This window comes from Mycolicibacterium sp. P4_G11 (genome assembly GCF_056555145.1).
This window is the reverse complement of sequence record NZ_JBFUJW010000002.1, coordinates 57,672-284,416: the sequence shown is the minus strand read 5'-3', so window position 1 is coordinate 284,416 and position 226,745 is coordinate 57,672. Positions and strand designations below refer to the sequence as shown.

Genomic DNA, 226,745 nt, shown 5'->3' with positions numbered 1-226,745 from the left:
CCGATGAGCAGCAGCCGGCGCCGGCCGAACCGGTCGCCGAGGCTGCCCATGGTCACCAAGAGTGTTGCCAGCACCAGGGAATAGATGTCGACGAGCCACAGCTGCGTGGCGGCTGACGGGCGGAACTCTGCGGCGATGCTGGGCAGCGCGAAGGCCAGCACCGTGTTGTCGATGGAGATGAGCAGCACGGGCAGCATCAGCACTGCCAGCGCCCACCAATGGCGTTGCGGTGTCCGGTTCGTCACCTCGTTGGTGACGAGACTGGTGGACATGGGAGTTACCTAACTTGTTGAGGGGAAAGCAAATTCGGGCGGATCAGGATGGATCCGGGGTGATGGTGCCGGCCGTCAGGCTGGCCATGATGGCGTCGACGATCTCGACCCGCGGCGCGATGTTCCGGCGCAGTGCCTCGTATCCGGCGTCGAGCAGGGCCCAGAAAACCAGGCGCGGCCACTCCGGTGGGCTGGTCTGCGGTCGTGCCGAAACCCGCGCCAGCACTTCGGCTATCGCCTCGTCGCCGGTGTCGAGGATCGCGGACAGCTCCGGATCGGCGACGATGGTCGGCTCGTTGTAGACGAAAGGCACGATGGGTCCGAGGTCCAGTTGGGATTCGACCACGCGGCGCAGCGCCGCGAGCGGCGGGCCGCAGGTCGGCTCGGCTTTGTCGATGGCGGCGTTACATATCTCGTGCACGTACAGGGCGACGGCACGGATCAGCTCGGAGCGTTCGGCGAAGTAGCGGTGCAGCGTGCTGCGGCCGACGTTCGCGGCGGTGGCGATATCGCTCAACGACGCCGCGGGGTTGGTCGCCAGGACGGCGGTGGCGGCATCGAGGATCGCCTTGCGGGTACGCGAACGCACACCGGTGTCGAGCGATTTCAGTTCAGCCATGAATCAAAAATAGCACGATTGACCGAAAATAGGACATAGATGTCCCAATATGGAGATGGAGCTCACCAAGGCTGTGGCGGTGCCAGTTGGTAGCAGGCGATCAACTCGGCCTGCTCGATCATCTGACTGCCAATTTCAGATGATCGAGTCGGCGGACCAGGATGCTGGGCAGCCATTGACCAACGTCGGCGGCCTCGATCCAAGTTGTCTGTTCCAGCAGCATCCGCAAGACGATCCGGGCCTCCAGGCGCGCCAGGGCGGCCCCGACGCAGAAATGTGTGCCCCTGCCGAAGGTGACGTGGCCCTTCGCGCCGCTGCGGTCGAGCCGGAACTCATTGGGTGTGTCGAACTGTCGGGGATCGCGGTTGGCAGCTCCCCACATCAACAGCAGGCGCGAATCGGCAGGCACGTCGACCCCGGCCAGCGTGGTGTCTCTGACGACGTGGCGGTAATGGCCGCGAAACGGCGACTCGTAGCGCAGCGTTTCTTCGATGAACGCACCCAGTAGTTCGGGATCGGCGCGGACCCGTTCTTGGATGTCGCTGTGGCTCACCAGAATCCACGCGGCGCTGCCCACTAGGGACGCAGTGGATTCGCCTGCGGCGCTGAACAATGTGAGCATGATCGCGAGCGCCGGCAGCTGCTCCACCTCACCAGCGGCGTAGCGGGCGGCGAGGTCACCGATGAGTCCCGGCACCTGGCTTTCCGCGGCTTTCGCGAAGTGCTCCATGACGTACCCGGATAACTCCATGGCAGCCATGCCGGCGGCTTCGACTTGGGCTGGGCTGACGACGCCGTCGAGCAGGGTGGTGGTGGCATAGCCCAGTCTGATCAGCCTGTCGACGTCTTCTTCGGGTAGCCCGAGCAGGCGGGCGACCACCATCATCGGCAGCCGGTTGGCCACGGCGCTCATCCACTCGATCTCTCCGTCGATCAAGCCCCCTGACCACAATTGGATAGCAGTAGTCTCGGCGAACTCTTCGATGACACGTATCCGCTTTGCAGTCAGGTGGGGCAGCAGCAGCTTTCGGTGCGCGTTGTGTACCGGGTCATCGGCGGTCGCCAGCGCGTGCTGGGGACCACCCAGCGGCCCCATGTCGAACGGGGTGACAGTCCCGTCCCGGTACACCATCGTGGCGGTCAGGTTCGACGAGAAGTCTTCGACGCGGTTGACGACCTCCATCACGGCGTCCCAGCCGCACACCGCGTAGAAGGTGGAGTCACCGATCCGGTGCACCGATGCTCGGCGGCGCATCCGGTCATAGAGCGGATACGGGTTCTGTAGAGCATCGGTTCCGAAGAAGTCTTGCGCGGCCGCCAACAGGGTCATGCGCTCAGGGTTGAACGCCGCGTACACCTGCGTCAACGGTGTCCGGCGAACGTGAAAAGCCATGTCAGCAGGTGTTGCGATGCGCTCTCTCAGGCCGCGCAGCCGACCAGCGGCTTCGTTGAGAAATCAGCCGCGATTCTTCTCATGGTGATAAAACGAGTTCATGGGTTCGCGGCGAGGGAGCGGCTGACCGATGGCGACGAACGACTGGCTGGTTGGGCGGGATCGCCATAGCGAGGCCGCCGAACGGATCTACGCCGCGGCCGCCGACCTGATGTCGCATCAGGGCTACGACGCATTCAGCATCGACACTCTGGCGGCCACCGTGCACTGTTCACCGGCGACCATCTACCGCCACGCAGGAGGTAAGTCCGCAATCCGCGACGCCGTGCTGGGCCGACAGGCCGAGCGCATCCTCGACTCGGTTCGCGCAGCCATCGCTGGGCTGACGGGCCCAGATCGCATCGTCATCGCCACGACGGTAGCCCTACAGCGACTGCGGGCCGATCCGCTCGCACAGATCATGCGCTCGATGGCCACACTCCCCGGCGATGAATGGCTCAGCGACTCACCCATGATCACCCGCTTCGCCAACGAAATGGTCGGGCTGAGTACGCCCGATCCGCTTGCCGCACACTGGTTGATCCGAGTCTTCCTGGCACTGTGGTACTGGCCCCTCAAAGACGCCGAGGCCGAGCAGCAGATGGTGCGGCGATTCCTCGGGCCGCCCTACGCAGTCGACACCAACGAGTCGGCCGGATAGTCGGGACTGCGACAGCAAAAAGCCCCGACCAGATTTCCCTGGTCAGGGCCTTGCTCACTTGTCGGGGTGGCGGGATTCGAACCCACGACCTCTTCGTCCCGAACGAAGCGCGCTACCAAGCTGCGCCACACCCCGTGTGAAGCCACGACAGCGTATCGCACCGGTGCCCTCAGAAGCCAAACGGCCCTTGCCAGGTGACGTAGGCGCAGGTAGATGGGGCTAGCGGCGAAGATCACGTCCGTTATCGGGATGCATTTACCCGCATCGTGCGTTTAATTCGGTAACTGTGGTGAAACAACCGCCGAACGCGACGAAGCGAGGGACGAACATGACCGGATTGGGAGCTCTGCTCTACTGCGGATTCTTCGGTCTGGCAGCGCTGTGGCTGTTCGCGACTTCTGACTACCGGACGGCCTGGATCGGCCGTCAGGGTCACGCCCAGCGGCCGGAGCGCTCGAACTCCGTCAGTGCCGCCACGGCATCGGTGGAGTCCAGCCCGCGGCTGCTGACCCACGCGTCGTCGAAGTAGGTGTCGGCGTAGCGGTCGCCGCTGTCGGCGAGCAGCGTCACCACCGAACCGCTACGGCCCTGCGCCACCATCTCGGCCAGCAGCCCGAACGCACCCCAGATATTCGTCCCCGTGGACGGACCCACCCGGCGGCCCAGAACCTTGCTCACGTGCCGCGCTGCGGCCACTGAGCCCGCATCGGGGACGCACACCATGGCGTCCACCACGCCGGGCAGGAACGACGGCTCCACCCGTGGCCGGCCGATGCCCTCGATGCGCGAGGACGCCCCCGTGAACACCTCCCGGTCGCCCGTGGCCCACGACGGATAGAACGCCGAATTCTCCGGGTCCACCACGCACAGCCGGGTGGCATGGCGCCGGTAGCGCAGGAACCGCCCGATCGTGGCGCTGGTGCCGCCGGTGCCGGCGCCGACCACGATCCATTCCGGAATCGGATGGGTCTCGTCGCGCAGCTGCGAGAAGATCGACTCGGCGATGTTGTTGTTGCCGCGCCAGTCGGTGGCCCGTTCGGCATTGGTGAACTGATCCAGGTAGTGGCCGCCGGTCTCGCGCGCCAGGCGTTCGGCCTCGGCGTACACCTGAGACGATTGCTCGACGAAATGGCAACGGCCACCCTGGTTTTCGATGAGCTCGATCTTGGTCGCGCTCGTCGACGACGGCATCACCGCGATGAACTCGAGCCCCAGCAGCGCCGCGAAATACGCCTCGGACACCGCGGTCGAACCGGACGACGCCTCGATGACGGTCGTCTGCGGTCCGATCCAGCCGTTGCACAACCCGTACAGGAACAGCGACCGGGCCAGCCGATGCTTGAGGCTGCCGGTGATGTGCGTGCTCTCGTCCTTGAGATACAGCTGGACGTCGACGCTCGCGCTCCACGCGGCAGGCAACGGATATCGCAGGAGATGGGTGTCGGCGCTGCGCCGGGCGTCGGCCTCGATCAGGCGGACAGCGTTGTCCACCCAGTCCCGGTCGACGCTGCGCGCCGCCACCGGTGCGGTCACCGCGCCGAGACGGCAGGCTGCGTCATGTCGGCGCCGATGCCGGCGTGCCCGCCGCCGGTCGGTGCGGCCACCAGGGTCAGCAGCGTCACCTCCGGCCGGCAGCAGAAGCGCACCGGCGTGTACGGCGAGGTGCCCAGACCGGCGGACACGTGCAGCTGCGTGTGCGCGCCCCAGCGGGACGGACCCTTCACCCGGGAGGTGTCGATGTCGCAGTTGGTCACCAGCGCGCCGTAGAACGGCACGCACAGCTGCCCGCCGTGCGTGTGCCCGGCCAGCACCAGCTGGTAGCCGTCATCGGCGAACCGGTCCAGGACGCGCGTGTACGGCGCATGGGTGACGCCCAGCGACAGATTGGCCGCGGGGTTGGGCCGCCCGGCGACGGTGTCGTAGCGGTCGCGACCCAGATGCGGGTCGTCGACCCCGGCCACGGCGATGAGCTGACCGTTGACCTCGATCTCACGCCGCGTGTGGGTCATGTCCAGCCAGCCGCGCTCGGTGAACGCCGCGCGCAGGTCCTGCCACGGCAGCGGCCGGCCGGTGATCCGCTTGTGCTTGCTGAAGAGGTAGTTGGCCGGGTTCTTCGGCTTCGGCGCGAAGTAGTCGTTGCTGCCGAACACGAACACGCCGGGCACCGCCAGCAGATCGCCCATCGCCTGCACCACGGCCGGCACCGACTTCGGGTGCGAGAGGTTGTCTCCGGTGTTGACCACCAGATCCGGCTCCCAGCGGGCCAGCTCGCGCAGCCACGCCTGCTTACGGCGCTGCGCCGGCATCATGTGCAGATCGCTCAGATGCAGCACCCGCAGCGGCGACGAACCGGGCGTCAGCACCGGCATGGTGACCTCGCGGACCACGAACGCGTTGCGCTCGATGAGCGACGCGTAGGCGAGGCCTGCAGCAAGTGATCCGGCGACTGTGACGGCAGCGTTGCGGGCGATGGCAGACATGCAGGCAGCCTACTTGCTCACTGCGGCAATTCGCCCGTTGTCGCTGGTCATCGTTAGAAAGCCCACAGGGTTGGCTTAGGTCGTTCTGAGGTTTCGGCCGGGCCTATGGGGGCGGGGGACCGAGCACCGGCACGGTGATCGGCGGCAGGCCCGGAATCTCCACGACCGTCGACCCGATCTGCACCGGCGGCAAGCCGTCGAGACCCGGAATCCCCACTGGCGGTGGTGGCGGCGGAGGCGGCGCGATGCCGTTGCTCACCAGGATCGTGACGATCGAACCGGGGATGGTCTGTCCCGACGGCGAGGTTCCGATCACCGAACCGGACGGCGACGCGCTGTTGACCCACGACGGCTGCGGGGCCAGCTGGAAGCCGGCCTCCTTCACGCGGGTCTGCGCCAGGTCGATGTCCATGCCCGCGACGCTCGGCACCTTCGAGCCCGGTCCGCCGTCCACGTAGCGCGGGTCGGTCGGCGGCATCACCACGTTGGGCGGGGTGAACTGCTTCATCGCGGCGAACCAGGTCCGGGCCGGCTCGTGGCCGCCGTACAGATCACCGCGGCCGCACTGGCGCAGCGGAAACGAGCACAGGTCCGACGGCGTGGGCGAGTCGTCGTAGATGTAGTTGGCGGCGGCGTACGCGCTGGTGAAGCCCAGGAACGCCGACGATCGGTGGGCCTCGGTGGTACCGGTCTTGCCCGATACCGGGAAGGTCCAGCCCACTGACTGCGCGGCCGCGGCGCCGGTGCCGCTGATGGCGTCCTTGTTCATCGCGTTGGCCAAGGTGTTGGCCAGGCCCTCGGGGACCGCCTGCTCGCAGGTCTGGGTGGTCACCGAGACCTCGTTGCCGTGCCGGTCGTACACCTTGTCCACCGGGTTGGGCGGGCACCAGGTGCCGCCCGAGGCCAGCGTGGCCGCGACGTTCGACAGCTCGAGGGCGTTGACCTCGAACGGTCCCAGGGTGAACGAGCCGATGTTCTGCCGCTTGATGAAGTCGGCCAGGCTCTCGTTGCTGTTCGGGTCGTATGGCCGGGCGGTGCCCGGCGCGGCGTAGGACCGCAGACCCAGCTTGACCGCCATGTCGACGGTGCGCTGGACACCGATCTGCGAGATCAGCTTGGCGAAACCGGTGTTCGGCGACGATGCCAGCGCCTCGGTGACGTTCATGCTGCCCCGGTAGCGGCCGTCGTTCTCGACGCACCACTTGTCCTTCGGGCAGCCCTTGGCGCCGCCGCTGCCCAGGCCCTTGGCCTCGAACCGGCCGGGCACGTCCAGCTGCGCGTTGATGCCCATGCCCATGTCCATGGCGGCGGCCGTGGTGAACAGCTTGAAGATGGACCCGGCGCCGTCGCCCACCAGTGAAAATGGTTGCGGCTGCATGGTTTCCCCGGCCGCGGTGTTCAGGCCGTAGGTCCGGTTGCTGGCCATCGCCACCACCTGGTGGTTGTCCTTGCCCGGGCGGATGACGCTCATGACGCTGGCGATGCCGTCGATGCCGGGGGAGGCGATGCCGTCGATCGACGACTTGACCGAGTTCTGGATGTCCGGGTCGATGGTGGTGCGGATCAGGTAGCCGCCCTTGGCCACCTGGTCCTTGCTGATCCCCGCCTTCGACAGGTAGTCGAGCACGTAATCGCAGAAGAAAGCACGGTCACCGGCGGCGATGCAGCCACGAGGCAGCTGGTTGGGCTGCGGCAGGATGCCGAGCGGCTCGGCCCTGGCGGCCCGCAGCGCTTCGGCTTCCTGGGGGACGTTCTGGATCATGGTGTCCAGCACCAGGTTTCGACGTGCCAGGGCGCCGTCGGGATTGACGTACGGGTCCAGTCCGCTGGTGGACTGCACCATGCCGGCGAGCAGCGCGGCCTGCTGCCAGTTGAGCTGGGAGGCGTTGACGCCGAAGTACGTCTGCGCGGCGTCCTGGATGCCGAACGCCCCGTTGCCGAACGACACCAGGTTCAGGTAGCGCGTCAGGATTTCGGACTTGGTGAACGTCTTGTCCAGGGTCAGCGCCATGCGGATCTCACGCAGCTTGCGGGCCGGTGTGGTCTCGATGGCGGCCCGCCGTTCGGCGTCGGTCTGCGACACCACGAGCAGCTGATAGTTCTTCACGTACTGCTGCTCGATGGTCGATCCGCCGCGCGTATCGGCGGACCCGGACATGTAGCCGGACAGGCCCGTCAGGGTGCCCTTCCAGTCCACCCCGTTGTGCTCGGCAAACCGTTTGTCCTCGATCGAGACGATGGCCAGCTTCATGGTGTTGGCGATCTGATCGCTCGGAACCTCGAAGCGACGCTGCGAATACAGCCAGGCGATGGGGTTGCCCTTGGCGTCCACCATGGTCGATACGGCGGGCGCGTCACCTTCGACCAGCTGTGCCGAACCGTTGGCCACGACGTCGGATGCCCGGTTGGACATCAGGCCGACACCCCCGATGAGCGGGAACATCATCGCGGCGAGGACCACGCTGGCGAGCAGGCAGCACCACGTCATCTTGATGACGGTGACCGCGGTCGGCGGACGATTCTGCGGTCGCTCGGACATGGGGTACAGCCTAGCGACCGTGGTAGCCAGCGGCCGAGTGCTGGTCGATTACCACGTCCTTAGGGCATCTAGGGGGCTGCGACACGGGCAAAAATTAACGTTTGGACACACGTCCCAAAAAAGCGGCCCCAGACCCATTGCGCAATAGGCCCCTGACCACCTAACTTGAACACACAATGCGATCTAGGTAACACTACTAGCCGCAATGTGGCGTAGATCGCATCAGTGATCTACTCGGGAGGACTCAGCCGTCGGGAGGCGGTGTGACGAAGGGATCGCTGGTGGCAGGTACACAGCCAGTAGTTCGCGCGACTATCGCTCCCCAGGCCGGAAACGGCGCGATGCAGGGTGTGGTCCAACCTGAAGCTGAAGCCAGAATCGCCTGGGTTTCCCAGGCCCGATGCCGTCAGGCCGACCCGGATGAGCTGTTCGTCCGCGGCGCCGCGCAGCGCAAGGCCGCGGTCATCTGCCGGCACTGCCCGGTGATCGTCGAATGCGGTGCCGATGCCCTCGACAACCGCGTCGAGTTCGGCGTCTGGGGCGGCATGACCGAGCGTCAGCGCCGTGCCCTCCTCAAGCAGCACCCCGAGGTGGTGTCCTGGGCGGAGTTCTTCGCCACCCAGCGCAAGCACCGCAACGCGGTCTGATTTTCTTCTAGCGCAACGCATTACCGCAGTTCCCTGCGGTTTTCTGCTGCCCCCGTGAGCCCGACGCTGCAGGTGTCGTCGTCGGTGATCGCGATCAACGACGGGCGGTGGCTGTTCGCGTCCGTCGACGTCGACCCGAACCCGTGCATCACGACGGACATGGTGCGTGCGCGGTATCCGGCGGCGGAACAGACGCACGCACCGACCGGCCACTCCGCGTACGAAGAGTTCGTGTGGAGCGTCAGCTACAGCTGGGGCAAGCTCAACTTCGGGATCCGGGAGAAAGAGCAGTGCCTCACCGGAATCTCCGTCGAGCGCGCCGGAACCTGAACGGCGCCAGCGCTCAGGCTTTGACGATGTCGCCGGTGATCTGATCGGCGATGGCTCGCAACGCCTCCAGGTCCGATACCTCGAACGGCAGTGACGGCACGCCCACCAACGCCACGTGCGGGTTGGCCCCGGTGAACCGCGACAGCAGCCGCACCTCACGCTTGGAGATGACGGTGCGGTTCGCGTGGATCCGCAGCGTCGCCGCGGCCACGCCGTCGCCGTCGGTACCGGACTTCTCCAGCTTGGCCGCAGCCTCGTCGGCCGCGTCCGCGGTCAGTTCTTCACACAGCATCGGGTGGGTGCGGTTGAGGATCAGGCCGGCCAGCGGCATCTGCTCCTGAGACAGCCGGTCGACGAAGAACGACGCCTCGCGCAGCGCGTCGGGCTCGGCGGCCGAGACCACGACGAACCGCGTGCCGGGGCGCTTGAGGAGTTCGTAGGTGCGGTCGGCCTTCTCGCGGAACCCGCCGAACGTGGCGTCCAGGGACTGGACGAAACTGGCCGCGTCGGAGAGCATCTGCGAACCCAGCACGGTGGACAGCGCCTTCATCGCCAGGCCCATGGCCCCGGTGACGAGGCGGCCGATGCCGCGGCCCGGTCCCAGCAGCAGTTTCCACAGGCGGCTGTCCATGAAGTTGCCCAGCCGCTTCGGCGCGTCCAGGAAGTCCAGCGCATTGCGCGACGGCGGCGTGTCGACGACGACCAGATCCCATTTGTCCTCGGCCAGCAGCTGGCCGAGCTTCTCCATCGCCATGTACTCCTGCGTGCCCGAGAGCGACGTGGCGACGGTTTGGTAGAACTGGTTCTCCAAAATCGAGTCGGCTCGATCCTCGCCGGAGTACTGCACCACCATCTCGTCGAAGGTGCGGCGCATGTCCAGCATCATCGCGTAGAGCTCACCCGGTACCTCGGGAGCCAGCGGCACCCGCTGTGGGGTGTTGCCCAGGTCCTTGATGCCGAGGGCCTGCGCCAGGCGCTTGGCCGGATCGATGGTCAGCACCACGACGGTGCGGCCGTACTCGGCGGCCCGCAGCGCCATCGCGGCGGCCGTGGTGGTCTTGCCGACGCCGCCGGCGCCGCAGCACACCACGACGCGGTTCGCGGTGTCCGACAGGATCGCGTGCATGTCCAGCTTCAAGGGCTTGCCGCTCATTTGGTGCCAACCCCTTGCTGCTCGAGCGCTTCGGCGAGTTCGTACAGGCTGCCCAGGTCGACCCCGTCGGGGAGGGCGGGCAGTTCGAGGCGGGGCACTTCGAGGGCGTCGAGTTGGTCGGCGCTCTCGGCGCGCGCCATCATGCGCGTCGCGTGCTGGATGGTCTCGGTGAGCAGTCCGGCAAAGTCGCTGTCGGACAACGTGATTCCGGCGTCGGACAGACCGGCGCGCACCGCGTCGGCGTCGACGACGCCCTCGGCTGCCTTCGCCAGATCGTCCGGTGACAGGTACGCCGGGATGTTGCGGTTGACGATGACGCTGCCGATCGGCAACTCGAGTTCGCGGAGCTCCTCTATGGCTTCCAGGGTCTCCTGCACGGGCAGCGCCTCCAGCAGCGTGACGAGGTGGATGGCGGTGAGCTCCGAGTGCAGCAGCTTCACCACGCCGTCGGCCTGCGAATGGACCGGGCCGCCCTTGGCCAGGTCCGAGACGGCCTTGGTGACGTCGAGGAAGCGGGAGATGCGGCCTGTCGGCGGGGCGTCGACCACGACGGCGTCGTAGGGTCGCTGTCCCTTGAGTTCCTTGGCGGTCTTGCCGTTGCGGACCACGACCTCCTTGATCTTGCCGGTGAGCAGGACGTCACGCAGGCCGGGAGCGATCGTGGTGGCGAACTCGACGGCGCCGATGCGCTTCATGGCGCGGCCGGCGATGCCGAGGTTGTAGAACATGTCCAGGTATTCCAGGAACGCGGCCTCGGTGTCGATGGCCAGCGCGTTGACCAGCCCGCCGCCCTCGGCGGTGGCGATCTTCTGTTCCCCGTACGGCAGCGGTGGCACGTCGAAGAGCTGGGCGATGCCCTGACGTCCCTCGACCTCGACCAGCAAAACGCTGCGGCCGCGGGCGGCCAGCGCCAGTGCCAGCGCCGCGGCGACCGTCGTCTTGCCGGTACCGCCCTTGCCGGTGACGAAATGGAGGCGCGCTTGGTCCAGGCGCGCGGGCCAACCGGTATGGGTTTGGCCCGTGGATTCGGAGGTCACCCCAGCATGTTAACCATGCGGTACCCCTCGGCCGATAAGCTCGGCGACATGAGCGAACCGACCCGGTGGGAGTACGCCACCGTCCCGTTGCTGATCCACGCCACCAAGCAGATCCTCGACCAGTGGGGCCAGGACGGGTGGGAGCTGGTTTCGGTACTGGCCAACCCGAGCGGTGAGCAGCACGTCGCGTACCTGAAGCGGCCCAAGTGAGCGTCTCGGACCGGTTGGCCGAACTCGGCATCGAGCTGCCGGAAGTTGTTGCGCCACTTGCCGCTTACGTTCCCGCGGTCCGGACCGGGAACCTCGTCTACACCTCCGGCCAGCTGCCCATGCAGGGCGGCAAGCTGCCCGCCGAGGGCAAGGTCGGCGCTGAGGTCACCGCGGACGACGGCAAGGCGCTGGCCCGGATCTGCGGCCTCAACGCGCTGGCCGCCGTGCACGCGCTGGTCGGCATCGACTCGGTGGTGCGGATCGTCAAGGTTGTCGGATTCGTCGCCTCGGCGCCTGGCTTCAACGGCCAGCCCGCGGTGATCAACGGGGCATCCGAATTGCTGGGCGAGGTGTTCGGCCCGGCCGGCGCGCACGCCCGGTCGGCGGTCGGCGTCTCCGAATTGCCGTTGAATGCTCCCGTTGAGGTGGAGCTCATCGTGGAGATCGCGTAAGCGATCGACCATCGGGAGGGCGGTTGTGTCGATATGAATCATCCCGCGTATGGCGTGCTGCGGCCGGTAACGGAGTCGGCCTCGGTGCTGCTGTGCGACAACCCGGGGATCATGACGCTCGACGGCACCAACACCTGGGTGCTGCGCGGGCCGGGTAGCGACGAGATGGTCGTCGTCGACCCGGGGCCCGACGACGATGCGCACCTGGAGCGGATCGCGGCGCTGGGCAAGATTCCGCTGGTGCTGATCAGTCACAAACACGAGGACCACACCGGCGGCATCGACAAGCTGGTCGGCCTGACCGGAGCAGTGGTGCGGTCGGTGGGCAGCGGGTTTCTGCGGGGCCTGGGCGGACCGCTCACCGACGGCGAGGTGATCGATGCGGCGGGTCTGCGGATCAAGGTCATGGCGACACCCGGGCACACCGCGGATTCGCTGTCGTTCCTCGTCGACGATGCCGTGCTGACCGCTGACACCGTCCTGGGCCGCGGCACCACCGTCATCGACAACGAGGACGGCAGCCTGCGCGACTACCTGGAATCGCTGCGGCGGCTGCAGGGGCTCGGCGGGCGGACAGTCCTGCCCGGCCACGGTCCGGACCTCGCCGACCTCGCCGAGGTGACGGCCATGTACCTCGCGCACCGCGAGGAACGACTGGATCAGGTGCGCGGCGCCTTGCGGGTGCTCGGGGACGAGGCGTCGGCGCGGCAGGTCGTCGAACACGTCTACACCGACGTCGACCAGAAGCTGTGGGACGCCGCCGAGAAATCGGTGCAGGCCCAGCTGGATTACCTGCGGACTGCTTAGGACGACCAAACAGAGATGCCCCCGACACGCGGTGCGTGCGGGGGCATCTGCGTCAGAACTAGCGAGCCCGGCGCGCCAGACGCTCCGAGTCGGAGATCAGCACGCTCTTGCCCTCGAGCCGGATCCAGCCGCGGTGCGCGAAGTCGGCGAGCGCCTTGTTCACGGTTTCGCGGGAGGCGCCGACGAGCTGGGCGATCTCTTCCTGGGTCAGGTCGTGGGTGACGCGCAGCGCGCCGCCCTCCTGCGTGCCGAACCGCTGGGCCAGCTGCAGCAGCTGCTTGGCCACACGACCGGGCACGTCGGTGAAGATCAGGTCGGCGAGGTTGTTGTTGGTGCGGCGCAGCCGGCGGGCGAGCACGCGCAGCAGCTGCTCGGCGATCTCCGGGCGGTCCGCGATCCACGCCCGCAGCGCCTCGCGGTCCATCGAGACCGCGCGCACCTCGGTGATGGTGATGGCGCTCGACGTCCGGGGACCCGGATCGAAGATCGACAGCTCACCGAACATGTCCGACGGACCCATGATGGTCAGCAGGTTCTCGCGGCCGTCCGGTGACCGGCGGCCGATCTTCACCTTGCCGGAGATGATGATGTAGAGGCGGTCGCCCGGCTCGCCCTCGGCGAACACGGTGTGTCCGCGGGGGAAGTCGACCGGTTGCAGCTGTTTGGTCAGTGCGGATACCGCGGTGGGCTCGACACCCTGGAAGATTCCGGCCCTCGCCAGGATCTCGTCCACGTTGCTCCCTAAGGCTGGTGAGTGATAAAAAACGCGCGCAAGCTAGCCAGTGAACTGGTTAACAAAGTCAGTCTAGTGGTAAGCCGTTTCGCAACCAGCCACGCTACACACGATTCGCCTGGCGAGTCTCGCGAAATTGCGGATTGCTCGCATAGTGGGCGTAGGTGCGGCTGGGTAGTTCGGGTTCACCGAAGGCTCCGAGCGGGTTGTCCCGCGTCGGCGACGGGGCCGCCAGCGCGCGAGGTTCCTCGAATCGGGGTGCCGATCGGTGCGGCAATGTGTCCGCGGCTGCGGCCTGCTGTGACCACGCGGTTTTCACCTTGTCGACGAACGCTTTGACGTCGGCTGCGGTGTACGTCTCCTTGGACGTATCGAGCATGGCTTCGAGGCGGCTCAACCCGAAGGTTGCCAACATCAGCAACCCGGGAATGCACACAACCAGCAACCAGGACACACGCAGAAGTAAACACGCCGAATGTCTCAGGGTGATCACGAAACGACGCCGGTCAAAGTATCCTTACCGACTTCTCTCAGTACGCTTACCGGCGTGCCTGCGCGACGATCCACCGCAAAATACGACCGCGAAACCCACCTGGGTCTGGTGCGTCGCGCTCGGAGAATGAATCGTGAACTCGCGCAAGCGTTCCCGCACGTCTACTGCGAGCTGGATTTCACCAATCCGCTGGAGCTCGCGGTGGCCACCATCCTGTCGGCGCAGTGCACGGATAAGAGGGTGAACCTCACGACGCCGGCGCTGTTCGCCAAATACCCGACCGCGCTGGACTATGCGCAGGCCCACCGGACCGAGCTCGAGGAGCTGATCCGGCCCACCGGTTTCTACCGCAACAAGGCCAACTCGATCATCGGGCTGGGTCAGGAACTGGTGGCCCGCTTCGACGGCGAGGTGCCGGACACCCTCGACGAACTCGTCACGCTGCCCGGGGTGGGCCGCAAGACCGCCAACGTCATCCTGGGCAACGCCTTCGACATCCCGGGCATCACGGTCGACACCCACTTCGGCCGGCTGGTGCGGCGCTGGCGCTGGACCGCCGAAGAGGACCCGGTCAAGGTGGAATTCGCGGTCGGTGAATTGATCCCGCGCAAGGAGTGGACCCTGCTGTCGCACCGCGTGATCTTCCACGGACGCCGGGTCTGCCACGCCCGCACGCCGGCGTGCGGCGTGTGCGTGCTGGCCCGCGACTGCCCGTCCTACGGCATCGGGCCGACGGACCTCGCGGCCGCCGCGGCCCTGGTGAAGGGACCCGAGACCGAGCATCTGCTGGCGCTGGCCGGGATCACCGAGTGAGTCGGTCCGCCCGCTGGACCGTCGTCGTGCTGGCGGTGTTCGTCGTTCTCGGTGTGGCGCTGTGGCGTCAACTCGGCGACGACCGGACCGCATCCGGGCCGTCGGGCCAGCAGAGCAATCAGCTGAACGGGACCCGGGCCCATCGCGACGCCGACACCCCGGCGGCACTGGCCGGACCGCGCGCCAAGGCGGCGCTGCCGCCGTGTCCCGCGCCGCAGACCGGGCCCGGACCACAGGCCCTGCAGGGCATCACCGTCGACTGCGCGGGTGACGGTGCGCCGGTCGACGTCGCGAAGGCCGTCGCCGGGCGCGCGGTGGTGCTGAACCTGTGGGCCTACTGGTGCGGTCCCTGCGCCGACGAACTGCCCGCGCTGGCCGAGTATCAGCGCCGCATGGGCACCAAGGTGACGGTGCTGACGGTTCATCAGGACGAGAACGAGACCGCCGGCCTGCTGCGGCTGGCCGACCTCGGCGTCAAGCTGCCGATGCTGCAGGACGGCCGCCGCCTCATCGCGGCCGCACTGCGCGTGCCCAACGTGATGCCTGCGACCGTGCTGCTGCGCCCGGACGGTAGCGTTGCGCAGGTCCTGCCCCGGCCGTTCACCAGTGCCGACGAGATCGCCGCGGCGGTGAACCCACAGTTAGGAGTGTCGGGGTGAACGTGCTGAACCCACAGGCCGCCCCGGCCTGGCTGCGGCCACTCGTCGACAACGCACCGGACCTGCCGCAGGCCTACCGCCGCCGGGTGCCGGCGACGGTGCTGGCGGCCATCACCGCAGCTGGTGCCACCGCGACACTGACCGGCAACAAGCGCGACGCCGCCGTCCTGGTGCTGTTCTCCGGGGCGCCGGACGCCCCGGCCGGTGCGCTGCCGCCCGACGCCGACCTGCTGGTCACCGTGCGCGCCTCGACGCTGCGGCACCATGCCGGGCAGGCCGCGTTCCCGGGCGGTGCGTCCGATCCGGGGGACGACGGTCCCGTCGGGACCGCATTGCGCGAGGCCACCGAGGAAACCGGTATCGACACGTCTCGGCTGCACGTGCTGGCGACGCTGGACCGAATGTTCATCCCGCCCTCGGGTTTTCACGTTGTCCCGGTGCTCGCGTACTCGCCTGATCCCGGTCCGGTCCTCGCCGTCGACCCGGCGGAGACCGCGATCGTGGCGCGGGTTCCGGTGCGCGCCTTCGTCAATCCGGAGAACCGGTTGATGGTGTACCGCAAGGAGAACACCCGGCGGTTCGCCGGTCCGGCATTTCTGCTCAACCAGATGCTGGTGTGGGGCTTCACCGCTCAGGTGATCTCGGCGATCCTGGACGTGGCGGGCTGGGCACAGCCGTGGAACGCCGACCGGGACTACGAACTCGAGGCGGCAATGGCGCTGCTGGGGGACTCCAACGGCTACCGTGTGGATCAACCATGACACCTTCACAATGGCTGGATCTGGCCGTTCTGTCCGTCGCCTTCGTCGCCGCCGTCTCGGGCTGGCGGTCCGGGGCGCTGGGCTCGCTGCTGTCTTTTCTCGGTGTGGTGCTCGGCGCGGTGGCCGGCGTGCTGCTTGCGCCCCACGTGGTGGCGCACGTGGACGGCGCCCGCAGCAAGCTCTTCATCGCGCTGTTCCTGATCCTGGGTCTGGTCGTGGTCGGCGAGATCGCCGGTGTGGTGCTGGGCCGCGCCGTCCGTGGCGCCATGCGCAACGAGGTGGTGCGCGGTCTCGACTCGGTCGTGGGCATGGCCCTGCAACTGGTCGCGGTGCTGGTCGCCGCCTGGCTGCTGGCCACGCCGCTGACGTCGTCCGACCAGCCGAATCTGGCTGCGGCGGTGAACGGCTCGCGGGTGCTCTCGGAGGTCAACGACCTCGCGCCGGCGTGGCTGAAGCGCGTGCCCACCCGGCTCTCGGCGCTGCTGAACACCTCCGGCCTGCCGTCGGTGCTGCAACCGTTCGGCCGCACCCCCATCGTCAGCGTCTCGGCTCCCGATCCCGCGCTCGTGGGCGATCCGGCGGTGGCCGCGGCCAAGGGCAGCGTCGTGAAGATCCGCGGCGTCGCGCAGAGCTGCCAGAAAGTGCTCGAGGGCACCGGCTTCGTCGTCGCGCCCGGCCGGGTGATGTCCAACGCCCACGTGGTGGCCGGCTCCAACAGCGTCACCGTCCAGGTCGACGACAAGAGCTACGACGCCAAGGTCGTCTCCTACGACCCCGAGGCCGATATCTCGATTCTCGACGCACCCGACCTGCCCGCGCCGCCGCTGAAGTTCGACATGCAGGAGGCCGCGACCGGGACCGGCGCGGTGGTGATGGGCTACCCGGGCGGCGGCGAGTTTGCCGCGACCCCGGCCCGCATCCGCGAGGTCATCAAACTCAACGGGCCGGACATCTACCACTCCACGACCGTCACGCGTGAGGTCTACACCATCAGAGGCAATGTCCGCCAAGGCAATTCGGGTGGCCCGCTGATCGACGGCAGTGGCAAGGTGCTCGGTGTCGTGTTCGGCGCCGCGGTCGACGACGCGGATACCGGCTTCGTCCTCACCGCCGACGAGGTGGCCAAGCAGATGGCCAAGGTCGACAACTCCGAAGCGGTGCCGACCGGAAAGTGCATCTCAGCCGGGTAGCTGGTGCAGGAACGTCGACAGCTCCGAGGTGACGGTCGACGGCTGCTCTTCGTGCGCGAAATGGCCTGCGCCGGTGACGGATACGAAGCGGGTCTGCGGGGCGTAGCGCTGGGTCCGGCGGACCGGATCATCGAGCACGTAGGGATCCGCGGTGCCGTGCAGGTGCAGGATCGGTACCGGGGTGCGCTGTTTCATCGCCCGCATGAAGCGCCGGCCCTCGCCGCGGACCTGACTGCGCGCCGCCCAGCGCTGGTACTCCAGCGCGGAGTGCGCCGCCGAGGGGATCTGAATCGCGGTGCGCAGGTGCGCGGCGGTCTGGGCGAAATCCTCCGACGCCGGCCAGGCAGCGCCGGCGCGGCTGCGGACCAGCTGCTCGACGGCGGCGCCGCCCCGGCGGGTGAGGACATGTTCGGGCCACCACGGCACCTGGTTGCGCAGCATCGCGGGCAACAGGGCCGCGCGCTGGTCTCGATCGGTCAGCGTCGACGAGCGCAGCGCCACCGGATGCGGTGAACTGATCAGCGCGATACCCCGCACTGATCGCGGATGCAGCATCGCGGTGGCCCAGCAGACCAGGCCGCCGTCGGCGTGCCCCACCAACACGGCGGAACTGTGCCCCAGAGCGCGCACCAGGCCGGCGGTGTCCCCGGCCAGCGTCCAGCCGTCGTAGCCGGTCGGCGGTTTGTCGCTGCCGCCGTAGCCGCGCAGGTCCACCGCGACCACCCGGGCGCCGCGCAGGTCGCGCAGCTGATGCCGCCACGAGTACCAGAACGAGGCGAATCCGTGCAGCAGGATCACCAGCGGGCGCTCGCCGGCCGAACCGGTCTGGCTTGAGCCCGGGTCTGCCTCCACGACGTGGAAGCGAATCCCGTTCGCGTGCACCTGAAGGTGTCGCCACGGACCGTCGATCCGGACGACCGACGGATCAGGTGGCGGCACTACCAGCCTGAGGTGTCGCTAGAAGCCGAGCGGGCGGTGATCTGACTCGAGGGCTTGTCGTGGCCAGGCGTCAGCGCCACCTTGGCCTCCTTGACCGTCGCGATGGTGTCCCGCGGGCCGCGGATCTTGCGGACCTTCAGGAACCCGACGAACGCCAGCGCACCCGTCGTCAGCACCATGAGCGCGAAGACGATCAGGTACGACGCCCAGCTCGGCAGCCACAGCTCCAGCAGCGAACCGAGGAAGAAGAAGAAAAAGAACGTCGAGTAGAACAGCACCACGAGTGCGGCGATGAACAGGACGCTGCCGGTCAGGCCCTTCTTCACATCGGCGGTGATCTCGGCGCGCGCCAGTTCGACCTCGGCCCGCACCAGCGTCGACATCTGCGCGGTGGCTTCCTTGACCAGATCGCCGATCGACGGATCAGCCTTGGGTGCATGCGGATCCACCAGCGGGATCGAGGTCACCGTGGCTGGAACTGCGCCATTCTTGCGATCGCCATTGCTCACGAACACGTCCTCCCGGCGTCGGTGTAGTCCTGGCATATGTTGCCACGTAGGGCGCCGGTTAACGATCCGGGCCAGCGATACACTGCCCCGATGCGTTCGGCACCCGTGCTTGCTTCGATGTTTGGGATGGCCATTGCCCTGTTCGGTACGTCGGTCGGGGTGCCTGCCCACGCGGACGCACCGGTCCCGTTGGGCGGTGGGTCCGGCATCGTCGTGGACGGCGACACCTTCTGCACCCTGACCACGATCGGGCATGACAACCGCGGCAAGCTGGTCGGCTTCACGTCGGCGCACTGCGGCGGTCCCGGCCACCTGGTGTCGGCCGAGGGCGCGGAGAACCGCGGCACGCTCGGCGTCATGGTGGCCGGCAGCCAGCCCCTGGACTACGCCGTCATCGAATTCGACCCGGCCAAGGTGCAGCCCCTCAACAACGTCAACGGATTCCAGATCGACGGCATCGGCCCGGACCCGGCCTTCGGTGAGGTGGCGTGCAAGCTCGGCCGCACCACCGGCTACACCTGCGGCGTCACCTGGGGCCCGGGCCAGGACCCGGGCACCATCGTGGACCAGGTGTGCGGCCAGCCGGGCGACTCGGGTGCGCCGGTCACCGTGAACAACAAGCTGGTCGGCATGATCCACGGGGCCTTCAGCGACGACCTGCCGACGTGCGTCGTCAAGTACGTGCCGCTGCACACCCCGGCCGTGACGGTGTCCATCAACGCGGTGATCGCCGATCTCGACGCCAAGAGCCGGCCGGGAGCGGGTTACCAGCCCGTCTAGCCCATCAATGTGAAACGGCCCCTTCTCGTCGGAGAAGGAGCCGTTTCACGTGGACCTACTTGCTGGCGCGGATGGCCTCGAAGACGCTGGGGTCGACCAGGGTGGAGGTGTCACCGAGGTCGCGGCCTTCGGCGACGTCGCGCAGCAGGCGGCGCATGATCTTGCCGCTGCGGGTCTTCGGCAGCTCGGGGACGATGTGGATTTCCCGCGGCTTGGCGATGGGGGAGATCTCGGTGGAGACCTGGGCCCGCAGTTCCTCGACGATGTTCGCCGAGCCGCCGTGTGCTGATTCCTTGAGGATGACGAACGCGCAGATGGCCTGACCGGTGGTGGCGTCGGTGGCGCCGACGACGGCGGCCTCGGCCACGCCGGAGTGTCCGACGAGGGCGGATTCGACCTCGGCGGTGGAGATGCGGTGGCCGGAGATGTTCATGACGTCGTCGATGCGGCCCAGGACCCAGATGTTGCCGTCGGCGTCGTAGCGGGCGCCGTCACCGGCGAAGTACCAGCCCTGCTCGGCGAAGCGGGACCAGTAGGTGTCCTTGAAGCGTTCGTCGTCGCCCCAGATGCCGCGCAGCATCGATGGCCACGGCTTGTCGAGCACCAGGTAGCCGGTGACGTGTTCTTCCTCGTCGGCGCCGGGGACGAGTTCGTTGCCGTCGTCGTCGACGATCTTGGCGCTGATGCCGGGCAGCGGGGTCATGGCCGAGCCGGGCTTGGCGGCGGTGACGCCGGGCAGCGGGGAGATCATGATGGCGCCGGTCTCGGTCTGCCACCAGGTGTCGACGATGGGGGTCTTACCGGCACCGATGTGTTCGCGGTACCAGCGCCAGGCTTCGGGGTTGATGGGTTCGCCGACCGAGCCGAGCACCCGCAGGCTCGACAGGTTGTGCGCCTCGGGGATCTGGTGGCCCAGCTTCATGAAGGTGCGGATCAGCGTCGGCGCCGTGTAATAGATGGTGACGCCGTACTTTTCGATGATCTCGAAGTGCCGGTGCTCGTTCGGTGAGGTGGGGGTGCCCTCGTAGACCACCTGCGTCACGCCGTTGGAGAGCGGGCCGTAGACGATGTAGGTGTGCCCGGTGACCCAGCCGATGTCGGCGGTGCACCAGTACACGTCGTCGGTTTTGATGTCGAAGACGTTGTGGTGGCTGTAGGACGCCTGGGTCAGGAAGCCGCCGCTGGTGTGCACGATGCCCTTGGGCTTGCCGGTGGTGCCGGAGGTGTACAGCAGGAACAGCGGCTGTTCGGCGTCGAACGCTTCGGGCGTGTGCTCGGTTGACTGCGCGTCGACGGTCTCGTGCCACCAGACGTCGCGGCCTTCGGTCCAGTCGACGTCGATGCCGGTGCGCTTGACCACCAGGACGTGCTGCACCGACGGCTGGTTCGCGACGGCCTCGTCGACGGCGGACTTGAGCGAGGCGGCCTGGCCGCGCCGGTACTGGCCGTCGGTGGTGATGACGAGTTTGGCTTGGGCGTCTTCGACGCGCGCGGCGAGCGCGGTGGCGGAGAACCCGGCGAACACCACCGAGTGCATGACACCGAGCCGGGCGCAGGCCAGCATCGCGACGATGGCTTCGGGCACCATCGGCATGTAGATGGCGACGCGGTCGCCGGCGCTCAGGCCCAGGGCGGTCAGGGCGTTGGCGGCCTTGCTGACCTCGTCCTTGAGTTGGGCGTAGGTGATGTCGCGGGCGTCCCCGACGGGTTCGCCTTCCCAGTGGATCGCGACGCGGTCGCCGTTGCCGGCCTCGACGTGGCGGTCGACGCAGTTGTAGGCGACGTTGAGCTTGCCGTCGCCGAACCACGTGGCGAACGGCGCGTTGGACCAGTCCAGGACCTCGGTGAACGGGGTCGCCCAGGACAACCGCTCACCCTGGCGGCGCCAGAAATCCAGGCGGTCGGCGTCGGCCTCTTGGTACAGCGCGGCAGTGGCATTGGCCTGCGCGGCGAACTCGGCAGGCGGCGGGTAAGCCTGTGGCACAGCGGTGTCTTGTGTCATGGCTGTGAGCGTAGTCACTGGCAGGTTGCAACGACGTTGGTGGTGGCCACCTGGTGGCACTACCCTGTGCGGTCGTGGCTGCACCTGACCCGCTGGCTCCTTTGGCAGAACTGCCCGGCGTGGCCGAGGCCGGAGACGAGGCGCGTGAAGCGCTCGGCAGGGCCCATCGACACAAGGTGAACCTGCGTGGTTGGCCGGCCACCGCGGCCGAGGCCTCGATGCGGGCGGCGCGGGCGTCGTCGGTGCTCGACGGTGGCTCGCTGAGTTTCAGTAAAGACGGCGAGGCCCCGGCGAAAGGCGAGCGTGCCGACGCGGTGCTGGCCGGTGCGCTGCGAGTGGCCGAGGCCCTCGAAGGTGGCGCGACAGCGCTGGTCGGGGTGTGGCAGCGGGCGCCGTTGCAGGCGATGGCTCGGCTGCACTCGCTGGCGGCCGCGGATCTGACCGACGCGGACCAGCTCGGCCGGCCCCGCACCGATGACCCCGACGTGGGCCGGCGGCTGGAGCTGCTCGGCGAGCTCGTGGGTGGCGGGAGCCGGGTGCCGGCGACGGTGCTCGCGGCCGTCGCTCATGGCGAACTCCTGAGCCTGGCTCCGTTCGGGGTGGCCGACGGTGTGGTGGCGCGCGCGGTGTCCCGGCTGATCACCATGTCCAGTGGACTGGATCCGCACGGCCTCGGTGTGCCCGAGATGTACTGGATGCGCGAGGTCGGCCAATACCGTGCCGTGGCACGGGGCTTCGCGTCGGGGACGGCTGACGGGCTGACCGCGTGGTTGATCTTCAGCAGTCGCGGTCTGCATTCCGGGGCTCGTGAAGCGCTGTCGATCGCACAAGCTTCCGCCAAGTAGCGGCCCGGCGCGACCGCCCTCCAGCAAACACGCAGACATAAAAGCGGGCGGCGCTCCGTCGTCAGAGTGCATCTGACTCGGCTCGCCGCCCGCTAGCACGGAACCCCGGTTACCAAGCGTGCTTGTTGGGTTGTGTGGGTGGCCTCGGCGTCCCTGCAATGCGCTGCGGCTACAACTCCACCCAAGGAATTCTCTTAGCCGTTCGCTCTTCGCAATTACGCAGGCCCACAACGCTTTTACCATCATCGCGGTATGTGCTCCGCGTGGGTGCCGGTATTCCGTGCTGGGATGCCCGCTTCGGGAGGTCGAACCTTCTCTTCCGGTTCGGTCTTGGCCTTGGGGGCTTCCGTGCTTCCTTTGTACTACGTGACCGCAGTCACATCAAGGGCCAATCGCCGGCGATTTGTGATTGTTACTCCAGGGGACCCAGCAACTCGCCAGTAGCTTTCAGAAGTTCAGGCGGCGGAGCAGCGAGTACGTCACCGCGCCGGCGGCGAGGGCGCTGGCGCCGACGGCCAGCGTGGTGGCGACCGCGGCGCCGGACGGAGCCGGCAGCCGGTCCCGCAGAGAGACCGGACGCGTGAAGGTCAGCACCGGCCAGCCGCGAGCGACGGCCTCCTTGCGCAGGGCGCGATCGGGATTGACCACCGCCGGGTGACCGACCGCCGTGAGCATCGGCAGATCGGTGATGGAGTCCGAATACGCGTAGCAGTGCTCGAGCACATAGCCCTCGCGGGCGGCTAGGTCCTCGATTGCCTGGACCTTGCCTTCGGCGAAGCAGTAGAAGTCGACGCCGCCGGTGTACTTGCCGTCCTCGACCACCATGCGCGTGGCCATCGAGTGGTCGGCCCCGAGTTCGCGGGCGATGGGTGCGACGATCTCCTCGCCGGACGCCGAGACCACGACGACGTCGCGGCCGCACAGCTTGTGGTCGGCGATCAGGTTGGCCGCCTCGGCGAAGACCAGCGGGTCGACGATGTCGTGCAGCGTCTCGGAGACGATCGACTTGACCTGTTCCACGTCCCAGCCGGTGCACATGTTGGTCAGGTAGGACCGCATGCGGTCCATCTGATCGTGGTCGGCACCTGACATCAGGAACAGAAACTGGGCGTAGGTGGACTTGAGCACGGCTTGCCGATTCAGCAGACCTTGGTTGAAAAAAGGTTTGCTAAAAGCGAGAGTGCTGGACTTGGCAATCACCGTTTTGTCGAGATCGAAGAAGGCTGCGGTGCGCACCGGACCGCTCGACTCAGCTTCCTGGCGCGGCGCGGCCGCGGCCTGGGCGGCCGGATCGGATGCGGTCACGGCTCCCAGCATATGCCCCGGAACGTCAGTACCGGGTTGGCGACGGTGTCGCCGTGTCGGTCGCCGGTGGCGTGACCGTCGCGGCGATTGACGTGCTGACACGCCCCTTTCACAGACAATCAACAGTTGCGCAGAGCCCTGTTGACGTGTGTATAGTGGGGTTTACCCGGCTAGCGCCGGGTGTGCATCAGCCCGACCCCCCGGGGCTGATCCACGACGACCTCCGCCTCCTCCCCCCCTGGCGGGGGTCGTCCCTTTTTCAGGGGTGGTGAATTTTCTTGAGGCGGGGCCTCTTCGGCGCCTTTCTATCGGCGCCAGACTCTTCTTTTCCGCGTGTGGCGCGGCCACCGCATTCCCGGTTCGTCGAACGTCGCGGGTAGTCCGCGAAAAGTTGCGGAACGACATTCTCACGAGTCCGTCAATAAAGTTGTCCACAGTTTGCGATCCATCCACATTTTGGATGCGCACTCTGGTGCCGTGGCCTGCTGCGCAGCACGGTGGACCCATGGCAACCACCGGGGCCTTGGCGCTGATCTCCGACGCCGGACTGTGCGCCGAGATCGAGCGGATCGCCGCGGCGGCGGGGATTCGGGTGGTGTACGCGGCAGAGCCTTCCGGCCGGAAAGCATGGGTCGGCGCCGCGGCAGTGCTGCTCGATGTCGAGGCAGCGCAGCGCTGTCACGAGCTCGGGATGCCACGGCGGCCCGCGGTGCTCTTGATCGCCGCCGACACGCCGGGTAGCCGCGAGTTCGAGGCCGCGATGGTGATCGGTGCGCAGGCGGTCATCACCTTGCCCGGCCAGGAGTCCGGACTGGTCGGTGTCCTGTCCGACGCCGCGGCCGGCGAATCCGATGGGCGCCGCGGCGCCGTCGTCGCGGTGATCGGTGGCCGCGGGGGCGGCGGGGCATCGGTGTTTGCGATCGCGTTGGCGCAGGCCGCGGCCGAACCGGACCGCGAGTGTCTGCTCATTGATGTCGACGTCTGGGGCGGCGGCATCGACCTGGCCCTCGGCGCCGAGTGTGATGCCGGCCTGCGCTGGCCGGACCTGGCGGCGGCGGGCGGACGGCTCAGCTTTCCGGCCTTGCGTGATGCGCTGCCGCGGCGGCGCGGGGTGGTGGTCCTGTCGGCCGGACGCACCGGCGTCGAGTTGAGGCCGACGGCGCTCGCCGCTGTCGTCGAGGCCGGGAGCCGCGCCGGCGCCACCGTGATCTGCGATGTGCCGCGGCAGTCGTCGGCCGCGGCCGAGACGGTACTGGCGGCGGCCGATCTCGTGGTCGTGGTGGCACCGGCGGAGCTGAGGTCCTGCGCGGCGACCCGGGTGGTGGCCGACTGGGTGACGGCGGTCAACCCGAATGTCGGCCTGGTGGTCCGGGGCCCCGCGCCCGGCGGCCTCCGCGCCGCCGAGATGGCGACGATCCTGGGGCTGCCGCTGCTGGCGGCCATGCGTGCGGAGAGCAACCTCGACGGTGCGCTGGAGCGGGGCTGTCTCGGTCGCAGTCTGCGGCGCCGGTCACCGCTGGCCGTGGCCGCCCGCCGCGTACTCGCGGTGCTGCACCAGCAGCCGGGGGAGGCGGCATGACGTCGTCATTGGTGGACCGCGTCCGGGAACGACTGGCCGTGCAGACCAGCGGTGCGCTGCATCCGAACGCGGTGGCTGCCGCCATCCGTGCCGAGTCCGGCGGTGTGCTCGCCGACAGCGACGTGCTCGCCGGCATGCGGCTGCTGCAGACCGAACTGACCGGTGCCGGGATTCTGGAACCGCTACTGCGGGCACCGGGTACCACCGACGTGCTGGTCAGCGCTCCTGACGAGGTGTGGGTAGACGATGGAAACGGGTTGCGCCGCAGCGCGATCCGATTTCCCGACGAGACCGCCGTGCAGCGCCTGGCGCAACGGCTGGCGCTGGCTGCCGGCCGCCGGCTGGACGACTCGCAACCCTGGGTCGACGGCCACCTCGGTGGGATCGGCGGCGGCCTGAATGTGCGGTTGCACGCCGTGCTGCCCCCGATCGCCGCGGCAGGCACCTGCCTGTCGCTGCGGGTGCTGCGACCCGCGACCCAAGACCTGACCGGCCTCGTCGGGTCCGGGGCCATCGCGCCGCCCGCCGCCTCGTTGATCGCCGACATCGTCGCGGCGCGGCTGGCCTTCCTGGTCTCCGGCGGAACCGGAGCCGGAAAGACCACCATGCTGTCGGCGCTCCTGGGGGCCGTCGATCCCGCCGAGCGGATCGTCTGCGTCGAGGACGCCGCGGAGCTGGCTCCGCGCCATCCGCACCTGGTCCGGCTGGTCGCGCGCGGCGCCAACGTCGAAGGCGTCGGCGCGGTGACGGTGCGCGACCTGGTTCGGCAGGCACTGCGGATGCGCCCCGATCGCATCGTCGTCGGTGAGGTCCGCGGTGCGGAGGTCGTCGACCTGCTGGCCGCGCTCAACACGGGCCACGAGGGCGGGGCTGGGACGGTCCACGCGAACAGCCCCGCCGAGGTGCCCGCCCGCATGGAAGCGTTGGCGGCGGTCGGCGGGTTGGACCGGGCGGCGCTGCATTCGCAACTGTCGGCCGCGTGCCAGGTGGTGCTGCACACCGCGCGTGCCCGTGACGGGCGACGGCACCTGAGCGAGATCGCGGTGCTGCGCCGCGCCCCGGATGGGACCGTGACGGCCGTGACCGCATGGCACGTCGACCGGGGCCTCGGCCCTGGGCGGCCCGCACTGGGTGAGCTGCTGGCAGCTCGGGGCCGGCCGTGAGTCCGGCGCTGATGCTGGCACTGGCCGTGCTGGTCGCGCCCCGGCCGGGCGGCGCCAGGCGCCTCGGGCAACGAAAACGGTTGGTGGGATTCGGGTCTCGCGGTGGAGCGCGGATGCCATGGTTGGTGGCGGCAGCGGTCGCTGTGACGTCGCTGGTCGTCCTGCCGCTGGCGGTGACGCTGGCGGGTGCGGCCGTGGTCGGGACCGCTGGGCTCCGCTGGCGGCGGTCGCGGCGGGCGGCGGAACGTGTCAGAGAAGCGCAGACCCTGCAGGGCGCCCTCGGCATCCTGGTCGGCGAACTGCGGGCCGGGGCGCATCCGGTGGCGGCGTTCGACGCCGCGGCCCTCGAAGTGGACGGACCCGTCGCCGCGGCGTTGGGGGAGGTCGCGGCGCGGGCCCGGCTGGGCGCCGATGTCTCGGCCGGTCTGCGCGCGGTCGCGGGATCGTCGGCGCTGCCCGCCCACTGGCAGCGCCTCGCCGTGTACTGGCAACTGGCGCTCGACCACGGCCTGGCGATCGCCCCGCTGATGCGTGCCGCCGAGCGTGATGTCGTTGCCCGCGAACGTTTCTCATCGCGGATCAGGGCCGGTATGGCCGGAGCCCGGACAACGGCCGCGGTGCTGTCCGGACTGCCCGCGCTCGGAATTGTCCTGGGGCAGTTGATCGGTGCGCATCCGGTGCGCTTCCTGCTGGGCGATGGCTCGGCCGTGCTGGCGGTCGGGGTGGTGCTGTGCTGCCTCGGACTGCTGTGGTCGGACCGGATCATCGCAGGGGCGCAGCGATGAGCGGCATCTTCCTGATGGCGTTCGCGCTCTTGCTGCTGCCCGGCCCAGCAGTGCACCGAATCTGGCCCCGCCTGCCGGACCGGTCGTCGCCGCMGGCGGCGCCGCGCGACGACCCGCTGGCGGTGCCATCGAGCTTGGACGTGCTGGCGGCCTGTCTGTCGGCGGGCATGGCGACCAGTGCCGCGGCCGCGGCGGCGGTGTCGTCTGCGCCTTCCGGTTTGGCCACCGTGCTGCGGCGTGCGGCCGAACTCCTGGCCCTGGGCGCCAGTCCGGCGACGGCCTGGTCGGAGCCGGGTGGCGGTACTGATCCGCACGTGGTCGCGCTGCTCCGGCTGGCGCGACGGTCGGCGTCGTCGGGCGCCGCGATGGCTCAGGGCGTCGCCGAACTGGCCGAGCAGGCCCGGGCCGACGCCGGTGACGCGGCGGACGCGGCCGCCGAGCGGGCCAACGTGTTGATCGCCGGTCCACTGGGGCTCTGCTACCTGCCGGCATTCGTCTGTCTCGGCATCGTGCCGGTGGTCGCCGGCCTGGCCGGTGACGTGTTCCGGTCGGGGGTGTTCTGATCACAACAAGGGGAGGAAAAACCATGAAAATCAACAGCTTTCGCAACTGGGAAGCCCGGGCGACCCTGCTGCTCACCGATGAGAGCGGCATGTCCACCGTCGAGTACGCCATCGGCACCGTCGCTGCCGCGGCTTTCGGCGCCATCCTGTACACGGTGGTCACCGGGGACTCGATCGTCAGCGCCCTGACGGGCATCATCTCCCGTGCTCTCACCACCAAGGGATGACCGCGGTGGCGTCACGGTCGAGGCGGCGTTCGCGGTTGCCGCCCTCATCGCGGTCGCGGTCCTCGGTATCGGTGGGCTGGCGGCGGTCTCGATGCAGGTGCGCTGTATCGACGCGGCCAGGGAAGCGGCCCGGCTCGCGGCCCGCGGCGACGATCGTGCCGCCGTCGATACGGCCCGGCGTACCGGACCCGACGGCGCCTCGGTCGAGGTGCGGCGCGACGGCGGGCGGGTCGTGGCCCGGGTCCGGGTCCCCGCCCCGCTGCTCCCCGGCGTCACGGTGGGGGCAGAGGCGGTGGCGGCACCCGAACCTGGCGCCTGACGACCGGGGCGCGGCGACGGTGTTCGCAGTCGCGCTGATCGTGGTGCTCGTCGGGATCATGACCGGCGCGGCCGCCGTCGGCACCGCGGTGATCGGCCGGCACCGCGCGCAGTCAGCGGCCGACCTGGCCGCGCTGGCCGCCGCAGGCGCATTGGCCGCCGGACCCGGCCAATCCTGTCGCCAGGCCGCCGCCGTCGCTGAAGCGATGGACAGCCGGGTCGGTCACTGTTCGGTGCAGCGGCTGGATGTGGTGGTCGACGTGGAGGTGCCGGTGCGGTTCGGCCGGTGGCACCTGGGCGAGGCGCACGGCCGGGCCCGCGCCGGGCCAGGCTGAGGGCAGTCCGGTGGTCACAACGATCAGAAGGCCGCAGAAGAACACATCATCCCACCCGGGTTTGACCGCGGCCCGACCTGCTGTGTCACTTCGCATGTCACCACCGTAGAATCTCAACTATGGTTGAGATCAAGCGTATGGGTCCGACCGATCTGCTCACCATCGGGGAGATCGTGAAGCGGACGGGAGTCGCCGCGTCCGCGCTGCACTTCTACGAGCGAAAGGGGCTGATCCATCCCGAGCGCACATCCGGCGGGACCCGGCTCTATCCACGGCACATGGAGCGTCGGATCGCCGTCATCCAAGTGGCCAAGCGTCTTGGCATTCCCCTCAATGAGGTCGCCGAGCACTTCCGGACGCTGCCGGATGACAGGATGCCGTCACTGCGGGACTGGACCAGGCTCAACAAGAGGTGGCGTGCGCAACTGCGCGAGCGGCAGCTCGAGCTGGAGCGGCTGCAGTCGGAGATGGATCAGTGCATCGGGTGCGGGTGTATCTCGCTGAACCACTGCCTGGTCATCAACCCCGGGGACGAGCTCGCCGCCGAAGGGCCCGGAGCACGGCGCTTGATGCCTATCGAAGAGTCGAATTAGGCAGGTGCCGAACAGGTTTCGACACTGTCAGGACTCGGGCACCTCGTCGTCGGCCAGCCGCTCTTCGGCGGCCATCAGTTCGCCGTAGGTGGGCAATCGTAGCGACAGCAGCCCGGCGAAGGTGTCGTCGGCGACTTCGAGTCGGTGCGCGGTGACGTGAATCGGCACCCATCCGCCGTCGTGCGCGCGCAGTCGCAGTACCCGTGACGTCGGCCCGCTGGCGAACTCGACTGTCATGGCGGCCATTTCGGGCAGCTCGTTCGGGTGCACCACCAATTCGGGCTTGTTGTCGGCGCTCCAGTCGAACAGCGGACAGGTTTCGTCGATCCACTTGATCAACTTCCAGCTGTTCAGATCGACCATGGCGCGGTAGACCCCGGGCACCGCCGGGCCGTTCATGATCTGGCGTGCCCGGTCGAGCGGCGTGGCAGACGAATTGTCTCGGACTGCCCGCCAGTTCATGGCCCGGCAGATGAGCTGGTCCTCTCCGTCTTCGTCGGGCTCGTTCAGCACCCGCGCGGCGAACCCGACCGAGATCGGCCGCCCCCGGAAGTCGGTCATCTCCCAAGTGCTGGTGAAGGTTTGGCCGGGCTCGGGCTTGATCACGGCCGAGATGACCCGCGCCTCGTTCGGCTTGAGCTTGCGGGTCTGCAGGTCGTCGGCGAAAGCGCGGCCGTGGGTGGCCTCGGCCGCGGGGTTGAGGCCGCTGTTGGCCAGCGACTCCATGGTGTCGGTCGCGATGCCGTTGGTCAGGTCCCACTTCAGCGGGCCCGGGATCATCCGGTCGGGTGGGTCGGCGTCAGGTGTGCCGACCCACACGTGGACGCCGTGGATGCGGCCATCGGTCATCTGCACCACTTCGGTCCTGATCACGCGGTCGCTCTTGGGTGTGATGCTCGTCAGCGGCAGACCGGCGCGCACGGTTTCCCCGATCGCCGACTGGATCGCCATCAGACTGGAGTTGCGCCGCAGAAATGAGCTGATGGGCACCATGTCTACGGTTTGCTGCCCCTGCGCGACGACGGCAGGTTCGGCGCCGAGGGTCTCGACGAGGAGCCAGTCGTCCGTCATGGCCGTAGTTTATCCGTTTCGGCGCGCTTTGCTTTGTCCGATGTCGGGCGGCGGCCTACTTTCCGTGGGCCGCCAAAGTGCGGACAACCAGGCGAAGTACCTGGACAGCACCGGCTTTGTCCAGCGGATCGTTCGCATTGCCGCACTTGGGCGATTGCACACAGGACGGGCAACCGTGACGGCACTCACATGCTTCGATCGCCGCGGCCGTGGCGGACCACCAGGTGGACAGCTGCCGGAACCCGCGGTCGGCGAACCCGGCGCCGCCCGGATAGCCGTCGTACACGAAAATCGTTGGCAGACCGGATAAATCGCCGGGTGCGGGTCCGGATGCGGTGGACACACCGCCGATGTCACCCCGGTCGCAACTGGCCACCAGCGGCAGCAGGCCGATCGCGGCGTGCTCGGCGGCGTGCAGCGAACCGGGCACGCGTAGTGGGTCAATCCCGTTGTCGAGCAACACTTCCGGGGTCATCGTGCACATGACAGCCATGGTGTCCAGGGTGCGGGTCGGCATATCGAGGTCGACGAAATCGAGCACAGTGCCGTCCATGGCGCGGCGCAGGAAACCCACCACGGTGTTGGACACCGACACCGGGACCAGGCCGATGGCCACCGGCCCGAACCGGTGAATCTCACCGGTCCCTCTCACGCTGATGTCCGTGACCTCCCGGGCCGATGTGGTGTAGCCGGGATCCTCGGCGTGCACGAAGGCGACACCGGCCTCGAAGTCGAGGGCGTCCACCAGGAAGGTCTCGCCCTGGTGCAGGTGGACGGCGCCCGGGTGCACCGAGGCCGGCGCCTGCCCGGCGCCGGTGCTGCCCAGCATGCGTCCGGTACCGGACTCCAGGATGGCGATCTGCCCGCCGGATGAACCCCGGATGTCCACGGCGGGGTGCGGATCCACCCCGGGCGCCGGGAAGTAGCCGGCGGGGCGTTTGCGCAGCAGGCCGTCGTCGACCAGTGCTTCGGCGACCGCCTCGGCGTCCCACATCCGCACCTCGGCCGGCGTCAGCGGGAGTTCGGTTGCCGCACAAAGCAATTGCGGCGACAACACGAACGGGTTCCCGGGATCGATGACGATCCGCTCGATGGGCTTGTCCAGCAGCGCGGCGGGATGGTGCACGAGGTAGGTGTCGAGCGGGTCGTCGCGGGCGATCAGCACGATCAGCGCGCTCTGGCCGCGCCGCCCCGCGCGGCCGGCCTGCTGCCAGAACGAGGCCACCGTGCCGGGGAATCCGGCCAGCACCACCGCGTCCAGTCCGGCGATGTCGACGCCGAGCTCCAGTGCGTTCGTGGTGGCCAGGCCGCGCAATTCCCCTTCCGTCAGGGCATGTTCCAGGGCCCGACGGTCCTCGGCCAGGTACCCGGCACGGTAGGACGCCACCAGCGGGGCCAGGTCGGGAGCGATGTTCTCGAGCCGGGCCCGCGCGCCGAGCGCCGTCAGCTCGGCGCCGATGCGCGATCGGACGAAGGTCAGGGTGCGGGCGCCTTCGGCGATCAGGTCGGCCATCACCCGCGAGGCCTCGGTACCGGCGGACCGCCGGACCGGGGCGCCGTTCTCACCGACCAGATCGGTGAGCAGCGCGGGCTCCCACAGCGCCACCGTGCGGCCGCCGTGCGGCGACCCGTCCTCGGTGATCGCGGTGACCGTCTGGCCGAGCAACTCGGACGCCGTCTGCGCCGGGGCGGCGGTGGTGGCGCTGGCGAACACCACCGTGGGTGCCGACCCGTAGCGATCGCACAGGCGCAGCAGCCGGCGCAGCACCATCGCCACGTTCGAGCCGAAAATGCCCCGGTAGTAATGGCATTCGTCGATCACCACGAACTTCAGTTGGCGCAGGAACACGGCCCAGCGGGAATGGTTGCGCAGCAGGGACAGGTGCACCATGTCGGGATTGGAGAAGATCCAGCGGGACCGTTCCCGCGCGAATTGCCTTGCCTCTGTTGAGCTGTCACCGTCGTAGGCGGACGGGGCGACGTTGACGAGGCCGGGAATCGAGGCGCACAGCGACTGGGCGGCACGGAGCTGGTCGTGGCCCAGTGCCTTGGTCGGGGACAGGTACAGGGCGCGGGCGTGCACATCGGTTTGCATCGCGTGCAGGATCGGCAGTTGGTAGGCCAGGGATTTGCCGGATGCGGTGCCCGTCGCGATCACCACGTGCCGGCCGGCGTGCGCCAACTCGGCCGCGGATACCTGATGCGACCATGGCTGCGCCACACCGCGATCGGTGAAAGCGCGCACCACGTCGTCGCCGACCCAAGTGGGCCAGGGCATTCGGCGAGCCTGTCGTGGGGCCAGGTCGGCGACGTGCCGCAGCGGCTGCTCGTCGGCCGGGGTGCCGTCGAGTGCGGAGGACAACAGTTCACGCCCGAAGTTCGGCTGCGCTGCAGCGTCATCGGACTCCGCGTGTGTCACTGTGATCCCTTCTCGGCCATGGCTGCCGCCCGCTGAAGCGGGCCAAGATGAATTGTTAACCACACATCGTCGTGTGACTGTTGCGACAGCGCCCGACATGGTTGACTGAACTCGGTCGCAGCTGCTGTATTCGTGTGTCAACACCCGCGAACGTCGTTGCGCTCCCGGTACATCGGAAGACTCGGTGGATCGCACCCGCAGTAACAGAAGGAAATGAACGACAAATGCCACAGGGGACTGTGAAGTGGTTCAACCCGGAGAAGGGTTACGGCTTCATTGAGCAGGAAGGCGGCGGCGGCGACGTCTTCGTCCACTACAAGCAGATTCAGTCCAACGGGTTCCGCACCCTGGAAGAGAATCAGAAGGTCGACTTCGAGGTCGAGCAGGGCGCCAAGGGCCCGCAGGCTCTCAACGTCCGCCCCATCTGAGGCCAAGAGACTGACAAACGCCCCCGCATCGTCTGTGACGAAGTGGGGGCGTTTCGCATAGCGTGGCCTGATCGCCGCGCTCCTCGACGCGGCTCGTGCCGCGCCGCCTGATCGTCGCGCGGCTTTGCCTCCACACCTTTCTTTGTGGGCTGGCCTACTGTCGGCAGGGTGAGCCAGCTGTCCTTCTTCTCGGCCGAGTCGGTGCCGCCCGAGGTGGCCGACCTGACCGGGTTGCTCGCTGCGCCGGGACAGCTGGTCCAAGCCGGCGATGCGGCGGACGGCCGAAAGATCCGCTTGTCCGTCGTCGTCGACGCGTTGTGGCGGGCCGAGGCGCTGGCCGAGATGATCGCCGAAACGGGCTTGAAGCCGGAGATCACCCACACCGACGAGAAGACCCCGTTGGTGCGCACCGAAGCCGACGCCAGGCTGGCGCCCATGGCGGAGGACTGGACTCGCGGAGCCGTCAAAACCGTCCCCGAAGGGTGGTTGCCGGGCCCCCGGGAGCTGCGCGCCTGGGTGCTGGCCGCGGGCATGGCGGAACCGAACGGCTACTTGTTGGGTTTGGATCCCCACGCACCGGATACTCATTCGGCGTTGGCGTCGGCACTTATGCGAGTCGGTATCGCGCCAACCTTGATCGGGACCCGAGGCCATCATCCGGCCCTGCGGATCAGCGGCCGGCGGAGGCTGTTACGCCTGGTAGAGAACGTGGGGGAGCCACCCGGGTTCACGGAGGCGTTTCTCCAATGGCCCCGGACTTAGTGGGTGCACACCGTATATTTTGGCCGCAACCGGTTTGCGTAGGCTCGCGCGGAGTGTCAAATTGTGACTTGCCTTGGGACCGGATGACCGTTAGGCATTCATTCGGTGTCGTAACGCAGACCAAGAAGTGGAGCGGATAGATACGGTGGCTGACCTCGATGGTGCCGGTAGCGGCAGCCGGGTCCGGCGACTCGTCATAGTCGAGTCGCCTACCAAGGCGCGCAAAATTGCCGGTTACCTCGGCGCCAACTATGTCGTTGAATCGTCGCGCGGACATATACGTGACCTCCCGCGGAACGCCGCGGACGTGCCGGCCAAATATAAAGGTGAGGCGTGGGCCCGCCTCGGCGTGAACGTCGACGACAACTTCGAGCCGCTGTACATCGTGAGCCCGGACAAGAAGGCCACGGTCACCGAGCTCAAGGACCTGCTCAAGGGTGTCGACGAGCTCTACCTCGCGACGGACGGTGACCGCGAGGGTGAAGCCATCGCGTGGCACCTGCTGGAGACACTGAAACCCAAGGTGCCGGTCCGGCGCATGGTGTTCCATGAGATCACCGAGCCCGCGATCCTGGCGGCCGCCGAGAACCCGCGCGACCTGGACATCGCCCTGGTGGACGCGCAGGAGACCCGCCGCATCCTCGACCGCCTCTACGGCTACGAGGTCAGCCCGGTGCTGTGGAAGAAGGTCGCGCCGAAGCTGTCGGCCGGCCGCGTGCAGTCCGTCGCGACCCGGATCATCGTGCAGCGCGAGCGCGAACGCATGGCGTTCCGCAGCGCCGGCTACTGGGACGTCACCGCCGAGCTGGACGCCAGCGTGTCCGACGCGACCGCATCACCGCCCAAGTTCACCGCCAAGCTCAACTCCGTCGACGGCCGACGGGTCGCCAGCGGTCGCGATTTCGACTCCCTCGGCGCGGTCAAGAAGCCCGACGAGGTGCTGGTGCTCGACGAGGCCGGCGCGGGCGCCCTGGCCGCCGGTCTGCGCGGCGAGTCGCTGACCGTCAGCTCGGTGGAGCAGAAGCCGTACACGCGCAAGCCGTACGCGCCGTTCATGACCTCGACGCTGCAGCAGGAAGCCGGCCGCAAGCTGCGGTTCTCCTCCGAGCGCACCATGAGCATCGCGCAGCGGCTGTACGAGAACGGCTACATCACCTACATGCGTACCGACTCCACGACGCTGTCGGAGTCGGCGATCAATGCCGCGCGTACCCAGGCCGGGCAGCTCTACGGCCAGGAATACGTCCACCCGACGCCGCGGCAGTACACGCGCAAGGTCAAGAACGCGCAAGAGGCACACGAGGCCATCCGCCCCGCCGGTGACGTCTTCCAGACCCCGGGGCAGCTGCACGGCGCCCTGGACACCGACGAGTTCCGGCTCTACGAGCTGATCTGGCAGCGCACCGTCGCCTCCCAGATGGCCGATGCCCGCGGCACGACGCTGTCGCTGCGCATCTCCGGCACTGCCCGTACGGGCGAGCAGGTCGTGTTCAGCGCCTCCGGCCGCACCATCACCTTCGCCGGCTTCCTGAAGGCCTACGTCGAGAGCCTCGACGAGCAGGCCGGCGGCGAGGCCGACGACGCCGAGAGCCGCCTGCCGAACCTGACGCAGGGCCAGCGGGTGGATGCCGCCGAGCTCACCGCGGACGGGCACACCACCAACCCGCCGGCCCGGTACACCGAGGCCTCGCTGATCAAGGCGCTGGAAGACCTGGGCATCGGTCGTCCGTCGACGTACTCGTCGATCATCAAGACCATCCAGGACCGCGGCTACATCTACAAGAAGGGCAGCGCCCTGGTGCCGGCCTGGGTGGCGTTCGCCGTCATCGGGCTGCTGGAACAGCACTTCGGGCGTCTGGTCGACTACGACTTCACCGCCGCCATGGAGGACGAGCTCGACGGCATCGCCGCCGGGACCGAACAGCGCACCAACTGGCTGTCGAACTTCTACTTCGGTGGCGAGCACGGCGTCGAAGGGTCCGTGGCCCGCGAGGGCGGCCTGAAGAAGCTGGTCGGCAACAACCTCGAAGGTATCGACGCGCGAGAAGTCAACTCCATCAAGCTGTTTGACGATGCCGAAGGCCGCGCCATCAACGTCCGGGTCGGCCGCAACGGGCCGTACCTGGAGCGGATGGTCGCCGATGAGGAGAACCCCGGTGAGCTGAAACCGCAGCGCGCCAACCTCAACGACGACCTGACGCCCGACGAGCTCACCCTCGAGCTGGCCGAAAAGCTTTTCGCCACACCGCAAGAGGGTCGGGTGCTGGGTGTCGACCCGGAGAGCGGGCACGAGATCGTCGCCAAGGACGGCCGTTACGGGCCGTACGTCACCGAGGTGCTGCCCGCGCCGCCGGAGGAGCCGGACGCCGGCGCCGGTGCGAAGAAGACCAAGAAGCCCGTCGGCCCCAAGCCGCGCACCGGATCTCTTTTGCGCTCAATGGATTTGGAGACGGTGACGCTCGACGACGCGCTGAAGCTGCTGTCATTGCCGCGCGTCGTCGGCGTCGACCCGGAGAACAAAGAGGAGATCACCGCGCAGAACGGCCGCTACGGCCCGTACCTCAAGCGCGGCACCGACTCTCGTTCGCTGGCCACCGAAGAGCAGATGTTCACCGTCACGCTCGAAGAGGCGCTGAAAATCTACGCCGAGCCGAAACGTCGTGGGCGCCAAGGTGCGGCGACGCCGCCGCTGCGCGAGCTGGGTACCGACCCGGTGTCGAACAAGCCGATGGTGATCAAGGACGGTCGTTTCGGTCCGTACGTCACCGACGGTGAGACCAACGCCAGCCTGCGCAAGGGCGACGACGTCATGTCGATCACCGACGAGCGGGCCTCGGAGCTGCTGTCCGACCGGCGTGCTCGTGGCCCGGTGAAGAAGGCCGCCAAGAAGACCCCGGCGAAGAAGACGGCGGCCAAGAAGACCGCCGCCAAGAAGGCGCCGGCGAAGAAAGCCGCCGCGAAGAAGGCCTAACTGGCGGCTTCGGTTTCCGGAGTCGGCCTCGGCGAGGCCAGCGACAGCGGCCGCGCCAGCTGGGTGGGCGCGGACCGGCCACGCAGCTCGACGGTCTCACCGACGTCCCAGCACAGTGCCTCGGCGTCCAGCGCGCCGCTGACGGCGATCGCAGAGGCCAGCACGTGGCCCTCTTCGAGCTTCGCGAGCTCGGTCAGGCGGGCAGCCTCGTTCACGGGGTCGCCGATCACGGTGTACTCGAAGCGGGCCAGTGCGCCGATGTGGCCGGCGATGGCCCGGCCCGCGGAGACGCCGATGCCGAATTCCGTGGTGCCCAGCACCGTCACCAGTTCGTCGTGCAGCTCGCGGGAAGCGGCCAGCGCCGCGCCCGAGGCATCCGGGTGCTCGATGGGGGCGCCGAAGATGGCCAGCGCCGCGTCACCCTGGAACTTGTTCACGAACCCGCCGTGCCGGTTCACGGTGTCCACGATGATCCGGAAGAACTCGTTGAGGATCGACACGACCTCGGCCGCGGGCCGGGTGGACGCCAGCTGCGTCGACCCGATCAGGTCGATGAACAGCACCGCGACATCACGTTCCTGGCCGCCCAGCTCGGTGCCGCGCTCCAGCGCGCGGCGGGCGACGTCCTCGCCGACGTAGCGGCCGAACAGGTCGCGCAGCCGTTGCCGCTCGGACAGGTCGCGCACCATGTCGTTGAACCCGGCCTGCAGCAGGCCCAGCTCGCTGGCGTCGTAAATCTGCATGTGCGCGTTGTAGTTACCGCGCTGCACCTCGCCCAGGGCCCACCGCAGCTGGCGCAGCGGGTCGGCGATCGACATCGCGACCAGCACGTTGCCGGCCAGGCCGACGGCCAGGGCGGTGATCGCCAGCAGCAGGATCGGAGTGTTGAGCTGCTCGTTCTGGGCGATGAAGGGCGTGTACTGGCCGGCGAGCCGGGCCACGATGATGGCCAGCAGCGGCACGCCGGTGGACAGCACCCAGGTCAGCACCTGGCGCTGGATGACGCCGGGCGCCTTGAAGTTCTCGGGCACACCGTCGCGCAGCGCGGCGACCGCGACGGGCCGCAGCACCCGCTCGGACTGCAGGTAACCGATGATCGCGGTGGCGGTGGCGCCGAGCGCGCTGGCGACCGCGACGAACGGTGCCGAGCGGCTGGCCACCGGCCAGCTCGCGATGATGAACACCACCGAACCCAGGAACCAGTTCCCGACGCTGATCAGGGTCCGGTAGTACGGCATCTTGAGGGCTCGGGTCCGGGCCAGTTCGGTGAAGGCCGCGTCGGTGGCGTCGCCGTGCAGGGTGTCCCGCCTTTGCCAGCGGATCACCGGGATCAACAGCCGCAGACTCAGCCACGCGGCCACCACGAACGAGACGAACAGGACGGTGAGGAACACCGCCAGGTTCACCGCCGGCAGGTCCTGTAGCTGGATGCGGTCTTCGGCCGGCAGGCCGAACCGCAGGAAGCCCAGAACGAACAGCGCGCCGATGATGTCGGCCTGCAGCAGGCTCAGCGTGAACACCGGCCACGGCGTGCGCGCCACCCACCGGACGAACCCCCTGATTCGCCCGATGTCCTTCACATCGGTGGCCACCCGCTAACCGTATCCGGCCGGGGCGACGGATATTGCCGCTGCGCGCAGGTTCGTGTCGCCGGCGACGGTTACTGTGGGGCCCGATGAGCGGAGTTTTCTCGCGTTTGGTCGGCCAGGATGCCGTGGAAGCCGAGTTGGTGGCCGCAGCGCGAGCGGCCCGGGGTGATTCGGCTCACAGCGGCGTCACAACCGGCAGCATGACGCATGCCTGGTTGATCACCGGGCCGCCCGGTTCGGGCCGGTCCATCGCCGCTGTGTGCTTTGCTGCGGCGCTGCAGTGCACCGCGGAGGCCGCCGAGGGCGGTCCGGGCTGCGGGGCCTGCCGGGCCTGTACGACGACCATGGCGGGCACCCACGCCGATGTGCGCCGCGTGATTCCCGAGGGGTTGTCCATCGGTGTCGACGAGATGCGCGCCATCGTGCAGACCGCTTCGCGGCGGCCGGGCACCGGACGCTGGCAGATCGTCGTGGTCGAAGATGCCGACCGGCTCACCGAAGGCGCGGCCAACGCGCTGCTGAAGGTCGTCGAGGAACCGCCGCCATCGACGGTGTTCCTGCTGTGCGCACCGTCGGTGGACCCCGAGGACATCGCGGTGACGCTGCGGTCGCGGTGCCGGCACGTCGCGTTGACGACGCCGCGGGTCGATGCCATCGCCCAGGTGCTGATGGACAACGACGGACTGCCCGAGTCCGAGGCGCGCTGGGCGGCGTCGGTCAGTGGCGGCCACGTCGGCCGGGCCCGCCGGCTCGCCACCGATGAGCAGGCCCGGTCGCGCCGGGAACGCGCTCTGGGCCTGGCCCGGGACGCGGCGACGCCGGCGCGGGCATACGCGGCGGTCGAGGAGCTCGTCGCCTCCGCTGAGGCCGAGGCGGTGGCGCTGACGGCAGGCCGCAACGAGACCGAGACCGAGGAGCTCAGGACGGCGCTGGGTGCCGGTGGCACCGGCAAGGGTGCGGCGGGCGCGCTGCGGGGCGCCGCGGGTGCGCTGAAGGACCTGGAGAAGCGGCAGAAGTCGCGGCAGACCCGGGCATCGCGCGATGCCCTGGACCGGGCGCTGATCGACCTGGCCACGTACTTCCGCGACGCGTTGGTGATCTCGTCCGGGGCCTCGGGCGTGGCGGCGGCCAACCACCCGGACATGAGCGACAAGGCGGCGGCGATGGCCGCCCACGTGCCTGCCGACCAGCTGTTGCGCTGCGTCGAGGCGGTGCTGGCCTGCCGCGAGGCGCTGGCCACCAACGTCAAGCCGAAGTTCGCCGTCGACGCCATGGTGGCGACCATGGGACAGGCCCTGCGGGCTGGACAACGGAACTGACTTTGGCGGCGTGCGGGCCGTCCCGTAGACTCGTCCCGCCCCGCCTCGGTGGGGCGCGCCACCCTAGCTCAGTCGGTAGAGCAATTCACTCGTAATGAATAGGTCAGGGGTTCGATTCCCCTGGGTGGCTCCACAACTTTTGCGTTGACCTTGGGTCTCGGCACATCGCTACCCGCACTTTGTCTGGCCAGGGGATGCATCAGGCTCGCTAACTTCGGGTTCGCGCAAGAGCGGTGTCCCGATGACAGGAACTCGAGGCGATCGCTGATGGCGGGGAACGGGGCGAGTCGGGTATTGCGTTACTGCGTGGGCGCGGTGATATGCCTGCTGGCTGGGGTCGTCATCCTGACGAGGGCCGACTGGTATTTGGGCCTCGGTATTGCTGCGGCTGGCGGGAGCATCGTTCTTGGAGGCCGCCGAATCTTTCAACCGGCGGTCACTCGTTCGGGTGACGAGGTCGTGTGCCGATACATTCCCTCGTACGAGGGAAACGCGTACATCGTGAACGTGCTTACGCCGTTGATAGCGGTTGCCATGGTCGGGGTGGGATCTGCACATGACAGTCCGTCGTGGCTGCGATTCGGCGGGATCTTCCTTCTAGCTCTGGCTCCGATCCTTTGGTACTTCCTCGTGCGGACGTGGCGGCGGTGTTTTCTGTGCATTACTCCGTCAATGCTGACGGTGGGTTCGGCTGTGCTCGGGAGCAAGCCGATCGCCATACCGCGCGAGCGAATCCAGTCGCTTGAGCCCAAGCACGTCCCGAATCCGGTGCGCGGCCAGTCATTGCAAGTCGAGATCAAGTATCGGGCCGGGGACCTCAGCGGTGACGTCACGAACACTGTGTTGCTTGGTGCATATCTCACTGTTGAGCCAACTGATCTAGTCAACGGTCTCGTGGTGTGGAGGGACGGCGCACGCGACAGTCAGACCGAGCTGATGGATCAGGTCGACCAGATTCTTCGAGGCCGTTCAGTGACCGGGGTATGACGATCGTCGCCATCTTCGAACCGCGATGAGGGGTCTGGTGTCGCACACGTCGTCCGTACGCACCGAGGCTCCGAGAGTCTTGGTGCACGTATCAATTTCGGTTGTTCCCAAGGATTTCGACAGACGAACTTCCTTTTGTGCGCCGATTTGCCTCGACGCACCGCCACGTCACACTTTGTCTGCATAGGCGCAAACTCAGCGCTGCGCCCGAGGCCGGTCGGGCAGTGCATTCGGAGTTTCGGCAACGGGCGCAACAGCAACAGCGCCTGGGTCCAGGTTGAACCTCGGCTTACGCAACGGGACCGCGATGCAGCCCTGAGCCTTTCCGTCGACGTACGAGCATTTGGTCTTGTCACCGTTCTTGTCGGTCGTGGTGCAAGCCTCGTACAGGTGTCCGTTGCCGACCTTGGTTTCGTACGTCTGGTTCGAACCCATGCAATCGCTGCCGACGGTGGCGTTGGCGCTGGGTGCGGTCAGGATCACCGGTACGGCATAGAGCGCGGCAGCGCTCAGCAGGCCGGCGAATGCCGCTGACTTGATCTTCGAGTTCGGTCGGATGGTGGCGTTCATTGATCGACTTTCGTTTCGGGTGGCTGTGGATGGCGGGCAGGGCGGGAGACGTCAGGAGCGATCGACCTGAACCGGGGCGAGGTCACCGGTCGGGATGTGGGTGCCCTTCACTGCCGTCCTCGGCACGGTGATGCAGCCCTGAGGTTTGTGATCTACCTCGGTGCACTGTGTTTTGACGCCCTCTTTGTCGACCGTCGTGCAGCTCTCGATGATCGACCCGTTCGACCGGGTGCCAATGGCGAAGGTGCCACCGCCTTTTCCGCAGCGGGTCGCCAGGGACTCTGCGCCGGCGATGGGCGTGCTCAGGGCCAACGGGGCGATGTACAGCGCGGCGGTGCCGAAGAGGGCAGCCAGCGCGATACGCTTGCCGTTCGCGGTCCCGGTGTTGGCGTTCATGGGCGTTCTCCTTTTCGGGTGGTCGCAATCCCGGCCGGGCTTGCTGACACCGGTAAGAGCACGCACCACCGCGAAAGGGGACAGTTTTTTGCGCCTACTTGGGCGCCAGGAACCCCACCGGCCCGGACGCGACGCACACCGACAGCGCCGACGTGTTGGCCTTCACCTGAATCGACGCCCCGGCTCCGGGCAGCCGGACGAACACCCGGTTCAGTCCGGGGTGCACCGGCACCCGTGCCTCGCGCCCCTCGGGCAGGGACATGGTCAGCGACCCGTCGCTGTTGGCCAGGTAGTTGAGCTCGGCGGTCCAGTCGGCCGGCAGTAGCGGACCGTCGAGCGGCATGGTCACGGGCGCGTCGGTCTGCACCAGGTAGCCGCAGTTCGGTGCCGGGCCGGGGGCGATGGTGCGGGTCCAGGTCACCTTGGCCGGTACCAGTTGGCCGGCCGCGGTGAGCATCTGCAAAGACGTTGTGCTGGAGGCGAATTCAGGCCGGTCGCGCAGCAGGGCGAACATGTGACTGGCCAGGTTCTCCGGAAACGCCACGCGTTGCAGCACCAGCGGGTCGACTTCCTGGTCGAGCAGCGGCACGCCGCGGGGTGCGGCGGCCAAGGATGCCTCGGCGTTGACGAGATAGGCGCGGGTCGGGTTGTCGCGCCAGCTGGGCAGGAAGGTCGCCCACGAGTACAGGCTGCTGGCCACGAATAGCGTTGCCGCACAAGCAATCACGACACGACGGCGGGCGGAGTCGTCGAACCGGGTACTGCGGTTCGGCGCACAGAACGCGACCGCGGCCAGCAGCGCCAGCACCACCACCAGATCGGAGAGGTAGCGCAACGTCTGCGCCAGTTCGAGGGCGGTGAACTTCGACGACCGCATCAGATAGATCGGCACCTGGCACGCCACGACGTATCCCACCGCGGACAGCCAGACGGGTCCCAGTCGCCGCTTTCGCAGCAGCGACACCGCAACCACGCCGGCCAGCACCAGCCAACCCAACGCCATCACGACCGGGCCGGGCGTCGCCCACGGTGACGCGGGAGCCCAGCGCTGCCAGTCCCACGGCCCGCCGGCCAGCGTCGGCACCAGGCCGTGCGTGACGGACCGCGCCAGCAGCTCCCACGTCATCGGCAGGTCCAAGGTCCAGCGCTTCTGGTTGACCACCAGCAGATAGACCCCGACCCACCCGATCGTGATGGTGAGGAGCCCCAGCCACAGTCGCAGACCCGTGCGCCACGCGGACTTCAGCGAGCCGGTTCCGGTCACGTACAGCAGCAGCCAGCACACGGCGAACGCGGTGAACGGGATCACCGCGGACTTCTCGAAGAACAGCAGCCCGCCGAGATAGGCGACGCAGCCGGTCCAGACGTACCGCGGATTGCCGGTGCGCACCAACAGGATGGCGTCGGCGCAGACCCAGGCCATGGCCGCCGCCATCGGCAGCGCGTTGAGCCCGGCCGACCACCAGGCGAAGGCCGGCACACCCAGGGGCGTGAACAGTGCGAACGTCAGCGGCACCAGCAGCACCGGACGCCAGCCGAGGATCACCCGCAGGGCGCGCACGAGCGCCACCGAGGCGACCAGTTGCAGCAGCACCAGGCTCAGCGCCGGCCAGAACCAATTCAGCGGTGCCAGGCGCGTCAGCGCTCCGGCCAACAGGAACCCGGCAGGCATGACGTGCCCGTCGTGGTCGTTGAACAGGAAGTCGGGCGACAGCAGGGAATGGGTGCCGGCCTGGCCGATCAGGATCAGGTCGTCCCAGTAGAAATAGCCGCCGAAAGCGAGAACCGCCCGCAGTATCAGCTGCAGCACCACCAGTGCGGCGGCAGTTCGGGCGACCCAGTTCACTCTTGTCGACTGTACGGGGCAGTCGGCAGCGACCGTCGGTATGGTTGCCCCGTGCGAACACTTGTCACTGGTGCTGCCGGGTTCATCGGGTCGACGCTCGTCGACCGGCTTCTGTCCGAAGGGCACGAGGTCGTCGGGCTCGACGATCTCAGCAGCGGCAAGGTCGACAACCTCGCCGATGCCGAGGGCAACGCGCAGTTCCAGTTCGTCAAGGCGGACATCGTCGATGCTGATCTGCACGGCATCGTCGCCGAGGTCAAGCCTGAGGTGATCTTCCATCTGGCCGCGCAGATCTCCGTCGCGCGGTCGGTGAACGAGGCGCCGTTCGATGCCGGGGTCAACGTCGTCGGCACCGTGCGGCTGGCCGAGGCGGCCCGCAGCAACGGCGTGCGCAAGGTGGTCCACACCTCGTCGGGCGGGTCCATCTACGGCGTCCCGCCGGGCTACCCGACCAACGAGGACATGCCGGTGGACCCGTCGTCCCCGTACGCCGCCAGCAAGGTGTGCGGCGAGGTCTACCTCAATATGTTCCGCAATCTGTACGGGCTGGACTGCTCGCACATCGCGCCGGCCAACGTCTACGGCCCGCGCCAGGACCCGCACGGTGAAGCCGGTGTGGTGGCGATCTTCAGTCAGGCCCTGCTGGCCGGGCGGCCCACCAAGATTTTCGGTGACGGCAGCGACACCCGTGACTATGTCTTCGTTGATGACGTGGTCGACGCCTTCGTCCGCGCCGGTGGGGAGGCCGGGGGCGGGCAGCGGTTCAACGTCGGGACCGGGGTGGAGACGTCGGTGGCGCAGCTGCACACCGCGATCGCCGCGGCCGTCGGCGTGCCCGATGCGCCCGAGTTCCACCCGCCGCGCCTCGGCGACCTGCGCAAATCCTGCCTGGACATCAGCCGGGCGGGCGCCGTGTTGGGGTGGAGCCCCAAGGTGACGCTGGCTGAGGGCGTGGCCCGGACGGTGGACTTTTTCCGCCCCTGACCTGCAAATATGCAGAAAAAGATTGTGAGTACTCACTTTCTGTCCTAATCTCAGGTCATGACCTACGACGTGATCGTCAAAGACGGCCTGTGGTTCGACGGCACCGGCCGCACGCCGCAACTGCGCAATCTGGGTATCCGCGACGGCGTCGTCGCGACGGTGTCGGCGCAGCCGCTCGATGAGACGGGCTGCCCCGACGTCATCGATGCCAAGGGCAAGTGGGTGACGCCGGGCTTCATCGACGTCCACACGCACTACGACGCCGAGGTTTTGCTCGACCCGGGCCTGCGTGAGTCGGTCCGGCACGGCGTGACGACCGTGCTGCTGGGCATGTGTTCGCTCTCGACCGTCTACGCCGAGAACGACGACGCCGCCGACCTGTTCAGCCGCGTCGAGGCGGTGCCGCGCAAGTTCGTCGTCGGTGCGCTCGAGCAGAGCCGGTCATGGTCCGGACCCGCCGAGTACGTGCAGGCGCTCGAAGCCCTGCCGCTCGGCCCCAACGTCAGCTCGCTGCTGGGCCACTCGGACCTGCGCACCTCGGTGCTGGGCCTGGACCGTGCGACGACCCCGAACGTCACCCCGACCAACGCCGAGCTGGAGACCATGGCGGCGCGGCTCGAGGCGGCCCTGGACGCCGGCATGCTCGGCATGTCCGGCATGGACGCCGCGATCGACAAGCTCGACGGTGACCGCTTCCGGTCCCGCGCGCTGCCGTCGACGTTCGCCACCTGGCGTGAGCGCCGCCGGCTGATCAAGGTGCTGCGCAAGCGCGGCCGCATCCTGCAGAGCGCACCCAACGTCGCGAAACTGCAAGAGGCACTGAACTTCTTCCTGGAGAGCAGCGGCTGGTTCGGCCGTCGTGCCGGCGTGCGGATGAGCCTGCTGGTGGCCGCCGACGCCAAGTCCGCGCCCGGCGCCGTGTACCTGCTGGGTCCGGTGACCCGCCTGGCCAACAAGGTCCTGAACTCGAAGGTGCGCTTCCAGCATCTGCCGGTGCCGTTCGAGTTGTATTCGGACGGAATCGATCTCCCGGTTTTCGAGGAGTTCGGTGCGGGTACCGCGGCGCTGCACCTGAAGGATCAGTTGGAGCGCAACAAGCTGATGGCCGACCCGGAGTACCGGCGCCGGTTCCGCAAGTCGTTCGACAAGAAGGTGCTGGGCCCGACCCTGTGGCACCGTGACTTCCACGACTCGACCATCGTCGAGTGCCCCGATAAGTCGTTGATCGGCAAGAGCTTTGGGCAGATCGCCGACGAGCGCGGCAGCCACCCGCTCGACGCCTTCCTCGACGTCCTGGTGGAGCACGGCGAGCGCAACACCCGCTGGACCACCATCGTGGCCAACCACCGCCCCAAGCAGCTCGACAAGCTGGCCACGGAGCCGGCGGTCCACATGGGCTTCTCGGATGCCGGTGCGCACCTTCGCAATATGGCGTTCTACAACTACGCGCTGCGGATGCTGCGCCGGGTACAGGACGCCGACAAGAGTGGCCGTCCGTTCATGACCACCGAGCATGCCGTGCACCGGCTGACCGGCGAGGTCGCCGACTGGTTCGGTCTGGAGGCCGGCACCCTGCGGCAGGGCGAGCGCGCCGACTTCGTGGTGATCGACCCGGCTGGGCTGAACGCCGAACTCGAGGCGTACCACGAGGATTCGGTCGAGTTCTACGGCGGCCTGAGCCGCATGGTCAACCGCAGCGACGCCGCCGTCGTGGCGACCGGTGTGGGTGGCCAGGTGGTGTTCCGCGACGGTGAGTTCCGCGACGGCTACGGCCAGACGGTGAAGTCCGGCCACTACCTGCCGGCGCGCGGGGCGAAACTGCCGGTGGCACAGCCGGTCTGACATGGCCAGAACGCAACAGCAACGCAGGGAAGAGACGCGGGCTCGGCTCCTCGACGCCGCGATCGAGACCATCGTCGAGGTCGGCTACGCCCGCGCCTCGGCGGCGGTGATCGCGCGTCGGGCCGAGGTCTCCGACGGTGCGCTGTTCAAACACTTCGCCACCATGGGCGACTTCATGGCCGCGACGGCGCTCGAGGTCATGCGCAGGCAGCTCGAGCAGTTCAGCAAGCAGGTCGCCGAAATCCCTTCGGACCGGCCGGCTCTGGAAGGCGCGTTGATCGCGCTGCGGGACATCAGCGGCAACGCCACCAACGCGGTGATGTACGAGCTGATGGTCGCGGCGCGCACCGACGAGAAGCTGCGGGCGACGCTGCAGGGCGCCCTCGTCGAGTACGGCCGCAACATCTACGAGACCGCGCAGGAGATGCCCGGAGCGGATCAGTTGCCGCCGGAACTGCTGATGCTCATCGTCGCCGTGATGGTCAACACCTTCGACGGTGCGGCGCTGATCCGTGCAGTGCTACCGCAGCCCGAACTCGAAGACGGCCGCATCCAGCTGCTGGCCACGATGTTGGGGACTCTGGGCGTTCAGACCTGACGGGTCGGCGGATCGGGCTCGGGGACGCGCGCACCTTCCAGCGCCACCGCCCGGGCCAGTTGGGCGTAGCGCAGTTCGAGGTCCTTGAACCGCATGTATGCGCTGATCGTCGTGAACAGGAACGCGATGACCAGCGCGTACAACAGGAGATCGGCGCCGCGACCGATGCCGAGCCAATGCGCCACCACGGTGGTGTCGTTGGGGCGCAGGATCGCGTAGATGGCGCCGACCACGAACAGCACGTAGCCGACCTTCACCCACGCCCGCGACTGTGCGTTGCGCCGCGAACTGAACAGGTAGGCCAGCAGCAGGACCACCGCGCCGATCAGCAGTGCCTTGGTCCAGATCATCGGCGCAACCTTCCGCGCAGCAGCCCGTCGACGACGATGTTGACGCCGTTGACCAGCGGCTGACCCTTCGACATCGAATAGTCGGTGTACAGGATTTGCACCGACTGTTCGGCGACCCGCCAGCGGTTCTCCACGATGAGGGAGACGAATTCGCTGGCGTGGCTCATGCCGTTCATGGTCAGGTTCAGCCCGTCGGCCACCGTCTTGTTGAACACCCGCAAGCCGTTGTGGGCGTCGGTCAGGTGCAGCTTGCGACTGGACCGGCTGAGCTTGGCGACGATCGGCAGCAGCAGCCGCTTGAGGATCGGCATGCGTTCGGGCGGTTGGTCGGCGAACCGGGTGCCGATCACGATGTCCAGCTCCTCGGTCCGCAGCCGCTCGATCATCCGCACGACATCCTTGACCCGGTGCTGGCCGTCGGCGTCGAACGTGGCGAAAACCTCTGCCCCAGGCCGGGACCGGGCGTACTCGACGCCGGTCTGGATGGCCGCTCCCTGACCGAGGTTCACCGGGTGCCGCACCACGTGGGCGCCGGCGGCGAAGGCCCGGTCGCCGGTGTCGTCACGGCCACCGTCGTCGACGCAGACGACATTGGGGAAGACGGCCCGCACTTCAGCGACGACGTCGGCAATGACGCTCGCCTCGTTGTAGGCGGGGATGACGATCCAGACGTCGCGATACAAGGACATGTTGATGCCGAAAATACACGCTCAGCGGCGCCTGATCGCGCCAAGCGCGGCCAGGTGGACGACTATTCCGACCAGCGGCCCGCACATCAACGCGACAATGGTGCGGGTCTGCAGGTCCAAAGGCAGCAGCAACAACAGTGCCGCGGCCACCGTGGCACTCACCCAACCCACCGCGTAGGCCCGGTGCAGTGCGGCGGCGACCGTCGCGGCCCCGGTCAGCGTCAGGAAGGCGATGGCGACGGCCCCGGCCGTCAACCAGGCCAGCAGCGCACCGCTTGCGGCGTACTCGGGACCGAACAGCGTGCGCAGCAGCCACGGCCCGACCAGCCCGGCGGCCAGCACCGCCAACGCGCCGAGCCCGGCGAGCACCAGGGCCGGGGTGAGCAGGGCTCGCAGTCGCCGGTTGTCGACGAAATGCGCGATCAGGTTGCCCTGCATCGCGGTCAGCGGCACCAACAGCGGGGCGCGGGTCAGCGTCACCGCCAGGATGATGACGCCGCCGGTGGCGCCCAGGTCCCGGGACGTGGCCTGCAGCAGCACCGGGAAGCCCATCACGAGGACGGCACTGGCGCCGGCGGCGGCGATCGAATGCGCCGACCCGGTCAGGAAGGTCCGGGGTGTGCCGGGGGTGTGGATGGCGGCCGCGGACCGGGCCACCCCGGAGGCCAGCAGCAGGATCAGCCAGGACATCGAGCCGGCGACGGTGGCCCACAGGTAACCGTCCAGCCCCCAGCCCAGGACGAACGCGGCGACGGCGACGGCGACCCGGATGCCCGCGTCGGTCACCATCAGCGTGCCGTACTGCGTCCAGCCGTCCGCCCCGGCAAGGACACCCAGCAGGGTGGCGTGCAGGCAGAAGCCCGCCAGGCCGACGCTCAGCAGCGCCACGCTCAGCGGGGTGGATTCGACGAACACGTGGCCGGCCCACAGTGGGGCGGTGCCGGCGATCAGCAGGCCCGCGGCGACGGCCACCAGCGCGGCCACCCGGATGGGCTGCAGGTGCGGCCCCGGCTGGGGCTCGGCGGTGCGGGCGATGCGGACCTCGCGGGTGGCTTCCTGCAGCAGGCCGTTGGCCGCTCCGGTGAACAACCCGAACGCACCCCAGAAGACGCTGAAGACCGAGAATCCCGCGGGGGCCAGGTCGCGCGCGGCGAGGTACAGGATCGCGTAGCCGCACAGCGCGCTGAGCACCGTCGCGACTGCGACCCGCGCCACACTGCTGGGATTCACAGCGCCGGCAGTTCCACCGTGTAGAGCCACGCGGTCCACAGTCCGCGCAGGGACTGGTCGGTGTAGTTCGCGGCCAGGCCGGTGAAGTCGTCGGTCACCGCGGTCGAGTGCCGGTAGCGGGTCGTCCAATCCCGCAGCAGTGCAAAGAAATTCGCATCGCCGATGGTGCGCCGCAGGGCGTGCAGGGTGAGGGCGCCGCGCTTGTAGACGCGGTCGTCGAACATGTCCTCGGGTCCGGGGTCGGCCAGCAGCAGATTCTGCGGCAAGCCCCGCAGCTTCTGCAGGTTGTGCGCGGCCAGTTGGTCGGCGGTCCGCCAGCCCGACTCCTCGGCCCACAGCCACTCGGCGTAACAGGCGAATCCCTCATGGAGCCAGATGTCCCGCCAACGCCGCACCGTCACCGAGTTGCCGAACCACTGGTGGGCCATCTCGTGCGCGATCAGCCGCTCGGCGCTGCGGCGGCCATCGCAGTGGTTGGCGCCGAAAATCGAAACACCTTGCGCTTCAAGCGGAATTTCCAGCTCGTCGTCGGTGACCACGACGCTGTACCCGCTCGACAACGGGTACGGCCCGAACAACCGGGTGAACAGCTGCATCATCTGCGGCTGCCGGCCGAAGTCGTATTCGAAATTGCGGATCAACCGCTGCGGCAGGGCCGCGGACATCGGCACCGGCGACTTGGACAGCCGCAGCGACTCGTATCGGCCGATCTGCAGGGTGATCAGGTAGGTCGACGTCGGCTCGGCCAGCTCGTACACCCACATGGTCTGTGCCGCACGGGTTTTACGGCTGACCAGCTCGCCGTTGGCGATGACCCGGTACGGGCTGTCGGTGCTGACCGCGATGCGGTAGCTGGCCTTGCTGCTCGGATGGTCGTCACACGGGAACCACGACGCGGCACCGTTCGGCTGCCCGGCGACCAGGGCGCCCTCCGTCAGCTCCTCGAAACCGACCGTGCCCCAGATGGATTTGATCGGGCGCGGGTTGCCGCCGTAGCGCACCGTCACGGTCATCGCGGCCCCGGCGGGCAACGCGCTGGGCAGGGTGATGTGCAGCTTGCCGTTGACGGTGCGGTACTTGGCGGGGCGACGGCCGTTCACCTCGACCTTGGCCACCGACAATGCGTCGGACAGATCCAGGGTGAACCAGTGCAGCGACGCCAGGGTGACCGCGGTGATGGTGGCGATGCCGGTCAGCCGGTTGCTCTCCACCCGGTATTCGAGGCTGAGTTCGTAGCGGGACACCCGGAAGCCGAAGTTGCCGTTGTTCGGCAGATACGGATCGATCACCGGGGCAACGGCCTTGCGGTCTTTCTTGTTCGTCCGGGTCATGCGGCCTGCGCCTTATTTCGGCCGCCGGACTTGCGCTTCTTGCCCACCCACGGGGCGATCGGATTGCCCTGCCAGCGAGTCGACGCCGGCACCGCGTCGCCGCGCATCACCAGTGAGGCCGGGCCGACGGTCGCGCCGGCCCCGATACTGGCCGCGGGCAGTGCCACGCAGTGGGTACCGAGCGTCGCGCCCGGCTCCAGCACCACGGTGTCCAGCTGCATGATGCGGTCGTGGAACAGGTGGGTCTGCACGACGCAGCCCCGGTTCACCGTGGCGCCCCGGCCCAGCGTCACCAGGTCGGCCTCTGGCAGCCAATAGGTTTCGCACCACACACCCCGGCCGATGGCCGCTCCGAGGGCCCGCAGCCACAGGTTCATCACGGGGGTGCCGCTGGCGGCGCGGGCGAACCACGGGCCGGCGACGGTTTCGACGAAGGTGTCGGACACCTCGTTGCGCCACACGAACGGGGACCACAGTGGATGCTCGACGGCCCGAATGCGCCCGACCATCAACCATTTCGCGACCACGGCGATGGCACCGGCGACGGCACCCGCGTTCAGCAGCACCAGTCCGGCGCCCAATGACGCCCACAGCCAACCGAATTCGCCGGCCAGGGCCTGCAGGACGCCGAGGACCGCGACGCCGATGCCGAACGTCACCATCACCGGGACGATCCGCAGGGTCTCGACCGTCGACCGCATGATCTTCAGCCGCAGCGACGGGTGGAAGGTGCGCAGCTTGTCCGATTCAGTTGGCTGGCGGCGCAACCGGATCGGCGGGCTGCCCAGCCACGACGACCCGGCCTTGGCCTTGTGCGGGGTGGCCGACAGCACGGCGACCAGTCCGTCGTCGGGGACGCGGCGTCCCGGTTGCGTGATGCCTGAGTTGCCCAGGAACGCGCGGCGGCCGACGGTCGCCTTGGCCACGTGAATCCAGCCGCCGCCGAGTTCGTACGACGCCACCATGGTGTCGTCGGCCAGGAAGGCGCCGTCGAGCACCTCGGTGAACTTGGGCGTCAACAGCGCTGTCGAAATCTCGGTGTCCTTACCGACTTTCGCGCCGAGGATCCGCAGCCACCACGGCGTCAGCAGGCTCGCGTAGATCGGGAACAGGTAGTTGCGGGCGGCATCCATCAGCCGCTCGGTGGCCCACAGCTGCCAGCCGACCCGGCTGCGCACCGGGTGGTAACCCTCGGTCAGGCCGAGGGCCAGCAGGCGCACCCCGATCACGGTCAGCGCGGCGTACACCGCCATGGCGGCCACCGCGGCGACGGGCGTCCACAACGTGACCGGCAGGATCGCCTCCGGCAGCGAATGGGTATGGCGCACCGGCAGAATCAGCACCGCCAGCCCCGCGGCGAGGGCCAGGATCGGCAACCCGCCCAACAGGACCGACGTCAGCCCGTACATCGCGATCCACTGCGGGGCGCGGCCCGGCCGTTCGTCGGGCCACGGGTGGTGCGCCTTGCCGGACTTCACCGCCGGTGAGCCCTTCCAGTACTGCCCGGCCTTGACCTTGCCGATCACGCCGGAACCTGGTGCGACGTCGGCGTTCTTGCCGACCACCGCACCCGGCAGCAGCGTCGTACGGGCGCCGATGGTGGCGTCGTTGCCGATGCTGATCGGGCCGACGTGGAACAGGTCGCCGTCGATCCAGTGCCCGCTGAGGTCGACTTCCGGTTCGACCGAGCAGCGGTCCCCGAGGGAGAGCATGCCGGTGACCGGCGGGGCGGAGTGCAGGTCGACGCCGTTGCCGACCTGGTTGCCCAAGGCGCGGGCGTAGTACACCAACCACGGCGCGCCGGCCTGGTTTTCGGCACCGCTGGCCTCACCGAGGCGTTCGGCGAGCCAGACCCGCAGGTGTTCGGAGCCGCCGCGCTTGTAGGTGCCCGGTTCCAGACCGGACAGCAGGGCGCGGGCGCAGAACACGGCGATACCCATCCGGCCGATCGGCGTGACGAACACCAGGAACCCGACCAGGACCACCCACCAGTTGACGGTGTGGGCCCAGGGCAGCAGGTGCAGAGCGGCGGCGATGTTGTTCAGCAGCGCCAGCCACACGACCCACTGCATGCCGGCCAGGGTGGCGAGCGGGATCGCGACGAGGGACTGGATCAGCTGGGTCGTCACCGGAACCGGTGTGACGCTTCGGGTTTCGACCGCCGGTGGCGGGTCGAGTTCGTCCAGGTAGCCCGCCAGCGAGCCCAGCCGCGGGTGGTCGTAGAGGTCGGCGACGGTGACCTGCGGGTACTTCTCGCGCAGCAGCGAGACCAATTGTGCCGCGGACAACGAGCCGCCGCCGAGGGCGAAGAAGTCGGCGCCCGGGCCGTCGATGGGGGAGGCCAGCACGTCACGCCACAGCCCGGCGAGCCAGCCCATGGTGCCGTCGAGGTCGGGGCTGTCGTCGCCCGCCGAGTCGACGGGCCATGGCAGCGCGTTGCGGTCGACCTTTCCCGATGTGCGCGTGGGCAATTCGTCGACCAGGACGAGCCTCGGCACCAGCGCGGCCGGCAACGACTGAGCAAGTGCCTTGCGGGCCTTGGCGATATCGAATTCGGGGTCGGCGCTGGCGATGTAACCGACCAGCAAGGGAGTGCCGGTGGCCGTCTTGCGGACCGCGGCCGCGCCGCCGCTGACGCCGGGCAGGTTGACCAGTGCGGCGTCGACCTCGCCGAGTTCGATGCGCCGGCCACCGACCTTGACCTGATCGTCGGCGCGGCCCTGGAAGTAGAGGCCGTCCGGCTCGAGCCGGACCAGGTCACCGCTGCGGTAGGCGCGGCCCCAGCCGAGTGTCTCCATCGGGGCGTACTTCTCGGCGTCTTTCTCGGGGTCGAGATAGCGGGCCAGGCCGACGCCGCCGATCACCAGTTCGCCGACGTCGCCGTAGCCGACCTGCAGGCCGTCCTTGTCGACGACGGCCAGGTCCCAGCCGGGCAGGGGCAGGCCGATGCTGACCGGTCCGCTGCCGAGTGGCGCGAGGCACGCGACGACGGTGGCTTCGGTGGGTCCGTAGGTGTTCCACACCTCGCGGCCCTCGACAGCGAGGCGTTCGGCGAGCTCCGGCGGGCAGGCCTCACCGCCGAAGATCAGCAGGCGTACAGCTTCGAGGGCCTCGGCGGGCCACAGTGAGGCCAGCGTCGGGACCGTCGAGACGACGGTGATGTCACGGGACACCAGCCAGGGACCCAGGTCCATGCCGCTGCGCACCAGCGAGCGCGGCGCCGGGACGAGGCAGGCGCCGTAGCGCCAGGCCAGCCACATCTCCTCGCAGGATGCGTCGAATGCCACGGACAGTCCGGCCAGCACCCGGTCGCCCGGGCCCAGCGGATTGTCCTTCAGGAAGATCTCGGCCTCGGCGTCGACGAACGCCGCGGCGTTACGGTGGGTCACCGCAACGCCTTTCGGGGTGCCGGTGGAGCCGGAGGTGAAGATGATCCAGGCGTCATCGCGGGTCAGCGGCTGGCCGGCCAGCCAGCCCCGCGTCGAACCGGGCCCGCGGACCAGGCCGGCTTCGGTGATGATGCCGACGACGCCGGCCTCGCCGAAGACCAGCGCGGCACGCTCCTCGGGATCGTCGGCGTCGACCGGGACGTACGCGGCGCCGGTGGCCAGCGTCGCCAGGATCGACACGTACAGCGCGTAGCTGCCCGACGGCATGCGGATGCCGATGCGGTCACCGCGGCCGATGCCCCGTGCGGCCAGCCAGGCCACGCTTTCCTCGACGTCGGCGATCAGCTCGGCGTAGGTGAGCTGGACGGTGCCGTCGTCGATGGCCGGCGCATCGGGATATTGAGCGGCCGTGGCGTAGAGGATGTCGATGAGTGTCCGGGCCTGCGGTGCATTCGCTGAACGCACGTACTGCGGGGGGATCTCCTGATGCACGGGTACAAACTACTAAGGCTTGGCGAACGGTTCCTGGCGGCGGGCTTGCCGTGGCAGCTTCGTTACCAGTTGTTGTAGCCGCCCTCGGGTCCCAGCATGCGCTCCAGCCGGGTCCGATTGATCCGGGCCAGCTCGTTACGGACCACTTTGCGCTCGGTCTCGTGGTCGTTGTGCATCCGGTCGGCCATGTGGGTCAGTACTTCGTCGGCGCTCATGGCGCCGACGAACATCACGAAATCGAACCCGAAGTGGTCCCGGTAGATCGATGCGTTGGTCTGCAGCGTCGCCATCAGCCCGGGGTCACGGTCGCACACGGCGCACTGCTCGAACTGCGAGCGCGCGCTGCCCGGCCGGCGCCCCACCTGCGGATAGGCCTGCAGGATCGCGTCCACGGAGGAGTCTGCGAGCGCGAACAGCAGGTCGTCGGCCCGCCGGTACAGATGGTCGTGGTCGTCGTAGCTTCGCCCGTCGGCCAGGCTGCCGGCCAGCGGCACGCTGTAGCAGCACTCGTACAGTGCGTGCACCGCCCGCTGCTTTGGCATGGCGTTGAACGCGTCGAGACCAATGCCCTGATGCATCAACACATGGACATCATCGAATGTGCAGGGTACGTGCAGATTTCCTTGTGTTACAGCGGGGCAAATTCGTGTATCGGTGGTCTGGCGTGTATCACAAGTATGGCGTATCATCGAACAGATGTTCGAATATTTGGCGTTGGATGACCCCGACGCCGACGAGGCGGCGCTGTTGGGTCGCATCGCCGAATTCGAACGGGTGAAGGCGGCTGCCGCGGCCGGGCAGGCTCGGGCGGCGGCTGAGCTGGAGGCGCGGCGGGAGGCTGCGGCGCGGGCGGGTGGGCCGCGGGTGTCGCGAGCCGCGTTGGGGTCGGAGGTCGGGCTGGCGCGGCAGGAGTCCCCGCATCGCGGTGAACGTCTCATGGCGATGGCCCGGATCTTGGTGCCGGATATGCCGTGCACCCTGGCGGCGCTGGAAGCTGGGCGGCTCTCGGAGCATCGGGCGGAGCTGATCACCAAGGAGGCGGCGTGCCTGTCGGGGCTCGATCGTCGGCTGCTCGATATCGAGTTGTGCGGGGACCCGGCCACTGTCGAGGGCATGGGCAATGCAGAGATCGTGGCGGAGGCCAAACGCATCGCCTACCGGCTCGATCAAGAGGCGGTACTGGACCGGATGCGGCAGGCCCCGGCCGGGCGGCACGTGCGGTGCCGGCCTGCCCGTGATGGCATGGCGACGGTGAGTGTGCTGCTGCCGGCTCACGAGGGTCGGGCGGTGTGCGCGGCCCTGTCGCAGGGCGCGGCCACCACGCTGGCGTCGACGCTGCCGGGGACGTCGGTGCCGGCCGGGCTGGGCCGCACCCACGACCAGATCATGGCGGACCTGGTGGTTGAGCGGGTCACCGGCCGTAACCCGGTGGATGCGCCGGTGTCGGTGACGGTGAACCTGGTGCTCTCCGATGAGAGCCTGCTTGCCGGCGGGGACGAGCCCGCTCATCTGGAGGGTTATGGTCCGGTGCCGGCGGAGGTGGCGCGGCACCTGGTGCTGGTGGCTGAGGCCGACCCACAGGCTGTTGCGGCGGTGCGGCGGCTGTATGCCCAGCCGGGCACGAACAAGTTGGTGGCGATGGAATCGGCGGCCCGGGCGTTCCCGAAAGCTCTGGCCCGGTTCATCGCACTACGGGATCAGATCTGCCGAACTCCGTACTGCAACGCCCGTATCCGGCACACCGACCACGTCAGGCCGCACGCCCACCTGGGGCCGACCAGCGTGCACAACGGCCAGGGTCTGTGCGAGCACTGCAACTACGTCAAAGAAGAACCCGGCTGGCACTCCAGCGCCAGTTATGACCGGTACGGCCGCCACACGACGGAGCTCACCACGCCGACCGGCGCGGTCTACACCTCGACCGCGCCGCCGATGCCGAGCGGATTGCAGATCCTGACCCGCCGGGTCCACCTCGCGATCATCGACAAGGGATCGCGTCCGCGGGTTCTGCGTGACTAGCCAAATGTGTGGCGACTCACGGCAACCGATCGTGCGCGAAGGCGCATGATGAAGTCATGGACGGTGTGCTGTTCTTCGACGGCAAGTGCGGGATGTGTACCCGCGCGCGTAACGCGCTGCTGCGGATGAATCGCACCGGCGGGGTCCGCACCGAGCCGTTGCAGAAGCCCGGCACCGCCGAGCGACTCGGTGTGGCACCGGAGCATCTCACGGAATCGGTGTGGTGGCTGGATTCGTCCGGCGAAGTGTTCGGCGGTGCAAAGGCTGCCAACGCGGCGCTGTCCGCGGCCCTGGGCACTCGGTTGCCGTTGTGGGTCTACGCCATTCCGGGAATCGGTGCGCTCCAGGAGCGTGTCTACCGTTGGATCGCCACGCATCGTTACCACTTCCGTGGCGTCACGCCGTGGTGCGAAACCGCACCGTCGGAGTGTGTTTCAGCCTAGCTGCGCCATCGCGAGGTACCCCTCGGTGGCGCTGGGGTACTGGGGCCGCCAGCCCGAAACATCGCGAAAGCGCTTGTTGCTCACGCGAAGTGATCGCGTTATGGACGTCAGCCGGTCACCGAGCAGAAGTCCGACCCGTCCCGGCCCAGTGATCCAGATGCGGCGCCCGACGGCCGCGGCGCAGGCGTCCGCATATTCGCGTTTGGTCAGCGGAGTGTCGTCGACGATGTTGTACTTGCCACCGGGAGCCGCGAGCGCCGCGACGACGGCATTCGCCGCATCCGCGACGTGGATCGACGAGATGTAGGTACTGCTGCGGCCCGGGACAAACCCGATGTGCCACTTGGCCATCTCGAGGATCTGTTCACTGTGCGCGGCGTGCGGACCGTAGAACACCCCGAACCGAAGGATCGTCGATTGCTCGCCGAACCGTCGCGCGCTGGCTTCGGCGGCGTGGTTGCCACGCGTGATGGGGTAGTGGTCGACGGGCTGGTCTTCGTCGACCCAGTCGCTTCCGCCGTCGCGGTAGATCATCACGACAGACTCTTGAATCATCCTCTGAACACCCGCATCTCGGGCCGCATCGACGACGGTGGCGGACCCCTCTGAACGCACCCGCTCGCATTCTGCCCACGCCGATTTGCGGATGAACGCCGTCGTCGAGGGGAGCGCTGACGCCAGGTTGACCACCGCGTCGTGGCCGGCGAATGCGCCGGCCAATCCGCGGCGGTCGAACAGCGACACCGAAACCGGCTCGGCGCCTTGGCTCCGCAACACCGCCGCCTTGGCATCGCCGCGGGCCAGAGCGGTGACGGAGTGGCCGGCAGAGACCAGTGCGGGGACGGTATGGGTGCCGATGGCACCCGTGCCTCCGGTCACGAACACCCGCATCAGCGGAACACCACCGGCAACGTCTGTGGCCCGCGGATGGCCGGCGTATCCCGCCAGGTGACGGCCCCACTCACATCAGGTTGGCGGGCAACGACTTCCCGCAGCGCCACGGTCAACTCCAGCTGGGCCAGGGCGGAACCCAGACAGTAGTGCGCTCCGTATCCGAAGGCCACGGGCGCTGGGCCGGTGCGGTCCACGCGGAAGCGGCCGGGCTCCTCGAACACCGCCGGGTCACGATTGGCGGCTGCCACCACCACGACGACGCTGTCTCCGGCCGCGATATCGACGCCGCCCAGTCGGTGGTCCTCGGTGGCGGTGCGCACCGTCGACTGCACGGGACCGTCGAGCCGCAGCAGTTCGGTGATCACCGCCCCGTCCACGGTGTCGACCCGTTCAGCCACCAGCCGAATCAGCCCCGCGCCAAGGAGATTCGCTGTGGTCTCGTGCCCGGCGACCGCGATCAGGATGGCCGTCACCACGACGTCCTCGAGGGACAGCTCGGGGTCGGTGGCGATGAAGCTGAACAGGTCGTCGCCGGGATGTGCCCGGCGGTCGGCGGCGAGTGGCAGGAACTCCGCCATCAACGCGGCGGCCGCACCGAACCCCTCTGCCACCTCCACCGGATCGGCCAGGGTGCCGAGCATCCGGATGATCGACGGCGACAGTTCGCGCAGTGACGCCGCGTGCGCCGGATCGAGCGCGAGCCATTCACCGACCACCGCGATCGGCAGGGGCAACGCGATCTGCGACATGAAATCGAACGGCTCTCCGGTGGGCGCCTGCGCGATGACCTCGGCGGCGATCGTCTCCACACCCTCGGTCAATCCGGCCACCGTACTGCGCGTGAACGCGTCCCGGACCGCGCCGCGCAGCCGGTCGTGGTCGGCGCCGTCGGTGAAAAGCATTGAAGCCTTGGTGAATTCCGGTGCCATCATCGTCATCGATGCACGCGCCACCGGGTTGGCCAGTGGATCGCTGGTCCAGCCGGACCCGCCGAGCACCTGCCGGGCCGCGTCGTAGCCGAGCACCAGCCAACCTTGGGCGACGCTGTCCCACACGACATCACCGTCGCGCCGCCGGGCCTCGTAGAAGGGGTAGGGATCAGTGGCGTCCCAGGGCAGCCGGGCCGCCGCGACGTCGTTAGGCGACATGATCGTCCGTCCCGTGCGGCAGTCCGCGGCGCTTGACCCACGCCTCGTGTTCGAGGCCAAGATCGGTGACAGGCGCTGAGACGCCGTCCATTTCGTCCAGCATCCCGCGGGCGTGGAAGGTGGCGTTCAGTGCGGTGAAGATCGCATTCATCGACAGGTTCAGGCGCGAGAAGAACACGAAGTCGGCGGGCACTCTGATATGCCTCATCGGGTGGTCGGCCTCGCGGACGTCCAGCATCGAGGCGATGGCGCGCCGCGATGCCTCGTCGGTGTAGGTCACCGGCTGCGGCGCCAGGATCTCGTAGATGATGCCCTCCCACCAGCGGTAGGCATCATCGGCGGTCAGCACCGAATCGGTTGCGAAGAAACCACTTTCGACCATGCTCGACCGCAGATCGTCGCGGCGCCCTTCGACCGCACAGCGCATCAGGTTCACGATGCGCCGGCGCTGGCCTTCGGGAAGGATCTTCGCGCAACCGAAGTCGACGAATCCGACGGTGCCATCGAGGCCGAATCGGTAGTTGCCCGGATGTGGGTCGGCGTGGAACAGATGGCCGTGCCGGTAGGAGCCGGTGACGAACCGCGCGATCACCTCGGACCACGTGTCCTTGGTGTTCTGATCGGCGTCTTGCGCTGCACCCCAACTCAATCCGTCGAGGTACGTCATGGTGAGGACGCGGTCGCCGGATGCCTCGGCGATCAGTTCGGGCACGCGAACATACGGGTGATCCCGCCAGAGTTCGCTGAACGCGGTGATGTGGGCGGCTTCCCGGCGGTAGTCGATCTCCTCGGAGATGCGTTCGGATATCTCTGCGGCAATGGGGGCGACGTCGGGCAGGATCGCACCGAGCGTGCTGGCCGCCCCGGCCGCGAAACGGAACATCGTCGCCAGCAACTCGGTGTTCGAAAGATCGTCCCGAATCGCTTGCGCCACACCGGGGTACTGAATCTTCACCGCGACGTCACGGCCGTCGTGCAGGACGGCCCGGTGGACCTGTCCGATGGACGCGGCCGCCATCGGTTCGGCGGAGAACGACGCGAACACTGCGGAGATCGGGCGTCCCAGGTCGTCCTCGACGATGCGCCGGGCCAGGGCCGAATCCATCGGCGGCGCGTCGGCCTGCAGTCGGGTCAGGGCCCGCTGGTACGGCGAGAGTTCGCCGGCGCCAATGGCATTGGCGTCGACCATGGACATCAGCTGGCCGGCCTTCATCAACACGCCTTTGGAGTGGCCGAGGAGTTCGGCGTATTGCTCTGCGGTGCGCTCGTGGAACCGTTCGACCGCGCCGGTGTTGCCGGCCCTCTCCTGCAAGGCCGCGACCATCCGCCCACCCGCGGCGCGGGCGGTGAAGCCGGCGACCGGCATGGTGCGGCGGATACGTCCGCGCGGCACATTTCCGGCCATTGCGCCTCCAAGCGTTATATGGTGACCTAGTACGAAATATATGACCCTTCTTATATGCAGTCAATGGTGGGAGTCAATGGTGGAAACCTCGACCAAGGAACGGACCAGGGAACGTCTGGTCACCGAGGCCATGCGGCTGTTCAGTGAGCAGGGCTACCAGGCCACCAGCATCACTGCGATCGAGAAGGCCGCCGGCCTGGTGCCCGGCTGCGGCGCGCTGTACAACCACTTCAAGACCAAAGAGGCCCTGCTGGCGGCAGGCATCGACAGGCAGCTGGACCGGCGGCGGGCGATGCACGACATCAGCGCGCTGTTCGCCGGTGAGGGGGAGCTGCGGACAGAACTCACGCTGCTCGGCCGGTATGTGCTCAGCGTGCTGAACCAGGAAAGCCAGTTCCTGCAGGTCGCGGCTCGCACGCCGGCGGATCAGTCGGACCGGCTGAATGCCGCCTATGCCGCCCTGGTCGACGGCCTGTACGGCGAACTGGCCGACTGGATCGGGGGTTGCGCGCCTGGCCTCGATCAGGCCGAGGCCAGGCGGATCGCAGTGGTCGGGATCAACGCGCTGCTCGGCAAGCAGGCGACGCGCGTCGTCTTCCTTGCCCCGCAGGCGGACACCCCGGATGAGGAGTACATCGCGGACTGGACCGCGATGCTGGCGGGCCGGATCGAAGCGGCCCGCTGAAACTCAGTGCTCTTCAGCGGCGAGCCGCTCAGTGCTCTTCGGTCTCGAACCGGGCGATCGAGCGGGCCAGCTCTTCTTCGGCCTCTTTACGACCGACCCAGTCGGCGGCCTTGACGAACTTGCCGGGCTCCAGGTCCTTGTAGTGCACGAAGAAGTGCTTGATGGCGTCCAGCTCGAACTGCGAGATGTCGCCCAGGTCCTGGATGTGGTCCCAGCGCGGGTCACCGGCGGGCACGCACAGCAGCTTGTCGTCGCCGCCGGCCTCGTCGGTCATCTTGAACATGGCGACCGGGCGGGCGTCGACGATGCAGCCCGGGAAGACCGACTCGGTGAGCAGCACCAGCGCGTCCAGCGGGTCGCCGTCCTCGCCGAGGGTGTTCTCGAAGAACCCGTAGTCGGTGGGGTAGCCCATGGGGGTGAACAGGTAGCGGTCGAGCTTCACTCGGCCGGTCTCGTGGTCCACTTCGTACTTGTTGCGCGAACCCTTGGGGATCTCGATGACGACTTCGTGCTCCACCGGGAGGCTCCTTAGCTCTGTGCTGATAACCGGGTACACCTTAGACGAGCGATACCCTGCTCAGTGACATCCGACTACACGGAGCAGTTCAGGAGCAGCATGCGGCCCACCCGGTGGCGCCGATCGACCCACTTGGTGATCGGTGTGGCAGTTCTGGTGCTGGTTGCCGCGCTGGTGGCGGCGGCCGCGGTGATGACGAGGCATGAGGCCGTCCCGGCGGCCGGATCGAACGTCAAGCCGCAACCTGCGCTCGTCACGGCCCAACCTGGGGTGCAGCCGGTCTCCGACGCCGCGGCGCAACCGGTGCCCGCGCAGCTGGCCGCCATACTGGCGCCGCTGGCGGCCAACCCGAATCTCGGCATGCTGGGCGGCCGGATCACCGATGCCCTGACCGGGACGCAGCTGTGGGCGCAAGGCGCGAACATTCCCCTGCAGCCCGCGTCCACCAACAAGACGCTGACGGCAGCCGCGGCGCTGCTCACCCTCGATCGCAACGCGCGGTTGACCACCACTGTCGTGTCGGGTGACACGCCGGGCGTGGTGGTCCTCAAGGGCGGCGGCGACCCGACGCTGTCCGCGGCGCCGCCCGGCACCGACACCTGGTACGGCGACGCGGCCCGGATTTCTGACCTGGCCGACCAGGTCCGCAAGGCGGGCGTCACCCCCACGGCCGTTCAGGTCGACGTCAGCCTCTACTCCGGCCCGACGATGGCGCCGGGCTGGGACGTCGCCGATATCGAGGGCGGCGACTGGGCCCCGATCCAGTCGGTGATGGTCGATGCCGGCCGCGTCCAGCCCACGACCGTGGAGTCCAAGCGGTCGACCACCCCGGCCCTCGACGCCGGCCGCGCCCTGGCCGCGGCGCTGCGGGTCGACCCCGCCAACGTGACGGTCCGCACCACACCGGCTGCCGGCCAGCAGCTCGGCGCGGTGCAGTCCCCGCCGCTGATCGAGCGCCTGCGCGAGATGATGTGGGCGTCGGACAACGTGATGGCCGAGTCGATCGGCCGTGAGGTCGCCGCCGCGGTGAACCAGCCGGAGAGTTTCGACGGCGGAGTACGTGCCGTCCTCGGCCAGTTGTCGAAAGCGGGACTGACCACCTCGGGTGCGACGCTGTTCGACGCCAGCGGCCTGTCGGTCAACGACCGGCTCACCGCAGCCGTCCTGGACGACGTCGTCAACGCCGCGGCGGGCAACAGCGAGCCCCGGCTCCGGCCGCTGCTCGACGTCCTGCCGATCGCGGGCGGCAGCGGCACGCTGTGGAACCGCTACGTCGACACTCCGTCTGCCGGATACCTGCGGGCCAAGACCGGCTCGCTGACCGGGACCAACGCGCTGGCGGGCATCGTCACCGACCAGAGCGGACGGGTCCTGACCTTCGCGCTGATCTCGAACAACGCCGGTCCGGAGGGACGCACGGCGCTCGATGCCCTGGCCGCGGCGTTGCGGCCCTGCGGGTGCGGCTCGTGAGCCGGACGCCGACCGTCGGCCGCGCAGTCGACTGGGGCTTCGCCGCCACGGTCGGCGCCAAGCTGACCCGCCCGGAACCGGCGACCACCGACTACACCCGCAACCAGGTGCGTGAGCAGCTCGCCGATTCCGCGCGCCGGGCCGAGCTCCCGGTGCGGGAGGTGACGCTGCTCAACGAGGGTGCCGAGGTACCCGAAGCCCGCGTCGTCGACCGCCAGGACTGGGTGCGCGCCGCCACCGAATCCATGCGGGTCATGACGGGCGGCGAAACATCAAGTGCCACAGGCCTTGCCGCGATGCTGGCGGGCCGGGTCACCGGCGCGCAGACGGGCGCGGTGCTGGCGTTCGTATCGTCGGGCATCCTCGGGCAGTACGACCCCTTTGCCGCCAATGGCGGGGAGCTGTTGCTGGTCGCCCCGAATGTGCTTGCCGCAGAACGGCAATTGAAGGTCGATCCCGCTGACTTCCGGCTCTGGGTGTGTCTGCACGAGGTGACGCACCGCGTGCAGTTCCGCGCCAACCCGTGGCTCACCGAGCACATGTCGCAGGCGCTGGCGGTGCTGACCGACGACTCCGGTCTGGATGCCGGTGATATCGCCGGCCGGTTGGCCGAGTATGTGCGGACCCAGCGGGGCGGCGAGTCCGACCCGAATTCGCAAGGCATCCTTGGTGTCATGCGCATCATGCAGTCCGATGAGCAGCAGCGCGCGCTCGATCAACTGCTGGTGCTGGGGACGCTGCTGGAAGGTCACGCCGACCATGTGATGGACGCCGTCGGTCCGGCGGTGGTGCCGTCGGTGGCCGCCATCCGGAGCCGGTTCGACGAGCGCCGCCATCGCAAACAATCTCCGCTGCAACGGATCGTCCGTGCCCTGCTGGGGGTCGACGCCAAGATCGCCCAGTACACCCGCGGCAAGAAGTTCGTCGACGAGGTGGTGTCGACCGTTGGCATGAAGCGGTTCAACGCGATCTGGACCGATGCCGAAACCCTGCCGCTGCCAACCGAAATCGACGAGCCGCGGCGATGGATCGATCGAGTGCTCTGAGTCGACTGCGCCCTGCGGTCATGGCGTTCGCGCGCCGGCATCCGGCCGACCGGTGGTGCGTCGGGCTTTCCGGTGGTGCCGACTCGCTGGCGCTGACCGCGGTCGCCGCCGCCCTCAGGCCGACCACCGCCTTGATCGTCGACCACGGTCTGCAACCTGGATCGGCCGATGTGGCCGCCACTGCGGCCGCTCAAGCCAGGCAGTTGGGTTGTGTTGATGCCCAGGTGATTTCCGTGCACGTGGGCACCGACGGCGGCCCGGAGGCCGCGGCGCGCACCGCGCGGTACGACGCACTGGATGCTGCCCGGGACGGCGCGCCGGTGCTGCTCGCGCACACTCTCGATGATCAGGCCGAGACCGTACTGCTCGGGCTGGGTCGGGGTTCGGGTCCGAGATCGATTGCCGGCATGCAGGTTTGGGACCCGCCGTGGGGACGGCCCCTGTTGGAGGTGCGGCGAGCCGACACCGTGGCGGCCTGCGCCGAGCTCGGGCTCACACCATGGCAGGACCCGCACAACACCGACCCGCGCTACACCCGGGTCCGCCTGCGCACCGAAGTGCTGCCGCTGCTGGAGGACGTGCTGGCGGGCGGCGTCGCGCCGGCCCTGGCCCGCACCGCCGCCGCGCTGCGAGAGGACAACGACGCCCTCGACGCCCTGGCGGCCGGGCACCTGGCGGCCCTGCGCACCGGCGACGGCCTGACGGTCGCCGGGCTCGAAGACCTCCCCGCCGCGCTGCGCCGCCGGGTGATCCGCGGGTGGCTGCTGGGCGTCGGGGCGACGGCGCTCACCGACGTGCAACTGCGTGCCGTCGACGCGCTGGTCTGGGACTGGCACGGGCAGGGCGGGGCGGCGGTGACCTCGCCTTTGCGATATCAGCGCCTCGTGGTCAGCCGACGCGCCGGACTACTCACAGTGGCTGCCCGACCCGTGTGAGCGACCGTCGAGCGGGACGGTCTTGGTGCTGGGCCAGGCGGCATGGCACGCTGTTGCCGTGGAGCTGTATCCGGGTGACATCAAGTCAGTTCTCCTGTCTCAGGAGCAGGTTCAGGCGCGCATCCGCGAGATGGCTGCGCTGATCGCCGAGGACTACCGAGCCGACTCCGGCGACCAGGATCTGCTGCTGATCACCGTGCTCAAGGGTGCGGTCATGTTCGTCACCGACCTGGCCCGCGCGATCCCGCTGCCGACCCAGCTCGAGTTCATGGCCGTCAGCTCGTACGGATCGTCGACCTCGTCGTCGGGTGTGGTGCGCATCCTCAAGGACCTCGACCGTGACATCAACGGCCGCGACGTGCTGATCGTCGAGGACATCATCGACTCCGGCCTCACCCTGTCGTGGCTGCTGCGCAACCTGGCGACCCGCGGCCCGCGCTCGCTGCGGGTGTGCACGCTGCTGCGTAAGCCCGACGCCATGCGCGCCGACATCGACGTCGCGCACATCGGGTTCGACATCCCCGACGAGTTCGTCGTCGGTTACGGCCTGGACTACGACGAGCGCTACCGCGACCTGCCCTACATCGGCACGCTCGATCCGAAGGTGTACGAACAGCACTAAGCCGGAGGCTTACAAAAGGCTGGGGTGCCGGAGCAGAATCGCGTGCATGGATACTGCGCTCCGGATCTGCCCCTTCTGCGAAGCCACCTGCGGCCTGACCCTCACCATCGACGACGGCCGCGTCACCGGCGCGCGGGGTGATCACGACGACGTCTTCAGCGCAGGATTCATCTGCCCCAAGGGGGCCAGCTTCGGTGAGCTCGACAACGACCCCGACCGGCTGACGCGCCCGCTGGTGCGCCGGGACGGCGTGCTGACGGAGGCCACCTGGGACGAGGCCTACGCTGTCGTCGCCGAACGACTCGGTGCGGTGATCGCCGCGCACGGCGGTGCGGCGGTCGGGGTGTACCTCGGCAATCCGAACGCGCACACCGTCGCGGGCGCCCTGTACGCGCCGCTGATCCTCAAAGGTTTGGGCACCCGTCAGGTGTTCAGCGCCAGCACCCTCGACCAGATGCCGAAACATGTTGCGCTGGGCCTGATGTACGGCAGCCCCATCGCGTTCACCGTGCCGGACCTCGACCGCACCGACTATCTGGTGATCATCGGCGCCAATCCGCTGGTGTCCAACGGCAGCGTGACCACCGCCGCCGACTTCCCCGGCAAGCTGCGGGCGCTGAAGAAGCGCGGCGGCAAGCTCGTCGTCATCGACCCGGCCCGCACCCAGACCGCCAAGCTCGCCGACCGCCACCTCGCCCCGCGCCCGGGAACCGACGCGGCGCTGCTGCTCGCCGTCGTCCACGTGCTGTTCGACGAGGACCTGGTCGACCTCGGTGGCATCGCCGAGCACGTCGTCGGCATCGAGCAGGTCCGGGCGCTGGCCGCCGACTTCGCGCCGGAAGCCGTCGAGCAGGCCTGCGGGGTCGGTGCCGAGGAAATTCGCGAGCTGGCCCGTGAGCTCGCGGCAGCGCCGACGGCGGCCGTGTACGGCCGGATCGGTACGTCCACAGTCGAGTTCGGCACGATCGGCAGCTGGCTGGTCGACGTGATCAACGTGCTCACCGGCAATCTGGACCGGCCGGGCGGGGTGATGTTCCCGCTCGGTGCGGCGGCCGCGGCGCCGCGGCCACCCAAGCCCGGTCGCGGGTTCCGGACGGGACGGTGGGCCAGCCGGGTCTCCGGCTACCCCGAGGTGCTGTCCGAGTTGCCGGCTGCCGCGCTCGCCGAGGAGATCGACACCGCAGGCGACGGGCAGATCAAGGCGATGATCACCATCGCCGGGAACCCGGTGCTGTCGGCGCCCGACGGTGACCGGCTCGACAAGGCCTTGGACAGTGTCGAATTCATGCTGTCGGTCGACCCCTACCTCAATGAGACGACGCGGCACGCCGACGTCATCCTGCCGCCGCCTCCGCCCGCGCAGAGCCCGCATTTCGACTTCGCGCTCAACAACCTGGCGGTCCGCAACAACGTGCGCTATTCACCGCCCGTGCTGCCCCTCGCGGACCGGCCGGGCGAGGCGGAGATCCTGTCGCGCGTCGCGCTGGTGCTGTACGGCATTGGGGTACAAGCGGATCCCGTCCTGGTCGACGCCCAGGTGATCGCGATGACGCTGACCAAGGAGGTGTCCGACCCGGATTCTCCGGTCGCCGGACGGGACGTCGACGAACTGATCGCGATGCTCGGTACCGGTCCCGGCTATGAACGCCGGCTCGACATGATGTTGCGGCTCGGGCCCTACGGCGACGGGTTCGGCACCAGGCCCGACGGGCTCACGCTGGAAAAGCTCAAGGCCAACCCGCACGGCATCGATCTGGGGCCGCTGCGGCCGCGGATTCCGGAAGTGCTGCGAACCCCAAGCGGGAGAATAGAACTCGCGCCCGAGCCTGTCGTCGCCGACGTGGCACGGCTCCGGGATGCGCTAAGCCGCTCGGCCGGCGGCTTCCTGCTGATCGGCCGGCGTCACCTGCGCTCCAACAACAGCTGGATGCACAACCTGCCGGCGCTGTCCGGCGGGTCCAACCGGTGCACCCTGCAGATTCACCCTGACGATGCCGCCGACCTGGGCCTCACCGACATCGCGATCATCAAGGGTCCGGGCGGTGAACTGCTCGCCCCGATCGAGGTGACCGACGTGATGCGGCGCGGCGTGGTGTCGCTGCCGCACGGCTGGGGCCACAACCGTGGCGGCACCGGTCAGCAGCTCGCGAACAGCCACCCCGGGGTCAACGTGAACCAGCTCAACGACGGCACGCACCTGGACCGGTTGTCGGGTACCGCGGTGCTCAACGGGATTCCGGTGGAGATTTCTGCGGCTGGCTGAGTACCGACGCGGGTAAATTGCTTGCATGGGGGGAATTTTGCGTGTCGACCCGGACTCGCTGCGTGACGCGGCGCGGGCACAGACAGACGTCGGCGCGGCTGTCTCGGGCATGGGTGTCGGGACGTCGATGTCCGCCGCGGGGACCGGGGTGCCCGGTTTGGCATGTGCAGGAGCCTGCGAGTTCGTGGGGACGGTCGTCGACACTGCGCTGGGTACCGTCGGCGACGAGTTGACCGTCCATTCGGAGAAACTGCAGCGCGCCGCCGATCTCTATCAGCAGGGCGACGAGCGAGGCGGTCAGCGCATCAGCGGGCTCATCCGGTGACGGGTCCGGTGTCATGCCGGTGACCATTCCCCAGGTGAAAGCCTCTCGTCCCGAGGCCCTGACCGAAGCGGCCGGCGAACTCGGTCAGAAGGCTTCGGGTTTGGCCACGCAGATCGACACCCAACGCGCCACGATCGACGGGCTGCGGACGCGGTGGCGCGGCACCGCGTCGGACGCTGCGGCCGCGAAAGCCGAACCGACACTGGCACGCATGCAGCAGGTGCACGATGCGTTGCGCCGGGCCCAGCCTGTGCTGAGTGACGGTGGCGGCCGACTCGGCCAGACCCGGACCGGCCTGCTCGGCGCAGTGTCGCAGCTGCAGAGCCAGGGGTGGCAGGTTTCGCCGGACGGCTCCGTGTCGGTGCGGCCCGGAGGCCCGCTCGACCAGTTCGCCAGAATGAGTCCGGTCGCCGCGATGCAGGTATTGCAGTTGGCCGCGGCCAACTCCGTGGACCTCAAGATGCGGTTGGCGGAGTTCGACACCACCGACCGGGAACTCGACCGGAACTTGCGCCGCGCGGTCGCGGGTCTGGGGGGCATGCCCCGGTCGTCGGGGATCGGTGATCTCCCGCAGGACGTGCCTTACGACACAGGTGCCGAGATCCCCGAGGGTAAGAGCGCTGAGGAGGTCGACAAGTGGTGGCAGTCGTTGCCGCAGGACAAGAAGGACTATTACCTGCAACATTGGCCGGACAAGTTGGGCAACCTCAACGGGATTCCGGTCGCTGATCGGAGCACCGCGAACAAGACCATCCTGCAGCAGGATCTCGATCGCCCCGCCCAGGTGGCGGCCGCGCGTGGGGTGACCAAAGAGGAAGTGCTGGCCCACCCCGAGAAGTACGGCATGGCTGGGCAGATGATGACCAGGTACAACAATGCACTCAAGGTTCAAGAGGCCCTGGACAAGGATGCCAAGGACGCGCGCGACGCCAAGAATCGCCGCCCCGAGATTCTGCTGATGAAGTACGACCCGGAGGCATTCGACGGCGAGGGCGCCGCCGCCATCGCGATCGGCAATCCGGACAAGGCCGCGAACACCACGGTGATGGTTTCGGGGTTGACGACATCGGTCGCGGGCGGGACGTTGTCCGATGGCAGCGGGGTCAATGTGTACAACGAGGCGAATCTCGCCGATCCGAACAATTCGACCGCGGTGGTGCAGTGGATGGGTTACAACGCGCCGGACATCGACCTCGACCTGGACACCAATGCCATCGGTGTCAGTGAGCCGTTCATGGCGCGTGCGGGTGCACAGTTGCTGGCCCCCGATGTGAATGCTCTCGCTGTCACCCACGAGGGAAATCCCGCGCATACCACGGTGATCGGGCATTCTTACGGCTCGACGACGGTCGCCGACGCCGCCGCCGGCTACGGGATGCGGGCCGACGACATCGTTCTGGTGGGTTGTCCGGGAACGGATTTGGCGCGCTCGGCTGCCGACTTCCACCTGCCGCCCGACGGCCATCTGTATGTGGGCTCGGCATCCACGGATTTCGTCACGGGTCTCGGTCGCGAGCACATGAACATTCCAGGGGTCGGGCTCGGCAACGATCCCTCGATGGACGGGTACGGCTCGACGCGGTTCCATGCCGAGGTGGCCAAGGTCGGTTTCAACCCGCTCGATGAGCACACCTCGTACTTCGTGGAGGGGTCGGAGTCGTTGTACAGCATCGCCGACATCGTGTCCGGCCACGGCGACCAGCTGCAGCAGCACGGGATGACGGCCGATCATCGGGTGAAGACGCCGAGTCTGCCGTTCCCCTTTCCGGGGCCGCCTTCGGTGGTGGTCGATCCGGAATTGGTGCACCCCTCGAACAATGAACACCACCACTAGCGATGAGGTCGAGATGACGGGGGCTGGGACTATTGAGAATTCGATTCGCTGTGCTGTGGACAGTGCTACTGACGTTGGTGGGGTGTTCTGAGCCAATGAGGAATTCGGTTTCTCCTGAGGAGACGCGCCGTCAGGCCATCGATGTGTCCCGGCAGATCGTGTCTGATCTCGGTGGCCAGGTGGCTGATGCGCAGTTCGGTTACGACTCCTGCGGTGTCAATGGCACGCCGCCGTTCCAGGGCCATGCCCACCTGGGGGTGTGGATGCCGGGGGCGGATCGGTCGCGCGAGGTGACGGCTGAGTCGGTGGTGACGCGGTTGCGCGAACACGGTTGGGATGTCGACCCGAACTATCACACGCATGCGATGGCATTCAAGCGTGACGGGTTGAAGGTGAAGGTGTGGGTGATACCGCCACCCGATCCTGGCGAGCCGCCGAACTCCCACGTGATGATCGACGTCTACACCGAGTGCCAGGACACCTTCGACCACCGAACTGATCGGTCGGCATTCACGGCCACCGACATCACTGGTGAACTGACGCGCTAAGCGAGCTCCCAGATCACCGTCACCGAGAAGTTGACGGTCTGCTGGCCGGGGGACAGCGGCACGGCTTCGGCCATGGCCATCCGCGGGGCCGGCATGGGCGTCGGGGTGGTGCCGCCGGTTGCCTCGGAGATCGAGACCACCTTGCCCAGGTTCAGCCCGGACAGCTGGGCGTACTGCTGGGCGCGGTCCTTGGCGTCGTTGAAGGCGCGGGTGCGGGCATCCTTGACCAGCTGCGAGTCGTCGTCGATCGAGTAGGCGACGCTGTTGATCCGGGTGGAATTGCCACCGGCAGTGACGATCTTCGCCAACACCTGTGATGCGGTGTCGAGCTTGCGGACCTTGATGTCGATGGTGTTGCTGGCCCGGTACCCCGTGATGACGGAGTCGCGGTAGTCGGGCTGCAGCTCGACCTGCTTGGTGGCGATGTCCTTCTTGTCGATGCCGGCGCCTGCCAGTGCGTCGATCACGGCCTGCTGGCGGCTGCTGGTCTGGTTCATCGCGGCGGTGACGTCCGGCGCCGTCGCCTCGATGGAGGCGGTGACGTTCAGCGTGTCCGGCGTGCCCTGCACCTTGCCGCTGCCGACGACGGTGACTTCGCGGGTGGCCGGTTTGGCATCGGAGTCGGAGCCACAGCCGGCCGCGCCGACGGCGCCGGCGATAGCAAGTCCGGCGAGGGCGAGGGCGGCGGTACGTCGGGTCGCAAGTGGCATGACGTCCACCGTACCCATCGTTCAGGAGTCGCTGGTGTGCTCGGCGATCGCGTTGACGACGGCTTCGCCGACCCGGCCGAACAGCTGGTCGCGCATGCCCTTGGCCCATTCGTGTGAGGCGTGCGGCGCGGTGAGCTGGCCCTTGAAGTGGGGGATCACCTCGCGGGCGAACAACTCGTACGAGTGCATGGTGGCCGCGGGTGGCGCCCAGTCGTGGCCCAGCATCAGGAACGTGCCGAAGCCGCCGGAGCGGTCCAGCATGTCCTGGATGTAGCCGATGCAGTCGGCGGGTGTGCCGATGCAGCAATTGCCTTTGGCCGCATAGTCTTCGACGAACTGCCGGGACGTCGGCGCCGGGCCGGTCTGGCTGCCCAGCGGCACGAACCCGGCCGCGCCGAAGTAGTTCGAGAAGTCCTCCAGGCCATAGGTGCAGTCCTCGATGGCCTGCTCGCGGGTGTCGGCCAGGTGCACCACACCAAGCACCCGCCAGCCCTTTCTGTCCGGCTCGGGCCGGCCGGCCTTCGCGGCCTGGTCGCACACGAGGTCCCAGGTGGTCTCCAGCGCGGCGTAACCGCCGGGCACCGACATCGACAGCGACAGCAGCGACGTGCCCAACTGCCCGGCCAGCCGCGGCCCTGACGGGGAAACCATTGCCGCCGTGGATATCTCGGGATACGGCCAGGTGTACGGCCGGATGTGCAACGCGGCGTCGCGCAGCGTGAACCAGTCGGTCTCCCGCGAGATTCGCTCGTCGGGCGCGGCCCGGAACAGGGCCAGGATGGCTTCGAGGGACTGCTGCATCATCGGCCGCTGGTTCACCGGGTCGATGCCCATCATGTAGGCGTCCGACGGCAACGCACCCGGACCGGTGCCGAACATGACGCGGCCGCGGGTCAGGTGATCGAGCAGCACCCAGCGGTCGGCGACCATCAGCGGGTGGTGGTAGGGCAGTGACACCACGCCGGTGCCGAACCGGATGTTCCTGGTGCGTTCGGCCGCGGTGGCGATGAACACCTCGGGACAGGCGATCAATTCGTAACCGCCGGAATGGTGTTCGCCGAACCACACCTCGTCATAGCCCAGCTGGTCCAGCCTGACGGTGCGTTCCAGGTCGTATTCCAGTGCGGTGGTGGGAGATTGGCCGACCGGGTGGAACGGTGTGATGAATGCGCCGAAATCCAGTGGGCGACCCGTCATTTCAGTCCTTCGATGAATTCGATGAGTGCGGCGTTGACCTCGTCGGGGCGCTCCTGCTGCAACCAGTGCCCGGCACCAGGGATCATCATCTCGCGGTAGTCGCCTGCGACCACGTCGCGCACCCGGTCGCGCGGGGTGAAGCTCAGCACCGGGTCGGCGGCGCCGGCCAGGAACAGCGTCGGAACGGTGATGGCCGGGGCGGGCGTCGTCGCCGTCAGCTCCCAGTTCCGGTCGAAGTTGCGGTACCAGTTCAGCGGACCGGTGAAGCCGCTCTCGGTGAAAGCTGTTACGTACGGCTCGAATTCGTCTTCGGTGATCCAGTCCGGCAGCGGCGGTAGCGGATCGTCGGCAAGTGTGTCCGGCGGTGCGGACAAACCCTCCTCCGCGATCATGCGGCGCATCGTGCTCCGCGGATCGCGACCCAACGCCGCGTCGGCGACGCCGGGTTCCTGGAAATACAGCATGTAGAAGTAATTGTCGCCGACGCGCCTGCGCCAGATCTCGGTCGGCGGGGCAGTCGCGCGCGGCACCGGCGGCACGCTCAGCGCGGCGACGGCAATCACCCGGTCGGGATGCAGCAGCGCGAAGTTGCACACCACCGGCGAGCCCCAGTCATGACCGACGACCACCGCGCGCTCGGCCCCGACGTCGTCGAGCAGCCCGGCCAGGTCCGCGGTGAGGTGGACGATGTCGTAGTCCTCGATCGCGGGCGGGCGTGACGAGCCGCCGTAGCCCCGCTGGTCGGGGGCCAGGACGTGGTAGCCGGCCGCGGCCAGGGCCGGGATCTGGTGCCGCCACGAATGCGCGAGTTCGGGGAAGCCGTGCGCCAGCACGACCACCGGGGCGCCGCGCTCGCCGGCTTCGGTGACCTGCAACTGCACGCCGTTGGTGTCGACTAACCGTTTGGTGGACGTGATCACGGTCTCACCAAAGCACAGCGGCGGTCCGGCCGGAAGGAGGTATCGCTGCCGGGAACTGCCGATCGTTTGCATAGCGGTAACCTGTGAACTATCCCGCATCTGTGTATCGGAAGGACCTGGCCGACGAGTATTCGCCGGCCGAAATATGTCGATGAAGCGAAAAAACGTCATCCGCACCCTGACCGTCGTCGCGGTCGTGTTGCTGCTGGGTTGGTCTTTCTTTTATTTCAGTGATGACACCCGTGGTTATCACCAGGTCGACACCTCGGTGGCGGTCGCCCAGATCAACGCCGGGAACGTCACCGGCGCCCAGATCGACGACCGGGAACAGCAGGTCCGGCTTGATCTGAAGAGCGTCACCCCGGACACCGACAACAGCAACAAGATCATCACGTCGTTCCCCACGGGCTACGCGGTGCCGCTGTTCGACGCGCTCAACGGCAAGAACGTCAAGACCAAGACGGTGGTCAACCAGGGCAGCATCCTCAGCTCGCTGCTGATCTACCTGCTGCCGCTGTTGCTGCTGGTCGGCCTGTTCTTCATGTTCTCCCGCATGCAGGGCGGCGGTCGCATGGGCTTCGGCTTCGGCAAGTCGAAGGCGAAGTTGCTCGGCAAGGACATGCCGAAGACGACGTTCGCCGACGTCGCCGGTGTCGACGAGGCCGTCGAAGAGCTGTACGAGATCAAGGACTTCCTGCAGAACCCGAGTCGCTACCAGGCCCTGGGCGCCAAGATCCCCAAGGGCGTGCTGCTCTACGGCCCGCCCGGAACGGGTAAGACGCTGCTGGCGCGTGCCGTCGCGGGTGAGGCCGGCGTGCCGTTCTTCACCATCTCCGGCTCGGACTTCGTCGAGATGTTCGTCGGTGTCGGTGCCTCCCGCGTGCGCGACCTGTTCGAGCAGGCCAAGCAGAACAGCCCGTGCATCATCTTCGTCGACGAGATCGACGCCGTCGGTCGTCAGCGTGGTGCCGGCCTGGGTGGCGGGCACGACGAGCGCGAGCAGACGCTGAACCAGCTGCTGGTCGAGATGGACGGCTTCGGCGAACGCCAGGGCGTCATCCTGATCGCCGCGACCAACCGGCCCGACATCCTGGACCCGGCGCTGTTGCGTCCGGGCCGCTTCGACCGGCAGATCCCGGTGTCCGCACCCGACCTGGCGGGCCGCAAGGCCGTGCTGCGGGTGCACTCGGCCGGCAAGCCCATCGCCCCCGACGCGGACTTGGACAGTTTGGCCAAGCGCACCGTCGGCATGTCGGGCGCCGACCTGGCCAACGTCATCAACGAGGCCGCGCTCCTGACCGCTCGCGAGAACGCCACGGTGATCACCGGGCCGGCGCTGGAAGAAGCCGTCGACCGCGTCATCGGTGGTCCGCGCCGCAAGGGCCGCATCATCAGCGAGCACGAGAAGAAGATCACCGCGTACCACGAGGCCGGGCACACCCTGGCCGGCTGGGCCATGCCGCACCTGGACCCGGTCTACAAGGTGACGATCCTGGCGCGCGGCCGCACCGGCGGGCACGCCGTCGCCGTCCCCGAGGACGACAAGGGCATGCAGACCCGCTCCGAACTGATCGCCCGACTGGTGATGGCGATCGGCGGACGGGCCGCCGAGGAGCTGATCTTCCGCGAGCCCACCACCGGCGCGGTGTCCGACATCGAGAACGCCACCAAGATCGCCCGCGCCATGGTCACCGAGTTCGGCATGAGCGCCCGGCTGGGCGCGGTCCGGTACGGCACCGAACACGGCGACCCGTTCCTGGGCCGCACCATGGGCACCCAGGCCGATTACAGCCACGAGGTGGCACAGCTCATCGACGACGAGGTGCGCAAGCTCATCGAGGCCGCCCACACCGAGGCCTGGGATGTGCTGACCCACTACCGCGACGTCCTGGACAACCTGGCCGGCGAGCTGCTCGAGAAGGAGACGCTGCACCGCGCCGATCTCGAGGTCATTCTGGCCGGCGTCGAGAAGCGTCCTCGCCTGACCCTGTTCGACGACTTCGGTGGCCGCGTGCCGTCTGACAAGCCGCCGATCAAGACGCCCGGCGAGCTGGCCATCGAGCGTGGTGAGCCGTGGCCGCCGCCCGTCGAGGAGCCGGCGTTCAAGGCGGCGATCGCTGCGGCCAGCCAGGCCGCGGGCACCGTGAACGGCACCAACGGCGTGCACGCCGCGCCGAACGGTCAGCCGCAGCACGGCCAGACCCAGCCGAACTACGGCGCACCCGCGGGTTGGCAGGCCCCGGGCTGGCCGCCGCAGGGACCGCCTCAGCATGGTCACCACCCCCAGCAGGGCCAGTGGTACCCGCAGCAGGGCTGGGGCCAGCCCACGCCGCCGCCGGGCTACCAGCCCTACCCGCAGCAACCGGCGCCGCCGGCGCAACCGAACGACGAGCAGGCGCCGCCTGCGCACGGCTGACCCGAACGGAGCCACATAGATGACGCGGTCGCAGATCCATTCGGCCAGGCTCACCGCCCCGAAGTTCGATCACGATCGAGCCGAGGCCGCGGTGCGCGAGCTGCTGCTCGCGGTGGGCGAGGATCCCGACCGTGACGGGCTGCGGGACACGCCGGCCCGGGTGGCCCGCGCCTTCGAGGAGATCTTCGGCGGGCTCTACATCGACCCCGACTCGGTGCTGAACACCACCTTCGACGAGGGTCACGACGAGCTGGTGCTGGTAAAAGACATCCCGATGTACTCGACCTGCGAGCACCATCTGGTGTCGTTCCACGGCGTCGCGCACGTCGGATACATCCCGGGTGAGGACGGCCGGGTGACCGGGCTGTCCAAGATCGCCCGCCTCGTCGACCTGTACGCCAAGCGGCCGCAGGTGCAGGAGCGGCTGACCGGTCAGATCGCCGACGCGTTGATGCGCAAGCTGAACCCGCAGGGCGCCATCGTGGTGATCGAGGCCGAGCACCTGTGCATGGCGATGCGCGGAGTGCGCAAGCCCGGCGCGGTGACCACCACCTCGGCGGTGCGCGGCCAGTTCAAGACCTGCGCTTCGTCACGAGCCGAGGCGCTGGACCTGATCCTGCGGAAGTGAACGCACTGCCAACTGGGGTCCTTCCCGTCGCTCCGCTCGCCCCGGTGGTGATGGGCGTCCTCAACGTCACCGCCGATTCGTTCTCCGACGGGGGACGGTTCCTCGATCACGATCGTGCGATCGAGCACGGTCTGGCGTTGGCCGCCCAGGGCGCACAGATCATCGACGTCGGCGGGGAGTCGACGCGGCCCGGTGCGGCCCGGCTGGACCCGGAGGTCGAACGCGGCCGCGTGCTACCGGTGATCAAAGAGCTTGTCGCCCAGGGCATCACAGTCAGCGTCGACACCATGCACGCCGACGTGGCCGAGGCCGCCCTGGAATGTGGCGTCCACATCGTCAACGACGTGTCCGGCGGACGGGCCGACCTGAACATGGCGCCGCTGCTGGCCGGCGCGCGGGTGCCATGGGTCCTGATGCACTGGCGCGAGGTCGACGCCGAGCAGCCGCACCGAATTCCGGAGTACTCCGACGTGGTGGCCGACGTGCGGGCCGAACTGCTCGCCGCGGTCGACGACGCCGTCGCGGCCGGGGTGGAACCGGAGCACCTGATCATCGATCCGGGTCTGGGTTTCGCCAAGTCGGCACAACACAATTGGGCTCTGCTGCGGGCGCTGCCCGACCTGGTCGCCACCGGCATCCCGGTGTTGGTCGGGGCGTCGCGCAAGCGATTCCTCGGCACCCTGCTGGCGGATGCCGATGGCACGCCGCGCGAGCCCGACGGCCGGGAGACCGCCACGGCGGTGATCTCGGCGCTGGCCGCGCAGCACGGTGCGTGGGGGGTGCGGGTACATGATGTGCAAGCCTCGGTGGACGCGGTGAAAGTGGTGGGGGCCTGGCATGGCTGATCGAATCGAACTGCGGGGCTTGACCGTTCGCGGGAATCATGGGGTCTTCGACCATGAGCGCCAGGACGGGCAGGACTTCGTCGTCGACATCACGGTGTGGATCGACCTGGCTGCCGCCGCGCTGAGCGACGAGTTGTCGGACACCCTGGACTATGGCGCGCTGGCGCAGCAGGCGGCGGACATCATCGCGGGGCCGCCGCGGAATCTGATCGAGACGGTGTCCGCCGAGATCGCCGATTCGGTGATGACCGACCAGCGCGTCCATGCCGTCGAGGTGGTGCTGCACAAGCCCAGTGCGCCGATCCCGTTGACGTTCAACGATGTTGCGGTCGTCGCGCGCCGGTCCAGGCGGGCTGGTCGTGGCTAGTGTGAGCGAGAAGCCGGAGGCGGATCGCGCATGAGCTCAGTTGTGCTTTCCATCGGCTCCAACCTGGGCGACCGGCTCGCCCATCTGCAGTCGGTGGTCTCCGGGCTGCGCGGCGCGGTCCGGGCCGTCTCCCCGGTCTATGAGACCGACGCCTGGGGCGGCGTCGAGCAGGGGCCGTTCCTCAATGCCGTGGTACTGGCCGACGCTCCCGACCTCGACGGTCCGGGCTGGCTGCGCCGGGCCCACGAGTTCGAGAACGCCGCGGACCGGGTGCGCGAACAGCGTTGGGGTCCACGCACTCTCGATGTCGACATCGTGAGCTGTCACGACGGCGATGCCGAAGTGCGCTCTGACGATCCGGTCCTGACGCTGCCGCACCCGCTGGCGCATCAACGCGCCTTCGTGCTGGTGCCGTGGCTGGCCGCCGCCCCCGACGCGGCGCTGACGGTGGCCGGGCAGCCGGTGCCGGTTGCCGATCTGCTGGCTGGGCTGGCTGCCGACGAACGCGACGGCGTGCGCCGCACGGACCTGGAGCTGGTGCCCTGATGGGGCCGACGCGGAAGCGCGATCTGGCGATCGGCACAGCGCTGGCCACGGTCGCCGCGTATGGGCTGGTGATCCTGGTGTACGGCTGGCTGCCGCCGATCACGGTGTGGACGGGGTTGTCGCTGTTGGTTTTTGCCGGCGCTGAAGCGGGGTGGGCGTTCTACGTGCGCGCCAAGATCCGTGCCGGTCACATCGGGGTGGGCGGTGGCCGGATCGATCCGCTGGCGGTTGCGCGATCGGTGGTGGTGGCCAAGGCGTCGGCGTGGGTCGGCGCGATGGTGCTGGGTTGGTGGCTCGGCGTGCTGGGCTACCTGCTTCCGCGACGGTCGCAATTTGCGTATCCCGCGGCCGCGACGCCCGGTGCTGTGGTTGCGGCGATCAGCGCGCTGGCGCTCGTGGTCGCGGCGTTGTGGCTGCAGCATTGCTGCCGCGCTCCGCTGGACCCGCAGGAGAAGTCTGACGGCGCAACCGAATAGGTAACGATCCGACCGGACCGGGTGTCGGTCAACCTGCGAGGGGAACGCAGAACGGTACAGTCAGCGCATGATTGATCCGACCCGGACGGCGCGCGGCAGGCGCGCGAACCGCAGGCCGGGTTGGTTGCTGCTGACGGCGTTGCTGGTGCTGGCCATCGTCGCCAGCTCGGCGCTGGTGTTCACCGATCAGGTCGAGTTGCTGAAACTGGCTGTGGTCATTGCCTTGTGGGCCGCGGTGGCGGCGGCGTTCGCGTCGTTCGTGTACCGGCGACAGGCCGATCTGGACCAGGCCCGGGCCCGCGACCTCAAGCTCGTCTACGACCTACAGCTGGACCGCGAGATTTCGGCGCGCCGCGAATACGAGCTGTCGCTGGAATCGCATCTGCGCCGTGAGCTCGCCTCCGAACTGCGTGCCCAATCGGCCGACGAGGTCGCGGCGCTGCGCGCGGAGCTGGCCGCGCTGCGCGCGAACCTCGAGTTCTACTTCGACGCCGATCTGGCGCACCGCCCGGCGCTCGAGACCGACCGCAGCGGCCAGGCCGTGCCGGTCGGCCGCGTCGTCGCCAGCCGGATCGACACGGAAGACCGGCCGGACCTGGTGTCGGAGCCGAACACCGAAGAGAGCCCCATCATCGACGTGGCGGCCGAGCCGCATGTGCCGCCGGATCCGTGGGCACCGCCGCCTCCGCCGCCGCAGCCACCGTTCGGCGGGGCGCACCGCCTCACCCCGCGGCCGGCACCGTCCGACTGGCAACCCTCCCCGGCTGAAGGCCAGTGGATCCCGGCCGGCCAGCCGGGCAGCAACTGGGCACCCGCGGCGCCGGAACCCGCGCAGCCGCCGGTGCAGCCGCCCGTGCCGCCGGTCCAGGACCGCGGACCCGAACCGACGATGACCCTGCCGGTGGTCCCGCCGGTGCCGACGTACACCCCGGAACCGCCCCCCGCGCCCATGCCCGAACCCGCACCGCAGCCCCCGCGCCGGGGCCGCCACGGCGCCGCCGAAGAGCCCGCCCAGCCAGAGACCCCTGTCACATCCGGTCGTCGGCGCCGCGCCGAACCCGACGACGAACCCGCAGGTCAGCACGTTGGTGGGCAGCCGGCGGCCGAATTGCTGGCGCGGCTGCAGGCCAACACGAGCGGCGGCGGCCGTCGACGTCGCCGCGAGGACTGAGCTACGCTCTGCGGTGACCGTCCGGTACCTGCCAGGCAGGACTGGAACGACTGATACCACCACTTTGTGAGGTCGCTGCAATGAAGCAGCTCGACGGACTGCGTCCGGCCCGGCTCGCTGTCGGAATCATTTCCGCAGGGCGGGTCGGCAGTGCGCTGGGTGTTGCGCTCGAGCACGCCGACCACGTCGTCGTCGCGTGTAGCGCGATCTCCCATGCGTCGCGCGGACGTGCCGAGCGCAGGCTGCCGGACACCCAGGTGCTGCCCGCTCACGACGTCGCCGCGAAAGCCGAACTGCTGCTGCTGGCCGTGCCGGACGCGGAGCTGACGTCCGTCGTCGCCGGACTGGCTGCCACCGGATCAGTGCGTCCCGGCACCATCGTCGTGCACACCTCGGGCGCCAACGGCATCGGCGTGCTGGCCCCGCTGACCGCGCAGGGCTGTATTCCGCTGGCCATCCACCCGGCCATGACGTTCACCGGCGCCGACGAGGACATCGCCCGGCTGTCGGAGACCTGTTTCGGGATCACCGCGGCCGACGACATCGGCTACGCCGTCGCCCAGTCCCTGGTTCTCGAGATCGGCGGCGAACCATTCCGGGTTCGCGAAGACGCCCGCACGCTCTATCACGCGGCATTGGCGCACGCCGGCAATCACGTCACCACCGTCGTCCTCGACGCCGTCGAAGCCCTGCGCGCCGCGCTGGCCGGTCAGGAACTGCTCGGCCAGGAACTGGTCAGCGGCGACCCCGCCGGCATCGCCGAACGCATTCTGGCGCCGCTGGCCCGGGCCTCCCTGGAGAACGCGCTGCAGCGTGGACAGAGCGCGCTGACCGGTCCGGTGGCCCGCGGTGACGCCGCCGCGGTCGCGGCCCACCTGCACGCGATGAAAGAAACGAATCCCGAACTGGCGCAGGCATATCGAGCCATGTCGCTACGCACCGCACAACGTGCCCATGCACCTACCGAAGTTTTCGCCGTGTTGACCGACTCTGGGAGTGCGCAGTGACCGATCGCAGGCCGCCGAAGTTCACCGCCGGCGAGCTGAACCTCTACACCAATCCGACCGACGTGTCGGACGTGTCGCGGGTGCTGCGCGCCACCGGGCGACGGGTGATGCTCGTGCCGACCATGGGTGCGCTGCACGACGGCCACCTCGAGTTGGTGCGCGCCGCCAAGAAGGTGCCCGGCGCTGTCGTGGTGGTGTCGATCTTCGTCAACCCCTTGCAGTTCGGTGCGGGGGAGGACCTGAACGCCTACCCACGCACCCTGGACTCCGACGTCGAGCAGCTACGCGGCGAGGACGTCGACATCGTCTTCGCGCCCACCGCCGCCGACATGTACCCGAACGGCCAGCGCACCACGGTCATGCCGGGTCCGCTCGGCGCCGAGCTGGAGGGCGGCTCGCGGCCGACGCACTTCGCCGGGATGCTGACCGTGGTGCTCAAGCTGCTGCAGATCGTGCGCCCCGATCGCGCGTTCTTCGGCGAAAAGGATTACCAGCAGCTGGTTCTGGTGCGCCAGATGGTCGACGACTTCGACCTCGACGTACGCATCCAGGCGGTGCCGATCGTGCGGGAGAACGACGGTCTGGCCATGTCGTCGCGCAACCGCTTCCTGGATACCGAACAGCGCGAGCAGGCCGGGGCGCTGTCCGCGGCACTGCTCGCCGGCAAGTACTCCGCGCCGCACGGCGCGGCCGCCGCACTCGATGCGGCCCGGGCGGTCCTCGACGAGGTGCCCGCCATCGACGTCGACTATCTGGAGGTCCGGGACCCCTGGCTGGGTCCGGCACCGGTGTCCGGTCCGGCCCGGATGCTGGTCGTGGGCCGGCTCGGCAAGACCAGATTGTTGGACAACATCGCCATCGACATCGGCGCATCCGCAGGGATCGACGGTCACCCCAATGTGGGGTCTGCCGCCGGCCATGACGGAGCCGAGACCGGTAACAACGAATTACCCTGGAGGAACTGATGTTTCGCACCATGCTGAAGTCCAAGATTCACCGGGCCACGGTGACCCAGGCGGACCTGCACTACGTCGGCTCGGTGACCATCGACGCCGACCTGCTCGACGCCGCCGACATCCTCGAGGGTGAGCAGGTCACCATCGTCGACATCGACAACGGCAACCGGTTGGTCACCTACGCCATCACCGGTGAGCGCGGCACCGGCATCATCGGGATCAACGGTGCCGCAGCACATCTCATCCACCCGGGTGACCTGGTGATCCTGATCGCCTACGCCACGATGGACGACGCCGAGGCCCGTACCTACCAGCCGAACGTGATCTTCGTCGACGCGCAGAACCGGCAGATCGACTTCTCGCACGACGCCGCACACGTCCCGGACGGTGTCGACGGCCTGCTGTCGCCGCGGTAACGCCGGTGCTGCTGGCGATCGATGTTCGCAACACCCACACCATCGTCGGGTTGATCTCCGGTTCCGGAGATCACGCAAAAGTGGTGCAGAACTGGCGGATTCGCACCGAGTCGGAGGTGACGGCCGACGAGCTCGCGCTGACCATCGACGGCTTGATCGGTGACGACGCCGAAAACCTGCTCGGCGCAACGGGTTTGTCGACGGTGCCGTCGGTGCTGCACGAAATCCGGGTGATGCTGGAGCAGTACTGGCCGTCGGTGCCGCACGTCCTGATCGAACCGGGTGTGCGCACCGGCATCCCGCTGCTGGTCGACAACCCGAAAGAGGTCGGCGCCGACCGGATCGTCAATTGCCTTGCGGCATACCACAAATACGGCACCGCGGCCATCGTCGTCGACTTCGGCTCGTCCATCTGCGTCGACGTCGTCTCGGCCAAGGGCGAGTTCCTCGGCGGCGCCATCGCGCCCGGCGTCCAGGTGTCCTCGGACGCCGCGGCGGCCCGCTCGGCGGCGCTGCGCCGCGTCGAGCTGACCCGGCCGCGGTCGGTGATCGGCAAGAACACCGTGGAGTGCATGCAGGCCGGTGCGGTATTCGGGTTCGCCGCACTGGTGGACGGTTTGGTGAACCGGGTGCGCGACGATGTCGACGGCTTCGACGGCCACAATGTCACCGTGGTCGCCACCGGGCACACCGCGCAACTGGTGCTGCCCGATCTGCGCACCGTGCAGCACTACGAGAGGAACCTCACCCTCGACGGCCTGCGCCTGGTCTTCGAGCGCAACCAGCGCACTTCCCGCCGCGCCTAGAAGCGCCTAGAAGAAGGTGCGGACCAGCTCGACCACCCGATGGTCGGCGTCGAGCACCGGGATCAGCTGCCACTTGTCGAACACCGTGCAGGGGTGCGAGACCCCGAACTCCAGCCAGTCACCGACCTGGATGCTCTGATCGGCCGGTGCCAGCCGCAGGTAGGCGTGCTGGTCGTTGAGCTTCTCGACACGGCTGTCAGGCCGGCCGTACGGCATGGGCAGGTCCTGGTCGAACGACACGTCCCGGCGGCCCATGCCCACGATGGCGAGGTCGGGCTCGGGCCGTGACAGCACCTGCGCCCACACACTCAGCGCCGGCTGGAAGTGGCCGCCGGAGTGAATATCGGAGGTGCGGCCCAGCGGAGTCGTGCGGGCGTAGAGGCCGTCGTCGTGCGTCAGGTAGCAGCCGCTGCGCACCACGGTGCGCACCGACATGCCGTCGGGCCAGCCGGTCAGGATGTCGGCGACCAGGTCGAAGTAGGTGCTGCCGCCGGCCGTCGCCATGATCTCGTCGGTCTCGAACATCGGACGCAACCGGATGACGGCGTCGCGCAGAGTCTGGAGATACCCGGCCACGGCGGTCACCGCGGCGTCGCTCACCTCGTGGCCGGTGGCCGCCTCGTACCCGGCGACGCCGACCAGTCGCAGCCGGTCCGAGTCCACCACCGCACGCGCCACCGCGTCCACGGTGTCGGCGTCGCGGCAGCCCGTGCGGCCGCTTGGCTGGCCGACCTCGACGCAGACGTCCAGCGGGCGGCGCCGGCCCGTCAGGGCAGCCGTCATCAGCTGCACCCCGCGGACCGAGTCGACCCAGCAGGTCAGTTCGAAATCGGGGTTGGCGTCCAGCTCGGCGGCCAGCCAGCGCAGACCGGTGACGTCGACCAGTTCGTTGGCCAGGATGATCCGGCGGACCCCGAACGCCCGGAACACCCGGACCTGGCTGATGGTGGCGGCGGTGACGGCCACCGCCCCGGCGCCGAGCTGGCGGGCCAGCAGCTGCGGGGCCATGTGGGTCTTGCCGTGCGGCGCGAGCTGTACGCCCCGGCGCCGGCACCAGCGCGCCATGGTGACCATGTTGTGCACCAGCGGCTGGGTGCGCAGCGTGGCGACCGGCGAAACCGCGCCATCGTCGAACAGGTTGGGCCGCCGACGGCACACCTGGGCGGGCGTCTGGCCCCACCACGAGGACGGCAGGCCCTTGTATTTCCAGTCGATCGGTTCGTGGTCCAAGGCGTCGACGGTGGACTGCTCCAAACTGGCTGCCATGGCCTTCATTTAAGCTGGCATTTCGTGAGCGACGCCGAAAGCCCCGACATTCCCGAGCAGTTCCGGATCCGCCAGGCCAAGCGTGAGCGGCTGCTCGCCGAGGGCCGCGACCCTTATCCGGTCGAGGTGGCTCGTACCCACACCCTCGCTGAGCTGCGCGCGGCGTATCCGGAGCTCGTCGCGGACACCGCGACCGGCGATATCGTCGGCGTGGCCGGCCGGGTCGTGTTCGCCCGGAACTCGGGCAAGCTGTGCTTCGCCACGCTGCAGGAAGGCGACGGCACCCAGCTGCAGGCCATGCTGAGCCTGGACAAGGTGGGCCAGGATTCGCTCGATGCCTGGAAGGCTGACGTCGACCTGGGCGACATCGTGTTCATCGAGGGCGAGGTCATCAGTTCCCGGCGCGGAGAATTATCTGTGCTTGCCCAGAACTGGCAAATTGTGTCGAAGGCCCTGCGACCGCTTCCTGTCGCGCACAAGGAATTGAATGAAGAGACCCGGGTCCGGCAGCGGTACGTCGACCTGATCGTGCGTCCCGAGGCCCGCAATGTCGCCCGGCAGCGTATTGCCGTGGTGCGGGCATTGCGGTCGGCGCTGGAGCGCCGCGGTTTTCTCGAAGTCGAGACCCCGATGCTCCAGACGCTGCCCGGCGGCGCCGCGGCACGCCCATTCATCACACACTCCAACGCGCTCGATGCGGATCTGTACCTGCGCATCGCGCCGGAGTTGTTCCTGAAGCGCTGCCTGGTCGGTGGTTTCGAGAAGGTTTTTGAGCTTAATCGGAACTTTCGCAACGAGGGCGCGGATTCCACGCATTCACCGGAATTTGCGATGTTGGAGACATATCAGGCCTACGGCACATATGACGATTCCGCGATAGTGACGCGTGAGCTTATTCAGGAGGTTGCCGACGAGGCCATTGGTACCCGAATGGTGCCACTGCCGGACGGCTCCACCTATGACCTCGATGGTGAATGGGCGACCGTCGAAATGTATCCGTCGTTGTCCGAAGCGCTGGGCGAGGAGATCACGCCGGAGACTTCCGCAGAGTACCTGTGGAAGGTGGCCGAGCGACTCGGCGCCGAGATTCCCCGGGACCGTGGATACGGGCACGGGAAATTGATCGAGGAACTGTGGGAGCACACCGTCGGTGATCACCTTTGGGCGCCGACCTTCGTCCGGGATTTCCCGGTGGAGACGACCCCGCTGACTCGGGCCCACCGCAGTATTCCGGGGGTTACCGAGAAATGGGATCTATATGTCCGCAAGTTCGAGCTCGCCACCGGATATTCGGAGTTGATCGATCCGGTGATTCAGCGGGAGCGTTTCGAGGCGCAGGCACGTGCCGCAGCTGCCGGTGATGACGAGGCAATGCGACTTGATGAGGATTTTCTTATCGCATTGGAGTATGCGATGCCGCCGACCACCGGAACAGGAATGGGACTCGATCGCTTGCTGATGGCGTTGACGGGGTTGACGATTAGGGACACGGTTTTGTTCCCGATTGTGCGCCGTCAGGGCGACTGAACACTGCCTAACCCTGGACTTGTTGAAGGAATTGCAGTCCTATGCCAGCATTGTTGTGGCAGAGTCGTTTCTGCGTTCTTATCGAGGCAGAAGGGTTAGTGTGGGCCGATGGCAAAGAAAGTGACTGTCACTCTTGTCGATGATTTCGACGGTGAAGGTGCGGCAGATGAGACGGTCGAATTTGCTCTCGACGGGGTGAACTACGAGATCGACCTCACCACCAAGAACGCCACCAAGCTTCGGAATGATTTGAAGAAATGGGTGGAGGCCGGCCGTCGTGTCGGTGGCCGCCGTCGGGGCCGCGCCAGCACCGGTTCGACAGGCCGCGGCCGCGCGTCCATCGACCGCGAGCAGAGTGCCGCCATCCGGGAATGGGCTCGCCGCAACGGCCACAACGTGTCCAGTCGCGGTCGGATCCCGGCGGAGATCATCGACGCGTTCCACGCCGCGACCTGAGTCTGCGGGCAACGTCATTCAGGGTTGCCCGAGGTTTTTCTGTTCGCTTTCGGCGTAGCCCGGTCGGGCCGATCCGGGAAACGTTTCGAAGCCGCAGCGCGTTGGTCTTTTCGCAGCGCTGAGTGGCCTTGCGAGCTAGGGGATACCGCAGGGCACGCATGGTCGCCGCCCATTAGAGTGGACGGTAGGCGCACAGCGTCGCGACACGCGAAGTGACGTGGCAGGAGCTGCGCTACGAGGGAGAGCAGGTAACCACCGATGTTTGAGAGATTCACCGACCGGGCCCGTCGGGTCGTCGTCCTGGCTCAAGAAGAAGCCCGGATGCTCAACCACAACTACATCGGCACCGAGCACATCCTGCTTGGACTCATTCATGAGGGCGAGGGCGTCGCCGCCAAGTCTCTGGAATCGCTGGGCATCTCGCTGGAAGGCGTGCGCAGCCAGGTCGAGGAGATCATCGGTCAGGGCCAGCAGGCTCCGTCCGGGCACATCCCCTTCACTCCGCGCGCCAAAAAGGTCCTCGAGCTGTCGCTGCGCGAGGCGCTGCAGCTCGGCCACAACTACATCGGCACCGAGCACATCCTGCTCGGCCTGATCCGCGAGGGTGAGGGCGTCGCCGCTCAGGTGCTCGTGAAGCTGGGCGCCGAGCTGACCCGCGTGCGTCAGCAGGTCATCCAGCTGCTCTCGGGCTACCAGGGCAAGGAGACCGCCGAAGCCGGCACCGGTGGCCGCGGTGGCGAGACGGGCAACCCGTCGACGTCGCTGGTGCTCGACCAGTTCGGCCGCAACCTGACCGCCGCCGCCGCCGAGGGCAAACTCGACCCGGTCATCGGCCGCGAGAAGGAAATCGAGCGGGTCATGCAGGTGCTGAGCCGCCGCACCAAGAACAACCCGGTGCTGATCGGTGAGCCCGGTGTCGGTAAGACCGCGGTCGTCGAGGGCCTGGCGCAGGCCATCGTGCACGGCGAGGTCCCCGAGACGCTCAAGGACAAGCAGCTCTACACGCTGGACCTCGGTTCGCTGGTCGCCGGCAGCCGCTACCGCGGTGACTTCGAAGAGCGCCTGAAGAAGGTGCTCAAGGAGATCAACACCCGCGGCGACATCATCCTGTTCATCGATGAGCTGCACACGCTCGTCGGTGCGGGTGCCGCCGAGGGCGCCATCGATGCCGCCAGCATCCTGAAGCCGAAGCTGGCCCGTGGCGAGCTGCAGACCATCGGTGCGACCACCCTCGACGAGTACCGCAAGTACATCGAGAAGGACGCCGCCCTCGAGCGCCGGTTCCAGCCGGTGCAGGTGGGTGAGCCGACCGTCGAGCACACCATCGAGATCCTTAAGGGTCTGCGCGACCGCTACGAGGCGCACCACCGCGTCTCGATCACCGACGGTGCGCTGGTCGCCGCCGCGACGCTGGCCGACCGGTACATCAACGACCGGTTCCTGCCGGACAAGGCCATCGACCTGATCGACGAGGCCGGCGCCCGCATGCGCATCCGCCGGATGACCGCTCCGCCAGACCTGCGCGAGTTCGACGAGAAGATCGCCGACGCGCGCCGGGAGAAGGAATCGGCCATCGACGCGCAGGACTTCGAGAAGGCAGCCAGGCTGCGCGACTCGGAGAAGACGCTGGTCGCCCAGCGCGCCGAGCGTGAGAAGCAGTGGCGTTCGGGTGACCTCGACGTGGTCGCCGAGGTCGACGATGAGCAGATCGCCGAGGTCCTGGGCAACTGGACCGGCATCCCGGTGTTCAAGCTGACCGAGGCCGAGACCACGCGCCTGCTGCGCATGGAAGACGAGCTGCACAAGCGGATCATCGGCCAGGTCGACGCCGTCAAGGCGGTCTCGAAGGCCATCCGGCGTACCCGCGCCGGCCTGAAGGACCCGAAGCGTCCGTCGGGCTCGTTCATCTTCGCCGGCCCGTCCGGTGTCGGTAAGACCGAGCTGTCTAAGGCGCTGGCCGAGTTCCTGTTCGGCGACGACGACGCGCTCATCCAGATCGACATGGGCGAGTTCCACGACCGCTTCACCGCGTCGCGGCTGTTCGGTGCCCCTCCGGGCTACGTCGGCTACGAAGAGGGCGGCCAGCTCACCGAGAAGGTGCGCCGCAAGCCGTTCAGCGTGGTGCTGTTCGACGAGATCGAGAAGGCCCACCAGGAGATCTACAACAGCCTCCTGCAGGTCCTCGAAGACGGCCGCCTGACCGACGGTCAGGGTCGCACCGTCGACTTCAAGAACACCGTGCTGATCTTCACCTCGAACCTCGGTACGAGCGACATCAGCAAGGCGGTTGGCCTCGGCTTCACCTCCGGTGGCGGCGAGAACAACTACGAGCGCATGAAGCTCAAGGTGCACGACGAGCTGAAGAAGCACTTCCGCCCGGAGTTCCTGAACCGTATCGACGACATCATCGTGTTCCACCAGCTGACGCAGGACGAGATCGTCCAGATGGTCGAGCTGATGATCGCCCGGGTCGGCAAGCAGCTCAAGGCCAAGGACATGGAGATGGAGCTGACGCCGAAGGCGAAGGCGCTCCTGGCCCGTCGCGGTTTCGATCCGGTGCTCGGTGCGCGGCCGCTGCGTCGCACCATCCAGCGCGAGATCGAGGACCAGCTCTCGGAGAAGATTCTCTTCGAAGAGGTCGGCCCCGGTCAGCTGGTCACCGTGGATGTCGAGAACTGGGACGGCGAGAGCGCCAACACCGAGGACGCGAAGTTCACGTTCGCCGGACGTCGCAAGGAATCGGCCGACTTGGCCGAGGCCGCAGTTACCGCCGCCGAATAACGGATCACGAAAAATACCCTCCCCGAACTTCGGTGAGGGTATTTTTCGGTGGGGGTGTATCTTGATCCCGGTATGACGGGGCATGGAAGCCGGTGAGAATCCGGCACGGTTGCGCCACTGTGAAACCCCCGGGGTGAGTCAGATCTTTCGCCGTCGTACAAAACCGAACACGTAGGGGCGCGTGACCCCATAGGAGGTTTGACCATGACGAGCAGTGCAGTTTCGAAGACTGGGCTGGTTTCCGCCGAGGCCCACCGGGCACTCTCGGCCACTCGGGTAGCGGTGCTGCTGGGTGTGACGATCTTTCTGGCGGTGCTGGCGTACTACCTGGTCGGTGTCGACGAGGGCATGATGTCGATGTTCGGCAAGACCGTCGTGGTCCACGAGTGGGTGCACGACTCGCGGCACTTCCTCGGCTTCCCCTGCCACTGATCCAGGGGACCTTGTGGAAATCCGCGTTATCGGGCGCGGAGCCCTCGCCGGTCTGATCGCCGGCATTCTGGGGTTCCTGTTTGCCCGCATTTTTGCCGAACCCGCCATCGACAAGGCCATCGACTACGAGTCCGGCCGCATGGATGTGCTCTCGACCATTCACACCGCCATGGGCCATCCGGTCGAGCCGGACGGACCGGAGCTGTTCAGCCGATCCATCCAGTCGGGCATCGGTGCGGCCACCGGCATCATCGCCTTCTCGGTGGCGATGGGTGCGCTGGTCGCCGTCGCCTATCTGGTGCTGCACGGCCGCTTCAAGGTGCGGCCGCTGGTGCTGGGCTGGGCTATCGCCGGCTTCGGTTTCCTCGGCGTGTACCTGCTGCCGTTCGTGAAGTACCCGGCGAACCCGCCGGCCATCGGCCACGAGTTCACCATGGAGACCCGCGGCTTCCTGTACCTGGGCATGGTGTGGGGATCGCTGACGCTGCTGGGGCTCGCGGTGTTCGCCGCGCGCAAGCTGTCCGCGAAGGTCGGCTGGGCACGCGCGGTCGGGATCGCGGTGCTCGGGTTCTTCGTGGTGTACGGCGGCCTGCTGGCGGCGCTGCCGTCGCTCGGCGATCTGGCCGCCAACGTCGAGCACTCCGGCGAACTCGGCTTTGCGCGCGCCGCAACCGAGACACCGCAGCCGATCACCAACACCTTCACCACGCCGGTGACCATCGACGGCAAGGTCTACGCCCCCGGGCAGCTGATATACCCGGGCTTCGACGCCGACCTGCTGTGGAAGTTCCGGTGGTACTCGCTGCTCGATCAGGCACTGATCTGGGCGGTCATCGGGCTGGTGTTCGGCGGGCTCGTCGAGCGTTACCTCGGTGGCGCGAAGCAGGCCGTGCCGGCAAAGGATGTGGCAGCAGCCGTCTGACGATTCCGGTTGCTGCGCACTACAGTTCGAGGCGTACCGACCAACGAAAGGCTGCAGCATGCTGGTTGTCACGACGAATGACCTGCCCGGGTGGGAGATTCAGCGAGTCTGCGGTGAGGTGTTCGGCCTTACCGTCCGGTCCCGGAACGCCTTCGCGCAGATGGGTGCCGGCTTCAAGGCGATGTTCGGCGGCGAGCTGCAGGGCATGACCAAGAACCTGGCCGAGAGCCGCAACGAGGCCATGGGCCGGCTCCTCCAGGAATGTCAGGCCCGCGGCGGCAATGCCATTGTCGCGATGCGGTTCGACACCACCGAGATCGGTGATGTGTGGACCGAGATCTGCGCGTATGGCACTGCGGTGCAGGCGGTTCCGGTCACCGATGCCGCTCGCTACACGGCGCAGCAGCTGGGTTACGGCGGTGGCCCGGCTGGTCCGGGCGGTCCGGCCGGACCGGTTGGACCGGTTGGCCCGGGCCCGACAGGGTAATCTCCTCGGCGCAGCTGGTTTACCCATGACGCTTCGGTGTCATGGATATCGAGTGGCGGTGATTCGCCATGAGAGGGAACCCGGTGAGAATCCGGGACTGTCCCGCAGCGGTAAGCAGGAACGACCGCCGTCATCCGCACTGGTTCATCTCGAACCGGGAAGCGACGGCCACTAGGAGCACCCGAGGGTGCGTGCCTGCGAGTCCGAAGACCTGCCAGCTGTGCCGGATGCGCCGCGTCCGGCGGTGCATCGCCTCGTGGAATGGGCTGATCGCCGAGGGCGGTTTCGGCTGTCCTCGATGGATGTCCTTGGGCGGTGCGCACTTCCGTCGCATTTGAAGGACGTCTGTTGTCAACACCATTCACCGCCACCATTCTCGGTGCGCCCCGCATCGGCCCGGACCGGGAACTCAAGCGGGCCGTCGAACGCTACTGGGCAGGCCGGATCGACCGGGCCGCGCTCGAAGAAATCGCCGCGGGCTTGCGCCGCGATACTGTCGCCGCGTTGTCGGCCGCCGGCCTGGATTCCGTTCCGGTCAACACCTTTTCGTACTACGACCAGGTTCTCGACACCGCAGTGCTGCTCGGCGCCCTGCCGGCCCGAGTGAGCGGTGTGGCCGACGGCCTCGACCGCTATTTCGCCGCGGCACGCGGTACGGCGGACATCGCACCGCTGGAGATGACGAAGTGGTTCGACACCAACTACCACTACCTGGTCCCGGAGATCGGCCCGGACACCGTGTTCACCCTGCATTCGGAGAAGGTGCTGGCAGAGCTCAAAGAAGTTCAAGTACAAGGGATTTCGGCTCGTCCGGTGATCGTCGGGCCGATCACCTTCCTGGCGCTGAGCAAGGCCGTCGACGGAGCACAGGCGCCCATCGAGCGCCTCGGCGAGCTCTTGCCGCTGTATGCCGACCTGCTGGGCCGACTCGCCGATGCCGGTGCCGAGTGGGTGCAGATCGACGAGCCGGTGCTGGTGACCGACATCGTGGACAACGGTCCGGAGCTGGCCGAGCACGTCTACTCGACGCTCGCGGACGCGGCCAAGCGCCCGGCGATCCTGGTGGCGACCTACTTCGGCGCACTGGGCGCCGCGCTGCCGGCGTTGGCCCGCACCCAGATCGACGGTGTCGCAGTCGATTTCGTCGCCGGTGGTGACCAGCCGGTAGCCGATGTACCAGGCCTGGCGGACAAGCTGGTGGTGGCCGGCGTCGTCGATGGCCGCAACATCTGGCGCACGGACCTGGCGGCGGCGCTGGCCCGGCTGGGTGCGCTGCAGGGATCGGCAAAGGCCGTTGCCGTGTCGACGTCGTGCTCGACGCTGCATGTGCCGTACTCGCTCGATCCCGAAGACGGTCTCGATGACGCGCTCCGCAGCTGGTTGGCATTCGGTGCGGAGAAGGTCACCGAAGTGGTGACGCTGGCCACGGCGCTTCGCGACGGCCGGGGCGCGGTGGCCGCCGAGATCGAGGCATCCGATCAGGCAATCGCGTCACGGGCACAGGACCCCCGCCTGCACAACGGTGGCGTCCGGGAGCGACTGGACGCCGTGCTGGCCGAAGGCATCGGCCGCGGGCCGGCCGCAGAGCGTCGCAAGGCACAGGACGCGCGGCTGAACCTGCCGTCGTTGCCGACCACCACCATCGGCTCGTTCCCGCAGACCGTCGACATCCGAAAGGCCCGCGCCGCGCTGGTGGCCGGCGAGATCGGCGAGGCCGAGTACACCAACCGGATGAAGGCCGAGGTCGAGACGGTCATCCGATTGCAGGAGGACCTGGGCCTGGATGTGCTGGTGCACGGCGAGCCCGAGCGCAACGACATGGTGCAGTACTTCGCCGAACAGCTGCACGGCTTCTTCGCCAGCAAGAACGGCTGGGTCCAGTCGTACGGCAGCCGCTGCGTGCGCCCGCCGGTGTTGTTCGGTGACGTCGCCCGCAGGCAGCCGATGACGGTGGAATGGGCCAGGTACGCCCAGACTCTCACCGACAAGCCGGTCAAGGGCATGCTCACCGGTCCGGTGACGATCCTCGCCTGGTCGTTCGTCCGCGACGATCAGCCGCTGGCCGACTCGGCCAACCAGGTGGCGCTGGCCATCCGGGACGAGACGGTCGATCTGCAGTCCGCGGGGATCGTCATCGTGCAGGTCGACGAGCCAGCGCTGCGTGAGCTGCTGCCACTGCGTGACGCCGACAAGGCGGCGTATCTCGACTGGGCGGTTGGTGCGTTCCGGCTGTCCACCTCGGGCGTCAGCGATGCCACCCAGATTCACACGCACCTGTGCTACTCGGAGTTCGGTGAGGTGATCGGTGCCATCGCCGATCTCGATGCCGATGTGACGTCAATCGAGGCCGCCCGTTCCCACATGGAGGTGCTCGACGACCTCAACGGAATCGGGTTCTCGAACAGCGTCGGCCCTGGGGTATACGACATCCACTCGCCGCGCGTGCCCACCGCCGACGAGATGGTGACGTCACTGCGTCATGCGCTGGATGCCGTTCCGGCTGAGCGGCTTTGGGTGAACCCGGACTGCGGCCTCAAGACCCGCAGAACCGACGAGGTGACCGAGTCGCTGCGCAACATGGTGCAGGCGGCGCAGTTGGTTCGCGCCGCGCGGTAAGTCAAAGGCGATGCCCCGGAATCTGATTCAGATTCCGGGGCATCGTCATGTTTCATGAAATAAATCTGGCGATCGACAGCTTGTCTTCAGGAGACCGGCGAGACTGCTGTCGGAACCCGATTGGAGACGGATAGATGTCGAGAATTGCGCAATTCGCCGAATACGGCACACCTGAGGTGCTACGCGTGGTCGACGCCGAGCCACCGGCTCCCGGACCGACCCAGGTGCGGATCGCGGTACGCGCCGCGGGCGTCAACCCGATCGACTGGAAGATCGTCGGTGGGCAGATGCGCGAACTGATACCGCTTGAGCTGCCCGCCGGTGCGGGGTCCGACGTGGCGGGTGTCATTGATGCCGTCGGCTCTGAGGTCACCGAGTGGGCCGTCGGCGACGAGGTTCTGGGCCGATCGACGACACCGTCGTTCGCCGATGTTGCGCTGGCCGAGTCTTCGGAAATCGTCCGCAAGCCCGAGGGTATTGCCTGGGACGTTGCTGGTTCGCTGGCAGGTGCCGGTGGCACCGCGTATGCCGTGCTGAAGAAGCTCGGGGTCAAGGCAGGCGAGACACTGCTGATCCACGCGGCGGCGGGCGGCGTGGGCACCTTCGCGGTCCAACTCGCAAAGGCTCAGGGCGTCAATGTCATTGGCACGGCAGGCGAATCCAACCACGACTACCTGCGGTCGCTCGGCGCGACGCCCGTCACCTATGGTGATGGATTGCTCGACAGGGTCCGTGCCGTCGCACCCGAGGGAGTTGACGCGGTGCTCGACGCCTCGGGCCGCGGGGAGATTCCGTTGTCCATCGAACTCACCGGCGATCCGGCGCGTGTTCTCACGTTGGTCGCCTTCGACGCTGCCGGCACCGGTATCCAAGTACACGTCGGCGGTGCCGGAAGTGAACACGGTGCCGCGCTCAGGGAACTCGCGGCGCTTGTCGCGCAAGATCGCCTTGCCGTCTCGATCAGCCAGACATACCCGCTGACCGAAGCCGGTGCCGCGCTCTCCGCGAGCACGACGGGCCATGTTCACGGCAAGATCGTCATCGTGCCGTGAACATGACCTCGGTCAGCTGACCACCACGAGCAGGTCGTTGCCTTCGACACTCGCGGTGGGAGCCACCGCAATCCGCTTGACGGTGCCGGTCTTTGGTGTCGTGATGGCGGCCTCCATCTTCATCGCTTCGATGGTGGCGACCGTCTGGCCGGCCTGCACCTGCTCACCCACCGCCACCCCGATCGTCACTACGCCGGCGAACGGCGCCGCGACGTGTTCGGGGTTGGTGCGGTCGGCCTTCTCCGCTACGGGAACCGCGCTGTCGATCGACCTGTCCCGCACCAGGATCGGGCGCAGTTGACCGTTCAGCAGACACAGGACGGTACGCATGCCGCGGTCATCGGGTTCGGAGATGGCTTCGAGCCCGATGAGCAGCTCGACGCCCTTCTCCAATTTCACCCGGTGCTCATCGCCACGGCGCAGCCCGTAGAAGAACTGGTTGGCGCTCAGGCTCGAGGTATCCCCGAATTGCCCTCGATGTGAAAGGAATTCGCGGGTCGGTCCCGGGAACAGCAATCGATTGAGGGCAGCTCTGCGGGTCGGCCCCGGCTCCGCCAGTTCGGTGTAGTCCTCGACGGTGAGTTCGGTGGCCGGTTTTGGTTCTGCCCGCCCTTGCAGGGCCTTGGTACGCAACGGCTCCGGCCAGCCGCCGGCCGGCTCACCCAGTTCGCCGCGCAGGAAGCCGATCACGGATTCCGGGATGTCGTAGCGGGTCGGGTCGGCGGAGAACTCCTCGGCGCTGACCCCAGCGCCGACCAGAGCCAGCGCCAGATCCCCGACCACCTTGCTCGACGGGGTCACCTTCACCAGCCTGCCCAGTGCGTGATCCGCTCCGGCGTAGGCATTCTCGATGTCCTCGAACCGTCCGCCCAAGCCGAGGGCGACGGCCTGGGTCCGCAGGTTGCTGAGTTGCCCGCCGGGAATCTCGTGGGTGTACACCCGGCCGGTCGGGGACGGTAGTCCCGCCTCGAACGGGGCATAGACCCGGCGCAGCGCCTCCCAATACGGCTCCAGCTCACAGACATCCGCCAACGACAGCCCGGTGTCGTGGACGGTGTGCGCGGCAGCGGCCACGATCGAACTCAAGGAGGGCTGACTGGTGGTACCGGCCAGCGGCGCTGCCGCTCCGTCGACCGCCGATGCGCCGGCCTGCCAGGCCGCGACGTACGTTGCCAGCTGGCCACCCGGGGTGTCGTGGGTATGGACGTGGACCGGCAGATCGAACCGGGAACGCAACGCCGACACCAGTGTTGCCGCGGCAGGCGGCCGCAACAGCCCGGCCATGTCCTTGATCGCCAGCACATGTGCGCCGGCTTCGACGATCTGGTCGGCCAGCTTGAGCCAGTAATCGAGCGTGTACAGCGTCTCGTTGGGGTCCGACAGGTCGCCGGTGTACGACATCGCCACTTCGGTGACCGCGGAACCGGTTTCGCGCACCGCGTCGATCGCCGGACGCATCGAGTCCACGTTGTTCAACGCGTCGAAGATCCGGAAGATGTCGATGCCGGTGGCCGTGGCCTCCTGCACGAACGCAGCGGTTACCGACACGGGATATGGCGTGTAACCGACGGTGTTGCGTCCGCGCAGCAACATCTGCAGGCAGATGTTCGGCATTGCCTCCCGCAGTGCGGCGAGCCGCTCCCACGGGTCTTCCTTCAGGAACCGAAGCGCCACATCGTATGTCGCGCCGCCCCAGCACTCGACCGACAGCAGCTGCGGTGTCATCCGGGCGACGTACGGTGCCACCTTGACCAGGCCGGAGGTACGCACCCGGGTGGCGAGCAGCGATTGATGCGCATCGCGGAACGTGGTGTCGGTGACCCACAATCGCGGCGATTCCAGCAGAGACCGGGCGAAGCCTTCTGGGCCCAGCTCGGTCAGCAGCTGCTTGCTGCCTGCCGGTGGCGGCCCGCCGAGATCGATGTCCGGCAGCTTGTCGCGTGGGTACACCGCAGACTGGCGCACGCCGTGCGGCTTGTTCACCGTCACGTCGGCGAGGTAGTTGAGGATGCGCGTGCCGCGGTCCCCTGGGGTGTGTGCGGTCAGCAGCTGGGGCCGCTCGTCGATGAACGACGTCGACACGTTGCCCGCGGCGAAGTCCGGGTCATCCAGAACTGCCTGCAGGAAGGGGATATTCGTCGATACCCCACGGATTCGGAACTCGGCGAGAGCTCGCCGGGCCCGTTTGACCGCCGTCGCGAAGTCGTGACCCCGGCAGGTGAGTTTGACCAGCATGGAATCGAAATGCGCGGAGATCTCCGCGCCGACATTGGTGCCACCGTCCAACCGCACCCCGGCGCCGCCGGGGCTGCGGTAGGCGGTGATCCGGCCGGTGTCCGGCCGGAACCCGTTGACGGGATCCTCGGTGGTGATACGGGCTTGCATGGCGGCGCCGCGGATCCGGACGCTGTCCTGGCTCAGACCGAGATCGGCCAACGACTGACCGGCTGCGATCCGCAGCTGCGAGGCCACGAGGTCCACATCGGTGATTTCCTCGGTCACCGTGTGCTCGACCTGAATCCGGGGATTGCACTCGATGAACACGTGGTGCCCGCGTTCGTCGAGCAGGAACTCGACAGTGCCGGCGCAGAAGTAGCCGATCTGGCGGGCGAATCTCACGGCGTCAGAGCAGATTCGGGCCCGCAGCTCGTCGCTGAGGTTCGGGGCCGGTGCCAGCTCGATGACCTTCTGATGCCGGCGCTGCACACTGCAGTCCCGCTCGAACAGGTGGATCACCTCACCGGTGCCGTCGGCCAGGATCTGCACCTCGATGTGGCGCGGATTGAGCACCGCCTGTTCGAGGTAGACCATCGGATCGCCGAACGCGGACTCCGCCTCCCGGGACGCGGCTTCGATGGCCTCGGCCAAGGCGGCGGGCTCGGTCACCCGGCGCATGCCGCGGCCACCGCCACCGGAGACCGCCTTGACGAACAGCGGGAACTCCATATCTGCTGCGGCAGTGAGCAGTTCGTCGACCGAAGCGGACGGCTCCGACGACGTCAGCACCGGCAGGCCGGCAGCCCGGGCCGCCGCGATGGCGCTGGCCTTGTTGCCGGTCAGTTCGAGCACTCCGGCGTCGGGACCGACGAACGTGATCCCCGCGACGGCGCATGCCGATGCCAGTTCCGGGTTCTCCGAGAGGAACCCATAACCCGGGTACACGGCGTCGGCGCCGGAGAGTTGCGCCACCCGGATGATCTCGGACACTGCGAGGTAGGCCCGAACGGGGTGGCCCGGTTCGCCGATCTGGTAGGACTCGTCGGCCTTCAACCGATGTGGAGAATTCCGGTCCTCGTACGCGTAGACCGCGACGGTCGCGATGCCCAGCTCGTAGGCCGCCCGGAACGCCCGGATCGCGATTTCACCGCGGTTGGCAACGAGGACTTTTCGGATTGCGTGCTCAGGCAATGGAACGCTGAGGTCGGCCCGAGTACTCGCTCAGGGGGCGGATCAGGGCGTTCGACGCTGCCTGTTCCATGATGTGCGCGGTCCAGCCGGTGATCCTCGACATCACGAAAAGCGGTGTGAAAACGGGGATATCGAACCCCATCAGGTAGTAGGCCGGTCCGGTGGGGAAGTCGAGGTTCGGTTTGATCTTGGTTGCGACGAACATCTCGCGTTCCAGCACGTGGTAGATGTCCAACCACTGCTGACCGCCGCGCGCGGCCACCACGCGGTCCAACGCGGCCTTCATGGTCGGCACCCGGGAGTCGCCGTTCTTGTAGACGCGGTGCCCGAAGCCCATCACCTTGTCCTTGCGAGACAGCTTGCCGTGCAGCCATTTCGCGGCGTTGTCGGCGGAGCCGATCTCCAGCATGTCGTGCATGACCGCTTCGTTGGCGCCGCCGTGCAGCGACCCCTTGAGCGCTCCGATGGCAGCGGTCACGGCGCTGTAGATGTCCGACTGGGTAGAGGTCACGACCCGGGCAGCGAAGGTCGACGCGTTGAAGCTGTGCTCGGCGTAGAGCACCATCGATTGGCTGAATGCCTCGACGATCGCCGGCTCCGGCACCTCGCCGAAGCACATGTTGAGGAAGTTCTCGGCATAGCCCAGGTGACTGTGCGGCGCGATGGGCGGCAGCCCCTGCCTGCGGCGGATGTCGGCCGCGACGATGGTCGGCAGCACGGCGAACATCCGTAATGACTTGGCGTAGTTGGCTGCCGGGGTGCTGACGTCCTCTTCGGGATCTTCGGCGCCCAGGTAGCTGATCGCGGTACGCACCACGTCCATCGGGTGGCAGCTGTCCGGCAGCTTGGCCAACAGCGAGTACATCGAGCGGTCGACCCGGCGGGACGCGCGCTCGCGCTGGCAGAACAATGCCAGCTCCTGGTCGGTCGGCAGCTCGCCGTGCCAGAGCAGGTACGCAACCTGTTCAAAGCTGCAGTGCGCCGCCAGATCCTGTACCGGGTAGCCGCGGTAGGTCAGGCTGTTGGTCTCGGGCACGACCTTGGAGATGGCGGTGGTGTCGACAACGACGCCGGCGAGGCCCTTGCGGATGTGAGACGTTTCGGTGGTCATGCTTTCACGTCCTGGAGGGTGAAATTGAAGATGTCTGAATCGAATTCGTTGTATTCGGCATAGCGCAGCAGCTCGTAGAGCCGGCTGCGATGCTGCATCTGGTCCAGCAGACCGGCTTGCGTTCCAGCAGTGTGGATTTCGCGCAGGCCCACCTCGACCGCGTACATCGCCAGGCGCAACGTGGTGACCGGGTAGATCACCATGTTGTAACCGATGTCGGACAGCTGCTGGGCCGTGACGAGTTCCGACTTGCCGAACTCGGTCATGTTGGCCAGCAATGGCGTATCGACCGCTGCCCGGAAGCGCTCGAATTCGCTTGGGCTGGACAGCGCCTCGGTGAAGATCAGGTCGGCGCCGGCGTCGGCGTAGGCCTTTGCCCGGTCGATGGCGGAGTCGATGCCCTCGATGCCTGCTGCGTCGGTCCTGGCGCAGATGACGAAGTTGGGGTCCCGGCGGGCCGCGACCGCCGCACGCAGCCGTTTGATCATCTCGGCGGCGGGCACCACGGCCTTGCCGTCCAGGTGGCCGCAACGCTTCGGGTTCACCTGGTCTTCGAGGTGACAGCCGGCCAGCCCGGCATCCTCGAGGATCGTGATGGTGCGCGCGGCGCTCATCGGCTCACCGAAGCCGGTGTCGGCGTCCACCAGCGTGGGCAGGTCGGTGGCCGCGGCGATCTGGGCGCTGCGGCCGGCCACCTCGCTCAAGGTGGTCAGCCCGATGTCGGGCAGGCCGAGATCGGCCGACAGCACCGCGCCGGAGACGTAGACCCCCTCGAATCCAATCTCCGAAACGAGCTTTGCCACCAGTGGCGAGAACGCGCCCGGATAGCGTTGCAGCTGGCCGGAATTCAGTGCGATACGGAACTTCGCGCGCTTGTCGGCGGCAGACACCGTCGACCCCAACAGTCCGGCGCTCATCGGAAGATCCCCGAGGGGATCGTCGGAGCCTTGTCCAGGACGATCTGCTCGACCCGCAGGTTGAGCGCGTCGAGGCTGCCCGGCTTCAAGGCGGCGAGGCTGTCGACGACGGTCAGGAACCGCTGCTGTTCGTCCTCGGCAATGACGCCGTCGGCCAGTACGGTGAACTTGTTGCGGTACTGCTCACGCTCGAACGGGCGGGCGCCCAGCGGGTGCGCGTCGGCGACGGCGAGTTCGTCGACGATCACCTCTCCGCTCTTGAGCGTCACCACGGCCCTGGCGCCGAATGCCTTCTCGGCCGGGTCATCCGAGTGGTAGCGCCGCGTCCACTCCGCGTCCTCGACGGTGGAGATCTTGCGCCACAGCTCGATGGTGTCCGGCCGGTGCGCACGCTCGGGGGCATATGACCGCTCGTGGTGCCATTCACCGTCCTGCAGCGCGACCGCGAAGATGTACATCACCGAGTGGTCCAGGGTTTCGCGTGAAGCATCGGGGTCGAACTTCTGCGGATCGCCCGAGCCGGTGCCGATGACTACGTGGGTGTGGTGGCTGGTGTGCAGCACGATGGTGGCGATCTGGTCCAGATCGCCGATCCGCGAACGCATCCGGCGAGCCAGGTCGATCGGCGCCTGACTCTGGTACTCGGCGCTGTGTTCCTTGGTGTAGCTGTCGAGGATGGCCGCCTTGGGCTCACCGGGACCCGGCAGCGGCACCTGGTAGGTGTGCTCGGGTCCGGACAACAGCCAGGCGATGACGCCGTCTTCGCCTTCCCAGATGGGAGCGGGGGAGCCCTCGCCGCGCATGGCGCGGTCGACGGCCTCGATGGCGACCTTGCCGGCCAGCGCGGGGGCGTAGGCCTTCCAGCTCGAGATCAGTCCCTTGCGGGACTGTCGGGTCGCGGTGGTCAGGTGCAGCGCCTGGCCGACTGCGGCATAGATGGTCTCGGGGTCCAGTCGCAGCATGGTGCCGAGGCCGGCCGCGACCGACGGGCCGAGGTGTGCGACGTGGTCGATCTTGTGCTCGTGCAGGCAGATTCCGCGGACCAGGTCCATCTGCACCTCGTAGGCGGTGGCGATGCCGCGGATCAGGTCGCTGCCGCGGACGTCGAGCTGCTGGGCCACCGCGACCAGTGCCGGGATGTTGTCACCGGGGTGTGAGTACTCGGCGGCCAAGAAGGTGTCGTGGAAATCGAGTTCGCGGACGGCGACCCCGTTGGCCCACGCGGCCCACTCCGGCGAGTAGGTGCCGTCGATGCCGAACACGGTCGCGCCGCGCTGCGTGCGGTGGGCCTGGGCCTGGGTGCGGGCAACGGTGACCGGGCGGCGGATCACCGACGCGGCAGACACGGAGGCGTTGTCGATGATGCGGTTGACGACCATCGCCTCGACTGCAGGCGTGACCTCGACGGGGTCGGCGGCGATCTCGGCGATCTTCCAGGCCAGGTGTTCCGAGCGGGGGAACTCTTCGGCGCTGCGTCGGGTGCGTACCTCGTGTGTCTGCATGATTCGCACGGTACGCAGCTGGTCGGGTGCGCAAAAGCCCCTGTAAATGCGTAATTTTGTGTCCTCGTACGGAGGAGTTTGCAAACTTTGTGTAAGTGGATCGAGTTACGCTGGCGGCGGTGCCGAAGACATTCGTGGGCGCCCGTCTACGACGGCTGCGCGAAGAGCAGGGCCTAACCCAGGTCGCGCTGGCGCGCGCCTTGGATCTGTCGACCAGCTACGTCAATCAGCTCGAGAACGATCAGCGACCGGTGACGGTGCCGGTACTGCTGGCGCTGGCTGAACGGTTCGAGCTGCCGACCAACTACTTCGCGCCCGACTCGGATGCGCGCCTGGTGTCGGACCTGCGCGAGATCCTCGTCGACACCGCGGCGACCGCCGGCCAGATCGAGGAGCTGGTGGCGAGAATGCCGGCCGTCGGTCAGATGCTGGTCAGCATGAACCGCCGATTGTTCGACGCGACAACCGAACTCGACGCCATGCATACCCGGGCGAATGTGGACACCTCGGTGGCCGCGCAACAACCGATGCCGTTCGAGGAAGTACGAGACTTCTTCTACGACCGCAAGAACTACATCGGTGAACTCGACGAAGCGGCCGAATCGTTGTTCGTCGCGAGCCGTCTGCGGCTCGGGGGTCTGGACGCTCAACTCGCCGACCTGTTGGCAGAGGAGTTCGGGGTCATCGTGGTGATCGACGACGGTGATGTGTTGGGCCCCAACACACAACGGTCCTATCGGCCCGACACCGGCGTGTTGTACATCGCGCGCTGGCTGCATCCCGGGCAGCGCGCCTTCCAGCTGGCCACCCAGGTGGCGCTGCTGAGGCATTCGGAATTGATCTCCGCGATCGTCGCCACGGCAGACCAACTCAGTTCCGAGGCAACGGAAGTCGCGCGCATCGGCCTGGCCAACTACTTCGCCGGCGCGTTGCTGTTGCCGTACCGGATGTTCCTGGATGCGGCCGAGGAATTGCGTTACGACATCGATCAGCTGGCGCGGCGGTTCGACGTCGGGTTCGAGACCATCTGTCACCGTCTCTCGACGTTGCAGCGGCCGGATGCGCGTGGCGTGCCTTTCATCTTCGTTCGCACCGATAGCGCCGGGAACATCTCGAAGCGTCAGTCCGCCACGGCATTTCATTTCTCCCGGGTGGGTGGTAACTGTCCGCTGTGGGTGGTGCACCATGCCGCCGAGCGGCCCGGTGAGTTCATCACTCAGGTCGCGCAGATGCCCGACGGTCGGTCGTACTTCTGGATCGCGCGCACCACGTCGTCTGCTCCGAGTCGATATCGCGGCCCCCGCAAGCGTTTTGCCATCGGACTGGGCTGCGACCTGGTCCATGCCGAGAAACTGATCTACGCGGCGGGAATCGATTTGGCAGATCCCGACGCGGCGGTGCCGATCGGGGCGGGCTGCAAAATCTGCGACCGCCCGGCGTGCCCGCAGCGGGCCTTCCCATATGTCGGCCGGCCCGTGCACGTCGACCCGTGCAACAGCAGTGACCTGCCATACTCGTCCGCCGCGCAGGCGTGACCTTCCCGATTGTCTTCAGAGCTGGAGTTCCCGAATGTCCATGAAAACCATTGCGCTCGAACTGGTTCCACCCAACCTTGAATTGGGTTTACAGGTCGCGGTCGACGAGGCGCACAAGGTGCTGCTCAATGCGGCCGCGGTGGGTATCGAGGGCCGTATCCGGCACGTGATGATCCCGGGGATGATCGAGGAAGACGGCGATCGGCCCATCGAGATGAAGCCGAAGATGGACGTCCTGGATTTTTGGCAGTTGATGAAGCCTGAGCTGCCGGGGATGCGTGGGTTGTGCACGCAGGTGACGTCGTTTTTGGATGAGGATGCGCTCGGCAAGCGGCTGAGTGTGCTGCAGGATGCGGAYTTCGATGGCATCGCGTTCGTGGGTGTGCCGCGCACSATGAGCGACGGCGACGGTACGGGTGTGGCCCCGACCGAYGCGTTGACGATCTACCGCGATCAGGTGCCCAACCGGGGTGTCATCTTGATCCCGACGCGTGATGGCGAGCAGGGGCGCTTCAATTTCAAGATCGAGCAGGGCGCCACCTACGGGATGACGCAGCTGCTCTATTCGGACACCRTCGTGGGGTTTTTGAAGGAGTTCGCTGCGACCACCGAGCACCGGCCGGAACTTCTGCTGTCGTTCGGGTTYGTSCCGAAGATGGAGTCCAAGGTCGGTTTGATCAACTGGCTGATCCAGGATCCGGGTAATCCGTTGGTGGCCGCGGAGCAGGAGTTCGTGACGCGGCTGGCCGGTGAGGAACCGGCGGTCAAGCGGACGCTGATGTTGGACTTGTACAAGCGGGTCATCGATGGGGTCGGTGAGTTGGGTTTCCCGATCAGCATCCATCTGGAAGCCGCGTACGGGGTGTCCAAGCCGGCGTTCGAGACGTTCGCCGCGATGTTGGACTACTGGGCACCCGACCAGCCCTAGCCGACGCGGGTCATGAGGTTGGTTGGGCCAGCCGGGGGATGCGCGCCAATGATTGCTGTCGTGTGAGATGTTCACTCAGTGGGAGCAATGAATGCGGCATCCGCTGCGTGGGCGGGCGAGCTGGCGGTAGCCGATGGTGCTTTGTGTTACGTCGGCTCGTTGTCTGATACCGACGGTCACCACCATGTAGCGACGCAGATAGTGTGTGCGTGGTCGGGGTCTTTCGAACTTACTGACGGCTCCGGCCGCCGGACCGCCGCATCGGCGGCAGTTATCCCGTCGAGCTGCCAACACTCCATCCGTGTTCTGGACCCAGGAATCGAAGGGTTCCTTGTCTTCCTCGACCCTGGATCTGCACTGGGCTCGGGCTGGGTCGACCTCGTCGGCCGTAGTGAGGACGTGACGGAGTGGGTCTCGGCAGGACACGCATTCGTGAAGTCGATAGCGTCCTCGGCGTCTGATCCAGCGTCAATCCTTGAGGCGATGGCCGAACGTCACGATGAGAATCGTCATGGTGGTCCTCGACCGTGGCACCGTAGTGTGCAGCAGGCTGTCGACCGGGTTGGCGAAGTACTTCCCGAGCCCGTCACGCTGGTCGCGGTCGCCGACGCGGTCGGTCTGTCGCCGAGTCGTCTGAGCCGCCTGTTCAATGAGCATGTGGGCCAGCCCTTTCCTGCCTATGTCCGGTGGCGAAGGTTGCGGTTGGCCGTTGAAGCGTTGCAACGGGGGGCTTCGCTGACTGACGCTGCCCACGCTGCCGGCTTCACCGATAGCGCTCACGCCAATCGTGTCTGTCACGAAATGTTTGGCTTGTCACCCAGCCGCGCGAGCAGACACTTGGTGTGGGGCTGAACCCACCAAGTGTCCATAAAAGACGACAGGTCTGTACAAGCGCCGAGGTGATGGCATGCGCGACCGTGGTCGGCGTGGTTATTTCTACAATTCGATACGGCTACGTGCCGTTCATGCTCTTTGGCGTCAACGGCGTGGCCGCCTTCCTGGCCGCCCGCGGCGTGACGGAATTCTGGCTGGTCGCCGTCATCGTCGTGGCGATCGGCTGCTCGTTCGCCGCGGAGCGGATCGCGCCGTACCGTCGCGAGTGGAACGACGGTCTCGATGACGCCGGGCGCGACAGCGCTCACGCTTTCGTCAACGAATCGTTCATCCTGGCAAGTGTCGCGGTCATTCCGCTGCTGGCGGCGGTTACACCATTCCATCACTGGTGGCCGGCGTCGCTACCGTTCGTCGCCCAATTGCTCATCGCGGTGCTGGTAGCCGACTTCGGTATCACCACGGTTCACCTCGCCAGCCACAAAATCGGCTGGCTATGGCGGCTGCATGCAGTTCACCACAGCGTTCGGCGGTTCTACGGCCTCAACGGTCTGATGAAACACCCGCTGCACCAGGCCGTGGAAATGGTGGGCGGTGTCCTCCCCCTGATCATCATGGGGATACCGGTGCAGGTCGCTTCAGCGCTGGCGGTGTGCGTAGCCGTGCAGTTGCTGCTCCAGCACGCCAACGTCGACTACCGGGTCGGGCCGCTGCACTCGATTCTGGCTCTCAACGAGGGCCACCGGTTCCATCACCTCAAGTGGGCAGGAGTCGGCGACGTCAACTTCGGCTTGTTCACCCTGCTGTGGGACCACTGGTACCGCACCTACTCCTATGACCCGCAACGCCGATTCACGACGGACGATCTCGGCATGGCAGCCAAACCCGACTACCCGACGGGTTACTTGCGGCAACTCGTCGAACCCTTCACACAAAGCGGGGCATGCCACTTCGACGAGACCGAGGCTGGTCGAACCCCCACGCGCAAGCAGGTTCGGTCATGACCGGTTTTGAAGCCGCCGACAATGCACAGCCGGACGTCACCGCGATGTCGCCTACGTTCGTCGTCGCAGCTCAGCACCTGTGCAAACCTGCTACACGTAGCCGTTTCGGCGCACCTTCGGAGTTCAGAGGGAGCGGTTCCGGACCATGGTGAGTTTTCGACGGTTGATGCGCCACCCTTCGCCGGTGCGGACCAGTTCGTCGTCGTAGAAGCCGGTCGCATTGACGTCAGATGTCTTGTGCGGCTTGGCATCTCGGGCAATCAGCAACACGTCGACGTAGGTACGGGCGGTGGCGGTATCGCCATTGATTTCGATGGCGTGATTGCTCAGCCGGTGCAGCGTGTGCTCGAACGGCACGTGCACCTGGATCATGTAGTCCGTGACGCCATCGACTCCGTGCCACGAGCCGATCTGGCCGTAGTCCAACACGCAGTCAGTGGTGAACACGGAGCGAAACAATGGCCAGTCCTGCCGGTCGATGCCGGTGGCGTACCTGGTCAGCAGGTCGATGATGTCTTCGCGGTCGGCCATGGGGTTCTCCATTCGGGTGCGCAACGGCGGCGACTTTGAGACTACGTAGCTGCGCCCATGCCTCCGGACGAACGGACAGCATCGGCGGGCGTCATACCGCTTGGCATTGAGGGAGTCCTTGGTTCCGCACGATGTGCGGTGTCGCGCGCCCCGCTGGCGGAATCCGGGCCGGGCGCCGGGCTTTCGGCACGGTTCGTCGATGACTGTGGGGTACTGCCGGCGGTCTGCTGCGCGCTGATCGACGTCGCCGGTTGCGACCGGGGTATGGCGCCAGGCGCCATCCGCTGAGCGGGGCTCACCGGAGCGGTAGAGATGCGGCCGTCATTGTTCTGTGCGCTGAGTGAGCTGGTTGGCTGCGGGCGGTCGATCACGGGGCCGGGATGGGGTCCCTTCGCCGCGGACGGCGCAGCCATCGCGATAGAGAGAGCCGACAGTCCGACGGCGCCTGCGGCTATGACGCGAACGACGGAGTGGTGGAGCTTGTGCTGACCCCGGGTGCGCGAACTGGCGCTGGTGTGGTCGGTGCCTGTGGTGTTCATGTCATCGCCTTTCGTCCGATACTTGCTCGAACAAGTACTTTGGAAAAGCTATTCCAACAGGGATTATTATCTGGACCAGTTCAGTTATCATGGTTGAACAACTAACTGATAAGGGGTGCGTTGATGGCAACGGAGAGCTCGGACGGTGGGGAGACCTGTGAGGCGCTGACATCGCCGACGGCAGCCCGCAGTGGCCCGGTCAGTCATGCGGTCTTCCAGCTCACGCGGCTGACCCGAACGATCGTTGCGACGCTGCTGCGCCCACTCGGTCTGTATCCGGGCCAGGAGCTGGTGATGATGTACCTGTGGGACCGCGGTCCGCTGCGGCAGACGGATCTGGTGCGTCTCACCAGCTCCGACGCCCCCACGATGACGCGGATGATCCAGCGCCTGGAGCACGCCGGGTTCGTGCGTCGTTTCCCGAGTCCCGAGGACAAGCGTGCCCACCTGGTGGAAGCAACGCCCGCCAGTCGCGGATTGCAGCAACAGATCGAAGACGTGTGGAGGCAGCTCGAGGAGATGACCGTCGGCGATCTGAACGATCAGGAACGGGACACTGTCCTGCGCGTCGTCGAAGGTCTGGGGCATCGGCTCGCCGGTGCCGCGATGGGCTCCGGCCGCGATCTCCTCGCCCCGTGATGTCGGATTGTATTGCTGGTTGCTGAAACTCGTTCAGCCCCAGCCTAGTTGGCCGTCTGGTCGGTCGTCGTAGCGGTGTTGCGGACCATCATGTAGGACGACGTGAGCGCGGCAAGTTCGTCGAGGAATTCGTCGTGGTCGATCGCCGGACGGTCGAGCACATATCGGATGGTCAGATGCTCGACAGCGCGGACGGCGATCCAGACTCGGGTATCGGCGTGGCGAGTGGGCTCTGGGCGCATCCGCAGGTGGGCGATCGCGAGCTCACCGACGCGCTGTTCGAAATCGGCGATCTTGCTACCCAGGCCGAGCCGGGGAGTGTGTTCGATGAGCGCCCGGAGCATCTCGGGTTGATCCATCATTGCGTCGAGCAGAATCGCGATGAGTTCGCGCAGGGAGCTGACGTCTTCGGGTTGGCCGACCTGCGCCACGAGACGCGTGGTCACCGTGCGCAGGACGTGGTCGGTGTAGTCATCGATGATCGCCGCGATGATGGTGTCTTTGTTGGGAAAGTACTGGTAGAGGGACCCCGGACTGATACCGGCGACCTCCGCGATCCGGTTCGTCGTGGCTCCGTCGTATCCGCGGTCGATCAGCACCTGCCGACCGGCGGCGAGGATGCGTTCAACCATCAAACGCGAGCGTTCCTGTCGCGGTGTGCGTCGCGGAACCCCCGAGGTGCTGCTCATTGGGCCATCACGACGCGAATTGTATGCGAGTAAATGCTCGTGTCAGCATTTTGATCATGGCCCCATCGACTCAAGAACAACGGCGTTCTGTTCCTGCTCGGCATCCTGAGCAGCCCCGCGATGTCCCGGCTTTGGTGCGGACGCTCGTGCTGCTGCTGGGTATTGGCAACCCCAACGCCGAGCAGTGGGAGCGGCTCGGTCAGCGGCTCACGGTCGGCGACGAGCCGGCGGATCGCCTCGTCGAGTGGATGGTGACCACCGGGACACAGCAGGCCCGGACCCTGTTTGATCTGGCCCTGGCCGAGGGCATCACCAACGTGCCCGATGCGCCGGAACCGTTGCGGGAGTTCTTCACTCAGATCGAGGACACGCCGGACTGGGTCGACCGCGACAAGTTGCGTATCGGTGCGCGGACCTTGCGCCGAGGCGGCGCTGATGGGATGTACATCGCGCGCGATGTGTCACTGCTGGGCGGCTATCAGTTCTCCGGCTTCAACAAGACGCTGCTGCGCACCGGTGCTTTGGAGAAGGGGTCCAACAAGCGTTTTGCCGAGACCATGCAGTGGGCCCTGGATGTCATCGCCGAAGATGGCCTGGAACCGCTCGGGGTGGGTTACCGGTCCACGGTCCGAGTGCGGCTGATCCACGGGTTCGTGCGCCGCCATGTCGCGGCGATGCCGGACTGGCGAGCCGACGAATGGGGTATGCCGGTCAACCAGACCGACATGGCCGCCACCCTGGTCGGCGCACTCATTGCGCCGCCTGCCGCATCCATCGGCATGGGATTTGTGTTCTCGCCGGCTGAACTCGACGGTCTTGCGCACCTGACCCGGTATGTCGGGTGGTTGATCGGCGTGCAGGATGAGTGGCTGCCTCGCAGCTTCCGTGACGGCGTTCGGATTCTGTATCACACGCTCACCGCATTGGCCGAGCCCGACGAATCAACGAAGCAGTTGGCGATGCCGATGGCTGAGGATCCGCTGGCCTGGCACTACCGCGTCCTACCGGGCTTGCGTCGCCGCATCGCAAAGGTCCAGCACCTGTCTGTCACCAGTGCCTTCCTGGGACCGCGCGCGATGCGGAACCTGGGCCTGACCTACGTACTGCCGTGGTACCCGGTAGTGCGCATCCCGATAAACCTGGCTCTCAGTGCGGCCGCCCTGACCCTGCCCGGTGCAATGGCCCGCGCTGACGTGCGTGGGCAACGCGAGCAAGAAGCGTTGCTACGCACCATGATCGGCGACAGCGCGACAACGATCGGAGAATCGGCCGCGCACGTCAGCCGTGTTGCATGACAGCGGGTGCCGCTGCGAATTCGAAGAGTGCCAGGGTCCTCGATCTCTGAAGCCAACCGACCGTGCTGCAGGTCACCACCTATCCTGGGACTGGTGTCCGACCTTCAGCTGCGCGATCTGCGTGATCGTCTCGATGGGCTGACCATCCGTGACGCCGCGCGGCTCGATCGTCAGCTGAAGAATCTGCGGGGCGACACCCCCGAGAAGATCGCCGAACAGATCGCCGCGGCGGAGGGCGTCATCGCCAGCCGTCTCGCGGCGGTGCCTGCCATCACGTACCCGGACCTGCCGGTCACCGACCGGCGCGCTGAAATAGCCAAGGCCATCACCGAGAACCAAGTGGTGATCGTCGCCGGCGAGACCGGATCGGGCAAGACGACACAGCTGCCCAAGATCTGCCTGGAACTCGGCCGCGGCATCCGCGGCACCATCGGGCACACCCAGCCGCGCCGGCTGGCGGCCCGCACCGTGGCGCAGCGCATTGCCGACGAAACCGGCACCGCGCTCGGTGGTGCCATCGGCTACACGGTGCGGTTCACCGACCAGGCCAGCGACTCCACCCTGGTCAAGCTGATGACCGACGGCATTCTGCTCGCCGAGATTCAGAGGGACCGGCGGCTGCTCCGGTACGACACCCTGATCCTCGACGAGGCCCACGAACGCAGCCTCAACATCGACTTCCTGCTCGGGTATCTGCGCGAGTTGCTGCTGCGCCGCCCCGATCTCAAGGTCATCGTGACGTCCGCGACCATCGAGCCGGAGCGCTTCGCCAAGCACTTCTTCGATGCGCCCATTGTCGAGGTCTCGGGCCGCACCTACCCGGTCGAAATCCGTTATCGGCCACTGGAAGTTCCCGTCGCTGCTGACGACAGTGACGATCCCGACGATCCGGACCACGAGATCGTCCGTACCGAGACACGCGACCAGACCGAGGCGATCGTCGACGCGGTGCGCGAACTGGAATCCGAACCGGCCGGCGACGTACTGGTGTTCCTATCCGGCGAACGCGAAATCCGGGATACCGCAGAGGCATTGCGCGACGCGCTATCCGGCGACGTCTTCCCGACGGAGATCCTGCCGCTGTACGCCCGGCTGCCCACGGCGGACCAGCAGAAGGTCTTCAACGCCAAGCCGGGTGGCCCGCGCCGGATTGTGTTGGCCACCAACGTCGCCGAGACGTCACTGACTGTCCCGGGCATCCGGTACGTGGTCGACCCGGGCACCGCCCGCATCTCGCGCTACAGCCGGCGCACCAAGGTGCAGCGGCTGCCGATCGAACCGATCTCACAGGCCTCGGCCGCCCAGCGGTCCGGCCGGTCCGGCCGTACGGCACCCGGTGTGTGTATCCGCCTGTATTCGGAGGACGACTTCGAGTCGCGGCCCCGGTACACCGATCCGGAAATCCTGCGCACCAACCTGGGTGCGGTCATCCTGCAGATGGCGGCCCTTGGACTGGGCGATATCGAGGCCTTCCCGTTCCTCGATCCACCGGACGCGCGCAGCATCCGCGACGGCATCCAATTGCTGCAGGAATTGGGCGCTTTCGACGCGAAGGGTGCCATCACCGACGTGGGACGCCGGCTGGCCCGGCTGCCGTTGGACCCGCGGGTCGGCCGGATGATCCTGCAGGCCGACACCGAAGGCTGCGTGCGCGAGGTGCTGATCCTGGCTGCCGCGCTGTCGATTCCGGACCCGCGGGAACGGCCGTCGGACCGGGAAGAAGCGGCCCGGCAGAAGCACGCCCGCTTCGCCGATGAGCATTCGGACTTCGTGTCCTACCTGAACCTGTGGAACTACCTGCGCGAGCAGCGGAACCAGTTGTCCGGCAGTGCGTTCCGCCGGATGTGCCGCGACGAGTTCCTGCACTATCTGCGGATTCGCGAATGGCAGGACCTGGTCGGCCAATTGCGCAGCATCGCCGGCGATCTCGGCATTCGGGAGTCTGGTGACGATGCGGACCCGGCGCAAGTACACACCGCGCTGACCGCCGGCCTGCTGTCGCATGTCGGACTGCGGGAAGGCGAGACGCGGGATTACCAGGGGGCCCGCAATTCCCGGTTCGTGTTGGCACCGGGCTCGGTGCTGACCAAGAAGCCGCCGCGCTGGATCGTCGTCGCGGACCTGGTGGAAACCAGCCGACTGTTCGGCCGTATCGCGGCTCGTATCGAACCCGAGACTGTCGAGCGGGTCGCCGGAGATCTGGTGCAGCGCACCTTCAGTGAGCCGCACTGGGATGCCCGCCGCGGTGCCGTCATGGCGTTCGAACGGGTGACGCTCTACGGGCTGCCGTTGGTGCCGCGCAGGCGGGTTGGATATGCGCAGGTGGACCCGGTGGTCGCGCGCGAGCTGTTCATCCGGCACGCGCTGGTCGAGGGGGACTGGCAGACGCGGCACCATTTCTTCCGGGACAACACGCAGTTGCGTGCCGAACTGGAGGAGCTGGAGGAACGCGCCCGCCGCCGTGATCTGCTGGCGGGCGACGACGAGGTCTACGCCTTCTATGACCAACGCGTGCCCGAAAATGCCGTGTCGGCGCGGCATTTCGATGCCTGGTGGAAGAAGCAGCGGCATGTGACGCCGGACCTGCTGACCATGACACGCAGCGACCTGCTCCGCTCGGACACCGATGCCGATCAGCCCGATACCTGGCAGACGGGCGACTTGGCGCTGCCGCTGAGCTATCGGTTCGAGCCGGGGGCTGCTGATGACGGTGTGACGGTGCATGTCCCGGTCGAGGTGCTGGCCAGGCTCGGGGGCGATGGTTTTGCCTGGCAGGTGCCCGCGCTGCGTGAGGAGTTGGTGTCGGCGCTGATCAAGTCGCTGCCCAAGGATCTGCGGCGCAACTTCGTGCCGGCGCCCGACACCGCACGGGCGGTACTGCCGGACCTGAACCCCGGCGACGGCTCGCTACTCGAGGAATTGCAGCGTGAACTGCGCAGGCGCAGTGGCATTCTGGTGCCGATCGACGCTTTCGATCTGAGCAAGATTCCCGATCATCTGCGGGTCACGTTCGCTGTCGAGAAAGACGGCACCGAGGTGGCGCGCGGCAAGGACCTGGGCGCGCTCCACGACAAGCTGGCCGGCTCGGTGCGGCAGGCGGTTGCCGGTGCCGTCGCGGGCGATCTGCAGCGGACCGGTTTGAAATCCTGGCCTGAAGACCTCGCCGAATTGCCTCGGACAGTGGAGAGCTCGGCCGCTGGCCACACGGTGCGCGGATTCCCGGCATTCGTGGATACCGGTGCGGCCGTGGACATCCGGGTGTTCCCGACGGTGGCCGAACAGGCCGCGGCCATGGGGCCGGGGCTGCGACGGCTGCTGCGGCTCGCCGCACCGTCACCGGTCAAAGCCGCTGAGCGTGGACTGAATCCTCGTACCCGACTGTCGCTCGCCAGCAATCCAGACGGTAGCCTGGCCGCGCTACTGGAGGATTGTGCTGACGCCGCGATGCGGGTGTTGGCGCCCAAACCGGTCTGGACTGCCGCTGAATTCGCGTCGCTACGCGACGCGGTCGCAGCCAAGTTGGTCCCGACGACGCTCGACGTCGTCGGCCGCGTCGAGCGGGTGCTGACCGCCGCGCATGCGGCACAGGTTGCCTTGCCCGACAAGCCATCTGCCCTCCAGGCCGACGCGGTCGCGGACATTCGGGCGCAGCTGGCTCGGCTGTTGCCTGTGGGATTCGTTGCGGCTACGGGTGTCACGCACCTCGCCGATCTGACCCGGTACCTGACCGCGGTCGGCCGGCGGCTCGAGCGATTGCCCCAGGCTCCGGCCGCGGACCGCGAACGGATGGATCGGGTGTATGCCGTCGAAGACGCGTACGACGAACTGCGGCGGGCACTTTCACCCCTGCGCTGCCAGGGCGACGACGTCCGCGACATCGCCCGGCAGATCGAGGAACTGCGCGTCAGCCTCTGGGCCCAGCAGTTGGGCACCCCGCGGCCGGTCAGCGAGCAGCGGATTTACCGGGCGATCGACGCCGTCGTCCCGTGATTTGTGCACGATTTTCCGCGGTCGGCGCGGTGTTCTGTTTCGGGACATCGCTGACACATGGATGTCTCGGGACATCGCTGACACCTGAGTGAGTTTGTGGACCCATCGTGGTTCATGGCCCAGAAGGTGACGGCGATGGATATTCGTGCCGCGACGGCGTTGGCCGGGCAGATCGAAAATGTGGCGGCGTTCTGCCGGGATCAGCAGATCAGTCGGCAGACGTTCTGCAAGTGGCGCAAGCGGTTCGGCCAGCTGGGGCTGGCCGGACTCGAACAGCGGTCACGACGACCGGTGTCCTGTCCTGGACAGACCACAGCGGTGGTCGAGGAGCTGGTGCTGCGACGCCGCAAAGAGCTGCTGGAGGCCGGCCGGGATCACGGCGCGCACTCGATCCACTGGACGCTACGGCGTGAGGGCCATGCTGATGTGCCTGCACCGGCCACGATCTGGCGGATCTTGGCTCGCCATGGTGCGATCACCCCGCAGCCGCGTAAACGGCCCAAGTCGGCGACCAAGCGGTTTGTCTTCGATCGCCCGAACGGGTGCTGGCAATCGGACTGGACCGAATGGGCCTTGGCCGACGGCACGGCGGTGGCCATCGCCGGGTCTGTCGATGATCATTCTCGCTACCTGGTCGGGTTGGCCGCCGCGGCCGGGCCCGGCACCGGTGAGTTGGTGTGGTCGGTGATGCTGGCCGGTATCGGCGAGTGCGGGATTCCCGCAATGTCGTTGTCGGACAACGGATTGATGTACACCGGGCGGTGGCTCGGGTTTGAAACGGCGTTCGAGGCGAACCTGCGGGCCCTGGGGGTGAAAACGATCAACTCCACCCCCTATCACCCGCAGACGTGCGGCAAGATCGAGCGGTTCTGGCAGACCCTCAAAAAGTGGCTCCGCGCGCACCCCACCCCGGACACGGTCGCTGATTTAGGCGATCTGCTTGAGGAGTTCCGGAACTTCTACAACCGTCAGCGACCACACCGAGCGCTCGGCGGAGCCACTCCCGCAGAGGTTTTCGCCGCCACCGAACGCGCCCGCCCCGCCGACCGGCCCTTGCCGGCCCCCGTGTTTGTCACCACCGGCACCGTCAACGACACAACCGGAAGGGTGTTCGTGCCGCCCTACGTCATCAACGTCGGCCGGTATTGGGCTGGGCACCAATGCGACTGCATCCGCGACGGCGACCACATCGCCATCTTCAGCGGCACCACCTTGATCCGCGAACTCACCGCCGACCCAACCCGCCGCTACCAGCCCGGCGACAAAACCACGCGAACCTACCGCACCCGCGCACCCAAACCCGCACACTGACTGTCAGCGATGTCCCGAGACATAAGTGTCAGCGATGTCCCGAGACACCACACCGCGGTCGGCGCGGAAAATCGTGCACAAATCACTCAGGACGGCGAGGTCGGGGCGTCCGCGATCTTGACCAGCTGCACTTCGGGCCGGTCCGGCACCTGATCGGTCAGGAACCACCGGAATGCCAGAATGCCCTGCGGATAGCCCAGTGTGGTCAATGAATTCGGGTGCGCGGTGGTACCGCCCGACAGGACTACCGTCACCGTGCCATCTGAATTCGGCACCGCGCTGTACCCGTTGACCGAGCTGCGGGCGTCGCGGACACCCGGGTTGGCCATGAACTGGTTCCACACCACCAGGTTCCAGAACCGGCACGCCGGCGGGCGGTGGGTGATGACGAGAGCTTCGTCCTCGGCGAGCACGAAGCTGCCGTACGAATAGCAGGCATCGCGCGCAGACCAGCCGAAGTTGGCATCCGGCACCTGGTAGGGCGCGGCGAATTCATTGGCCAAGTGGGCGACAGAGTGGCCCAGGGAAGTCTCGTCTGGCCGGGTGCCCACCGGCATGGGCATGATCGCGAACAGTGTTCGGAGCCAGTTGACGCTGGCCCGTAGCGCGGCCGCGGTGGCAACATCGTTGTGCCGCAACGGCTCAGGCGCGTCGAGTGCCTCAATGCTCCAAGTGGCCGCTCGGCCGGTGTCAGGGTCCGCCTGATAGTCGCGGGTGAAGAAGACTGCGGCGTCGGGCAGCGGGCCGATCTCGAAAGAGAAGTTGCCCTCGTCGTCGAAATCCATGTCGTCGTCCCGGATTATCGCCACCACGCGGTTGGACCAGGCGCCAGGGGAGGGTTCGTTGTACGCGGTCAGTGACAGATAGACGCTGTCACCCTTGTTGCCGCTGATCCGGTAGCGGCCCTGCGGGTCGATTGGGCACATGTAGTAGTGCGCGTCGGTGTTGTCGCCGCCCCAGCGACGGTCATGCCGGAACGGTGAATTGACGACGATGAACTGTGGCCGGCCGGGCTCGGGATACAGGTAGCAGTCGAGCGCCACGCCGAGTCCGGTCGCGAGCATCCGGTAGCCGTCGGCCACCTGTCGGTCGTCGGTGACGGCACGCGGACCCTCGAGGAAGGAGGTGTCGAGCTCGCGAAGAGTGTCGAGGAGTTCCCGCCAAGCGGCAGCGGATTCGGTCATGCGCCAATACCTTTCAGAATTAGTGTGGTGTTGCGGTCGATCCAGTCGTCATCGGGGGCAGCGCTGCGCGTGAGTGCGGCGAGCAGTGCGATGCCGGTGATGACTTCGGTCAGGTCGGCGGAGGTGACGTCCGCGCGGAGTTCGCCGCGCGCTGCGGCGGCGTCGAGGCGAGCATGCAGTTCGGGGCCCAATGCTTCAGCGAACCGTTCCAGTAGAGCGCTGTGCAGGGTGGCATCGGCAGTCATTTCGCCGAGCAGTCCAGGCAGCGCGGCGCGGGCCGCGGGCGTGCTCAGCACTGCCACGGTGCCACGGACCATCGCGCGAACGTCGCCCGCGAGGGAGCCGGTGTCCGGCAGCTCTGTGGCGATGCCGGCTGGGAACACGGCCTCGTGGACGAGATGCGCCTTGCTGGGCCAGCGCCGGTAGATCGCCGGCTTGCTGGTGCCGGCCTGCTTGGCGATGGCGTCCACCGACAGCGGGGCATAGCCGACTTCGCCGAGCAGCTCTGCCGTGGCGGTGAGCACCGCATTGTCGATGCGTGAATCACGGGGCCGTCCAAGTTCTTTCATCATTACGAAACTCATAGTAACATAACTCGTGTGACTGACACCACAGATGTAGTCCGGCTCGATGACCTGGCCGAACCCACTTTCACGGCCGAGGCTCAACAGTTCCGGGACATGATGACGATGATGGCGGCGGACTGTCCGCTCGACGCGGCCGCGCTGCACGCCAAGGCAAGTGCCGACACCGGCCTCGATGATTTCGGGCCTGCCGACTATCGGGAGCGCCTCGATGTGCTGCTTGGCGCGCTGCGGGACATCGACGGCTTCAACGGCCCTGGGACCGTGAACTTCTACGGTCAACTACTGCAGCTGCTGAAGAACCGGCTGCTGCTGACCGATCTGTTGAAGCGCCACCCCGAGATTCACGACATCGACCTGCTGCCCCCGGTCGTGATCGTCGGGTTGCCGCGTACCGGTACCACGCACCTACACAACCTGCTGGCTGCCTCCGGGACCTTCCGGACTCTGCCATATTGGGAGTCGATGGAGCCGTTCCCGCTGGCCTCCGAGGCGCACATCGAGCCGGACCCGCGTCGCACCCGGATGGACGTCGCGATCAATGTGATGAACATCGTGATGCCGCATTTCCCTCTTATGCACGAGATGACCACCGATCACGTGCACGAGGAAATCCAGTTGCTGGCCAACGATTTTTCGACGATGTACTTCGAGACCTTGGCGGACGTCCCCGCGTGGCGTGACTACTACGAATCCCACGACCAGACGCCGCACTACCGGCACATGGTGACCCAGCTGAAGGCCTTGCAGTTCCTGCGCGGCGGCCGGCGCTGGTTGCTCAAGTCGCCGCAGCATCTCGAACAACTACCTGTCCTCAATGCCGAATTGCCCGGTGTGGTCGGCATTTTCACGCATCGCGATCCGGTTCCGGTGGTGCTGTCGATGCTCGCGATGATCACCTACTCGGCGCGCATGCACCGCAGCCCGGTTCCGGTCGAACACATCGCGGCCTACTGGGTGCAGCGGCTGGAGCACATGCTCGCCGGGCTGGTCCGTAACCGGGAGATCATCGGCCGGGACCGGTCCATCGACATCCGCTTCGACGATTTCATGGCCGACGATCTCGGCGCCGCAGAAAGCGTCTTCGCCCTTGCGGAGGAACAACTTTCGGAGGTCGAACGCAGCAAGATGGCGGACTACCTGGCCGTTCATCAGCGCGGCCGGCTGGGCCGGGTCGAGACCTCCTGCGAGATGTTCGGGCTCGACCCGGATGACCTGTTGGCCCGCTTCGCGCCCTACACTCAGCGCTTCCTCAGCTAGGGCTGCTCCATGGTTGCCGGATCGGCCAGGGGCACCACCAGGTGCGAGGCGTGGACGCCGCCTTGCGAGATCCGGTAGACCCCGCCGGCCAGCGCTGCCCGCTGCGGACGCGTCGGCACGAGATGTGGGAAGTCGTAGGTGGTGATGGTCAGCCGTAGTCGGTGGCCCGGGGCGATGATTGCCGCGGTGGGGAAGACCTCGATGTCGTAGCGGGTCAGCTCACCGGGCACGACGGGCTCGGCCGCCGCCTTGGTGCTGATGTGCTGTGGCCGGAGCACGGTGCCGTCGGGCAGCAGCCAGCTGGCCTCGGGGTCGAGGGCGCGGTGCGAACCGAGGAGCGCCCCTTGCGTCAGCGGCCGGCTGACGCCTTCCGGAGAGAGGTCGTCGAGGTGTGCGACCCACAGGGTTTCGGTTCGATCTGCAGTGGCGAAGATCGTCAACCCGACCGGCCCGGCCAGCAGTTGTTCGGTGTCGAACGCCTCGCTGGTGTAGGTCAGGGCCTGGCGCTGCAGCCGGGTGTTGTCCTGGTCGTAGCGGACGCTCCGGCCCGTCTGCGAGACCATGAAACTGCCCATGCCGAGGCTCCACTGCTCCAGGCTGCGCCCGGAAACCGGTCCGCGAGAGAGGTATTGGAGCGTGGCGGTCGACTCGTCGGTCGACGGGGTGGCATGCAGGCCGCCGCCCAGACCGAGGTAAAGCCGGGTCGGTTTTGCTTCCGGGAACGGATAGGCGTTGGTGCGGAACCACTTTGAGCTCCCGATGGCCCGGAACCGCACCGGATCGCCCGCGACGGCCGCGGTGTCGTCGTCTTTGAGCCAATGTTCGAACCAGCGCAGCTGCAAGGCCTGCAGATGCTGGCCGTCGAGATCTGAGACGTGATACCACGGGCCGGCCATCAGCTGGAACTTGTCGGAGACAGGTTGGTCGGCAGTCATGGCAGCGTCGGCGGGACGGCCGGCGAAGGTGTTCTGCAGTGCGGCGTAGTTCAGCGGCGCACCGCGTTGGAACGCGTCGTGCCACCCGGCCACCAGAAAGACCGCGACACCGTTCTCGGCGATCTTCGGCACCACATCCGCCGGGCGCATGGTGTCCCAGAAGGCTCCGTCGAATGCGGTGTCGCCGCCGGCGACCGCGTCCTTGATCAAGTTCTTGAAGTAGCCGCGCTGGTCGCGGCCCCGCTGCCGCACAGCGGAAATGCCGCCGGCCCTGGGCCTTTCATGGTCGCCGCGGTGTGCGAACTCCAGTGCCGGGTTGATCACGTTCAGCAGCGAGTAGGTGGCGCCGTAGGCGCGGACCGTACGCATGTGCGGGACGCCGCCCATGGTGACGACGTCGCGATAGAAGTCGTTGGCGGCCATCGCCGGGAAGATCGCCTTGAGCGGCGACCCGGGGCCCACCGCGGCCGCCGTCATCAGCTGGTTGATGGCCAGATACGAAATACCGAACATGCCGACGCGGCCGTTCGAATTGGGCAGGCAGGCAGCCCAATTGACCAGATCGACGCCGTCCTGGACCTGGTCGGGTCCCAGCATCTCGAAGGAGCCGCCCGACACGCCAGTGCCCCGCACGTCGGCCATCACCTCGATGTAGCCGCGGCGAATCAGATACGGTGTTGCGCCGCCACCGATCTGGGCGGCCGGCGGCGGTGCCTTCTTGCCGTACGGCGTCATCGACAACAGCACGGGGAAGGGGCCGGGCGCGGGCTCGCCCGTCCCCGGATCGGTCGGATAGTGGATATCCACCCGCAGCGCGATGCCGTCGCTCATCGGCACCGCCACGTTGTGGTGGACACCGACGCCGTACTGCGCCGGCGGGGCCTCCCACGATGGCAGTAGCGGCGACGGACTGGTCTTGTGTGTGCGGGTGGCGGCCCAACCGGCTATGGCCTTGATACGTGCGCCCACGCCTGTTGTCTCGACATTCGTCTCCACGCCTCGACCGTACGCCGAACCGGAAAGAAGTTATGGCTTCGTGACGGAACCGTGTCTGGGCGCTCGCGGGCGTTCCCAGGGTCGGTCCGTAGCATCCAATCAGTGACCAGTAGTCCGTGTGAAAGAGACGACGCAGGTAAGGGCGTCGGCTGCATCTCGCGCCGACGCATGCTGAGAATGGCTGCTGCGGCGCCGGTTCTGGTCGGTATGCCTGCCATGGTGTCGTCGCTCACCGCTCCGGTGGCCAGAGCGACCAACCTGGCCGGCGCAATCGTGTTCCTCGATCCCGGTCACAACGGGGCCAACGATGCGTCGATCACCAAACAGGTACCCACCGGCCGCGGCGGTACCAAGGACTGCCAGACCAGTGGCACCTCCACCAACGCAGGTTTTCCCGAGCACACCTTCGCCTGGAACGTGGTGCTGCTCATCCGGCAGGAGCTCATCAATGCCGGAGTGCAGGTGGGTCTGTCGAGGGACAACGACAATGCGTTGGCCGCGTGTGTGGACCAGCGGGCGGCGATGGCGAACGCCTTGCACCCCAACGCCGTGGTGTCGATTCACGCTGACGGGGGTCCCCCCGGCGGCCACGGATTCCACGTCAATTACTCCGCGCCTCCGCTCAACCAGGTGCAGGCCGGCCCCTCGGTCAGATTTGCGCAGATCATGCGCGATCAACTTGTGGCCGGGGGCATGACGCCGGCGACGTACATCGGCAGCAACGGTCTGTACGGCCGAGCCGACCTGACCGGCCTGAACCTCGCTCAGTACCCGTCGATCCTGGTCGAGTGCGGCAACATGAAGAATCCGCAGGATGCGGCGCTGATGTCGTCACAGCAGGGTCAGCAGGGCATCGCCAACGCGGTCGCCCGCGGCATCGCCGCGTTCATCCAGGCGAGCTAGAGCTCGGCCAGCGCGACACCGGTGACACCGGGGCCCAGCTGCGCCAGCTCGCGGTCGGTCCCGTCGGCCAGGTTCAGCACGCGGATGCCGCCGGAGCGCAGCTCGCTCACGTAGTAGGTCGTGTAGTCGGCCGTGGCCACACCGATCGCCTCCTGGTACCCGCGGGCCAGGATTTCGTAGGCCCCGACCGCAGGCTGGACCTGACCGCGATTGAGCGTGTTGCCGTCCGGTTCGGCGCCGCGGTCCGTCCAGACCAGGCGCCCCGAGTCGTCCAGATCCAGGTCGATGGGCTCGGGGAGGTCCCGCCACAGCAGCTCGATGTCGTCGCGGTCAGCGGCCGTGCGACCCACCGGAATATCGGTGCCGCACCGGAAGATTCGGCCCTGCCCGCCGTCGGGCGCGCCCTTCTGTGTCCAGTAGACCAGGCGATTGGCCGGGTCGACAGCGATACCCACGCAGTGATTGCGCTCGTCCTGCGCGTCGGTGCCCGCCACCACCAGCGTCTCCAAACTGGAACCGTCCAGCCGGCAGCGCAGCACCTGCATGCCTTCGCGGTCGCACCAGTAGAGCAACCCCGCGCCGAAATCAGCCGTCAACTGCTTGCCCGTGGTGAACGCACCCCGCGGCACGATGGTCCGCCGGTCCGAGCCGTCCAGATTCACCCGCTCGAGCGATCCGTTGCGCGTGAAGAAGGTGGAGAAGGCACCGCGTCCGGAGTCCGGGTCGGGAGTGCCCATGTTGGTCCAGTAGATGTGGCCCCGGGCCTGGTCGACGACGATGCCGTCGGGCGTCTCATCGACATCGGCGACCACCGTCCGGACCCGCGAACCGTCCAGCGACACGGCCTGAATCTCGCGCTTGGCGATGTGCAGCACCAAAAGTTCGGTCATGCCCTGGATTATTCAGCGGGGTCGCTAGCGTTGTGTGACCGGAGTATTCATTGGAGGCTGATTGTGCACATTGATCTGACCGGCAAAACCGCCCTGGTTACCGGATCTACCCAGGGCATCGGACTGGCCATCGCTGAGGGATTGGGTGCCAGCGGCGCCCGCGTCGCAGTGAACGGACGCAGCGAGGAACGAGTCCAAGCGGCCGTCGCCGAGCTGACCGGCAAAGGCCTCGCCGATGTCGTCGGCGTCGCCGCGGACGTCACCACCGCCGAGGGCGTAGCTCAACTCACACAACAACTTCCGGACGTCGACATCCTGGTGAACAACCTCGGCATCTTCGGGTCGACCCCGGCCCAGGAGATCACGGACGACGAATGGCGGCGGTACTTCGAGGTGAACGTGCTGTCCGCGGTCCGGCTCATCCGCACCTACCTGCCGGGGATGACGGAACGCGGCTGGGGCCGCATGATCCAGATCGCCAGCGACTCGGCGATCGTCATCCCCGAGGAGATGATCCACTACGGCACGTCCAAGACCGCGCTGCTGGCGGTGACCCGCGGTTTTGCCAAGGACGCGGCGGGCACCGGCGTGACGGTGAACTCGGTGATCGCGGGCCCGACGCACACAGGCGGCGTTGAGGACTTCGTGTACCAGCTGGTCGACAAGAACCTGCCGTGGGACGAGGCGCAGCGCGAATTCATGATCAAGTACCGCCCACAATCGTTGCTACGCAGGCTGATTGAGCCCGAGGAGATCGCCAACATGGTGGTGTACCTCAGCTCGGAGCAGTCCTCGGCCACCACCGGCGCCGCGGTCCGCGCCGACGGTGGCTACGTCGACTCGATCCTGCCCTGACGTGCGCAAACGTGTCGTCATCGCCGGGCTGGGGGACAGCGGCATCCTCGCGGCCGTCCGGCTGGCTCGGCACGCCGACGTCGTCGGCATCTCGGTCAAAGACGGGCTGGTCAGCGGGCAGGAACTCGGCATGCGGGTGTCACGGCCGCAGGACTGGGCTCGTGACTACTTCATCGGTTTCGGGCGGTTCCGCGGACTTGATCCGGTGCGCGTCGTGCACGGTGCCTTGACCGGTGCCGATCTGAACGCCCGCACGGTCACCGTCGTGGCTGCGGACGGCACCGAGACCATCGAGCCGTTCGACGTGCTGCTCATCTCCACCGGAACCACCAACGGGTTCTGGCGCCGACCGACGCTGCAATCAGCCGACGACGTCGCGGCGGACCTGCGGGACACCCACGAGCGGTTGGCCGGTGCCCGGCGCGTCGCCGTGGTGGGTGGCGGTGCCACGGCGGTGAGCAGTGCGGGGAACCTGGCTCGCACCTGGCCCGGCAAAGTGATCGACCTGTATTTCCCTGGCGCCCAGATACTTCCGGGCTACCACTCCGGAACCCAGGTGCGCGTTGCGCAACGGCTGGCCGAACTCGGCGTCCGGCTGTATCTCGGGCACCGCGCGATCCTGCCCCCGGATCGCGACGAAATAACCACCGGACCAATCGAATTCAGCACCGGTCAACCGGACGCCGACGTTGATGCGGTGCTGTGGGCCGTCGGCCGGGTTCGGCCCAACACCGCGTGGCTACCGGCGGAGATTCTCGACGACGACGGCTTCGTCGTCGTCACCCCGGAACTGACGGTGCCCGGATATCCCGGGGTCTTCGCGGTCGGTGACGTCGCGGCCACTGATCCGCTGCGGACGTCAGCACGCAATGGCGGTGGGGCGCTGGTGGCGCGGAACATCATGGCTCAGTTGAAGTCTGGCAAACTGCGCCGCTACCGCCCGCCGTCCGTGCGGTGGGGTTCGGTCCTTGGCCCGCAGCCTGATGGGCTGGAGGTGTTCACTCCGTGGGGGCATGCGGTCCGGTTCCCGGCGTGGACGGTTGATCGGGTGCTGCAACGGTTCATCGTGCGCCGTCAGCTGTACCGCGGTGTGCGGGATTAGGGTCGTCTTTCGCTTTCGGCCTGTTGATCGACATCGCTCGCGGCCACGGACTGTTGTGTCCCGATTCTTGTCGGACCCCTCTGCGATGATGGTGTTATGTCCACCACCACAACCTCTTTCGCTGCTGAGGTGTCGCCTTGTGAGCGTCTTGAGGCGCTGCACGACGAGATCGGTGAGCTGACTGGGCAGCGCAATGCGATCGATGGACGACTGGTGGAGATCGTCGCCGAGATCGACCGTGATGGGCTGTGGGGTGCCACGGGTGCGCGGTCTCTTCCGGCGTTGGTGGCGTGGAAGGCGGGTGTGTCGCCGCGTAATGCGGAGGTCATGGTGGCGGTCGCGCATCGGCTCGAGGAATTCCCGCGCTGCGCCGAAGCGATGCGCGAGGGCCGGTTGTCGCTGGATCAGGTCGGAGTGGTCGCCGAGGGTGCAGCCGAGGGTTCTGATGAGCATTACGCACAGTTCGCGGCCAGCGCCACGGTCACCCAGCTGCGCACGGCGGTGAAGCTGGAACCGCGCCCCGATCCCGAGCCGAAGCGCGAACCTGAGCGGTCGATCAAGAAGACCACCCACGACGACGGGTCCACGACTTACACGATCCGGTTGCCGAAGCTGGAGGCCGCGAAGCTCGACGCCGCCATCGCATCCCACCAGGATGCGTTGATCGCGGACTGGAAACGCGACCACGCCGCTGGGGAAACCGGTGAGCCCGTGTCCGATGAGGCGCCGCCCTTCCCGAACCAGGTGGACGGGTTCATGAGCGTGGTCGACGCCGGCTGGGACGCCGATGTGCAGCGCCGCCCGCACGGTCAGCACACCACCGTGGTGGTGCATCTGGATGTTGAACGGCGCATGGCGGCAATGCATTTGGGCCCTGCACTGACCGACGACGAACGCCGACTGCTGCTGTGTGATGCAACCTGCGAGGTGTGGTTGGAGCGGCATGGCCAGCCGATCGGCGCGGGGCGCACGACCCGCACCATCAGTCGCCGCCTGCGCCGGGCGCTGGAGCATCGCGATCGATGCTGCGTCGTTCCTGGGTGTGGGGCCACCCGGGGTTTGCATGCCCACCACGTCATCCATTGGGAGGATGGCGGTGTCACCGAGCTACACAACCTGGTGCTGGTATGCCCGTACCACCACCGGTTGCACCACCAAGGTGGCATCACGATCTCCGGACCTGCCGATCGGCTCGCCATCAGCGACCGTGCCGGTAACCAACTCAGTGGTGGATCACTGGCCCGACCACCCACCACACCACCGCCCGATGTCCCGCCGTGCCCCGGACCGACCGGGGAACGCGCCCAATGGTGGTGGTACCAACCATTCGAACCACCACCAACACCGTCAACCAACTAGACCGCCACCCCGCAACACCGCGGGTCGCATACGGCTGGCCACCAAAGGAAGTCGGGCCTGCTGGAGGTCTGTCGAATCGGGTTCAGGTCAAGGGCGATGATGGCGCAGGCCGGCAGCTCGACTGAGTCCCAACGAAACTCACCAGGTGTCGACGAAACCCCGGCGCGGCGGTAGCCCCGCCGGTGCGGCTGTCGCCAGCGTCGCGGCGATCAGGGACCGGGTCTCGGCGGGGTCGATGACGTCGTCGATCTCGAACATCGACGCCGAGTTGAGCGCGGCGGCGTTGGCCTGCGCAGCTGCGGTCGCGTCCCGCACCGCCTGCTCACGGGCGTCGTCGTCCGCGATCGCCTCCAGTTCCTTGCGCAGCCCCAGGCGCACGGCACCTTCGAGACCCATCGGCCCGAGATGCGCCCCGGGCCACGCCACTGTCAGCAGCGGCTCATGCAGGCTGCCACCGCACATCGCCTGTGCGCCAAGGCCATAACCGCGACGGAGGATCACCGCGATGAGCGGGACCCGCAGTGCCGCGCCGGCGACCAACAGCCGCGATCCGCGTCGAACCAGCGCCTCGGCCTCGGCCGCGGGCCCGACCATGAAGCCCGGACAGTCGACCAGAGACACCACGGGGATTCCGAAAGCGTCGCAGAGCTGCAGGAAGCGGGCCGCCTTGTCGGACGCCGCCGCCGTGATGGCCCCCGCCATGACCATGGTGTTGTTGGCCAACACCCCGACCGGCCGACCCTCGATGCGGGCCAGCGCGGTCACCAGCTCGGGGGCGAACTTCTCCCGCAGGAACGTGACCGAGCCCTCGTCGGCGAGCGTCTCGATGATCGGCGCGACCCGGTAGGCGCGCCTGGCGCGCTCGGGAATGATTGTGCGCAAAGCATTTTGGTCGCGCGCTGTGCCGGGTGTGGTGGGCCCGCGGAAATACCCGAGCAGTTGCCGGGCCACCGAGCCCGCAGCGGCCTCGTCGGGCACCACCACGTCGACGACGCCGTTCGGTGCCTGCACCGAGATCGGGCCGACGTCGTCCGGTGCGATGTCACCGAGGCCGCCGCCGGCGATCATCGCCGGGCCACCCATGCCGATCGAGGTGTCCTCGGTCGCGACGATCAGATCTGAACAGCCCGCGATCACGGCATTGCCCGCAAAACAGCGGCCCTTCACCACGGCGATCCGCGGCACGACGCCGGAGAGGCCGGCCCACAGCGCGAACGCCCGGACGTCCAGTGACGACACCGTCGGAGGGTCGGTGTCGCCGGGGCGTCCACCGCCGCCTTCGGCGAAGAACACCGTGGGCAGCTTCATCCGCTCGATCAGTTCGAACAGCCGGTCCTTCTTGAGGTGCCCGAGGGCGCCCTGGGTGCCGGCCAGCACTGTGTAGTCGTAGGACAGCACCGCGCAGGGGTGGCCGTCGACGTGCGCGGTGCCCGCCACGAGGCCGTCGGCAGGGGTGCGGGCGATCAGGTCGTCGAGCTCACGTCGCGCGCGCTGGGCGGCGATCGCAAAGCGCCCGTATTCGACGAAGCTGCCGTCGTCGACCAGGTCGAGGACGTTCTCCCGGGCCGTGCGTCCGCCGGCGTCATGCCGACGCTGCACCGCGTCCGGCCGGGCCGCGTCCTCGGTGAGCGCGCGGCGGCGCAGGAGTTCGGTGTGGTCGTCGCGGAACGGTACTTCGGGCATTGGGCCGGGCATGGGGACAGCCTGCCAGGCGGCGCAGGTGGGGGTGGTGCATGATCGAGCCATGCAATCCACAGCAACCACCACTGTTGCCCGCCCGATCGACGTTGTTTGGGCGACCCTGATCGACCACGAGGGCATGTCCAACTGGGGCCCGGGCGTCACCGTGACCATCGATCAGCCCGGCACCCCGGCGCCGAACGGCCTCGGCGCCGTCCGCCGTATCTCGGCGCCCGGACCGGCTCCGGCGATCGTCGAAGAGGTCGTGACCTTCGACGCTCCCAACGTGTTCGGCTACAAGGCCCGCTCCGGCGTGCCGTTCCCGGGCTACTCGGGTGAGGTGCGGCTGACCTCCGAGGGGTCGGGCACCCGCATCGACTACACGCTGAACTCGACCGCGTCGTTCCCGCCGGTGAAGCTGGCGCTGACGGCCATCAACCAGGTCCTGCTGCGACTGTTCGCGAAGGCCGCCTCGAAGGCTTAGTCCACGCTCAACGGCCAGTTGTGGCACGGATTCTGGTGAATTGCGTGCCGTAACTGGCCATTCGGCGTTTAGTGGAGTTCTCTGGCGATCGCGTCGAGCAGCGCCGGGTACCGGTTGGCTTCGGGATGCCCGCCGGGCTTGCCGCTGCTGACCACGGCCGCGGCCAAATTCCGCTCCGGGTCGGCCCATACCGCGATGTTGGTCAGCCCGGTGTGTCCGAAGGCCTCAGGGGCGCCCCGGCCGAACGGGCCGAATCGCTTGGAGCCCAGCATGTATCCGGTGCCCCAGCGCATCGGCATCAGTCCGACGGCGATGTCCGGCCGCAGGCGCCGGCACGGGGTGGTCGCGGCGCGCAGCGTTTCCGGCTTGACGACTCGAACTCCATCGAGTTCCCCGCCGCGACAAAGCATTTCGGCGAAACGGGACAGTTCGACGGCATTCGACACCGTGCTCGACGACGGCACGACGCTGGTCAGGAAGTCCGGGGTGTTGCTGAACGGGATGATCTGGCTCGGGGTGCCGCCGACGGCCTTCTTGAAGGCTGCCGCCATCGGTGCGGGCAGCGGCTTGCCGGTGACGTGGCTCGGCGCGACGAGCGGAACGTCTTCGGGCGCAACACCGTAATTGGTCCAGCGGAAGCCCAGCGGGTCGAGGATCTCGGTGGCCAGGATGTCGCGGATGCTGCGACCCGTTGCGGCCGAGACGATCTCGCGAATCAGCGGCCCCCAGGTGAGACCGTGGTACATGTGCACCAGGCCCGGCCGGTAGATCGGCCGCAGATTGCCCAGCATCTCGCGGGCGTATTCGCTGTCGTTCATCCGCTTGAGGTCCGGCCGCGGGCCGGTGGCCAGCGGAACCCCGGCGCTGTGGGTCACGACGTGCCGCACGGTGGTGCGGTCCTTGCCGTGGCTGGTGTACGTCGGCAGGTAGTCGCAGACGCGGGCGTCCAGATCGAGCTCACCGCGCTCGACGAGCATGTGTACCACCGTCGTGCTGATCGCCTTGGCCGCCGAGTACACGCAGAACGGGGTGTCGACGCCGACGGGGATCTGCTCGGCGTCGACCGGATCGTCCGGCCCGTTGCCCCAGCCGTGACCGATCGCGCGGTTGAGCACCACCCGACCGTTCTGGCGCAGGCACACCTGGATGGCCGGGTGCATACCCGCCGCGTACCAGTGCTGTGCGGACTGCCAAATACGTTCCACCGCTTGGGGATCGACGACCGAGTGATCCTCGGCTCCGATTGCCGTGACCGAGTCCAGGTCGGTCGGTACCCGAATACGGCCGGTTTGAGGCTCGGTCATGCGTCCTTCCGATGTAGAACTGCCGCGAGGTGGTGGCGCAGCGGGATGCCCACGGCGGCCATCCGGACGTTGTAGCTCAACGTGTCTCCGTCGAGCCGGAACCAACGACGCAGGGCGTCAACCTCTTTCGCGGAGTCGGTGCGCCCGATGTCGGTGGTGGCGAGGTCCAGGACGAACTCGCCATCAGTGCTCAGCGTGCCCTGCAGGATCTCGGTGATGCCGGTGGGGTGGGCCAGCACCCACTCGATGCGCCCGGGCGCGGGCACCCGCAGGTAGCCGGTCTCGGCGTGCAGTGGACGTCCGTCATCGGCTGCGCGGGTGCGCTGGCTGTAGGCCAGGAAGGGCTTTCCGACGTGCCCGAAGGTGACCTCTTCGAGGTAGTCGAACGAGGGGATGGTCGGGTACTCGCCGGCGCCGGTGCCCGCCCAGGTGCCCAGCAGCGGGGCCAGGACCGCGACGTCGGGATGCAGATCGGGCATGCCCGGCTACTTCGTTCCGACGGTCAGCAGGTCGGACACGATGAGCGTCCACACCGGCCGCTTCACCCGGTGCTGCTCCGAGACCGTGAACCCGGCGCCCTCGAACAGCTCCTTCATCTCCGCGGGCGTCGGGTTGTGTGCCGGGTTCAGCAGGTGCGACGACAGCGCGTGCAGCGGCAGCACCTGCCGCGGGCTGATGGTGGTGACGGCCGCGATACCGCCCGGCTTGAGCACCCGGTGGAATTCGCGCAGGGCCGCCGGCTGATCGAACCAGTGGAACGCCGACGTCGTCACGACCGCGTCCAGCGCGCCGTCGTTGAACGGCAACTCCTCGGCGGGTGCGGTGAGCCAGGTGACCTTCGATGACCGGGCCTTGGCCTGGGCCAGCATGCCCTCGGACATGTCCACGCCGGTCACGACGGCATGCAGCTCACGTTCGATCCGATCGGCGAAAATACCCGTGCCGCAGCCGATATCGGCGATGGTCAGGGAATCGTGCGCGCGCAGCTGGGCCAGGACCTCGTCCTGTGCTGGCTGGTAGACGAATCGCTGCAGCACCTCGGTGTCGTAGGCGGGAGCGGCGAAACCCCAGAAACGGGTGACGGTGTCATTGAATCCGCGGCGTTGAACCATGGCTGTCAGCCTAGGCGCGTCGCGTATTGGGCTGATAGATACGCTGCCGCTTTATGAGTTCTACTGCGCCCAGCTGGATTGCCCAGCTCCTCGACTTTGCGCGCGACGGCGACACCTTCATCGCACCGCAGCCCACCGAAGGGCCGGGACGGTCCCTGTTCGGCGGGCTGATCGCCGCGCAGGCGCTCGGTGSGGCCGGCCGCACCGTCGAGCCGGACAAGCTCCCGCAGTCGCTGCACCTCTACTTCGTCCGCGGTGGCCAGTACGGCATCGACGTGGAGTTTCACGTGGAACGGACTCGCGACGGCCGGTCGTTCGACACGCGGCGCGTCACTGCGAAACAGGACGGCAAGACGATCCTGGAGATGATCGCGTCGTTCCACGTCCCCGAACCCGGCGCCGACTGGCAGCGCCCCGAAGTCCTGGGTGTCGAGTTCGATACGGCCGTGCCGAAAGCGCCGAGCCTGACTGTCGCCGACTTCTTCGATATTCGGGTACGGCCCGAAGACGTCGGAGCCTTCGCAGTGCCTCCGTTCTGGATCCGCACCAAAGACGAGATCGAAGACGACGCCTTGATCCGGGCGTGCACGCTGACCTTCATGTCCGACTTCGGGCCGGTGCCTGTCGCGCGGCCTGACGGCACGGATCTGCGTCAGGGCTTCGCCGCCAGCCTGGACCACGCGGTGTGGTTCCACCGGCCCTTCGTCCCGCGGGACTGGCACCGCTACGAGGTCACCCGGCTGAACAACACCGACTCCCGCGGGCTGGTGGCCGGAGCTCTGTACGACACTGGTGGGGTGCTGATCGCCAGCACCAGCCAGGAAGCCCTGTGGCGGCTGTAGTCCGGAGAAGATGATGACTGCCCCGACGCCGACCTGCTATCGGCATCCCAGCCGCCCGACGTACGTGAGCTGCAGCCGCTGCGCACGACCCATCTGCCCGGACTGTATGACCGCGGCCGCCGTGGGCCAGCAGTGCCCGGAGTGCGTCAACGAAGGCAAGCGGTCGGTGCGTCAGGCCCGGACCCACTTCGGCGGACGGATCACCCAGGGCGCGCTGGTCACCTACACGCTGATCGCGGTCAACGTGGTGATGTTCGTGCTGCAGCACACCTCGACGCAGATGCAGCAGGACCTGGTGTTGTGGCCGCCCGCCGTGGCCGACGGCCAGTACTACCGCTTGGCGTCGTCGGCCTTCCTGCATTACGGCCTGGCGCACATCGTGTTCAACATGTGGGCGCTGTGGGCCGTCGGGCCGCAGCTGGAACAGTGGCTGGGGCGCTTGCGTTTCGGGCTGCTGTACGGCCTCAGCGGCCTGGGCGGCTCGGTGCTGGTGTACCTGCTGTCGCCGCTGAACTCGGCGACGGCCGGCGCGTCGGGCGCGATTTTCGGCCTGTTCGGCGCGACGTTCGTGTTGTTCCGCCGGCTGCAGCTCGACGTCCGCGGGATTGTCGGCCTGATCGTCATCAACCTGGTGATCACCTTTGTGCTGCCCGCGGTCAGCTCGCAGTCGATCAGTTGGCAGGGTCACGTCGGCGGGTTGGTCACCGGCACCCTGGTGGCGGCGGTCTTCGCGTATGTGCCTGCGCGGCAACGACTCCTGGCGTTGATCTCGGTGACCGCAGTGCTGCTGGTGCTGTTCGCCGGGCTGACGATGTGGCGCACCCAGGCCTTGCTGACGATGTTCAGTTGATCCCGGGGTAGGGCAGCAGCGCCATCTCCCGGGCGTTCTTGATCGCGGTGGCAACCTGCCGTTGCTGCTGGACCGTCAGGCCCGTCACTCGCCGGGACCGGATCTTGCCGCGCTCGGAGATGAACAGCCGCAGGTTCGCCGTGTCCTTGTAATCGAGCTGGTCCACGCCGAGCTTGGTCAGCATGTTCTTGACCGGACGCTTCGCCTCGGTCGGTCGCCGGGTGGGTTTGCGCTTGGCCATCACCAGCTCGCTTTCCGGATACCGGGCAGCTGTCCTTCGTGCGCCATTTCACGCACCCGGACGCGGGAGAGACCGAACTTGCGCAGGTGGCCGCGGGGACGGCCGTCGACCGCGTCGCGGTTGCGCACCCGCACCGCGCTGGCATCGCGTGGCTGGCGGGCCAGCTCCCGCATGGCGGTGGACTGCTCGTCGACAGTGCTCGACGGGGACTTGATGATTGCCTTGAGCTCGGCCCGGCGCTCGGCGTAGCGGGCGACGGTCAGCCGGCGCTGCTCGTTCTTGGCGATCTTGGACTTCTTGGCCATGGTCAGCGCTCCTCTCGGAAGTCGACGTGCTTGCGGACGATCGGGTCGTACTTGCGCAGTACCAACCGATCGGGATCGTTGCGCCGGTTCTTGCGGGTGACGTATGTGTAGCCGGTGCCCGCGGTGGACTTCAGCTTCACCACAGGACGAATATCGGTGCGGGACATCTAGATTCGCACCCCGTCCCGGCGCAGCCGGGCCACCACGGCTTCGATGCCGTCCCGGTCGATCACCTTGATCCCCTTGGCGCTGACCTGGAGCCGGACGCTCCGGCCTTCCGAGGGCAGGTAGTAGGTCTTGCTCTGGATGTTCGGGTTCCACCGGCGCGAGGTGCGCCGGTTGGAGTGCGAAACCGTGTTGCCGAAGCCGGGCTTGCGCCCGGTGACCTGGCAGTGCGCTGACATGCTCCATCCTTAATGAAAATCATTTTCGACAAGTGCCGGTCGCCACTGTAGCGTGACGGCAACAGATTTGAAAATGATTGTCGATAAGGGGTGGCGATGAGGACGCCGGTGATCGTCGTGGCTGGTCAGGGACCGACCGGATACGTGACCGAGGAACTAGTGAAGGTGCCGGGCACGGTGCTCGTGGAGCACCAGTTCGACGGTCACGTCGTGCGCCGTCGCACCATCACGGCACCGCACGGCATCGTGAACGAGACGGAAGCTGCTCTGGAGCTGGCCCACGGCTGCGTGTCCTGCACCGTCCGGAACGACCTGCTGATCTACCTGCGCCTGCTGCACCGGCGCGACGACGTCCACCGAATCGTCGTCCACCTGGAGCCGTGGATGGAACCCGAGCCGATCTGCTGGGCCATCAACCACGTTCGGGTGCACGTCGGCCCCGGGTACATCGACGGGCCGGCCGCGCGGGACGTGGCGATCGCCGGCGTGGTGACGTGCATCGAGGCCGCCGACTGGCTCACCGACGCGCTGGGCGACGACGAGCTGCCCGACGGCCGGACCGTCGCGCAGGTGGCCGTGGGGCAGACCGAATTCGCCGACGTCCTGGTGATGACCCATGCCGAACCCGTCCTGCTCGCGGTATGCCGCCGACTCGCGCCGCGAGCGCAGCTCATCACCGAGCCCGCATTGGTTGATCAAGCGCTGCGCACCGTGTGGCCGGACGCCCGGCTGGGTCGCGCCGACGAGCCGCACGGGCCGCTGCTGGCCGGGCAGCCCAGCCTGAATCCCGAAGGGCCCGTTCAGCTTGTCGAGTTCAACTCGCGCCGGCCGTTCCACCCCGAGCGGCTGCACGACGCCATCGATCACCTCCTGGACGGCGTGATCCGGACCCGCGGCCGGATGTGGCTGGCCAACCGGCCCGACCACGTCATGTGGCTGGAGTCGGCCGGTGGTGGCCTGCGCGTCAGCAACGCCGGCCGATGGATCGCCGCGATGACCGTCAGTGAAGCGGCCTACCTGGACCGCGAGCGACGAGCCCTGGCAGACCTCATGTGGGACAACGAATTCGGCGACCGGCACACCGCGATGGCGATCCTGGTGTGCGGTGCGCGGCCCGCTGACGTGACCGCCGCGCTGAACGACGCCCTGCTCACCGACGAGGAATTCGCCGCGCAGGACACCTGGTCCGGGTACCCGGATCCGTTCGGCGACTGGCACCAGGAGCCGTGCACGACCGCCGACGTCACCGTCGTCGGCGATGGCACCGATCACGGCATGGCGTGAGATGTTCCGGACTCGATAGCCAAACGCATTGATAACAAGGCGATCACGTGGCGCGTTGGTCACCGGGGCCGCGTCGGCCCGGCGTTAGTTTTCACTCGTGTTGGCGACTCTGGTTGGCAGGAATATCGGCGTGAAACTGCGGCGACTCGCGGTGGCGGCTGTCGCCGCCCTGGCGGTCCCGGGAATGGCGATGCCCGCGGCGCTGCCGCAGGCGCATGCTGCCGCGAAAGCGGTTGAGGTGCTGAACATTCCGTCACCCGCGATGGGGCGCGACATCAAGGTTCAGTTCCAGGGCGGCGGGCCGCACGCGGTGTACCTGCTCGACGGTCTGCGCGCCCAGGACGACGCCAGCGGCTGGGACATCAACACCGCCGCGTTCGAGTGGTACTACCAGTCGGGCGTCTCGATGGTGATGCCCGTCGGCGGACAGTCCAGCTTCTACACCGACTGGTACCAGCCCGCGACCAACTCGGGCGGTGTCACCACCTACAAGTGGGAGACGTTCCTGACCCAGGAGCTGCCGGCCTGGCTCGCGGCGAACCGCGGCGTGCAGCCGACCGGCAACGCCGTCGTCGGTCTGTCGATGTCGGGTGGCTCGGCGCTGACCCTGGCCACCTGGCACCCCGCGCAGTTCATCTTCGCCGGCTCGCTCTCGGGCTTCCTCAACCCGTCGCAAGGCCTGTGGCCCACCCTGATCGGCTTCGCCATGAAGGACGCCGGCGGCTACAACCCGACCCAGATGTGGGGCATCGCCAGCGACCCGGCGTGGCGGCGCAACGACCCGACCGTCAACGTCCAGCAGCTGGTGGCCAACAACACCGCCATCTGGGTGTACTGCGGCAACGGCACGCCGTCCGACCTCGACACCCCGGGTGACATGGGAATTCTGTACAGCGCCCAGTTCCTGGAGAACCTGACGATCAGCTCGAACCGGGACTTCCAGAAGGTGTACCAGCAGGCCGGCGGCCGCAACGCGGTCTTCAACTTCCCGAAGGACGGCACTCACAGCTGGGGCTACTGGGGCCAGCAGCTGCAGGCCATGAAGCCTGATCTGCTGCGCGTGCTGGGTGTCGGTGCTCCGGTTCCGCCGCCGGCCCCTGCGCCTGCCCCGGCTCCTGTGCCCGCGCCTGCCGCGGTCCCGGCGCCGGTTGCGATGGCAGCACCTGCTGCGGCCCCTGCGGCTGTGCCTGTTGCGGCTCCTGCCGCCGTTCCCGCTGCGGTTCCGGCCGCGGTCCCGGCGCCTGCTGCGGCGGCTGCCCCGCCGGTCACCGGCGGGTTGGTGCTCGCGCCGACGGGCTAGATCGGCAAGACTCAGGGGTCGGATTCGACTCCTGAAAGGGCGGGACAACCGTGCAGACCACGATCATCCACGGGCCGGGCGATATTCGATTCGAGGAGCGCCCTGATCCGCAGATTCAGTCACCGGGCGACGCAGTGGTCCGGGTGGTGCGGACCTGCGTCTGCGGTTCGGACCTGTGGCCGTACCGCGGGGTGCGCCCGACGCCTGCGCCACATCCGATCGGACATGAGTTCATCGGGATCGTGGAAGCTGTCGGCGCCGAGGTCAGGAATGTGCGCGTCGGGGATTTCGTCATCTCGCCGTTCACCGACAGTGACGGCACCTGCGTGCATTGTCGCAACGGGATCACCACCTCGTGCGTCAACTTCGGGGTGTGGGGCGGCACCGCCAAGACCGGCGAGCCGCTCGACGGGGCCCAAGGACAGTACGTCCGGGTGCCCTTCGCTGACGGCACTCTTGTCGTAGTGCCGGAATCGCCTGACGCAGAACTGTTCCCGCACCTGCTGACCCTGGCCGACGTCATGTCCACCGGTCACCATGCGGCGCGGTCCGGGAACGTGCAACCCGGTGCCACCGTGGTGGTCGTGGGCGACGGCGCCGTCGGGCTGTGCGCCGTGCTGGCCTCGAAACGCCTTGGTGCGGAACGGATCATCGTGATGTCGCGGCACGAAGACCGGCAGAAGTTGGCCCGGACCTTCGGCGCCACCGACATCGTCGCCGAACGCGGTGATGACGGGATCGCGGCCATCGAGGAACTGCTCGGCGGTGTCGGGGCCGACTCCGTGCTCGAGTGCGTCGGCACCAAGGATTCGATGCACCAGGCACTCGGGGCGGTCCGTCCCGGTGGCTATCTGGGGTTCGTCGGGGTGCCGGCCGGCGCGCCCGAACTGCCGATGCAGCAACTGTTCAGCAACAACATCCACGTCGCGGGCGGCATTGCGCCCGTCCGCCCCTACCTCGCCGAACTGCTGCCCGACGTGCTGTCCGGCGCCATCGAGCCGGGCCGGGTGTTCGACCTGTCCCTGCCACTCGCACAGGTCGCCGACGCGTACACGGCGATGGATCAGCGCACGGCCATCAAGGTTCTGCTCGAGCCCTGATCAGGCCGGCCGGACCAGATGGTCCTCGCCTCCCACGTACACGGTGTCGCGCAGGTCGCGCCCGGCGGCGGCGATGGTGATCGCGGTGGCGAATTCCTCGATGGTCGGCAGCGGTCCCTGGCTGCGGCGGGCGCCGACCGCCTCGGGATCGCGACGTTCGTACAACCGGGCGATGATCGTGCCTTCGATCATGTCGCCGGAGACGACGGTGAATCCGATTCGGCACCGGTCGAATTCGGGGCGTAGTGCCCGCAGCGCGTCTTCACCGGCCCGCTTGCTGGCCGCGATCGGCACGTAGTCGTCGGGCACGGGCAGGTGCGGATAGCAGTGGGCCTCGTGGCTGGTGACGAACACGATCTGCGCACCGGCGGGCATCAGGGGGAGCGCCAGGTCGACGAGCCGCAGCTGCGCGTCGCGGTTCAGCCGCATCGCGTAGTCGGGCGCGGCGCCGAACTCGAGGCCACCGGAGGCGTTGAGCACCAGCATGTCCAGGCGCCCGAACCGGCTGTCGATCCGGTCGATCATGGCTTTGGCGGCAGCGGCGTCGGACACGTCGGCGCCGATCGTGGAGGCTCGCCCGCCGGCCGCACGGATGCCGTCGACGACGGCGTTGGCGCGCTTGGCCTTCTCCCGATAGTTCACCAGGACATGGGTGTCCGGCCCGGCGAGCTGTTGAGCCACGGCGGCTCCGATGCCGCGGGAAGCTCCGGTGACGAGCGCGATCCTGGGGTGCATGGCTTCGACCGTACCTCAAAGTTAAGAAAAATAAGGGAAACTTAAGGTAACGGTAAATGTGTTGGCAGCTGGATTGGCTGGCCGAGGCTCGCGGGTGGGACGGACAGTCCCGCTCGACTACCCTTTGGGCGTGACGTTTCCGGTGACGCCTGCGGCGCGGTACGCGGCCACGCCGATCGGACGCCTCCGTTGATCGAACACGGACTTGTGGTGCTGTTCGCCCTGTGCGCGGCCGTGTGTGCGGCCGTCGGCATCGTGGTGCGCCAGCGCGCGACCATCGACGTGCCGCCCGAACATGGCGTCAGCGTCGTCATGCTGTCGACGCTCCTGAGCCGCCGACTGTGGTGGGCCGGGACCGGCGCGGCTGTCGCCGGCTATGTCTTCCAGGCTCTGGCCCTGGCGCACGGATCCCTGTTGATGGTGCAGCCACTGCTGGTCTCGGCATTGCTCTTCGCGCTGCCGCTGAGCGCGCACCAGGCGCACCGCCGGGTGACCCGCGGCGAATGGCTGTGGGCCGGATTGCTGACCATCGGGCTCGCCGGATTCGTCGTCCTGGCCCGGCCGGAGCGCGACGAACACCTGGCCTCACCAGGGGTTATCGTTCTGGTCGCCGCGGTGTGCGCCGCGGTGATCATCGGCTGCGTGCTGTTGGCGGTGCGGTGCGACGGCTGGCAGCGTGCGGTGCTACTGGCCGTCGGTGTCGGCGTGCTGTTCGGTGTCGTCGCGGTGGTGACCAAGATCTTCATGGCGATCCTGCAGCACCGGGGCTGGCTCGGCTTGCTGACGACGCCGGCTCCATACCTGCTCATCATCTTGGGTGCGGTGGCGACCGTGCTGCAGCAGTCCGCGTTCCATGCCGGCGCGTTGCAGACCTCGGTGCCGACCATGCTCGTGCTGGAACCGGTGGTGGCCGTTCTCCTCGGTGCCCTGGTTCTCGGCGAGGGCTTCGACACAACTGGAGTCGAGGCCGTCGCGCTCGTGGTGTCCATCGGCGCCATGGCGGCGGCGACCATTGCCCTCGGTCGAGACGAGGGCGCGTACGAAACGCAGGCGGGCGCGAAGGTGGCGCCGCCGATCGCACCGCAGCAGGTGCAACCGACCTCAGAACGCTGACCTCAGTGGTGTGGTTTGTCACACAGCCAACCCGGGCATATCGTTAGTTTTGCTAACGTTGTATGTGGCGACGCTGGTGAACTAATTGATGAGGTTGTTATGTCGAACGAAGAAACCGCACTTACTGACGAGCTGACGCAGCGCATCGCTGACCTCTGCGCCACCGACCCGCAACTTGCCGCCGCCCGGCCGCTCGCCGCTGTCGGCGCCGCCCTCGACGAGCCCGGAATCCGGCTGCCCGACATGATCAGCGCTGTCATGGCGGCCTACGCCGACCGGCCCGCTCTCGGGCAGCGCGCCGTCGAATACGTCGCCGATGACGCCGGCCGCACCGTCTCCCGGCTGCTGCCGCGCTACGACACCATCACCTATGGCGAGGCCTGGCGGCAGATCAAGGCCATCGGCAACGCCCTGCTCACCGGACCCGATGCCGTCGCCGCCGGCGACCGCGTCGCCATGCTCGGTTTCACGAGCGCCGAATTTACGATCATCGATACCGCGCTGGCGCGCGCCGGCGTCGTCGCCGTCCCGCTGCAGACCAGCGCACCCGCCGAGCAGCTGCGCCCCATCCTCGACGAGACCGAGCCCGTCGCCCTGTTCGCCGACGTGAAGTTCCTGGACGAGGCCGTCGAGTTGGTCTCGGGCTCGGGTCCCGCCGTCAAGCGCGTGGTCGTGTTCGACCTCCACGCCCAGGTCGATGACGAGCGTGAGGCCGTCGAACGGGCCGCGACGCAGTTGGCAGAGCGCGGCATCGTTGTCGAGACTCTTGCCGATCTGGTGACGCGCGGCACCGCGCTCCCGACGGTCGAGCCCGTCGTCTCAGCGGATCCGGACCCGCTGCTGGTCCTGATCTACACCTCCGGCAGCACCGGCACCCCCAAGGGCGCCATGTACCCCGAGCGGCTCGTCGCCAACGCGTGGCGGACCGGGCTGACGCATCAGCAGCCTGCGCTGCCGTCGATCGTCCTGAGCTTCCTGCCGATGAGCCACATGATGGGCCGCGGCACCGTCTACCGCACGCTGGCCCACGGCGGCACCGTCTACTTCGCCGCGAAGAGCGACCTGTCCACCCTGCTGGAGGATATCGCGCTGGTCCGGCCGACGCAGATGACCTTCGTGCCCCGGGTCTGGGAGATGATCCACCAGGAGGTGCAGAGCGAAGTCGACCGCCGGGTGATGGACGGCGTCTCCGAGCAGCAGGTGCTCGACGAACGCAGCCTCAGCCTGATCGGTGGGCGGCAGCTCGTCGCGATGACCGGATCGGCTCCGATCTCGCCGGAGCTCAAGGCCTGGGTGCAGAAATTCCTCGGGCTGGAGCTGATGGAGGCCTACGGCTCGACCGAAGCCGGCGGCGTCATGATCAGCGGCCACTTGAGCCGCCCGCCGGTGATCGACTACAAGCTGATCGACGTACCCGAGCTCGGCTACCTGTCGACCGACCGGCCGCATCCGCGTGGCGAATTGCTCCTGAAATCAACAGATTTGATCCCGGGCTACTACAAGCGGCCCGACGTCACCGCTGACGTCTTCGACGTGGACGGCTTCTACCGCACCGGCGACATCGTCGCCGAGCTCGGCCCCGATCACCTGCAGTATCTGGATCGCCGCAACAATGTGCTGAAGCTGGCGCAGGGCGAGTTCGTGACGGTGTCGAAGCTCGAAGCGGCCTTCGGCACCAGCCCGCTGATCCGTCAGATCTACGTGTACGGCAACAGTTCTCGCTCGTACCTGCTGGCGGTGATCGTGCCTACTTCGGAAGCTTTGAGCGGCGCCGGCGTTCCGGAGGCCTTGCGTCCCGAACTGGCCGATGCACTGCAGACAGCGGCCCGCGAGTCCGGGCTGCAGTCATACGAGATTCCCCGCGACTTCATCATCGAGACCGAACCGTTCTCACTGGAGAACGGGCTGCTGACCGGTGTGCGCAAGCTGGCCTGGCCGAAGTTGAAGGCCCGCTACGGCGCCGAGCTGGAGCAGCTGTACACCGAACTGGCCGAGGGGCAGGCCGCCGAACTGCGCGCGCTGCGTTCGTTGCGGGCGTCCGACGCGCCGGTGCTCGAGACCGTGCTGCGCGCTGTCGGCGCCACGCTCGGGGCGGCCAGTTCCGACGTCGCGGGCGACGCCCACTTCACCGACCTGGGCGGAGACTCGTTGTCGGCGTTGACCTTCGGCAACCTGCTGGAGGAGATCTTCGAGGTCGAGGTGCCGGTCGGCGTGATCGTCAGCCCGGCCACCGACCTGGCGGGTGTGGCGGCCTACATCGAAGGGGAGCGCGCGCCAGGCAGCAAGCGTCCGACGTTCTCCACCGTGCACGGCCGCGGCGCCACCGAGGCGCGGGCCGCAGACCTGACGCTGGACAAGTTCATCGACGCCGCGACATTGGCCGCGGCACCGTCCCTGCCCGGGCCGGTGTCCGAGGTACGCACCGTATTGCTCACGGGCGCAACCGGATTCCTGGGTCGCTACCTGGCACTGGAATGGCTGGAGCGCATGGACCTGGTCGACGGCAAGGTCATCTGCCTGGTCCGCGGCAAGTCCGACGCCGACGCCCGGGCCCGTCTGGACGCGACGTTCGACAGCGGCGATCCGAAGCTGCTGGAGCACTACCGGTCGCTGTCCGACCACCTCGAGGTCATCGCCGGCGACAAGGGCGAGGCCAATCTCGGTCTGCCGCCGGAGGTTTGGCAGCGACTGGCGGACACCGTTGACTTCATCGTGGACCCGGCGGCGCTGGTGAACCACGTGCTGCCTTATAGCGAACTGTTCGGGCCCAACGCGCTGGGCACCGCCGAACTGATCCGCATCGCGTTGACCACGCGGATCAAGCCGTTCGCCTACGTCTCGACCATCGCGGTCGGCGGCGGCGTGGCGCCCGGCAAGTTCGTCGAAGACGCCGATGTGCGCGTCATGAGCGCGGTGCGGTCGGTCGACGACAGCTACGCCAACGGCTACGGCAACAGCAAATGGGCCGGCGAGGTCCTGCTGCGCGAGGCCAATGATCTTTGCGGCCTTCCGGTTTCGGTGTTCCGTTGCGATATGATCCTGGCTGATACGACGTACGCGGGCCAGCTCAACCTGCCCGACATGTTCACCCGCATGATGTTCTCGCTGGTGGCCACCGGCATCGCGCCGTACTCGTTCTACGAGCTGGCTTCCGACGGAAAGCGCCAGCGCGCCCACTACGACGGGCTGCCGGTCGAGTTCGTCTCCGAGTCCATCTCGACGCTGGCCGTGCAGGTCGCGGCCGGTGCGTCCGACTCGACGTTCGAGACCTACCACGTGATGAACCCGTACGACGACGGCATCGGCATGGACGAGTTCGTCGACTGGCTGATCGACGCGGGGTATTCCATTGCCCGCGTTGATGATTACGCCGACTGGCTGGCCAGGTTCGAGACGGGTCTGCGCGGCCTGCCGGACCGTCAGCGCCAGGCGTCGCTGCTGCCGCTGCTGCACAACTACCAGCAGCCGAGCTACCCGGTGCCGGGGTCCATCGCCCCAGTCGAGCGGTTCCGGGCCGCAGTGCAGAACGCGAAAATCGGTGCGGACAAAGATATTCCGCACATCGGTGCGCCGGTGATCGTCAAGTACATCACCGATCTGCAACTGCTCGGCCTGCTCTAGAACACACAGGAAACTGGCAGGCCGTCGCCGGAACAACGGCGGCCGCGCCAGCGTCATTCAATTAGTGGGGATGCAACGGGGCGTACCCATTCGATATTTCGATTTTTCGTGAGGTTTTTTCATGTCGATTGACCATGCCGACAGCGCTCTTGCCCGCCGGATCACCGAATTGTCCGCCAACGATCCGCAGTTCGCCGCGGCCATACCGCTCCAGTCGGTGGCCCAGTCGGTCGAAAAACCCGGCATGCGACTGCCCGAGATCGTGCAGACCGTCCTCGAGGGCTACGCCGACCGGACCGCCCTCGGCCAGCGCGCCGTCGAGTTCGTCACCGAGAACGGCCGCACCGTCGCGAGGCTGCTGCCGAAATACGACACCATCACCTACCGCGAACTGTGGTACCGCATCCGCGCCGTCGCTGCCGCGCTGCACGCGGACGGCGTCAAGGCCGGCGACCGCGTCGCCATCCTCGGCTTCACCAGCACCGACTACACCGTCATCGACACCGCGCTCGGACAGATCGGCGCCGTGTCGGTGCCGCTGCAGACCAGCTCCGCGGCGTCGTCGCTGCTACCGATCGTCGCCGAGACCGAGCCGGTGCTGATCGCGGTGAGCGCGGGCTACGTCGCCGACGCCGTCGAACTCGCGGTCGGTGGCCCCGCCCCGGCCCGGTTCGTGGTGTTCGACCACCACGCCGAGGTCGACGACGAGCGCGAGGCCGTCGAGGAGGCGCGGGCCGCACTGTCGGGTCTGAACGTCACCGTCGAGACTTTCGGCGACGTACTGGCCCGCGGCCGCGACCTGCCGTCCGTCCCGACTCCGGTCTTCGATGAGGCCGACGCGCTGACCCTGCTGATCTACACCTCCGGCTCGACCGGTGCCCCCAAGGGCGCGATGTACCCCGAGAGCAACATGACGAGCTTCTGGCGGCGGGCCAGCTCGGCGTGGTTCGGCCCGAGCGAGGCGTCGATCAACCTGGCCTTCATGCCGATGAGCCACGTCATGGGCCGCGGCATCCTGTACTCCAGCCTGGCCAACGGCGGCATCGTCTACTTCGCCGCCAAGAGCGACTTGTCCACTCTCCTCGACGATTTCGCGCTGGCGCGCCCCACCGAGCTGAACCTGGTGCCCCGCGTCTGGGAGATGCTGTACCTGGAATTCCAGAGCCGCGTCGACAAGCTGGTCCCGGTCGGTGCCGGCGAGGCGGAGCGGGACGGCATCGAGCAGCAGGTGATGGCCGACATGCGGGAGAACCTGATCGGTGGCCGCTACATCAAGGCGATGACCGGCTCGGCGCCCATCACCGACGAGCTCAAGGCCTGGGTCGAGAAGTTCCTCGGCATCCACGTGCTGGAGGGCTATGGCTCCACCGAGGCCGGCATGGTCTTCTTCGACGGCGTCATCCAGCGTCCGCCGACCATCGACTACAAGCTGGTCGACGTGCCCGACCTGGGCTACTACCTGACCGACCAGCCGTACCCGCGCGGTGAGCTGCTGGTGAAGACCGAGTACCTGTTCCCGGGCTACTACAAGCGGCCCGAGGTCACCGCGAGCGTGTTCGACGAGGACGGTTTCTACCGCACCGGCGACGTGGTCGCCGAGATCGGCCCGGACCAGATCCAGTACGTCGACCGTCGCAACAATGTGCTGAAGCTGGCGCAGGGCGAGTTCGTCACGCTGGCCAAGCTGGAAGCGGCGTTCAGCAACAACAGCCCGCTGGTCCGGCAGATCTACGTCTACGGCAATAGCGCTCAGCCGTACCTGCTGGCCGTGGTGGTGCCGACCGAAGACGCCTTGGCGCGTTGGGATTCCGCCGAGCTGAAGCAGCGGATCAATGACTCGCTGCAGGAAGTGGCGAAGGCCGCCGAACTGCAGTCCTACGAGATCCCCCGCGACTTCATCGTGGAGACCGAACCGTTCTCGTTGGAGAACGGGCTGCTGACGGGCATCCGCAAGCTGGCGTGGCCGAAGCTCAAGGCGCACTACGGCCCGGCGCTGGAAGACCTCTACGTGAGTCTTGCTGCGGGACAGGCCGATGAGCTGCGCGCGCTGCGCCAGCACGGCGCCGAGGGCCCCGCGCTGCCGACCGTCATTCGCGCGGCCAGTGCACTGCTCGGTGCGTCCGGCGAGGTGTCGGCAGACGCCCACTTCACCGATCTCGGTGGAGACTCGTTGTCCGCGTTGACCTTCGGCAATCTGCTCGAAGAGATCTTCGGCGTCGAGGTGCAGGTCGGCATCATCGTCAGCCCGGCCAACGATCTGGCGGCGCTCGCGGCCTATATCGAGAACGAACGCAGCGGCGGCGCCAAGCGGCCCAGCTTCAGCTCGGTGCACGGCAAGAACGCCGTCGAGGTGCGCGCCGCGGACCTGACGCTGGACAAGTTCATCGACGCCGCCACGCTGGCCGCGGCGCCGTCGCTGCCGGCACCCGCGTCGGAGGTGCGGACCGTACTGCTCACGGGCGCAACGGGATTCCTGGGCCGCTACCTGGCGCTGGAGTGGCTGGAGCGGATGGACCTGGTCGACGGCAAGGTGATCGCCCTGGTGCGCGCCAAGTCTGACGAAGAGGCCCGAGCCCGTCTCGACGCGACGTTCGATTCCGGTGACCCGAAGCTGCTGGCGCACTACCAGGCGCTGGCCGCCGACCACCTCGAGGTGATCGCCGGCGACAAGGGCGACGAGAATCTCGGTCTGCCGCAGGAGGTTTGGCAGCGGCTCGCCGACGAGGTCGACGTGATCGTCGACCCGGCGGCGCTGGTGAACCACGTGCTGCCGTACAGCGAACTGTTCGGACCCAACGCACTCGGTACCGCCGAACTGATCCGCATCGCCCTGACCACCCGGCAGAAGCCGTACATCTACGTCTCGACCATCGGCGTCGGTGACCAGTTGGCACCGGGCACGTTCACCGAAGAGGCGGACGTGCGCGCAATGAGCCCGGTGCGTGCCGTGCACGACGGGTACGCCAACGGCTACGGCAACAGCAAGTGGGCCGGCGAGGTGCTGCTGCGTGAGGCCAATGATCTTTGTGGCCTTCCGGTTTCGGTGTTCCGCTGCGACATGATCCTGGCCGACACCAGCTATGCCGGACAGCTCAACCTGCCCGACATGTTCACCCGCATGATGTTCTCGTTGGTGGCCACCGGTATCGCCCCGTACTCGTTCTACGAGCGGGACGACGAGGGCAAGCGTCAGGCCGCGCACTACGACGGGCTGCCCGTCGAGTTCATCGCCGAGGCCATCGACGCCCTGGGCGTGCGGCCCGCCGGCGAGTTCGTCACCTATCACGTGATGAACCCGCACTCCGACGGCCTGGGCATGGACGAGTTCGTCGACTGGCTGATCGACGCCGGGTATTCCATTGCCCGCGTTGATGATTACGCCGAATGGCTGGCCCGCTTCGAGACCACCCTGCGGGCACTGCCGGACCGGCAGCGCCAGGCGTCACTGCTGCCGCTGCTGCACAACTACCAGAAGCCGGAGCACCCGCACAACGGGTCCATCGCCCCGGTGGTGGTGTTCCGCGAGGCGGTGCAGGACGCAAAGCTGGGCCCGGACAAGGACATTCCGCATGTCACTGCGCCGGTGATCGTCAAGTACATCACCGATCTGCAGCTGCTCGGCCTGCTCTGACGCATGCAATTCGGGCCCGACCTCCACACGGAGATCGGGCCCGAATTGTCTGGTGCTACGGGGCGATCAGGACACCCGCGTCGGACGCAGCGTGCTGCAGTTCGTAGATGTCCAGGTCGCCCCAGTCGTTGATCGGCCCGGTGTAGGAGCCCAGCCAGGGCACCACACCGGGATCCGGTGCCACGCCCAGGTTGTAGGCCTGCATGCCGGGCAGGTGGTGCTCGAAGAAGTTACCGAGGATGTCGACGGCGAAGATGATGTTGTTGATCGGGTTCGGGCCCCACAGCGCGGACGCGTTGAACAGCGGGTTCACCGCCTCCGGGTCACCGATCATCACGATGTTGCCGTAGTGCGGCTTGCTGCCGCCGGTGGGGTCGTAGGCCGGCATGAAGGGCTGCAGACCCGGCAGGTCGGTGGAGAAGTACGCCGCGGTGTCGCCGTAGGTCTCGATGTTGACGAAGTTCGAGTTGATGCCGTTGCCGGGGACCGACGTGTTCAGGCCGGGACCCTCGAAGCCGATGCCGCCACGGCCCGTCTTCTGTGCGACGAACTGGGCTTCCCAACCACCCAGCGAGTGGCCGGTCACGAAGATGTCGTCGGTGGTGTAGCCCTGTTCGAGAGCCGCGGCTTCGACCTTCCGCTCGAACGCCAGTGAGTCCCAGAACGCCTGCGGCGTGGTGTGGGTGAAGATGACCTGCATGTCCGTGAAGATCTGCGACAGCGCGATCAGCGGATGGAACAGCAGATTGGTGCCGCCAGTCGTGCCCTGGTAGGCGACGATGATCTGGCCCTCCGGCGTCACCCAGGCCTTGCCGACGGCGCCCGACAGCGGATTGAAGGTCTGCATCTGAAAGCCGTTGACAGTGAACGGTTTCAGATCACCCGGCTGGGCCCCGAGCACGTAGGCGTTGGCCGACGCATTCAGGAACTGCTCCACCGTCGGGGTGTCGCCGCTGGTCGGGCCGGTGTAGGTCAGCTCCGGCACCACGGGCTTCGAGGTCGGGGTCTTGCTCAGCCCGAGCATGTCCTCGATGCGCCGGAACCCCGCGAACAGCGCCTCGGAGATGGGCGACCAGTTGAACGGGCTCTTCGGGCCGGTCTGCGCGACCGTCAGGTCCAGCACCTGCAGGACGGTGTTGATGATGCGTCCGGGCAGCTGGATGATCTTGGCGATCGGGTTCAGCGGCTGCGGTGGCGTCGGCGTTGTCAGGGTGCCGACGGTGTTGGTGGTGGCGGACAGGGCCGCCAGCCGCGTGGTCGGTGCGGGCGTCTTGGCCGGCGCGGGGGTATTGGTGGCAGCGGCCGGCGGCGTGGCCACGGTGGCCGCGGTGGCGTCGACCGCGGCGTCCTTGGCGGGGGCGGTCGCGGTGGCCGGCTTGAGCTTCGGTGCCTTCTTGCCGTCGCCGGCGGGCTTGATCGAGTCGGAGCCCTTTTGCGCGACAGGGGGTTTCGCCGGCTTGGTGGCGGGCTTGACGTCCGGCTTTGTGTCCGGCTTGGCCTCCGGCTCCGCGCCTGACTTGGCGGGGTCGGTGGCCGACGTATCAGTGGCGGTGTCTTGCTTGGTGTCGGACTTGTCAGCGTCCTTGCTGGTGTCCTTGCCGGTCTTCTTCCCGGGCTTCTTCGGGTCCTTCTTGTCCGTGTTCGCCGGCTTGGGCTTGGCGGGGCCGGGCTTCTGGGGTCCGGATTGGCTGGTCGGGCTGCCGTTCGAATCGTTGGCCCCGGTCTCGGCCCAGGCAACGTTTTGGCTGGTCGCGGCTGCGATACCCACGGCGGCGGCAAGCACCGCGAGGCGGTACCGATTGGATTTGCGCTGACTGAGCCCCGACTGTGTCCCCACAGGTGTCCCCTTTGACATCCCAGGTGCCCGCTGACGCGCGCACGAATCTGACGACACTATGACATCAGGTGATGTCAGTCACGATCAGGTTTGCCAAATGCCTGGATCACTGCACGATCAGCGGACCCGCGCTGCCGCCGCCTCCGGCATCGGTTCGTACCTGGCGAAAGAACGGGTGAACGACCCGGCGCCGTGGGACAACGACCGCAGTTCGATCGGGTACCGGGTCAGCTCGATCTCCGGAATCTCGGCATCGATGCCGGTGCAGGAATCGCCGGCGGTGTCGGTGCCCAGCACGCGGCCGCGCCGTCCCGAGAGGTCACTCATCACCGCGCCGACCATTTCGTCGGGCACCACGATGTGCACGCTGTCGATGGGTTCGAGCAGATTCACCGACGCGGCAGCGGCCGCCTCACGCAGCGCCAACCCGCCCGCGAGCTGGAAGGCGTAGTCCGACGAGTCGACGCTGTGCGCCTTGCCGTCCAGCAGCGTGACGCGGATGTCGACCATCTGGTAGCCGCAGATGCCCCGATCCATCTGGGCGCGAACGCCTTTCTCCACGCTCGGGATGAACTGGCGCGGCACCGCACCGCCGACCACCTTGTCGACGAACTCGAACCCGGCGCCTTCGGGCAGCGGCTCGACGGTGATGTCACAGACCGCGAACTGTCCGTGCCCACCGGACTGTTTGACGTGCCGGCCGTGCCCTTTCGCGTTGCCGCCGAACGTCTCTCGGAGCGGTACCCGCAGTTCCGTGGTGTCGACCGCGACTCCGAACCGCCGGGACAGCGCGTCGAGCACCACCGCCGAATGGGCTTCGCCCATGCACCACAACACGATCTGGTGGGTGTGCGGATTCTGCTCGATGCGCAGCGTCGGGTCCTCGGCGGACAGCCGGGCCAGCCCCACCGACAGCTTGTCCTCGTCGGTCTTGGCGTGCGGCACGATCGCCATCGGGAGCAGTGGCGCCGGCATGGTCCACGGCCGGCACACCAACGGGGAAGCCTTGTCCGACAAGGTGTCTCCGGTCTCGGCGCAGGTCAGTCGTGCGATGGCGCAGATGTCCCCGGCGATCACCTCGGGAGCCGGACGCTGCTTGCGGCCCAACGGAAACGACAGTGCCCCGACGCGCTCGTCCTCGTCGTGGTCCTCGTGCTCGGCGCACCCGGCGGCCGAATCGGCGAATGAATTGAAATGGCCCGACACGTGAACCGTCGTGTCGGGCCTGATGGTGCCGGAAAATACCCGGACCAAACTGACCTTGCCGACGTACGGATCCGACGTCGTCTTCACCACCTCTGCCAACAGGGGTGCGGCGGGATCGCAGGCGGGCGCGGGCTTTTCCACGCCGGCCGGCGTGAACACCTGCGGCGGCACATGCTCTGGGGGAGAGGGGAATCCGCGGGCGATGACATCGAGCAATTCAGCTGCCCCGGTCCCCGTCGTGCTGCACATCGGGATCACCGGGAAGAACGAACCGCGGGCCACCGCGCGCTCGAGGTCGGCAACCAGCACCGCGTTGTCGATCTGTTCGCCGCTCAGGTACCGCTCCATCAACGTTTCGTCCTCGGACTCCTCGATGATGCCCTCGATCAGGGTCGCGTCGTCCGCCAGCAGGGAGACGAGCCCGTCGCCGTCGGGCAGATACAGCGGAATCACCTTGTCCCCGAAAGATTCCTGCGCCGACTCCACGGCGCCGGCGAAGCTGGCGCGCGCGTGGTCGAGTTTGGTCACCACGACGGCGCGCGGCATCCCGACGTCGGTGCATTCCCGCCACAAAGACTTGGTGGCAGCGTCCACCACGTCGTTGGCCGCCATCACGAACAACGCACAGTCGGCAGCCCGCAGCCCGGCCCGCAACTCACCGACGAAATCGGCATAGCCGGGGGTGTCCAACAGATTGACCTTCACCGGCCCGTGCTGCAGTGAGGCCAGCGCCAACCCGACCGACCGCTGCTGCTCGAGTTCGGCAGGCTCGTGGTCGCAGACCGTGGTGCCGTCGAGCACCGTCCCCGCCCGCGTCAGCACGCCCGCATGCAGCAGCAGTGCCTCGACCAGAGTGGTCTTGCCGGAGCCAGATGGCCCCACCAGAACCACATTTCGGATCGAAGCCGGACTGTCCGCGCTGGGCGCGGCGCCGGATGAGTTATTCGACTTGTCCGCCATGGCGTGCCCCTATCGACGACTCACGTCCACCATGCTCCTGTCGCGACCGTCGGCACAAGACTCAAGCGCAAGACTCAGGCGTGCCAGGAACTCCATCTGGTGATCGCGACCCGGATCACCGGGCCGTCCAGCGCCACCCGGTCGTACTGGTGGTACTTGGCCCGCAGCAGCGAGTAGCCGATCGCCATCTCGTCGCCGCTCGGGTGCACCGTGGCGTTGCCGTCGGCGCGGGCCCACCAGAGCTGGGACCAGTCGTCGTCATATTCCTCGGCGAGCAGGCTCACGCGCGGGTTGGCCGCGATGTTGTCCAGCCGCCGCAGATGCTGCGTCGACTTCCGCTTGGCGTCCACCGCCGTATAGAGCAGGTCCCCACTGACCGCGAAGACGACCGGGACCACATGTGGCTGGCCTTCGGCGGAAACCGTGGCCAGCACCGCGACAGGCGCGGCGGCGAACTCGGCGGCGGCGTCGGACATCAGCGATGCCGCGGGTTCGGGGCGACGCTCATGGGCATCCGGGTCACGTTGATCTCGGGTGGGCGGGTAGGTGTGGCCGGCTCGGCCGGCGGGTGATAGACCGGCGGCGCCGCGGCGGGCGGCGCTTSGGKSGGGGGKGGGGGCGGCGGCGGCACCGGGCTGGGCGTCGAGCTGACGGTCGTCGTTGTCGTCGTCGTGGTGGTTGTCGTCGCCGGTTCCACCGGTGCCGGCTGGTCAGAATCGGAATCCTTGCGGGTGGCCAGGACCACCAGCGAGACGACGAGCGCGACGACCGCCACCGCCACCACGATCAGCAGCGTCCGGGCATCTTTCGTGCGATACCAGGGTGGCGGCGGTTCGCGGAACCGCCAGGTATTGGTGTTGAACGCGTCGAACGTGTCGCCGGTCGGCTCCGGTTCGGGGATGACGAACGAGCCGGTCGTCGGGCCGGCAAACGGTCCGGTGCCGTGCGGGCCAGGGTCGACGGCGCGGAACGGATCGGTGTCCGGGTCGCCGCCGGTCGCCTTAGCGGGTGATTCCAGCACGCCACCCGGCGATGGATCGCGCTCTGGGTCGTCGCTGTCAGCCACCTTCCAGATGCTAGGGGTGGCTCGCGCCAATTGCTCGGTATCGGCGCGCGTGTCCCAAGCTTTAGACGTCCTGGACCGGTTCGATGCCCAAATCGCGGTAGCTGACCAGTGCGGCAAACGGCACGCCACGCTTGGCGAAACGCTCGGTGGCGATGTCGCCGCGGTCGACCATCGGGATGACACCGGTGACGACGGCGCCGACGGAGGTGACGCGCTCGTAGGCGATTTCGGTCGAGCCGCCGGTGCTGATCACGTCGTCGACGAGCAGCACCCGGGTGCCGGGCTCGATGCGGGTGCCCTCGATCCACTGCTCGCGGCCGCGGGCCTTCTGTTCCTTGCGGACCGAGAACCAGGCCTTGCCGGTGACCATCGCGACGCCGTGCGCCAACGGGTCGGCGCCCATGGTCAGGCCGCCGACCGCGTCGAACTCGATGCCGCGCAGTGCGGCGAGTTCAGCCACGGCCTTGCTGACGACCGTCAGGCTGACGCCGTTGTCGATGGCGAACTTGCCGTCGATGTAGTCGTGGCTGAGCTGCCCGCTGGCCAGCCGGAACGGCTCCTCGCGGCGCTCGTAGCCGCGGGTGCGGATCAGGTCGAATGCGGCTTCCCAGCTCTGCGGGCGATCAGACATGATGCGAATCCTAAACCTGGCGGGACAGTCGAGCCAATTCGACTGTCGCTGAACGTAATTCGTCGATGGACTGCAGCGGCTGTGCGTATCCGATGCGGGTGTAGGCCATGCCGCGAGCGGTGTCGACCCGCAGATCCAGGCCGTACCGGTCGGCGCCGGTGCAGGTCGCGGACTCGGTGTCGGGGTATCCGCCCAGCACCCGGGCCATCGCCGCGAGCGAGTCGGCATGGTCGGCGTTCAGGTGCGCGACGGCCCCGGCGGCCGACGGTGTCACCGGATCCGGCTGGGCCGCAGCGTAATCCGCGCCCGTGGTCGAATCCATGCGACCGTAGCCGCCGACCCACCGGACGCGGTCGACATGCAGCACCCACAGCGCGAAGTCGCTGTAGTCGATGTAGTACTTCGCGGCCGGCACCGCAGTCACGTGGGCGTCCCGGGCGGCGTCACGCTCGGCGCCTTCTGGCCGCGCCACCCGTCCGGCCAGTGTGACGCGACCACCGGCCAGGGGGTCCTTGTCGGTGCTGGCCGCGATGATCGAGATGCTGGCCCGCTGGTCGCCGGCGAGGTTGCGGCCGTGCTCGGCCAGATTCGACACGCACAGCACCGGTGCGCCGTCGAGCAGCCCATAGGTCACCATCGACGCCCACGGGTCGCCGTCCGCGGTCAGGGTCGCGAGGGTTCCGGTGTTGGTCGAGGCCGCGATGGTGCGGGCCTCCTCTGCGGCCGACGGCCGGGTCGGATTGACGATTTCAGCCAACGGCGGCGGGATCGTCGGGGCATCACCTGGGTCACCATGATCGCGTGTCGCCACGTTTGCACCCTACTGCGACGCGGGTACGTTGGTTGTCGATGGACGCCTCCAACGGTGGCGTGGAACATCCAAGCGCCGCGGACTTCGGACATGCGCGGGTCCTCCCCGAGGACCGCACCTGGTTCAAGCGCGCGGTTTTCTATGAGGTGTTGGTCCGCGCCTTCTACGACTCAGACGCTGACGGCTCCGGCGACCTCCGGGGCCTGACAGAACGACTCGACTACTTGAAATGGCTTGGTGTCGACTGTATTTGGTTGCCGCCTTTCTACGATTCGCCGCTGCGCGACGGCGGTTACGACATCCGCGACTTCTACAAGGTGCTGCCCGAATTCGGGACCGTCGAGGACTTCGTCGCCCTGCTCGACGCGGCGCACCGGCGCGGCATCCGGGTCATCACCGACCTGGTGATGAACCACACCTCGGACACCCACGCGTGGTTCCAGGAGTCCCGCCGCGACCCCACCGGGCCCTACGGCGACTACTACGTCTGGAGCGACACCAGCGAGAAGTACACCGACGCGCGCGTCATCTTCGTCGACACCGAGGAATCCAACTGGACCTTCGACGCGGTGCGCAAGCAGTTCTACTGGCACCGCTTCTTCTCCCACCAGCCCGACCTGAACTACGACAACCCCGCTGTGCAGGAAGCGATGATCGACGTGCTGCGCTTCTGGCTGGGCCTGGGCATCGACGGCTTCCGGTTGGACGCGGTGCCGTACCTGTTCGAGCGCGAGGGCACCAACTGCGAGAACCTGCCCGAGACCCATGCCTTCCTCAAGCGCTGCCGCAAGGTGATCGACGACGAGTTCCCGGGACGGGTGCTGCTGGCGGAGGCCAATCAGTGGCCGGCGGACGTCGTCGCATATTTCGGCGATCCGGAGACGGGCGGCGACGAATGCCACATGGCCTTCCATTTCCCGTTGATGCCAAGGATTTTCATGGCGGTTCGCCGGGAGTCCCGCTTCCCGATCTCGGAGATTCTGGCCCAGACCCCACCCATACCCGACCTCGCTCAATGGGGCATCTTCCTGCGCAACCACGACGAGCTGACCCTGGAGATGGTCACCGACGAAGAGCGCGACTACATGTACGCCGAGTACGCCAAGGATCCGCGAATGAAGGCCAATGTCGGCATCCGCCGGCGCCTGGCGCCGCTGCTGGAGAACGACCGCAACCAGACCGAACTGTTCACCGCGATGCTGCTGTCACTGCCCGGCTCGCCGGTGCTGTACTACGGCGACGAGATCGGGATGGGCGACATCATCTGGCTGGGTGACCGGGACGGCGTGCGGACCCCGATGCAGTGGACGGCCGACCGCAATGCCGGGTTCTCCACCGCCAACCCCGGGCGGCTGTACGTGCCGCCGAGTCAGGACCCCGTGTACGGCTATCAGGCGGTGAATGTCGAAGCTCAGCGCGACAGCACGAATTCCCTGCTCAACTGGACGCGCACCATGCTCGCGGTGCGGCGGCGACACGATGCGTTCGCCGTCGGCTCCTTCCGCGAACTCGGCGGGCCCAACCCGTCGGCGCTGACGTACGTGCGTGAACTCGACGGTGACATCGTCTTGTGCGTCAACAATCTGTCCCGTTTTCCCCAGCCGATCGAACTGAACCTGCAGCATTGGAACGGTTACACCCCGGTTGAACTGACGGGCCGGGTTGAGTTCCCCCGCATCGGGGAACTGCCGTATCTGTTGACACTGCCCGGGCATGGTTTCTACTGGTTCTCGTTGCGCGCGCCCGTCGGTGAGGAGGCGTGATGGATCCGCAATTGATCGAATACCTGACCCAGCAGCGCTGGTATGCCGGCCGCAACCGCGAGCTGACCGGCGCCGAACCGGCGTTGGTGGTGGCGCTGGGCGACGACGTCGACCTCGTGCTGCTGGACGTCAGCTACGGCGACGGCCCCGGCGAGCGGTACCAGTTGGTGCTGCGCCGGCTGATGGACGGCGATACCGCGTTCGATGCCATGGGTGACCCCGAGGTCGCGAACCTGCTGTTGGGCCTGATCGCGGAGTCTGCGACGGTCGGTCCCGTTGCTTTCGCGGCGGAGCCGGGAGCGGAGCTGCCGGTGGGGGCACCGTCGCGGGTGGTCAGCGCCGAGCAGAGCAACACCAGCGTGGTGTTCGACGAGGTCGCGATCCTCAAACTGTTCCGCCGCGTCACGCCCGGCGTGAATCCCGACATCGAGCTGACCCGGGTGCTGAGCCGGGCCGGCAGTCCGCACGTGGCGCCGCTGCTGGGGACGATGTCGCTGGAGGGCGGCCCGGAGACGGCATTGGGCATGGTGGCCCGATTCGCCGACAACGCCGCCGAGGGTTGGGACATGGCCGTCGCCAGCACTCGGGATCTGTACGCCGAAGGGGACCTGTACGCCGACGAGGTAGGTGGCGACTTCGCGGGGGAGTCGGAGCGGCTGGGGCAGGCCGTCGCAGCGGTGCACGCCACGCTGGCCGCGGAGCTGGGCACCGCCACCGCGCTGTTCCCCGTGGCGACGATGCTGGAGCGGCTGGCAGAGGTGACGGCGTCGGTGCCGCAGGTCCGCGAGTTCGCCGCGGCCATCGAGGCGCGCTACCGCGCGCTCGAGGGGCAGCCGATCACGGTGCAGCGGATTCACGGCGACCTGCATCTGGGCCAGGTGCTGCGCACCCCCGAGACCTGGCTGCTGATCGATTTCGAAGGCGAGCCCGGACAGTCGCTGGAACAGCGCCGGGCACCGGACTCGCCGCTGCGCGACGTCGCGGGCGTCCTGCGGTCCTATCAGTACGCGGCGTTCCAGCGGCTGACCGAAGGCGGCGGTAACGACCAGCGGCGCAAGCAGCTCGCCGCGCGCGCCCGCGAGTGGGCCGACCGTAACCGGACGGCGTTCTGCGCGGGCTACGCCGAGGGCGGCGGAACGGATGCCGACGCTGACCTACTGACCGCCTACGAACTCGACAAGGCGGTGTACGAAGCCGGGTACGAGGCCCGGCACCGGCCGCATTGGCTGGACCTGCCGTTGGGCGCGATCGCGAACATCGTCAGCGGTTAGGTCATGGCCTTCACGGCCGCCTGAGCCGGCTTCGGGGTCCAGTCGGAGCGGTAGACGCCGATGGATTCCTCGGGGTTCGAGCTGCCGGTGTTGCGGTCGCGCGTGGTGTAGATGTACGCCGGGCCGGCGTAGGGCAGGGTGCGCCACTTGGCCAGGAAGTCGCGGATGTAGTCGGCCTGGGTGGCCTCGTCGACGGCGGAGTTGGGCTCGCCGTACTCGGTGGCCCAGATCTTCTTGCCGCCGTCACCGTTGGCGGCCATGGCCTGGTGGATGCCGTCGGTCTGGCTCAGCGGCGAGTTGGGCACGCCGGCGCCCGCCGAGAACTTGAGGTTGTAGTGATACGGGTGGAAGGACAGCGCGTCGAACGAACCGGCCGCCCCGGCGCCGTACATGCGCTGGATGAAGGTCACCGGGTCCAAGGTCAGCGAGCCGAAGGACACCACGGCGCCGACCACACCGCCGATGACGACCGCGCCGCGATCGGCGGCCTTGATCTTCGGGTACGACGCCTTGAGCATGTCGGCGTAGACGGCGGGCTCGGGGCCCTGTGGACCGGACGTCCAGGACATCACGGCGTTGGGCTCGTTCCAGATTTCGTAGGCGTCCACGCGGCCCCGGTAGTGGGCGGCCACCGCGCCGGCGAAATCGCCGTACACCGCGGCGGAGGCCGGCGGGCTGCTGATCGGGAGGGCACCGGCCGCCACCGCCCAAGCGGGCGTGGCGACGATCGCGCCGACTACCGACATGTGGTGGGCGTTGGCCGCACCGACGACGGTGTCGACCTGACCCCAGTTGAAGCTGCCCTGGGTGCCCTCGATGCCGGCCCACGGAATGATGATGCGGACGGTGCGCACGCCGGTCGCCGACATCAGGTCGAAGGTGTGGTTGATGTCCTCGGCATTCATGCCGTAGACGTCGGAATCGGCGAAGCCGACGCTGCTGGCCGATTGGCTGATGCCCGTCGGGATGAACGGAATGGTGGCCGGGGAGCCGGCCAGGGTTTCGGTCGCGGCGGCGGAGACCGCCGCGACGGTGAAGACGGCTGCAGCGATCTTGAGGGCGTTGCGCAACGTTCGCTCCAATCTGTGGCCATTCTTGGCCGATTGGCTCGAACCTAACAGGATTCAGGCCGACGCCGGCACGACTGATCGATACAGCTTGGGGTCGACGATCATGTCGACGCGGCCGAACCGGGTACGGGTCAGGGCCAGCACCTGATCGAACTGGCGCCGATCGTGGGTGTCGGCGGCCAACGCGTAGACGCGATCGGCGGGGTAGCCGTGGGTGATGCGGACGAGTGCGCCGGGCTGCCGGGCGGTGACCACCACTCGGTGTCCGTCCGCCAGCAGGCTGTGGGCGGTGGCCAGTCCCGCGTCGGTGCCGGCGTCCAGGACGACCGCGACGATGTCGTGCTTCATGACAACGAGTCAACCCGCGCCGCCTAGGCGTCAGATGAGAACCGACTAGGTGCTCGAACAGCGTTCGACGAGTGGCCCGATGATCGCCTCGAGGTAGCGCTCGCGCCCACCGCAAGCGGAGTCGACATATCCGGCGTCCGGTACGAGAACCAGTGACATGACCACGCGTATCACGACATCGGCGACGAAATCGGCGTGGCCCGGCGACAGCGGGTCGTCGAGATGTTGATCCTGCAGCAAGTGTGAGAGGAAAACCCGCCCCAGCGTCTGGCCGGGGCGGTCGCCGTCGCGCCACAGCTGGATGACCGCCTCGGGCTCCACTTGGACGAAGCGAAGCACCGCAGGCATTTTCGTCGAGTGGACGACCAGGCTGGCGCCCACGGCTGTCGCGCATTCCAGCGCCGTGGCTGCTGCTTGGGCCTTTTGCGCCACGTCACGCAGCACCGTGGCGACGCCGCGCCGATTGGCGGCGTGCAGCAGATTCTGTTTGCTCCCGAAGCGCCGGAACACCGTTTTGCGCGACATCTGCGCGCGCTTGGCGACCAGATCGATGGTCAGCGCTTGTTCTCCGTGTGTGCCCAGCACGTACATCGTGGCGTCGAGGATCTTGACGTCCGACGCGGTCAATTCGGGCTCGGTGGCATCGGTGTCACCCAACAGAGCCAGGGCGATCAGCGCCTCCGGTCCGTCAGATGGCTCGTCAGCGGGCATGCGACCGATGATGTCACGGCGCTTTCCGCCGGCACTCGAACGCGCTCGAGTTGGGTATTGACTAATGTCCCTCATTGAGTGACTCTAGGGACATGTTTATGGTGACAACAGATGTAGTCAAACTGGCCGGCGCTTTGTCGCCGGGTGAGGGTGGGGTGCCGGTCGCGCCGGTGCTGCACGCCAATCAGGCGATGGCGTGGCTGATTCACGTCGCGGCGTACGGCGGCTTCGCCGCCGCGTTGGGGTGGGCATTGTGGCGCTTGGCGCGGCGACGCGAGGTCCTACCGTTGGTGCTGGTGATCGCCGGCACGATCGCGGCGAACATCGAACCGCTCGGCGATTTCGTCGGCGCCATCGTTTATGCCAACGACATCCCGTGGTTCGGCTACACGGTGATGGGCCATCGCATGCCGGCATTCATCTTGGTCGGTGCTTCGACCTACGTGGCGTTCGGCGGCTACCTGGCGTATCGGTACCTACAGAACGGCAGGTCCCTGCGGGACATCTTCGTGCTGTCCGCGGTGTATGTCGGGATTCCGGAGATCGTGCTGGAAATGGCCTGGCACCACTTCGGCATCATCGCCTATTACGGCGACAATCCGACGCGGGTGCTCGGCATTCCGTTGTACTCGATCGTGCAGAACACGACGCTCTTGCCGGTGTACGGCGTGGTGATCTACTTCGCCGCGAAATACCTTACGGGCGCGCGGATTTGGTGGCTGGTGCTCTTCATTCCGGCGACCACCATCGGGTACATCGTCGGGGTGAGCTGGCCTGCCTACCAGGCCGTGCAGTCGTCCGCGCCGGCACCGGTCGTGTGGGCGGCTGCCGTGATGGTGATCGCCACCTCGATCAGTGCCACCTATGCGCTGCTGCAGATACCGGAACTGCGACAACTCCGCGATGAACACGCGCGTGGCCGCCACGGCGTCTTGTCGGTCAGCGGGGTCTGAGGCATGTCAGTTATGTTGCCGCAGGAGACATCTGGACTCAGCGCTCCGCCACCCGGGCCGACCGGCGTCGGAAGATACGCCACTTTCGCGCAGCTGCTGCGCGACCCGTGGTTCTACCCGCTGGAGCTGACGAAGAAATTCGGCGACGTCGTCACCGTTCCCGCACCGTTCGCCAAGGTCGTGTACATCAGCCATCCGGACCACATCGATCACATTCTGGTCAAACATGCTGATAGGTACCGACGTTCGGACATGGTGGCAGCGCAGATGGTGCCGCCGGAATTGGGGCACAACTTCTTCGCCTTCGCGGACGACGCCGAATGGCAGCGCGGGCGGTCGTTGTATCGACCCAGTTTCACCCACAAGAACCTGGGTGCGCTCGGGGATCTGTTCACCCAATCGATCAGCGAGCAAGTCGGTGGCTGGGCCGATGCGGCCGGCCACGACGGCGTCGTCGACATCGAAGAAAAGACCCGTGAACTCGCGTTGGCGGCACTGTTCAATGCGATGTTCGACGAGTACCTATCGCCGCGACTACTGGGGTTGTCCAGCAGCATTGCGATACCGGTCATGCTCGCCACGACCGTGCGCGTGGCGATGTCGTCATTGCCGGGTTGGGTGCCAAGGCCGTTCCAGCGCAAGGCCGCGGCCCTGCTCAACGCCGGATTGGCTGCCGCCGACCACGTGATCGAGACCCGCCGGCGGCACCCCACGGGACGCGGGGACATCCTCAGTCTGCTGGTGAACGCCACCTACGACGACGGCACACCGTTGGAGAACGAGAAGATCGCCACGGAGATGATGGGCATGGTCGTCGGCGGCCACGAGACGACGGCGGCAGCGCTGGCGTGGACGTTCGCGCTGCTGGCCCAGCATCCCGACATCGAGGAGCGGGTGGTCGCCGAGGTCGATGCGCTGGGGTCCGGCCGCGTGACATTCGATGACATGAGCAAGCTGCCGTTCGTGCGGGCCTGTTTCGACGAAGCGCAACGCATGCAGGGCGGTCTGGTGATCAATCCCAAGACCGCGGTGGTCGACGATGAGATCGGCGGTTGCCACATCGCAAGCGGGACAACGGTTCTGTACTCGTCATTGGCGATGCAACACGACCCCAGGTTCTGGTCGGAACCGCACCGATTCAACCCGGACCGGTTCAAGGACACCGCCAACAACGACGTGCGCGCCTTGGTCCCGTTCGGCCGCGGGCAGCGCATGTGCCTGGGCAAGAACATGGCCTACATCGAAGGGGTGCTGACCATCGCGACCGCCTATCGGCGGTATCGGTTGACTCTCGAGCCGGGATACCGGATACGGCGCCAGTACCGGATGTCGATGGGGCTCAAGGGCGGACTGCCGATGACCGTCGTGCCGCGATGATGCCTCAACGGGTGTGTCACCGGACCAGGCGGCGCAGTAGCGCCGATGCCGCGGCGATGCCGAGCACTGCGGCGACGGCCAGGACCGTGACGTCCAGCAGGGTGTTGCCCGGGGTGCCCAGTAGTAGTGAGCGCAGGGCGTTCACCTCATAGGACAGCGGGTTCACCGTGGACAACGCGTGCAGCCAGCCCGGCATGATGTCCACCGGATACAGCGCGTTGGAGGCGAAGAACAGCGGCATGGTGATGGCCTGGCCGATGCCCATCAGGCGGTCACGGTTACGGACCAGTCCCGCCAAAGTCATTGACAGGCAAGAGAAGAACGCCGACCCGAGCATCACCACCGCCATGGCGGCCAGGATGCGCAGCGGGTTGAACGTCAGATGGATGCCCATCAGCAGGGCGATCAGCAGGACTCCGATCACCTGGGCTATCGATCGGACTCCCGCGGCGAAGGCCTTTCCGGTGATCAATGCCGACGCCGGTGACGGAGTCACCATCAGTTTGGCCAAGATGCCGGCGTCCCGGTCCCAGACGATCTGGATGCCGTAGAAGATCGAGATGAACAGCGCCGATTGCGCGATGATGCCGGGCGCCAGGAAGGCCAGATATGGCACATTGCCGGTGTTGATGACGTGCAGCCGTGAGAACGTTTGGCCGAAGATGAGCAGCCACAGCGCGGGCTGCACCATCCGGGTGACCAATTCGGTGCGGTCGTACCGCAGCTTCTGCAACTCGACGAGAGCAAACGCACCCATACGCCGGGCCAGGCCACCGATGCGCCGGGCGCCGCGGGGCGCGAGGACCAGTTCGACGTCAACTGACACGGCGGGCCGCCCTCCTTCCGGCGCGGACTTCCTGCATGGACTGGCGGTCAGCATCGCCAGCGGCCTCGCCCGATAAATCGGATCCGGCGTGGTGTCGGAAGACGTCCTCGAGACTGGCCGACGGGCCGAGTTGTGCTTTCAGATCCGTGGGGGAACCGGCGGCCTGCAACGTGCCGCGGTGCATGAGGGCCACCCGGTCGCACAAAGCGTCGGCCTCCTCCATGTAGTGAGTGGTGAGCAGGACCGTCATCCCGAATTCCTCCTGCATGTTCGCCACCTGGGTCCAAACGCTGTCGCGGGCAATGGGATCCAGGCCGACCGTCGGCTCATCGAGGATCAACAGCGAGGGCCGGTTCACCAGGGCCTGTGCCAACTCGAGTCGGCGGACCATGCCGCCGGAGAATGTCTTGGCGGGGCGATCGGCGACCTCAAGCAGCTGCATGGCGCGGAGCGCGTCGTCGACCCTGGCTCGGCGCTCCCGCCGCGGCACGTCGTAGAGACGGGCGAACAGGTCGACATTCTGGCGCCCGGTGAGGGCCGACTCGATCGAAAGCTGTTGCGGCACATAACCGAGGTTCTGGCGAATGTCCATGGTGCGGCGTCTCGTATCGAGTCCGAAGATGCGCACCTGCCCGTCCTCCACCGGCGTCAGCGTGGTGAGTAGCCGCACCAGCGTGGTCTTGCCGGCCCCGTTGGGACCCAGTAACCCCATGGTTTCACCCACGGCGACGGTCAGACTCAGGTCGTCGATCGCGGTGAAGTCGCCGTAGTGGTGGGTGACGTGGTCGCATTCGATGGCGGGAGTGCTCATGGCTGACTCTCCTGAAGCATGCGGGTCATCTCGGCCAAAACGTTCAATCCTTTTGTCAGATCGTCGATCTGCTCGTCGTCGAGTTGGTTCAGCACAGCGCCGAGTGCCGACCGGCGGGCGGCACGGGTCTGGTCGGCGAGTTGTTGGGCGGGTTCGGTCAGCTGGAGCCGGCCGATCCGGCGGTCGCCGGGGTCGGTGCTGCGGACCAGGAGGTTGTCGGCGGTCAGCTTCGAAACCAGCGTCGACGCGGTGTTGGCGGCCAGACCCAGTTCCTCTGCAGCCTCGCGTACCGAGATGCCGGGTTGGCGGCCGACGAGCCGGAGCAGCTCGGCCTGTGACTGGGTGACGCCCGCGAAGCTCCCTCCGGCGGTCCGGCGCAGTTGCCTGCGGAACCGGCCGACAGTGTGGAACAGGTCGGTGGTGAGGTCAACGCGGGCGGGCACATGTCCACAATACCTCTGTTACAGAGGTATTGCAGCGGCGTGGTTTACTCGGGCGGTGTTCCCCGGATACCGCACGTTGCTGACGGAGTTCGACGGCGGTGTGGTGACGGTGACGCTGAACCGGCCGGAGCGGCGCAACGCTTTTGGCGACGGGATGCGCGACGAACTCGCCGACGCCTATACCCGCTGCAACGAGGCCGACGACGTCCGCGTCATCGTGCTGACCGGGGCACCGCCGGCGTTCTGCGCCGGTGCCGACCTGGCCGCGGGAGACCAGACCTTCGCCGAGCCCGGCCCGGATTTCAGTGCGGCCGGCATCCCGGTCCCGGCGTGGTCGTTGAGCAAGCCGGTCATCGCGGCGGTCAACGGGCACGCGATCGGGTTGGGGCTGACCCTGGCACTGCAGTGCGATATCCGGATTTTCGCCGCTGACGCGCGGTACGGCGTCGTGCAGGTGCGCCGCGGCGTGGTCGGGGACGCCTACTCGCACTGGGCGCTGCCCCGTCTGGTCGGCATCGCGCGGGCCGCCGAAATCCTTTTGACCGGAGCAACTTTCGATGGTCACCGCGCGGCGGAGCTGGGCATCGCCAGCCGGGTGCTGCCCGCCGATGAGGTGCTGCCGGCCGCGCTGGCGGTGGCCCGTGACATCGCGGACAACACCGCGCCGATGTCGGTGGCGGCCAGCAAGCGGCTGCTCTGGGATTCCTTCGAGCTGTCGCGGGACGAGGTGGGGGAGCGGGAGACCGAGATTCACCGCGCCGTGATGGCACACGACGACGCTAAGGAAGGCGTGCGGGCGATGCAGGCGGGGCGACTGCCGCGGTGGTCGGGCCGGCCGGTGGATCCGACGGACTAGACCACCGTCACGCCGGAATCTTTCAGGGCGGCAACGGCATTCGCGGTGCCGTCGGCAGAGACGCCGGCGGTGTAGTCGAGCAGCACCCGGGTGCGGAAACCGGCCTTGGCGGCGTCGGCAGCCGTCGCCTTGACGCAGTAGTCGGTGGCGATACCGACCACGTCGACCTCGTCGACACCGCGGGCGCGCAGCCAGTCCGCCAGCGGGGTGCCGGCGCCATCGGCCCCTTCGAACCCGCTGTATGCCGCGGAGTACCGGCCTTTGCGGAAGACGGCCTCGACCGCGGTCACATCCAGATCGGGGTGGAACTGTTCGCCCGCGGTTCCGGCGACGCAGTGCGGCGGCCACGACGTCAGGTAGTCGGGTTCGTCGGAGAAATGCGCACCGGGGTCGATGTGATGGTCGGCCGTGGCCACGACGTGGTGATACTCGCTGGCGGCCAGCAGACCGGTGATCGCGCGGGCCACGGCGCTGCCGCCGGACACCGCGAGAGAACCGCCCTCGCAGAAGTCGTTCTGCACGTCGACGACGATCAACGCCCGCATGTGTCCACGGTAGACCGGTTGCTGCGCCACGTCCGGTGCCGTAGCGTCCGGACACGTGTCTGAACAGGCGCTTGAGCCCACCCGGCGCCGTTTGACGGCCAAGCAGGCCGATACGGTCGACCGGCTGAGCCGTGCCGCCCTCGATCTGCTGCGCCGTGAGGGCTTTTCGGGTCTGACGGTCCGTCGGGTCGCGGCCGATGCCGGGGTCGGCGCGGCGACGGCCTACACCTACTTCTCATCGAAAGAACATCTGGTCGCCGAGGTGTTCTGGCGTCGGTTGGCGGCATCGCCGGCCGCGGCGCACGACTCCGATGATCCCGCCACCCGGGTGACCGAGGTGCTGCGGCACATCGCGCTACTGGTGATCGACGAGCCGGAGTTCGCGGGTGCCGTGACCAACGCGCTGCTCGGGCGCGACCCGGACGTCGAGGTGCTGCGCCAGCGCATCGCCGGGGATATTCGCTCCCGGCTCGCCGCGGCACTCGGCCCGGACGTGGACGAGGACGTCATCGAGTCGCTGGAGATGCTCTATTCGGGCGCGCTGGTCCGCGCCGGGATGGGGTTCACGTCGTACGACGAGATCGCCGAGCGGCTGGAGAAGTCAGCCCGGCTGATGCTGCGCTGACGACCTGGCACCCAGGATCGCGAGCGCCGCGGTGAGCGCGGGCTCGGTGAGATCCGCGACGTCGCGGCCGTCCTCGACGAGCAGTGCGGTGAGTTCGCGGAAACCCCCGAGCAGGATCAGGGCCACTGGACGGCTGATCGGGGACAGGCCCGCGCGCTGAAATCCCGCGCCGCTGCTGAGGTCGACGACCATGTCGGTGAGTTGCTCCATGGCGTGCCGGTTCAGCGGCAGCGCCACGTCGCCGAGGGCCGGCGCTTCGCGGATCCAGCTCAGGGTGATCGCGGGCCGGGAGGCGATGTGCGCGACGTACGCGTCGACTGCGTTGCGCACCTGCTGTGCCCAGTCGGCGTCGGGGTCGATGGCAGCGCGGATTCGCGCGATGAGGTCCTCGTTGTTGGAGCGCAGCAGCTCGACGAAGCACTCTTCCTTGCTGGCGAACTGGTCGTAGAACGTGCGCTTGGAGGTCTTGGCGTTGCGGACGATGTCGGCGACGGTCGTGTCCCGGTATCCGCGGGTGGCCAGCGAGGTGGCGAGCCCGTCGAGCAGCCGCCCGCGGAACGGCTGTGCACCCGATTGTGCCGCGTTGACCTCGCCGACTGCCATCTGTCTCCCAAAACCCTTGCCTACCTGTGGTACTAGCCGGTACCGTACCGGACAACCTCGTGGTACACCGTGGTACCGCGTAATCAGTGGCTTGGAGCGTGCCATGACAGAGACCGTCACCGCTGAACTCACCGAGTGTGCCCCGGCGATCCACTTGCCGCCGGCGACCGGAGTCCCCAAGCTTCTCCAGGGTGTGGCGTTCGCGACCAATCGGCGCAAGTTCGTCAACCGAGTGGTCCCGCGGGTCGGCCCGGTATTCACCTGTGATGTACCGGTTTTCGGTCGCGCCGTGATGGTGACCGACCCGCAACTGGCCAAGCAGCTGTTCGCGGCGAACTCCGCCGACGTCGGCAACATCCAGCCGAACCTGTCCCGAGTACTCGGCAGCGGATCGGTGTTCGCGCTCGACGGCTCCGAGCACCGGCTGCGCCGCAAGCTGCTGACCCCGCCATTCCACGGCAAGAGCATCAAGAACTACGAGCGCATCTTCGAAGAGGAGACGCTGCGCGCGGCGGCCTCCTGGCCCGAGGGGAAGTCATTCCCGACGCTCGAACCGATGATGCACATCACCCTCAACGCCATCCTGCGCGCGGTGTTCGGTGCTGACGGCCATCATCTCGACGAACTGCGGCGGATCATCCCGCCGTGGGTGACCCTGGGGTCGCGCCTCGCCGTGCTGCCCATGCCGCAGCGGACCTACGGCCGATTCTCACCGTGGGGCCGGCTGGCCGAGTACCGGCGCCAGTACGACGAGGTGGTCGGCAGACTGATCGACGCGGTAGCCGCCGATCCCGATCTCGAGAGCCGCGACGACGTGCTGGCGCTGCTGCTCCGCAGTACCTACGAGGACGGTACGGCGATGTCCCGCAGCGACATTGCCGACGAACTGCTGACGCTGCTCGCCGCCGGCCATGAGACCACCGCGGCCACCCTGGCGTGGGCCTTCGAACGGATCTCCCGGCACCCCGAGGTGCTGCGGCGGCTCGAAGACGAGGTGAAGACGGGCGAGACCGACGAGTACCGTCAGGCCGTGCTGCTGGAGGTGCAACGCATCCGCACCATCATCGATTTCGCCGGTCGGCACGTGTACGCCCCGGTGTTCCAGCTCGGCGAATGGGGCATCCCGCGCGGCTTCTCGATCATCGTCGCCATCGACCACATGCATGAGGACGCAAAGGAATTCGCCGACCCTGAGCGGTTCAGCCCGGAGCGTTTCGTCGGGCACCGGCCGCCGCCGGCGTTCCTGCCGTTCGGCGGCGGCACCAGGCGCTGCGTCGGAGCGGTGTTCGCGCAGGTCGAGATGGACGTCGTGCTGCGGACGGTGCTGCGACATTTCGCGATTCAGGTCAACAGCGCACCGGGGGAGAAGATCTTCTCGCGTGGCGTCGCCTATACGCCGAAAGACGGTGGTCGCGTGACCCTACGCCGCCGCGCCAACCCGCTGTAGGTTCATGCTGTGACCGAACGGATTTCGCAGTACCGCAACGACGGACTGACCTTCGACGTGGTCGATTCGGGCCCCATCGACGGCGACGTCGTGGTGTTGTTGCACGGCTTTCCGCAGACCGCAGAATCCTGGGCGGCGGTGTCGGAGCTGTTGCACGCCAACGGTTTCCGGACGCTTGCGCCCAACCAGCGCGGCTATTCGCCCGGTGCCCGGCCGAAGGGCCGGCGGCAGTACACGATCCCCAGACTGACCGGTGACGTCGCGGCACTGATCGACCTGGTCGGTGGACCGGTGCACGTGGTCGGGCACGACTGGGGCGCAGCCATCGCCTGGGCGCTGACCGCGACGAGACCGGAGTTGGTGCGCACCCTGACCGCGGTGTCGGTGCCCCACACGGGTGCCTTCCTGAAGGCGATGGCCGTCGGCACCCAGGCGCTGCACTCGTACTACATGCTGATCTTCCAACTGCCGTGGCTCGGCGAACGATTCGCGCAACTGGCCATGCCGCGCAGCGGAATGACCGATGCAGCGCTGGCCGTCACGCGCGCCGAGGTATTCGACAGCGGGGCGCTGACCACTGCACTCAACTGGTACCGCGCCATGCCGTTCGTGAACCCGAAATCGGCGTTCACCCCGGTAACCCGGCCGACCACCTACATCTGGAGCGACGGCGATATCGCCCTCGGGCGCAAGGGCGCCCTGCTGACCGAGCAGTTCGTCCACGCGCCGTACAAGTTCGAGATCGTGGCGGGCGCCAACCACTGGCTGCCCGATCAGCATCCCGAGCTGGTCGCCCGGCTGATCACCGAGCGCGCCGCCACCGTGTGATTCGTGCACGAAAATCCGCGGCAGGCGCGGAAAATCGTGCACAAATCACGCTCGCTTGGGCAGCTTCCAGCCCGGCCGCGGGAAGTGGCAGGTGTAACCGTTGGGGATGCGCTCCAGGTAGTCCTGGTGCTCGGGTTCGGCCTCCCAGAACGGGACTGCCGGCGTCACCTCGGTGACCACCTTGCCGGGCCACAGGCCGGAGGCGTCGACGTCGGCGATGGTGTCCTCGGCGACGCGCTTCTGCTCGTCGTCGGTGTAGAAGATCGCCGAGCGGTAGCTCGTACCGACGTCGTTGCCCTGCCGGTTCACGGTCGACGGGTCATGGATCTGGAAGAAGAACTCCAGCAGCGCCCGGAAGTCGGTCTGGCTGGGGTCGTAGACGATCTCGACGGCCTCGGCGTGGCCGGGGTGGTTGCGATAGGTCGGGTGATCGTTGGTTCCGCCGGTGTAGCCGACCCGCGTGGTCAGCACTCCCGGCTGCTTGCGGATCAGGTCCTGCATCCCCCAGAAGCAGCCGCCCGCCAGGATCGCGGTCGCAGTGTCGGTCATGTACGTCTCCTCGCTTTGACTCCAGAGAACCGAACTCCCGGCGACTGCGCAAGTGCTCGACAAACGCCACTAGAACGTGTTCTAGTTTTCCTGTGACGGGCAACACCTTCAGCCGCGAGGAACTCATCGCGGCATTCGACGTCTTCGAGCAGACCGTGGACCGCGCCGCCCAGACCCGCGACTGGGATCCGTGGACCGACCACTACACCGAGGACGTGCTGTACATCGAGCACGCCATGGGCACCATGCACGGGCGCGAGGAAGTGCGGCCCTGGATCTGGAACACCATGGAGAACTTCCCGGGCAGCTACATGACGTCGTTCCCGTCGCTGTGGAAGGTCTACGACGAGGCCACCGGCCGCGTCATCTGCGAGCTCGACAACCCCATGCGCGATCCCGGCGACGGCACCATCATCGGCGCCACCAACATCTCGATCATGACGTACGCAGGTGACGGCCTGTGGAGCAAGCAAGAAGACATCTACAACCCCATGAAGTTCCTCGAGACCACCATGGCGTGGTGCAAGAAAGCCGAAGCACTGGGCACGCTGCCTGAGGTGGCGCAGGAGTGGATGCACAAGTTCGGTGGCAGGGGACGCCGGTGACGGTCCTCGTCGTCGGGGCCAACGGCTACCTCGGTTCGCACGTGACCCGGCAGCTGGTGGCGGCCGGGGAGGACGTACGGGTCATGGTGCGGGCCGGCGCCAACACCATCGGCATCGACGACCTCGACGTGACCCGCTACGAGGGCGACATCTGGGACAACGACACCCTCCGGGCCGCGATGACCGGAGCCGACGTCGTCTACTACTGCGTGGTCGACACCCGCGGCTGGCTCCGGGACCCGTCACCGTTGTTCCGCACCAACGTCGAGGGCACCCGGAACGTACTGAACGTCGCGGTCGAACCTGAAATCGCCTCGTGCCTCAAGAAATTCGTCTTCACCAGCAGCTACGCCACGGTGGGACGCAAGCGCGGCCTCGTCTCCACCGAGGACGACATCGCCGACGAGCGCACGCTGCCGCCGTACGTGCGCTCGCGCGTGCAGGCCGAGAAACTGGTGCTGGAGTACGCCCGGGAACGCGGGCTGCCGGCCGTCGCGATGTGCGTGTCCACCACCTACGGCGGCACGGACTGGGGCCGCACGCCGCACGGCGCCATCATCGCCGGCGCCGCATTCGGGAAGCTGCCGTTCGTGATGAGCGGCATCGAGCTGGAAGCGGTCGACGTCAACGACGCCGCACGCGCGCTGATCCTGGCGGCCGACAAGGGCCGGCCCGGCGAGCGATACCTGATCTCCGACAAGTTGATCAGCAATGCCGAGGTGGCGCGGATCGCCGCAGCCGAGGCGGGGGTACCGGCGCCGGCCAAGTCGCTCTCGCTGCCGGTGACGTACGCCCTCGCCACCATGGGCACGATCAAAGGCCGGCTCAAGGGCAGCGACGAGCACATGTCGCTGGCGTCGCTGCGCCTGATGCGCGCCGAGGCGCCGGTCGACTGCACGAAGGCCAGGAACGAATTGGGTTGGGAGCCAAGGCCGGTGGAGGACGCGGTGCGGGACGCCGCGCGATTCTGGGTCGGCCTCCGAAAGGCCCGCCAAGCCCAGAAGTTCAAGGGCTGAACAACGCGCCGTGCGGCGTTAAGTCGTGGCGCAACGGTGTGGGTCACGGTTAGCGTCGAAGCCATGACGGACAGATTGCAGGTGGACCTGACCGGTGCGCCGCAGACCATGCTGGCCACGCTGTACGGCAAGGCGCTCGACGCCGACCTGCCGAAGTCGGTGCTGCACGACACCTACGCCAGGGATGTCGTTGCTCGTATCGACTACGACTGGTCGCAGACCACGATCACGGCGGCCAACTCGCCGGGGGTCACCCTACGGTCCGCATATTTCGACAAGACGGCCCGGCAGTTCCTCGCCGTGCATCCGGAAGCCGTTGTGCTGCACCTGGGTTGTGGGCTGGACAGCAGGTACTACCGGCTGGATCCGGGGCCTGGCGTCGACTGGTACGACATCGACTACCCGGAGGTCGCTGATCTGCGACGCAAGCTGTATCCGGCCCGTGAGCACTGCCACATCGTGTCCGCGTCGGTGACGGACCCGGCGTGGCTGGCCGATATCCCCACAGATCGCCCGGTGCTGATGCTCGCCGAGGGGCTCACGATGTACCTGAGTGAGGCCGACGGGCAGGCGCTGCTGCGCCGCATCGTGACGCATTTCCCAAGCGGCGAACTGCAATTCGACGCTTTCAGCCGGCTCGGCGTGAAACTCCAGTGGACCAACGGGGTGGTCCGCCGTTCCGGCGCGACGTTGAAGTGGGCCATGGACGGCCCGGGCGACGTGCTGTCAGCGGTGCCGGGGCTGCGGTTGCTGTCGTGGGTGTCGGCCTTCGACACCGACGGCTACGACCTGCTGCCGACGGGGCTGCGCGTGATGGCTGCGGTCATGCGCGCCGTGCCCGGGATGCGTTATATGTCGCAGTACCACCGGTATTCGTGGGGCTGACCGCTGAGCCTGACGGCTAGGCGACTTCGGCGCGGGCCTTCAGGCGCTCGAGCGTCAACCGGATGTTTTCCGCATTGGCCGCATCGCGGTCGGCGACACCGGTGAGCGTGCTGGCGAATATCTTCAACAGGCCGGGTCGGTTGTCCCAGGTGGATTCGACGACGCGGCAGCCGCTCGCCGTCTCGGCGATGTCGTAGCGCCAGTGTGCGATGGGCACGATCGAAGACTTCACGGCGAAGCCGAACGTCTTGCCTGGCTCGGCTTCGGTGACGGTGCAGCTGGTGGTCCACGTCTTCGAGCCGTTGCGGTTGTACCCCTTGAACACCGATCCGGGGGCAGCCGACGATCCCTTCTGCCACTCCATGGTGTGAGCCTCCTCGGCCAGCGCTGCCAGCGTGGGCAAATCGGTGAGCAACGCGTACACAGCTGACGGGCTGGCGGCGATCTCGATGGCAGCGGTGACGGTGGCAGGGCCCTGTGCGGTCATGGGGCGATCGTAGACAGACCGGCAAGGGTTCTGGCAAGCGGTAATTGTCGGCGGCGCAACAAGAATGCGCGATTCTGCCGGTAACCGATTGGGGGTATCCCGGCGATATACCGCTTGACGGCACCTTCCAACGAAGGAGTTGGGTTGATATGAGCAAAAAAACATTCGTGGTAGCGACTGCGCTCACCAGTGGGGTGAGCGCGGCGATTATGGGATTGGGAGTCAATATCGCGCAGGCGAAGCCTGGACCGCCCTGCCCGCCGATGCAGGTGTGCAACGGTCCCGGCAATGGGCATGGACCAGGTAGCGGCGGTCCGCCCGGAAACCCCGGCGGACCACCTGGAAACCCCGGCGGACCACCTGGAAACCCTGGCGGTCCGCCCGGAAACCCCGGCGGTCCTGGCGGTCCCGGTGGGCCGCCGCCCGGTAACCCGGGTAATCACGATGACTGGCACCCAGGTGATCAAGGGAACTGGCATCCGGGGGACCAGGGGAATTGGCATCCCCGCCCCGGCGATCCGGGTCCTGGCGACTGGCACTGGCGCCATGGCCCGCCACCATGGGGCCATGGTCCGGGGCCGTGGGGCTGGGGACCGCCGCCGAGACCGCAGATCATCTGGGTGGCGCCGCCGCCGTGGGCACCGCCGCCTCCGCCGTTCGATTACTGGGGCTACACCGTGTACCCGGTGTGGGACCCAGGATTCCTGGCGTGGGGTTTCTGGTTCTTCGGCATCTGGATTGCGTTGTAATCCGTCAGTAGTTGCCGTCTGATGACTGGGCCTGTCACTCGTGACAGGCCCAGCGTCATGTCGGGAATCGGCGCTGCCGAGAAAGGTGTTGCAATGAGCATGACCGAGCGCCCCGTGCTGCAGCCCAGTGCGGCTCACCCCATCACGATCACGCCGACCGGCGGGCGCGTCACCGTCACGGTCGACGGACGTGTGGTTGCCGACACGACTGACGCGATCACCTTGCAAGAGTCGAATTATCCAGCGGTGCAATATCTTCCGTTGGCGGATGTCGACCAATCGGTGCTCACCCGGAGCACCACCACCAGCTACTGCCCATACAAGGGTGACGCCGGCTACTACCACGTTGGCGACGTCGAGGACGCCATCTGGACCTACGAACAGCCGTACCCGGCGGTGGCGGAGATCGCCGGCCGGGTGGCGTTCTATCCGCAGAAGGCCGACATCGTGGTGCGCCCCGCCTAACCTGAACCCGTGCCCACCGCCAGCCTGGTCCTGGACGGCCCGGCCGGCCTGGGCCTGACGTTGTCGCCGCTGCGCCGCGGCGGGTCCGACCCGACCTTCCGGACCGTCGACGGCGTCATCTGGCGCACCAGCCTGATGCGCACCGGCGGGGTGACAGCACGGCTCAGCTCTCCGCGGCTCGATACCGTCGACTGCGAGGTCTGGGGCGACGGCGCCGCGGAGTTCCTCGACCGGTTGCCGGGGCTGATCGGCGCCGACGACGACCCGACGGGATTCGCGCCGACCGAACCGACCATCGCCGAAGCCTGGCGCCGAGCTCCGCACCTGCGGTTGGGCCGGACCGGCCGGGTACTGGAGGCGCTGGTGCCCGCGATCCTCGAACAGCGGGTGCACGGCATCGATGCGTGGAGCGCGTTCCACAAGCTGACCACCAAGTACGGCGCCCCGCCGCCCGGCCCGGCGCCGGCCGGGATGCGGCTGCCTCCGACCGCCGACGCCTGGCGGCGTGTTCCGTCCTGGGAATTTCACCGGGCCAACGTCGATCCCGGCCGGGCCCGGACCCTGGTCGGCTGCGCGCAGCGAGCCGATGCGCTGGAGCGACTGACGCCGGATACCGCCACGACGGCGCTGATGTCGTTGCCGGGCGTCGGGCTCTGGACGGCGGCCGAGACCGTGCAACGCGCCTTCGGCGACGCCGACGCCCTCTCGGTCGGCGATTACCACCTGGCCAAGATGGTCGGCTGGACCCTCTTGGGGCGCCCGATCGATGACGCCGAGATGGTCGAACTGCTGGCGCCCCTGCGGCCGCACCGGCATCGGGCGGTGCGGCTGCTGGAGGTCAGTGGCCTGGCGCGCAACCCGAGATTCGGTGCGCGCCAGGCGATTCCAAACCTGAAGGAAATCTAGTCCCGATCTATTCGTCGGCCTTACCGAACAGCAGCGGGTAGGCGACACCGGCGACCGCGGCTCCGACCAGCGGTGCCAACCAGAACACCCACAGCTGCGTCGGCGCCCCGTTGCCGTTGAAGAAGGCCACGGCGGTGGAGCGGGCGGGGTTGACCGAGGTGTTGGAGATCGGAATCGAGATCAGGTGGATCAGGGTCAGGGACAGGCCGATGGACAGGCCGGCGAACCCCTTGGGTGCCCGGGCATCCGTGGAGCCCAGGATCACGAACAGGAACATCGCGGTCAGGACGATTTCGGTGATGAGCACCGACACCAGGCCGAAATGTTCCGGTGAGTGGTCACCGAAACCGTTCGCCGCCATGTTCCCGGTTGCGGACCAGCCCTTCTGCCCGCTGCCGATCCAGAAGATCACCCCGCCGGCGATCAGTCCGCCGACGACCTGGGCGACCCAGTAGGCGGGCAGCGCCTTCCACTCGATCCGGCGGGCCAGCGCCGCACCGAGGGTGACTGCCGGATTGAAATGACCGCCGGAGATGCTGCCGAACGCGTAGACGCCTGTCAGCACGGTGAGGCCGAAAGCGATTGCGACACCGAGGAATCCGATGCCGACAGAGGTGTTCTCGCTGGGGTTGGCAGCAAAGACCGCTGCGCCGCAGCCGCCGAGGACGAGCCAGAACGTGCCGACGGTCTCCGCCGCCAATTTGTGTGTCATCGTGGGAGCACTCATTTGGTGGAACCCTCCAGTTCGAGTCGAAAAGCCGGGTCAGCAAACCGCCATTCGAGCGTCCCACCCATAGACCGCGCAGCCCGCCGTCGTTGCTGAACAGCGGCTCAAAGGTGACCGGAGGTTGCCCCGCGGGAGCCCTCGAATCTAAGAATCTGAGCAATCTTTGTAGCAAATAACCATTTGATAACAGCCTGCGGAAATGTGATTTACAGCAAACTTAGACGGGGCGTAGTGACCAGTGGTACGGGTGAGCGTCGCCCGGGTGTGACGGGAATCGATTAGCGAAAATGCAAGTGCTCCAATAAAATTGGAACTACCGACGGGTAGCTTTCGAGTGTTGTAAACACTGATCGCAGCAACCTCATTAGGCCTACCTAAGTTGGCATGTCAGGCCGGGTTTGTCATATCGTTTTGTCTCAATCGAGGCGAGCGGGACGGCCCGTCGTTCAGTGCTGCACGCTGGCATACCGTCGCTCAGTCCGCTGGCGCCGCCATAAGCGGCGGTCAAGCGATGCTTCGTAATGAAGATGGTGAAGGGTTAGGTGGGAATGACGCCGCAGCACGGCGGACCCAGCAAGGTCGGGCTGTACAACCCCGCGCATGAGCACGACGCCTGTGGCGTCGCCATGGTCGCGGACATTCACGGACGTCGGAGCCGCGACATCGTCGACAAGGCGATCACGGCACTGCTGAACCTGGAGCACCGCGGTGCTGCAGGTGCCGAGCCGAACACCGGCGACGGCGCAGGCATCCTGCTGCAGGTTCCGGACGAGTTCCTCCGCGCCGTCTGCGCGGAAGAAGGCTTCGAGCTGCCTGCCGAGGGCAGCTACGCCACCGGCATCGCGTTCCTGCCGCAGTCGGCCCGCGACGCCAAGCTGGCGTGCGAAGCCCTCGAGAAGATCGTCGAAGCCGAGGGCCTGCAGGTCCTGGGCTGGCGCGACGTCCCGTTCGACGAGTCGTCGCTGGGTGCCCTGGCGCGTGACGCCATGCCGACCCTGCGTCAGATCTTCATCGCCGGCGCTGACGGCATGCAGCTCGAGCGCCGCGCCTACGTCATCCGCAAGCGGGCCGAACACGAGCTGGGCACCAAGGGCCCGGGCCAGGACGGCCCCGGCCGCGAGACGGTGTACTTCCCCAGCCTGTCCGGCAAGACCATCGTCTACAAGGGCATGCTCACCACCCCGCAGCTCAAGGCGTTCTACCTGGACCTGCAGGACGAGCGGATGAAGAGCGCGCTGGGCATCGTGCACTCGCGCTTCTCGACCAACACGTTCCCGTCGTGGCCGCTGGCGCACCCGTTCCGGCGGGTCGCCCACAACGGTGAGATCAACACCGTCAACGGCAACGAGAACTGGATGCGGGCCCGTGAGGCGCTCATCCACACCGACGTGTTCGGGTTCCACAACGACCTGAACAAGATTTTCCCGGTCTGTACGCCGGGCGCCTCGGACACCGCACGGTTCGACGAGGCGCTCGAGCTGCTGCACCTCGGTGGTCGTCCGCTGCACCACGCGGTGCTGATGATGATCCCCGAGGCGTGGGAACGCAGCGAGACCATGGACCCCGCGCGGCGGGCGTTCTACCAGTACCACTCGTCGCTCATGGAGCCGTGGGACGGCCCGGCGTCGGTGTGCTTCACCGACGGCACCATCGTCGGCGCGGTCCTGGACCGCAACGGCCTGCGTCCGTCGCGCATCTGGGTCACCGATGACGGCCTGGTCGTCATGGCCTCCGAGGCCGGCGTCCTGGACCTGGACCCGTCGACTGTCGTCAAGAAGCTGCGCCTGCAGCCCGGCCGCATGTTCCTCGTGGACATGGCCGAGGGCCGGATCGTCGACGACGAGGAGATCAAGGACAAGCTGGCGGCCGAGCACCCCTACCAGGAGTGGCTCGACAACGGCCTGTTCCACATCGACGACCTGCCCCCGGGTGACTACGTCAAGATGCCGCACCACCGCGTGGTGCTGCGGCAGCAGGCGTTCGGTTACACGAACGAAGAGGTCACCCAGCTGATCGTGCCGATGGCACGCACCGGCGCCGAGGCGCTGGGCTCCATGGGCACCGACACCCCGATCGCTGTGCTGTCGCAGCGGCCGCGGATGCTCTACGACTACTTCCAGCAGCTGTTCGCGCAGGTCACCAACCCGCCGCTGGATGCCATCCGGGAAGAGGTCGTGACCAGCCTCTCGGGTGTCATCGGCCCCGAGGGCGACCTGCTGAACCCGGACGAGAACTCGTGCCGGCAGATCGTCGTACCGCAGCCGATCCTGCGCAACGGTGACCTGTCCAAGCTGATCTGCGTCGACCCCGACCACGAGATCCGGGGCCGCAAGCACGGCATGCGGGCCGCGGTCGTCAGCTGCCTGTACCCCGTCGCCGACGGTGGTGACGGCCTGCGCCGCGCCCTGGAGGACGTGCGCACCAAGGTGTCGCAGGCCATCCGCAACGGCGCCCGCATCATCGTGCTGTCGGACCGTGAGTCCAACGAATGGCTCGCACCGATCCCGTCGCTGCTGTCGACGGCGGCCGTCCACCACCACCTGGTCCGGGAACGCACCCGCACCCAGGTCGGTCTGGTGGTCGAGTCCGGTGACGCCCGTGAGGTGCATCACATGGCCATGCTGGTGGGTGTCGGCGCTGCCGCCATCAACCCGTACATGGCGTTCGAGACCATCGACGACATGGTCGACCGCGGCGTCATCTCCGGTCTGACCAGTGACAAGGCCAAGGCCAACTACGTCAAGGCCGCCGGCAAGGGTGTGCTGAAGGTGATGTCCAAGATGGGCATCTCGACGCTGGCCTCCTACACCGGCGCCCAGCTGTTCCAGGCCGTCGGTATCAGCCAGCGCGTGCTCGACGAGTACTTCACCGGCATCTCCTGTCCGACCGGCGGTATCGACCTCGACGACATCGCGGCCGACGTCGCGTCGCGGCACAGCCTCGCCTACCTGGACCGGCCCGACGAGTGGGCTCACCGCGAGCTCGAGGTCGGCGGCGAGTACCAGTGGCGTCGTGAGGGCGAGTACCACCTGTTCAACCCGGACACGGTGTTCAAGCTCCAGCACTCCACCCGCACCGGGCAGTACTCGGTGTTCAAGGAGTACACCAAGCTGGTCGACGACCAGAGCGAGCGCATGGCCTCGCTGCGTGGCCTGTTCACGTTCAAAGACGGTGTGCGCGAGCCCATCTCGATCGACGAGGTGGAGCCCGCCAGCGAGATCGTCAAGCGTTTCTCCACGGGTGCGATGAGCTACGGCTCGATCTCGGCCGAGGTGCACGAGACCCTCGCGATCGCGATGAACCGCCTTGGCGGACGGTCGAACTCGGGCGAGGGCGGCGAGAACGTCGAGCGGTTCGACCGGGACGCCAACGGCGACTGGCGACGCAGTGCCATCAAGCAGGTGGCGTCGGGCCGGTTCGGTGTCACGTCGCACTACCTGACGAACTGCACCGACATCCAGATCAAGATGGCCCAGGGCGCCAAGCCCGGTGAGGGCGGTCAGCTGCCGGGACACAAGGTGTACCCGTGGGTGGCCGAGGTCCGGCACTCGACTCCGGGTGTCGGCCTGATCTCGCCGCCGCCGCACCACGACATCTACTCGATCGAGGATCTGGCGCAGCTGATCCACGACCTGAAGAACGCCAACCCCGAGGCCCGCATCCACGTGAAGCTGGTGTCGGAGAACGGTGTCGGTACGGTCGCGGCCGGCGTCTCGAAGGCGCACGCCGACGTGGTGCTCATCTCCGGGCACGACGGTGGCACCGGTGCCACCCCGCTGACTTCGCAGAAGCACGCGGGTGCCCCGTGGGAGCTGGGCCTGGCCGAGACGCAGCAGACCCTGCTGCTCAACGGTCTGCGTGACCGGATCGTCGTGCAGGTGGACGGCCAGCTCAAGACGGGCCGCGACGTGGTCATCGCCGCGCTGCTCGGCGCCGAGGAGTACGGCTTCGCCACCGCGCCGCTGGTGGTCTCGGGCTGCATCATGATGCGCGTCTGCCACCTCGACACCTGCCCGGTGGGTGTGGCCACCCAGAATCCGGTGCTGCGTGAGCGGTTCACCGGCAAGCCGGAATTCGTCGAGAACTTCTTCTTGTTCATCGCCGAAGAGGTCCGCGAGCTCATGGCGCAGTTGGGCTTCCGCACCATCAACGAGATGGTCGGCCAGGTCGGCGCGCTGGACACCAGCAAGGCCGTCGCACACTGGCGGGCGCAGAAGCTGGACCTGACCCCGGTGCTGTATGAACCGGAGTCGGCCTTCATGAAGCAGGATCTGTACTGCACGTCGGGCCAGGACCACGGTCTGGACAAGGCGCTCGATCAGCAGCTGATCGCCGAGTGCCGGGACGCCATCGAGTCCAAGGTTCCGGTGAGCCTCGCCATGAAGATCACCAACGTGAACCGCACCGTCGGCACGATGCTGGGCCACGAGGTCACCAAGGTCCATGGCGGCCAAGGGCTTCCGGACGGCACCATCGACATCACGTTCGACGGCTCGGCGGGTAACAGCTTCGGCGCCTTCCTGCCGAAGGGCATCACGCTCCGGGTGAACGGCGACGCCAACGACTATGTCGGCAAGGGTCTTTCGGGTGGACGCATCGTGGTCCGCCCGTCGAAGAACGCGCCGGCCGGTTACGTGGCCGAGGAGAACATCATCGGCGGCAACGTGATTCTGTTCGGTGCCACCAGCGGCCAGGCGTTCCTGCGCGGTGTCGTGGGCGAGCGGTTCGCGGTGCGTAACTCGGGTGCGCAGGCGGTCGTCGAGGGCGTTGGCGACCACGGCTGCGAGTACATGACCGGCGGCAAGGTCGTCATCCTCGGTGCAACCGGCCGTAACTTCGCCGCGGGTATGTCGGGCGGTATGGCCTACGTCTACGACCCGCAGGGTGCGCTGCCGGGCAACATCAACGGCGAGATGGTCGATCTCGATGCGCTCGACGCCACTGATGAACTGTGGCTGCACGAGATGATCACGGCCCATGTCGACGGGACCGAATCGGCTGTGGGACAGCGGATTCTGGCCGACTGGCAGAATCAGAAGGAGCAGTTCATCAAGGTGATGCCTCGCGACTACAAGCGGGTACTGGAGGCGATCGCCGGGGCCGAGGCCGCCGGCGAGAACGTCGAGCACGCGATCATGGCGGCCGCTCGTGGCTGATCCGAACGGCTTCCTCAAGCACACCCACCGCCAGACCCCGGTTCGCCGGCCGGTCGACCTGCGCCTCAAGGACTGGAAAGAGGTCTACGAGGAATTCTCGAAGGACACCCTGCAGGTCCAGGCTTCGCGCTGCATGGACTGCGGTATCCCGTTCTGCCACAACGGTTGTCCGCTGGGGAACTTGATCCCCGAGTGGAACGACCTGGTGTACCGGGACCGCTGGCGTGACGGCATCGAGCGCCTGCACGCCACCAACAACTTCCCGGAGTTCACCGGGCGGCTGTGCCCGGCGCCGTGCGAGGCGTCGTGCGTCCTCGGCATCAACCAGGACCCGGTGACCATCAAGCAGGTCGAGGTCGAACTGATCGACAACGCCTTCGACCAGGGCTGGGTCAAGCCGATGGTTCCGGATGTGAAGACCGGCAAGACGGTCGCAGTCATCGGTTCCGGACCGGCCGGCCTGGCCGCTGCCCAGCAGCTGACCCGCGCCGGACATGACGTGACTGTCTTCGAGCGGGCCGACCGCATCGGTGGTCTGCTGCGTTACGGCATCCCGGAATTCAAGATGGAGAAGCGGCACATCGACCGCCGTCTGGAGCAGATGGAGGCCGAGGGCACGAAGTTCCGCGCCAGCGTGAACGTCGGTGTGGACATCACCGTCGAGCAGCTGCAGGAAGACTTCGACGCAGTGGTGCTGGCCGGCGGCGCGACGGCATGGCGTGACCTGCCGATCCCGGGCCGCGAGCTCGAGGGCATCTACCAGGCCATGGAGTACCTGCCCTGGGGTAACCGGGTGCAGCTCGGCGACGACGTCGTCGACGCCGACGGCCAGCCGCCGATCACGGCCAAGGGCAAGAAGGTCGTCATCATCGGTGGTGGTGACACCGGCGCCGACTGCCTGGGCACCGCCCACCGGCAGGGTGCCGAGAGCATCCACCAGTTCGAGATCATGCCGCGTCCGCCGGAGGAGCGCGCCGAGTCGACCCCGTGGCCGACCTACCCGCTCATGTTCCGGGTGTCCTCGGCACACGAAGAGGGTGGCGAGCGCGTCTTCTCGGTCAACACCGAGGAGTTCGTCGGCGCCGACGGCAAGGTCACCGCACTCAAGGTGCACGAGGTCGTCATGAAGGCCGGCAAGTTCGAGAAGGTCGAGGGTTCGGACTTCGAACTCGCGGCGGACATCGTCTTCCTGGCCATGGGCTTCGTCGGCCCGGAGCGTGAAGGACTGCTGAACGAGCTGGGCGTCGAGCTGACCGACCGCGGAAACGTGGCCCGGGACAACGACTTCCAGACCACCGTGCCCGGCGTCTTCGTCGCCGGTGATATGGGCCGCGGCCAGTCGCTGATCGTGTGGGCCATCGCCGAGGGTCGCGCCGCGGCCGCCGGCGTGGACCGCTACCTGATGGGCGAGTCGGCGCTGCCGAAGCCGATCAAGCCGACGGCTGCTCCTCAGCGATGATCGCTTGCGCGAAGAGCCGATGACACAGCGGTAAAGTCGTACTTCATTCGCCGGTCCCAGGTTTCCTGGGGCCGGCGAACTGCTATTTGAGCCGGGTGACCAGCTCGGTTCGTGAGCGCACGTTCGACTTTCGGTAGATGTGCTGCAGATGGCTCTTCACCGTCGGCACGCTGATGAACAGCGCGCGGGAGATATCGCTGTTGCTCGCGCCCTGTGCCAGGAGTTCGACGACGTCGCGCTCGCGGGCCGACAAGCCCCAGTGTTCTGGTACCGCAGCAGGATTCGGCGCACTCGGCAGTTCGCCGAGCATGCAGTAAGACTGTTCGACGAACGCGTGAGACTTCTGCAGGAACCCGATCTCGTCCTTCGTGAAGTCGCCGTCCTGCGCGCTCTTCAGCAGCGAGATGCCGGCGACGATGCGGCCGGCATGGCGGAGGTACAGCTCGGCTTCGTACCGGTAACCCATCGGGCGGAAGAACTCCGCGTAGTAGTCGGTGCGGTCCAGACGTTGTGCGAGGTCGTCCGAGGTGGCGAGGTCCGCGCCGGTCCCGGCGAATCTGCGGGGATGGAACGGGTCGAGCTCGTGAAAATAGCCGTTGTAGCGGCCGTTCTCCTCGGGGTGGATTCGGTCGAACACGTGCTCGCCGGCGTTCATGCCGTGATCCACCGAGTAGAAGACCAGACCCGAGACCCGGACGAACCGGGACAGGAACCCCATGGTGTTGCGCTTGAACTGAATGTTGCGCTGGACCGGGTGATCGGTGAAATCCGCGGCGACCACCGACATCTCGCACTCCTCGATACCCGTACTTCATCCTTTGGGATGATTCTCCCCAGGGTAGGCCGCTCATAGAGTTTCGCGTGTGAGCAGAACAACATTGATCCGGTCTTCGAAGATTCTGACCTTCGACGAGACCAGGCCAGTCGTCGAGGCCGTCCTCGTCGAGGACGGCGTCATTCGCGAGGTCGGCAGCTTCGCGGAGCTGGACAAGGGCGATGCCGAGATCATGGATGCCGGCGACGCGGTGGTCATGCCAGGACTGATCGATACTCATCCGCACGTCATGCATTTCGGGGCTCTGCGCGGCGGCCTCGTTGATCTGAGCGACGCCGTCGACCACGCGGACATCATCGAGCGGATCCGGGCCCGTGCCGCCGATACCGCGCCCGGCGAATGGATCTTCTGTACGCCCGTCGGTGAAGCCCATTACTTCATCCGCCGGTCCTGGCGTGATCTTGCCGAACGGCGTTTGCCGGACCGTCATGTCCTCGACCTCGCCACGAGCGAGCATCCGGTGCTCATCCAGGCGTGGGCGCCGCGGACGCCGAACATCGTGGCGTTCAACAGCGCCGGCCTGCGCGCCGTGGGGCTGTCGGACTTCATCCCTGATCAGGTGTGTGACGTCGAGATCGACAAGGACGAGGCCGGCCGGTTGACCGGCATCCTGCGCGGACCCGTCAACAACTACTACACATACGACCCCTTCTGGGGCCAGATTCTGCTCAAGCTCCCACCGATGGATCCGGCTCACGCCATACCCGGCGTCGTCGAGGAAATGGCGCGGTTCTCCGCCAACGGTGTCACCACGCTGTACGAGGGGCACGCGATGGAGCCGGTTCATCTCGCGGGGTATCAACAGCTCCGTGCTGCCGGGATGCTCACCATGCGGGTGCAGGCGACGCACGACGTGGAGTCGGCCATCTTCTATCCGTTCGATCCGTTGTCGCTGGCGGATTTCAATGAGCGCCTGAATTCCCTTGCGCCGCAGTCGTTGGACCTCTCCGATGACCTGTTCCGCATCGCCGGCATGACCATCAGTCCCGGTGGGCCCTGCTTTGCAGGCCATTTCGCGATGCACGAGGCGTATTCCGATCCGTTCGGGCGGCCGACCAAGGGAAATCGCTTTGTCTCGCTGGAGAAGGAAGAGGCGTTCGTCCGGTTCTGTGCGCAGCACGGCATCAGGGCGAACATCTGTGTCGGCTCATACCGGGAGCACGACGACTTCCTCGAGATCGCCGAACGCGTGGTGCGCGAGTACGACTTCCGGGACAAGGCGTGGATTCTGCAGCACGCCATCACGATCAGTCCCGATCATGTGCGCCGGTACCAGGCCCTTGGTTTTCAGGTCACGACGTCCGTCGGATTCGCGTGGGGCAAAGGCGCGATGTACGACGAGCGCATCGGTCGTCACATCTGGCGCGACATGGTGCCGCTGCGGCGGATGCTCGACGCGGGTCTCGAGGTCTGCGGTGGATCGGATTGGGGGCCCAAGAACCCGTGGGAGCAGATCGCCCTGGCGCAGACACACGAAATCGCGGGTACCGATCTCCGCAACGACGGGCCAGATCAGGTCATCACGCGCGCGGAATCGCTGGCCATGTGGACGACGAATGCCGCGAAGGTCCTGGGCTGGAACGAAATCGGGTCCATCCGGCCGGGCAACCACGCAGATCTGATCTTCGTCGATCGGGATCCGTTGACCTGTGGTGTCGAGGATCTGAAGCAGACGCGCGTCCATCGAACCCTGTTGGCGGGGAACGTTGTTCACGATGACGGAGCCCTGGCGTGAAGCCGAGCGAGTACGCGGGATACGACGCGACCGGACTTGCCGCCCTGATCCGTGCCGGCGAGGTATCGGCGGCCGAGGTGCATGACGCGGCCCGCGCTGCGATCGAGGCCGTCGACGCGACGCTCAACGCCGTCGTCTCGGGGCCATGGGATGCGCCGCTTGCCTACGACTCCGCGGGGACATTCGCGGGGGTTCCCTTTGCGCTCAAGGATTTCGCGATCCGCGCGGCCGGAGTCCCGACCTACTTCGGCAGTCGCCTTGCCGGGGCGGGGGTGGTGTTTCCCCACGACACCGCGCTGATGACACGGTTCCGCGCGGCCGGCCTGGCCACGGTGGCGTCGACCACGACACCGGAGTTCGCGTTCAACGGAAACACCGAACCCGTGGCGCACGGGTCGACCCGGAACCCGTGGGACCCGACGCGCAGCGCCGGCGGTTCCAGTGGTGGGTCGGCGGCGCTGGTCGCCGCCCGCGCCCTGCCGATCGCACACGCCACCGACGGCGGCGGCTCGATCCGAATTCCCGCTTCCGCCAACGGCTTGGTCGGATTGAAGCCCAGCCGCGGACGCGTGTCTCCGGGGCCGGATGAAAGCGAGCCGCTGTCGGGGCTGGGTGTCGAATTCGGGCTGACCCGGTCGGTACGTGACTGTGCCGCACTGCTTGACGCCGTCAGCGGTCCGGTTCCCGGCGACAAGTACGTCGTTCGTGATCCGGTGCGACCGTATGTCGAGGAGTTGAACCGAGAGCCCGGCAGGCTGCGTGTCGCCATCCATACCGAGTCTTGGGCCGACGGCCCGGTCGACGAGGAGGTTGTCGCTGCGGTCACCGCCGTCGGGGCAGCGCTGGAAGGTCTGGGGCACCACGTGGTTCCGGACTCGCCGGTGTTCGATTGGGAGCAGTTCGTCGACGCCAACCTCCCGGTGTGGAGTGTGTCGCTCGCCGAGGGAATCGACGCCCTCGCAGCGGCTTTCGGCACCGCACCTGGCCCGGACAACCTCGAGGCCACAACCCTGGCGTGCGCCGAATACGGCCGCCGCGTCACGGCCACACAACTCGGCGCCGCCCTTGCCGTCTTCAATCGGGTATCCCGCTCCGTCGGTTCGTTCTTCACCGAATACGACCTGCTGCTGACGCCCACGCTGAGTGCACCGCCGCAGCTGCTGGGGGAACTCGACGCCAACGACGCGTCGCTGACGCCTGAGCTGTGGATACAGAAGCTCCTCGGCGTGTGTTCCTTCACGCCGCTGTTCAACGCCACCGGGGGACCGGCCATCAGCCTGCCGCTCGGCTGGACCTGGTCGGGGCTGCCCATCGGTGTGCAGCTGGCCGCGCCCATGTGCGACGAAGGCACGCTGATTGCTGTTGCGTCCCAACTGGAGACAGCCATGCCGTGGGCTGATCGGATGCCGGGGGTGAACGCCAGTGGGTGCTGAGAGCAGGACGCCGATAGCGCCGTATCTGGCCGTGGGCCTGTCGACGGTGGTCCGCAACATCGAACGGCGAGCGCAGATTCAGGCGAACCTCGACGTCATTGAAGACACGATTCATGCTGCGGTATCGACGGTTTCGATCAACATGCCGGTCAAGCTGGTCGCGCTCGCGGAGGGCGCGCTGACCGGCTTCGGCGACGAAGCATTCGACATCCCGCACGTGCAAGCCGCGCGCGAGATGTTCATCGACATCCCCGGTCCCGAGACCGAACGCCTCGGCGCACTGGCCCGAGAGCACGGCGTCTACCTCATCGCGCAATGCAAGGCGCGATGGCCCGAGGTGATGCCGGACCGCTACTTCAACTCCATGATCATCATCTCGCCGGCGGGCGAGGTGGTGCACCGAGCGACGAAGAATCACGTGTGGTGCCGCGAACGCTCCTGCACGCCGCACGACGTGTACGACCGGTGGGTCGAACTGTTCGGCGACGGGCTCGACGCGTTCTACCCGGTGCTGCGCACGCCGGACATCGGGACGATCGGGACCATCTGCTGCAGCGATGGTGAATATCCGGAAGCGGTACGGGCGTTGGCATTTCAGGGCGCGGAGGTGGTGTATCGGCCGAGTGAGGCGGTACCCATGACGCAGGCCGGTCCCGATCCCGGCGGCACGTGGCTGCTGCAGAACCGCGCCCACGCGCATTTCAACAGCCTCTACATGGTGTGCCCGAACACCGGTCCGGTCTACGCGACGCAGGACTCGGCGCACCCCTTCGACATCGCGGGCGGCAATTCGCACATCGTCGACTACAACGGGGCCGTGCTCGGCCACACCATCTCCGGATTCAACTCGGTCGTCGCCGGGGTGATCGACATCGAGGCGCTGCGCCAGTTCCGGGTGATGAACCTGAACTCCAACTGGCTCAAGGACCTACGCACCGAACTCTTCCGCGACATGTACGACGCACCGATCCACCCGAGGAATCTCTGGCTCGACCAAGAGCCGGTGCTGCATGCCGAGGCCGACGAGATCTACCGGGCGAACATCGCGCGGCTGATCGAGCGCGGGGCCTACACGCTGCCGGCGCACCGGTTCCCGGGTGCCGGCATCGCACCTACCGGTTGACGAGAGAGAACAGTTCGGTGCCGTCATCAGACAACCGAACCAAAGTGTCGCCGAGCCGTTCGACCGTGCCGAGAGAGCCGGGCGGCCTCGGAATCGTCCATGCCAATTCGCAGGTGGTGAGGTTGTAGGCCTGGGCCAGTGGCTGTCCGACGGCCGCATTGTCACTGCCGGTAGGTGCTCGGACAATCACGGCTCCGTCGGTACCACGGTAGTCGGAGAAATCCAGCGGGCAGGGTTTCCCTATTGCACCGGAAGGTATGTCGTGAGCGCGGTATACGTAATGCAAGCTGTTGGTCTCGTCGCTGATCCACAGCCTGGTGCCGATCAGGTATGTGTTGCGTGGGCTGCGGCTGGGCATCGCCAGCAGCTTGCGTCCGCGCGTGTCGTATATCGAAAGGACGTGGTCTAAGCCCAGAACTTTCAGCAGGTTCCCTGTTACATCGGTCAACCACCCCTTGATTCGTCTGTCGTTGATCGGATTTCCCTTGCGATCAAAGAGTTGGACGAATCGGTGGCCGGACTCGGCGTCGAAGTCGCCGGCGAAGCCGCCCTCGAAGAAGTGATGGCCGGAGAAGACTGCATCGGAGGGAACCCGAGGCGACCATTGACGGCCATCTTTGACCGAGAACATCACGATGCCGCCGTGTCCTTTGCCGCCGAACGCGATGTCGTCGGCAGTCGAACCAAGGCCGTCACCGAAACCAGGTACGAACCATGTCTTTTCTGCGTGCCTGCCAACCCCGTATGCGCCGATCCCCTTCTCCATCGCCACCAAGTAGTTCGGCGTGCGATCCACACTGGGCTGCGCTCCGTAATGCAACCGAAGCTCGGTCGGTCCGGTGTAGATGAGGGTGCCGCTATGTCCGTCGATGACCCAGGCTGTCGCGGGCGCGACGATGGGGTCCGAGATGCATACGACGTCGGCTCCATTGGGAAAACACCTGGGTGTTTCCCGTGTTTTGCCCATCGGCACCGCCGGAAACAGCGGACGGCCACTGGTGCCGTCGATCCCCGCAAGCCACCACTGTTCTGGGGGGCCGGGTGTGCTGGCCAGCAGGTAGGTCCGACTCGAGGTGGTCTTGATGACGGGATATTCCCACGAGTCTTTGCCTGCGTTGATCCGCGCTTCAGCAGGCAACCCGAGGTCTGCGATACCGGTCCGCCATCCCGGTATGGGTTGCCGCTGCAGTGGCGACAGCAGCGCCTGTTTGGGCGGCGTCCATTGCGATCGTGCCCACGACTCGGCCCCGCCGAGAAACCACCACCAGATTCCGCCGCCGGAGACCACTGTCAACACCGTCGCGATGGCAGCGATGATCAACGGCCAGCGGCGTCGTCGTGCAGTCGGAGCAGGTGGGGCCGGGGGCGAAATGTACACGCCCTCAGTCCTGTTCGTGTTCGTATCGGGTGGCGAAGACCTCGGCTTTGTCGGCGAGGGCGGCCTCGACAGTCGGTAGGCCGAGTTCTCGATGCAAGTAGCTTGTTGCGTAGGCGCGGTCGACTCCGGCATTGGCCAGCATTGCCGAGATGAGGAGATGTTGGCCGGCGAGTGCATTCTGTTTCGCGAGCCGCGCGATTATCGAAATCTCTTCTGCTAGTTCGCGTTCCGTCATCCGCGCAGCGCGAGGAGACAGTTCCACACGGTACGGCGCGCCGTTCGGCAACGCAGTTACTGACACTGTGCCAGGAGGGTTCGTTACCGTGAAGATCAGCGATTCGACTTCGTCGGCATCGTCGGATTCCGACTCCATCGGGCTGGTTTGCGAGACTTCATCGTCGAGATCCGCTGATTCTTGGCCGTACAGCGCGTCGAGAGAGGACGCGTCTGCTCCTTCCTCGTCAGCGTCCCAGGCGCCGGCATTGTCGCCGCTATTCACCGGGGCATCGCTTGCGTGATCATCTGCTTGCCGATGTCGTCGCCCTTCTCGTAGTACTCGGAGGCATCGGTGAGTTTGAGGTCGAGTTCCTCGGAAGTCTTCTGCATTTGTCTGCCTCCGGCGGCGCGCGCCGTGTAGGCCGCTGAAACTGCCAGGTGAGTGGCTTCGCAGGCGATTCCGTGAGTAGCAGACACCTGACCTGCAGCGCTCTGCACGGCGATCGTTGCGCCGCCGATCTGGACCGCTGCGGTCCGCTGCCTCTCCGCCAGCTTGAGAAGGTGGTCGGTCAGGACCTTGAGGTTCTTTTCCTGGTCAGTTGCCATGGGCTGATCCGTTCGTCGTCTGTGTGGTGTCGGCGGTTGGCCGGGGTACTTCCGCCCCGTCCTCAGGGGCGTGCACAGGTGCTCGGGGGCCCGGGTTGGCGGCGCGGATATCCGACGTCGCCGTGATTTGCGGCGACGTCGCACTCTGCGGACCGCGTGGAGTCGCAGCGACTGGAGTCGTGACATTTGGCTGCGGAGGACGCGGCGCGCTGCTGGCAGCGGGTGCGGCTACTGCCGGTTGGTGTGGCGCGAATGCTGCCGGCGCAAGCGGTGTCGCAGGTGCGGGTCGGGTTGCCGGTGCCGCGGGCTGTGCTGGCGGGCTGGATGGCGGTGGCGCGGGAGAAGCCGGAGCGGGCTGAGCGGACGGTCCAGCAGGCATGCCGTACGGCGTCGCCGGGGGACCAGTTGGGATCGGCTCTTCCGGCGGCGTGTACGGCTCGTTGGCCTCCGTACGTTTTGGCTTCTTGGTGCCATCCTCTGGCCGCGGCATCTTCGGCCCGTTGGGCTGCTCGTCTTTGTCGAGCCGCGGTGGCATGTGGTCCTTGTCGGGTACGGGAAACGGCGTCGCCCCCAAGGGCGCGCCGGACTTGTCCTCCAGAGCTGCGCCGTAGTGATCGAGATGCCCACGAATACGGTTGGCATTCTCAAGGCTGTTCTTTACGAGAATCGTCAGCGTGATGCCTGCGGTGGCTAGTGTCGCGGTAGCCACTGCGGTGTCAAGCGCGATCTTGAGGGCTCGGGCAGGAGCGGGGCCGTAGTTGGCCCACATGGTCGTGCGGTCATATTGCTCCAGCCATTCCACGTCGTCGCTGAGCGATTGTCGCGTGCGCGTGACCTGACCGGCTTCGGTGTCGAGAATTCCGGCGATCTTGTCGTCAGCGTCCATCACGGTGGATACGACTCGACGATGGGAGGCGTTCGTTGCGGCGTACACCTGCGAGGCTGTGCCGTCCCATTGGTCTGCCTGGGGCTGTGCGCGGTCGAGCGTCATGATCACCGAATTCAGCTTCTTGCTCGACTTATGGAAATCGGTGCCGTCGTAAGGTGTCCCGGTTCCGGTGGCCTTCTCCATGCCTTCGATGGTCTTGATCGCTGCCCAGATGATCTTCGAGGCGGGATCGGTCATCTGCGCAGCCTTGAATGGCTTCGGTACGGAGGCGACCGAACCGCCTAATGCGCCCAGCGACTCCACGATGTCGGCGCCATCGGCCATCACCTTGACTAGATCGCGTCCCGCGGCGATGTAGTCGTGACGTCGAACATCGCCTATTAGGTGGCCGGTGTCGATAACGCCGTTGACGACGCCGCTCGTGATCTTGGACGGAGCCTCGAGAATCTCGGTCACGCTCTCAAAAAGTCCCACAGGCCCCCCAAATCAAATCCCCTGGACCAGCGTAACTGCGGCAGGTGTCCCCGACCGACGGAAATGCGGCGCGCCCCTGCGCATGGCGTTGATAACAGCTCGATAGCGCCGGGTGTGTCGCATGAGGCTGGTGTTACTGAAGTTGCACAATGGATCAGTTCGGGTCCCGATCGACCAGAACTGAATACTTATGGCGAACTACTCCACTACCCCCGGACCCCAGTTCGCCGGCTCCGAGCTGAGCCGGCGACGCTTTCTGGTCGGCTTGTCCGCCTCGGTGGTGGCCGGGGTGGGCCTGGCGCGGTGCGCTTTCGACGGGCCGACAGCCGCTGTGGCCGCGGCACCGCCGACGTCTCCGTCGGAGCCGGTGCGACACGGCATGGGATTGGCGTTGCCCGGTGGCGGCGAGCTCAGCAGCCTGCCGGACGTGGCCGGTAACCGGGTGGCGATCACCCTCGACGACGGCGTGAGTTCCGAGGTGGTGCGCGCGTACACCAAGCTCGCGCGAGACACCGGGATGCGGCTCACCTATTTCGTCAACGGCAGGTACCAGTCGTGGACCGAGAATCGGGATCTGATGCTGCCGTTGGTGGAGTCGGGGCAGATTCAGCTGGGCAACCACACCTGGTCGCATCCGGACCTGGCGAAACTCTCCAAGGACGAGATCGTCGATCAGCTGGAGCGCAACCACAAGTTCCTGCAGTCGACCTTCGGGGTCGACTCCCGGCCGTACTTCCGGCCGCCCTACGGCAGCCACAACGCGATCGTCGACAAGATCGCCGCGGAGCTCGGCTACTCGACGCCGACCATGTGGACGGGATCGCTGGGTGACGAGAACATCGTCACCGAGGACTACATCCTCAAGATGGCGGGCAAGTACTTCACGGAGCAGACCGTGGTCATCGGTCACCTGAACCACCTGCCGGTGACGCACGTGTACGGCCAACTGGTCGACCTGTTGAAGGAACGCAACCTGCGGACGGTCACGCTCGACGACGTGTTCCGGAAGCCGCGCGAACTGCCAGTCTGATCCGCATGGTGACGTAGCTCATATTGTCCGGTAGGTCACTTAGGTCGACGCACCACTCTTAAATTAAGAGGGCGTTAAGGGCATCTCGCGCAACATGAATCACTTCAGTCACACCAGAAACGCGAATGTTACTTTCGGCGCGCCTCCGGAGGTTTGCCGGTGACCGGCGTTGTAATGAAATCGCGAGGGCCTTGCGATAGTCTGGCCCCACGGTGCAACCAAACGCCGACCGCAGGAGTGATCACCGTGTACAACAACCCGCTAGCGCGCACGCGTATGGGACGTATTGCCTGGTCCCTGTTCCGCCATCCAGTCAAGAGCCGCGAGTTTCCGGCCAAGAACGAGCGTCTGGCCACCGCAGCGGACATGGTCCGCTTCGGCGTCTAGCGCCAGATCGGCCGTCACGGCCGACCGTAATCGGCGGTAACGTCAGCTGCTTTGCTGACCGTTATCAATTTGTGACCTCCGCGATAATTAAGAACCTAGCCCGCCCGGAACCGATCTCTCGGCTCCGGGCGGTTGCCGTATCTCAGGCGGTCAGTAGCCCGGAGTCCCGGATGGCTTCGGCCAACGGCTCCAGCACGGCCGGGTCGTGCGGTTGTGGGATGTAGATGATCGCCAGATCCAGGCCCTCGGCGGCCAGCCCGGCAGCCTCGTCGACCACCTTGCGGTAGTCGCGGTCCTGGCCGAGCCGGACGTGCGCCGACAGGGTGATCTCCTTGGGATCGCGACCGATGTCGGCACAATGCGCGGCGAGCACGTCGCGCTTGCGGGCAAACTCCTCTGGCGTCCCGCCGACGAAGTTCCAGTGATCGGCGTACTTGGCGGTGATCTTCAGGGTGCGCTTCTCGCCGCTACCGCCGATGCAGAACGGCGGATGCGGCTGCTGTGGGCCCTTCGGCTCATTGCGGGCGTCCTTCAGTTGGTAGAACTTCCCGTCGAAGGTCGTGGTGTCCTGGCTGAGCAGGCCTTTGAGTACCTCGCAGGCCTCTTCGAAGCGGTCGAACCGCTCTTTGATGGAGCCCAACTCGATGCCGTAGGCGCCGGACTCCTCCTCGTTCCAGCCGGCGCCGATGCCCAGCTCCAGCCGGCCGTTCGAGACGATGTCCAGCGCGGACGCCATGTTGGCCAGCACTGCCGGGTGTCGATAGTGGATGCCGGTGACGAGGACTCCGACCCGCAGCCGGTTGGTGGCCTGCGCCAGCGCGGTCAGCGTGACCCAGCCCTCCAGGCAGGGACCCGCGGAGTCGGAGAAGATCGGATAGAAGTGGTCGAAGGTCCAGCCGGACTCGAATACGTCGATGTCGTCGGCGGCCTGCCAAACGGCGAGCATGTCCGACCAGGTGGTGTCTTGCGGTGAGGTTTTGAAGGCGAATCGCACGCTTATTGAAACTAGTCAGGACCGTCGACTAATTCCTGTGAGTTTCCTTGACGCGTTGGCAGACTGGACCCATGGACCCGGTGGCCGCGCTGCGAGAGATCGCCTTCTACAAGGATCGTGCGCGTGAGGAATCCCGCCGCGTCATGGCATATCGCAAAGCCGCGGACGTGGTGGAGGCGCTGACTCCCGAACAACGCGAGAAGCTGGGCCGGACCAACGGCTGGCAGACACTTGCCGGCGTCGGACCCAAGACCGCCGCGGTGATCGCCCAGGCGTGGGCGGGCCGTGAGCCCGAAGCACTCCTCCAACTTCGCACTGCGGCAGCCGATTTGGGTGGGGGAGCGCTGCGTACGGCACTGAAGGGGGATCTGCACCTGCACTCCAACTGGTCCGACGGATCGGCGCCGATCAGCGAAATGATGGCTACCGCACAACGTTTGGGCCACGAGTACTGTGCACTCACCGACCACTCGCCGCGGCTGACCGTGGCCAACGGTCTGAGTGCAGACCGGCTCCGTCAGCAGCTGGACGTCATCGACGAAATCCGGGAACGGTTCGCACCGATGCGGATCCTCGTTGGCATCGAGGTCGACATCCTCGACGACGGTTCGCTGGACCAGGAACCCGAGCTGTTGGAGCGGCTCGACGTGGTGGTGGCCAGCGTGCACTCGAAGTTGTCCATGGACGCCGCCGCAATGACCCGACGCATGGTCCGCGCGGTGTCCGGTGGTCGGGCGAACGTGCTGGGCCACTGCACCGGCCGTCTGGTCGAAGGATCGCGCGGCACCCGGCCCGAATCAAAGTTCGACGCGGCCGCGGTGTTCGCGGCATGTGCCGCCAATGATGTTGCGGTGGAGATCAATTCGCGTCCCGAACGGCGGGACCCGCCGACCCGGCTGCTGAATCAGGCATTGGACACTGGGTGTCTGTTCTCGATCGACACCGATGCCCATGCGCCCGGCCAGCTGGACTTCCTGGGCTATGGAGCGCAGCGCGCACTGGATGCCGGTGTGCCACAGGAGCGGATCGTCAACACCTGGCCGGTCGAGCGCCTGCTCGCGTGGACCGCGTAGCGTCGAACCCATGGTTCTCGGTACCGCCACCGTCGTCACGATCTTCGCGGCCGGCCTGATCTTCCTGCTGGCCCTGATCCTCGGCATCTGGAAGTACCGGCAGATGGCCGTCAACCCGGATCATCTGGCGCACCCCTACGTCGACATCGCGCACCGGGCCGCGCTGCTGTACTCGTTCTCCACGTTGCTGGTCGCCGTGTTCGTGCAGCTCTCTGCCTGGCCGATGTGGGTGAACCTCACGGCCGCAATGGTTTTGGTGTTCTTCTTCGTGATCGCGATCGCCGCGTACATCCAGCACGGATTTCGGCAGGACACCACCAATCAGTTCGAGCACCCGAGCGGCGGTCTGCACGCCGGCATGGTGGCGCTGATCCTCGGTGAGGTCGGCGGGTTCCTGGTGCTGCTATCGGGTTTCGTGGTTGCACAACTCTGAGCCGAGGGAGCTCGACATGATCGGTCGATCGAAGACGCGGTGGGCCGCGGCACTCGCGGCGGCGGTGGGCATCCTGGCTTCGTGCTCCGTCCACGTCGGCAATCAGGCGACCACCATGCCGAAAGAGAAGCTGGAGGCTGCGGTCAAGGCCAAACTCAGCCTCAAAACCACATCGAACATCGACTCCGTGGTCTGCGATGGCGGCCTAGAGGCCACGGTGGGCGCGGCCCAGTCCTGCACCGTCGTCACCGGCGCGACGAGTCGGCGGGCAACGGTGAGAGTCGCCGACATCCGAGGGTCCGACATCGGCCTCAGCATCGAACTCATCCCCGGCAAGTGACACTCCACGACTGCCTGCTGCAGCTGAACAGCCCGGCGCGCCCATGGTTGATCCGCGACGGCGCACCGGAGGGCGTCGACCTGGTGGCCGAATGGAAGTCCGACGACCCGGACTGGCGACAGGTGCTCGAAGACCTTGCGGTGACACTGACCTTCCAGATTCACCTGAGGCTGGATGCCGAGGCCCGACTCCTACACGCGGTGGATCACCTGGTCGAATGGCGACAAGACGCCGAGGGTCAGTGGATCGAGTGCCACGACACCGGCGACCTGCAGCTGTTCTGGTCAGGCAACTCGAACTGCATGCACCACTTGATCACCACCGACGACATCAAGATCCCGATCCAGCAGTGCGTCGCCGAAGCAGGGTGGACGTACCGCGTGGGTTAGCGGGCCGTCGGTGTCAGCCGGTCAGACCTCGTCAGAGAAATCGGCGGTGAGCCACCGGTCGGGACGGACGGTGAACAGGACGGTGGCAACGCCTGCCATCGAGCGGACGAACTCGCGCCCGGCCTCTTCACCCAGATAGCGGACCGCGATTTCTTCACGCGCGTCCTCCGGTGCGGGGGTGGCGGTCTCGATGACCGAGCCCTCGACGATCACGTACTGGTAGGGCGGCTCTTCCCGCTGGACCACGAGGGAGACCACGCCCGCCTGCTCGATCAGCTTGGCCTTGCGACTGCCGGCCCCGGTGTTGATCCGGATCAACCCGTCAGGGGTGTAGTCGTACCAGATGGGGACACTCGACGGCGGCCGGCCGTCTTCGGCGGCCACGGACAGCACCGCTACGTGCTTGTCGGCGAGGAACTGTTCGCGTTCTGCTTTGGTCAGGTTTCTCGGCATGACCCCCGCAACACCGCGTCGCCCCTCGCTATTCCGGCAGCATCGGCATCTCCCAGCCCGGGTCCGCTCCGACGAGCACACCGCGGGTCAGGCACGCATTGCCGAACTTCTGCCGCACCAGATCGACGGCGCAGTCCACCGCGGCGGTGTCGGGCTCACCGTCGAACGGCAGCTCGAGCTGTTCGGTGCCGCCGGTGTCGACATTCGACACCGAGAATCCCAGCAGGGTCAGCCCGCGCTCGGTGAGCATCGGCCCCGCGGCGGCCACCAATCCGCGTGCGGCCGTGAGGATTTCCTCGGTCGACGCCGTTGCGCGACGCATGGTGTGCGAGCGGGTGGCGCGACTGTAGTCGTCGAACCGCAGGCGCAGGACCACCGTGCGTCCGGTCCGGCCGCTGCCGCGCATGCGGCGGGTGATGCGGTCGATCAGGTTGATCACCATGGCGTCGATCTCGTTGTCGGACATCGTGTTTCCGCGCCGTCCCACCGCCCGCTGAGCGCCGACCGAACGGCGCCGGACGCCCGTCGTCACCCGCCTGCGGTCGATGTTGTGCGACAGCGCGAACAGTTGGCGTCCCATGCCTGCGCCGACCATGGCGCCCAGCGCCGACTCGGTCAGGGCCGCGACGTCGGCGACGGTTTCGACACCGTGTTCCCGGAGTTTCTCCGCCGTCTTCGCCCCGACGCCCCACAGGTGCTGCACCGGCAGCGGATGCAAAAACGCGAGCTCACGATCCGGCGGCACCAGCAGCAGTCCGTCTGGCTTGGCTTCCCGGCTCGCGACCTTGGCCAGGAACTTGGTGCGGGCGATGCCGACGGTGATCGGCAGCCCGACGCGCTCGCGGACCGCGTCGCGCAGCGCCGCGCCGATCTGGACCGGGGTGCCCGACACCCGGCCGAGGCCGCTGACGTCGAGGAAGGCCTCGTCGACCGAAAGCGGCTCGACCAGCGGGGTGGTGTCGTGAAAGACCTCGAACACCGCCTTGCTGGCTGCCGAGTAGGCCGACATCCGGGGCGGCACGACGATGGCCTGCGGACACAGGCTGCGGGCCTGATGCCCGCCCATCGCGGTGCGGACGCCGAACGCCTTGGCCTCATAGCTCGCGGCGAGCACGACACCGGCGCCGACGATCACCGGTCGACCACGCAGTGCGGGATCGTCCCGCTGCTCGACCGAGGCGTAGAACGAGTCGAGGTCGGCATGCAGGATCGCAGCTGCTTCGGCGTCCGACACGAACATATGTTCGCACAGACGTTCGATATGCGGTAGGTCAGCTGCTGTAGATGCTGCTCAGCCAGATGTGGGTGAGGGTGTTCACGACGTCGTCGTGAGCGACGGCCCCGGGCTCGCCGGCCAGGGTGGCCATGATCATGCGCTCGTTCATCAGGTTCAGCGAGGTAGCCAGGTCCCGGGCGGGCAGGGTCTCGGGCGCAGCGCCGCGCGTGCGCTCCGCGGTGATCAGGGCGGCGGTCAGGTTGATCCACTTTTGCATGAGGCCGGCCCAGACCTCGCGGAATTCGGGAACAGTTCGGACCGCTTCGACGCCGGCCCGGGCGGTGGCCGGGTGGGAGCCGAACGAGCTGAAGAAGATCTCGATGCCGTGCCGGATGGCCTCCCTGGGGTCGGCCGGCATGTCTTCGAGCGCGCCGTCGAAGCCGGTGTCGGCCCGCTTGATCAGCGGATCGAGCAGCGACAGCAGCACCGCTTCCTTGGACGAGAAGTAGAAGTAGAACGTCGGCCGCGAGATGCCGGCGCCTTTGGCCAGGTCGTCGACGGAAATCTCGGCGAAGGAGCGCTGTTGCAGCAGGGTGGTCGCGGTGGCCAGGATGGCCGCTTCGCGGTCGTCGCCCGAGGGTCGAGCCGCGCGTCTGCCCCGGGGTGTCCGGGTCTGTGCGGCGGTACTCATGCAGCTGAGCCTAACAGTTTGTCGAACTTTTCAACACATTGTTGACCGACTCAACACCGTGTTGATACCGTCGGTACCATGATCGAACACTTCGATGTTGTCATCGTCGGCGCCGGCATCTCCGGCATCAGCACCGCCTGGCATCTCCAGGACCGCTGCCCCACCAAGAGCTACGTGATCCTGGAACGTCGGGAGAACATCGGTGGCACCTGGGACCTGTTCAAGTACCCCGGCATCCGCTCGGACTCCGACATGTTCACCCTCGGCTTCCGGTTCAAGCCGTGGGAGTCCGCCAAGTCGATCGCCGACGGCGAGTCGATCTGGAACTACATCAATGAGGCCGCCGACGAGAACGGCATTCGGCAGCACATCCGCACGGGTCAGCAGGTCACCTCGGTGGACTGGTCGGACGCCGACAACCGCTGGACCATCGACATCGTGGCCGGCGGCGAAGCCAAGCAGATCACCGCGTCGTTCCTGTCGGTGTGCAGCGGCTACTACAACTACGACCAGGGCTACTCGCCCGAGTTCCCCGGCGCCGCCGACTTCAAGGGACAGGTCATCCACCCGCAGCACTGGCCCGAGGACCTGGACTACACCGGCAAGAACGTCGTCGTGATCGGTTCCGGCGCCACGGCCGTCACGCTGATCCCGTCGCTGGTGAACGGCGGCGTCGGTCACGTGACCATGCTGCAGCGCTCGCCCACCTACATCGGCGCGCTGCCGCTGGAGGACCCGGTGGCCAAGCAGACCAACAAGTTCCTGCCGAAGCACTTGGCGCACTTCGTGAACCGCTGGAAGCAGATCGGTTACAGCACCGGCCAGTACCAGCTCGCCCGCAAGTTCCCGGCCGTGTTCAAGAAGGCGCTGCGCCAGATGGCTGAGCGCCGGCTGCCCGAAGGCTTCGACTACGACAAGCACTTCAGCCCGCGCTACAACCCGTGGGACGAGCGAGTCTGCTTGGCGCCCAACGGCGATCTGTTCAAGGCCATCCGCTCGGGCAAGGCCGGCGTCGTCACCGACACCATCGAGACCTTCACCGAGAACGGCATCAAGCTTGCCTCCGGCGAGGAGCTGCAGGCCGACATCATCGTCACCGCAACGGGTTTGAACATGCAGCTGTTCGGTGGCGCGACCGCGCACCGCAACGGTGAGCCGATCGACCTGCCCGGCTGCATGACCTACAAGGGCCTCATGCTCTCGGGCGTGCCGAACATGGCGATCACCTTCGGGTACACCAATGCGTCCTGGACGCTCAAGGCCGACCTGGTGTCCGAGTTCATCTGCCGCGTGCTGAACTACATGGACGCCAACGGTTTTGACCGCGTCGAGCCGCAGCACCCCGGCGGCAGCGTCGACGAACTGCCGTTCATGGACTTCACCCCCGGCTACTTCAAGCGGGCCATGGACAGCCTGCCCAAGTCGGGTTCGGAAGCGCCGTGGAAGCTGAAGCAGAACTACTTCTTCGACATGCGGACCATCCGGTACGGCAAGGTCGACGAGCAGTCCCTGCAGTTCACCAAACACCGTGTGGCCGTGAACGTTTAGTTCGCTGCCCAGCAGACGCAAACTGCCCCTTCTCGAACGAGAAGGGGCAGTTTGCGTTTGTTCGTGATTACGGGGTGACGACGACGATGCCGTCCTCGTCGCAGTAGGCGATGTCGCCGGGGACGAAGGTGACGCCGCCGAAGGTCACCTCGACGTCGCGGTCGCCCGCTCCGGTCTTGGTGCCCTTGCGGGGGTTGGTGCCCAGCGCCTTGATGCCGACGTCGATGGTGCGCAGCGTCGAAGCGTCGCGCACCGGGCCGTTGACGATGACGCCCGACCAACCGTTGTCGTGGGCGAGGCCGGCGATGATGTCGCCGACGAGGGCGGTGTGCAATGATCCGTCGCCGTCGACCACCAGGACGCCGCCGTCGCCCGGCGTCGACAGGATCGACTTGAGCAGGGCGTTGTCCTGGAAGCACTTCACCGTGGTGATCCGGCCGGCGAACATGGTCCGACCGCCGTAGTTCTGCAACTGCAGATCGCAGCTGCGGACATCGGGATAGATCTCGTCGACGAGGTCAGCGGTGGCGCGGGGTTCGATGGTCACCCGCCGATTATCTCAGGGGCGCTGTCAGTCGGCGGCGCGGCGTCGGACCAGCAGCACGAGGAGCAGGGCCAGCACAGCCGCGGCGATCACCGCGGCCGCCGGCACCCCGGAACGCTGGGGAACGGGCGGAGCCAGCGTGAGGACGGGCAGTGCGGCAGGTGCCGCTTCGACGGGCGCCGGCGGTTCGGGGACCGGGAGTTGGGGGGCCGCAGATTCGGGAGCCGGCGGTGCCGGTGGCGCGACCTTCGGCGGAGCCTTCTTTGCGGGGGCCTTCTTTGCGGGGGCCTTCTTGGCCGGGGCGGTGGTCGCGGCCTTCTTGGCGGGAGTCTTCTTCGCCGGCACCTTTTTGGCGGGCACCTTCTTGGCAGCGGCCTTCTTCGCCGGCGCTTTCTTGGCGGGAGTCTTGTTGGCCGGCGTCTGATTCGCCGGAACGCTGGGCTGCGACTCGTCGGGGGAGTTCTGCTCGTCTGCCATACGGGTGCTCCTCCGAGCGGTCAGGACACCCCGAGGCGGGCCAGGACGTCTGCGTCGATGCCGTTGAGCTGGTTGTCGATGGCGGCGTGCGCGGTCCGTCGCTGCGGGGCCGGCATGTTCTCCGCCGCAGTCACCGCGGCAGAGAGGTCCGCCAGCTTGCCCGTCAGCGTCGTCACGAACTGCTTGGTCTCGGCGTCCTTGGGCTTGTTCTCGGCCACCTGGCGCAGCGAGCGCTCTGCGCCGGCGATCCGAGCGGACAGCGCGCCGCCGGTGCCGGAGAACTGCCCGATCTGGCTCAGCGGAACGCCCAGCTGGTCCGCGCGGCGTTGGTCGATGACTCCGCGCGCGGAGATCGCCGCCCGGTAGGCCACCGGCACGACGACAGGCGCGAGGATTCGCGACACCATCAACAGCCGGCGAATCTTGGTCGGCGAGAGCAGCTTGCCTTCGCGGACTGCTTGCAGCCGGGTTTCAGCAACTTTGAGTGCCACTTTGTCGCTGTCGCGCTGGGCCTTGACGCCGGCCCGGTCCCGCTTGGTTTGCCGGCGGCCGTCCGCCTTGATGCGCCGGGCCTCGTTCTTGGCAGACAGCCGCGCTTCGAGTTTTGCCTTCGCCTTGATCGCCTTCGCCTCGGCGCGGCGGGTTGCCCGGCTCTTGCGTCGCTTGAACAGGCCCATTCCGGCTGACCTCCCGGTCGTCTCGACACGTGTGCACGATCTTGCTGCGATGGTGACGCCACCTTATCGTCCGTGGGCTGGAATCGGGCACCGGGTCGCAGGTCGAATTACGCCGCAATTCAAAGGTGGAATTTCCCACATTTCTGACTACTTTATCCAGCAAACAAAGTCGGGCAGTTGTGCGACAATTATTCAGAATTCAGCAGAGCGGGTTTTCGATGCCATGAAAGCGGAGGGGACGATGGCGCCACGCCAACGAATAGCTACAGCTGCCGCTCTGACGGCATCTGGGCTGTTGATCGCTGGCATGGGCGGTGCAAACGCCTTCGCTGACTCTGCAGCTTCCGGTAGTGGCTCGAGTGACCACAGTGGCGGAGCTTCGCACCACGCCGACAAGCCCGGCGGCAGCTCAACCGCTGGTGGCGGGCACAAGGCCCCTGGGCGGCCGACCAAGCCGACGGACGGCCAGTCGCAGACGCCGTCGACCGGTAGTACCGGTTCGGGCGCGAAAACAGATAAGCGCGGCGCATCGGGCGGCGTTGCCAAGGGCGGTTCCGAAGCCGGCGTTCACGGCCCCGGCAATACCGGTGAATCGGGCAAGAATACGTCCGAAAGCAATCCTTCCAGCAAACAAAACAATGCAACTTCGCCGGGTCGATCCGAGGAATCTGGAACATCAAACCCGGCCGCTGGCGAACATCAGCCGTCGGCCGGCTCGTCGACGCAACAGACGGAAACCGGAACGACCACCGGCACCACCGCGCCCGCCGCAACGGGCGGGACGAGCCAACCGGAACCGGCTGGCGCGTCGGGCCCGGCGCCTGCCACCGCCATCCACCTCCCCGGCATCAGCCTCCCCGGTATCAAGCTCCCCAGCCTGCCGAGCCTGCCCGGACTTCCTGGCCTGCCGGCGCTTCCGCACCTGCCCGGTCTGCCCGCTCCGGGCGGTGTCAGCCCAGGCAGCGGCTCGGCAAGTCCCGCGTCGCCGACGTCGCCCACCAAGACCCCGGCCAAACCGAAGCCGGCCGCCGCGACGACCACCATCAACCTGGGTGGTCTGACGTTCTCCCTGCCGTCCGCGGCGGTCCACACGTCGCCGACCGGCGCCGTGCAGGGCGTGGACCTGACGAAGATCCCGCTGGCGGCACTGGTACCGCGGTTGCCGCGGTGGGATCAGCTCCCGCAGCTGCCCGACATGTCGAACATCCCGGTGCTGGCGCAGCTCGCCGCGATTCCGGTTTTCGTCCTCGCCCACATCGAGCCGGTCTATGACTTCGTCGCAGGGCTCACCAACGCCACGCTCGACGCCGCGACGTCGCTGCCGTTCATGCAGACGTCGATTTCGATGCTGAGCGAGCAAGTCGTGCCGGGCATGAATCTCGGACGCCCGAACCGCATGCCCGTGCCGACGGGGAGCCTGCCGGTGGCGCCCGTGCTGGATACGCCGGCATTTCCCGCGCTGAAACTGGACAGCCCGGTCGTCGTCAGCGCACCGGCCGAAGTTCCGGCGGTGCGGTCACCGCAACCGACCACTTTCGGCACAAAGAACGAGATCGTCGCCGAACCCGCATTCCGCGCCGGATATCCTGACTACCTGCGCGCGGCCGGTCTCAGTGAGGTGGCGGCGGTGGCCGTCCCCGGCTTCACCGGCATCCTCATCCTGACGGGCGCCGGTGGGCTGGTCGGGTACCGGCAAGCGCGCGCTGGTCACGTGGTCCGCCGCAGCGGCACTGCGCGATTTATGACCTGACAGAACGGGTCTGCGGCACAATTGATGGCAACCGTGCCAATCGCAGTGAAAGGGGGTTCGGCATGCCCGCGAGCCGCCGCGTCACACGCGCAGTCAATTCGGTGCTGGATCTTGCCCCGCGACGTGGTGAGGTCTCACTCGCCCGTCTCGTCGACGCGGTCAGTGAGGACCGTGGCCGCCCCATCGAGGTGACCATGGCCGACCTGCCCGCCGGTGTGTGCGGACAGTGGCGCCAGTACAACGACCGCGATGTGTTCCTCTTGCAGAAGGGGCTCCCGGCCGGTGACCGGACCCTCGCCCACGAACTCGGCCACCTCGTTCTCGGCCATGACGGCGTCTCCGTTGTCGAGGCCGCCCGGGACTCCATGGAGCTGGCGAGTTCCGATCTCATCGGTTACATGCTGAATCAGCGGACCGGTTGCATGGGGCCGGCCGGCGAGGAAGCCGAACAGGAAGCCGAGGACTTCGCCGCGCTGCTGATCCACCGGCTGGGTCGTCTGCCCTCTGACCGGTCCTCGATCGTCCAGATCCGTCTCGGCGAGGCGTTTGGTTGATCATCTGGGTAATCGCCGGCCTGCTCGGCCTGGCGACCGGCCTTCGTATCGGTTGGGCACTGGTCAACAAACAGTCGCTCGTCAGCGCAGCGATGATCGTCGCACTCGGCAGCCTGGGCTTGGTCGCGGCGCTGAACTGGGAGCCGCTCACACTGCTGCTCGACACCATCCTGCACTGGCCGAACGTGTCCAGCATGCTCAGCCAGGTGGCGCTGATCGCCTGTGCCGCCGGCAGTTGCGTCATGATCACCTCGGCGTCCTCGAGCCGTAAACCGTTGGCGATCCGGCGCATCGCCATGGCCCAGTACAGCGTCGCCGCGGCCATCGCGGTGCTCACGCTGGTGCTGTTCTTCCTGACCCCGCGGCAGCCCGAGATGGCGCCGGAGGAGTACCTGCGCCGGAATCTCGGTTCGGGCGGCAACTCGCTGTCGTGGCTGCTGCCGTTGCTGTACGTGCTGTTGGCGCTGACGCTGGTCGCCTGGGCCGGGGTGCGTAACTCCAACCGGACCCGGCGGGGCCGGGCCTTGTTCGTCTTCAGCATCGGCATCGTGCTGATCGTGCTGGCCAGTGCTTTCATTCTGCTGCGCGCCGTGGGCAGCACCCAGCTGGTCGGAGTCGGCGCGGCAGCGACGATCCTCGGCTGCGCCATGCTGGTGGTGGCCAGTGGCTCGCTGTTGCCCAGCGTCGAGGACTGGTTCGGGGCCCGGCGGGAGCTGCGGACCATCGCGCCGCTGCTTGCTGAGTTGAGTCGCCGGCACCCGAACATCGGGATCGGCGTGCGCCCGCGCGGGCCACTGTTGTTTCGGGTTGCCGAGCAGATGTCGCTGATTTCGGACGCGCTGTACCTGGAGGCCACCGCCGTGCTGGACGGTGGCGGCGCAGGGGGCAGTCAACGCGTCGACGTCGCGCCCGAGGCACAGGCACGGCGGGTGGCCAGCTGGATCTACGACGGTCGCAGCGACCGGCCGAAGGGCGCGTCGCGCACGAAGTTTCCCGGGCCGAGCTGGCTGAGGCAGCCCGCGACGTATTCGGATCGGGAGTGGATTCTGGCGATTGCCGCGGAGTTCCGCGCGCTGGAGCAGCAGGGTAAGGCTGACGCGACCGGAGCGGCCGCCAAGGCGCCGGTAAGTCGGGTTAAAGCAGTACGACCAGCGGATTAACGGAATCCGCTGGTCGTAATGTGGTCTAGCCCGGTCGGGCTAACCGGATTAGCTGTCGAGGTTCTCTTGGCGACGCAGCTCGTCGACCTTGTCGGCGATGTCCTTCTTGGCTTCCGGGGACAGGCCGACGGTACGAGCGGCAATGCGGCGGATGCCCTCATCGCGCATGTTGGCGAGCCAGGTCAGCTCCCGGTCGAGCTTCTCGTAGTACTCGTCGTCGGTGAAGTAGGCCGGCTTGATCCTGAAGAAGTTGGCAAGCGCGGCCATGGTCGCGACGGACGGGTTGGTCCGGTTGCCCGAACGCAGCTGCGACAGGTACGGGGCGGACATGGTCACACCTTCGGCCTTGAGTGCAGCGATGACCTCGGCAGATGTGTGTGCACCGCGTCCTGGCGGGTAGACGGTGTCAAACAGCCGGTTCAGCCGAGCGGCGAACGTCATGCTCATCGGTTCTTCCTCCACTTAACGATATCTCTAGGCGTCAGTGTCACTATTTGCTGACTATCGTAGCGAGAGTTGCGCCGGGAGCCAAGTGCAAACCACGGAAAACTCGATCCAGCTACCAAATTTGTCGGCCTAAAGGCCTCCGAACAGGGATTCTAAGCGCGGATCTCAGGGCCTGCCTGCAGTCGGAGGAGGCAAATTTTGACGCGTGTGCTATTTTGCCCGGACCTCGGCTGCGCGTCGCACCGCAGTCTCTGTCGGGTGGTGGACGATTCAGCAATCCGGGGGCAGTGCGGTCGGAATCGTCCTAAGTGTTTGCCGTTAGCCTACCGGCCATTAACCATGACGGCAGGACGTGGCAACCGCCCGCGCTGCTGGTCGAGTGCGCTGGGCGGCATGGCGCCGACGCAGCAAGAATGCGTACTTCTTTGCTGTTAACCCACTGTTGGGTTAGGCGGCAAGCAGCATCGCGAGAATCGCGGTATCGGGGTGGCTGATGGGGTCCACGCCGACCCTGCTGACCATCGATGTGATGGTGCCGTCCGCTTCGGCTTCAACCCAGGCGGCCCGGTGGTCGAGTCCCAGGTAAGGAAGTCCGGGTAGGAGCAGGCAGCCGGATGCGGCACCGCGGCACTCCGGGAGGGAAGGTGTCGTCTCGGCGGGCGGATGGAGCATCAGCAGTGCCGTCGGCTGGTGGTCGGCGAAGTATCCGGGTGGCACCGCGGCTTCGCCAACAACGGGGCCTTCGGCGAGAACCAGGCCGACCGTTCCCGGCTGTGGATGTTCTGGAAGTTCTTCGCGCGCCCCGAAGATGGTGGTGGTTGCCAGCAAGCCGGGCAGTGAGGCCACCCGCACGGCGACCATCAGTAGCTGGGCCCATTCCTTGGTGGAATCCGGCCACCGCCCGGAGACCACGAACCCCTTCAGTGCGCCGCCGGAATGGAACGGGGCAATTTCGACCGCTTGACCAGACCCGCTGTCCATGGCTGCCTCCGGGTGCTCAAACAACAATCCATCGATACGACAGTGGATCGCTGGTTCCAGGGTGCGGCAGTGGCGGGTTAGCACGCAAGAGTGCCCGAGTGCCAGAAGTGTCACGTGAGCCGAAAGTGGATTTCGGCTCGCGCAGCCGAAGTTCCGGTGGTAACGAGAACGGGGCGCCGCGCAAGCGCGACGCCCCGTTGCCCTTCAAACGCGAGATCAGCCGAAGATCAGACCATTGGTCTTCGTGGTGGCGGCGGCGAAGCGCTCCTGCACGTCGGCCCAGTTGACGACGTTCCAGAAGGCCTTGACGTAGTCCGCCTTGACGTTCTTGTACTGCAGGTAGAAGGCGTGCTCCCACATGTCGACCTGCAGCAGCGGGATGATGCCGAGCGGCACGTTGGCCTGCTGGTCGTACAGCTGGAAGGTCAGCAGCCGGCCGCCGAGGCTGTCGTAGCCGAGCACTGCCCAGCCCGAGCCCTGCAGGCCGTTGGCGGCCGCGGTGAACTGCGCGCGGAACTTGTCGAACGAACCGAACTGATCGTCGATCGCCTGTGCGAGCTCGCCCGTCGGCTTGTCGCCACCGTTGGGGGACAGGTTCTTCCACCAGATCGAGTGGTTGACGTGGCCGCCGAGGTGGAAGGCCAGGTTCTTCTCGTTCAGGAAGATCGCGGCGTGGTCGTCTCCGGCCCGCGCCTCCTCGAGCTTGGCCACCGCATCGTTGACGCCCTTGACGTAGGCCGCGTGGTGCTTGCTGTGGTGGATTTCGTTGATCTGACCGGAGATGTGCGGCTCCAGAGCGCCGTAGTCGTAGTCCAGTTCCGGCAAGGTGTACTCAGCCACAGGATTCCTTCCTTAGATGATCGCGTGCGGGATCAACGACCCTAGTCGGGGTTCGTCCACAGATCCGAGACCACATTGCTCCATCGCTGCGCGCACCGCAAGGACACCCCCGTAACAGGGGTGGGATCGATGCCCGTTGGGGCTTTAGACCAGAACGATCAGAACAAGCACCAGCAGCAGGACCAGTGCAATGATGCCGGCGCGGATGCAGGCGACCAGTTGACTGTTGGTGCGGGATGGGAAAGCGGAATGCCACTCCGGCGATGCGCCCGAACCTGGACGCAACGGATGTGCCGCCATTGCATGCTCCCTGACCTGCCAGAACAATCCTGGGTTCCCGATTTCGAGCGGAGTGAGGATTGTCACAACCGGATGTTGTGACGCCGATCATAACCATTTGCCGGCGGGGCGGGGAAATCGGGCGCCATCGGCGGCGGGTCGGGTCCGCGGCCCCAAAAGTACTTAGCTCGACAAGCTTTTTCGCTCAGTCCGCGTGTCGGCCTGTTGATCAATCGGGTCGAGCGGCCACTCGTTTATCCCCAGTCAATTACGGGTTTGGCGCGCTACTGCCGGTACGGGCATCCGCGGGCGGGCCGGCGCCCTGTGGATGAACCTGTGGAAACTGTGGATAGTTCGGCGATTGCTGTGGTGGCGTGCCGTGGTGGCGCAAGTGCTGGCCGTGCCAGCATGTACCCATGGACGATGTGCACGTGCCAGAGATTGACGTCGATCAGTTGCCCGCCGAGTTCGACTCGACCGCGGTCCTGCTCGACGTACGCGAAGACGACGAGTGGGCCCGTGGCCATGCCTCCGGGGCGCAGCACATCCCGATGAGCGAGGTGCCTGCCCGATTGGGCGAGATCGACGGTGACGCCACGCTGTACGTCATCTGCCACGCCGGTGGCCGATCGCTGAAGGTCTCGCACTACCTGGCGCGCAACGGGTTCGAACCGACGAACGTCAGCGGCGGGATGCTGGCCTGGGCCGGGTCCGGCCGCGCCATCGTCACCGACGACGGCGCCCCCGGCGCCGTCTGACGGCCCGTAGGCTGGTCCCGTGATCCAGGTCTGTTCCCGGTGCTCGACGCGTTGGAACGTGCGTGATCGCCAGCGCCAGTGGTGCCCGCGCTGCCGCGGTCCGCTGTTGGCGCCCGTCGCGCAGCTGCCGGCCGCCGGGCAGGCGAAGTCGGCGCGCGGATACCGCTGGATCGCGGTGCGGCCCGGCCCGGCGCCGAAGCCGCGTCGGCACCAACCGCCGTTGGGGCCGACGCCCCATTACGACCACATCCCGCGCTGGGGCCTGACCGACGAGTTCACCGAACAGGACCCTGGGCAAGCCGTTGGGCCGGACGCATCGCATCGCGGACCGTCGACCGCGGTGGTGCAGACGGTCGCGGCCGTCACGATGATCGCGCTCGGGGCCGCGGCGCTGATGCACGTCGTGCGCTACATCCTGCTGCTGATCAACCGCACCGTGCTGCTCAATCCGTGGGTCGCGATCGCGGGCAGTTGGCTCGGCGTCGCGGCGAGCGTCGTCGCGTTGTTCACGGTGCTGGCGATGGCCATCGTGTTCACCAACTGGCTGATCGCCCGCCGCTCGGCGGCCTATCACCGGGCGGGCACTTCCGAGCCACGCCGCCGCTGGGTGCTGTGGGTGGGCTGCCTCGTCCCGGTGGTGAACATGTTCCTCGCGCCGGTGTTCGTCACCGAGATGGCGACGGCCGAGAACCGCATGAACACGTTGCGTCGCCCGATCGGCATCTGGTGGGCGATCTGGGCCGTTTCCGGTCTCGTCGTCGCGTGGTCCATCTGGGGCATGTTCGCGACCGATCCGCAGGGCATCGCCGACAGCACCGAGGTGACGATCATCGCGTACCTGATGGGCATGCTGGCGCTGGCGATGGTCCTGCGCGTCTATCACGCCTTCGAGCGGACGCAGGCCGACGCACCCGCACGGCGCTGGGTCGTCGCGGGCGCCGAGGAAAGCGTCGGGAAAGCGGAGGCATCGGCCGCGGATTCGTCCGTTCCGGTTGAGGCCGCACCGGAGGAACCGGCAGCATAGGACCATGGCCTCGGACGGGCAGGACGGCACACTCGGTCACCCATTCGTGGTGGCACACCGTGGCGCGTCGGCCGAGCGGCCCGAGCACACGCTGGCGGCCTATCAGCTGGCCCTGAGCCAGGGCGCGGACGGCCTCGAATGCGATGTCCGGCTGACCCGCGACGGGCACCTGGTGTGTGTGCACGACCGCAAGGTGGATCGCACGTCCAATGGCACCGGGCTGGTGAGCGAGATGAGCCTGGCGCAGCTTCGCGAATTGGATTACGGCGCATGGCATTCGAGCCGGACCGACGGCGGTCAGAGTTCGGCCGGCCTGCTCACCCTCGACGAGCTGATCCGGCTCGCGCTGGACTGGGCCCGCCCGGTGAAGCTGTTCATCGAGACCAAGCATCCGGTGCGGTACGGCGCGCTGGTCGAGAGCAAGGTGCTTGCCCTGCTGCACCGGTACGGCATCGCCGCGCCGGCCTCCGCGGATCTCGCTCGCGCCGTGGTGATCTCGTTCTCGGCCGCCGCGGTATGGCGGATCCGCCGCGCCGCGCCGATGCTGCCGACGGTGTTACTCGGCGAGACGTCGCGGTACCTGGGTGGCAGCGCGGCGACGACCGTCGGCGCGACGGCGGTGGGGCCGTCGATCACGACGCTGCGTGAGCATCCCGAACTGGTCGACCACGCCGCCGCGCACGGGCGTGCGCTGTACTGCTGGACCGTCGACCACTACGAGGACGTGCGCTACTGCGCGGATCTCGGCGTCGGCTGGATCGCCACCAATCACCCGGGCCGAACCAAGGACTGGTTGCAGAACGGGCTGACCGGCGCGGGCCGGGACGCCGGCCAGGACGCCGAAGGCTAGAGATTGCCGCCGGCGGCTTCGGGAGCGGTCGGGTCGACGGCGCCGGCACCGGCGAGTTCGCGGGCGACGAAATCCTCGAGGTTGAACAGGTTGTCGCCGGCCCGGTCGGCGATCTTCACCAGCGTGGTGATGGTCGCGACCTCTTCGACCTGCTCCTTGAGGAACCACTGCATGAACTGCTCGCCGAGGTAGTCGCCTTCTTCGCGGGCCACGCTGGCCAGCCGGCTGATCTGCTCGGTGACGACGCGTTCCTGCGCCAGGGCGAGCTTGAGGGCGTCGGTCGGCGACGTGAAGGCGTTGCGCACCGGGTCGACGCCGGGAATCTCGACCTCGATGTCGCGGTCGAGCAGATACTTCACCAGCATCATGGCGTGATTGCGCTCCTCGACGGCCTGCGCATAGAAGTGCTTGGCCAGCTGCGGGAGGTCTTCTCCATCGAAGTAAACAGCGACCGCAATGTATTGCTGAGAGGCGCCGAATTCGCTCCGGATCTGTTCCTGGAGGAGTTGGTGGAATTTCGTCTCGAGGCGCGTCACTTCGGTCATGGAATTCAAGATAATGCAGGTCAAAGGCCCTTGTCATGCAAGGTCAACCTAATTCAGGAAAGGATATCCTTACCCGGTGTGACGGGCGCAATATATTCAAATTCGAATTGCTGAATGGAAATAAAGGTAAGCCTTGGTTGGCGTTGGCGGAATTAGGGTGAGTGCAGCCAGCCCAGATGGCGCGCCGCCAATGCGTAGCCGACGAATGCCACCGTGTCGATCACGCCGTGCCCGATGATCAGCGGCCACAACCGGCCGGTGCGCCGCCAGGTGTACCCGAACACCAGCCCCATCACGATGTTCCCGAGTCCGGCGCCGAACCCCTGGTACAGGTGATAGCAGCCGCGCAGCAGCGCCGACAGCGCCAGCGACTTGGTCGCGGAGACATCCAATTGGCGCAATCGGGTCAGCAGGAATCCGACGACGATGATCTCCTCGGCCCAGGCGTTCGCGAACGCCATGAGCAGCAGCACCGGAATGCGCCACCAGGTGTCGCCGAGGGTGCTCGGCACGACGTCGACGCCGATGCCCAGGGCCCGGCCGGCCACGTACAGCCCGAGTCCGGGCAGGCCGATCAGCGCGGCGAGTCCCAGGCCGCCCAGCAGATCGGGGCGCCACCGGAAGCGACCAAGCCCGATCGCCGCGGGCCGGAAGCCGGTGCGCCACAACAGATACAGGGCCAGGGCGCCCCAGCCGACCAGGGTGAAGACCGGACTGAGATTGAGCAGGAAGTCGATGAAGTCGATCGGGGAGCGACGGTGGTTGAGCGCCACCTTCTGCCCGGACAGCCCGAGGATGACGGCCTCGGCCAGGCTGACCACGGCCGTGTAGGCCGACAGCCCGAACGTCACCGCGAGCACCACGGCGACCTCGATGCGCAGTGCGCGTCGTTCGTGGTCCTGCTGCGGTCCGGTCATCGCAGCAACGGTAACCGCGCTTGGCTGATGCTCTTCGCGCAAGCGGCTCATCGGTGCGTTCAGAGCTTGCGCGCGCGCAGCCCGTTGAGGAACGGGCAGCCCATCAGCGTGCGGATGGCCTGGCTGAGGCCGGTGACGTCGTCGACGGGCTTGCTGAACGGCAGCCGGACGTCGTGGTCGCCGTCTTCGCGTTCGATGCGCAGCTGTACGCCGTAGCGGTCCAGGCCCAGCGGGCGCACGTGGCCGTGGCGCAGGGTGATCGGCAGTCGGCTGGCGAGCCGGTCGACCATGTCGCGGTGTGCGCTTTCCATGTGTTGCACCCAGTGCGATTCCATGGCGCAGAACGGATCGGGACGAGCGTCCAGGAGTGCGCCGACGGGCACCGATTCGGCGCCGGTGGCGTCGGCCACCACGACGGACTCGATCTCGAGACGGACCAACACGTACGGTGTGTCGGTTTCATCGTGGCCGGCGCCATTCACCTGGAGCAATGCGGGATGCGGGTTCTCGGAGGCGACCAGGTCGAGCATGGCCGGGACCCGTGCCGCGGGTACGTCGTAGAGGCGGCCGCGGAACCAGACCAGGGAGCGTACGCGTTCGCGCAGCGGCAGGGCGGCCAGGTCGGTCAGCTCCAACATGGCGGCGACCCCGCCGGCTCCGGCGGCGGTGACGGTGGCGGCGAGCAGTCCGGCGGCGGGCACGGTCAGGATGACGGAGCCGTCGGCCAGCAGGTGGTGCACCGGTGTGGTCGTCGGGGTGACGCCGTCGGCGGCCAGCGTCGCGTCGGCGGCCCGGGTGCACGCGCTGCGGACACGTTCGGCCGTGGTCGGTGCTGCGATTGTCGTCGTGAGGTCGCGCATGTCCCGCCTTCGCTAGTAAGTGAGGTAAGCCTAAGTTAACTATCGACGGGTGTTGACGCAAGGCCTATCGAAAGGCCCGCGTCGCGGGCTCTGGCAGGCGGGCAGCCAGTAGGGTTGCGGCGTGGCACGCATCGCCTATCTCGGGCCGCAAGGCACTTTCACTGAAGCGGCCATGCTGCAGCTGGTCGCCGGCGACCCGGATTTCGAACCGATCGCCTGTGATAGTTCGAGCGCGGCGGTGGAAGCCGTTCGCATGGGGGCCGCGGATTACGCGTGCGTGCCGATCGAGAACTCCATCGAGGGTTCGGTGCTGCCGACCATGGACAGCCTGTCGTCCGGCAGTGGAGTGCAGATTTTCGCCGAGCACACGCTCGACGTCTCGTTCAGCATCGTCGTCCGTCCGGGAGTGGCCGCCGACGCGGTGTCGACCGTCGCGGCCTTCCCAGTGGCCGCGGCCCAGGTGCGCCGCTGGCTCGCTGAACGGCTGCCGCACGCGACCCTGGTGCCCGCGATCTCGAATGCCGGTGCGGCGCAGCAGGTTTCCGAAGGTCTGGTGGATGCCGGGGTGAGCACCGCGCTGGCCGCCGTGCGGTGGGGGCTGGATTCGCTGGCCGACGGCGTGGTCGACGAACCCAATGCCAGAACGCGTTTCGTGCTGGTCGGCCGTCCCGGCCCACCGCCGCCGCGCACCGGTGCCGACCGCACGTCCGTCGTGCTGCGGCTGCGCAACGAACCGGGCGCCCTGGTGTCCGCGATGACCGAGTTCTCGATCCGGGACATCGATCTGACCCGCATCGAATCTCGGCCCACCAGAACGGAATTGGGCACCTACATCTTCTTCCTGGACTGCGTCGGGCACATCGACGACGTACCGGTCGCCGAGGCGCTGAAGGCGCTGCACCGGCGAGTGGCCGAGGTGCGGTACCTGGGGTCGTGGCCGACCGGGGTGGCCGCCGGTGCGGCGCCGCCGGTCACCGATGAGGCGACACAGTGGTTGGCGGGGTTGAGAGAGGGGAACCGCGGATGAGCGGGCGCTTGGTATTGGTGCGGCACGGGCAGTCGGAGGCGAACGTCGCCAAACGGTTGGACACCCGGCCGCCGGGGGCGCCGCTGACGCAACTCGGTCATCAGCAGGCCCGCGATTTCGGGATCGACTGGGCGCATCCCGTTGGCCTGGTGGTGCATTCGGTGGCGGAGCGGGCCGTGCAGACGGCCGCTGCCATCGCCGACGGCCTGGGACTGGACCCGGTCGAGGTCCACGGCATCCACGAGGTGCAGGTGGGCGACCTGGAAGACCGGAGTGACGCCGACGCCATCGCGCAGTTCGACGCCATCTACGACGAGTGGCAGCGCGGCACCCTCGATGTCGCCATGCCGGGCGGCGAGACCGGTCTCGAGGTGCTGGACCGGTTTCTGCCGGTGCTGACGCACCTGCGGGTGCGGTACCTGGACGACCACGAGTGGGCGGGCGACATCCTGGTGGTGAGCCACGGTGCGGCCATCCGGCTGGTGGCCGCCCAACTGGCCGGTGTGGACGCCGATTTCGCGTCGGAGCATCACCTGGTCAATGCCGAGTGCGTGGTACTGAGCCCGATCACCGACGGCCGGTGGAGCTGCGTGCAGTGGGGCTCGGTGCTGCCGCCGTTCTACCCGGGGCACGACCCCGAGGCGCCGCCGGCGCCTGACCCGATGGGCTGACTACCCCGCCGCGCGCAGGCCCACCGCGGGTTGTGCGCAGCCGCACGCGACCACGTCGCAATCGATGCGCAGGGCATGCTCGGACTCGGGTAGCGCGCACGTCTCGTCGGTGCATTCGGCCGGCAGACCGGCGTGCACGATGACCGTGCCGTGGCAGTGCGCCAACCCGTCCACGCAGTTGCGGCAGGCGGTGCTCATGGACTCTGTTGTAACACCGCGGTCCGACAAATTCGCGGTGCCGCGCTGCTCAGCCCCAGCCCAGCTCGTGCAATCGCTCGTCGTCGATGCCGAAGTGGTGGGCGATCTCGTGGATCACCGTGATGGCGACCTCATCGACGACCTGCTCCTCGGAGTCGCACATGTCGAGCAGGGCATCGCGGTAGATCGAGATGGTGTCGGGCAGCGCGCCCGCGTAGAAGGAATCGCGCTCGGTCAGCGCGACCCCTTCGTACAGCCCGAGGATGTCGGGGTCGTCCGGATTGCGCGGCTGCACCAGCACCACGACGTTGTCGAGCGCCGCGGCGAGCCGGGGCGGGATGAGATCGAGCGCGTCGGACACCAGCTCCTCGAACCGCTGCTGCCCCATGCGTACCGGCATGGCTACGGAGCGGGTGCCGGCGCGGCCGGTCCAGGCGGCGCACCCGCGCCCACCGGTCCGGCCGGTGCCGCCGGCGCGGCGGGCTCGTCCTCGATCGGACCCTCCAGGGGAGCGCCGCTGCCGGGCACCGGCGGAGCGGGCGGCGGACCGTTGAGGAAGGTGTTGCCCTGCTGCTGTTGAGGCGTACCGGGGGTGGTGTTTCCGTGCTGGTTCGAGGTGTCGGGCTGGCCCGGCATGTGCTGGTTGCCCTGCGGCGTCTGCGAGGTCTGCTGGCCGCGCTGGTTCTGCCCGGACTGATCGGACTGACCGGACTGCGAACCCTGCGACGACGACGATGACGACGAGCCCTGCGACGACGTGTCCGCCGGCGGCTCGATGACCGGGATCGGCGGGAGGTTCAGCCGTTCCTCCGGGATGGCCGGCGGCGCGACGGGCGACTGCCCGTTGACCATCAGCGGTCCCTTGGCGCTGTTGATCAGCGTCGACCAGCCGCCGTTGCCGAGCGACGTGCCGATACTGCACGACACCTGCCGGCTGCCGGCCGTCCAGCTGGGCAGCGCGATCGAGCTGTAGATCAGGGTCAGGGTGGTGCCCCGCAGCTGAACCGGGGCCAGGTAGGCGTCGGTGGCCTTGGTGCACGCGTCCTTGATGTACCCCAGCTGCTCGGGCTCGGCGGGCATGACGTCGTGGTACTTGTCGGCCAGGTTGACCGCGCCGGTGACCTCCATGGCGTGCGGCGCCGAGCAGTCGACCGGGATGTCGATGGGCTGGTTGGTCGCCGGGTCGATGCCGAGGCAGGTGCCGGCCGGCCACACCTTCGACTGGTCGACGTCTGCGACCTTGCCCTTGTAGGCCAGCTGCTGGCTGTTCGGGCCGAGCAGCTGCAGGCCGCACAGCATGCGGCGCTGTCCCTTGGTCTTCCAGGCCTTGTCGCCCGACCAGACCAGGCTCACCGCGAACTTGCCGTTCGGGTCGAAGCGCGGGCCGAGGTAGTCGCGCGCCGCGTTCTGGCACTGCTCCTGGCTGATCTGCTTGATCCGGGAGTCCGACGGCGGCGCCGCGTTGGGGCCGTATTCACTGCCCGGGAACGTCCGCATGTCCAGGGACTCGGCGACCTCGAAGCGGTGTTCGTTCTTGCAGTCGACGATCTCGACGGCGTCCGGCGAGCGCTCCGGCCAGTTCAGGCAGTCGCCGGGCTTGGCGTGGTCGAGGGTGTCGCTGACGCGGCCGGCGTTGACGCGGCCGGTGCTGAAGCCGAGCCCCGTCGGGCCGAGGGAGCCTTCGGGCAGGACGGTGAGGACGCCGGCGATGAGCAGTCCGCCGAGCGCGGTGAGGACGAGCGCACGTTGAGTCCCGGTGACATGCATGCCGTGCATGCGTTGTCGCCAGGTGGTCGTCGTCTTCGGCGCGTCTGGGGGTGTGTCCAGTCCCAGTTCGACCGCCGCGGGTGCGTCCAACATCGGTTCTATTGTGACAGCCGCTGCTGGAGCTGTGACAAGAGTTGCAGTTGTACTGTTATGTGGTTGTGGCCGGGCCCGGCTAGTGGCCCTCGACATTCCACGGTCGCGGTGAGAAAAGTAGTCTGACGCCCGTGATCGACCTCAAGCTGTTGCGCGAAGATCCAGACCGGGTGCGGGCGTCGCAGCGGTCCCGTGGCGAAGACCCTGGCCTCGTGGATGCGCTGCTGGATGCAGATGCGGCCCGGCGCGCCGCCATCGCTGAGGCGGACACGGCGCGGGCCAACCAGAAAGCGGCGAGCAAGCTCGTCGGTGCGGCCTCCGCCGAAGAGCGGCCAGCCCTGCTGGAGAAGGCCAAGGAACTCTCCGCGGCGATCAAGGCCATCGAGGCCCGGCAGGCCGAGATGGAGGCGGCGTTCACCGCCGCGCACATGGCGATCGGCAACGTCATCATCGACGGCGTGCCCGCCGGCGGCGAGAGCGACTTCGAGGTGCTGGACATCGTCGGCACCCCGACGGCCATCGACCACCCCAAGGACCACCTGGAACTGGGCGAGGCCATCGGCCTGCTCGACATGGAGCGCGGCGCCAAGGTGTCCGGCTCGCGGTTCTACTTCCTGACGGGCCAGGGCGCCCTGCTGCAGCTCGGGCTGCTGCAGCTCGCCGTCCGGCTGGCCACCGAGAACGGGTTCACCCTGATGATCCCGCCGGTGCTGGTGCGCCCAGAAATCATGCGCGGCACCGGATTCCTGGGCGCGCACGCCGACGAGATCTACCGCCTCGAAGCCGACGACATGTACCTCGTCGGGACCTCGGAGGTGCCGTTGGCCGGTTACCACTCCGACGAGATCCTCGACCTGTCCGAGGGGCCGCTGCGGTACGCCGGCTGGTCGTCGTGCTTCCGCCGGGAAGCCGGCAGCTACGGCAAGGACACCCGCGGCATCATCCGCGTGCACCAGTTCGACAAGGTCGAGGCCTTCATCTACTGCAAGCCCGAAGACGCCGAGGCCGAGCACCAGAAGCTGCTCGCCTGGCAGCGTCAGATGCTGGCCATGATCGAGGTGCCCTACCGCGTGATCGACGTCGCGGCAGGCGATCTCGGCTCGTCGGCAGCGCGCAAGTACGACTGCGAGGCGTGGGTGCCGACGCAGCAGGCCTACCGCGAGCTGACCTCGACCTCGAACTGCACCACGTTCCAGGCCCGGCGGCTCTCGACCCGCTATCGCGACGAGAACGGCAAGCCGCAGACGGCGGCCACCCTCAACGGCACCCTCGCCACCACCCGCTGGCTGGTGGCGATCCTGGAGAACCACCAGCAGCCCGACGGCAGCGTCCGGGTCCCCGAAGCCCTGGTGCCGTACGTCGGCACTTCGGTGTTACAGCCCAAGTAGAAACCACGTCGGCGGGGGCATGACGGTGGAATACCCGGTGCGGGTGGCGGTGCTCGGTCCGGTGCAGGCGTGGGTCGGTGACGATCCGGTGGACCTGGGTGCGCGGATGCAGCGGGCGCTGCTGGCCCGGTTGGTCGCCGCGCGCGGCCACACGGTGTCCGTCGACCGGCTCATCCACGACCTCTGGGAAGGCGAACCGCCACCGAAGGCACTGTCGGCGTTGCAGGTCTACGTCTCGCATCTGCGACGCGTGCTCGAACCCGACCGGCAGCGCCGGGCGCCGGCCCGCATCCTCGTCAGCGCCGCGCCCGGGTACTGCCTGCGGTTGCCGGACAACGCCGTCGACTCCTGGCGTTTCGAAGCGAAAGTCACTGCCGCACAAGAGGAATCGGATGCGCGAAACCGTGTGCGACTGCTCGACGAGGCACTCGCCGGTTGGGCGGGCGAGCCGTTCGCGGGGGCCGGTGACGCCCTGTGGGCGGTGCCGGAGGTCTCGCGGCTGACCGAACTCCGGCTGGCGGCGGTGGAAAGCCAGGCCGCCGCACTCGTCGACCTCGCCCGGTACAGCAGCGCCATCGCGGCGCTGGAAGGGCACGTCGCCGAGCATCCGGGGCGCGAAGGGGCCGCCGCGGTCCTGGCGACCGCGCTCTACCGGACCGGGCGGCAGGCGAATGCGCTCGAAGTGCTGCGGCGCACCCGCGAGCACCTGATCGACGAGCTCGGTCTGGAACCGGGCCGGGCCCTGCGCGATCTCGAGCGCGACATCCTGCGCCAGGCCGATCATCTGGAACCGTCGCGGCCCGCGCCGGTGCGGTCGACGACGCCGGCGGCCCCGGCTGCCGCGCCGCGGGAACCTGTGGGTCACGTCGCATACGGCCGGGCCGAGGAGCTCGCGGCGATCGACGCCACCGCCCGTGGCGTCGCCGCGGGTGCCAGTGCGGTGCTGTGGATCGGCGGCGAAGCGGGCTCCGGTAAGACCACGCTGGCCGCGGCCGCCGCGGCCCGGTTGCGGGCGGCCGGCTGGCGGACGGTGCACGGCCGGTGCCAGGAGGTCCATGGCGCGCCCGCAGGCTGGGCGTGGACCGAGGTGCTCCGCGAGCTGGTTGATTCGACCGATCACGACCGGCAGGCGCTGGCCCCGCTGTTGCACGACGGCGCCGCCGCCGAGCAGGGCACGTTCTGGCTGGGACAGGCGGTGGCCGACGCGCTCGGTACCGTCGCCGACGACCAGCCCCTGGCCGTCGTGCTCGATGACCTGCACCGCACCGACGGCCTGACGCTGGAGCTGCTGCGGCTGGTGGCCGACCGTGTTCAGGACCGCCGCGTGCTGGTCATGGCGACGTACCGCCCGTCGGAGGATCGCGGCGAGTTGGAGGTGGCCCGGGCGGCTCTGACGGTGCATACGTCCGCGCATCTGATCCTCGGCGGTTTGGACGCCGCGGCCACCGCTGCCGTCGCCGCCGATTGCGGACTGACGACCAGCGGCGAGGCCCTGCGCCTGCTGCGGGAACGCACCGGTGGCAATCCCTTGTTCGTGCGCGAACTGGCCCGGCTGATGGCCGCCGAGGGGCCGGACGCGGTGTGGGCGTCGGTGCCGGTCGGGGTGCGCGACGTGCTGCGGCGCCGGCTGGCCCGGTTGCCCGGCCCGACGGTCACCGCCCTGCGGCAGGCCGCCGTGCTGGGCCGCGACATCGACGTCGACCTGCTGGCCGAGCTGGGTCGCAGCGACCCCGACGATCTGCTCGATGCGCTGGAACCGGCCGTCCTGCTGGGCCTGCTCGACGAGCCGTCGCCGGGCCGGCTGCAATTCGCGCACGGGCTGGTCCGCGACACCCTCTACGAGGACACCTCGAAGCTGCGCCGGTCCCGGTTGCACGGCGCCGCGCTGGAGCTGCTGCGCGCACCCGGCCGCTCGGTCGACCAAGCTGCCCTGGCGCACCACGCCGTCGCCTCGGCGACCGCCGAAACCGCCTCGGCGGCAGCCGATTTCGCCACCGCCGCGGCGCGGGACGCGGGTTCGGTCGGGGCCCACGCCGAAGCCGCCCGGCAGTGGCGCGCCGCGGTCCAGATGCTCGAACTCGCGGCCAGCCGACAGCTGGCGCCGAGCGTGGCAATGCTGGATCAGGACATCGAGGTCCGCTGCGGACTGATCGCCGCGCTGGCGCAGTCCGGCGACGCCGTCACCGCGCGCAGCGAGATGAAGTGCGCGCTGCAACTGGTCTCCGGCCGGTCGCGCGACGACCTGGTGGTGCGCATCCTCACCGCGTGGGACACCCCGCTCGTGTGGCGCGACCGCGAGTACGACGAATCCGACGGCCAGATGATCGGGCTGTTGCGCCACGTGCTGGCCGGCGACGTTGCCGCCGCTGACCGCATCCGGCTGCTCAAAGCGCTCTACGTCGAGTTGGAGGGCAACGACCCGGACGGTGCGCTGGCGGCCAGCACCGAGATGCTTGCGCTGGCGCGGCAGGTGTACGCCGACGATCCCGGGGCGGGCCGCCTGCTGTGCACTGCGCTCAACGTCCACGCGTTCTGTGCCCTCGGACCCGACCTCGACACCGAGCGCGACGTGCTCGCCGCCGAACTGCTGCACACCGCCGAAGCCGCCGAGCAGGCCGACTACCAGGCGGTGGCGCACTGGCTGCTGTCGCTGGCGGCCGGCAACCGCTGCGACCTGGCGACGGCCAAACGCCACGTCGACCTCGCGGTGGCGCGCGCGAGCACGGGTCAGCTGGTCCACCTGCTGGGGGTGCTGGGTCTGTTCCGCGCCCGGATGTACCTGTTGGCCGGTCGCCTGGACGAGGCGGTGAGCGCCTACACCGACCTGGCCGCACGCATGGCCGAGAACGGCGCCGCCAACGGCGCCAAGCTGGCGATGGTCGGCCGGACGACGGGCGAATTCTGCCTCGGCGACCTCGGCACACTGGCCGACGAGTTGCTGTTCTTCTACCGGGAGATTTCCGTCGCCGCGCTGGACGCGGCGGTGCTGGCGCTGGTCGCGCGGGGCCGCGAGGCCGAGGCCCGGGAGCTGTGGCCGGACCGAAAGCCCATCGAGCGGGCCTATTTCTGGGTGCCGTTCACCGTGCTGCGGGTCAACGCCGCGGTGGCGATGGGTGACCTGGACGAGGTGCGGGCCCGCTCGGCCGAACTGGCGCGCTACTCCGGCAGTATCGCCGGGCTCGGGGTCGACGGGTTGATGGTCGGCCCCGTCGACGATGCGCTGGCCGCGGCCGCCGACGCGCTGGGCCGACCCGACGAGGCCCGCGACTACCGCAAGGCCGCCGAGGCGCTGCGGGACCGGCTGGCGGCCGAGGCCCGCAGCTTCATCGACTAGTCGGCAAGCGCCTCGAGCCGGCTCTCCGCGAGGTCGCCGAAGACCGCGCGCATCACGCGCCGGTGCCGCAGCGCCAGCACCGCGAGGAATGCCCGCAGCCCGATGCCCAGCTGTCCTGCCATCGAGGCCCGCTCGTCGTCGGTCATCACCGCGAGCGAGCGCGGACCGTCGAACGACATCCGGCTGCCGGCGCGGGCGGCCGCCTCCACCGCCTCCCAGTCCGCGACCGACACGTGTTCGGTGATCAGCGGGAACAGGTCCAGTTCCTCGTCGTTGATGTGCTCGGTCAGCAGCGCGGTGAGTTCCGCCAGCTCGAAGGCCATCAGGAACGCGACCTTGCGGTCACCGTTCGACAGCCGGAACGCCGCGGCGCGGGCGCGCAGCTGGTCCAGGCGCGGGTCGAGCGCGGCGTGGTCGTCGGTGAGCTCGCTCAGGTCCAGGTGATCGCCCACGCTGGCCTGGATCACCGGCCACAGCACGGTGTCCTCGGTGCTGTGGTGGTGATGGATGGAGTCGCACAGCATCTCGATGTACTGCGAGATGGCGCGGGCCCGGGCGGGCGTGCAGATCACGTCCCGATCGCGCACCGCCTTGGCCAGCTCGGTGAGACGGACCAGGTCGACGAGCATGGCGCGGTGCGCCAGCGTGATACCCAGCAGATCGGGCTTGGGTTCGCCGGCTTGGCGCGGTGCGACGGTGGTGGTGTGGACGGAGGTGGGCACAGCGGACTCCTTGTGATCAGGTTGTGCACAGCCTGCTGCCCGTGACTTAAGCGCGACTTGGTTGTGGCTTGTCGGGGCTGGTCACGGCCGAAGTAGGGTGGCTGCCATGATCGATCTCGACCTGGACGACATGCGTGGCTGGTTCGGCTTCGGGGTGGCGGGCAACTTCGCCGGGCACCTCGAACAGGCCGGGGAGGCAGTCGATTTCGTCAACGTCAGGTCGGAGGGCGGGGCGCCCAAGGGCATTTTCCCGTGGTACGCGCCGGGCAGTGACACGTTCCTCGGTGAGTTCCCGCTGTCGACGGACGCCGTCCAGCTGCCCGTGAGTGACACCCCGCTGAATCTGCAGATCGAACCCGAGGTCGGGTTGGCGTGTGAGGTGTCGTGGTCGGGCGACCGGGTGGTCGGGCTGCGGCCGTTCGCGCTGGGCGCGTTCAACGACTGCTCGATCCGCCGGCCCAATGCCCCGAAGATCAGTCACAAGAAGAACTGGGGTCCGGCGTCCAAGGGCGTGGCCCCGCAGTTCTTCGAGATCAGCGACCTGAGCCCCGACGGCCCGACGTCGTCGCTGCGGCTGGCCAGCTTCCTGGACGACGGCACCGGCACCGAGCACGCGTACGGCCAGGACAGCCCGTTGCTGGGCTACTCGTACTACGGCACGCAGCTGCTGGACTGGATCGTCGACCGGCTGGCCAACCAGAAGGGTTCCGACGACACGCCTCTGGAGGATGTGGGCGCCCTGATGGTCGCCAGCGGGCACCCGACGCACCTGCTCGTCGGCATCGGCGCGACGCGCTACACCGAGCTGGGGGAGTCCACCTACCTCAAGCCGGGCGACCAGGCCATCGTGCGCGTGTACGACACCGCCTCCGACGACGCCTCGGTGCTGCGGCAGACGGTGCGGGCCGCGCAGTAGCTCGGTTTACCGTCCCGAATTGGGCGTAGCATTGGTGCACGTCGGGGCCATCGGCCGGAGGTATCCATGATGCTCAACTCGACCCGCTCGTTCGTCATCACGTCGGCGGCAATTCTGGCGTTGAGCGGCAGCAGTGCTGTCGCCGCAGCTGATCCACCCGCTCCAGGTACCCCGTGCGGCGGGGACAAGGTGATCACGTCCATCAACACCTGCGAGCCGCTCAACTCGTCCTGCACCGGCTACGACGGGATGCTCATCGGCCGCGTCGCCGCGGACGGGCGGTGCGTGATTCCCGGGCTCGCCGGCACCACCTGGTAACGGCGACCGTCAGCGGCCTGCTTGTTCCTTCAGCAACACGTCGAGCGTCGCCAGAAACTCCCTGGGTCGCAACGGGGTACAGGCCGGCGCCGGGGTGGTGCCGACGACGTCGAGGGTCACCAGCGTCGACTTGATGGGCCGCCAGATGTCCAGCGGCAGCCAGCGCCGCGGATCGGTGCCGCCCCAGATCAGGAACCGGTCCATGATGAATCCGAGTGATTCGGACTTGTAGCCGCGGATCGCGCTCAGCGGGATGATCTTCGACGTGCCCGACGGAAAGTGGTAGCGGCGCAACGTGATTGCCTGCCGGTCCAGGAAAATCTGGCCGTCGTCGTAGTGCGCGTCCGAGCGAGCGCCGGAGTGGGCGCTGGTCACCGTTTGGCGCTCCGCAATTCGTGCCCCTTGGAGGTCAGGCAGCGGCCGTTGTCGAGGTTCCACTGCCAGCCGTGCAGGTTGCAGGTCAGGGTGTTGCCCTCGACGATGCCGAACTTCGACAGGTCGGCCTTCAGGTGCGGACAGCGGCGCTGAATCTCGTAGCCGCCCAGGTCGATTGACGCCGATGTGTCGTGCGCCTCGGCGAACCAGCCGTCGGCGTAGGCGATGCGCTCGTCGGTCAGGCACTTGAAGAACGTGTAGAGGTATTCGTTGTAGCCGCCGACTCGCCACGCCTGGAAGCGGGTGGACAGGAAGATGGTGTTGACCCAGTCCGGTTCGTCATCGCGCAGCACGGTCCGCACCAGCTCGGGCGCGATGCCGAAGCCGTAGCGGAACTTCTCGTCCGGAATCGCTTCCCGCACAGCGCGTTTCGGAAAGTCCAAGACGACGGTCTCGGTTCCGATTCGCAGCTCGACGGGGTACCCGATGCCGTCGCAGATCTGGTCGCTCTGCACCATGATCGGCTCGAACTTGGCCCGCAGCGGCTCCAGCAGCGAATCGCCGGAAGCCGGCGCCCACGAAGCCTTTTCGGCGGCCAGCACCGGTGCCATGCGCTGGGCGTAGGCCTCGATGTACTCGGCCTTGCCGGTGGTGAAGATCGCTTCGGCCTCGGCGTCAGGGATCGGGTGCGTCAGCGAGTCCAGCGTCGAACCGGTGAACGAGGCCACCGTGCCCGGGATCATCAGCAGTCCGCCGTCGTGACCGTGCCGGCGCAGCTGGTCCAGGAACACCGCCTGGTCCGGGAAGATGTTGGCCGGATCGTCGTGATCGTCGTTGAGCCAACGCAATTCGGGATCCAGGAAGCACGGCGGACCGGCCGACGGAACCACCCAGGTGGCCCCGACCTGCGCGATGTACTGGCGGGAGCGGTCCATCTGCCGCTGCCGCTTCTGGGTGCCGAAGGCCTCCTTGGCGCGGGCCGGCATGTCGTAGACCATCGGGTACCAGATGGCGCCCGAGTACTGCAGCATGTGCACGTCGACGTCGCCGAACTCGGTGGCCACCATGTCCAGGTCGATCGGGCGGGCGTCGTTCATGTTGAACGCGACGGTCTCGCCGTCGGAGACCACCAGGCCCGAGTCGCCGATCGGGCCGTCTGCCGGGGCGCGCAGGGCGATGATCATCACGTCCAGGTCGCCCTTCGGGCCGCTGACGCGGTGCTTCACCGAATCGGTGGTCTCGAAGAACGTGTGGAAGCCGAGGGCCTCGAGCTCACGGCGCAGGTCCGGCACCGGGTAGTCCGGCAGCAGCACCGTCGCGTCCTTGTTGACGTGGGCGCGCAGGTGCTCGGGATCGAAATGGTCCTTGTGCAGGTGGCTGACGTACAGGTAGTCGCAGTCGCCGAGTGCGTCCCAGTCCAGCCGGCTGTTGTCCGGGAACGGGAACCACGACGCGAAGTAGGCAGGGTTCACCCACGGGTCGCACAGAATGCTGCCCGCAGCGGTATCGATCCGGAATCCGGCGTGTCCAACGCTTGTGACCTGCACAAATGCCCCTTTTGGCGGTGGAGAGTTCGCCAGCGAGTCTAACTGGATTCCGGCGCGTCCCAGAGCGCGCGGTAGTAGTCGATGCGTGCGTCGTCCCGCGTCACCCCGTAGGCGTCCAGCAGGGCGGCCTCGTAGTTGCCGGGGTAGTTCCAGTCCAGGGACATGGTGGCGATGGCCAGGTCGGCCCACCGGTCGGCCACCCCGAGGTCCCCGATGTCGACGTGTCCGACGAATGCGCCGTCGTCGCTGATCAGGGTGTTCGGTGAGCAGGCGTCACCGTGGCAGACCACGAGCCGGTCCGGATCGGGGACGTCCACAACCCAGGACGGACGTCCGAATGGGCAGTCCTCGACCGGCAGCGCGTCGTGCATGGCGCGCAGGCCCGCGCCGATCGCGCGGGCCGCGGTCTCGGGATCGTCGGACCACCGCGGGTCGACGGCGGAGCGACCGGGCAGGCCCGCGGTGTGCAGCCAGCCTGGGCCCTCGCCGAGCACGATCGGCACGGCGATGTACTCCCCGGCCCAGCGCAGCCGGACCGCTTCGTCGGTGAGCAGCGGCGCGTGCTCGGCCGGGTAGGTCTTCACATACTCGTCGCCGGCGCCGATGGCGAACGTCACGCCACCGAGTTCGTTCTCCCACACCGCGGTCACGGGACGGCCGACGGCCAGCGTGTCGACGACGTCGGGAATCGGTACGGGGCCGCTCGGGAAGGTCACCCCTACAGCCTGGCCTACCTTTGTAGGCACGGTACCGACGGTCCGCACTAGGCTGATGCTCGTGGAACCGGTATATGGCACGGCAATCAAGCTGGCGCGCACGGTGTGGCGCGTACAGGGCTTGAAGTTCACCGTCACGGGCACAGAGAACCTGCCGGTCAGTGGCGGTGCGGTGGTCGCCATCAACCACACCAGCTACTTCGACTTCACCTTCGCCGGGTTGCCCGCCGTCCTGCAGAAGCGGGGCCGCAAGGTGCGGTTCATGGCGAAGAAGGAAGTCTTCGACAACAAGTACGGCGGCTGGCTGATGCGCAAGATGCGCCACATCCCCGTCGACCGCGGCAGCGGCGCCGACTCGTACTCCGAGGCGGTCAAGCAACTCAAACTCGGCGAGCTCGTCGGCGTCTATCCGGAAGCCACGATCAGCCGCAGCTTCGAGATCAAGGCATTCAAATCGGGCGCGGCGCGGATGGCCATCGAGGCCGACGTGCCGATCGTGCCGCACATCATCTGGGGTGCCCAGCGGATCTGGACCAAGGGCCATCCGCGCAACATGCGCCGCCCCAAGGTGCCCATCCACATCCATGTCGGTGAGCCCATCTACCCGACGCTGCCCGCGGCCGAGTTGACCGCGCTGCTGCACGCCCGCATGCAGCACCTGCTGTCGGAAGTTCAGGACGCGTACGGAGAGCACCCGGCCGGCGAATTCTGGGTGCCGCACCGGTTGGGTGGCGGGGCGCCGACGCTGGCCGAGGCCGACCAGATGGATCTCGACGAAGCCCGCGAAAAAGCGGCCCGCCGGGCGGCGCGGCAGGCGGAAGGGGCGCCGGAGTAGCGCCATGGAGCCAGTCTTCCGCGGCATCGAGATTGCCGCCAAGGCGGCGGTTGCCGCCACCGGGACTCGGATCACTTACCAAGGGCTGGAACACATTCCGGATACCGGTGGCGCGGTGATCGCGATCAACCACACCGGTTACGTCGACTTCCTGCCGGTAGGGCTGGCCGCCACGCATCGGAAGCGCCGGGTTCGCTTCATGCTCAAGGCCGAGGTGCAGCAGGTGCCGATGGGCAATTTCCTGGTCAAACGGGCAGGGCTCATCCCGGTCGACCGCAGTTCCGGCGGTGACGCGTATCCGGTCGCCGTGGAGCGGCTGCGCGCCGGGGAACTGGTCGGGGTGTATCCGGAAGCCACGATCAGCCGCAGTTTCGAGCTCAAGGAGTTCAAGACCGGGGTGGCGCGGATGGCGCTCGACGCGCAGGTGCCGATCATCCCCGTGATCGTCTGGGGCGTGCACCGGGTGTGGACCAAGGACCACCCGAAGCGGTTGGGACGCAAGAAGATTCCGGTCATCGTTCGGGTGGGCGCGCCGGTCCTGGCGACCGGTCCGGTCGCCGAGGTGATGGCGAGACTGCAGCAGACCATGACCGATCAGCTGCACACGGCGCAGGAGGAATATCCGCACCCCGAAGGTGCGTATTGGGTGCCGCGCCGACTGGGCGGCAGCGCCCCGACGCCTGAGGAGGCCGAATTGCTGGAGAAGGCCGAACGGGCCCGTCGGGAAGCCGAGGGCCGGTGATGCTGCCCGCCCTGATCGCCACCGACGTCGACGGCACCCTGCTCGACACCCATGAGCGGGTGACGGCGCGGACCCGCGCCGCCGTACAGGCCGCGGTCGCTAACGGGGCCCGATTCGTGCTCGCCACCGGCCGGCCGCCGCGCTGGATTCCGCCGGTGGTGGAGGGCCTCGGGTTTGCCCCGATGGCGGTGTGCGCCAACGGTGCCGTGGTCTACGACGCCGCGACCGATCGCGTCGTGTCGGCGCACACCCTGTCGCCGGACGCGCTGGGTGAGCTGGCCGAAATCGCCGCCCGGGTGATCCCGGGCGTCGGGCTGGCCGTCGAGCGCGTGGGCCGTACCGCGTTCGACGAGTCGATACCCCAGTTCGCGAGTTCGCCTGGCTACGAACACGCCTGGCACAACCCCGACAACACCGAGGTCTCGATCGAGGACATGCTCAGCGTGCCCGCGGTGAAGCTGTTGATCCGCAAGGCCGGCGCGCACAGCGCCGATCTGGCGGCGGCGCTGGCGCCGCACGTCGGCCTCGCCGGCGACCTGACCTACTCGACCAACAACGGGCTCATCGAAGTGGTGCCGCTGGGTATCAGCAAGGCCACCGGCGTCGCCGAGGTCATCCGCCCGCTGGGGATCAGCGCCGAGGACGTCGTGACCTTCGGCGACATGCCCAATGACGTCCCGATGCTGACCTGGGCCGGGCTCGGGGTGGCGATGGGTAATGCGCATCCGGAGGCCAAGGCGGCGGCCGACGAGGTCACCATGACCAACAGCGACGACGGCGTCGCGCGGGTGCTCGAACGCTGGTGGCTGTAGCTCTAGCTCTGCATCTCGATCCGGCTGAACCGCTCGAGCTGCACCGGCTCCTGCTGCGGTAGCGGCGGAAGTTCTTGCGGCACACCGTCGATGACGCGGGTGACGGTCCCGTGCTCGCGGTCGAAGTTGAGGGTGCCGTGCTGGAAGTTCTGCACGATCCACTGCGGTTCCGGAATCTCCCCGCTGGTCGGCAGCCCGAGGGCGCCGCGTTCGAAACCCAGTGCGCCCCAGGCGTCGTAGAGGGATCCGGTCAGCGGCTGGGCGCCGGTGGCGGGCGACCAGTACATGGCGCCGTGGTCGAAGGTCGCATAGCGGGTGTGGCCGTCGGCCGCGGCCTCCGGTGAGGTGGCGACGCCGAGCGGGCTGGCCGCCCCGCCCATGGCCTGCCACTTGTCGAAGATGGCGCCGCCGCGGAGCATTTCCATGGCGCTCAGGGCACCCGGTGGGGCGGTGACAGATGCTGCGATGTCCCGCAATTCGCCCATCGCGGCGTAGGCGGCGTTGCCCGGGCAGTCGGTGTTGCCGACGTCGCGGTGGGTGAAGATGGTCGGCAGGGTCGGCGTCGCGCCGGCGGGGAAGTGGGTGAAGGTGCCGCCGCCCGAGGTCAGCACCACGCTGCCCAGGGGATTGACGTGGTCCAGACTCAGCCGCCAGCCGATCAGCCGGCCGGTCATCTTCAGCTGTAGCGGGGTCGGGGGCACGACGTCGAAGTCACCGAGCATGGCCACGCCCCAGGTGTCGACGTTGAATCCGCCGGTGTGCGACCCCTCGACGGGCCTCGTCATCCCGCCGAACCGGCCTTCGAAAACCTGACCGTACTTGTCGACGAGCGCGTTGTAAGCGATGTCGCACCAACCCAATTCGCGGGTGTGGTACTCGTAGATCGAGCGGACGATGCCCGCGGAATCCTCCGGTGCGTAATCGTTGCTGCCGGCGGTGTGGTGCACGATCGCGGCACGCACGCCCGGGTCGTACACCGGCTGGCCGCAGCGGACGCCCTCGTTGGCGCCCCACTGAGCGCGGCTGATGATGTTCGGCGGCTGGTTCGGTGCCGAGACCGCGGTCGGCTGGAACTGGACGTCGGCCGGCGCCTCCGGCGGGCTGATGAGCACCGCTTTCATGCTGGGGCCCAACGGCTTTTCGACGTCGACGGGGCGGTACCCCAGTCCGGGACCCTGCGGTCGGTTGGCGTCCGGCGGTGTGGCGGCCGCTTCGGCGGGCCGGGTCACCGCGATCTGGACGGTCGTGGTGCGGCCGATGAACACGGGCTCGGTGCCGCGAGTGGTGGCGCGGGCCTCGCCGACGCCGTCGGGTGCCTCGACTTCGTACCAGGGTCCCCAGGACCCGTCGGCTTTCTGGGCGCGCACGCGGGCCGAGGTGCCGGTGAAGTCCGATGCGGTGAGCGCGACCAGGGAGAAGGGGGTGTCCTGGTGGATTTCCCGGACGGTCTGTCCGCCTCCGACGCCGGCCAGTGGCTGCGTGCGCAGCTCTGGTGCCGACGGCTTGTCGTCCGTCAGGCCGGGGATGCCGGGGATACCGCTGACGGCCAACGGCACCATCACGACGGTCGCCGCCAGGGCGGACAACAGTATTGACGGTGCGGGTCGACGGCGCGGCACAGCGCGAATGTTACGTATGTGCCGGGTGTTACCAGTGTTTCGACACGGGTTACTGGGCTGTCAATTCTCTGCGAGACGCCGCAACGGCACCGCAGAGCCGTGGGGCTTCTGCGGTGCCGTCTTGGTTACAGGTCTTCAGTTGTGTGACGGGATGTCAGACCGCGGGTGCCGGCAAGGCCGGTGCGGCCGCTGCGGCTGCCGCGGGGGCGGCCTGAGCGGACTTCACCGCGGACGTGATGGCCGGCATGACCATGCCCTTGAGCAGGTCGATCGCCTGGGTCGCGCCCAGCTGGTTGGCCGCGCTGGTCAGATCGCTGATCAGCCCGCCGCCGCCGCTGCTCGGAGCTGCGCCGAGGCCGAGGCCGTCGCCGCCACCCAGTCCGACCGACGGGTCACCCAGGATCGGGTAGCTGCCGCCCAGTCCCTGGCCCGGGCCGAGGCCCAGGCTGGCGTTGGGATCGGTCATCGGCATCCCTGCCGTGCCGAGCCCTGCCGGGTTCGCGCTGATCGACGGCGTCGTCAGGCCCGTGGCGTTGAGACCGGGAGCCGTCAGCCCAGGCGTGCTCACGCTCGGGAGGGTGGCGCCCTGGGTCGTCAGGCCGGCGCTGGGCAGGCCGCCCAGTCCCGGGGTCAGCGCTGACGGGCTGGTGGTGCCCAGGCCGGTCGGCGGGGTGAGGCCAGGTGCGGTCGCCCCGGTCGGCGGGGTCAGACCAGGTGCGGTCAGTCCGGTCGACGGGGTGGTGCCCAGGCCAGGGGTCAGGCCGGCCGGCGGAGTGAGACCACCAGCGGGCGTCAGGCCGGTCGGCGGCGTCAGA

At 67.4% G+C, this 226,745-nt stretch carries 219 protein-coding genes, 2 tRNA genes, 1 pseudogene and 2 riboswitches (2 of these 224 cut by a window edge); of the genes and pseudogenes, 122 read left to right on the top strand and 100 right to left on the bottom strand.

Translation table 11 applies throughout. The features are described from left to right. The 3 genes from lfrA to AC1U2B_RS05185 form a co-directional block, all read right to left on the bottom strand. Positions 1–272, bottom strand: partial view of an efflux MFS transporter LfrA gene (gene lfrA, locus AC1U2B_RS05195; RefSeq protein WP_480215931.1) — the beginning only. Its footprint begins 1,249 nt before the window's first position; the window shows 272 of its 1,521 coding nt (coding positions 1–272); its start codon is at positions 270–272; the stop codon falls past the left edge of the window. 43 nt (positions 273–315) lie between these two features. After that, positions 316–891: a TetR/AcrR family transcriptional regulator gene (locus tag AC1U2B_RS05190; protein ID WP_043985015.1), complete on the bottom strand. Its 576-nt coding sequence runs from the start codon at positions 889–891 to the stop codon at positions 316–318. 118 nt (positions 892–1,009) lie between these two features. Beyond that, complete coding sequence (locus tag AC1U2B_RS05185; RefSeq protein WP_480216071.1) at positions 1,010–2,221, bottom strand: cytochrome P450; 1,212 nt, start codon at positions 2,219–2,221, stop codon at positions 1,010–1,012. A 193-nt stretch (positions 2,222–2,414) separates the two neighbouring features. On the opposite strand from AC1U2B_RS05185, the gene AC1U2B_RS05180 reads away from it, so the two are divergent. Then, positions 2,415–2,984: a TetR/AcrR family transcriptional regulator gene (locus tag AC1U2B_RS05180; protein ID WP_480215930.1), complete on the top strand. Its 570-nt coding sequence runs from the start codon at positions 2,415–2,417 to the stop codon at positions 2,982–2,984. A gap of 61 nt (positions 2,985–3,045) precedes the next feature. Here AC1U2B_RS05180 and AC1U2B_RS05175 read toward each other — a convergent pair. From AC1U2B_RS05175 to ponA2, 4 genes are all read right to left on the bottom strand, one after another. Beyond that, a tRNA-Pro gene (locus AC1U2B_RS05175) sits at positions 3,046–3,119 on the bottom strand. A gap of 297 nt (positions 3,120–3,416) precedes the next feature. Further along, complete coding sequence (gene cds1, locus AC1U2B_RS05170; protein ID WP_480215929.1) at positions 3,417–4,517, bottom strand: L-cysteine desulfhydrase Cds1; 1,101 nt, start codon at positions 4,515–4,517, stop codon at positions 3,417–3,419. Then, complete coding sequence (locus AC1U2B_RS05165; RefSeq protein WP_043397248.1) at positions 4,514–5,464, bottom strand: metallophosphoesterase; 951 nt, start codon at positions 5,462–5,464, stop codon at positions 4,514–4,516. The genes cds1 and AC1U2B_RS05165 overlap by 4 nt, the downstream gene beginning before the upstream one ends. 103 nt (positions 5,465–5,567) lie before the next feature. Further along, positions 5,568–8,003, bottom strand: coding sequence for a transglycosylase/D,D-transpeptidase PonA2 (gene ponA2, locus AC1U2B_RS05160; RefSeq protein ID WP_260935851.1), 2,436 nt, complete (start codon positions 8,001–8,003; stop codon positions 5,568–5,570). 341 nt (positions 8,004–8,344) lie between these two features. Between ponA2 and AC1U2B_RS05155 the strand changes: the two genes are divergently transcribed. Further along, complete coding sequence (locus AC1U2B_RS05155) at positions 8,345–8,650, top strand: WhiB family transcriptional regulator (RefSeq protein ID WP_020100988.1); 306 nt, start codon at positions 8,345–8,347, stop codon at positions 8,648–8,650. A 54-nt stretch (positions 8,651–8,704) separates the two neighbouring features. Next, entirely contained in the window at positions 8,705–8,980 is a 276-nt protein-coding gene (locus AC1U2B_RS05150; RefSeq protein WP_480215928.1) for a hypothetical protein, read from the top strand. A gap of 13 nt (positions 8,981–8,993) precedes the next feature. Here AC1U2B_RS05150 and bagB read toward each other — a convergent pair whose 3' ends face one another. Both bagB and bagA read right to left on the bottom strand, forming a co-directional pair. Then, positions 8,994–10,133: an ATPase BagB gene (bagB, locus tag AC1U2B_RS05145; RefSeq protein ID WP_480215927.1), complete on the bottom strand. Its 1,140-nt coding sequence runs from the start codon at positions 10,131–10,133 to the stop codon at positions 8,994–8,996. Next, positions 10,130–11,170 carry an ATPase BagA gene (gene bagA, locus AC1U2B_RS05140; protein ID WP_043397254.1) on the bottom strand — a complete coding sequence of 347 codons (1,041 nt, stop codon included), beginning with the start codon at positions 11,168–11,170 and terminating at the stop codon, positions 10,130–10,132. Before bagA ends, bagB begins: the two co-directional genes overlap by 4 nt. A gap of 48 nt (positions 11,171–11,218) precedes the next feature. Between bagA and sp36 the strand changes: the two genes are divergently transcribed. From sp36 to AC1U2B_RS05125, 3 genes are read left to right on the top strand one after another with little or no spacing between them, the layout of a single operon-like run. Further along, the gene (gene sp36 / locus AC1U2B_RS05135) at positions 11,219–11,380 is read left to right on the top strand and encodes a Sp36 family protein (RefSeq protein WP_090562576.1); all 162 of its coding nucleotides are present in this window, start codon (positions 11,219–11,221) and stop codon (positions 11,378–11,380) included. Next, positions 11,377–11,832, top strand: a complete 456-nt coding sequence (locus AC1U2B_RS05130) for a RidA family protein (protein WP_480215926.1) — start codon at positions 11,377–11,379, stop codon at positions 11,830–11,832. Before sp36 ends, AC1U2B_RS05130 begins: the two co-directional genes overlap by 4 nt. 33 nt (positions 11,833–11,865) lie before the next feature. Next, positions 11,866–12,639, top strand: a complete 774-nt coding sequence (locus AC1U2B_RS05125) for an MBL fold metallo-hydrolase (RefSeq protein ID WP_480215925.1) — start codon at positions 11,866–11,868, stop codon at positions 12,637–12,639. A 58-nt stretch (positions 12,640–12,697) separates the two neighbouring features. Here AC1U2B_RS05125 and crp read toward each other — a convergent pair whose 3' ends face one another. After that, positions 12,698–13,372: a cAMP-activated global transcriptional regulator CRP gene (gene crp / locus AC1U2B_RS05120; RefSeq protein WP_020100982.1), complete on the bottom strand. Its 675-nt coding sequence runs from the start codon at positions 13,370–13,372 to the stop codon at positions 12,698–12,700. Positions 13,373–13,475: 103 nt separating this feature from the next. Then, positions 13,476–13,787, bottom strand: coding sequence for a hypothetical protein (locus AC1U2B_RS05115; RefSeq protein ID WP_131630696.1), 312 nt, complete (start codon positions 13,785–13,787; stop codon positions 13,476–13,478). A gap of 60 nt (positions 13,788–13,847) precedes the next feature. On the opposite strand from AC1U2B_RS05115, the gene nth reads away from it, so the two are divergent. From nth to marP, 4 genes are read left to right on the top strand one after another with little or no spacing between them, the layout of a single operon-like run. Next, positions 13,848–14,678, top strand: coding sequence for an endonuclease III (gene nth, locus AC1U2B_RS05110; protein ID WP_413784702.1), 831 nt, complete (start codon positions 13,848–13,850; stop codon positions 14,676–14,678). Beyond that, positions 14,675–15,337, top strand: a complete 663-nt coding sequence (locus AC1U2B_RS05105; RefSeq protein WP_480215924.1) for a TlpA family protein disulfide reductase — start codon at positions 14,675–14,677, stop codon at positions 15,335–15,337. Before nth ends, AC1U2B_RS05105 begins: the two co-directional genes overlap by 4 nt. Then, positions 15,334–16,098, top strand: coding sequence for an NUDIX hydrolase (locus AC1U2B_RS05100; protein ID WP_260935889.1), 765 nt, complete (start codon positions 15,334–15,336; stop codon positions 16,096–16,098). The genes AC1U2B_RS05105 and AC1U2B_RS05100 overlap by 4 nt, the downstream gene beginning before the upstream one ends. After that, entirely contained in the window at positions 16,095–17,288 is a 1,194-nt protein-coding gene (gene marP, locus AC1U2B_RS05095) for an acid resistance serine protease MarP (RefSeq protein WP_043397273.1), read from the top strand. The genes AC1U2B_RS05100 and marP overlap by 4 nt, the downstream gene beginning before the upstream one ends. Here marP and AC1U2B_RS05090 read toward each other — a convergent pair. Further along, positions 17,277–18,227, bottom strand: coding sequence for an alpha/beta fold hydrolase (locus AC1U2B_RS05090; protein ID WP_480215923.1), 951 nt, complete (start codon positions 18,225–18,227; stop codon positions 17,277–17,279). The genes marP and AC1U2B_RS05090 overlap by 12 nt on opposite strands. Continuing rightward, positions 18,227–18,736 carry a phage holin family protein gene (locus AC1U2B_RS05085; protein WP_043397457.1) on the bottom strand — a complete coding sequence of 170 codons (510 nt, stop codon included), beginning with the start codon at positions 18,734–18,736 and terminating at the stop codon, positions 18,227–18,229. The genes AC1U2B_RS05090 and AC1U2B_RS05085 overlap by 1 nt, the downstream gene beginning before the upstream one ends. Positions 18,737–18,853: 117 nt before the next feature. Between AC1U2B_RS05085 and AC1U2B_RS05080 the strand changes: the two genes are divergently transcribed. Beyond that, positions 18,854–19,516 (top strand): S1 family peptidase, encoded by a 663-nt coding sequence (locus tag AC1U2B_RS05080; RefSeq protein WP_480216070.1) that lies wholly within the window; start codon positions 18,854–18,856, stop codon positions 19,514–19,516. A 55-nt stretch (positions 19,517–19,571) separates the two neighbouring features. Here AC1U2B_RS05080 and acs read toward each other — a convergent pair whose 3' ends face one another. Further along, on the bottom strand, positions 19,572–21,518 hold the full coding sequence (gene acs, locus AC1U2B_RS05075) for an acetate--CoA ligase (RefSeq protein ID WP_480215922.1): 1,947 nt from the start codon (positions 21,516–21,518) through the stop codon (positions 19,572–19,574). A 74-nt stretch (positions 21,519–21,592) separates the two neighbouring features. On the opposite strand from acs, the gene AC1U2B_RS05070 reads away from it, so the two are divergent. Continuing rightward, positions 21,593–22,363 carry a Fic family protein gene (locus tag AC1U2B_RS05070; RefSeq protein WP_418004530.1) on the top strand — a complete coding sequence of 257 codons (771 nt, stop codon included), beginning with the start codon at positions 21,593–21,595 and terminating at the stop codon, positions 22,361–22,363. A gap of 447 nt (positions 22,364–22,810) precedes the next feature. Here AC1U2B_RS05070 and AC1U2B_RS05065 read toward each other — a convergent pair whose 3' ends face one another. After that, complete coding sequence (locus AC1U2B_RS05065; RefSeq protein WP_480215921.1) at positions 22,811–23,680, bottom strand: HAD-IB family hydrolase; 870 nt, start codon at positions 23,678–23,680, stop codon at positions 22,811–22,813. A gap of 493 nt (positions 23,681–24,173) precedes the next feature. Here AC1U2B_RS05065 and ssd point away from each other — a divergent pair, with 493 nt between their 5' ends. The 8 genes from ssd (at position 24,174) to soxR (ending at position 29,231) form a co-directional block, all read left to right on the top strand. After that, complete coding sequence (ssd, locus tag AC1U2B_RS05060) at positions 24,174–25,247, top strand: septum site-determining protein Ssd (protein ID WP_480215920.1); 1,074 nt, start codon at positions 24,174–24,176, stop codon at positions 25,245–25,247. After that, on the top strand, positions 25,244–26,410 hold the full coding sequence (locus AC1U2B_RS05055; RefSeq protein WP_480215919.1) for a TadA family conjugal transfer-associated ATPase: 1,167 nt from the start codon (positions 25,244–25,246) through the stop codon (positions 26,408–26,410). The genes ssd and AC1U2B_RS05055 overlap by 4 nt, the downstream gene beginning before the upstream one ends. An 11-nt stretch (positions 26,411–26,421) precedes the next feature. Next, positions 26,422–27,195, top strand: coding sequence for a type II secretion system F family protein (locus tag AC1U2B_RS05050; RefSeq protein ID WP_480216069.1), 774 nt, complete (start codon positions 26,422–26,424; stop codon positions 27,193–27,195). Beyond that, positions 27,192–27,758, top strand: coding sequence for a type II secretion system F family protein (locus AC1U2B_RS05045; RefSeq protein WP_480215918.1), 567 nt, complete (start codon positions 27,192–27,194; stop codon positions 27,756–27,758). The genes AC1U2B_RS05050 and AC1U2B_RS05045 overlap by 4 nt, the downstream gene beginning before the upstream one ends. A 23-nt stretch (positions 27,759–27,781) precedes the next feature. Further along, entirely contained in the window at positions 27,782–27,985 is a 204-nt protein-coding gene (locus AC1U2B_RS05040) for a DUF4244 domain-containing protein (RefSeq protein WP_043397293.1), read from the top strand. Continuing rightward, the gene (locus AC1U2B_RS05035) at positions 27,963–28,304 is read left to right on the top strand and encodes a TadE family type IV pilus minor pilin (RefSeq protein ID WP_418004534.1); all 342 of its coding nucleotides are present in this window, start codon (positions 27,963–27,965) and stop codon (positions 28,302–28,304) included. The genes AC1U2B_RS05040 and AC1U2B_RS05035 overlap by 23 nt, the downstream gene beginning before the upstream one ends. Beyond that, positions 28,294–28,638 (top strand): Rv3654c family TadE-like protein, encoded by a 345-nt coding sequence (locus tag AC1U2B_RS05030; RefSeq protein WP_480216068.1) that lies wholly within the window; start codon positions 28,294–28,296, stop codon positions 28,636–28,638. Before AC1U2B_RS05035 ends, AC1U2B_RS05030 begins: the two co-directional genes overlap by 11 nt. Positions 28,639–28,757: 119 nt before the next feature. Then, a complete protein-coding gene (gene soxR / locus AC1U2B_RS05025; protein WP_480215917.1) occupies positions 28,758–29,231 on the top strand; it encodes a redox-sensitive transcriptional activator SoxR in 474 nt (157 codons plus the stop codon). Between the two features lie 27 nt (positions 29,232–29,258). On the opposite strand, the gene AC1U2B_RS05020 is transcribed toward soxR, so the two are convergent. Together AC1U2B_RS05020 and AC1U2B_RS05015 are read right to left on the bottom strand one after the other, a co-directional pair. Then, positions 29,259–30,302, bottom strand: a complete 1,044-nt coding sequence (locus AC1U2B_RS05020; protein ID WP_480215916.1) for a PAS domain-containing protein — start codon at positions 30,300–30,302, stop codon at positions 29,259–29,261. Between the two features lie 55 nt (positions 30,303–30,357). After that, complete coding sequence (locus AC1U2B_RS05015) at positions 30,358–32,721, bottom strand: DNA 3'-5' helicase SftH (RefSeq protein WP_480215915.1); 2,364 nt, start codon at positions 32,719–32,721, stop codon at positions 30,358–30,360. Positions 32,722–32,945: 224 nt separating this feature from the next. Here AC1U2B_RS05015 and AC1U2B_RS05010 point away from each other — a divergent pair, with 224 nt between their 5' ends. The 3 genes from AC1U2B_RS05010 (at position 32,946) to topA (ending at position 36,882) form a co-directional block, all read left to right on the top strand. Beyond that, positions 32,946–33,149: a cold-shock protein gene (locus AC1U2B_RS05010; RefSeq protein ID WP_043397302.1), complete on the top strand. Its 204-nt coding sequence runs from the start codon at positions 32,946–32,948 to the stop codon at positions 33,147–33,149. Between the two features lie 168 nt (positions 33,150–33,317). Next, positions 33,318–33,911: a hypothetical protein gene (locus AC1U2B_RS05005; protein WP_260936162.1), complete on the top strand. Its 594-nt coding sequence runs from the start codon at positions 33,318–33,320 to the stop codon at positions 33,909–33,911. Between the two features lie 145 nt (positions 33,912–34,056). Beyond that, on the top strand, positions 34,057–36,882 hold the full coding sequence (gene topA / locus AC1U2B_RS05000) for a type I DNA topoisomerase (RefSeq protein ID WP_043987666.1): 2,826 nt from the start codon (positions 34,057–34,059) through the stop codon (positions 36,880–36,882). Here the strand turns inward: topA and AC1U2B_RS04995 are convergent. After that, positions 36,879–38,474: an adenylate/guanylate cyclase domain-containing protein gene (locus AC1U2B_RS04995; RefSeq protein ID WP_043397311.1), complete on the bottom strand. Its 1,596-nt coding sequence runs from the start codon at positions 38,472–38,474 to the stop codon at positions 36,879–36,881. The two genes, topA and AC1U2B_RS04995, sit on opposite strands and share 4 nt — an antisense overlap. An 83-nt stretch (positions 38,475–38,557) precedes the next feature. Between AC1U2B_RS04995 and AC1U2B_RS04990 the strand changes: the two genes are divergently transcribed. The 3 genes from AC1U2B_RS04990 to AC1U2B_RS04980 all read left to right on the top strand — a co-directional run bounded on the left by AC1U2B_RS04990 (position 38,558) and on the right by AC1U2B_RS04980 (position 40,777). Continuing rightward, complete coding sequence (locus AC1U2B_RS04990; protein WP_480215914.1) at positions 38,558–39,790, top strand: DNA polymerase III subunit delta'; 1,233 nt, start codon at positions 38,558–38,560, stop codon at positions 39,788–39,790. 57 nt (positions 39,791–39,847) lie between these two features. Next, positions 39,848–39,923 (top strand) — tRNA-Thr (locus AC1U2B_RS04985). 173 nt (positions 39,924–40,096) lie between these two features. Beyond that, the gene (locus AC1U2B_RS04980) at positions 40,097–40,777 is read left to right on the top strand and encodes a PH domain-containing protein (RefSeq protein ID WP_480215913.1); all 681 of its coding nucleotides are present in this window, start codon (positions 40,097–40,099) and stop codon (positions 40,775–40,777) included. Between the two features lie 195 nt (positions 40,778–40,972). Here AC1U2B_RS04980 and AC1U2B_RS04975 read toward each other — a convergent pair whose 3' ends face one another. The 3 genes from AC1U2B_RS04975 to AC1U2B_RS04965 all read right to left on the bottom strand — a co-directional run bounded on the left by AC1U2B_RS04975 (position 40,973) and on the right by AC1U2B_RS04965 (position 43,589). Then, complete coding sequence (locus tag AC1U2B_RS04975) at positions 40,973–41,347, bottom strand: hypothetical protein (RefSeq protein ID WP_480215912.1); 375 nt, start codon at positions 41,345–41,347, stop codon at positions 40,973–40,975. A 51-nt stretch (positions 41,348–41,398) separates the two neighbouring features. Further along, positions 41,399–41,743, bottom strand: coding sequence for a hypothetical protein (locus AC1U2B_RS04970; protein WP_480215911.1), 345 nt, complete (start codon positions 41,741–41,743; stop codon positions 41,399–41,401). Positions 41,744–41,837: 94 nt separating this feature from the next. Continuing rightward, a complete protein-coding gene (locus AC1U2B_RS04965) occupies positions 41,838–43,589 on the bottom strand; it encodes a hypothetical protein (protein ID WP_480215910.1) in 1,752 nt (583 codons plus the stop codon). A gap of 51 nt (positions 43,590–43,640) precedes the next feature. Between AC1U2B_RS04965 and AC1U2B_RS04960 the strand changes: the two genes are divergently transcribed. The 3 genes from AC1U2B_RS04960 to AC1U2B_RS04950 are packed head-to-tail and all read left to right on the top strand — an operon-like array spanning position 43,641 to position 47,013. Beyond that, entirely contained in the window at positions 43,641–44,573 is a 933-nt protein-coding gene (locus tag AC1U2B_RS04960; protein WP_260936175.1) for an NAD-dependent epimerase/dehydratase family protein, read from the top strand. Positions 44,574–44,630: 57 nt separating this feature from the next. Then, positions 44,631–46,415: an N-acyl-D-amino-acid deacylase family protein gene (locus AC1U2B_RS04955; protein ID WP_480215909.1), complete on the top strand. Its 1,785-nt coding sequence runs from the start codon at positions 44,631–44,633 to the stop codon at positions 46,413–46,415. A 1-nt stretch (position 46,416) separates the two neighbouring features. Further along, positions 46,417–47,013 (top strand): TetR/AcrR family transcriptional regulator, encoded by a 597-nt coding sequence (locus tag AC1U2B_RS04950; protein WP_043397329.1) that lies wholly within the window; start codon positions 46,417–46,419, stop codon positions 47,011–47,013. Here the strand turns inward: AC1U2B_RS04950 and AC1U2B_RS04945 are convergent. The 6 genes from AC1U2B_RS04945 to AC1U2B_RS04920 form a co-directional block, all read right to left on the bottom strand. Next, the gene (locus AC1U2B_RS04945; protein WP_043397331.1) at positions 47,004–47,363 is read right to left on the bottom strand and encodes a DUF2304 domain-containing protein; all 360 of its coding nucleotides are present in this window, start codon (positions 47,361–47,363) and stop codon (positions 47,004–47,006) included. The genes AC1U2B_RS04950 and AC1U2B_RS04945 overlap by 10 nt on opposite strands. Continuing rightward, positions 47,360–48,052 (bottom strand): polyprenyl-phospho-N-acetylgalactosaminyl synthase PpgS, encoded by a 693-nt coding sequence (locus tag AC1U2B_RS04940; protein ID WP_480215908.1) that lies wholly within the window; start codon positions 48,050–48,052, stop codon positions 47,360–47,362. Before AC1U2B_RS04940 ends, AC1U2B_RS04945 begins: the two co-directional genes overlap by 4 nt. 21 nt (positions 48,053–48,073) lie before the next feature. Further along, the gene (locus tag AC1U2B_RS04935; RefSeq protein ID WP_480215907.1) at positions 48,074–49,282 is read right to left on the bottom strand and encodes a polysaccharide biosynthesis protein; all 1,209 of its coding nucleotides are present in this window, start codon (positions 49,280–49,282) and stop codon (positions 48,074–48,076) included. After that, positions 49,279–50,613, bottom strand: coding sequence for a M1 family metallopeptidase (locus AC1U2B_RS04930; RefSeq protein WP_260971790.1), 1,335 nt, complete (start codon positions 50,611–50,613; stop codon positions 49,279–49,281). Before AC1U2B_RS04930 ends, AC1U2B_RS04935 begins: the two co-directional genes overlap by 4 nt. After that, complete coding sequence (locus tag AC1U2B_RS04925; protein WP_480215906.1) at positions 50,610–54,494, bottom strand: Pls/PosA family non-ribosomal peptide synthetase; 3,885 nt, start codon at positions 54,492–54,494, stop codon at positions 50,610–50,612. Before AC1U2B_RS04925 ends, AC1U2B_RS04930 begins: the two co-directional genes overlap by 4 nt. Before the next feature lie 62 nt (positions 54,495–54,556). Continuing rightward, positions 54,557–55,072 carry a 2-oxo-4-hydroxy-4-carboxy-5-ureidoimidazoline decarboxylase gene (locus AC1U2B_RS04920; protein WP_480215905.1) on the bottom strand — a complete coding sequence of 172 codons (516 nt, stop codon included), beginning with the start codon at positions 55,070–55,072 and terminating at the stop codon, positions 54,557–54,559. Positions 55,073–55,190: 118 nt separating this feature from the next. On the opposite strand from AC1U2B_RS04920, the gene AC1U2B_RS04915 reads away from it, so the two are divergent. Next, positions 55,191–56,513, top strand: coding sequence for an HNH endonuclease (locus AC1U2B_RS04915; protein WP_480215904.1), 1,323 nt, complete (start codon positions 55,191–55,193; stop codon positions 56,511–56,513). A 56-nt stretch (positions 56,514–56,569) separates the two neighbouring features. After that, the gene (locus tag AC1U2B_RS04910; RefSeq protein ID WP_480215903.1) at positions 56,570–56,956 is read left to right on the top strand and encodes a thiol-disulfide oxidoreductase DCC family protein; all 387 of its coding nucleotides are present in this window, start codon (positions 56,570–56,572) and stop codon (positions 56,954–56,956) included. On the opposite strand, the gene AC1U2B_RS04905 is transcribed toward AC1U2B_RS04910, so the two are convergent. Genes AC1U2B_RS04905 through AC1U2B_RS04895 form a run of 3 tightly spaced genes read right to left on the bottom strand, consistent with a single transcriptional unit; the run spans position 56,948 to position 60,403 of the window. Further along, positions 56,948–57,847, bottom strand: a complete 900-nt coding sequence (locus AC1U2B_RS04905; protein ID WP_480215902.1) for an NAD-dependent epimerase/dehydratase family protein — start codon at positions 57,845–57,847, stop codon at positions 56,948–56,950. The two genes, AC1U2B_RS04910 and AC1U2B_RS04905, sit on opposite strands and share 9 nt — an antisense overlap. Then, a complete protein-coding gene (locus AC1U2B_RS04900) occupies positions 57,847–58,998 on the bottom strand; it encodes a cytochrome P450 (protein ID WP_480215901.1) in 1,152 nt (383 codons plus the stop codon). Before AC1U2B_RS04900 ends, AC1U2B_RS04905 begins: the two co-directional genes overlap by 1 nt. Continuing rightward, positions 58,988–60,403 carry an ABC1 kinase family protein gene (locus AC1U2B_RS04895; RefSeq protein WP_480215900.1) on the bottom strand — a complete coding sequence of 472 codons (1,416 nt, stop codon included), beginning with the start codon at positions 60,401–60,403 and terminating at the stop codon, positions 58,988–58,990. The genes AC1U2B_RS04900 and AC1U2B_RS04895 overlap by 11 nt, the downstream gene beginning before the upstream one ends. Before the next feature lie 76 nt (positions 60,404–60,479). Here AC1U2B_RS04895 and AC1U2B_RS04890 point away from each other — a divergent pair, with 76 nt between their 5' ends. Next, positions 60,480–61,088, top strand: coding sequence for a TetR/AcrR family transcriptional regulator (locus tag AC1U2B_RS04890; RefSeq protein ID WP_480215899.1), 609 nt, complete (start codon positions 60,480–60,482; stop codon positions 61,086–61,088). Positions 61,089–61,116: 28 nt separating this feature from the next. Here the strand turns inward: AC1U2B_RS04890 and AC1U2B_RS04885 are convergent, their stop codons facing one another. Next, positions 61,117–61,605 carry an inorganic diphosphatase gene (locus AC1U2B_RS04885; RefSeq protein ID WP_043397358.1) on the bottom strand — a complete coding sequence of 163 codons (489 nt, stop codon included), beginning with the start codon at positions 61,603–61,605 and terminating at the stop codon, positions 61,117–61,119. A gap of 99 nt (positions 61,606–61,704) precedes the next feature. Here AC1U2B_RS04885 and dacB point away from each other — a divergent pair, with 99 nt between their 5' ends. The 8 genes from dacB (at position 61,705) to AC1U2B_RS04845 (ending at position 70,648) form a co-directional block, all read left to right on the top strand. Beyond that, on the top strand, positions 61,705–63,075 hold the full coding sequence (gene dacB, locus AC1U2B_RS04880) for a D-alanyl-D-alanine carboxypeptidase/D-alanyl-D-alanine endopeptidase (RefSeq protein WP_480215898.1): 1,371 nt from the start codon (positions 61,705–61,707) through the stop codon (positions 63,073–63,075). Then, positions 63,072–64,121 carry an Rv3626c family coenzyme F420 biosynthesis-associated protein gene (locus tag AC1U2B_RS04875; RefSeq protein WP_480215897.1) on the top strand — a complete coding sequence of 350 codons (1,050 nt, stop codon included), beginning with the start codon at positions 63,072–63,074 and terminating at the stop codon, positions 64,119–64,121. Before dacB ends, AC1U2B_RS04875 begins: the two co-directional genes overlap by 4 nt. Next, positions 64,100–65,056 carry a tRNA lysidine(34) synthetase TilS gene (gene tilS / locus AC1U2B_RS04870; RefSeq protein WP_480215896.1) on the top strand — a complete coding sequence of 319 codons (957 nt, stop codon included), beginning with the start codon at positions 64,100–64,102 and terminating at the stop codon, positions 65,054–65,056. Before AC1U2B_RS04875 ends, tilS begins: the two co-directional genes overlap by 22 nt. 58 nt (positions 65,057–65,114) lie before the next feature. Continuing rightward, entirely contained in the window at positions 65,115–65,678 is a 564-nt protein-coding gene (gene hpt / locus AC1U2B_RS04865) for a hypoxanthine phosphoribosyltransferase (protein WP_480215895.1), read from the top strand. Between the two features lie 46 nt (positions 65,679–65,724). Continuing rightward, positions 65,725–67,941 (top strand): molybdopterin-dependent oxidoreductase, encoded by a 2,217-nt coding sequence (locus AC1U2B_RS04860; protein ID WP_480215894.1) that lies wholly within the window; start codon positions 65,725–65,727, stop codon positions 67,939–67,941. 25 nt (positions 67,942–67,966) lie between these two features. After that, a complete protein-coding gene (locus AC1U2B_RS04855) occupies positions 67,967–68,266 on the top strand; it encodes a type VII secretion target (RefSeq protein WP_480215893.1) in 300 nt (99 codons plus the stop codon). 34 nt (positions 68,267–68,300) lie between these two features. Continuing rightward, complete coding sequence (locus AC1U2B_RS04850; RefSeq protein WP_480215892.1) at positions 68,301–70,100, top strand: alpha/beta hydrolase; 1,800 nt, start codon at positions 68,301–68,303, stop codon at positions 70,098–70,100. Between the two features lie 95 nt (positions 70,101–70,195). Further along, complete coding sequence (locus AC1U2B_RS04845) at positions 70,196–70,648, top strand: lipoprotein LppJ family protein (RefSeq protein ID WP_480215891.1); 453 nt, start codon at positions 70,196–70,198, stop codon at positions 70,646–70,648. Here AC1U2B_RS04845 and AC1U2B_RS04840 read toward each other — a convergent pair. The 3 genes from AC1U2B_RS04840 to AC1U2B_RS04830 are packed head-to-tail and all read right to left on the bottom strand — an operon-like array spanning position 70,645 to position 73,493. Then, positions 70,645–71,358 (bottom strand): SIMPL domain-containing protein, encoded by a 714-nt coding sequence (locus AC1U2B_RS04840; protein WP_480215890.1) that lies wholly within the window; start codon positions 71,356–71,358, stop codon positions 70,645–70,647. The genes AC1U2B_RS04845 and AC1U2B_RS04840 overlap by 4 nt on opposite strands. Positions 71,359–71,379: 21 nt before the next feature. Further along, positions 71,380–72,555 carry an LLM class flavin-dependent oxidoreductase gene (locus tag AC1U2B_RS04835; protein WP_480215889.1) on the bottom strand — a complete coding sequence of 392 codons (1,176 nt, stop codon included), beginning with the start codon at positions 72,553–72,555 and terminating at the stop codon, positions 71,380–71,382. Continuing rightward, positions 72,552–73,493 (bottom strand): alpha/beta fold hydrolase, encoded by a 942-nt coding sequence (locus tag AC1U2B_RS04830; protein WP_480216067.1) that lies wholly within the window; start codon positions 73,491–73,493, stop codon positions 72,552–72,554. Before AC1U2B_RS04830 ends, AC1U2B_RS04835 begins: the two co-directional genes overlap by 4 nt. 133 nt (positions 73,494–73,626) lie before the next feature. Between AC1U2B_RS04830 and ftsH the strand changes: the two genes are divergently transcribed. The 11 genes from ftsH to AC1U2B_RS04775 all read left to right on the top strand — a co-directional run bounded on the left by ftsH (position 73,627) and on the right by AC1U2B_RS04775 (position 83,109). After that, complete coding sequence (gene ftsH, locus AC1U2B_RS04825) at positions 73,627–75,891, top strand: ATP-dependent zinc metalloprotease FtsH (protein ID WP_480215888.1); 2,265 nt, start codon at positions 73,627–73,629, stop codon at positions 75,889–75,891. 19 nt (positions 75,892–75,910) lie between these two features. Further along, positions 75,911–76,519 carry a GTP cyclohydrolase I FolE gene (folE, locus tag AC1U2B_RS04820; RefSeq protein ID WP_480215887.1) on the top strand — a complete coding sequence of 203 codons (609 nt, stop codon included), beginning with the start codon at positions 75,911–75,913 and terminating at the stop codon, positions 76,517–76,519. Between the two features lie 50 nt (positions 76,520–76,569). After that, entirely contained in the window at positions 76,570–77,364 is a 795-nt protein-coding gene (gene folP, locus AC1U2B_RS04815; protein ID WP_480216066.1) for a dihydropteroate synthase, read from the top strand. Next, positions 77,357–77,731 (top strand): dihydroneopterin aldolase, encoded by a 375-nt coding sequence (folB, locus tag AC1U2B_RS04810; RefSeq protein ID WP_480215886.1) that lies wholly within the window; start codon positions 77,357–77,359, stop codon positions 77,729–77,731. The genes folP and folB overlap by 8 nt, the downstream gene beginning before the upstream one ends. Before the next feature lie 30 nt (positions 77,732–77,761). Continuing rightward, positions 77,762–78,277 (top strand): 2-amino-4-hydroxy-6-hydroxymethyldihydropteridine diphosphokinase, encoded by a 516-nt coding sequence (gene folK, locus AC1U2B_RS04805; RefSeq protein ID WP_480215885.1) that lies wholly within the window; start codon positions 77,762–77,764, stop codon positions 78,275–78,277. Further along, positions 78,277–78,753: a DUF3180 domain-containing protein gene (locus AC1U2B_RS04800; protein WP_480215884.1), complete on the top strand. Its 477-nt coding sequence runs from the start codon at positions 78,277–78,279 to the stop codon at positions 78,751–78,753. Before folK ends, AC1U2B_RS04800 begins: the two co-directional genes overlap by 1 nt. A gap of 67 nt (positions 78,754–78,820) precedes the next feature. Next, the gene (locus AC1U2B_RS04795; RefSeq protein ID WP_480215883.1) at positions 78,821–79,924 is read left to right on the top strand and encodes a DUF6779 domain-containing protein; all 1,104 of its coding nucleotides are present in this window, start codon (positions 78,821–78,823) and stop codon (positions 79,922–79,924) included. An 80-nt stretch (positions 79,925–80,004) separates the two neighbouring features. Then, a complete protein-coding gene (locus AC1U2B_RS04790; protein ID WP_480215882.1) occupies positions 80,005–80,931 on the top strand; it encodes a Rossmann-like and DUF2520 domain-containing protein in 927 nt (308 codons plus the stop codon). Then, on the top strand, positions 80,928–81,896 hold the full coding sequence (gene panC, locus AC1U2B_RS04785; protein WP_480215881.1) for a pantoate--beta-alanine ligase: 969 nt from the start codon (positions 80,928–80,930) through the stop codon (positions 81,894–81,896). The genes AC1U2B_RS04790 and panC overlap by 4 nt, the downstream gene beginning before the upstream one ends. After that, a complete protein-coding gene (panD, locus tag AC1U2B_RS04780) occupies positions 81,896–82,303 on the top strand; it encodes an aspartate 1-decarboxylase (protein WP_043397397.1) in 408 nt (135 codons plus the stop codon). Before panC ends, panD begins: the two co-directional genes overlap by 1 nt. A gap of 5 nt (positions 82,304–82,308) precedes the next feature. Next, positions 82,309–83,109, top strand: coding sequence for a type III pantothenate kinase (locus AC1U2B_RS04775; RefSeq protein WP_480215880.1), 801 nt, complete (start codon positions 82,309–82,311; stop codon positions 83,107–83,109). A 6-nt stretch (positions 83,110–83,115) separates the two neighbouring features. Here the strand turns inward: AC1U2B_RS04775 and AC1U2B_RS04770 are convergent, their stop codons facing one another. After that, on the bottom strand, positions 83,116–84,375 hold the full coding sequence (locus AC1U2B_RS04770) for an alanine racemase (RefSeq protein WP_480215879.1): 1,260 nt from the start codon (positions 84,373–84,375) through the stop codon (positions 83,116–83,118). Positions 84,376–84,399: 24 nt separating this feature from the next. Here AC1U2B_RS04770 and lysS point away from each other — a divergent pair, with 24 nt between their 5' ends. From lysS to AC1U2B_RS04730, 8 genes are all read left to right on the top strand, one after another. Continuing rightward, entirely contained in the window at positions 84,400–85,902 is a 1,503-nt protein-coding gene (gene lysS, locus AC1U2B_RS04765; RefSeq protein ID WP_071287392.1) for a lysine--tRNA ligase, read from the top strand. Positions 85,903–86,010: 108 nt separating this feature from the next. Beyond that, positions 86,011–86,358 carry a histone-like nucleoid-structuring protein Lsr2 gene (gene lsr2 / locus AC1U2B_RS04760; RefSeq protein WP_043397405.1) on the top strand — a complete coding sequence of 116 codons (348 nt, stop codon included), beginning with the start codon at positions 86,011–86,013 and terminating at the stop codon, positions 86,356–86,358. Positions 86,359–86,616: 258 nt separating this feature from the next. Continuing rightward, positions 86,617–89,139 carry an ATP-dependent Clp protease ATP-binding subunit gene (locus AC1U2B_RS04755; protein ID WP_480215878.1) on the top strand — a complete coding sequence of 841 codons (2,523 nt, stop codon included), beginning with the start codon at positions 86,617–86,619 and terminating at the stop codon, positions 89,137–89,139. Positions 89,140–89,196: 57 nt separating this feature from the next. After that, positions 89,197–89,341, top strand: a riboswitch (adenosylcobalamin (AdoCbl) riboswitch). Between the two features lie 2 nt (positions 89,342–89,343). Next, entirely contained in the window at positions 89,344–89,571 is a 228-nt protein-coding gene (locus AC1U2B_RS04750; protein ID WP_043397410.1) for a CbtB domain-containing protein, read from the top strand. Positions 89,572–89,584: 13 nt separating this feature from the next. Beyond that, a complete protein-coding gene (locus AC1U2B_RS04745) occupies positions 89,585–90,493 on the top strand; it encodes a CbtA family protein (RefSeq protein WP_480215877.1) in 909 nt (302 codons plus the stop codon). A gap of 58 nt (positions 90,494–90,551) precedes the next feature. Continuing rightward, positions 90,552–90,980, top strand: coding sequence for a YbjQ family protein (locus tag AC1U2B_RS04740; protein ID WP_043397416.1), 429 nt, complete (start codon positions 90,552–90,554; stop codon positions 90,978–90,980). A gap of 33 nt (positions 90,981–91,013) precedes the next feature. Continuing rightward, positions 91,014–91,213: riboswitch (cobalamin riboswitch) on the top strand. Between the two features lie 115 nt (positions 91,214–91,328). Continuing rightward, on the top strand, positions 91,329–93,596 hold the full coding sequence (gene metE / locus AC1U2B_RS04735) for a 5-methyltetrahydropteroyltriglutamate--homocysteine S-methyltransferase (protein ID WP_480215876.1): 2,268 nt from the start codon (positions 91,329–91,331) through the stop codon (positions 93,594–93,596). A 134-nt stretch (positions 93,597–93,730) separates the two neighbouring features. Next, positions 93,731–94,648, top strand: coding sequence for an NADP-dependent oxidoreductase (locus AC1U2B_RS04730; protein WP_480215875.1), 918 nt, complete (start codon positions 93,731–93,733; stop codon positions 94,646–94,648). A 12-nt stretch (positions 94,649–94,660) separates the two neighbouring features. On the opposite strand, the gene AC1U2B_RS04725 is transcribed toward AC1U2B_RS04730, so the two are convergent. Genes AC1U2B_RS04725 through prpD form a run of 4 tightly spaced genes read right to left on the bottom strand, consistent with a single transcriptional unit; the run spans position 94,661 to position 101,586 of the window. Then, positions 94,661–98,056 (bottom strand): pyruvate carboxylase, encoded by a 3,396-nt coding sequence (locus AC1U2B_RS04725; RefSeq protein ID WP_480215874.1) that lies wholly within the window; start codon positions 98,054–98,056, stop codon positions 94,661–94,663. Further along, positions 98,049–99,167, bottom strand: a complete 1,119-nt coding sequence (locus tag AC1U2B_RS04720) for a bifunctional 2-methylcitrate synthase/citrate synthase (protein WP_480215873.1) — start codon at positions 99,165–99,167, stop codon at positions 98,049–98,051. Before AC1U2B_RS04720 ends, AC1U2B_RS04725 begins: the two co-directional genes overlap by 8 nt. Further along, positions 99,164–100,084, bottom strand: coding sequence for a methylisocitrate lyase (prpB, locus tag AC1U2B_RS04715; protein WP_480215872.1), 921 nt, complete (start codon positions 100,082–100,084; stop codon positions 99,164–99,166). Before prpB ends, AC1U2B_RS04720 begins: the two co-directional genes overlap by 4 nt. Beyond that, complete coding sequence (gene prpD / locus AC1U2B_RS04710) at positions 100,081–101,586, bottom strand: 2-methylcitrate dehydratase PrpD (protein ID WP_480215871.1); 1,506 nt, start codon at positions 101,584–101,586, stop codon at positions 100,081–100,083. Before prpD ends, prpB begins: the two co-directional genes overlap by 4 nt. A gap of 110 nt (positions 101,587–101,696) precedes the next feature. On the opposite strand from prpD, the gene AC1U2B_RS04705 reads away from it, so the two are divergent. Continuing rightward, entirely contained in the window at positions 101,697–103,121 is a 1,425-nt protein-coding gene (locus tag AC1U2B_RS04705) for a short-chain fatty acyl-CoA regulator family protein (protein ID WP_480216065.1), read from the top strand. A 34-nt stretch (positions 103,122–103,155) separates the two neighbouring features. Further along, a complete protein-coding gene (locus tag AC1U2B_RS04700; RefSeq protein WP_480215870.1) occupies positions 103,156–104,049 on the top strand; it encodes a mycobacterial-type methylenetetrahydrofolate reductase in 894 nt (297 codons plus the stop codon). A gap of 468 nt (positions 104,050–104,517) precedes the next feature. Here AC1U2B_RS04700 and AC1U2B_RS04695 read toward each other — a convergent pair whose 3' ends face one another. Continuing rightward, positions 104,518–104,706, bottom strand: a complete 189-nt coding sequence (locus tag AC1U2B_RS04695) for a hypothetical protein (protein WP_480216080.1) — start codon at positions 104,704–104,706, stop codon at positions 104,518–104,520. Between AC1U2B_RS04695 and AC1U2B_RS04690 the strand changes: the two genes are divergently transcribed. Next, a complete protein-coding gene (locus tag AC1U2B_RS04690; protein ID WP_480216064.1) occupies positions 104,707–104,901 on the top strand; it encodes a helix-turn-helix domain-containing protein in 195 nt (64 codons plus the stop codon). 74 nt (positions 104,902–104,975) lie between these two features. Beyond that, entirely contained in the window at positions 104,976–105,884 is a 909-nt protein-coding gene (locus AC1U2B_RS04685; protein ID WP_480215869.1) for a sterol desaturase family protein, read from the top strand. Between the two features lie 123 nt (positions 105,885–106,007). Here the strand turns inward: AC1U2B_RS04685 and AC1U2B_RS04680 are convergent, their stop codons facing one another. Next, the gene (locus AC1U2B_RS04680) at positions 106,008–106,415 is read right to left on the bottom strand and encodes a nuclear transport factor 2 family protein (protein WP_480215868.1); all 408 of its coding nucleotides are present in this window, start codon (positions 106,413–106,415) and stop codon (positions 106,008–106,010) included. 138 nt (positions 106,416–106,553) lie between these two features. Here AC1U2B_RS04680 and AC1U2B_RS04675 point away from each other — a divergent pair, with 138 nt between their 5' ends. Both AC1U2B_RS04675 and AC1U2B_RS04670 read left to right on the top strand, forming a co-directional pair. Further along, the gene (locus AC1U2B_RS04675) at positions 106,554–106,703 is read left to right on the top strand and encodes a hypothetical protein (RefSeq protein ID WP_480215867.1); all 150 of its coding nucleotides are present in this window, start codon (positions 106,554–106,556) and stop codon (positions 106,701–106,703) included. A 374-nt stretch (positions 106,704–107,077) separates the two neighbouring features. Continuing rightward, positions 107,078–107,593: a MarR family winged helix-turn-helix transcriptional regulator gene (locus AC1U2B_RS04670; protein ID WP_480215866.1), complete on the top strand. Its 516-nt coding sequence runs from the start codon at positions 107,078–107,080 to the stop codon at positions 107,591–107,593. A 44-nt stretch (positions 107,594–107,637) separates the two neighbouring features. On the opposite strand, the gene AC1U2B_RS04665 is transcribed toward AC1U2B_RS04670, so the two are convergent. Continuing rightward, positions 107,638–108,225 carry a TetR/AcrR family transcriptional regulator gene (locus AC1U2B_RS04665; protein ID WP_480215865.1) on the bottom strand — a complete coding sequence of 196 codons (588 nt, stop codon included), beginning with the start codon at positions 108,223–108,225 and terminating at the stop codon, positions 107,638–107,640. 113 nt (positions 108,226–108,338) lie between these two features. Here AC1U2B_RS04665 and AC1U2B_RS04660 point away from each other — a divergent pair, with 113 nt between their 5' ends. From AC1U2B_RS04660 to AC1U2B_RS04650, 3 genes are all read left to right on the top strand, one after another. Next, on the top strand, positions 108,339–109,577 hold the full coding sequence (locus AC1U2B_RS04660) for an oxygenase MpaB family protein (RefSeq protein WP_480215864.1): 1,239 nt from the start codon (positions 108,339–108,341) through the stop codon (positions 109,575–109,577). Between the two features lie 93 nt (positions 109,578–109,670). Next, positions 109,671–113,567, top strand: a complete 3,897-nt coding sequence (gene hrpA, locus AC1U2B_RS04655; protein ID WP_480215863.1) for an ATP-dependent RNA helicase HrpA — start codon at positions 109,671–109,673, stop codon at positions 113,565–113,567. 114 nt (positions 113,568–113,681) lie between these two features. Next, a complete protein-coding gene (locus AC1U2B_RS04650) occupies positions 113,682–114,878 on the top strand; it encodes an integrase core domain-containing protein (protein WP_480216063.1) in 1,197 nt (398 codons plus the stop codon). Positions 114,879–114,964: 86 nt separating this feature from the next. Here AC1U2B_RS04650 and AC1U2B_RS04645 read toward each other — a convergent pair whose 3' ends face one another. Then, positions 114,965–116,062, bottom strand: coding sequence for a DUF1214 domain-containing protein (locus AC1U2B_RS04645; RefSeq protein WP_480215862.1), 1,098 nt, complete (start codon positions 116,060–116,062; stop codon positions 114,965–114,967). After that, on the bottom strand, positions 116,059–116,634 hold the full coding sequence (locus AC1U2B_RS04640; protein ID WP_480215861.1) for a TetR/AcrR family transcriptional regulator: 576 nt from the start codon (positions 116,632–116,634) through the stop codon (positions 116,059–116,061). Before AC1U2B_RS04640 ends, AC1U2B_RS04645 begins: the two co-directional genes overlap by 4 nt. 108 nt (positions 116,635–116,742) lie before the next feature. On the opposite strand from AC1U2B_RS04640, the gene AC1U2B_RS04635 reads away from it, so the two are divergent. Further along, a complete protein-coding gene (locus tag AC1U2B_RS04635) occupies positions 116,743–117,906 on the top strand; it encodes a sulfotransferase family protein (protein WP_480216062.1) in 1,164 nt (387 codons plus the stop codon). Here AC1U2B_RS04635 and AC1U2B_RS04630 read toward each other — a convergent pair. After that, on the bottom strand, positions 117,903–119,672 hold the full coding sequence (locus tag AC1U2B_RS04630) for a CocE/NonD family hydrolase (RefSeq protein ID WP_480216061.1): 1,770 nt from the start codon (positions 119,670–119,672) through the stop codon (positions 117,903–117,905). The two genes, AC1U2B_RS04635 and AC1U2B_RS04630, sit on opposite strands and share 4 nt — an antisense overlap. Positions 119,673–120,005: 333 nt before the next feature. Between AC1U2B_RS04630 and AC1U2B_RS04625 the strand changes: the two genes are divergently transcribed. After that, positions 120,006–120,740 carry an Rv3717 family N-acetylmuramoyl-L-alanine amidase gene (locus AC1U2B_RS04625; RefSeq protein WP_480216060.1) on the top strand — a complete coding sequence of 245 codons (735 nt, stop codon included), beginning with the start codon at positions 120,006–120,008 and terminating at the stop codon, positions 120,738–120,740. On the opposite strand, the gene AC1U2B_RS04620 is transcribed toward AC1U2B_RS04625, so the two are convergent. Beyond that, positions 120,737–121,630, bottom strand: a complete 894-nt coding sequence (locus tag AC1U2B_RS04620; RefSeq protein ID WP_480215860.1) for a hypothetical protein — start codon at positions 121,628–121,630, stop codon at positions 120,737–120,739. The two genes, AC1U2B_RS04625 and AC1U2B_RS04620, sit on opposite strands and share 4 nt — an antisense overlap. A 63-nt stretch (positions 121,631–121,693) precedes the next feature. On the opposite strand from AC1U2B_RS04620, the gene AC1U2B_RS04615 reads away from it, so the two are divergent. The 3 genes from AC1U2B_RS04615 to AC1U2B_RS04605 all read left to right on the top strand — a co-directional run bounded on the left by AC1U2B_RS04615 (position 121,694) and on the right by AC1U2B_RS04605 (position 124,946). Next, positions 121,694–122,485: an SDR family NAD(P)-dependent oxidoreductase gene (locus AC1U2B_RS04615; protein ID WP_260935174.1), complete on the top strand. Its 792-nt coding sequence runs from the start codon at positions 121,694–121,696 to the stop codon at positions 122,483–122,485. Between the two features lies 1 nt (position 122,486). Then, positions 122,487–123,587, top strand: a complete 1,101-nt coding sequence (locus tag AC1U2B_RS04610) for an FAD-dependent oxidoreductase (RefSeq protein ID WP_480215859.1) — start codon at positions 122,487–122,489, stop codon at positions 123,585–123,587. 96 nt (positions 123,588–123,683) lie between these two features. Beyond that, positions 123,684–124,946, top strand: a complete 1,263-nt coding sequence (locus AC1U2B_RS04605) for an HNH endonuclease signature motif containing protein (RefSeq protein WP_480215858.1) — start codon at positions 123,684–123,686, stop codon at positions 124,944–124,946. 138 nt (positions 124,947–125,084) lie between these two features. On the opposite strand, the gene AC1U2B_RS04600 is transcribed toward AC1U2B_RS04605, so the two are convergent. Further along, positions 125,085–126,629 carry an acyl-CoA carboxylase subunit beta gene (locus AC1U2B_RS04600; protein WP_480216059.1) on the bottom strand — a complete coding sequence of 515 codons (1,545 nt, stop codon included), beginning with the start codon at positions 126,627–126,629 and terminating at the stop codon, positions 125,085–125,087. 61 nt (positions 126,630–126,690) lie between these two features. On the opposite strand from AC1U2B_RS04600, the gene AC1U2B_RS04595 reads away from it, so the two are divergent. Then, the gene (locus tag AC1U2B_RS04595; protein ID WP_418004268.1) at positions 126,691–127,110 is read left to right on the top strand and encodes an SRPBCC family protein; all 420 of its coding nucleotides are present in this window, start codon (positions 126,691–126,693) and stop codon (positions 127,108–127,110) included. Between the two features lie 68 nt (positions 127,111–127,178). Here the strand turns inward: AC1U2B_RS04595 and lipE are convergent, their stop codons facing one another. From lipE to AC1U2B_RS04580, 3 genes are read right to left on the bottom strand one after another with little or no spacing between them, the layout of a single operon-like run. Next, complete coding sequence (gene lipE, locus AC1U2B_RS04590) at positions 127,179–128,414, bottom strand: lipase LipE (RefSeq protein WP_480215857.1); 1,236 nt, start codon at positions 128,412–128,414, stop codon at positions 127,179–127,181. Next, a complete protein-coding gene (locus AC1U2B_RS04585; protein ID WP_260972159.1) occupies positions 128,411–128,893 on the bottom strand; it encodes a peroxynitrite isomerase in 483 nt (160 codons plus the stop codon). Before AC1U2B_RS04585 ends, lipE begins: the two co-directional genes overlap by 4 nt. Before the next feature lie 6 nt (positions 128,894–128,899). Then, on the bottom strand, positions 128,900–129,526 hold the full coding sequence (locus tag AC1U2B_RS04580) for a class I SAM-dependent methyltransferase (protein WP_480215856.1): 627 nt from the start codon (positions 129,524–129,526) through the stop codon (positions 128,900–128,902). A gap of 53 nt (positions 129,527–129,579) precedes the next feature. Between AC1U2B_RS04580 and AC1U2B_RS04575 the strand changes: the two genes are divergently transcribed. After that, the gene (locus AC1U2B_RS04575) at positions 129,580–130,368 is read left to right on the top strand and encodes an acyl-CoA thioesterase (protein WP_480215855.1); all 789 of its coding nucleotides are present in this window, start codon (positions 129,580–129,582) and stop codon (positions 130,366–130,368) included. 13 nt (positions 130,369–130,381) lie between these two features. Then, complete coding sequence (locus tag AC1U2B_RS04570) at positions 130,382–131,218, top strand: rhomboid family intramembrane serine protease (RefSeq protein ID WP_480215854.1); 837 nt, start codon at positions 130,382–130,384, stop codon at positions 131,216–131,218. Here AC1U2B_RS04570 and rpsR read toward each other — a convergent pair. From rpsR to rpmB, 4 genes are read right to left on the bottom strand one after another with little or no spacing between them, the layout of a single operon-like run. Then, positions 131,211–131,459: a 30S ribosomal protein S18 gene (gene rpsR, locus AC1U2B_RS04565; RefSeq protein ID WP_260935187.1), complete on the bottom strand. Its 249-nt coding sequence runs from the start codon at positions 131,457–131,459 to the stop codon at positions 131,211–131,213. The genes AC1U2B_RS04570 and rpsR overlap by 8 nt on opposite strands. Further along, positions 131,459–131,764 carry a 30S ribosomal protein S14 gene (rpsN, locus tag AC1U2B_RS04560; protein WP_133759129.1) on the bottom strand — a complete coding sequence of 102 codons (306 nt, stop codon included), beginning with the start codon at positions 131,762–131,764 and terminating at the stop codon, positions 131,459–131,461. Before rpsN ends, rpsR begins: the two co-directional genes overlap by 1 nt. Before the next feature lie 2 nt (positions 131,765–131,766). Next, complete coding sequence (rpmG, locus tag AC1U2B_RS04555; RefSeq protein ID WP_260935191.1) at positions 131,767–131,931, bottom strand: 50S ribosomal protein L33; 165 nt, start codon at positions 131,929–131,931, stop codon at positions 131,767–131,769. Then, a complete protein-coding gene (gene rpmB, locus AC1U2B_RS04550) occupies positions 131,932–132,168 on the bottom strand; it encodes a 50S ribosomal protein L28 (protein ID WP_043985481.1) in 237 nt (78 codons plus the stop codon). It abuts the gene before it with no gap. A gap of 96 nt (positions 132,169–132,264) precedes the next feature. On the opposite strand from rpmB, the gene mrf reads away from it, so the two are divergent. From mrf to AC1U2B_RS04535, 3 genes are all read left to right on the top strand, one after another. Then, positions 132,265–133,452, top strand: coding sequence for a ribosome hibernation factor-recruiting GTPase MRF (gene mrf, locus AC1U2B_RS04545; RefSeq protein WP_480215853.1), 1,188 nt, complete (start codon positions 132,265–132,267; stop codon positions 133,450–133,452). 184 nt (positions 133,453–133,636) lie between these two features. After that, positions 133,637–134,752, top strand: a complete 1,116-nt coding sequence (locus tag AC1U2B_RS04540) for an esterase family protein (RefSeq protein WP_480216058.1) — start codon at positions 133,637–133,639, stop codon at positions 134,750–134,752. A 50-nt stretch (positions 134,753–134,802) separates the two neighbouring features. After that, positions 134,803–135,852 carry a zinc-dependent alcohol dehydrogenase family protein gene (locus AC1U2B_RS04535; protein ID WP_480215852.1) on the top strand — a complete coding sequence of 350 codons (1,050 nt, stop codon included), beginning with the start codon at positions 134,803–134,805 and terminating at the stop codon, positions 135,850–135,852. Here the strand turns inward: AC1U2B_RS04535 and AC1U2B_RS04530 are convergent, their stop codons facing one another. Then, on the bottom strand, positions 135,853–136,587 hold the full coding sequence (locus AC1U2B_RS04530) for an SDR family oxidoreductase (protein ID WP_480215851.1): 735 nt from the start codon (positions 136,585–136,587) through the stop codon (positions 135,853–135,855). Positions 136,588–136,776: 189 nt separating this feature from the next. Between AC1U2B_RS04530 and AC1U2B_RS04525 the strand changes: the two genes are divergently transcribed. From AC1U2B_RS04525 to car (AC1U2B_RS04515), 3 genes are all read left to right on the top strand, one after another. After that, positions 136,777–137,700, top strand: coding sequence for a DMT family transporter (locus tag AC1U2B_RS04525; RefSeq protein WP_480215850.1), 924 nt, complete (start codon positions 136,777–136,779; stop codon positions 137,698–137,700). 99 nt (positions 137,701–137,799) lie between these two features. Then, the gene (gene car / locus AC1U2B_RS04520) at positions 137,800–141,321 is read left to right on the top strand and encodes a carboxylic acid reductase (protein WP_480215849.1); all 3,522 of its coding nucleotides are present in this window, start codon (positions 137,800–137,802) and stop codon (positions 141,319–141,321) included. 121 nt (positions 141,322–141,442) lie between these two features. Continuing rightward, positions 141,443–144,952: a carboxylic acid reductase gene (gene car / locus AC1U2B_RS04515; protein WP_480215848.1), complete on the top strand. Its 3,510-nt coding sequence runs from the start codon at positions 141,443–141,445 to the stop codon at positions 144,950–144,952. A 55-nt stretch (positions 144,953–145,007) separates the two neighbouring features. On the opposite strand, the gene AC1U2B_RS04510 is transcribed toward car (AC1U2B_RS04515), so the two are convergent. From AC1U2B_RS04510 to AC1U2B_RS04485, 6 genes are all read right to left on the bottom strand, one after another. Further along, positions 145,008–146,789: a hypothetical protein gene (locus tag AC1U2B_RS04510; protein WP_480215847.1), complete on the bottom strand. Its 1,782-nt coding sequence runs from the start codon at positions 146,787–146,789 to the stop codon at positions 145,008–145,010. A gap of 117 nt (positions 146,790–146,906) precedes the next feature. After that, the gene (locus tag AC1U2B_RS04505) at positions 146,907–148,955 is read right to left on the bottom strand and encodes an elongation factor G (RefSeq protein ID WP_480215846.1); all 2,049 of its coding nucleotides are present in this window, start codon (positions 148,953–148,955) and stop codon (positions 146,907–146,909) included. A gap of 74 nt (positions 148,956–149,029) precedes the next feature. Then, a complete protein-coding gene (locus AC1U2B_RS04500) occupies positions 149,030–149,431 on the bottom strand; it encodes a TIGR03668 family PPOX class F420-dependent oxidoreductase (protein ID WP_043402360.1) in 402 nt (133 codons plus the stop codon). Continuing rightward, on the bottom strand, positions 149,431–150,021 hold the full coding sequence (locus tag AC1U2B_RS04495) for a hypothetical protein (RefSeq protein WP_480215845.1): 591 nt from the start codon (positions 150,019–150,021) through the stop codon (positions 149,431–149,433). The genes AC1U2B_RS04500 and AC1U2B_RS04495 overlap by 1 nt, the downstream gene beginning before the upstream one ends. 61 nt (positions 150,022–150,082) lie before the next feature. Further along, entirely contained in the window at positions 150,083–150,652 is a 570-nt protein-coding gene (locus tag AC1U2B_RS04490; RefSeq protein WP_043402363.1) for an orotate phosphoribosyltransferase, read from the bottom strand. Between the two features lie 10 nt (positions 150,653–150,662). Continuing rightward, on the bottom strand, positions 150,663–151,463 hold the full coding sequence (locus AC1U2B_RS04485; RefSeq protein ID WP_480215844.1) for a HugZ family pyridoxamine 5'-phosphate oxidase: 801 nt from the start codon (positions 151,461–151,463) through the stop codon (positions 150,663–150,665). A gap of 38 nt (positions 151,464–151,501) precedes the next feature. Between AC1U2B_RS04485 and treS the strand changes: the two genes are divergently transcribed. Both treS and AC1U2B_RS04475 read left to right on the top strand, forming a co-directional pair. Then, complete coding sequence (gene treS / locus AC1U2B_RS04480; RefSeq protein ID WP_480215843.1) at positions 151,502–153,226, top strand: maltose alpha-D-glucosyltransferase; 1,725 nt, start codon at positions 151,502–151,504, stop codon at positions 153,224–153,226. Then, entirely contained in the window at positions 153,226–154,497 is a 1,272-nt protein-coding gene (locus tag AC1U2B_RS04475; RefSeq protein ID WP_480215842.1) for a maltokinase N-terminal cap-like domain-containing protein, read from the top strand. Before treS ends, AC1U2B_RS04475 begins: the two co-directional genes overlap by 1 nt. On the opposite strand, the gene AC1U2B_RS04470 is transcribed toward AC1U2B_RS04475, so the two are convergent. Genes AC1U2B_RS04470 through AC1U2B_RS04460 form a run of 3 tightly spaced genes read right to left on the bottom strand, consistent with a single transcriptional unit; the run spans position 154,494 to position 156,626 of the window. Further along, a complete protein-coding gene (locus AC1U2B_RS04470; protein ID WP_480215841.1) occupies positions 154,494–155,567 on the bottom strand; it encodes a cellulase family glycosylhydrolase in 1,074 nt (357 codons plus the stop codon). The two genes, AC1U2B_RS04475 and AC1U2B_RS04470, sit on opposite strands and share 4 nt — an antisense overlap. A 54-nt stretch (positions 155,568–155,621) precedes the next feature. After that, positions 155,622–155,915 (bottom strand): SDR family NAD(P)-dependent oxidoreductase, encoded by a 294-nt coding sequence (locus AC1U2B_RS04465; RefSeq protein ID WP_480215840.1) that lies wholly within the window; start codon positions 155,913–155,915, stop codon positions 155,622–155,624. A 45-nt stretch (positions 155,916–155,960) separates the two neighbouring features. After that, a complete protein-coding gene (locus AC1U2B_RS04460) occupies positions 155,961–156,626 on the bottom strand; it encodes a TetR/AcrR family transcriptional regulator (protein ID WP_480215839.1) in 666 nt (221 codons plus the stop codon). A gap of 98 nt (positions 156,627–156,724) precedes the next feature. Here AC1U2B_RS04460 and AC1U2B_RS04455 point away from each other — a divergent pair, with 98 nt between their 5' ends. Both AC1U2B_RS04455 and AC1U2B_RS04450 read left to right on the top strand, forming a co-directional pair. Continuing rightward, positions 156,725–157,579 (top strand): hypothetical protein, encoded by an 855-nt coding sequence (locus AC1U2B_RS04455; protein ID WP_480215838.1) that lies wholly within the window; start codon positions 156,725–156,727, stop codon positions 157,577–157,579. 3 nt (positions 157,580–157,582) lie between these two features. Next, complete coding sequence (locus tag AC1U2B_RS04450; RefSeq protein WP_480215837.1) at positions 157,583–158,956, top strand: cytochrome P450; 1,374 nt, start codon at positions 157,583–157,585, stop codon at positions 158,954–158,956. A 16-nt stretch (positions 158,957–158,972) separates the two neighbouring features. Here AC1U2B_RS04450 and AC1U2B_RS04445 read toward each other — a convergent pair whose 3' ends face one another. Genes AC1U2B_RS04445 through AC1U2B_RS04435 form a run of 3 tightly spaced genes read right to left on the bottom strand, consistent with a single transcriptional unit; the run spans position 158,973 to position 161,036 of the window. Further along, the gene (locus AC1U2B_RS04445; protein WP_480216057.1) at positions 158,973–159,713 is read right to left on the bottom strand and encodes an ABC transporter permease; all 741 of its coding nucleotides are present in this window, start codon (positions 159,711–159,713) and stop codon (positions 158,973–158,975) included. Between the two features lie 58 nt (positions 159,714–159,771). Beyond that, complete coding sequence (locus AC1U2B_RS04440; RefSeq protein WP_480215836.1) at positions 159,772–160,593, bottom strand: ATP-binding cassette domain-containing protein; 822 nt, start codon at positions 160,591–160,593, stop codon at positions 159,772–159,774. After that, positions 160,590–161,036, bottom strand: coding sequence for a MarR family winged helix-turn-helix transcriptional regulator (locus tag AC1U2B_RS04435; RefSeq protein WP_480215835.1), 447 nt, complete (start codon positions 161,034–161,036; stop codon positions 160,590–160,592). The genes AC1U2B_RS04440 and AC1U2B_RS04435 overlap by 4 nt, the downstream gene beginning before the upstream one ends. A gap of 55 nt (positions 161,037–161,091) precedes the next feature. Between AC1U2B_RS04435 and AC1U2B_RS04430 the strand changes: the two genes are divergently transcribed. Continuing rightward, positions 161,092–161,892: an enoyl-CoA hydratase/isomerase family protein gene (locus tag AC1U2B_RS04430; RefSeq protein WP_480215834.1), complete on the top strand. Its 801-nt coding sequence runs from the start codon at positions 161,092–161,094 to the stop codon at positions 161,890–161,892. On the opposite strand, the gene AC1U2B_RS04425 is transcribed toward AC1U2B_RS04430, so the two are convergent. Continuing rightward, positions 161,889–162,437: an isochorismatase family protein gene (locus AC1U2B_RS04425; RefSeq protein WP_480215833.1), complete on the bottom strand. Its 549-nt coding sequence runs from the start codon at positions 162,435–162,437 to the stop codon at positions 161,889–161,891. The two genes, AC1U2B_RS04430 and AC1U2B_RS04425, sit on opposite strands and share 4 nt — an antisense overlap. A 55-nt stretch (positions 162,438–162,492) precedes the next feature. Here AC1U2B_RS04425 and AC1U2B_RS04420 point away from each other — a divergent pair, with 55 nt between their 5' ends. Continuing rightward, positions 162,493–163,062, top strand: coding sequence for a TetR/AcrR family transcriptional regulator (locus tag AC1U2B_RS04420; protein WP_480215832.1), 570 nt, complete (start codon positions 162,493–162,495; stop codon positions 163,060–163,062). On the opposite strand, the gene AC1U2B_RS04415 is transcribed toward AC1U2B_RS04420, so the two are convergent. Further along, positions 163,039–163,665, bottom strand: a complete 627-nt coding sequence (locus tag AC1U2B_RS04415; RefSeq protein WP_480215831.1) for a TetR/AcrR family transcriptional regulator — start codon at positions 163,663–163,665, stop codon at positions 163,039–163,041. The genes AC1U2B_RS04420 and AC1U2B_RS04415 overlap by 24 nt on opposite strands. Before the next feature lie 103 nt (positions 163,666–163,768). Here AC1U2B_RS04415 and AC1U2B_RS04410 point away from each other — a divergent pair, with 103 nt between their 5' ends. Together AC1U2B_RS04410 and AC1U2B_RS04405 are read left to right on the top strand one after the other, a co-directional pair. Further along, entirely contained in the window at positions 163,769–165,112 is a 1,344-nt protein-coding gene (locus tag AC1U2B_RS04410; RefSeq protein ID WP_480215830.1) for a cytochrome P450, read from the top strand. A gap of 9 nt (positions 165,113–165,121) precedes the next feature. Further along, positions 165,122–165,940, top strand: coding sequence for an alpha/beta fold hydrolase (locus AC1U2B_RS04405; protein ID WP_480215829.1), 819 nt, complete (start codon positions 165,122–165,124; stop codon positions 165,938–165,940). 45 nt (positions 165,941–165,985) lie between these two features. On the opposite strand, the gene msrA is transcribed toward AC1U2B_RS04405, so the two are convergent. After that, complete coding sequence (gene msrA / locus AC1U2B_RS04400) at positions 165,986–166,489, bottom strand: peptide-methionine (S)-S-oxide reductase MsrA (RefSeq protein WP_480215828.1); 504 nt, start codon at positions 166,487–166,489, stop codon at positions 165,986–165,988. Between the two features lie 92 nt (positions 166,490–166,581). On the opposite strand from msrA, the gene AC1U2B_RS04395 reads away from it, so the two are divergent. From AC1U2B_RS04395 to AC1U2B_RS04385, 3 genes are all read left to right on the top strand, one after another. Continuing rightward, the gene (locus tag AC1U2B_RS04395; RefSeq protein ID WP_480215827.1) at positions 166,582–167,094 is read left to right on the top strand and encodes a nuclear transport factor 2 family protein; all 513 of its coding nucleotides are present in this window, start codon (positions 166,582–166,584) and stop codon (positions 167,092–167,094) included. Then, the gene (locus AC1U2B_RS04390) at positions 167,091–168,110 is read left to right on the top strand and encodes an NAD-dependent epimerase/dehydratase family protein (RefSeq protein ID WP_480216056.1); all 1,020 of its coding nucleotides are present in this window, start codon (positions 167,091–167,093) and stop codon (positions 168,108–168,110) included. The genes AC1U2B_RS04395 and AC1U2B_RS04390 overlap by 4 nt, the downstream gene beginning before the upstream one ends. Before the next feature lie 63 nt (positions 168,111–168,173). Then, entirely contained in the window at positions 168,174–168,995 is an 822-nt protein-coding gene (locus tag AC1U2B_RS04385) for a class I SAM-dependent methyltransferase (RefSeq protein WP_480215826.1), read from the top strand. Positions 168,996–169,011: 16 nt separating this feature from the next. Here AC1U2B_RS04385 and AC1U2B_RS04380 read toward each other — a convergent pair whose 3' ends face one another. Then, positions 169,012–169,482, bottom strand: a complete 471-nt coding sequence (locus AC1U2B_RS04380) for an SRPBCC family protein (protein ID WP_480215825.1) — start codon at positions 169,480–169,482, stop codon at positions 169,012–169,014. A 149-nt stretch (positions 169,483–169,631) separates the two neighbouring features. Here AC1U2B_RS04380 and AC1U2B_RS04375 point away from each other — a divergent pair, with 149 nt between their 5' ends. The 3 genes from AC1U2B_RS04375 (at position 169,632) to AC1U2B_RS04365 (ending at position 171,602) form a co-directional block, all read left to right on the top strand. Then, positions 169,632–170,231 (top strand): chitin-binding protein, encoded by a 600-nt coding sequence (locus tag AC1U2B_RS04375; protein WP_480215824.1) that lies wholly within the window; start codon positions 169,632–169,634, stop codon positions 170,229–170,231. A gap of 99 nt (positions 170,232–170,330) precedes the next feature. Then, on the top strand, positions 170,331–170,696 hold the full coding sequence (locus AC1U2B_RS04370) for a DUF427 domain-containing protein (protein WP_260938036.1): 366 nt from the start codon (positions 170,331–170,333) through the stop codon (positions 170,694–170,696). A gap of 9 nt (positions 170,697–170,705) precedes the next feature. Continuing rightward, the gene (locus AC1U2B_RS04365; RefSeq protein ID WP_480215823.1) at positions 170,706–171,602 is read left to right on the top strand and encodes a DNA-3-methyladenine glycosylase family protein; all 897 of its coding nucleotides are present in this window, start codon (positions 170,706–170,708) and stop codon (positions 171,600–171,602) included. A 7-nt stretch (positions 171,603–171,609) separates the two neighbouring features. Here AC1U2B_RS04365 and aqpZ read toward each other — a convergent pair whose 3' ends face one another. Next, positions 171,610–172,314, bottom strand: coding sequence for an aquaporin Z (gene aqpZ, locus AC1U2B_RS04360; protein ID WP_480215822.1), 705 nt, complete (start codon positions 172,312–172,314; stop codon positions 171,610–171,612). A 563-nt stretch (positions 172,315–172,877) separates the two neighbouring features. Here aqpZ and gltB point away from each other — a divergent pair. Further along, positions 172,878–177,485, top strand: a complete 4,608-nt coding sequence (gene gltB / locus AC1U2B_RS04355) for a glutamate synthase large subunit (protein ID WP_480215821.1) — start codon at positions 172,878–172,880, stop codon at positions 177,483–177,485. Then, positions 177,478–178,944 carry a glutamate synthase subunit beta gene (locus AC1U2B_RS04350; protein WP_480215820.1) on the top strand — a complete coding sequence of 489 codons (1,467 nt, stop codon included), beginning with the start codon at positions 177,478–177,480 and terminating at the stop codon, positions 178,942–178,944. The genes gltB and AC1U2B_RS04350 overlap by 8 nt, the downstream gene beginning before the upstream one ends. A gap of 82 nt (positions 178,945–179,026) precedes the next feature. On the opposite strand, the gene AC1U2B_RS04345 is transcribed toward AC1U2B_RS04350, so the two are convergent. Continuing rightward, positions 179,027–179,731, bottom strand: a complete 705-nt coding sequence (locus AC1U2B_RS04345; protein WP_480215819.1) for a helix-turn-helix transcriptional regulator — start codon at positions 179,729–179,731, stop codon at positions 179,027–179,029. Between the two features lie 76 nt (positions 179,732–179,807). Here AC1U2B_RS04345 and AC1U2B_RS04340 point away from each other — a divergent pair, with 76 nt between their 5' ends. The 3 genes and pseudogenes from AC1U2B_RS04340 to AC1U2B_RS04330 form a co-directional block, all read left to right on the top strand. Continuing rightward, entirely contained in the window at positions 179,808–181,514 is a 1,707-nt protein-coding gene (locus AC1U2B_RS04340) for an amidohydrolase (RefSeq protein ID WP_480215818.1), read from the top strand. Then, complete coding sequence (locus AC1U2B_RS04335) at positions 181,511–182,947, top strand: amidase (protein ID WP_480215817.1); 1,437 nt, start codon at positions 181,511–181,513, stop codon at positions 182,945–182,947. Before AC1U2B_RS04340 ends, AC1U2B_RS04335 begins: the two co-directional genes overlap by 4 nt. Then, positions 182,937–183,830: pseudogene (locus tag AC1U2B_RS04330) on the top strand (nitrilase-related carbon-nitrogen hydrolase); the annotation flags it as partial. The gene AC1U2B_RS04335 and the pseudogene AC1U2B_RS04330, both read left to right, overlap by 11 nt. Positions 183,831–184,059: 229 nt before the next feature. On the opposite strand, the gene AC1U2B_RS04325 reads toward AC1U2B_RS04330, so the two are convergent. The 4 genes from AC1U2B_RS04325 to AC1U2B_RS04310 all read right to left on the bottom strand — a co-directional run bounded on the left by AC1U2B_RS04325 (position 184,060) and on the right by AC1U2B_RS04310 (position 187,615). Continuing rightward, positions 184,060–185,391, bottom strand: coding sequence for a 9-bladed beta-propeller domain-containing protein (locus AC1U2B_RS04325; protein WP_480215816.1), 1,332 nt, complete (start codon positions 185,389–185,391; stop codon positions 184,060–184,062). Positions 185,392–185,452: 61 nt separating this feature from the next. Further along, positions 185,453–185,947 (bottom strand): YbaB/EbfC family DNA-binding protein, encoded by a 495-nt coding sequence (locus tag AC1U2B_RS04320; RefSeq protein ID WP_480215815.1) that lies wholly within the window; start codon positions 185,945–185,947, stop codon positions 185,453–185,455. After that, the gene (locus AC1U2B_RS04315) at positions 185,944–186,270 is read right to left on the bottom strand and encodes an ESX-1 secretion-associated protein (RefSeq protein WP_480215814.1); all 327 of its coding nucleotides are present in this window, start codon (positions 186,268–186,270) and stop codon (positions 185,944–185,946) included. The genes AC1U2B_RS04320 and AC1U2B_RS04315 overlap by 4 nt, the downstream gene beginning before the upstream one ends. Further along, a complete protein-coding gene (locus AC1U2B_RS04310; protein ID WP_480215813.1) occupies positions 186,260–187,615 on the bottom strand; it encodes an EspA/EspE family type VII secretion system effector in 1,356 nt (451 codons plus the stop codon). Before AC1U2B_RS04310 ends, AC1U2B_RS04315 begins: the two co-directional genes overlap by 11 nt. A gap of 256 nt (positions 187,616–187,871) precedes the next feature. Between AC1U2B_RS04310 and AC1U2B_RS04305 the strand changes: the two genes are divergently transcribed. Continuing rightward, on the top strand, positions 187,872–188,663 hold the full coding sequence (locus AC1U2B_RS04305; RefSeq protein WP_260938038.1) for a polysaccharide deacetylase family protein: 792 nt from the start codon (positions 187,872–187,874) through the stop codon (positions 188,661–188,663). 529 nt (positions 188,664–189,192) lie between these two features. On the opposite strand, the gene AC1U2B_RS04300 is transcribed toward AC1U2B_RS04305, so the two are convergent. Next, complete coding sequence (locus AC1U2B_RS04300) at positions 189,193–190,044, bottom strand: LLM class F420-dependent oxidoreductase (protein ID WP_480215812.1); 852 nt, start codon at positions 190,042–190,044, stop codon at positions 189,193–189,195. A 71-nt stretch (positions 190,045–190,115) separates the two neighbouring features. Here AC1U2B_RS04300 and AC1U2B_RS04295 point away from each other — a divergent pair, with 71 nt between their 5' ends. Genes AC1U2B_RS04295 through AC1U2B_RS04280 form a run of 4 tightly spaced genes read left to right on the top strand, consistent with a single transcriptional unit; the run spans position 190,116 to position 192,279 of the window. After that, complete coding sequence (locus tag AC1U2B_RS04295; RefSeq protein WP_480215811.1) at positions 190,116–191,117, top strand: PHP domain-containing protein; 1,002 nt, start codon at positions 190,116–190,118, stop codon at positions 191,115–191,117. A gap of 10 nt (positions 191,118–191,127) precedes the next feature. After that, positions 191,128–191,550 (top strand): hypothetical protein, encoded by a 423-nt coding sequence (locus AC1U2B_RS04290; RefSeq protein WP_480215810.1) that lies wholly within the window; start codon positions 191,128–191,130, stop codon positions 191,548–191,550. Between the two features lie 16 nt (positions 191,551–191,566). After that, entirely contained in the window at positions 191,567–191,890 is a 324-nt protein-coding gene (locus tag AC1U2B_RS04285; RefSeq protein ID WP_480215809.1) for a DUF4333 domain-containing protein, read from the top strand. Then, the gene (locus AC1U2B_RS04280; RefSeq protein WP_480215808.1) at positions 191,887–192,279 is read left to right on the top strand and encodes a hypothetical protein; all 393 of its coding nucleotides are present in this window, start codon (positions 191,887–191,889) and stop codon (positions 192,277–192,279) included. Before AC1U2B_RS04285 ends, AC1U2B_RS04280 begins: the two co-directional genes overlap by 4 nt. Positions 192,280–192,300: 21 nt before the next feature. Here the strand turns inward: AC1U2B_RS04280 and AC1U2B_RS04275 are convergent, their stop codons facing one another. From AC1U2B_RS04275 to AC1U2B_RS04265, 3 genes are read right to left on the bottom strand one after another with little or no spacing between them, the layout of a single operon-like run. Further along, the gene (locus AC1U2B_RS04275) at positions 192,301–192,732 is read right to left on the bottom strand and encodes a pyridoxamine 5'-phosphate oxidase family protein (protein WP_480215807.1); all 432 of its coding nucleotides are present in this window, start codon (positions 192,730–192,732) and stop codon (positions 192,301–192,303) included. 28 nt (positions 192,733–192,760) lie between these two features. Then, a complete protein-coding gene (gene dinB / locus AC1U2B_RS04270) occupies positions 192,761–193,972 on the bottom strand; it encodes a DNA polymerase IV (protein WP_480215806.1) in 1,212 nt (403 codons plus the stop codon). Between the two features lie 31 nt (positions 193,973–194,003). Then, positions 194,004–194,639: a TetR/AcrR family transcriptional regulator gene (locus tag AC1U2B_RS04265; RefSeq protein ID WP_480215805.1), complete on the bottom strand. Its 636-nt coding sequence runs from the start codon at positions 194,637–194,639 to the stop codon at positions 194,004–194,006. A gap of 78 nt (positions 194,640–194,717) precedes the next feature. Here AC1U2B_RS04265 and AC1U2B_RS04260 point away from each other — a divergent pair, with 78 nt between their 5' ends. Next, a complete protein-coding gene (locus AC1U2B_RS04260; RefSeq protein WP_480215804.1) occupies positions 194,718–196,187 on the top strand; it encodes a flavin-containing monooxygenase in 1,470 nt (489 codons plus the stop codon). 67 nt (positions 196,188–196,254) lie between these two features. On the opposite strand, the gene rraA is transcribed toward AC1U2B_RS04260, so the two are convergent. The 3 genes from rraA to AC1U2B_RS04245 are packed head-to-tail and all read right to left on the bottom strand — an operon-like array spanning position 196,255 to position 197,885. Next, positions 196,255–196,734, bottom strand: a complete 480-nt coding sequence (gene rraA, locus AC1U2B_RS04255; protein WP_043402448.1) for a ribonuclease E activity regulator RraA — start codon at positions 196,732–196,734, stop codon at positions 196,255–196,257. A 24-nt stretch (positions 196,735–196,758) separates the two neighbouring features. Beyond that, entirely contained in the window at positions 196,759–197,208 is a 450-nt protein-coding gene (locus AC1U2B_RS04250) for a histone H1-like repetitive region-containing protein (protein WP_480215803.1), read from the bottom strand. A 20-nt stretch (positions 197,209–197,228) separates the two neighbouring features. After that, a complete protein-coding gene (locus AC1U2B_RS04245) occupies positions 197,229–197,885 on the bottom strand; it encodes a DUF6474 family protein (protein WP_043402454.1) in 657 nt (218 codons plus the stop codon). A 307-nt stretch (positions 197,886–198,192) separates the two neighbouring features. On the opposite strand from AC1U2B_RS04245, the gene AC1U2B_RS04240 reads away from it, so the two are divergent. The 3 genes from AC1U2B_RS04240 (at position 198,193) to AC1U2B_RS04230 (ending at position 201,349) form a co-directional block, all read left to right on the top strand. Further along, a complete protein-coding gene (locus AC1U2B_RS04240) occupies positions 198,193–199,635 on the top strand; it encodes a hypothetical protein (RefSeq protein ID WP_480215802.1) in 1,443 nt (480 codons plus the stop codon). 62 nt (positions 199,636–199,697) lie between these two features. Further along, positions 199,698–200,189, top strand: a complete 492-nt coding sequence (locus AC1U2B_RS04235) for an ImmA/IrrE family metallo-endopeptidase (protein ID WP_043402463.1) — start codon at positions 199,698–199,700, stop codon at positions 200,187–200,189. Then, positions 200,186–201,349 carry a hypothetical protein gene (locus AC1U2B_RS04230; protein ID WP_480215801.1) on the top strand — a complete coding sequence of 388 codons (1,164 nt, stop codon included), beginning with the start codon at positions 200,186–200,188 and terminating at the stop codon, positions 201,347–201,349. The genes AC1U2B_RS04235 and AC1U2B_RS04230 overlap by 4 nt, the downstream gene beginning before the upstream one ends. A 48-nt stretch (positions 201,350–201,397) precedes the next feature. Here the strand turns inward: AC1U2B_RS04230 and AC1U2B_RS04225 are convergent, their stop codons facing one another. From AC1U2B_RS04225 to AC1U2B_RS04210, 4 genes are all read right to left on the bottom strand, one after another. Continuing rightward, complete coding sequence (locus tag AC1U2B_RS04225; protein WP_043402926.1) at positions 201,398–201,796, bottom strand: helix-turn-helix domain-containing protein; 399 nt, start codon at positions 201,794–201,796, stop codon at positions 201,398–201,400. Between the two features lie 447 nt (positions 201,797–202,243). Further along, the gene (locus tag AC1U2B_RS04220) at positions 202,244–202,777 is read right to left on the bottom strand and encodes a peptidase (RefSeq protein ID WP_260935301.1); all 534 of its coding nucleotides are present in this window, start codon (positions 202,775–202,777) and stop codon (positions 202,244–202,246) included. A gap of 216 nt (positions 202,778–202,993) precedes the next feature. Next, positions 202,994–203,617 (bottom strand): superoxide dismutase, encoded by a 624-nt coding sequence (locus AC1U2B_RS04215; RefSeq protein ID WP_043402473.1) that lies wholly within the window; start codon positions 203,615–203,617, stop codon positions 202,994–202,996. A 144-nt stretch (positions 203,618–203,761) separates the two neighbouring features. Then, positions 203,762–203,983: a hypothetical protein gene (locus tag AC1U2B_RS04210; protein ID WP_131630721.1), complete on the bottom strand. Its 222-nt coding sequence runs from the start codon at positions 203,981–203,983 to the stop codon at positions 203,762–203,764. Between the two features lie 329 nt (positions 203,984–204,312). Here AC1U2B_RS04210 and AC1U2B_RS04205 point away from each other — a divergent pair, with 329 nt between their 5' ends. The 3 genes from AC1U2B_RS04205 to AC1U2B_RS04195 are packed head-to-tail and all read left to right on the top strand — an operon-like array spanning position 204,313 to position 206,528. Next, positions 204,313–204,654 carry a rhodanese-like domain-containing protein gene (locus AC1U2B_RS04205; RefSeq protein ID WP_043402475.1) on the top strand — a complete coding sequence of 114 codons (342 nt, stop codon included), beginning with the start codon at positions 204,313–204,315 and terminating at the stop codon, positions 204,652–204,654. Positions 204,655–204,712: 58 nt separating this feature from the next. Further along, positions 204,713–205,678, top strand: a complete 966-nt coding sequence (locus AC1U2B_RS04200) for a DUF4328 domain-containing protein (protein WP_480215800.1) — start codon at positions 204,713–204,715, stop codon at positions 205,676–205,678. Positions 205,679–205,682: 4 nt separating this feature from the next. After that, on the top strand, positions 205,683–206,528 hold the full coding sequence (locus AC1U2B_RS04195; RefSeq protein WP_480215799.1) for a glycerophosphodiester phosphodiesterase: 846 nt from the start codon (positions 205,683–205,685) through the stop codon (positions 206,526–206,528). Here AC1U2B_RS04195 and AC1U2B_RS04190 read toward each other — a convergent pair. The 3 genes from AC1U2B_RS04190 to AC1U2B_RS04180 all read right to left on the bottom strand — a co-directional run bounded on the left by AC1U2B_RS04190 (position 206,525) and on the right by AC1U2B_RS04180 (position 208,850). Continuing rightward, the gene (locus AC1U2B_RS04190) at positions 206,525–207,073 is read right to left on the bottom strand and encodes a ferritin (RefSeq protein ID WP_043402482.1); all 549 of its coding nucleotides are present in this window, start codon (positions 207,071–207,073) and stop codon (positions 206,525–206,527) included. The two genes, AC1U2B_RS04195 and AC1U2B_RS04190, sit on opposite strands and share 4 nt — an antisense overlap. A gap of 152 nt (positions 207,074–207,225) precedes the next feature. After that, positions 207,226–207,990, bottom strand: a complete 765-nt coding sequence (locus tag AC1U2B_RS04185; RefSeq protein ID WP_480215798.1) for a CPBP family intramembrane glutamic endopeptidase — start codon at positions 207,988–207,990, stop codon at positions 207,226–207,228. 59 nt (positions 207,991–208,049) lie between these two features. Further along, entirely contained in the window at positions 208,050–208,850 is an 801-nt protein-coding gene (locus AC1U2B_RS04180; protein WP_260972118.1) for a DUF2470 domain-containing protein, read from the bottom strand. A gap of 121 nt (positions 208,851–208,971) precedes the next feature. Between AC1U2B_RS04180 and pheA the strand changes: the two genes are divergently transcribed. Beyond that, positions 208,972–209,877, top strand: coding sequence for a prephenate dehydratase (pheA, locus tag AC1U2B_RS04175; protein ID WP_260972117.1), 906 nt, complete (start codon positions 208,972–208,974; stop codon positions 209,875–209,877). Further along, positions 209,874–210,548 carry a histidine phosphatase family protein gene (locus AC1U2B_RS04170; RefSeq protein ID WP_480215797.1) on the top strand — a complete coding sequence of 225 codons (675 nt, stop codon included), beginning with the start codon at positions 209,874–209,876 and terminating at the stop codon, positions 210,546–210,548. Before pheA ends, AC1U2B_RS04170 begins: the two co-directional genes overlap by 4 nt. Here AC1U2B_RS04170 and AC1U2B_RS04165 read toward each other — a convergent pair whose 3' ends face one another. Genes AC1U2B_RS04165 through AC1U2B_RS04155 form a run of 3 tightly spaced genes read right to left on the bottom strand, consistent with a single transcriptional unit; the run spans position 210,549 to position 212,615 of the window. Next, positions 210,549–210,746 (bottom strand): hypothetical protein, encoded by a 198-nt coding sequence (locus AC1U2B_RS04165; RefSeq protein ID WP_480215796.1) that lies wholly within the window; start codon positions 210,744–210,746, stop codon positions 210,549–210,551. A 49-nt stretch (positions 210,747–210,795) separates the two neighbouring features. Further along, complete coding sequence (locus AC1U2B_RS04160; protein WP_043402495.1) at positions 210,796–211,146, bottom strand: metallopeptidase family protein; 351 nt, start codon at positions 211,144–211,146, stop codon at positions 210,796–210,798. 2 nt (positions 211,147–211,148) lie between these two features. Then, the gene (locus AC1U2B_RS04155) at positions 211,149–212,615 is read right to left on the bottom strand and encodes a septum formation family protein (protein ID WP_480216055.1); all 1,467 of its coding nucleotides are present in this window, start codon (positions 212,613–212,615) and stop codon (positions 211,149–211,151) included. Between the two features lie 122 nt (positions 212,616–212,737). Between AC1U2B_RS04155 and serS the strand changes: the two genes are divergently transcribed. Then, positions 212,738–213,994 (top strand): serine--tRNA ligase, encoded by a 1,257-nt coding sequence (gene serS / locus AC1U2B_RS04150; RefSeq protein ID WP_480215795.1) that lies wholly within the window; start codon positions 212,738–212,740, stop codon positions 213,992–213,994. 19 nt (positions 213,995–214,013) lie between these two features. Further along, on the top strand, positions 214,014–217,328 hold the full coding sequence (locus AC1U2B_RS04145) for an ATP-binding protein (protein ID WP_480215794.1): 3,315 nt from the start codon (positions 214,014–214,016) through the stop codon (positions 217,326–217,328). Here the strand turns inward: AC1U2B_RS04145 and AC1U2B_RS04140 are convergent. After that, positions 217,325–218,050: a hemerythrin domain-containing protein gene (locus AC1U2B_RS04140; RefSeq protein WP_480215793.1), complete on the bottom strand. Its 726-nt coding sequence runs from the start codon at positions 218,048–218,050 to the stop codon at positions 217,325–217,327. The genes AC1U2B_RS04145 and AC1U2B_RS04140 overlap by 4 nt on opposite strands. A 106-nt stretch (positions 218,051–218,156) precedes the next feature. Between AC1U2B_RS04140 and AC1U2B_RS04135 the strand changes: the two genes are divergently transcribed. Continuing rightward, positions 218,157–218,966: a DUF5718 family protein gene (locus tag AC1U2B_RS04135; protein WP_480215792.1), complete on the top strand. Its 810-nt coding sequence runs from the start codon at positions 218,157–218,159 to the stop codon at positions 218,964–218,966. A 66-nt stretch (positions 218,967–219,032) separates the two neighbouring features. Beyond that, positions 219,033–219,284 carry a hypothetical protein gene (locus AC1U2B_RS04130; protein WP_260972112.1) on the top strand — a complete coding sequence of 84 codons (252 nt, stop codon included), beginning with the start codon at positions 219,033–219,035 and terminating at the stop codon, positions 219,282–219,284. 9 nt (positions 219,285–219,293) lie between these two features. Here AC1U2B_RS04130 and AC1U2B_RS04125 read toward each other — a convergent pair whose 3' ends face one another. The 3 genes from AC1U2B_RS04125 to AC1U2B_RS04115 are packed head-to-tail and all read right to left on the bottom strand — an operon-like array spanning position 219,294 to position 221,922. Beyond that, the gene (locus tag AC1U2B_RS04125; RefSeq protein WP_051955334.1) at positions 219,294–219,659 is read right to left on the bottom strand and encodes a hypothetical protein; all 366 of its coding nucleotides are present in this window, start codon (positions 219,657–219,659) and stop codon (positions 219,294–219,296) included. Beyond that, the gene (locus tag AC1U2B_RS04120) at positions 219,656–221,206 is read right to left on the bottom strand and encodes a Rieske 2Fe-2S domain-containing protein (protein ID WP_043985805.1); all 1,551 of its coding nucleotides are present in this window, start codon (positions 221,204–221,206) and stop codon (positions 219,656–219,658) included. Before AC1U2B_RS04120 ends, AC1U2B_RS04125 begins: the two co-directional genes overlap by 4 nt. 38 nt (positions 221,207–221,244) lie before the next feature. Further along, positions 221,245–221,922 carry a phosphotransferase gene (locus tag AC1U2B_RS04115; protein WP_480215791.1) on the bottom strand — a complete coding sequence of 226 codons (678 nt, stop codon included), beginning with the start codon at positions 221,920–221,922 and terminating at the stop codon, positions 221,245–221,247. A 61-nt stretch (positions 221,923–221,983) separates the two neighbouring features. Between AC1U2B_RS04115 and AC1U2B_RS04110 the strand changes: the two genes are divergently transcribed. Genes AC1U2B_RS04110 through AC1U2B_RS04100 form a run of 3 tightly spaced genes read left to right on the top strand, consistent with a single transcriptional unit; the run spans position 221,984 to position 224,311 of the window. Further along, entirely contained in the window at positions 221,984–222,757 is a 774-nt protein-coding gene (locus AC1U2B_RS04110; RefSeq protein ID WP_043402933.1) for a lysophospholipid acyltransferase family protein, read from the top strand. Between the two features lie 4 nt (positions 222,758–222,761). After that, complete coding sequence (locus AC1U2B_RS04105) at positions 222,762–223,499, top strand: lysophospholipid acyltransferase family protein (protein ID WP_480215790.1); 738 nt, start codon at positions 222,762–222,764, stop codon at positions 223,497–223,499. Continuing rightward, positions 223,499–224,311, top strand: coding sequence for an HAD family hydrolase (locus AC1U2B_RS04100; protein ID WP_480216054.1), 813 nt, complete (start codon positions 223,499–223,501; stop codon positions 224,309–224,311). The genes AC1U2B_RS04105 and AC1U2B_RS04100 overlap by 1 nt, the downstream gene beginning before the upstream one ends. A gap of 2 nt (positions 224,312–224,313) precedes the next feature. Here AC1U2B_RS04100 and AC1U2B_RS04095 read toward each other — a convergent pair whose 3' ends face one another. Then, positions 224,314–225,930: an N-acetylmuramoyl-L-alanine amidase gene (locus AC1U2B_RS04095; RefSeq protein WP_480215789.1), complete on the bottom strand. Its 1,617-nt coding sequence runs from the start codon at positions 225,928–225,930 to the stop codon at positions 224,314–224,316. A gap of 154 nt (positions 225,931–226,084) precedes the next feature. Further along, positions 226,085–226,745 carry the 3' portion of a hypothetical protein gene (locus tag AC1U2B_RS04090; protein ID WP_260972110.1) on the bottom strand. It continues 338 nt past the right edge of the window, so 661 of the gene's 999 nt are visible here — the last part of the coding sequence; its start codon lies off the right edge, out of view; its stop codon occupies positions 226,085–226,087.

Bases quoted from the DNA above. Each gene is read 5' to 3' on its own strand.
- soxR (WP_480215917.1), top strand. From the start codon at position 28,758: ATGGTTGAGATCAAGCGTATGGGTCCGACCGATCTGCTCACCATCGGG.
- AC1U2B_RS04450 (WP_480215837.1), top strand. From the start codon at position 157,583: ATGTCAGTTATGTTGCCGCAGGAGACATCTGGACTCAGCGCTCCGCCA.
- AC1U2B_RS04500 (WP_043402360.1), bottom strand. From the start codon at position 149,431: ATGTCCGACGCCGCCGCCGAGTTCGCCGCCGCGCCTGTCGCGGTGCTG.
- AC1U2B_RS04275 (WP_480215807.1), bottom strand. From the start codon at position 192,732: ATGCCGAGAAACCTGACCAAAGCAGAACGCGAACAGTTCCTCGCCGAC.
- AC1U2B_RS04295 (WP_480215811.1), top strand. From the start codon at position 190,116: ATGGACCCGGTGGCCGCGCTGCGAGAGATCGCCTTCTACAAGGATCGT.
- msrA (WP_480215828.1), bottom strand. From the start codon at position 166,489: ATGACCGACACTGCGACCGCGATCCTGGCGGGCGGCTGCTTCTGGGGG.
- AC1U2B_RS04755 (WP_480215878.1), top strand. From the start codon at position 86,617: ATGTTTGAGAGATTCACCGACCGGGCCCGTCGGGTCGTCGTCCTGGCT.
- AC1U2B_RS04720 (WP_480215873.1), bottom strand. From the start codon at position 99,167: ATGACCACCGAAACGTCTCACATCCGCAAGGGCCTCGCCGGCGTCGTT.
- AC1U2B_RS05165 (WP_043397248.1), bottom strand. From the start codon at position 5,464: ATGTCTGCCATCGCCCGCAACGCTGCCGTCACAGTCGCCGGATCACTT.
- dacB (WP_480215898.1), top strand. From the start codon at position 61,705: ATGCGGCCCACCCGGTGGCGCCGATCGACCCACTTGGTGATCGGTGTG.
- AC1U2B_RS04945 (WP_043397331.1), bottom strand. From the start codon at position 47,363: ATGATCTGGACCAAGGCACTGCTGATCGGCGCGGTGGTCCTGCTGCTG.
- AC1U2B_RS04315 (WP_480215814.1), bottom strand. From the start codon at position 186,270: ATGGCAACTGACCAGGAAAAGAACCTCAAGGTCCTGACCGACCACCTT.
- treS (WP_480215843.1), top strand. From the start codon at position 151,502: ATGGACGCCTCCAACGGTGGCGTGGAACATCCAAGCGCCGCGGACTTC.
- panD (WP_043397397.1), top strand. From the start codon at position 81,896: ATGTTTCGCACCATGCTGAAGTCCAAGATTCACCGGGCCACGGTGACC.
- AC1U2B_RS04595 (WP_418004268.1), top strand. From the start codon at position 126,691: ATGCAATCCACAGCAACCACCACTGTTGCCCGCCCGATCGACGTTGTT.
- AC1U2B_RS04840 (WP_480215890.1), bottom strand. From the start codon at position 71,358: ATGCCACTTGCGACCCGACGTACCGCCGCCCTCGCCCTCGCCGGACTT.
- AC1U2B_RS04730 (WP_480215875.1), top strand. From the start codon at position 93,731: ATGTCGAGAATTGCGCAATTCGCCGAATACGGCACACCTGAGGTGCTA.
- AC1U2B_RS04440 (WP_480215836.1), bottom strand. From the start codon at position 160,593: ATGAGCACTCCCGCCATCGAATGCGACCACGTCACCCACCACTACGGC.
- AC1U2B_RS04845 (WP_480215891.1), top strand. From the start codon at position 70,196: ATGAGGAATTCGGTTTCTCCTGAGGAGACGCGCCGTCAGGCCATCGAT.
- AC1U2B_RS04190 (WP_043402482.1), bottom strand. From the start codon at position 207,073: ATGACCGAAGTGACGCGCCTCGAGACGAAATTCCACCAACTCCTCCAG.
- folE (WP_480215887.1), top strand. From the start codon at position 75,911: ATGACGCGGTCGCAGATCCATTCGGCCAGGCTCACCGCCCCGAAGTTC.
- AC1U2B_RS04905 (WP_480215902.1), bottom strand. From the start codon at position 57,847: ATGCGGGTGTTCGTGACCGGAGGCACGGGTGCCATCGGCACCCATACC.
- AC1U2B_RS04570 (WP_480215854.1), top strand. From the start codon at position 130,382: ATGACTGCCCCGACGCCGACCTGCTATCGGCATCCCAGCCGCCCGACG.
- dinB (WP_480215806.1), bottom strand. From the start codon at position 193,972: ATGTTCGTGTCGGACGCCGAAGCAGCTGCGATCCTGCATGCCGACCTC.
- lsr2 (WP_043397405.1), top strand. From the start codon at position 86,011: ATGGCAAAGAAAGTGACTGTCACTCTTGTCGATGATTTCGACGGTGAA.
- AC1U2B_RS04290 (WP_480215810.1), top strand. From the start codon at position 191,128: ATGGTTCTCGGTACCGCCACCGTCGTCACGATCTTCGCGGCCGGCCTG.
- AC1U2B_RS05125 (WP_480215925.1), top strand. From the start codon at position 11,866: ATGAATCATCCCGCGTATGGCGTGCTGCGGCCGGTAACGGAGTCGGCC.
- AC1U2B_RS04645 (WP_480215862.1), bottom strand. From the start codon at position 116,062: ATGACCGAATCCGCTGCCGCTTGGCGGGAACTCCTCGACACTCTTCGC.
- AC1U2B_RS05190 (WP_043985015.1), bottom strand. From the start codon at position 891: ATGGCTGAACTGAAATCGCTCGACACCGGTGTGCGTTCGCGTACCCGC.
- AC1U2B_RS04460 (WP_480215839.1), bottom strand. From the start codon at position 156,626: ATGCCCGCTGACGAGCCATCTGACGGACCGGAGGCGCTGATCGCCCTG.
- AC1U2B_RS04540 (WP_480216058.1), top strand. From the start codon at position 133,637: ATGGCGATGCCCGCGGCGCTGCCGCAGGCGCATGCTGCCGCGAAAGCG.
- AC1U2B_RS04660 (WP_480215864.1), top strand. From the start codon at position 108,339: ATGGCCCCATCGACTCAAGAACAACGGCGTTCTGTTCCTGCTCGGCAT.
- AC1U2B_RS04835 (WP_480215889.1), bottom strand. From the start codon at position 72,555: ATGACGGGTCGCCCACTGGATTTCGGCGCATTCATCACACCGTTCCAC.
- rpsN (WP_133759129.1), bottom strand. From the start codon at position 131,764: ATGGCCAAGAAGTCCAAGATCGCCAAGAACGAGCAGCGCCGGCTGACC.
- AC1U2B_RS04180 (WP_260972118.1), bottom strand. From the start codon at position 208,850: ATGCGCGACCTCACGACGACAATCGCAGCACCGACCACGGCCGAACGT.
- AC1U2B_RS05065 (WP_480215921.1), bottom strand. From the start codon at position 23,680: ATGCTGGGAGCCGTGACCGCATCCGATCCGGCCGCCCAGGCCGCGGCC.
- AC1U2B_RS04580 (WP_480215856.1), bottom strand. From the start codon at position 129,526: ATGGTTCAACGCCGCGGATTCAATGACACCGTCACCCGTTTCTGGGGT.
- AC1U2B_RS04265 (WP_480215805.1), bottom strand. From the start codon at position 194,639: ATGAGTACCGCCGCACAGACCCGGACACCCCGGGGCAGACGCGCGGCT.
- AC1U2B_RS04100 (WP_480216054.1), top strand. From the start codon at position 223,499: ATGCTGCCCGCCCTGATCGCCACCGACGTCGACGGCACCCTGCTCGAC.
- AC1U2B_RS04245 (WP_043402454.1), bottom strand. From the start codon at position 197,885: ATGGGCCTGTTCAAGCGACGCAAGAGCCGGGCAACCCGCCGCGCCGAG.
- AC1U2B_RS04345 (WP_480215819.1), bottom strand. From the start codon at position 179,731: ATGTCGGTGGTCGCCGCGGATTTCACCGATCACCCGGTCCAGCGCAAC.
- AC1U2B_RS04185 (WP_480215798.1), bottom strand. From the start codon at position 207,990: ATGACCGGACCGCAGCAGGACCACGAACGACGCGCACTGCGCATCGAG.
- sp36 (WP_090562576.1), top strand. From the start codon at position 11,219: ATGAGCGAACCGACCCGGTGGGAGTACGCCACCGTCCCGTTGCTGATC.
- AC1U2B_RS04240 (WP_480215802.1), top strand. From the start codon at position 198,193: ATGGGCGGTGCAAACGCCTTCGCTGACTCTGCAGCTTCCGGTAGTGGC.
- AC1U2B_RS05040 (WP_043397293.1), top strand. From the start codon at position 27,782: ATGAAAATCAACAGCTTTCGCAACTGGGAAGCCCGGGCGACCCTGCTG.
- AC1U2B_RS04920 (WP_480215905.1), bottom strand. From the start codon at position 55,072: ATGCATCAGGGCATTGGTCTCGACGCGTTCAACGCCATGCCAAAGCAG.
- bagB (WP_480215927.1), bottom strand. From the start codon at position 10,133: ATGAGCGGCAAGCCCTTGAAGCTGGACATGCACGCGATCCTGTCGGAC.
- AC1U2B_RS04790 (WP_480215882.1), top strand. From the start codon at position 80,005: ATGAAGCAGCTCGACGGACTGCGTCCGGCCCGGCTCGCTGTCGGAATC.
- tilS (WP_480215896.1), top strand. From the start codon at position 64,100: ATGGATCGATCGAGTGCTCTGAGTCGACTGCGCCCTGCGGTCATGGCG.
- AC1U2B_RS04665 (WP_480215865.1), bottom strand. From the start codon at position 108,225: ATGGTTGAACGCATCCTCGCCGCCGGTCGGCAGGTGCTGATCGACCGC.
- folP (WP_480216066.1), top strand. From the start codon at position 76,570: ATGGGCGTCCTCAACGTCACCGCCGATTCGTTCTCCGACGGGGGACGG.
- folB (WP_480215886.1), top strand. From the start codon at position 77,357: ATGGCTGATCGAATCGAACTGCGGGGCTTGACCGTTCGCGGGAATCAT.
- ponA2 (WP_260935851.1), bottom strand. From the start codon at position 8,003: ATGTCCGAGCGACCGCAGAATCGTCCGCCGACCGCGGTCACCGTCATC.
- AC1U2B_RS04770 (WP_480215879.1), bottom strand. From the start codon at position 84,375: ATGGCAGCCAGTTTGGAGCAGTCCACCGTCGACGCCTTGGACCACGAA.
- AC1U2B_RS05115 (WP_131630696.1), bottom strand. From the start codon at position 13,787: ATGTTGGCAACCTTCGGGTTGAGCCGCCTCGAAGCCATGCTCGATACG.
- AC1U2B_RS05020 (WP_480215916.1), bottom strand. From the start codon at position 30,302: ATGACGGACGACTGGCTCCTCGTCGAGACCCTCGGCGCCGAACCTGCC.
- AC1U2B_RS04750 (WP_043397410.1), top strand. From the start codon at position 89,344: ATGACGAGCAGTGCAGTTTCGAAGACTGGGCTGGTTTCCGCCGAGGCC.
- car (WP_480215848.1), top strand. From the start codon at position 141,443: ATGTCGATTGACCATGCCGACAGCGCTCTTGCCCGCCGGATCACCGAA.
- AC1U2B_RS04895 (WP_480215900.1), bottom strand. From the start codon at position 60,403: ATGGCCGGAAATGTGCCGCGCGGACGTATCCGCCGCACCATGCCGGTC.
- AC1U2B_RS04640 (WP_480215861.1), bottom strand. From the start codon at position 116,634: ATGATGAAAGAACTTGGACGGCCCCGTGATTCACGCATCGACAATGCG.
- AC1U2B_RS04415 (WP_480215831.1), bottom strand. From the start codon at position 163,665: ATGGCAGTCGGCGAGGTCAACGCGGCACAATCGGGTGCACAGCCGTTC.
- gltB (WP_480215821.1), top strand. From the start codon at position 172,878: ATGACGCCGCAGCACGGCGGACCCAGCAAGGTCGGGCTGTACAACCCC.
- AC1U2B_RS04635 (WP_480216062.1), top strand. From the start codon at position 116,743: ATGATGACGATGATGGCGGCGGACTGTCCGCTCGACGCGGCCGCGCTG.
- AC1U2B_RS04475 (WP_480215842.1), top strand. From the start codon at position 153,226: ATGGATCCGCAATTGATCGAATACCTGACCCAGCAGCGCTGGTATGCC.
- AC1U2B_RS04975 (WP_480215912.1), bottom strand. From the start codon at position 41,347: ATGAACGCCACCATCCGACCGAACTCGAAGATCAAGTCAGCGGCATTC.
- AC1U2B_RS04130 (WP_260972112.1), top strand. From the start codon at position 219,033: ATGATGCTCAACTCGACCCGCTCGTTCGTCATCACGTCGGCGGCAATT.
- AC1U2B_RS04225 (WP_043402926.1), bottom strand. From the start codon at position 201,796: ATGAGCATGACGTTCGCCGCTCGGCTGAACCGGCTGTTTGACACCGTC.
- AC1U2B_RS04950 (WP_043397329.1), top strand. From the start codon at position 46,417: ATGGCCAGAACGCAACAGCAACGCAGGGAAGAGACGCGGGCTCGGCTC.
- AC1U2B_RS04165 (WP_480215796.1), bottom strand. From the start codon at position 210,746: ATGAGCACCGCCTGCCGCAACTGCGTGGACGGGTTGGCGCACTGCCAC.
- AC1U2B_RS04235 (WP_043402463.1), top strand. From the start codon at position 199,698: ATGCCCGCGAGCCGCCGCGTCACACGCGCAGTCAATTCGGTGCTGGAT.
- AC1U2B_RS04650 (WP_480216063.1), top strand. From the start codon at position 113,682: ATGGCCCAGAAGGTGACGGCGATGGATATTCGTGCCGCGACGGCGTTG.
- AC1U2B_RS04370 (WP_260938036.1), top strand. From the start codon at position 170,331: ATGACCGAGCGCCCCGTGCTGCAGCCCAGTGCGGCTCACCCCATCACG.
- aqpZ (WP_480215822.1), bottom strand. From the start codon at position 172,314: ATGACACACAAATTGGCGGCGGAGACCGTCGGCACGTTCTGGCTCGTC.
- AC1U2B_RS04425 (WP_480215833.1), bottom strand. From the start codon at position 162,437: ATGCGGGCGTTGATCGTCGTCGACGTGCAGAACGACTTCTGCGAGGGC.
- rpmB (WP_043985481.1), bottom strand. From the start codon at position 132,168: ATGTCAGCGCACTGCCAGGTCACCGGGCGCAAGCCCGGCTTCGGCAAC.
- car (WP_480215849.1), top strand. From the start codon at position 137,800: ATGTCGAACGAAGAAACCGCACTTACTGACGAGCTGACGCAGCGCATC.
- nth (WP_413784702.1), top strand. From the start codon at position 13,848: ATGTCTCAGGGTGATCACGAAACGACGCCGGTCAAAGTATCCTTACCG.
- marP (WP_043397273.1), top strand. From the start codon at position 16,095: ATGACACCTTCACAATGGCTGGATCTGGCCGTTCTGTCCGTCGCCTTC.
- rpmG (WP_260935191.1), bottom strand. From the start codon at position 131,931: ATGTCCCGCACCGATATTCGTCCTGTGGTGAAGCTGAAGTCCACCGCG.
- AC1U2B_RS04855 (WP_480215893.1), top strand. From the start codon at position 67,967: ATGGGGGGAATTTTGCGTGTCGACCCGGACTCGCTGCGTGACGCGGCG.
- AC1U2B_RS04135 (WP_480215792.1), top strand. From the start codon at position 218,157: ATGATCGATCTCGACCTGGACGACATGCGTGGCTGGTTCGGCTTCGGG.
- AC1U2B_RS04680 (WP_480215868.1), bottom strand. From the start codon at position 106,415: ATGGCCGACCGCGAAGACATCATCGACCTGCTGACCAGGTACGCCACC.
- AC1U2B_RS04170 (WP_480215797.1), top strand. From the start codon at position 209,874: ATGAGCGGGCGCTTGGTATTGGTGCGGCACGGGCAGTCGGAGGCGAAC.
- acs (WP_480215922.1), bottom strand. From the start codon at position 21,518: ATGACACAAGACACCGCTGTGCCACAGGCTTACCCGCCGCCTGCCGAG.
- AC1U2B_RS04670 (WP_480215866.1), top strand. From the start codon at position 107,078: ATGGCAACGGAGAGCTCGGACGGTGGGGAGACCTGTGAGGCGCTGACA.
- AC1U2B_RS04505 (WP_480215846.1), bottom strand. From the start codon at position 148,955: ATGGCGGACAAGTCGAATAACTCATCCGGCGCCGCGCCCAGCGCGGAC.
- AC1U2B_RS04930 (WP_260971790.1), bottom strand. From the start codon at position 50,613: ATGACCCGGACGAACAAGAAAGACCGCAAGGCCGTTGCCCCGGTGATC.
- AC1U2B_RS04585 (WP_260972159.1), bottom strand. From the start codon at position 128,893: ATGCCCGATCTGCATCCCGACGTCGCGGTCCTGGCCCCGCTGCTGGGC.
- ftsH (WP_480215888.1), top strand. From the start codon at position 73,627: ATGAAGCGAAAAAACGTCATCCGCACCCTGACCGTCGTCGCGGTCGTG.
- AC1U2B_RS04145 (WP_480215794.1), top strand. From the start codon at position 214,014: ATGACGGTGGAATACCCGGTGCGGGTGGCGGTGCTCGGTCCGGTGCAG.
- AC1U2B_RS04490 (WP_043402363.1), bottom strand. From the start codon at position 150,652: ATGTCTGATCGCCCGCAGAGCTGGGAAGCCGCATTCGACCTGATCCGC.
- AC1U2B_RS04740 (WP_043397416.1), top strand. From the start codon at position 90,552: ATGCTGGTTGTCACGACGAATGACCTGCCCGGGTGGGAGATTCAGCGA.
- AC1U2B_RS05050 (WP_480216069.1), top strand. From the start codon at position 26,422: ATGCTGGCACTGGCCGTGCTGGTCGCGCCCCGGCCGGGCGGCGCCAGG.
- AC1U2B_RS05155 (WP_020100988.1), top strand. From the start codon at position 8,345: ATGCAGGGTGTGGTCCAACCTGAAGCTGAAGCCAGAATCGCCTGGGTT.
- AC1U2B_RS04385 (WP_480215826.1), top strand. From the start codon at position 168,174: ATGACGGACAGATTGCAGGTGGACCTGACCGGTGCGCCGCAGACCATG.
- AC1U2B_RS04900 (WP_480215901.1), bottom strand. From the start codon at position 58,998: ATGTCGCCTAACGACGTCGCGGCGGCCCGGCTGCCCTGGGACGCCACT.
- prpD (WP_480215871.1), bottom strand. From the start codon at position 101,586: ATGCAGACACACGAGGTACGCACCCGACGCAGCGCCGAAGAGTTCCCC.
- AC1U2B_RS04250 (WP_480215803.1), bottom strand. From the start codon at position 197,208: ATGGCAGACGAGCAGAACTCCCCCGACGAGTCGCAGCCCAGCGTTCCG.
- lipE (WP_480215857.1), bottom strand. From the start codon at position 128,414: ATGACCGAGCCTCAAACCGGCCGTATTCGGGTACCGACCGACCTGGAC.
- AC1U2B_RS04410 (WP_480215830.1), top strand. From the start codon at position 163,769: ATGACAGAGACCGTCACCGCTGAACTCACCGAGTGTGCCCCGGCGATC.
- AC1U2B_RS04795 (WP_480215883.1), top strand. From the start codon at position 78,821: ATGATTGATCCGACCCGGACGGCGCGCGGCAGGCGCGCGAACCGCAGG.
- AC1U2B_RS04860 (WP_480215894.1), top strand. From the start codon at position 65,725: ATGGATACTGCGCTCCGGATCTGCCCCTTCTGCGAAGCCACCTGCGGC.
- AC1U2B_RS04160 (WP_043402495.1), bottom strand. From the start codon at position 211,146: ATGCCGGTACGCATGGGGCAGCAGCGGTTCGAGGAGCTGGTGTCCGAC.
- AC1U2B_RS04910 (WP_480215903.1), top strand. From the start codon at position 56,570: ATGGACGGTGTGCTGTTCTTCGACGGCAAGTGCGGGATGTGTACCCGC.
- AC1U2B_RS04800 (WP_480215884.1), top strand. From the start codon at position 78,277: ATGGGGCCGACGCGGAAGCGCGATCTGGCGATCGGCACAGCGCTGGCC.
- AC1U2B_RS04380 (WP_480215825.1), bottom strand. From the start codon at position 169,482: ATGACCGCACAGGGCCCTGCCACCGTCACCGCTGCCATCGAGATCGCC.
- AC1U2B_RS05180 (WP_480215930.1), top strand. From the start codon at position 2,415: ATGGCGACGAACGACTGGCTGGTTGGGCGGGATCGCCATAGCGAGGCC.
- AC1U2B_RS04260 (WP_480215804.1), top strand. From the start codon at position 194,718: ATGATCGAACACTTCGATGTTGTCATCGTCGGCGCCGGCATCTCCGGC.
- AC1U2B_RS04890 (WP_480215899.1), top strand. From the start codon at position 60,480: ATGGTGGAAACCTCGACCAAGGAACGGACCAGGGAACGTCTGGTCACC.
- AC1U2B_RS04695 (WP_480216080.1), bottom strand. From the start codon at position 104,706: ATGCTCATTGAACAGGCGGCTCAGACGACTCGGCGACAGACCGACCGC.
- AC1U2B_RS04445 (WP_480216057.1), bottom strand. From the start codon at position 159,713: ATGGGTGCGTTTGCTCTCGTCGAGTTGCAGAAGCTGCGGTACGACCGC.
- AC1U2B_RS04990 (WP_480215914.1), top strand. From the start codon at position 38,558: ATGAGCGGAGTTTTCTCGCGTTTGGTCGGCCAGGATGCCGTGGAAGCC.
- AC1U2B_RS04375 (WP_480215824.1), top strand. From the start codon at position 169,632: ATGAGCAAAAAAACATTCGTGGTAGCGACTGCGCTCACCAGTGGGGTG.
- mrf (WP_480215853.1), top strand. From the start codon at position 132,265: ATGAGGACGCCGGTGATCGTCGTGGCTGGTCAGGGACCGACCGGATAC.
- AC1U2B_RS05080 (WP_480216070.1), top strand. From the start codon at position 18,854: ATGTTTGGGATGGCCATTGCCCTGTTCGGTACGTCGGTCGGGGTGCCT.
- rpsR (WP_260935187.1), bottom strand. From the start codon at position 131,459: ATGGCCAAGCGCAAACCCACCCGGCGACCGACCGAGGCGAAGCGTCCG.
- AC1U2B_RS04955 (WP_480215909.1), top strand. From the start codon at position 44,631: ATGACCTACGACGTGATCGTCAAAGACGGCCTGTGGTTCGACGGCACC.
- AC1U2B_RS05010 (WP_043397302.1), top strand. From the start codon at position 32,946: ATGCCACAGGGGACTGTGAAGTGGTTCAACCCGGAGAAGGGTTACGGC.
- AC1U2B_RS05055 (WP_480215919.1), top strand. From the start codon at position 25,244: ATGACGTCGTCATTGGTGGACCGCGTCCGGGAACGACTGGCCGTGCAG.
- AC1U2B_RS04630 (WP_480216061.1), bottom strand. From the start codon at position 119,672: ATGAGCGACGGCATCGCGCTGCGGGTGGATATCCACTATCCGACCGAT.
- ssd (WP_480215920.1), top strand. From the start codon at position 24,174: ATGGCAACCACCGGGGCCTTGGCGCTGATCTCCGACGCCGGACTGTGC.
- AC1U2B_RS05185 (WP_480216071.1), bottom strand. From the start codon at position 2,221: ATGACCCTGTTGGCGGCCGCGCAAGACTTCTTCGGAACCGATGCTCTA.
- AC1U2B_RS04530 (WP_480215851.1), bottom strand. From the start codon at position 136,587: ATGCACCCCAGGATCGCGCTCGTCACCGGAGCTTCCCGCGGCATCGGA.
- AC1U2B_RS04625 (WP_480216060.1), top strand. From the start codon at position 120,006: ATGCTGAGAATGGCTGCTGCGGCGCCGGTTCTGGTCGGTATGCCTGCC.
- AC1U2B_RS04205 (WP_043402475.1), top strand. From the start codon at position 204,313: ATGGACGATGTGCACGTGCCAGAGATTGACGTCGATCAGTTGCCCGCC.
- AC1U2B_RS04915 (WP_480215904.1), top strand. From the start codon at position 55,191: ATGTTCGAATATTTGGCGTTGGATGACCCCGACGCCGACGAGGCGGCG.
- AC1U2B_RS04195 (WP_480215799.1), top strand. From the start codon at position 205,683: ATGGCCTCGGACGGGCAGGACGGCACACTCGGTCACCCATTCGTGGTG.
- AC1U2B_RS04465 (WP_480215840.1), bottom strand. From the start codon at position 155,915: ATGAAGCACGACATCGTCGCGGTCGTCCTGGACGCCGGCACCGACGCG.
- AC1U2B_RS04940 (WP_480215908.1), bottom strand. From the start codon at position 48,052: ATGTCCTTGTATCGCGACGTCTGGATCGTCATCCCCGCCTACAACGAG.
- AC1U2B_RS04970 (WP_480215911.1), bottom strand. From the start codon at position 41,743: ATGAACGCCAACACCGGGACCGCGAACGGCAAGCGTATCGCGCTGGCT.
- AC1U2B_RS04605 (WP_480215858.1), top strand. From the start codon at position 123,684: ATGTCCACCACCACAACCTCTTTCGCTGCTGAGGTGTCGCCTTGTGAG.
- AC1U2B_RS04285 (WP_480215809.1), top strand. From the start codon at position 191,567: ATGATCGGTCGATCGAAGACGCGGTGGGCCGCGGCACTCGCGGCGGCG.
- AC1U2B_RS04600 (WP_480216059.1), bottom strand. From the start codon at position 126,629: ATGCCCGAAGTACCGTTCCGCGACGACCACACCGAACTCCTGCGCCGC.
- AC1U2B_RS04105 (WP_480215790.1), top strand. From the start codon at position 222,762: ATGGAGCCAGTCTTCCGCGGCATCGAGATTGCCGCCAAGGCGGCGGTT.
- prpB (WP_480215872.1), bottom strand. From the start codon at position 100,084: ATGAGCGCCGGACTGTTGGGGTCGACGGTGTCTGCCGCCGACAAGCGC.
- folK (WP_480215885.1), top strand. From the start codon at position 77,762: ATGAGCTCAGTTGTGCTTTCCATCGGCTCCAACCTGGGCGACCGGCTC.
- AC1U2B_RS04220 (WP_260935301.1), bottom strand. From the start codon at position 202,777: ATGGACAGCGGGTCTGGTCAAGCGGTCGAAATTGCCCCGTTCCATTCC.
- AC1U2B_RS04620 (WP_480215860.1), bottom strand. From the start codon at position 121,630: ATGACCGAACTTTTGGTGCTGCACATCGCCAAGCGCGAGATTCAGGCC.
- AC1U2B_RS04455 (WP_480215838.1), top strand. From the start codon at position 156,725: ATGGTGACAACAGATGTAGTCAAACTGGCCGGCGCTTTGTCGCCGGGT.